We start from the raw sequence: 196,877 nt of genomic DNA on the forward strand, positions 1-196,877 counted from the left end.
CGCGATGAGCTCGCCGACGCCCGAATACCGGCGTCTGCCCGGCCTCACGCCGGAGCAGGCCGCCGACTGGATTCTGACCGCCATCCGGCGGCGTCCGATCCAGGTGATTCCCCGTTATGTGCCGCTGCTGCAGGCGCTCCGGCTGACCGGTCCGCGCACGGTGGGCAGGCTGCTGCTGCGCTGGGGCTGACAAACAGCTGTCATGGAATTGTGTGCGTTGCCACACTTAGCCTTGTGAATATGCGATCGGTCGATCGCGGCAAATCCCAAGTGTTTTCCGAAAGGGCATCACAGTGATGCTACGCAATGGTCGATTCATGGTTGCGACAATGGCCTGCGCAGCGGTGCTCGGTTCCGGTTTCGCCGGCGTCGCCGCCACCGCCACCGCCGCCGTCCCGGTGCGCGCGGCGGCCTGCGGTACGCCGCTCAGCACCGGTGAGCTCGCGACGATCACGGACCTGTCCGATGTCGATACCGTGGCCGGCGGCGACGCCCTGCAGCGGGCCGACGAGTTCGCCGACCGCAATTGGAAGATCTCCGAAATCCTTGTGGCCCACGGTGATCGGCGCGGCCTGTTCGCGCTGATGGACGATGTCGCGGACCGGCAGACGGTGCTGCCGCTGCTGCACTCCGGCGCCGGCCTGGCCGATCCCGAACTGCAGGCGCAGTTCTACGACGGCAATTACGAGAGCTGGCTGCGCGCCCTGCACGCCGAGTTCACCGGTGCGCCCCTGCCCAGGCACTGGACGAAGTACTTCGACCTCGCCGCCACCTGCACGCAGTCCCCGGCCTACACGGCAATGGTCGGCTACAACGCGCATATGAGCGTCGATATCCCGCATTCGCTGGCGGCGGCCGGAATTCAGGGCAACGACCCGGATTACTTCCGCGTCCTGGATGCCATCGGCGCCAACAATTCCCTGATCGTCTCGCAGACCAAGGCCGCGTACAACGCGGATGTGGGCCCGCTGTGGCGCTTCTACTTCCTCGGTGAAGGCCTCGACCTGGTGACCGGCCCGGGTGTCGGTTCGGGTCAGTTGCTGCGCACAGTGCTCGCCGGCGTCAACGCGGCCAACCTGGCCAATGGTGTCGCCCTGCAGAATCCGGTCACCCACGACCTCACCTCGGCCGCCATCGACGCCCAGTGGTCGGTCGTCGACACCGCGCTCGCCACCCTCACCCAGATCCACGGCCTGTAGAGAGAGATTGCGAATCATGAAGGTTTCCAAGAAGTTCCGGGTGCTGGCCGCGGCCTCGGTGTGTGGCGCCGCCTCCCTGCTGGGCGCGGTCGCGCCGGCCTCCGCCGACGCGCCGGCGGACGGCAAGGCGTTCGTGGCCATCGGTGACTCGTATTCGACCAACGGCAATATCGTGTACTCGCTCGGCTTCGGCTACGGCGGCAACAAGAATTGCGAGCGGTCCGAGACCTCCTGGCCGAAACAGCTGGCGCACCAGCTGAATCTGGCCGACGACGATCTCGTCGACGTGGCCTGCCTGGGCGCCTCGCTGGCGACCCCGCCGCACTACACCGCCACCTACATGGCCAAGCAGGCCGCCGACGCCGGCGCCTTCGGCTCCCGGACCCGCCTGGTCACGATTCAGCTGGGCCAGAACGATGTCTGGAACTCCGGCAATCATCAGCGCGCTCTCGACGCCGAGGTCACCTGCCTGACCAACTTCATCCAGGGCTGCGGTCCGGACGCGGGCACCGACGGGCGGGCGCCCGACGCCCGCAATGTGAGCGGCGATCAGTACGTGAGCTGGATCAAGCCGGTCGTGGACTACGTCCGCTACTACGCGCCGCAGGCCAAGATCGTCTTCGTCGGCTACCCGACCGTCGCCGAGCGCGGTAACCCGCAGTGGTGCTGGGACAGCCCCGTCGGCCGCATGGTGCAGCCGCGGGCCGGCGCCATGACCACCTTCCTGGATCGCGTCGACGACGCCCAGCGCGAGGCCGCGGACACCCTGGGCGTGAACTTCTTCGACACCCGGGCCGCCACCGCGGGGCACGGCACATGCTCGCCGGATTCCTGGATCAATGGCTACTTCAACCCGGCCGGTGAGGTGCTCGGCATCCCGTTCCACCCGACCGTGCACGGCGACACCGTGACCGCCACCGGTATCAAGCAGCAGTTCGGATTGTGATGGCGCACATGACCGAGGACACCTTTCCCGCGGCCACCGTGCCCATGCGCTGGGTCGGGCCCGTCAAGATCTCCGGCAATGTCGCCGAGGGCCTGATCGAGGTGCCGCTGGCCACCTACGAGTCGCCGCTGTGGCCCTCGGTGGGCCGCGGCGCCAAGATCTCCACGCTGTGCGACCGCGGCATCGTGGCCACGCTGCTGGACGAGCGGATGACCAGATCGGTGCTGTTGGAGGCGGACGACGCGGGCACCGCGCTGGCCGCGGCCCGGCAGTTGCACGCCGAGCTGCCCCGGTTGCGCGGCATCGTCGCCGAATGCAGCCGGTTCGCGAATCTGATCGAACTGCATCACCAGATCGTCGGGAACCTGCTGTTCCTGCGCTTCGAGTTCACCACCGGCGACGCCTCCGGCCACAATATGGCGACCCTGGCCGCGGATGCCCTGCTCGGGTACATCATCGACGCGGTGCCCGGCGTGCGCTACGGCTCCATCTCCGGCAACTTCTGCACCGACAAGAAGGCCAGTGCGGTCAACGGGATCCTGGGCCGCGGCAAGAACGTGGTCACCGAGATCCTCATCCCGCGGGAGATCGTCGAGCAGCGGCTGCACACCACCGCCCACCGGGTGGCCGAGATCAATGTCCGCAAGAACCTGATCGGCACCACGCTGGCCGGCGGAATCCGTTCCGCCAACGCCCATTACGCGAACATGCTGCTGGGCGTCTACCTGGCGACCGGGCAGGACGCGGCGAACATCGTCGAGGGCTCGCAGGGCATCACCCACGCCGAGGACCGCGACGGCGATCTCTACTTCTCCTGCGCGCTGCCGAATCTCATCGTCGGCACCGTGGGCAACGGCAAGTCCCTCGACTTCGTCGAGGCGAATCTGACGCGCCTGGGGTGCCGCGAGACCCGCGAACCCGGGGGCAATGCGCGACGGCTCGCGGTCATCACCGCCGCCGCCGTGCTCTGCGGGGAATTGTCTCTGCTTGCGGCACAGACGAATCCCGGCGAACTGATGCGGACCCACCTCCGCTTCGAACGATCGGCAGAGAAGGACGGGGCCAGTGAACGAGCCCATCGGAATTCATGACATCGCCCTGGCCACCGGCCATTACGCCATGGACCTGGCCGAACTGGCCAGGCACACCGGCGCCGAGGTGAACAAGTACTACGTCGGCCTGGGCCAGACCGCCCAGACCGTCCCGGCGCCGGACGAGGACATCGTGACCATGGCGGCCGCGGCCGCCCGGCAGATCGTCGCCCGGCACGGCGCCGACGGCATCCGGACCATCCTGTTCGCCACCGAATCCGGTATCGACCAATCCAAGTCGGCCGCGGTGTACGTGCAGGATCTGATCGGCCTGTCGGCCGCGACCCGCGCGGTGGAACTCAAGCAGGCCTGCTACGGCGGCACCGCCGCACTGCAGCTGGCGGCGGGCATCGTGGCCCGCGACCCGCAGCAGCGCGTGCTCGTGATCGCCGCGGACATCGCCAAATACGATCTCGACTCGGCGGGCGAGGCCACCCAGGGCGGCGCCGCGGTGGCCATGCTGGTCGCGGCGAATCCGGCCCTGGCGGTCCTGGACGAGCCCTCCGGCCTGTACACCGCCAATGTGCAGGACTTCTGGCGGCCCAACTACCGCAGCACGCCGATGGTTGACGGGAAACTGTCCATCGGCGCCTACCTGGAGGCCGTCGAGCAGGCGTGGAAGGACTACGAGGGCCGCGGCGGCCGCGGTTTCGCCGAGTTCGCCGGCTTCTGCTACCACCAGCCTTTCACCAAGATGGCGTACAAGGCGCACACCAGGCTGCTGGAATTGAAGGGTGTCGAACCCACCGCCGCGCGCCTGTACGCGGACCTGTCCCGCACCGCCGTCTACAACCGCATGATCGGCAACAGCTACACCGCGTCGCTGTATGTCGCGTTGCTGTCGCTGCTCGACCACGCCGAGGATCTCACCGGCAGGCCGGTGGCGATGTTCAGCTACGGCTCGGGCGCGGTGGCCGAATTGTTCTCGCTGACACCGGTTCCCGGCTACCGCGACCAGCTGCGCACCGCGGGCAACCGGGCCGCCATCGCCGGGCGCGAGCCCATCTCGTACGAGAACTATCGTGCCGTCCGGGATTTCGCCCTGCCCGACGACGGCGCGGAGCTGACGGTGCCCGCCGTCACCGCGAGCCCGTACCGGCTCACGGCCGTCTCCGGTCACTCGAGAATCTACGGGGCGGACCGGTGACCCGCATGCTCGCCCGGCCGGGCGCCGAGACCACCGAGCTCGGCACCGGGCGGGCGAGCGCCAAGCTCATCCTGTTCGGCGAGCACGTGGTGCTCTACGGGCGGCCGGCCATCTCGTTGCCGGTGCCGTCGTTGCCGGTGACCGCCCGCGCCCGCCGGTGCGAGGGCCCGGTCGTGATCGAATCCGCCTCCCTGGACGTCGGCGGGCGGGCAACGGCGCCCGCCCGCTCGACCGGGACCGCGGTGCCCCGGCTGGCCGTGACGGCGGTGTGCGAGCACCTCGGGCGGCCGGACGACGGACTGTTCGTCACCGTCGACAGCGGCATTCCGGCCGGCCGCGGCTTCGGTTCCAGCGCCGCGAGTTCCGCCGCCATCATCGAGGCGGTGGCGGCGCTCGAGGGGCGAAAGCTCGACGGCGACACCATGTTCGAGCTGGTCCAGCGGGCGGAATCGCTCGCGCACGGCAAGGCCAGCGGCGTCGACGCGCGCACCGTGATCAGCGCGGGCGGGCCGCTGTGGTTCCGCGACGGCGCCGCCACCCCGCTGCCGGTGGCCGCCGGATCGGTGTTGCCGGTACTGCTGGTGGCCGACACCGGGGTGTACGGCAGCACCCGCGAGGCGGTGGCCACGGTGCGCGCCGCCCTCGAGGCGCTCGGCAAGTTCGGCGAGACGCTGCTGGAACGGGCCGGTGCGATCACCGCCGCCGCGGCCGTGGATCTGGCCACCGGCCGGTTCGCCGAGCTCGGGCCGAAAATGATCGCCGCCCATGCCATTCTGGCGCGGCTCGGCGTCAGCTGCCCCGAGATCGAGACGCTCATCGACGCGGCACTCGAGGCGGAAGCCTTGGGTGCCAAGCTTTCCGGTGGCGGATTGGGCGGTTGTGTGATCGCATTGGCGGCGGACCACGAGGCCGCGATACGGGTGCGCGACGCCCTGCTCGCGGCGGGCGCGGTGCGCTGCCACACCGTCGAGTTCCTTTCGGCCGGAGGGGGATCCGTATGAGCCGCGCAGTACCGGGGGAGGCGGGCAGCACCGCGACGGCCTACCCCAATATCGCGCTGATCAAATACTGGGGCAAGCGCGACGAGGCGCTGCACCTGCCGGTCACCAGCAGCCTGTCGCTGACCCTCGGCGTCTTCCCGACCGTGACCACGGTGACGGTCGACGACGAGCTGACCGCCGACCACGTCACTGTCGCGGGCACGCCCGCCGCTCCGGCCTTCGCCGGCAAGGTGATCCGCTTCCTGGACCTGGTCCGGGAGCTGGCGGGCGATCCGCGCCGCGCCCGGGTGGCCACCCGCAATACCGGGCCGACCGGGGCCGGGCTGGCCTCCTCGGCCTCCGGCTTCGCCGCCCTGGCGCTGGCGGCCGCGGACGCCTACGGCCTCGGCCTCGACCGCCGCGCGCTGTCACGGCTGGCCCGGCGGGGATCGGGCAGCGCCGCCCGCTCCCTCTACGGCGGCTTCGCCCAGTGGCATCGCGGCGAAGGCGACGGCGCGGCAGGCGATCTGAGCAGTTACGCGGAGCCGGTCGCGGCGCCGCTGCTGGATCCGGCCCTGGTCGTCGCCATGGTGGACGCCCGGGAGAAGGCGATCGCGAGCCGGGAGGCCATGCGCCGCACCGTCGAGACCTCGCCGTTCTATGAACCCTGGGTGCGGTCCAGCGCGGACGATCTGGTCGAGATGCACCGGGCCATCGCCGCGGGAGACCTTGCGGCCGTGGGTGAGATCGCCGAGCGCAATGCGCTGGGCATGCACGCCACCATGCTCGGCGCGCGTCCGGCCGTCCGCTACTTCGCGCCCGGTTCCATGCGTGTCCTGGATCGGGTGCTGGCGCTGCGCGCCGAGGGGATCGCCGCGTACGCGACCATGGACGCGGGCCCCAATGTCAAGGTCCTGTGCGATCGCCACGACAGTGCCGTCGTGGCCGCCGCCCTGACCGAAACCGGTGCGGCCCAGCGCGTTCTCGTCGCGAACCCGGGGCCGGGCGCCCGGCTCGGTGACCTCACGGTCCCGGCCGATACCGAATTCAGTGTGGTGAGCGGGCATGATCAGCGTTGAGGTGCCCGGAAAGCTCTATGTAGCAGGCGAATACGCGGTACTGGAGCCCGGTGGGGCGGCGGTGCTGGTGGCGGTGGACCGGTATCTCACGGTGGAGGTCACGCCCGGTGAGCGGGGGCCGGCGGCCCGGCGGTCGGTGACGACCGCCCGGACCGGCCCCCGGCCGGTCGAATTGGGCCGTAGCGGTACGAAATCCATTGTCGTGGAGGAGAACCTGGGCACCGCCGCGGCCTTGCGGCACGTGCTCACCGCTGTCGAGCTGGTCGAGCGGTACGCCCGCGAACAGGGCTACGAGGTACTCGGATTCCACCTCGACATCCGTTCGGCGCTCGACGATGCCGGGACCGGCCGGAAGTTCGGGCTCGGGTCGTCCGGGGCCGTGACCGTCGGAGTCGTGCGCGCGCTCGCCCGGGCGTACGACTTCGAACTCCCCGGCGACGCACTGCTGCGGCTGGCGCTGCTGACCGCCTTCACGGTCGATCCCCGCTGCTCGGGCGGGGATGTGGCGGCCTCCATGATCGGCGGCTGGGTCGCCTACCGCGCACCCGACCGGGACCGGCTGGCACGGGAATTCGCGTTGCCCGGCGCCCGGATCAGCCCGCTGGTGGACCGGCCGTGGCCGGGGATGTCGGCGCGCCGGGTGCCCGCGCCGCAGGGTGTGCGGCTGGCGGTCGGCTGGTCGGGGACTCCGGCCGTGTCCAGCGGTCTCGTCGAACTGCTGCGTCGCGGCGTGGCCGGCGACACCAACGCTTACGCGCGTTTCGTGGCCGCCAGCAATACCTGCGTCGCAACCCTGGTGTCCGCCTTGGAATCCGGGGACGACGCCTCCGTGGTGACTGCGGTGGCCGCGGCCGGGGCGCTGCTGCGCGCGGTGAGCGCGCTGGCCGGCGTGGTGGTGGAGACCGCGGAACTGGCCACGCTGCGCCGGTCCGCCGAGGCGCTGGGCGCGGTCGCCAAGAGCTCCGGCGCCGGCGGCGGCGACTGCGGGATCGCGCTGGTCGTCCCCGCGATGGCCGGGCAACTCCGGCAGCGGTGGCGGGACACCGGCATCGTGCCGCTCGAACTACAGGTGCACCAACCGTTTTCAGCGAAAGGACAGTACCGGTGACAACCGTGTCGGAGATCTACGGCAGCCGCAAGGACGACCATGTGCGGCTCGCGGTGGAACAGCATCACGTGCGCCGCGCCGCGCAAGAGGCGAACCAGTTCGACGAGGTGCGCTTCGTCCACCACGCCCTGGCCGGCATCGCCGAATCGGACGTCTCGCTCACCACCGAGGTCGCCGGGAAGCGGTGGGCCGCACCGCTGTACATCAATGCCATGACCGGCGGCAGCGCCCGCACCGGTGAGGTGAACCGGGGCCTGGCCATCGCCGCCCGGGAGGCCGGGGTGCCCATCGCCTCCGGATCCATGAGCGCCTACCTGGCCGACGCCGCGGTGGCGCCCACGTATCGGGTACTGCGCGAGGAGAATCCGGGCGGTTTCGTCATCGCCAATGTGAACGCCAATGCCACCCCGGACATGGCCAAGCGCGCGGTGGACCTGATCGAGGCCGACGCCCTGCAGATCCACATCAACACCATCCAGGAAATCGTCATGCCGGAAGGGGATCGGGACTTCACGGCCTGGCCGCGGCAGATCTCCGCGCTGGTCGAGGCCATCGACGTGCCGGTGATCGTGAAGGAGGTCGGCTTCGGCATGACCCGCCCGGCCGTCACCCGCCTCGCCGACCTCGGCGTGACGACGGTCGACGTCTCGGGCCGCGGCGGCACCAACTTCGCCACCATCGAGAATGCCCGCCGCCCGCACGAGGATTTCGCCTACCTCGGCGACTGGGGACAGTCCGCCCCCGCCTGCCTGCTGGACGCCGCCGCGGTCGCGCACCGCCGCCAGGTGACCCTGCTGGCCTCCGGCGGCGTGCGGCATCCCCTGGACGTGGTCCGCGCACTCGCCTTGGGCGCCAAGGCGGTCGGCGCCTCGGGCCACTTCCTGTCCGTGCTGGAAGGCGAGGGCGTGGACGCCCTGGTATCGACGCTCATCGCCTGGCTGACCCAGATCCGCCAGCTCATGGTGGTCCTCGGCGCCCCGACGGTGGGCGCCCTCGCCGGCACCGATGTCCTGCTGGGCGGGCAGCTCGGTGAGTTCTGCCGGTTGCGCGGCATCGACGCGGGCGAATACGCCCGCCGCGCACTCTGATTCGGTGCTCTTTTCAATAACAACAAAAAACAGCGGAGGGGCGGCCGAATGGCCGCCCCTCCGCTGTTATCTGTTTATCTGTGCCCGCCGCACCGGCGCCGTTGCAGGCCGCGGACTCCGTCAGGACCGAATGCCGATGCGGGTGCGCAGTCCCTCGGCGAAGGCCTGCGCCGTCAGCAGGTCGTCCGCGTCGGGGTGGCCCTTCTGCAGACCGCCGACGAGCTTGAACGGCGCGAAAGTGTCGAACCCACGCGTGGTGAAGGTATCGACCACCTCGAAGCCCTTCTGCTCCAGCGGCTTCGCCAGCAGGTTCGTGTAGGGCTTCGCCGGCTTCTCGGGGAATCCGCTGGTGGCGAACACGAATGCCTTGGTAGCCCGCACCTGCGGGAGGGCCTCGACGAACTCGCGCAGCTCCTTGTGGAACTTGCCGAGGAAGATCCCGGAGCCGAAGCCCACCAGGTCGTACCCGGTGAGTTCGGCCGGCGAGATCTGCCCGGGTGCGACGACGCGGGCCTGCAGGACCTGACCGATGACGTCGGCGACCTTCCTGGTGTTGCCATGCGACACCGAAGTACACACGATGATGGTCTTCATTGACGATGCTCCTTTCCCATGGGTGATGCCGCCAGCCTATCGGCGCCGCCGGCGGCTGAATATTCTCCGAACGGGGTAAGCGGGAGTATCCGAATGCGTCTTTAGTAGCATTCGCGCCGGTCCGCCATCGTGGGACGATAGTGCATCGAAGGCCACGGAATTGTGTGCCGATCGTGGCTCGATAATTTCACCGAATTCGTCGTATTGTGATCGGGGTCACACTTGACTCGGTATTCCGCGGAGTGTCACGCTATTCGAGCGGCACCGCTGTGCTCGCATTCGAAATTCCCCCTCGCGTAAATAGCGCGCCGTATTCCCGACCCAGCTGTTCCGCGCATATTCCGCGTATTCTCTCACCGATATCCAGGGTTATCGAATGAATACTGATATCGCGCTGGCTCCCGCACGCTCCGATCTGGACGATCGGCGCACGCTGGGCATCAGCCCGTTGCTCTCACCCGCCGATGTGCGCCTGGCGCATCCGATCGACGACACCCTTGCCGCCATCGTCCGGGCCGGCCGCCGCGCCACCGTGGAGACGCTCACCGGACTCGACGATCGCCTGCTGGTGATCGTCGGCCCCTGCTCGGTCCACGACCCCGCCGCCGCCATGGATTACGCGCGCCGCCTGGCCTCGCACGCCGCCGATCTGGCCGATCAGCTGCACGTGGTCATGCGCGTCTACTTCGAGAAGCCGCGCACCACACTGGGCTGGAAGGGGCTGGTCAACGACCCGCACCTGGACGGCACCTTCGACATCAACACCGGTCTGCGCCAGGCCCGCCGGCTGCTGGTCGACATCACCGCGCTCGGCCTGCCGGTCGCCTGCGAATTCCTCGACCCGATCACCCCGCAGTACATCGCGGATCTGGTGTCCTACGGCGCAATCGGCGCCCGCACCGCCGCCAGTCAGGTGCACCGGCAGCTGGCCAGCGCGCTGTCCATGCCGGTCGGCATCAAGAACGGCACCGACGGCGACGTGCAGGTGGCCGTGGACGGCGTGCGCGCCGCCGGCGCCAGCCACGTCTTCCCCGGCACCGATCTGGACGGCCGCTCGGCGCTCATCCGCACCACCGGCAATGCCGACTGCCACGTGATCCTGCGCGGCGGCAGCACCGGGCCCAACTACGACGCCGACTCCGTTGCCGAGGCCTGCCTGCGGCTGGAGAAGGCGACGCTGCCGCAGCGGGTGGTGGTGGACGCCAGCCACGGCAACAGCGGCAAGGACCACGAACGCCAGGTCGATGTCGTCACCGATCTCGCCGCCCGGATCGCGGCGGGGGACCGCAGCGTGGTCGGGGTCATGCTGGAGAGCTTCCTGCTCCCCGGCCGGCAGGATCTCACCCTCGGCGCCGCCGCCGATCTGGTGTACGGGCAGTCCATCACCGACGCCTGCCTGAGCTGGTCGGTCACCGCGAAACAACTCGACCGCCTCGCCACCGCGGTCGCCACCCGTCGCCGCACTGTTCCCGGAAGCACCGAAAGGGTTCCGGCGTAACCGAATCCGGCCGCCCGCAAGGAGGACAAGGTGACCCGTAGTACTGGTCTGCAGTGGCCGAGCGCAGGTGTCGACCCGATTACCGACGATGAAGCGGAGTTCGACAGCCTCCGCCTCCCCGCTCTCGTCGGTCGTGACAAAGAGGTCACCGAAATCCGCTGTCTCATCGACGATCCGCGGGTCCGCCTGCTCACCCTGACCGGGCCGGCCGGGGTGGGCAAGAGCCGGCTCGCGCAGGAGGCGCTGGCGTCCGGCGCCCACTCCGGCGGCGAGATCATCGTGGATCTCGCCGAGGCGGGCACCCGCGCGGAGGCCTGGCACACCGTGCTCGCCGCCGCCGGTTGCCCCGCCGAAACCGGCGGCGGCACCGCGGAATCCGCGCTCGAGCGGCTGACCGACCGGGTCGGCGACTCCCGGACCGTGCTGCTGCTGGACAACTGCGATCGGGTGACGGGACTGATCACCCACGATCTCGGCCGGCTGTTGCGTGGCTGCCCGGATCTGGTGGTGGTGGCCGCCACCCGGGTGCTGTTCAATCTGCAACGCGAGTACGTGGTCTGCGTCCGCCCGCTGCGCACCCGGCCCGACGCGGGACCCTACCGCCCGGCCTCGTCCCCGGCGGCGCGGCTGCTGCTGGCGGGCATCGACAGCAGCTACCGGAGCTCGGCCGCGAATCGGCTGGTGCTGGACGAGATCGCGCGCGAACTCGACGGCGTGCCACTGGCACTGGAACTCGCGGCCATCACCGTCAACCGCATCGGACCGGTGCGGACCCTGCAGCTGATCCGGTCCGGTGCGGGCCTGGCGCCGCTGCCCTACGTCGATGTGCCCGCGCGGCACCGTTCCCTGTCCGAGGCGGTCGCCTGGGGCATGGAACGGCTCGACGAACCCATCGTCGATGTGCTGCTGCATCTTTCACTGTGCGAATCGGCGGTGGATCCGGACACCGTCGCGCTCATGGTGGACATGGCGGAGACGTTCATCGGCGGCACCCTGACCACCCTCATCGGCCACAGCCTGCTCCAGCGCACCGTCAACGACGCCGGTCACCCGAGCTATGAGCTGATCGCCACCGTCCGCGACTACTGCCGCCGCCTGCTCGACGCCGACCGCGCCCGCGGCGACCGCATCCGCCGCACGCACGCCGACCGCTGCTGTGAACTGGCACAGCGCATTACCCGCGAACTGGATCGGCCGGATCAGCGCGCGGGCGCGCTGATCGTGGCCGAGCAGCGGATCGACGACTTCCTGGCCACCGCCGGGCGACTGCTGGAATTGGGGCAGCCGGGACGCGCGGTCGAGTTGGCCGCGCTGCTCGAGGACATCTGGGTGCAGTTCGGCTACCTGCCCGAACTCGAAGCGCTGCTGGGCCAGTTCGCGAACGAGCCCGCGGACCGGCCCGGCGGCGCACCGGATCCGGCCCTGCCGGCGGCCCTCGAACTGCTCGGCCGCTGGGCGCGGCGCACCGGCCGATCCCGCAGGGCGGCAGGCCTTTTCACCCGCGCGGCCGAGGCCCATCGGCGACTCGGCGACGCGGCCGCCGCCGGTCGGGCCACCGGCCTCGCGGCGCCCGAGCCCGCCACCCGGCACACACTGGAGACCTACCGCGAGGCACTGCGAAATCCGCTGCGCGGCAGCCATATTCTCGACACCCTCGCGGCCGTCGAGGGTTGTGCGCTGGTCTATCGCGCGGCCGGCCCGGAGTTCGCCGAGCAGGCGGCCCTGCTGTTCGGCGGCGTGAACCACCTGCGCACCGTCTACGCACTCCCGCTGCCCGAGGACATCGACGGCGATGCGGCGCGGGTCGCGCATCTGATCCGCCCGGAAAGCGCCCGCACCCTCCGCGATATCGCCGCCGCCGCATTGTCCGGGCCCGATATCACCGTCCAGGCGCATTCGCCGCTGGACGTGCTCACCGATCGGCAGCGGGAGATCGCCTTCCTGGTCGCCGACGGGCTCACCAATCGCATGATCGCCAGCCAGCTCGGCATTGCCGAATGGACCGTCATCAATCATCTCCGGCAGGTGATGGCGAAACTCAACTGCCCGTCCCGCCTGCATGTCGCACTGGTGGTGAAAGGCGAGCCGGAAACCGCCGAATATTCCGTCGTCGCACCGCTCACCTGACAAATGCTTGCTATTTCATCGCCGTAAATCGTCTATAGGCTTTTTCATAAGTCATCGAGAAAGAATTCAGGGGAAAAATCGTGACAGAACTTCGACTGGGCTACAAGGCTTCGGCGGAGCAGTTCGCGCCGCGCGAACTCGTCGAGCTCACGGTAGCGGCCGAGGAGCACGGCCTCGACAGCGCCATGATCAGCGATCACTTCCAGCCCTGGCGGTACAACGGCGGTCACGCGCCCTTCTCACTGGCTTGGCTGGCGGCGGCCGGTGAGCGCACCCGCCGCATCCAGATCGGCACCTCGGTGCTCACCCCGACCTTCCGATACAACCCGGCCGTCATCGCCCAGGCGTTCGCGACCCTGGCCTGTCTCTACCCGGATCGGGTGATGCTGGGTGTCGGATCGGGTGAGGCGCTCAACGAGATCGCCACCGGATTCACCGGCGAATGGCCGGAATTCAAGGAGCGCTACGCCCGGCTGCGCGAATCCGTGGAGTTGATGCGGGCGCTGTGGACCGGTAAGCGCACCGATTTCGAGGGGCAGTACTACAAGACCGTCGGCGCCTCCATCTACGACGTGCCGGAGAACGGCGTCCCGGTGTACATCGCGGCGGGCGGTCCCCTGGTCGCCCGCTACGCGGGCCGGGTCGGCGACGGTTTCATCTGCACCTCCGGCAAGGGCATGGATCTCTACACCGAGAAGCTCATGCCGGCCGTCATCGAGGGCGCGGAGAAGGCGGGCCGCAGCGTCGCGGACGTGGACACCATGATCGAGATCAAGCTCTCCTACGACACCGATCCCGCACTGGCGCTGGAGAACACCCGCTTCTGGGCGCCGCTCTCGCTGACGCCGGAACAGAAGCACTCCATCTCCGATCCGATCGAGATGGAGGCCGCCGCCGACGCGCTGCCGATCGAGCAGATCGCCAGGCGCTGGATCGTCGGCACCGATCCGGACGAGGTGGTCTCGCACATCGAGCCCTATATCCGGGCCGGCATGCGGCACTTGGTCTTCCACGCCCCGGGCCACGATCAGGCGCGTTTCCTCGACCTCTTCGCCCGGGATCTCGCACCCCGGCTGCGCAAGCTCGGCTGAGTCTCCGCTCATTCCACCGATACCGCTCGAATTTCATTTGAACCGATAAGGATTCACCATGCAGACACTCCGGGTGGAGCGCATCATCGGCGCCCCGATCGACACCGTGTACGAATGGTTCGCCGATTCCGGCAATTACACCGCGTCGCCCTTCCTCCTGCGCAACGAATTGGTCGAGCCGGGCGCCGACGCCCCGTACGGCGTCGGGGCGGTCCGCAAGATGTCCTGGCTGTTCGGCAGTTACACCGAACGGATCACCGCCAACGAGGCCCCCCGCAAGTTCGGCTGGGTGATCGAGAGCGGTGTGCCGGCCATCCGCCACCAGGGCGCCGAGCTGACCTTCTCCAAGGTGCCCGGCGGCACCCGCGTGGTGTGGACCACCAACGCGCAGGCCGCGATTCCGTTCGCCGCCGACTTCGTCACCCGCCACCTCGCCTTCCGGGTGCTGGGCGTCGCGTTCCGCAATGTGCTGCGCATCGCCGATGTCGCCATCACCTCACCGCGCAAGGGCAAGGGCAAGGTCCGCACCGGGCGCTCCGCCAAGCTGCGCAACTACCTGTTCGACCAGGTGCTCAAGCTGATCCGCAATATCCACCACGTCATCCTCGACGTGAGCGGCGGCAAGTGGGGCAACCGCCAGTTCGGCATGGCCGCCATCGAATTGCACGTCATCGGCCGCAAGTCCGGCGCCAAGCGCAGCGTGGTGCTGTGGGTGCCGCTCATGGAGCCGGACCGGGTGATCCTGGTGGCCTCCAAGGAGGGCGACGACCGCGATCCGGAGTGGTACAAGAACCTGCTGGCCACCCCGGAGATCGAACTCACCATCGACGGCGTCACCGAGCCCTGGGTGGGCCGCAAGGCCAGTGCCGAGGAGAAGGCCGTGCTGTGGCCGCGAATCGTCAAGGCGTACCACGGTTTCGCCGTCTACCAGACGCGCACCGACCGCGACATCCCCGTCGTCATCTGCGAGCGGCCCGCCAGCGCAGCCAAAGCTGTCTGAGCCAGGCTCGGCCGTCCGATCCACCACGAGTATCGATCGAGAGGTTCCAGTGATGAAATCCCCTATGCCGCTTCGCATCGCCCTGGCCGTCGCCGCGGGCGCAGTGGTCACGACCGCCGCGGCTGCCGCGGTCTCCGCCGCACCGTCGACCCCTGTCGCCCCGGAAAATGTTGCGGTGGCGCCCATTTCGGATCCATCGCCGAGCACCGATCCGGCGCCTACCACCACCACGAAGCCGGCGCCGCCGACGCTGTCGGACCCCGGTTTCGATCCCAAGGCCGGGTACTGATTCCGGACAGATCAATAGCTCAGTAGATCGGTAAAGGTCATGACCGACCTTCGTACGGCGCCGCGGGTCACCGCGGCGTCGCCCGATATCGCGCGCAGCCGCCCGGCCCTTCCGTCGCTGACGGGGGCCCGGTGGTGGGCGGCATTCGCCGTCTTCCTCCTCCACGCACTGGTGTTCCTGCCGGTGTATCCGTTCCAGAAGTCGGACCTGTTCCGGCGCATCCACTACTTCATGCCCATGCAGCTGGGCGCGGCCGGCGTCACGTTCTTCTTCGTGCTGTCCGGCTTCATCATCTACTGGTCGTTCAAGCCGGGATCCTCGGTGCCCCGGTTCTATTGGCGCCGGGTGCTGAAGATCTACCCGTCGCATCTGATCGCCTCGGTGGCCTTCATCCTGGCGGCGAGCGTGCCGCTGCACCGGCTGGTGGTGTGGGTCCCGAATCTGCTGCTGGTGCACACCTGGTTCCCGAAGTCGACCACCGTCGGCGGGCTCAATGTGCCGTCCTGGTCGCTGGCCTCGGAAATGCTGTTCTACCTGAGCTTTCCGATCTTCCTGCCGCTGATCCGGCGCATCCCCACCCGGCATCTGCTGGCCTGGACCATCGGCCTGCTGTTGTTCGTGCTGGCCCTGCACACCGCGTACTTCCTGTTCGTGGACGGCCCCAAGGGCATCGCGAACGCCTTCGCACCGCGACTGGTGCCGGGCGATGTGTCGCCGAAGTTCGAATTGCATTCCTCGCCCGCCTGGTTCGCGCGCCCCGACATCCCGGTCGCGCCGTCCTATTGGCTGAGCTACAACTTCCCGCCGTCGCGGCTGCCGGAGTTCTTCGTCGGCGTGCTCGCGGCCCGCATGGTGCTCGAAGGCCGTTGGCGCAATACGCGTATGGGGCTGCCGCTGGCACTGCTGGCCCTCTCCTACGCGGCCACCTGGGTGGTGCCGGTCAACTACAAGATGTCCGCGCTGCTGCTGGGCCCGATGACCGCCGTGGTCGCCACCCTCGCCGCGCGTGACCTGCAAGGCATTCGCGGAGTGAACTCGTCGAAGGTCATGGTCTGGCTGGGGAATGTCTCGTTCGCGTTCTACCTGATCCAGTTCCCGGTGATGGTGCTGATCACGCGGTACTTCATCGGCGGCCACGAGTACGGCTTCGCCGGCTGGCTGGGCTGGGCGGCATTGTGCCTGGTGGTGTCGACTGCCCTGGGCGCACTGCTCTACTACCGGGTCGATCTACCGCTGATGACGCGCTTCTCCGGTCGCAGAACCAAGAAAACCGGATAGCGAGGTCATCATGCGCTCTTCTTCTCAGCTGACGGACTTGCTGCGGCAGTCGCTCGTCTCCCTCGCGCCGGCGGAGGACCTGGCCCGGACTTCCGGCCCCGCCGAGGGATTCACCGTCTGCTACTGCGGCTGCGCCATGGCCGAATACGTGGTCACCCGTGACCGCGGGCCCGGACGGGGGACTCTCGAATGACACGAATCGCCGTGCTCGGCACCGGATCCTATGTACCGGAACGCCGGGTATCGAATCAGGAAGTCGCCGCCGGGGCCGGCGTCGACAGCGAATGGATCATCCGCAAGACGGAGATCCGGGAACGCCGCTGGGCCCATTCCGGCCAGGCCACTTCGGATCTCGCGACCGAGGCCGCCGCCGCGGCCCTGGAATCCGCGGGCATCGGCGCGCACGAGTTGCGCACCATCGTGGTCGCCACCTCGACGCCCGATCAGCCGCAGCCGCCGACCGCGGCGTTCGTGCAGCACAATCTGTCGGCGCACGACGCCTCGGCGTTCGATGTGAACGCGGTGTGCTCCGGCTTCGTCTTCGCGCTGTCCACGGTGGAGGCCGCGCTGGCTCGCGCGGGCGGCGGGTACGGGCTGGTGGTGGGCGCCGATGTCTACTCGCGGATTCTCGACCCGGCCGATCGCCGCACGGTGGTGCTGTTCGGCGACGGCGCGGGCGCGGTCGTGCTCGGCCCGGCCGCCCGGGGCGGTATCGAACGCTCGGATCTGCACACCTTCGGGGAATTCACCTCGATGATCCAGGTGCCCGGCGGCGGCAGCCGCCGGCCGTTGGACCCGGCCGCGCACGCGCTGGGTGCGCAGTACTTCACCATGGACGGCCGCGGGGTTCGCGAGTTCGTGGCGGACCGGCTGCCCTTGCTGGTCAAGCAATTCCTGCACGACTGCGGCGTGGCTCCCGACGATATCGCGCACCTGATTCCGCATCAGGCCAACGGGGTCATGCTGGCGCAGCTCGAACAGGATCTCGGATTGCCGAATGCCGCGCTGCACACCACCGTCACCCGATTCGGGAACACGGGCGCGGCGTCGGTACCGATCACCCTCGATCACGCATCCCGTTCGGGCGCACTGCATCCCGGCGAGAAGGCGCTGCTGATGGGCTTCGGCGGCGGTATGGCGGTCGGGCTCACGCTCCTCGAATGGGAAAGAGAGAAATAGATGTCCACGATCACGGAGGAGCCGTCGTTCCTCGCGACCAGACGCGGCAAACTCACCCTGATATTGCTCTGCACGGCAGCGTTTCTCGACTTCGTCGACAGTTCGATCGTCAATCTCGCACTGCCGGCGATCCAGCGCGAGATGAAGCTGTCGGTGACCACGCTGCAGTGGATCACCACCGGCTATCTGCTCACCTACGGCGGCCTCATGCTGCTGGGCGGGCGGCTGGCCGACCTGCTCGGGCGCCGCCGCATCCTGATGGCCGGCACCGCGATCATCGGAATCTCCTCCGCCACAGCGGGCTTCGCGCATCACAGCGAGTTGCTGATCGGCTCCCGCTTCGCGCAGGGCATCGGCGCGGCGCTCATGCTGCCCGCGGCGCTGTCCAGCCTGACCACCAGCTTCCGGCACGGCTCCGACCGCAGCACCGCGCTGGGCGTCTGGGGCGGCGTCGGCGGTCTGGGCGCGGCGTCCGGTCTGGTGCTGGGCGGCGTCATCACCCAGGGTCCCGGCTGGCGGTGGGTGTTCTTCGTCAACACCCCGGTGGCGGCGCTGCTGCTGCTCGCCATTCCGCTGCTGATTCCGAGCGACCGGCACAACGAGGTGCGGCGCGGTTTCGACGTGCTCGGCACGGTGCTGGCCACCGGCGGCCTGATGCTGCTGGTCTACGCGTTGGTGGAGGCTCCGGACCGGGGCTGGTCCAGCGCTCGTACCGTGCTCGAACTGCTGCTGGCCGCGGCGCTGCTGGCCGGGTTCGTGCTGAACGAGCACCGGATCTCGAATCCGCTGGTGCCGCTGTCGATCTTCCGCGTCCGCGGGCTGGCCGCCGCCGATCTCACCCAGATGCTGGTGGCCGCGGGCATGATGTCGCTGTTCTTCTTCGTCACGCTCTACGCCCAGTCGGTGCTCGGCTACGGGGAGATCAAGGCGGGCTGCGCGTATCTGCCGTTCAGCGCGACCATCATCGTGGTCTCCGGGCTCACGACCAAGCTGGTGCCCCGCTTCGGCACCCGGCCGGTCACGGTCGTCGGCGCCGCGGTGGCCGGTTTCGGCATCCTGCTGCTCTCCGGAATCCCCACGCACGGTTCGTATGTGCAGGATCTGCTGCCCGGTCTGATGATCACGGCGGCCGGTTCGGCGGCGGTGTTCGTCGCCAATACGACCGCCGCCAATGCGGGCGTGGCAGCGGACAAGGCCGGGCTGGCGGCGGCATTGCTCAATACCGCGCAGCAGATCGGTGTGGCCCTGGGTGTGGCGATACTGACCGCGATCTCGGTGTCCCGCACCGACAGTCAGCTGGCGCAGGGGCATCTGCCGCTCGATGCGATGACGGCCGGCTTCCGGCGTGCGCTGCTGTTCGCGGGCATCATCGCCGCCCTCGGCGCGGTGACCGCCCTGCGCACCGTCAGTACGCGCGGCGAGGCCGCGGAGCCCGTAGCGGAACCGCAGATCGACAAGGTTGCCGTCCAACAGTCCTGAAGGTGACATCGTGTCCAGTCACAACCCCTTGCGCCTCGCCGTGGTCGGTGTCGGCCCGCGCGGGCTGAGTTTCTTCGAGCGGATCTGCGCCAACCTGCGCCGGGACGGCGACCGTCCCGGCGCGGAGATCCATCTCGTGGACTCCACCCAGGTCGGCACCGGATCCGTCTGGCGCACAGATCAATCCAGACATCTGCTGATGAATACCGTGGCGGCACAGGTCACGATCTTCACCGACGACAGCGTGGCGATGGAGGGCCCCGTGGCGCCGGGCCCCAGCCTGTACGAATGGGCCAGTTTCCTGGCGAAGATCGGCAACTTCGCCCACCTGCCCGCCGATATGTACGCGGAGGCCCGGCGCACCGCCCCCAACACGTACCCCACCCGTGCCTTCTACGGCCACTACCTGCGCTGGGCCTACGAGCACATTCGCGACCGGTACTCGCCGTGGCTGCGGATCCACGAGATCACCGCCACCGCCACCGATCTGCGGGACGAGGAATCGGGCCTGCAGGAGCTGACGCTCAGTACCGGCGAGCGGATCGGCGGGCTGCACGCCGTCGTGCTGGCCCAGGGGCATCTGCAACCGGCCGACGACGCCGGACCGGTCGCCACGGTGGGCCCGCGCCCGGGCCTGCTGCACATCGCGCCGGTGAACGCCGCCGACGTCGACGTGGACCGGGTGCCGGAGGGGTCCGTCACCATCGTGCGCGGGCTCGGCCTCACCTTCTTCGATTACGCCGCGCTGCTGACCGTGGGCCGTGGCGGCTGCTTCAAGGAGACCCAGCAGGAAGGGGTGCTGGAATACATTCCCTCCGGCCGGGAGCCGTTGATCGTGGCCGGATCCCGGCGTGGCGTACCGCATCACGCGCGCGGCGAGAATCAGAAGGCCATCGAGGAGCGGCACGTGCCGACGCTGCTCGATCCCGCCCGGATCGCCGAACTGCGCTGGCGGGCAGAGCATTTCGGTGATCTTTCCTTCCGGCGCGACGTCTGGCCGCTGGTGGCGCGGGAAGTGGAGGCCGTCTATTACGGTCTGCTCGTCACCGACCGCGTCAGCCCGCGGGAGCTGCGCGATTTCCGCCGGCGGTACCTCGAGGCGCCGACCGAGCGGACGGCCGCGGACGTCCTCGCCGAATACCGGATCCCGGCCGCGCAGCGGTGGGACTGGGCCGTGCTCGGCGATCCTACCGGGGGTCGGCGCTTCGGCGGCGTGGATCGGTTCCACGAGTGGCTGATCGGCTACCTGGAGGCCGATGTGCGCAATGCCCGGCTCGGCAATGTGCACGGCCCGGTCAAGGCGGCGCTGGACGTGTTGCGCGATCTGCGCAACGAGATCCGGTTGATCGTCGACCACGGCGGCATCACCGGGCGCTCCTACCGTGAGGACCTCGACGGCTGGTACACGCCGTTGAACGCCTTCCTGTCGATCGGGCCGCCGGCCACCCGCATCGCCGAGTTGTCGGCGCTGATCCGGGCGGGCGTGGTGCGGATCGTGGGACCGGGCATGCGGGTCCGGCTCGACTCCGCCGCGGGCTGTTTCGTGGCGGACTCCCCGATGGTGGATGGCTCCACCGTGACCGGCGAGACGCTCATCGACGCGCGGCTGCCCGAACCGGATCTCGGCGCCACCGGTGACGCGCTCATGCGTAATCTGCTGCGGAGCAACCGGATTCGCGGCTTCACGCTGTCCGATCCGGACGGCCGCCGCTATCCGACCGGCGGCCTGGACGTGGCCCGCGACTCGCACGCGGTCCTGGATGCCGCGGGCCGCCCGCATCCGCGGCGTTTCGCGGTGGGGGTGCCCACCGAGGCCGTGCACTGGGTGACCGCGGCCGGTCCGCGCCCGGGCGTGAACTCGGTGACCCTGTCCGACAACGACAGCATCGCCCGCGCCATCCTCGCCGCACATCGGGACACCGGCGGCGTACTCCAGCGAAAGGACCCCGTCGATGTATTCGGATAGTGGCTTGCTGTCCCCGGTCCGGGCCGGCGCCCCCGTCGAGGACCTGGTGTCCGACGACGCCTGGATCGAGGCCATGCTCGAGGTGGAACTGGCGCTGGCGCGGGCGCAGGCCCGGCTGGGGATCATTCCCGCCGATGTCGTCGGGCCGATCCATCTGGCGGTGCGGTCGCACCGGTTCGATGCCCGCGCGCTGGCGCGGGCCTCGCGCGGCGCGGCCAATCCGGTGGTGGCGTTCGTGCAGGAACTGCAGCGGGTGGTGGCCGAGGTCGATCCCGACAGCGCCGGGCTGGTGCACTGGGGATCGACCAGTCAGGACATCTTCGATACCGCGGCCATGCTGATCGCCGCGCGTGCGCTGACGGCGATCATCGACGACCTGGAGTCGAGCGTGCACGGCCTGACCGGCCTGGCGGACCGGCACCGCGACACGCTCCTGGCCGCCCGCACGCTCGGTATGCACGCCGTGCCGACCACCTTCGGGGCGCGGGTCGCGAGCTGGATCCAGGGCCTGCTGGACGGCGCCGACCGGCTGTTGCGGGTGCGGGACGGACTGCCCGTGCAACTCGGCGGCGCCGCGGGCACTTTCGCGTCCTACATCGAGTGCGCCCGCCGCAGCGACGGCGAGCTCGCCACCGCGAGCGCCACCGAGATCCACGCCCGCCTGACTGGGGAATTGGCGGCGGAACTGTCCCTGGCGCAACCGGTTTCCGCATGGCACAGTGTCCGTACGCCGATCGCCGATCTGGCGGGCGCACTGGCCACGACCTCGGGTGCGCTCGGTAAGTTCGCCGTCGATGTGATCTCCCAATCCCGCACCGAGGTGATGGAGGTATCCGAACCGGCCGCGGCGGGCCGCGGTGAATCGTCGGCCATGCCGCAGAAGCGGAATCCCGTGCTGGCCACCATGATCCGCACCGCCGCGCTGCAGGTGCCGGCCCTGGCGGCCACCCTGTTCGCCGCCATGCCCGCCGAGGACGAGCGCTCGCCCGGCGCCTGGCACGCCGAATGGCAGCCGCTGCGCGAGATCCTGCTGCTGGTCGGCGGATCCGCGTACACCGCGGCCGAACTCGCCGCGGGACTGCGGGCCGATCCGGATCGCATGAGCCGCACCCTGGCGTCGAGTCACGGCCAGGTGATGGCCGAACGTCTCTCGATCCGTCTCTCGCCCTTGCTGGGCCGCACGGAATCGAAGAAGGTGCTGCAGACCGCCGCCTTCGAGGCCGAGGAAACCGGAACCGCCCTCGCCGAGATTCTCGCCGCCAATGCCGCCGTGCGCAATCATCTCGGCGTCGAGGAAATCCGCGAATTACTGCGTCCCGAAACCTATCTGGGGGTGGCGCCGGATCTGATCGATCTGGTTCTCGGCCGCCGCTGAACCGCGCGGCGTATTTCTGAAATAGAATTGAACATCATTGCTGCGGTGGAGCTTTCGATCGAAACTTGAATGGCAGTCGGATCGGCTGTCCAGTCTGGTTCACATTCGCATTGCTCTGAAGGAGTAAATAATGTTCGACAAGCTGTTTTTCGCGCGCGCGTCAATGGTCGCGGTAGGTTGTGCGGCGGCCGCGGTCACGATTATCGGCCCGGCGCAGGCCGATGGGGGCTCGACCACGGTCAGCCCCGCCGGAGCCGCCGTCACCGCCACCAACCAGGGACCGGTGACCGCGACCGTCGGCATCGTGACTGCCAGCTGTGACAACGTCACCGCGACCGGTTCGGTGCCCGCCGCGCCGAACAACCAGAATTCGAACGGCCCGGTATCGGTGTCGATCGGCTCGCCGGCGGTCAGCGGATGCTCGGGCAGTATTCCGGGCACCACCGCGACCGCGAGCACTTCCGGCAACTGGGCGGTCTCGGTGCAGAACGGGTCCTCGATCGCCGGCAATCTCATGATTCCCCAGGGCGGGTTGACGATTACCACCAGTGGATTGGCGAATTGCGTCGCCGTGGTCGCGCCGGACGGGCCGGTTTCCGTCACCGGAACCTTCACCAACGGCAGCCCGTCGACGGTGTCGGCCAGTAATGTCACGGTGCCGGTTTCGATTACCGGTGGCGGCCTCTGCCCGACGAATACCACGGCCACGGTGTCGGCCGTCTTCGCGCTGACCAACGCCACCGACCCGACCCAGCCGATCACCGTCGGCCCGTAGTCGGATTACCGCGCATCGACCCGCAGGACAAAGCCCGCGTACAGATTCTGTACGCGGGCTTTTTGTCGTGTCAGGGGCAATTCAGTAAGGGCGAACCGCACCCGCCGGCACGGGCGCTGTCGTTGTTGTTGTGGTGGTCGTTGTGGTGGTGGGTGTAGTCGTTGTGGTGGTAGGAGTGGCGGAGGGCGCCGAATCCGAAGACGGCACAAGCGATTCCGGTGCGGACAGGTTCGATGCCGTGGGCGTGGTTGTCGGTGTGCTCGTCGTTGTCGTCGGCGTGGTCGATGTGGTGGTGGGGAGCGGACTCGAGGTAGTGGGCAGGGGCGTGGTGGTAGTGGGCAGCAGCGCCGTCGTGCTGGGGAGCGGAGTTGTGGTGGTGGGTAAGGGGGTTGGTGACGGCGCCGCCGGGATGGGGTCGTCCTGGGTCGTATCCGGCTGCGCCGGGGGTACGGGGCAGAAGATCCCGCACGGGATCGGCGGCAGGCCCGGGATATTGATGAAGACGTCGATTCTGAACTGGTCCGGCGCCGACCCCGTGGTGCCGGAGTTCGACGGGTCGGGCGTCAGCGGGGGAGCGGTGGTGATTCCCGGCAGGGCCGTGATCGAGGGGACGGGCGTCATCCCCGGGACGGTCGTGCCCGGCGGGGCGGGGGAGGTGGAAGCGCTCACGTCCGCGGTGCCGACCGTCATGCTGGACCCCGCGCCATCGGGCATGGGTCCCGTCCCGCCGGGGCTGCTCACCTGGATGGACGTGCCGCCGTCCTGGTAGGCGACAGACCAGCTCAGCACCTGGTCCGCATAGGACGTGGACTTGTTGTAGCGCAGGATCGCCTGCAGCTCTTGGTCCTTGTTGCGCAGGTCGAGTCCGCCCGAGCACAGGTATTTGCCCGCGGCCAGGGCGGCGTCGAAGACATTGTTCGGATCGGGATGGCCGTTACCGCGCCCGTCGGCGGCGTACACCGCCCAGGTGCCGGGCAGGAACTGCATGGGCCCGATCGCCCGGACATAGCCGCCGTCACTGGCCTTGATGACCTCGTTGCCCGGCAGTGAACCATCCAGCGCCGGACCGTAGATGGTGCCGACGGTGGTCCCGTCCGCGTCGGTGTGGCCGTTGTCGGCGTGATTGGACTCGACTTTCCCGATGCCCGCCAACAGGTTCCAGGTCAAGCCGCAGTTCGGCGTCGAGGACTGCAGCTGCTGCGCGGCCTTGTGATACGCGTCGAGCGCGATCTGCGGAATACCCAGCGACCCGTCGTGTGGCGCCGGGGCGTTGTGCGGTGCGGGCGCGTTGTGCGGTGCCGGTGCGTCGTGCCGTGGCGGGGCGGCCTGTGGTGGTGGGACAGCCTGTGGCGGCGCGTCCTTTCGCGGCAGGGCGGCGCCGGGTGGCGCGATGCGGTCGTCGGCGCGCGGGGTGGCCGAATGCGCCTGGGTGGCAGCCAAATTCACGTCCGCGACCGGGGTGCCGCTGTGCGCCACCGAGCCCGAGGTCAGGAAGCCCATGGCCAATAGCGCGGATACGGTAACAGGACCGGGAATTCGCATGGGAGATCAATCCTCTCGAAATGTTTACGTCACCGCGACGCCAGCCATTGCTTGAACTGCCCGGTGTCGAATACTTTCCCTGCCAGATCGCCGTCGGTGCTCGATCGGATTGCGGTGACACGGGTTTCGGTCCAGCCGAACCAGGTGTGCGACGGATAATCCAGCAGTAGCCGGGCATCGGGGGTCAGGGCCCGAGCGGCCTCGGCCTCCTCGGTGCCGGTGGCAATGGCTTGCGGGCTGTACGGCGGGCTCGGGGTGAGCTGCAGCATGTCGATGCCGGACCGCGCGCCGATGTGCACCGGCACAGCGAGATAGGACGGCATGCCCGCGGAGCGCAGTGTCGAATCGGCGCCGCCGGCGAATTTCGGATCCGTGGCATACACGAGAACGGGTATCCCGTCGCGCCGCAGCGACGCCGACGGGGAACCGGGATCGAACGGATTCTGCGACCGCAGAAAGGATCCGGCGAGCTGCCCGGCCGCGGGGGTAGCCAGCACCCGATCGACCGCGTCGGCGTCCGGGGCGATGATCCACCCCGCATCGGAATGCAGCGGATGATCACGGGTCCGATGTTCGGCCACATACACCTGTACGCACAGACCCGTGATGACCAGAAACACTGCGGCAGTGAGTATCTGGCGGATCATTCCGTCTTGGAGATTCTGTAGTCCTCGCCGAACCAGGTCCACGCCGAGTTCTGGCTGTACGACGCCAGCGTCTGCGTGACCTGCCGCTGGGAGGTCGGCCAGGGATCCCCGTAGGTGATCGTGCCCGCGTCCGCGTCATAGCCATAGATGACCTGCGCGTGCCCGCCGCCCGCGGCCCAGGCGATTCCGGTGAGAATCGGGTGATTCGCGGTGATCTCGTCGGAGATGGTTTTCATCGAGAACGGCGAGCCGACCTTCGCCGTGAATCCGATCTTGCCGAATGCGGCGGCGATCTCTTCGAGCGACGCATTGTCATTGGGGCAGGTGCCGTCGGCGCCCGCGCCGTGCACGAGTTTGCAATAGTCGTTCTGGTCGATCGAATAGCCGAGATATCCGGAGATCGACGCACCGTCGGCCGCCCAGCACCATTGATTCCATTCCTGCACCTGCTGGGCGTAGGGCAGGGTCTGCGCCCCGGTCGCCGCCTCGCGCGGTTCGAGGACGCCGGGCAGTCCGGTCGATACCCGCAGCCCGGAGGGCCGGCCGCTGAAATCCTTCCCATCGGGCGGGGGATCGGCTATCGAACTGCTCTGCACGAGGGCCAGGCTGATCATCACCGCGGTGAGGGCCGAGCCGAGAAGTTTCCACTCCGGTCGCACCAGCGCACTTCCTTTCACGCGAAATTGTGCAATGAATCGATCGTAATTTCCCGTGGTGTGACGGAAAACGATGAACATTTGAACGGGCTGAACATCCTTGAACGCTCTTGCCTGGTCCGGGAATTGCGCGAAATATCGAATCCGTCGCGCACAATCTCGCGACGATAATCACAGCCAGGAGAATTACATGCGTTATTCATGCCTGCCCGCCGCAGTGGCATTCGTCGTCGGTGTCGGAATCGTCTCGGCGGGATTCGCGGTCGCGGACCCGACGCCCACCACCCCCGGCGGCAACCTTCCGCACCACGGCATGGGTCTCGATCTGAAAGCGGTGAAGGCCGTCAAGGGTCGGGACACCAGCTCCGGCAATGCGCTGCCGGTCCGCGTCGGCGCGGTCGGTGCACCGCCGGCCGAGTACTCGCTGCAGCAGTACGCGATCTCCCCGGGAGATCAGGGTTCCGTCGGCTCGTGCGTGACCTGGGCGACCGGGTACACCGGCTACGGGCTGCTGATGAACGAGCAGAACATCACCGGCGGCCCGATGGCCCCGATGTACATCTACTCGCAGATCGCGAAGGGCAACGATCAGGGCACCTATGCCTCGGTCGCCCTCCCGATGGAGGAACAGCAGGGCATCGACACCAAGTCCGACTACTACCAGGGCGATTTCGACTTCACCACCCAGCCCACCGACGCCGAGCGGGCGAATGCCGCGCAGTACCAGCTCTCCGGCGACAAGGATCTGACCCAGGGCGACGTGGTGTCCAATATCAAGCAGTCGATCGCCGCGGGCATGCCGGTGCCGATCGGATTCCAGGTCCGGTCGAGTTTCGAGAACCTGAACAGCAGCAACTACAACTACACCCCCGATCCGTCCGACACCGTCATCGGTGGCCACGAGGTGACGATCGTCGCCTACGACGAGAACGGCGTCACCATCGAGAACTCGTGGGGATCGAACTGGGGCAACAGCGGATTCTTCACCGCCCCTTGGTCTTTCATCACCGGCGGGGATGTGGACGAAGTCCACTCGATGGGCCGGCTCGTCACCCAGTAACGCTGATTGCACGGGTCGTTCAATGGTGAGGGTTGGACTGCACCCGAATTGAATCGAATTGCATCGGTACCCCGGTTCCTGTCGGCATCACCGACAGGAACCGGGGTCGTTTCAACCGTCGCGGCGTTCCAGATACGCCGCGAACCTGCGCCAATCCTCGGCGAGGAAATAAGCGAGCTCGACGATCAGGGTCACGGTGTGAGCGGGCATGGCATCCACGACAGTCTCGAGTCCGGTATTCGCGACCGCGTATACGTCCAGCCGGCGCAGCAGTGCGCGACCGGCCTCGGTGAACCGCAGCGAGGGATCCGCCCGCAGCCGCTGGATCACCAGCCGGGGATCCTTGATCTGCATCCGCTCGGCCGTACGGGGCGGCAATGGGGAACGCCGGGCCGGCTCGGGTTCATGGGCGATGGCCGGCGAATTCCGCGGCTTCCGTTCGGGAATCGGATCGTCGCCGCGGCGCAGCCGCTGCCGCACATCGTGGGCCGTTCCGAGCGATACGCCGGCCGCCTTGGCGACTTCCCGCAGCGGCGCTTCCGGTGAGCGGGTCATGAGTTCACTCGCGAGCCGCCGGCCATTCTCGGTACTCGAGGAATGCAGCCGGCCGTCTCTGCCGAGGCGGATGTTCGCCTGGGTGTCTACCCCAGTCGAACGGCGTAGCGCTCCGACCGTCTTGTGTGAGAGGCCGGTCGTCACGCCGATGGCCCGGTCCGACCATTCCGGGCATTCTCCGATGATGCGGGCGGCGGCGGCTTTCCGGTCGGCCAATGACAGCGGCAGGCCGTGTGTGATGTTCATCTGCACGGACATAATGAACGCTTCCGCTTCGGTGCCGTGGAAGAATCGCGCCGAGATTCTCTCATCCCCCCGCAATCGTGCGGCGCCGACGCGATGAGCGCCGTCGATCACCCGCATAGTCGGCCGATGCACCAGGATTGGCGGCAGTGTTTCGCCGGTCTCCGCCAGTGCGCGAATATGAGCCACGTCTTCCCCTATAAGGCGTGGCGAGCCGGCCAGTACCAAGGAGTCGATAGGTACCTCGACCGTGCATATTTGGTTCGCCTCCTGTTCATCTATCGCGAGCGGTCCGCTCGGGAACACAGAGGCATCGGGGGTGGTACGGACTTCTTGGTCCATCGACGTGACTCCCAACATGTTGATCGCGCTCGGCTCTATTGCCCCTCAGCTCGAGCGCCGCACAGTGTTTCAACAGGTACTTTAAAGGTTCTTCTCAGACAAGGAACCATGTTGAACATGTGCACAAATGGCCTCCCAAGGCCTCGTTGCACATCTGTGATATACAAATTGACTGCACGGCTGTGTTAACTCGGATGAGAAAATACTCGCTTCTCTATTTCAACTACATTCCGTGCCGGGGCTCTATACGATATGGGGTTGGTGATCTTCAGGGGGCGCCTTGAACGGCATTGGCCGACCGGCCGTGCACCCGTAATCTGATGCCCATCCTTCTTCTCCCCCACTGCATCGGTGGTGCATCTTGTGGAAGTTGTTATCCCCCTTGGTATTAGGAACCCTCATGGGCTTGTGGGTGCTCGGTCCACCCGGCCTGGCGGGCTTCGCGGCGGCGGACGATCCGCCGGCGACCGAACGTGCGGTCACCGATATCGTCCCGGCGCCCGTGCAGGCGCGGCCCGATCCCGCCGCGAATTTCACGCTGACCGCGGACAGTGTGATCCGCGCCGAGTATCAAGCCCATGACGTGGCCGACTACCTGGGCGATCTGCTGCGCCCCGCAACGGGATTCGCGATACCCGTGGTGGATCGGTACGACACGTCCAAGCCCGGGATCACGCTGCAACTGGGCGATGCCGATCAACAGCTCGGCAGTGAAGGTTACCAACTGACGGTGGCCAAAGATGGAATAACCCTGCAGGCCAACACAACCGACGGATTGTTCGAGGGTGTGCAGTCGCTGCGCCAGCTGTTTCCCTCCGCGATCGGAAAATCGTCGGTGCAGCAACAGGATTGGACGGTCTCGGGCGGCACGGTGTTCGATTATCCGCGGTTCGCGCGGCGCGGCGCCATGCTCGATGTCGCCCGGCACTTCTTCGGCCCCGATCAGGTCAAGCGCTATATCGATCAGATCGCCCAGTACAAGATCAATACCCTGCATCTGCACCTGACCGACGATCAGGGCTGGCGCATCGAGATCAAGAGCTGGCCGCAGCTGACCGAGATCGGCGGCAAGACGGCGGTCGACGGTGATCCGGGCGGCTTCTACACCCAGGATCAATACACGGATATCGTGAATTACGCTGCGTCCCGCCACATTACGGTGGTGCCCGAGGTGGACATGCCCGGCCACACCAATGCCGCGCAAGCCTCCTACGGCGAACTGAACTGCGACGGTAAACCGGTGCCGCCGCGCACCGATATCGATGTGGGCTACAGCTCGCTGTGCATCTCGAGCCCGACCACCTACAAGTTCGTCGAGGACGTCATTCGCGAGCTGGCGGCGCTGACCCCCGGCCCGTATCTGGATATCGGCGGTGACGAGGCCAAGTCCACGTCGGCCGCGGATTACAGCGCCTTCTACGCGAAGGTGATGCCGCTGGTTTCCGAGTACGGCAAGCAGATTCAGGGCTGGCACAATATCGTCGAGGCGAATCCGCCCGTCTCGGCCGTGCCGGAGTACTGGGACACCTCCCGGACCAATGCCGATGTCGCCGCGGCGGCCGCGCGCGGCAACAAGATTCTGATGGCGCCGGCCGACAAGGCCTATCTGGATATGAAATACACGCCGGACGATCCGCTGGGCCTGCACTGGGCGGGTTATGTCGAGGTGAAGGACGCCTACGACTGGGATCCCGCGACCGTGCTGCAGGGCGTGCCGGAGAGCAGCGTGGCCGGCGTCGAGGCCCCGCTCTGGTCGGAAACCTTGCGCACCAGCGCCGATATCGAATATCAGGCCTTTCCGCGCCTGGCCGGAATCGCCGAGATCGGCTGGTCTCCGGCCGCGACCCACAACTGGGACGACTACCGGAAGCGGCTCGCCGCACAGGGTCCGATCTGGACCGCGCAGGGCATCAACTTCTACCGCTCACCGCAGGTGGACTGGAAGTAAGGAGGAATCATGCCGTCAGCAAGATTCACGGCATTCATCGCGACCATGGCGGCCGTGGTGATCGGCGCGTCCACGGCGCTGGTGGGATCGTCCGCCGCCGCGCCGGCCGCCGCGTCCGGTGGCATCAAGGTCGCCTACTACGACCAATGGTCGTTGTACGAGAACGCCTTCTACCTGAAGAACGTCGACTCCGAAGGCATCGCCGACAAGCTCGACTACCTGATCTACGACTTCGAGAACATCGATCCGGCCAACCTGACGTGCTTCGAGGCGAACAAGGCGGCGGATCAGAACGACAACAATCCGAACGCCGGTGACGGCGCGGGCGATTCGTACGCCGATTACGGCAAGACGTTCGACGCGTCGAGCAGCGTCGACGGCTCGGCCGATGCCTGGAACGACCCGATCGTGGGGAACTTCAAGCAGCTGAAGGAATTGAAGGCGAAGCATCCGAATCTCAAAGTCCTGCTGTCGCTGGGCGGCTGGACCTATTCGAAGTACTTCTCCGATGTCGCGGCGAGCGATCCGGCCCGCAAGAAGTTCGTCTCCTCCTGCGTCGATATGTTCCTGAAGGGAAATCTGCCCTCGCAGAACGGATACGGCGGTGCGGGCACCGGTGCGGGCATCTTCGACGGGTTCGATCTGGATTGGGAGTATCCCGGCGGTGGCGGTCACACCGGTAATCACGCGACTCCCGCGGACAAGGCGAACTTCACGGCGCTGGCGTCCGAGTTCCGCACGGAGCTGGACGCCCAGGGCACGGCCGACAACAAGCACTACGCCTTGACCGCCGCGCTGGCCGCCGGTCAGGACAAGATCGTCAATTACGAGACCAATAATCTGGGCCAGTACCTGGATTTCGGCGATCTCATGTCGTACGACATGCACGGCGGCTGGGAAGCGACCGGTCCGACCAATTTCCAGGATCCCCTCTACAGCCGTCCGGACGACCCGATGACCCCGATTCCGCCCGGGACGGCGAAGTACAACACCGATGAGGCGGTCACCGCCTGGACCACCGGCGACAGCTCCTACAACATCCCCGGCGGATTCCCGGCGAACAAACTGACCCTGGGCTTCCCGTTCTATTACCGCGGCTGGACCGGCGTCCCGGCGGGCAGCAACAACGGCCTCTTCCAGACCGCCACCGGACCGGCGCCCGGCGCTCCGCTCTCCGGCAATGTCCCCGGAATCCGTATGTACAAGGAACTTTCGGGCGTGGTCGACAACCCGTCCGATACCTTCTACGACCCGACCGCCCAAGCCGCCTATTTCTACGACGGCACCAATTGGTGGGCGGGTGACTCCACCCAATCCGTGCAGGCCAAGTCCGATTACCTGCACTGCCACGGCCTGGCCGGAGCCATGATGTACTCCCTCGAGAACCTGGACCCGGCGACAACGCTTTTGAACAATGTCGTCACCGACGTGAACGGCGCCGCGGGCAGCTGCGCTGCGCACTGACGAACGATCGACACGGGCGGGCCTCCCACACCGGAGGCCCGCCCTTCGCCTGTCCGCCGGTCATTACGCGATTGTCCGGATTGTCGCTGCCGGCGCCGAGCGCGCGGTGTAGCGTCCGTACGGACGAGTCTTCAGCTACTGCTAGGCGAACCTGCTACTTCTTCGAACCGATTCGAAGTCGAGGACCGGTTCTCGAACAGGGAGAAGGCTTCGATGTCCGAGTCGCTGACAGGCAAGATCTTTCGAGCCTCCGCCGCCGTGGCGGCCACCACCGCGTTCCTGGCGGCAAGCATCGGCCCGGCGACCGCCGAGCCGGGCCCCGACGGTCACATGTACGGCGCCTACGCGGTGCCGGCCCTCCGGGGCGACGGATACCGAATCGGCGCCGGCTGGAACTATCCGGACCAGGGCGGCGCCGACGACCGCGCCGTCACCGAATGCGGCGGCGACAGCTGCGCGGTGGCCCTCCGCTTCATGGACGGCTGCGGCGCAATAGCGTTCCGCGGCAATCGGTTCGCCGGCGCCGCCGGCGCCACCCCCGATGAAGCCTCCCGCAACGCGATCAATGCGGTGGGCCCGCCCTGGCCCTCCTCCATCAGCGCCGACGCGGCCGATCCGGCCCAGGTGATCGGGCCGGATTGCAACGGCCGCTGAGGCCGGATCCGATTCGGAAGGGGCTTGGCGCAGTTCGGGAGCGGTGTGTCGTATTGTCGGCAGCTATGCGTCAGCAATCTGCGGTTCGATCGCCGGAGGCGGTGGTCACCGGTGCGCTGATCGTGGTTGCGGCACTGGATGTCTGGATTCTGCGCGGCCAGATGTCGCGGGCCGCGGTCGTCGTGTCGGGGCTCGGACTGCTGTGTTCGCCGGCGGCGCGGCGGTTTCCGGTCGCGGTGTTCGCCTGCAATCTGCCCGCGGTGGCGATTGGGTTGTCGCCGTTGGTGCCGGCGATCGCTGCGTACCACGTGGGCCGGTATACGAAACGGCCTCGGGTCGTGGGGGCCTGTCTGGTTATTGCGGTGGCGATTCTGGTCTGGCGGTCGCTGGATACCGAAACCCTGCTCTGGCGGCATTTCCCGGTCGATCCGGACGCACGGCCCGGGCTGCTGCTCAGTGATCTGATGCTCGATCTCATGTTCGCGTCGGCGCCGATCCTGCTGGGCCGGCTGGTCGCGTCGCGGCTCGAGGTGCAGGAGCGGCTGGCCGAGATCGTGCGCGGGCGGGCCGAGCGCGAGGAACTGCATACGCAGGCCGCGCTGGCCCGGGACCGCGCGCAGCTGGCGCGCGAGATGCACGATGTGGTGTCGCATCAGGTGAGCCTGATCGCGGTGCAGGCGGGGGCACTGGAGATGAACGCCCCCGATGCGCAGACCGAGCGGACCGCGGCCACCGTGCGTGAACTCAGCCGCAAGACCCTGGACGAGCTGCGCTACATGGTGACGGTGCTGCGGGCCTCCGGCACCGAGGCGAGCGGGCTGGCGCCGCAGCCGACCGTCACCCAGCTGCCCGCCTTGATCCGGGACAGCGGGCTCGACGTCTCGATCCGCGGGGAGCTGCCGACGGACCTGCCCGCCGCCGAGCAGCGCGCGATCTTTCGCACCGTTCAGGAGGGTCTCACCAATGTGCGCAAGTACGCGCCCGACGCGGCGGTGACGGTGGAGTTCGGCGGTGACCGGTCGGAAGTCAGTGTGGTAGTGCGCAATACGGCGGGCAGTGGTGGCGTATCGGGCCTGCCGAGCGGCGGTCACGGCCTGCGCGGGCTGCGGGAGCGGGCCGAACTGCTCGAGGGCACCCTGACCGCCGGGCCGCGCGCCGACGGCGGCTTCGGGCTCGAATTGCGCCTGCCCCGGGTGGCCGCGTCCGCCTCATGAAGCGTCGATGAGCCCGGCCCGCTGCGCGATGAGGGCCGCCTCGACCCGGCTGCCGACCGCCAGTTTCGCGAGGATCGCGCTGATGTCGTCCTTCACCGTGCCCACGCTGATGTGCACGGATTCGGCGATCTCGGGATTGGACCTGCCGCGTGCGGCCAGCACCAGTACCTGACGCTCGCGTTCGGTCAGTTGCGCGATCGCGTCGACCGCCCGCGCGTCGGCGCCGGAGGCCGCGAACCCGGTGATGACCGAGCGCGCCACCCTGGGGGAGAGCACGACCCCGCCCGCGGCCAGGGTCTTGACCAGGGTGGCCAGTTGCCGCGGATCGGTGTCCTTGAGCAGGAATCCGGCCGCGCCGAGTTGCAGGGCCTGCATGACGTATTCGTCGGAGTCGAATGTCGTGAGCACGGCCACGATGGGCGGCTGTTCCCGCTGTCGAATTTCGCGCAGAATCGTGAGTCCGTCGATGTGCGGCATCCGAATATCGAGCAGCACGACATCGGGCCGGTGCCGATCGATTTCCGCGAGCGCGGACACATCGTCCGCGGTGGCGACCACGTCGATATCCGGATCCTTGTGCAGGATCAGTTCGAAGCCCGATCGCACCAGCGCCTCGTCGTCGATCACGATTATTCGGATCATGATCGACAAGGGTAGCGTCGAGGTCCTCCGGAACACCCTGAACCTCGGGTCATGATCGCCGGCCCGCATTTCCGTAGGCTGATGGCTTGTGGATCAGGTGAGGGGTTTGGAGTTACGTTCGAGGGCAACGTTTTTCATGCTTTCGGTGAGTGCGGTAGCGGCGCTGATATTGGTTTTCGCGACGGTCGACCCGTGGCTGGACAAGGCGGGTTTTCTGGCCGGTGGGCTGGATGTGCACATCTATCGGGACGGTGCGTCGCGAATTCTGCACGGGCGGGCGCTGTATACGGAGCCGACGCTGGCGGGACTGCTGTACACCTACACGCCGTTCTCGGCCATTGCGTTCGTCCCGGTCCTGGTGGTTCCGGCGGCGTCGCTGACCGATGTGTGGATGCTGGTGAATCTGGGCGTGCTGTACGCCTGTGTGCTGCAGTCCTGGCGGATGCTGGGCTATCGGGTGACGGCCCGGCTGGCGGGCGCGGCCGCACTGCTCGCATTGTCGTGTGTCTTTCTCGAGCCGGTGCGAACCACCCTGTTCTACGGCCAGATCAATCTGGTGCTGATGCTGCTGATGCTGTGGGATTTCGGCCGGGCCCGCGACAGCACCCTGCGGGGTTTCGGGGCAGGGGTAGCGGCCGGGATCAAACTCGTCCCCGGCTATTTCATCGTGCAGTATCTGGCCCTGCGCCAATGGCGTTCGGCGGCCACCGCGACGGTGGTGTTGTGCGCCACCATCGCGCTGGCCTGGCTAGTGCTGCCCGGTGACTCACGGCAGTACTGGTTCTCGACATTCTTCGACTCCCAGCGCATCGCCGACGACAATGTCCCCGCCAACCAATCGATCCGCGGCGCGATCGCGCACCTGCTCGGCGGTCCGGCCCCGCTCGGTCTGTGGATCGTGGTGGCGGGTGTGGTCGCCGGAGCGAGCCTGGCGCTCACCGTGACCCTCTACCGCCGCGGCGAACGTCTCCTGGCCGTCACGGTCGCCGGTCTCACATCCTGTGCGGTATCCCCGTTCTCGTGGGGCCACCACTGGGTGTGGTTCGTTCCGCTGATCGTGCACTTCGTACATCGAGCCCAGACCCGGCGGTACTGGTGGATCGCGGTCTTCGGCACCGTCCTGGCAACGGGCGCCTGGGCCTACCGCTGGAACGACGACTACGCCTCGGTCGGCGTCTTCCTGCTACCGAAACCCTGGCATACGGAACCCATCCTGGAGAACGTCTACGTCCTCGTCTATGTCCTGGCGCTGGCGTACGCGGCGAGCGTGGCCCGCGAGTTCCGGGTGGTGTTGCCGCGTTCGGAGGACCGTGCCAGCCTGGTGTGAGATGCACCCGAGGAGGCAGCCGTGAAGCATTGGGCCGAGCTCGTTCCCTTGCGGGTCGCGGTCGAGTGCGCGGAGGGGCGGGCGGTCGATATCCGGTGGGCGCCGGATTCCGGTGCGCACAAGAAGTTCGAGTACGCGCGGGTGTTCCTGGTCGTGCCGGGGGTGGAGACGCAGCGCGTCTACCTGGATCTGGTGGACGGGAGGGATTGGGCGGCAATGGAATTGCCCGTCGAACTGGCCGCGGGTGAGTATGCCATCGACGTGGATGCCTATGGGAGCGCCAGCTGGGGGGACGGGCGGTTGGAGGGGCGCGGGCGGAGCGCGGTGTTCACGCTCGGGGCGCGTGCGGGCGGTGAGATCGCCGGGGGCTGAACGAGGTCGATCTTTTGGGGCGACGGGGTACCTGCCGCGCGTTATGCTGCACGGCGAGCGTCGCGGCCCTGTGCGCGTGGCGGTTTCGTGGGGAGACGCGGCTGCGGGTGGGCCGCACAAGAGAAAGGCCAAAACAGGATATGCGTGGCGTAGCTGTGCGAGGGGCGCAGGAGCGCTGTCACGGATCCCGGGGTGGATGGCTCAAACGAACGCTGGTCGGCGTCGTCGTGGCCGCGGTGCTGCCGTTCGGGGCGACGGTGGCGGGGCCGGCGGCGGCGGATGTCGATGCGGCGGGATTCGACTTCTGGGTCGATTCCAGCATGGGGGCGATCAAATCACGGATCTTCCGGGCGGCGGACGGCAATACCGATCGGGTCGTGTACCTGCTGGATGGTGAACGCGCTCAGGATGATTACAACGGCTGGGAATTGCACACCAGCATTCCGGCGGCGCTCACCAAATTCAATATCAATGTGGTCATGCCGGTCGGCGGCGAGTCCAGTTTCTACGCGGACTGGGATCAGCCGAGCAGCTTCGGCGGCAGCAATCCGGATCCCTCCTTGCTGCCGAGCCAGAACTCCGGATCGGCGGTCGCCGGATGGGACGAGAAGTCGGGCAAGACGTACACCTATGCCTGGGAGACGTTCCTGACCCGGAAACTGCGTGCCGCGCTGCGAGATCGCCTGGGCTTCAGCGATTCCCGTAACGGCGTGTTCGGCCTGTCGAGTGGCGGCAGTGCCGCGCTGCTCATGGCGGCTTACCATCCGGACCAGTTCGATTACGCCGGTTCGCTGTCCGGCTACCTGTACATGTCGGCGCCGGGCATGCGGGAAGCCCTGCGCATGGCCATGCTCGCGGCCGGTGGCTACAACATCGATTCGATGGCGGCCGCCGACAGCGACAAGTGGCGGCGGATGGACCCGTACGGTTTCGCGCCGCAACTGGTCGCCAACCACACCCGCCTCTACATCGCGGCGGGCAGTGCGATTCCGGCGCAACAGGATCTGTCCTCGGCGGACGCCGTGATCCAGGGCATGCCGCTGGAGGGGATCGCCCTGGCCAATACCAAGGCCTTCCAGTCGCGCCTGCAAGACCTGGGCGATGACAATGTCACCTACGACTTCCCGAGCATCGGCGTGCACAACTGGGGCAACTGGGAGCAGGTGGCCAACCGCATGCTGCCCGACCTGGCCCAGCACATCGGCAAGCCACTGCCCCCGGGCGCGCAACCGCCCGCCGGGCAGCAGCCGCCGGGTGGCGGACAGCCGCCCGCCGGTGGTCAGCCACCGCAGAACTGACCTACTTGACCTTGATCAGTCCGTCTCCGGCCCAGCCCCAGCGGTTTTCGACGCGCACGGTGAGCTGTGCCGCCGGGGCGGCCACGGCCGGGGTGAGGCGTTGCAGCTCACCCCAGTCGCGGGTCCAGTCGTGGTCGAGGTAGGCGGGGACAGTGTGCGGCTGGAGGAGCATGTTCATCCAGCCGAGCGGACCGCCATCGGCCTCGTCCTGCCAGGTCGCCGAGGCCTGGGCGTTCAGCTTGTCGGGGAGGATGCGCCAGGTCGGTAGCTGGGCTACGCCGTCCTTGTGATCGAGCGGGTGCTGGCACGGGAAGGCCAGGCCCACTTGGAAATCGGTGAGCACCGGGTCCTGGTCGCCGACCACCGAATTCAGCGTGGCGAGTCGCGGCAGGCGCGGCGGGACCACTGCCAGCCACTGCTTGCCGGTGAGCCCCGCGGTATCCGCGACGATCCGAATCGCATTGGTCTGCGCGGGAATCCGATCCAACGGAACAGGCAGGTTCCGCCAAGCCGGGGCTCCGCCGACGGTCGGCGGAGTCAGATCGCCGAGGGACTGGACGGTGCCGTCGTCGCCACGGTGGGCGAACTCGATTCGCAGATGATCACCGGAACTGTCCGGGTCATTGTCGCCGGCGAGCCGCCCGGCCACCGTCAGCAGGAGCAGCCGGTACGCGGAATCATGCTGGGCGGCAGCGAGATCCAGCCGATACCACTGGGTGGTGAGCCGGGCGGGCTGTGGATCGCCGGTCGTGGAGCTGCCCAGGACCGGCGTGCGCTTCGCATCCAAGCCGAACGGCAGCATCGCGGTGCTGCCATTGATCCCCGGCTCGGGTTTGGCAGTGCCACCCGGTCCGCCCGGATCGCCGCCGGGCGGGGGACCCGAATTCTGCTGATCGCCACCACCTCCCGCGCCGCCACCGCCGCCGGGCCCGCCCGCGTCCGGCGCGAGGCTGCCCACACCATTCGCCGTGAATCCGGTGTTCTCGGCGGCGAGCCCGTCGGCCGCCGTCCCGGTGTAGGGCTGCAGCAGCGAATCGGCCGTATTCGTCTCCACCAGAACGTCATCCGCCAGCGCACACGGATGCCCGGCGAGCGTACGGATATTCGACAATGCCACCGAGTACGCCGGGTACTGCACGTACGCGGCCTGCGCCATCGACCCCACTTCGAACACAACGAGCAGCGCTGCCGCAAGGGTCAGCGGCCGAATCGCGAATCGATCGAAAGGCCCTGTCGCCGTGCCGCTCCGGCGCTTCAGATACGGCTCGCGATAGTACTGACACACGGCGGCCAGCAGGCACAGCCCCGCCAGCACCAGGAACAATGTGGCGACGCTCTTCCCGGCCAGCATCGGCGCGCGGTCCGGCCACGCCATCCCGTACCCGGACACATACCACCACCCGCCCGACCCGGCGAAGCACACGCCCAGCAGGAACAGCACCGCCGCCGCGAACAGCGACCGGTTGTAGCGGGCGCGAATCCCATTGCTGCCCACCGCGACCGCGGTCACCGCGGCCAGCGCACCGGCCAGTCCGGCGTACACACCGAAGTGGTGGGTCCATTTGGTCGGCGTGAACATCATGAGCAGGAGCGACATGAACACGATGCCGAGCACCCGCGCGACCGGTCCGCGCGCGGCATCGGGAATCCGCCCGCCCTTGCGCAGTGCCACCGAAACGCAGGCGCCCAGGCACAACAGCATGCCCAGCACCCCGAACCGTCTGGTCAGCGACCCGTCCGGGGTCATCCCCAGCAGCGATTCCCAGCGTTGCGCCTCGTCGTACCACTGCAGATCGGGCCCGATCAGCTGCCGCACCCGCGTCGCCTCCAGCTCCGCGGCGAGGGTCTGATCGGCGAATACGACGACCAGCACGAGCACGCCCGCCGCCAGGATGGGTGCGGCCATTGCGCTGTAGCTCAACCAGTTTCGCCCCGGATAGCGCCGCGCACGGGCGATCGCGGTCTGCAGAATGGTCCGCGATCCGGCAATGAGCGCGGCCACGCAGATGAGCCCGCTCGGACCGGCCGCGAGCGAGAATGCCGCGATGAGCACCGCGACCGCCGCGGGCAGCAGGCGCCGGGTCGCGATCGCGCGCTCGATCGAGCACCAGGTGAGCAGCGCGCCCAGCGCGATGAACGGTTCCGGCCGCAGACCATTGTCGTAGGGCAGCCAGAACGCCAGGAACACCAGCGCCGCCGTCCACCGTGCCACGCCGCTGGCACGCACCCGGGCGCCCAAGCGCGGCAGCACTTCCCGGCTGATCACCCACCAGCACAGCACCGCGCACAGCAGCGCCGGCAGCCGCATCCACAGGCTGGCATCGCTGACCCGCGTCATCTGCGCGAGGATGTCGTCCGGCCACCCGAAGGGCGCCTCCGCCACGCCGAACCATCGGTAGTAGTTGGCGATATACCCCGCATGCCGCGATACCCGCGCCATGGTGAGGATGTACCCGTCATCGGAGGTATTCGCGCCGATCACATGCCAAATGCCCAGTGTGAGCAGCACGATCGCATCGGTGACGGTGAACCGCCACCAGCGCGCGGGCAGAAACCGCCGCGATCGCCGGCCATCGGTGGTGTCGAGCAGATGCAGGCAGAGCAACGCCACCAGCGTGCACAGCACCGCCGCGACGATCGCAGCCAGCTTCGGCACGCTCGGACTGGACGAGAATCGCGCATCCACTTCGGCGTGCAGGTGCGCATTCCCGAGTTTCTCGCGATCCAGATCGGTATAGACACCGACGATTTGCGGCCGTACATCCTTGTTCACCACGGTCCGGAACGGCGTCCCGTCCTGCCGGCTCATACCGGTCAGCTCGGCGGTGGTGGAGTCGGCGGTGGAGTGCACGACAAGTGCATCGCACGCCGGAGTGCCCCCGGACTCCGCCGTCGGCGCGCCCGGTTGTGGTGCGGCGCTGGGGGAAATGGCGGTGGACGGCGCTGTGGCGCCGGGCTGGGAGGTGCCTGGCGGAGGATTGGCGCCCGGCGGGGGAGTACTGCCAGGCGGGGGAGTAGTGCCTGGCGAGGGAGTGCTACCCGGCGCGGGAGTAGTGCCTGGCGGAGGAGTGCTACCCGGCGGAGGCGTAGTGCCTGGCGGGGGAGTACTGCCTGGCGGCGGAGTGGTTCCACCAGCAGGATTGTCTCCGGGCTGAATGTCGCCGCGCGGCTGAGTGTCGCCGGTGGGCGGGTTGTCGCCGCCCGGGGACAGGTCTCTGCTCGGTTTGCTGCCGGTGGCGGTGCCCGGTGCCTGGCCGGGGAAGGTGCTCAGGCCGGGCGCGGATATCGTTCCGGCGCCGGAGATTTCGGTGATCGACGCGGTGAGCAGCGGGGTATTGCGAAGCAGGACCGACAAGGTGCGGCCGCTGCCGGGTTTGTCCTCGATGCGGGCGATCAGGCCCTGGTCGGCGGCGCCCGGCGCATGGGCCGGGACCGTGGCGATCACGGTCCCGCTCTGCAGATCGCGGAGGACCGTGCAGGGAATGCTCAGGTCGAGGCCGAGCGGTGCGTAGTCGACCAGCGGCGCCGTGAGCTGGAGCGACTGCGGCTGCGGCCAATCGAGGCTCACCCGGTCCTGCCGGACCGGCAGTAGCGGCGTTGCTATGGCGAGCACGAAGCCGAGCACTCCGGAAAGGAGCGCGAGCAGCCGTAGTCGGAAAATTCCCCCAGAATTCTGACGCACGAACGCGATGCTATCCACCGCCGCCGGGAAAATTCGCGCGAAATATGTTTACCGGCACGGGATCAGCCGCGCCGCGCGCTGTTATCGCAGGTCGAGAATGCGGCCGACCGATTCGGCCAGGACCCGGGCGGGGTCGGCGGGCAGCTCGGGTGTCCGCCAGGCAATGATCTGATCCGGCCGGATCAGGATCGCGCCGGTGTTTTCGACACCGGCCGTCACACACCATTTCTCGTCCATCCGGAAATGTTCGAGTGTGGGTCGCACTTGTTCGGCGGCGTCCTTCCACACCACGCCGTCCGGCCCGGTGAGCAGGACGAAATCGGTACCGATGAGGTCGAGGGTGGAACGGCCGTCCGCGAGCCGGTAGTGCGGCACCCGTGTTCCGGGCTGTCCCGCCAGATCCAGTCGCGACATGGTGTGCGAACTCCCGTCGCCGATGACCGCACCCTGCTCGTAGCGCTGCCCGAGGATGAACGCGATGGGGTCGGCGAGCGGTGTGCCGTCGGTGGACTGCTGGTTCATGGTGCGCAGATTCCCGGTCCGGATGCTGGATTGGTCGGCGACGTACCAGCCGAGCGCATGCCGTTCGCGGTGATAGCTGTCGAGCAGTCCCGGCCCGCCGGTCCCGCGCAGGACCATGGCCAGTTTCCAGGCGAGATTGTGCGCGTCCCCGATGCCGGTATTGGCACCCGCGGCGGCGTAGGGCGTCATGACGTGCGCGGCGTCACCGGCCAGGAACACCCGTCCGGCCCGATAGCTGTCGGCCACGAACATGCCCGGCTCCCAGGGCATTACGCTCAGCACCTCGACCTCGATATCGGGCACGCCGATGGCGATGCGCAACGCGTCCGCCCATTCCGCGGCGGTCCGGTCGAGGCCGTCGCGCGCCATGAAGATCCAGCGCCGCGCGCCGTCGATGGAGGCGAAACCGCCCGGCACGCTGGAATTCTCGATCTGGCAGAGATTGAATTCCCGCCCGCGCACCAGTTCCGACAGGTCGGCGCGGAAGTACACGTTGACGGCCTGCCCGAGCGTGCCCCGCCCGCTGCGCTCGATCCCGAGGCGCCGCCGCACGGGACTGCCGGCCCCGTCCGCCGCGATCAGATAGTCCGCCCGCAGTAGTTCGGTGCTGCCGTCGGCACGGCGCAGCGTGGCTTCGATGCCGTCGGCGTCCTCCTCGAATTCGGTGAGTTCGACGCTGAATCGGATATCGCAGCCGCGGTCCTCGGCGATCCGCCGCAGCACCGGTTCGAGCAGATCCTGTGCGCAGAGGCAGGCGGTCGCGGGCGTAATGGCGTCCCAGTCGGGGAGGCCGCCGGGTAGCGCGTGCGGCAGCCGGGTGGCTTCGGCGAGGCTGGGCCCGGCGGCCATGAACTGGTAGTCGGCGAGGTCGCGGGCCGCGTCGAGGACGGCGTCGAAGATGCCGATCTGCTGGAACATCTCCATGGTCCGGATATTGATGCGCCGCGCTTTGGGTTGTGGCGAGGTGGTGTGCCGGCGTTCGACGAGCACGGTCCGCACGCCCTGGTGCTGCAGGAACAGGGCGGCGCTGAGCCCGGCCAGACCGCCGCCGACGATGAGAACGCGATGTGCGTGTACGTTGTACATCATGTGTACGTTGTACACGCATGCTTGAATCCTTGGCAAGGAGGTGCACGTGGAGGAAGCATCGCGTAGCGATTCGTTGAGGGGTGGCGGTCGGGCGACGGGTGGGCCCGAGGACGCATCGGCGCCGGGACCGCTCATCTGGTCGCTGCCCGAACCGCCGGGCCGGCCCACGACGACGCTGAGCCGCGGCGGCATCCTGGCCGCCGCCATGACGATCGCCGACGCCGAGGGCGCCCGTGCCCTCACCATGCGCCGGGTGGCCACCGCGGTCGGCGCGTCCACCCCCATGTCGCTGTACCGCTACGTCGGCAGCAAGGACGGCCTCGTCGATCTCATGATCGACGCCGTCTACGGGGAGATACCACTACCCGAACGCGACATCGCCGGGCGAAAGACGCCGGGCCACTGGCGGACCGAGCTCGAACAACTATCGCTGTCCTCCTGGTCGGTGATCCGGCGGCACCTCTGGTTCGGCGAACTGATCCACACCCGCCCGCCGTTCGGCCCGAATGCGCTGCGCTACTTCGATTTCCGCTTCGCCCTGCTGGAGGGCCTGAACCTGTCCGCCGACGACATGACCATGGTCACCGGCGCGGTCGACGGTCACCTGTTCGGCGCCGCGCTGCAATTGGCCGAGGAACTGCGCATGCGCGCCCGCTCGGGCCTGTACACCGAGGAGCAATTGGGCGCGGCCGCGGCGCCCGTGCTCGAAACCCTGCTCGCGGGCGACCGCTATCCGGCCTTCGCGCGCTGGTTGCACGCGCGCACGCTGACGGGTTCCGCCGACCCCATCGCGTGGACTCTCGCCTGTCTGCTGGACGGCATCGCCGACCGCCTGGGTTTGCCCAAGAGTTAGCCGCGATCACCCCGCCCGGTCCGCCGTTCCGGCGTGTTTCACCGCGCGGCGCGCGCAGCCAGCGCAAATGGCCGGAGACCAGGTCGCTTGCTGTGCAGACTGTTTGAGACAGGCGCGTGCGGGTAAGTCGGATCCAGAGGCGGACTGGGAGTCGGTATGGCGGAGGTGACCGGCGGTGCCGGTGTGATGCGGACACTGATTCCGGCGCGGATCGATCGCTTGCCGTGGTCGGCTTTTCATACCCGACTGGTGGTGGCGCTCGGGGTGGCGTGGGTGCTGGACGGCCTGGAGATCACCGTCGCCAGCGCCGTCGCGGATACCCTGACCAAACCGGAGACGCTGCACATGTCCTCGGCCGCGGTGGGTTTCATCGCGACCATCTACCTGATGGGTGAGGTGGTCGGCGCGCTGGTGTTCGGCAATCTGTCGGACCGGCTCGGCCGCCGCAAGCTGTTCCTGGTCACCCTCGGTATCTATCTGGTCGGCAGCGGCCTGACCGCGCTCACGCTGGGCAGTGGCGCCGGCTGGGTGGCGTTCCTGTATCTCACGCGATTCATCGCGGGCATGGGTATCGGCGGGGAGTACGCGGCGATCAATTCCGCCATCGACGAACTGATTCCGGCGAAGTATCGCGGCCGGGTGGATATCGCGGTGAACGGAACCTATTGGGCCGGTGCGATCATCGGCACACTGGGCACCTACATTCTGCTCAACCACATGAGCCTGTCGCTGGGCTGGCGGCTGGGCTTCCTGATCGGGCCGGTGCTGGGCCTGGTGATCCTGCTGGTACGGCGCAATCTGCCGGAGAGTCCGCGCTGGCAGATCATGCACGGCCGGGCCGAGGCGGCCGAGCAGTCCATCACGGCGATCGAGCACGAGGTGCGGGCGAGCGGGGTCGAACTGCCGCCGGTGGATCGCAGTCGCGCCATGGTGATCCGGCCCGCCGACAGCATCGGCTATCTGGCCCTGCTGCGCGTGCTGTTCCGGGAGTACCCGTCGCGGTCGATCCTGGGCGCGAGTCTGATGATCAGTCAGTCGTTCCTGTACAACGCGATCTTCTTCACCTACACACTGGTGCTGGGCAAGTTCTACGGGGTGCCGTCGGCGTCCACGCCGATCTACCTGATCGCGTTCGCGGTGGGAAATCTGGTGGGGCCCTTGGCCATCGGGCATCTGTTCGACACGCTCGGGCGGCGCACCATGATCTCGGGCACCTACATTTTGTCGGGGGTGCTGCTCACGATTTCGGCGGGCCTGTTCTACGCGGGCGTGCTGAACGCCATCACGCAGACCGCGTGCTGGTGCGTGATCTTCTTCTTCGCCTCGGCCGGCGCGAGTTCGGCGTATCTCACCGTGAGCGAGATCTTCCCGCTGGAAGTCCGGGCGAAGGCGATCGCCGTATTCTTCGCCATCGCACAGTGTTTCGGTTCCCTCGGCCCGACCATCTACGGCGCCCTCATCGGCGACGGCACCCATCCGGGCCGATTGTTCATCGGCTATCTGCTCGGCGCGGCCGTCATGGTCTTCGGCGGCGTCATCGCCCGGTTGCTCGCGGTCGACGCGGAGGGCAAGTCCCTGGAGGACATCGCCCTGCCGCTCTCGGCCGCCCCGAGCCTCAGTTAGCGATCGACCGCATCCAGTCGATGACCTGGGCCTGATACGCCTTGGTGTCGCGGGCGAGATTGATCGAGTGACCGCTGTTCGGCACGATGAACGTGCGCAGGCGGGCGGCGGGGGCGAAGTACGGCGCCTCGGTGGCATACAGCGTCCCTGCGTCGGCACAAGCGGAAAACCCTGCGCCACAACTCAATCGGTCGTGGTCACCGTCCACGATCATGACCGGGACATCGACGAGGCTCGACTCGCCCGGCAGGGTGGCCAGCAGGCCGTCCGGGTACTCGGTGAGCGAGAAGGTCTCCTTGGTCGCCTCGTCGAGGGCGACGACGTTCGGGTCGGCGTGACCCGGGTCGAAGAAGTCCGCCTCGCGGGTGCCGGGGCGCGTGGTGAGATAGCCGGGATCCACACCGCGCCCGGCGAATACGGGATCATCGGCCGCCGGGTAGTAGCTGGCGATGACGCCGAGCACGTCCGGCACGCTCAGCGCGTGGGAGTAGCCGGTCAGCAGCACACCGTCGACATCGTGATGAGCGATGTCCTCCATGATGGACGTACTGGAACTCAGTGAATGGCCGGCCGTGACGACCTTCGTGAAGGGTTGCGCGCCGGGCAGTCCGGCGCGGGCGGCCTGGACGATCACATGCAGCGCGTCCGCGGTGTCCTGCGCGGTCAGTGTCAGGCTGAAAGGCCTTGTGCTCGCGCCGTTTCCGAGCCGATCCGCGGTCAGTGTCGCGTACCCGGCGGCATTCATGGCCCGGCGGAAGTTGTAGATCTCCGGCTGATAGGACCAATCCCAATAAGTGGCGTTGTAATTGGAGCCCGACATCAGCACCATGACGGTGTCGGTCGGCCGGTCCGGCAGGCACAAGGTGCCGGCGATGGTGCCCTGCGGTACCGGGAACGTGACGGCCTGGCAGCCGCCGGACGGGCGGTCCGGATCGGCGTGCGCGACGACGGGGGTGAGGCACAGCAGGGTCGTGGCCGCGCAGGCGGCCAAGGTCCGGACCGAGATGGGCACGTTACGCGCTCCTTGCGTGTTCGCGTAGTTCAAAACGCTGGATTTTCAGCCACTTCGGAGGATCTGCATACCTGGCGGTGGTCGAGAGTCCGGCCATCGTCTGGCGAATGACGATACCGGACACGGGGATCCAGGTCAGGGCTTCCGGCCGACGGCCCCGAGCACCACCAGTCGCGTCTCGGGCAGCGGGCCGCCCCCGGTGAATCGGGTCTCGGGGAGTTCGTTGTTCACGAGCCAGTTCTGCACGATGCTCACGCCGGGCTCCACGATGTCGAAGCCGTCGAGGAGCGGCTTCACCTGTTCGGGTGACCGGAACTGAACCTGCGCAGGGCTGTTGATGAGATCGTTCGACGACTGCGTCATGAACATCTGATTGGTGTGGTCGGAGGCGTGGGTGAAGGCCACCAGGCTGCCCGGCGCCAGCTCGTCCCGGAAGCGGGCGAGGATCTCGGCCGGTTGTTCGTCGTCCATGACGAAATGCAGGACGCCGACGATCACGATGGCGACCGGCCGGTCGAAGTCGATGTCGTGTTCCTTGCGTGCGCGCTCGATGATCTCGTCCGGATTGCGGATGTCGGCCAGCATGGAACTCACGCCCGGTGCGCTGGTGAGCAGTGCGTTGGCGTGGGCGATGACGACCGGATCGAAGTCGATGTAGACGACCCGGGACTCGGGCCGGATGTCCTGTGCGACCTCGTGCACATTGGGCGAAATGGGAATGCCCGCACCGATATCCAGGAATTGCGTGATGCCGGCCTCGGCCGCCAATTCGACGGCCTTCAGCAGGAAGCGGCGGCTGAACCAAGCGGTGGCCTTGGTATCGGGGGCGACCTGCAGCATGCGCTCGGCCACGATGCGATCCGCCTCGTAGTTGTCCTGGCCGTCCAGCATGTAGTTGTAAACGCGAGCGGCATTCGGCTTGGTCGGATCCACACCGATCGGCGCCCGATTGCGCTTCGTCACCGCACCTCCCTGATTAATGCGTCGATCGTATGCCGGGATCGCGGTCTCCCGCGACGACTTGTGTGAGTCCCTCGAGACCTATTCGAGTCCGAGGGCTTGCGCTACCAGGTCGTAGAAGACCCAGACTCCACCGATCTGATAGGTGTCCGGGGTTTCCGTCCCGCCCAGGAAGGGGTACGGAGTCGCGATGTACACCTCGTTCTCGGCGAGCGGGCCGAGGCGGCGGCGGATTTCGGAAACATGCTGTGGCTGCAGGACATACGTCATGACGTCCGGTTCGAACAGGACGCGGTCGACGAATTGGGTGACTTCGGTGAAAGGTCCGTATTTCTTGACGCCGGGGCTGTACGGGTCGAAGACACCGTACTCACCGGTGCGGGTGCTCATCAGGAAGGCGTGACCGAGATCCGAATAGCCGACCACCGTGTCGAACTGCGGGTAGTGCTCCGCCCAGGCGGGCATGACCCGGTCGATGCGCTGGGATTCGATCAATCGGAAAGGAACACTGGTCACCGCGCTATCCAACCAGACCGGTCGGTGGGGGTGGACGGCCGCCGATGCTCACGGTCAGCGCCGCCGCGGTCGCTCGCACTGCGGCGGCCAATTCCGGCCAGGTTTCCCCACATTCGACGGATTCATCCGATTCGTCCGGACAGTAATGCCGCCGCGTGATGCTCAGCGCCGCGATCGGCCGCCCGCCGTGATCGAACACCGCCTCCGCCACCGTCGCGAAACCCGCGGTGACATAACCGTCTTCGACCGCCCAGCCGCGCGCCGCCTCGGCCCGCAGGGTGCGGCGCAGCGCGCGCAGATCGCGCGGCCCGCGCCGGGTCCGCATCGGGAAGGCTGCCGGGCCCGGGAACAGCGCCCGCACATGCGCCGGCGCGAGATGCCGCAGCATGGCCCGGCCCGTCGCGGTCAGATGCGCGGGCAGCCGCACCCCCACATCGGTGACCAGCGTCTGCGGCCGGGCCGGGCGCTGCTCGATCAGGTACAGCGATTCGTTCCCGTGCAGGATCCCGAGGTGCCCGGTCCAGCCGACCGCGTCCACCAGGGTGCGCAGCAACGGCGCGGCCACCCGCTCCAGCGGATCGTGGCGCAGATACGCCGACCCCAGTTCGAAGGCGCCCACGCCCAGCCCGTAGCGCCGCTCGGCCGCCAGATATGCCACGTATCCGGCCTGCTGCAACTCGTTGAGCAGCTGATATGTCGAGGACCGGGGTATGCCCAGCTCCCGGGCAATGGTCGCGGCGGGCACCGGACCCGGGCGCTGTGCCAGCAGATCCAGGATCCGCAGGCCGCGCCGCAGGGCCGGAATGTCACCGCTCATACTGTCTGAAATACCAGACGAAACCCCGTCGCGGGTGCTCGATACCGGCCGTCCGAGGCGCTGGAATGGTGCCCATGACAATCGGAACCCAGCGGGTACTGGTGGGTGCGGACCCGCTGACACTGTCCGAAGTGGTCGCGGTGGCGCGGCACGGGGCCGCGGTGGAACTCGCCCCGGTCGCCCTGGACCGGCTGGCCCAGGTGCGCCGCCACATCGACGAGCTGGCACACAGCGAGCGACCCGTCTACGGCGTCTCCACCGGATTCGGCGCGCTCGCGCTGCGGCACATTCCGCCGGAGCGGCGCACCGATCTGCAGCGCTCGCTCATCCGCTCGCACGCCGCCGGCGCGGGGACGCCGGTGGAGGCCGAGGTGGTGCGGGCCATGATGTTGTTGCGGTTGCGCACGCTCATGTCCGGTCATACGGGGGTGCGGCCCGAGACCGCGCAGGCGCTGGCCGGACTGCTGGACAGTGGACTGATTCCCGTTGTCCCCGAATACGGTTCGCTGGGTTGTTCCGGCGATCTGGCCCCGTTGGCCGCCGTGGCGCTGGCGCTCATGGGAGAAGGTTCGGTGCTCGGCCCGGAGGGGGAGTATCCGATCGCGCAGGCGCTGAAAGAGTTCGGGTTGACGCCGATCACACTGGCCGAGAAGGAGGGCCTGGCGCTCACCAACGGCACCGACGGCATGCTCGGAATGCTGGCGTTGGCCATCGCCGATCTGCACCGGCTCTTCGACCTCGCGGATCTGACCGCCGCCATGAGCGTGGAGGCGCAGCTGGGCACCGATCGAGTGTTCGCGGCCGATCTGCAGCAGCTGCGCCCGCATCCGGGGCAGGCCACCGCGGCGGCCAATATGCGTGCGGCGCTGGCCGGTTCGGAGATCGTGGCCAGTCACCGCGGGGAGGACTGCCCGCGGGTACAGGACGCGTATTCGCTGCGGTGCGCCCCGCAGGTGCACGGCGCCGCCCGCGACACGCTGACCCACGCCGAGACGGTCGCCGAGCGTGAATTGTCCTCGGCCATCGACAATCCCGTGGTGCTGGCCGACGGCCGGGTGGAATCCAACGGCAACTTCCACGGCGCACCCGTCGGCTACGTGCTGGACTTCCTGGCCATCGCGGTCGCGGATGTGGCGAGCATTGCCGAGCGGCGCACCGATCGCATGCTGGACGTGCACCGCTCGCACGGCCTGCCCGCCTTCCTGGCCGCCGATCCGGGCGTGGACTCCGGCTACATGATCGCCCAGTACACGCAGGCCGGCGTGGTGTCGGAGCTGAAGCGCTGCGCCGCACCGGCCTCGGTGGACTCGATTCCGTCCAGCGCCATGCAGGAGGACCATGTGTCCATGGGCTGGGCGGCCGCGCGCAAACTGCGCCGTTCCGTGGACGGGCTGACCACCGTGCTGGCCATCGAATTGCTCACCGCCGCACGGGCACTGGACTTTCGGGCGCCACTGCGGCCCGCGCCCGTCACCGGCGCGGTCCGGGATCTGGTGCGCGAGCGCGTACCGGGCCCGGGACCGGACCGGCATCTGGCGCCGGATATCGCGGCCGTGATCGAGCTGATCCGATCCGGCGCCGTCAATCACCTTCTCGACCAGGGGGTTTCACAATCATGACCCGAACCGTTCGCGCGGCCCGCGGCACCCAGCTGACCGCCCGCGGCTGGCAGACCGAAGCGGCACTGCGCATGCTGCACAACAACCTCGACCCGGAGGTCGCCGAGCGGCCCGAGGATCTCGTCGTCTACGGCGGCACCGGCAAGGCCGCCCGGGACTGGCCCAGTTTCGACGCCCTCACCCGCACCCTGACCGACCTGCGCGAGGACGAGACGCTACTGGTGCAGTCCGGCAAACCGGTCGGCGTGCTGCGCACCCACGAATGGGCGCCGCGGGTACTGCTCGCCAACTCGAATCTCGTACCGGACTGGGCGAACTGGCCGGAATTCCGGCGGCTGGAAAGCCTCGGCCTCACCATGTACGGCCAGATGACCGCCGGATCCTGGATCTACATCGGCACCCAGGGCATTCTGCAGGGCACCTACGAGACCTTCGCGGCGGTGGCCACCAAACGCTTCGGCGGCACCCTCGCCGGAACCCTCACCGTCACAGCGGGTCTGGGCGGCATGGGCGGCGCGCAGCCGCTCGCCGTCACCATGAACGGCGGCGTGGCGCTGTGTATCGAATGCGATCCCGAGCACGCGCAGCGCCGGGTGCAGACGCGCTACCTGGACGAGGTCGCCACCGACCTCGACGATGCGCTGCGGTGGGTGCAGGCCGCCAAGCGGGAACGGCGGGCGCTGTCGGTCGGGGTCATCGGCAATGCCGCCGAAGTGCTGCCGGAACTGCTGCGCCGCGAGGTCGAGGTGGACATCGTCACCGATCAGACCTCCGCGCACGACCCGCTCACCTACCTGCCGATCGGCATCGCGCTGGAGGACTGGGACGACTACGCGGCCAAGAAGCCCGACGAATTCACCAAGCGCGCACGGGATTCCATGGCCATCCACGTCGGCGCGATGGTGGGTTTCCTCGATCGCGGCGCCGAGGTGTTCGACTACGGCAACTCCCTGCGCGGCGAGGCGAAGCTGGCCGGTTATGAGCGCGCCTTCGACTTCCCCGGCTTCGTCCCCGCCTACATCCGGCCGCTGTTCTGCGAGGGCAAGGGCCCGTTCCGCTGGGTCGCGCTCTCCGGTGATCCGGCCGATATCGCGGCCACCGACCGCGCCATCCTGGACCTGTTCCCGGAGAACGAATCCCTGGCCCGCTGGATGCGCATGGCCGGCGAGCGGGTGGCCTTCCAGGGCCTGCCCGCCCGTATCTGCTGGCTCGGCTACGGCGAACGGCATGCCGCCGGCCTGCGATTCAACGAAATGGTCGCCAACGGCGAGGTGTCCGCCCCGATCGTCATCGGCCGCGACCACCTGGACTGCGGTTCGGTGGCCTCCCCCTACCGCGAGACCGAATCCATGGCCGACGGCTCCGACGCCATCGCCGACTGGCCCCTGCTGAACGCCTTGGTCAACACCGCCTCCGGAGCCAGCTGGGTGTCCATCCACCACGGCGGCGGCGTCGGCATGGGCCGCTCGATCCACGCCGGCCAGGTCACCGTCGCCGACGGGACGCCACTGGCCGCGCAGAAGATCGAGCGGGTGCTCACCAATGACCCCGGCATGGGCGTGCTGCGGCACGTCGACGCCGGTTACCCGGAAGCCGACGCGGTGGCGAAGCACCGTGACGTGCGGATACCTATGTGGGACAGGTGAATCGGTGGAGTCTGCGAATGGCAACGCCTCGACCCGCGGGCATCGGCCGATGACGCGGACGCGGAGCGAACGTGTGTGCGGCGCGGGTGGCGGGGACGAGGTGAGGTTATGACGGCTCGGACCGACGCTGGGGGCGGCCCGATTTCATCGCGGGGCTCGGCCAATGATCTGCTGGCGGAGATCGATCGGGTGGGGGCCGATCGGTCGCGGGGCGGGTATTCGCGGCACGTGTTCACCGGCGCCGAAGGGGAACTGCGGGAGTGGTTCCGGGGTGCGGCGCGGGCGCGTGGGCTGACGGTGCACGTGGATCGGAATGCGAATCTGTGGGCCTGGTTCGGGGCGCCGGGCGCGGATGCGGTGGTGACCGGAAGCCACCTGGATTCGGTGCCCGGCGGCGGTGCGTACGACGGACCACTCGGCGTTGTCAGTGCACTGGCGGCCTTCGACCTGCTGCGCGCGGAGGGGTTCGCGCCGCGGCGGCCGCTGGCCATCGTGGTGTTCGCCGAGGAGGAGGGCGGACGCTTCGGCGTACCGTGCCTCGGATCGCGGTTGCTGACCGGCACTCTCGCACCCGAGCGGGCACTTGCCCTGTGCGACGGCGACGGCACCACCTTCGCCGACGCGGCGCGGGCGGCGGGGCACGAACCGCGGCACTTCGGCCGTGACAGTGAAACGCTGGGCCGCATCGGGACTTTCGTGGAGCTGCATGTGGAACAGGGCAGGGGACTGGTCCACCTGGACGCGCCGCTCGCGGTGGGCAGCAATATCATTCCGCACGGCCGCTGGCGGTTCACCTTCACCGGGCAGGGCAATCACGCGGGCACCACCCTCATGGACGACCGCCACGACCCCATGCTGCCCGCCGCCCGCATGATCACCACGGTGCGCGAATCCGCTGCCGCCGTGCGTGATGCGCGCGCCACCGTGGGGCGGCTGGTGCCGACCCCGGGCGGCACCAATGTCATCGCCTCCCAGGTCGATGTGTGGCTGGACGCGCGCTTGCCCGAACCGGGCGACGTCTTGGCCCTGGTCGCCGAGATCACCGAGAAGGCCAGGACGGCAGCGGAACTCGAAGGCTGCGAGCTGACGGTGCGCGAGGAATCCTACGAAGGCACGGCCGCCTTCGACCCGCAACTGCGGGACCGCCTCCGCGCCATGCTCGGCAATGCCCCCGTCCTGCCCACCGGCGCGGGTCACGACGCCGCGGTCCTGGCCCGCTTCGTCCCCACCGCCATGCTCTACGTCCGCAACCCCACCGGCATCAGCCACGCGCCCCAGGAATTCGCCGAACCCGCCGATATCGACCACGGCACGGTGGAATTGGCCCGCGTACTACGGAGCCTCGCCGAATGAGCGCCGCGAGGCTCCGCCGGGGCGACGGGGAGACCGCCGGGCCGGCCGCGGGACAACCCGGCCGCGTAGGCGCAGGAGACTCCGGCGGCGTGACTGCAGGAGATTCCAGCCGGGTGGGCGCGGGGGAACGCGGAGGGGCGAGCAGTTACTGGTGTGCGCGGGCGTGGCTGCCCGGTGGGGTGGCGGAGAACGTGCGAATCGATATTGCCGAGGGTGTCATCGTGGCCGTCACGCCCGGTGCGGAGCCGGGCGGCGCCATCCTGCCGGGGATGGTGCTGCCTGGGTTCGCCAATGCGCATTCGCATGCGTTTCATCGGGCGCTGCGGGGGCGGACGCATGATGATCGCGGGAGCTTCTGGACGTGGCGGGAGCGGATGTATGCGGTCGCGGAACGGCTGGAACCGGATTCGTATTACCGGCTGGCTCGTGCCGTCTACGCGGAGATGGTGCTGGCCGGGTACACCAGCGTCGCGGAGTTCCATTATCTGCACCACCCCGGCCGCGACCTGCGCTATGCCGATCCCAATGAGTTCTCTCACGCCCTGGTCGCGGCTGCGGCCGACGCCGGGATTCGGCTGACGCTGCTGGACGTGTGTTATCTGGCAGGAGGTTTCGGGCAGCCCACGGCCGGGGTGCAGCGGCGCTTCGATGACGGGGATGCCGATGCGTGGGCCGATCGGGTCGAATCCTTCCAGCCGGCGGGGGATCTGGTTGTCGTCGGGGCGGCCGTTCACTCGGTACGCGCGGTTCCCGCCGAGCAGCTTCCCGCCGTCGTGCATGCCGCGGCCGGAAGGCCCCTGCACATCCACCTGTCCGAGCAGCCCCGCGAGAACGAGGAGTGCCTCGCGACCTACGGCTGTACGCCGACCGAGCTGCTGGCCTCGGCCGGCGCTTGGACGCCGCACACGGTGGCGGTGCACGCCACCCACCTGACCCCGGCCGACATCAAGACCCTCGCCCCGTCCTGGGTGTGCCTGTGCCCCAGCACCGAAGCCGATCTCGCCGACGGCATCGGACCCGCTCGCCGCCTCGCCGATGCCGGAGTGCGTCTCTGCCTCGGCAGCGACGGGCAGACGGTCATCGACCCTTGGTACGAGACGCGCGCCCTGGAACTGCACGAGCGCCTGGCGAGCGGCCGTCGCGGCCGCTTCGACATCGGCGAATTGTTCTCCGCGGCAACAGCCCACGCCGCCTCCGGCTGGACCGGGCTGGGCGGGCTCGCTCCCGGTCAGGGGGCGGACCTGGTCTGTGTCGACCCTGCTTCGCCCCGCACCGCGGGTGCGGATTCCGCCGGAATCCTCTACGCGGCAACGGCCGCCGACGTCACCGATGTCATGGTGGCGGGCCGCTGGATCGTCCGCGACCGGACCCATCGGACCATCGACAACGTGGCACACGCTCTCGCTACGGAGATCGGAGCGCTTTGGCAGTGAAGACCGTGACGACACTGATCGATGGGATCGGCGAACTCACCACCAATACAGAGGAATTGGGTGTGCTGCGCGATGCCGCGCTGATCCTCGAAGACGAGCGGGTGCGCTGGGTCGGCGAGTCGTCCCGTGCCCCGGCCGCCGATCATCGCATCGACGTGGACGGCCGGGCCGTGCTGCCCGGCTGGGTGGACAGCCATACGCACCTGGTGTTCGCCGGTGACCGGACGACCGAGTTCGGGGCGCGCATGAGCGGAATGCCGTACTCGGCCGGGGGGATCCAGACCACCGTCGAGGCCACTCGCGCCGCTAGCGACGAGATACTGACGGCCACGCTCGATCGGCTACGCGAGGAGGCGCTGCGGCAGGGCACCACCTGCCTGGAGACGAAGACCGGATACGGCCTCACCGTCGCCGATGAAAAGCGCTGTGCTGCTTTGGCAGCCGAGGTCGCCGACGAGGTCACCTTCCTGGGCGCGCATATCGTGCCGCGCGGTATCTCCGCCGACGACTACCTGGATCTGGTGTGCGGCCCGATGCTGGAGGCCGTCGCGGAACACGTCGGCTGGATCGATGTCTTCTGCGAGACAGGCGCTTTCGACGCCGAGCAGTCCGCCCGCGTACTGGAGGCGGGCCGGGCGCACGGCCTCGGCTTGCGTGTGCACGGTAATCAGCTCGGCCCGGGACCGGGGGTGCAGCTGGCCGTCCGGCACGCCGCCGCCAGCGTCGACCACTGCACCCACCTCACCGACGCCGACGTCGAAGCGCTCGCCGCCTCCGGCACCGTCGCCACCCTGCTGCCCGCCTGCGATCTCTCCACCCGCCAGCCCCTCGCCCCGGCCCGCCGCCTGATCGACGCCGGCGCCCGGATAGCGCTGGCCACCAACACCAATCCGGGCAGCTCCTACACCACCTCCATGGCCTTCTGCGTGGCCACCGCGGTGCTGCAGATGCGGCTGTCGGTGGAGGAAGCCATCTGGGCCGCCACCGCCGGCGGCGCCCTGGCCCTGGGCCGCGATCTCACCGCCGACGGCGCGGTCGGCGTCCTGCGCCCCGGCGCCCGCGCTGACCTGCACGTCCTCGACGCCCCCTCGGCCGTCCACCTGGCCTACCGCCCGGGCGTCCCGCTCACCTGGGCGGTGTGGTGTCGAGGCGTGCCCCGGTGACCGGATGGAACAGGTGCACGGCGTCATTCATCTCGTAAACTGTTCCCTACCAGCAATGTTCGTATGAGAATCGATTCTTTGCTTGACATGCATGTCTCGCTTAAGTGAGACTGGCTACAGCGCTATAGGTGTGTCTTCATTCTTGAGTAGCCGTAGTTTGTTGTACTTCAACGGATTCGGCCGACATCTACTGTCGGGATTGTTCCCGACAGTGTCTGCGCGACAAGGCGACTGACCTTCAGCTGCGCGCAGCCTACTTCTTCCTGCCTGAGGCAGAACCACTTTGCGCTCGCCTTGCCTGCGATGTCTCCTGGTCTCGTCGCCGGCCCCGCTTTCGATCCCGAGTCCGTGTCAGGGCTCGGGATTTTCTATGTCCACCGTCGGAAGGCTGGAAATCTCATGTCCGAGCAGGAAAACATCCAATCTATCAGGCTCAGCAAGCATCACCCGGCTGAAGGCCGCTCGTCGTGACCTCGATCGAATCCGGTCAGCCACCGGCTTGGATCGCTTCTCGGACTGCGTGGTTCGCGGGACTGACTCCGCGAATATCTGCGGATTCGGAACCCGTTGAGAACGGCGGCCGGGTTTACACGTTCAACGGGATGACTGCGTCGAGTGCGGCGAGAAAGTTCGAACGTGTCTGGAATGCGAACGAGATGGTGGCCTCGGTCAGGCAGCCCGTACCTGCCAACGTGCCGGGTTTGTCGTTCATCGACGCCCCCACGATCGCGAACTCGCCGGCATCGACCACTGGCACTCCATCCGCGGTCCAGCCTGGAGTCACGGTGCCCAAGGCGGATCCCCGGCCTGTGGATACTGCACCTACCCCCGTCCAGCCCGGGGTCACGGTTCCCAAGCCCGCACCGGCGCAGGCTCCGCAGGCGGCGCAACCGGCAGGGCCTTCACAACCGGCGTCGTGGCCAGGCCCACCGGGTAGCACGCTGCTGGATTTTCCGGACATCGGTGATCACAAGGTTGGCGATACATGGGAAGGGGCGATGTTGGATGGCCGTCCGGTCGAATACGTCATCCCCGAAGGCAATGGTAATAACACCGTCGACCTCCGAATCCGTAACCCGGACGGCACATTCGACGTGTGGCGCGTCGCCCGCGGCGCCAACGGAGCACTCGTCCATTGGCACAACGACGCTGATGGAAACGCCTCCTACGCGAGTCGGCCCGATGCCGCCTCGGAGTGGAACATCAACAGTTTCGCCCCCGGCACGTCGACATCGGGGACACCGACGGTTGAGCTCGGCGCCACCGCTGATTTGAGCGGTATCAACTCACCGTCCTACGACGCTGCGGGAAACCTGGTCGGTTACGACAACGGTGTCCTGAATCAGTTCGGGTTCTACGACAACCACCATTTCGACAACTACGGCAACCAAACGATCTCGCAGGCGAAGCCTGACGGGAGGGGTGGGATCGAAAGCGCGTTCATCGGTCAGATCGGACCCGATCACCACGGCTGGATGCTCGACTCGAACGGCCGGCCCGGAGAGTACTACCTCGATGGCAATGATAAGCCCGTGATCGTGTCCCACGATCCGGTCACAGGTCGCCGGCGAGTCGAATTCGACGGTGGGGCAAACACATTCGACTCGAATGGAAACTGGATCGATAGTCAATCCTACGGTGCCGACGGTCGACTGTTGTCGTCGTGGAGCCGTGAAGGCCAGACCGATATCTCGTCGTGGCGCGACTCCACCGACCATCTGCGCACCGAATTCCACGACGCGGCCACCGGCAAGAGAGGAACCCTCGAGGAGTTGCCGAACGGCACCGGTACCCGCATCAAGTTCGCCGACGGCGCGGAACTCGAACTTGGTCGCGACGGGGCCGTCATATCGAGCAAGGGGCCCAAGGACACTCGCGTACTCGCCGACAAAATCGCGGCCGGGGGCATCAATTTTGTCAAGGGGCTGGGCAAGGGCGCACTGGGGATGGTCGAGGGTGTCGGTGCACTGACCGGCATCAATCGTCAAATCAACGTGAACGCGGCGTTGTTGGGCTACCACCCGAATCTGCCGAACGAGGCTGACGCAGCCCTCGGATTGGTCAAGGGCGTCGCCTCCATCTACAAAGCAGACTTCAAGACTGTCCTCACCGCCGGTCTGAGTATCGGTCATGTGCTGGGTGGCAGCGAAGGCTGGGGCACCGCGTGGACGGACATCCGTCGCAGCATGGGCAACAGTCTCAACGAGCGCTCGAAACTGCTGATCGGCACCGATTGGACCGGATTCTCCGAGCACCCGGCCGAGACCCTCGGCGAGGCGACGTTCGGCGTCGGCAGCTTCTTCTTGCCGACCAAGGGCGCGGGTACGGCCGTCAAAGGTGGTGGCACTACCGCCAAGATCGGTGGCGCGGCAATACATGACACTGTAACCGCGGCGAAGAACGCTGCTGAATCCGCAGCGATCACGGCTGCCTCCGAAGCCGCGAAGGCTTCGTCTGGAATGGCACCCGCTATCGCCCAATCCGCACGCCGAGCCGCTGCGACCAATGCCCGAACGATGTCCAGCCCCACGCAACCGATCCGGGGTGCTGGAGCCGCGTTGCGCGGTCAAATTCCGCCGACCGTCGACCGTCGGGCGGCTTCAGCCACTCGTGCGCGAACGTCGGCGGGCGAAGCAAACATAACTGGAATCATCAACATCGACGCAGCAATAAAGAGAATTTTCCGTGACTCGATGGGAGAGCCGAATACAGCGATTGTCGGCGTACCTGCTGACTTAGCTTCAGGTATTCTGGCTCGTCAACTGGATGGAGCGCCTAGGTGGATCTCCTCGAAATTTGACGCTACTTCTCCGCGGCCTGCCGGTGCGGTCGGGGGTGCTCGACGTGGAACGCCGACCTCGCCTAGTGCACGTCAGATGCAACTCAAAGATAAGTCCTTGAATACCAAGGATGGAGTTGCCCCGTCGCGGGATCCCATCCCTACCATGAATTCCGATGGCAGTTATACTATTCGACTCGAGCGGAAGGATCACTGGAGTAAGACGGACTTTCGGCGGAAGGTCGAAGTTCTTCAACGTGCCTCGGACGGCGGTGCTCTTTTCAAGAAGTCGGATTCCGTTTCTACTCGATCTGGGAGCGCGCAAAGAGCACGTAGGCGCGAGATGCAGAGAAGTATTCGAAATGATCACAGAGATCAACTATCAGAGATCGATCGCAGGTATGCCCGTGGTGCGATAAATCAAGCGGAACGTGTTAAGCTCCAGGCGGAAGCCGACGCGTTGAGGGTTAGGCGCCTTGACCGGCTGAAGACGAAGGAGATGGATCATTTCCATGAGCTTCAATTGAATGGTCTGGATGAGGTCGGTAATCTCGGTCCTCTCGAGAATATTACAAATCATGGTATGGGGCAGCAGATAAGAAACCAGCTGGTGAATGTGCCTGATGGCGCGATGGTGAGAATTGAGGTACTGAGATGGTGAACGCACTTCATGCGGAGGTGTCCGAAAAGGTGGCCGTGCTTCGTGGTCTACTTGATCATGGCGATGAATTCGAGTTCATCGCAGATTTTCCCGTTGGTGTAGATCTGGATCGGGACAGTATCTTGGAAGGCTATAATGAGACTCTCGGCATCAGTGTCCCTGAAGGCCTCGTTGATTTATATGCTATAACGGCAGGCCCGCAGGCTGATTCCATTGAGTTGTTCTCCGCATTTTCAAAGGGAGAGCTATTTGATAGTAATGGGGAGATATATCGCGCCGATGAGCATTGGTTGACGGTTGGCTTGATTGGGAATGATAAGTTCCTGGTCAGTTTGACCACCGGCGAGGTATTGTTCGCAGACCAGTATTATTGGCGATATGGAGAATCGGACTCATCTCGGCTGGTAGCGCCAGATATGCTGACATTCTTTAATGAATGCATGATCGGTCCTAGATATCGAGAATTCATCGATCCGGAGGAATCCGACGATCCTACGGGTTGGTATCGATTCATCCAGGATAATCGGCTGTTCTAGATCGGCTGATCAATCAATACTTATCTGAAGGATGACGTTTTGCGATTCTTCGAGCTCGTCGATGAAATAGACTCGTCCGGGAGTGCTGAATCGTGATGGTTGGTGCTCACCTCGGCGAGATGAGGTCGAGGCGAGCACCGGTAGCCGGGTGGAAGAGATGGATGGAGTTGCCGTCGAGTATGCGCAGCGTGACGGTCTCGCCGGGGCGAGCCGGTGCGCGGCGGGGTGAGCGGGCCACGAAGGTGGTGTCCGCGCCGTTCTCGGTGTCCTTCGGGCGGGCGTAGACGTAGGACTCGTTGCCGAGTTCCTCGACCAGTTCCACCGCGGCGGCGAAACCCGGTGTCTCGCCGACGATATCGAGTTGTTCGGGCCGGATGCCCACGGTGACCTTCTCGAGGTGCTCGGCGGCCAGCAGGTCGAGGGTGACGCGCGGCAGGTCGAGGATGCTGCCGGCCACGGCGACGCCGTCGGGGACTATGCGGGCCTCGAACAGGTTCATGGAGGGGGATCCGATGAAGCCCGCGACGAACGCATTGGCAGGGCGGTCGTACAGCTCGGTCGGCGCGCTGAACTGCTGGAGCCGGCCGTCCCGGAGCACCGCGACCCGGTCGCCCATGGTCATGGCCTCGATCTGGTCGTGGGTCACGTAGACCGTGGTGGTGCCCAATCTTCTTTGCAGTGCGGCGATCTGGCCGCGGGTCTGCACCCGCAGTTTGGCGTCGAGGTTGGAGAGTGGTTCGTCCATGCAGAAGATGCGCGGTTCGCGGACGATGGCGCGGCCCATGGCGACGCGCTGCCGTTGCCCGCCGGAGAGTTTCGCGGGCTTGCGGTCGAGATAGTCGGTGAGATCCAGCAATTGGGCCGCGGCGGCCACGCGCCGCTTGCGTTCCTCCAGTGGGACCTTGCGCATTTTCAGTGCGAAGCCCATGTTCTCGGCGACGGTCTTGTTGGGGTAGAGCGCGTAGTTCTGGAAGACCATGGCGATATCGCGGTCCTTGGCGGGGACGCCGACCATGTCCGCGCCGTCGATGGCGATGGAGCCGGCGTCGATCTCCTCCAGTCCGGCGAGCATGCGCAGCGCGGTCGACTTGCCGGAGCCGGACGGCCCGACCAGCACCACGAATTCGCCGTCGGCGATATCGAGGTCGAGCGCGTCGACGGCGAGGGTGTCCGCGCCGGGGTAGACGCAGGAGGCGGATCGGTAACTGACGGTGGCCATTTCGTTCTTTCCTTACTTGATCGCGCCGAAGGACAGTCCGCGCACCAGCTTGTTCTGCGCCAGCCAGCCGGCGAGGATGACCGGCAGCGCGGTGAGCAGCGCCGCCGCCGAGAGCCGCGCCCAGTAGAGGCCCTCACTGCTGATGAAGCCCACCAGGTACACCGGAATCGTCTGTGCCTGCACGGCGGTCAGATTCACGGCGAAGAAGAATTCGTTCCAGGAGAAGATCACGCAGATCAGCGAGGTCGCGGCGATACCGGGGGAGACCAGCGGCAGGATGACCTCGCGCACCGCGGTCCACAGGCTCGCGCCGTCCATGCTCGCGGCCTCCAGCAGTTCACCGGGCACCTCGAGGAAGAACGAGCGCATCATCCACACGGCGATGGGCAGATTCATGGCCGTGTAGAGGATGACCAGCGCCCAGATATTGTCCAGCATCCCGATATCGCCGACGATCACGTACAGCGGCACGATGGCCGCGACCACCGGCAGCATCTTGGTGCTGATGAAGAAGAACAACGCGTCCTTGGTCTTGCGCACCGGCCGCAGCGACAGGGCGAAGGCCGCCGGAACGCCCAGGGCGAGTACGAGAATCGTGGACATGACGGTGGCGAAGGCGGAATTCGCCAGAGCCGTGCCGATTCCGCCGTTCAAGACCGCGCGGAACTGGTCCAGGGTCGGCGCGAAGAACAGTTTCGGCGGATCGGTGTAGGCGTCGCCCTCCTGTTTGAAGGCGGTCAGCGCCATCCACAGGACCGGGAAGAAGAAGCCGATGCCGATCACCCAGGCCAGCACGCCCCAACCGGCATTGCCCCAATTGCGGCGCCGGCGCACGGTGGTGGCGGCCCCGGTGGTTCTGGTCGCGGTAGCCATCAGGCGGCCTCCTCTTTTCCGGTGAAGCTGGTGAAGATCAACCGCAGCGCCAGGGTCGCCACGATCATGGTGGCGACCACGGTGACCACGCCCATGGCGGCGGCCTGTCCGATATCGAAGCCCAGGAAGGCCCGCTGGTAGATGTAGAAGGGCAGGTTGGAACTGGCGATACCGGGCCCGCCGGAGGTCATCATGTAGACCGCGTCGAAGGTGTTGACCAGGTAGATCGCGCCCAGCACCGCACCGAGTTCGAGGAACCGGCGCAGATGCGGCAGGGTGATCTCCCGGAACAGGGCGAAGGCGCCCGCACCGTCCACCCGGGCGGCCTCCATGACATCGCGCGGCAGCGACTGCAATCCGGCCAGGATGAGCAGCATCATGAACGGGGTCCACTGCCACACCAGATCGGCCATCACCGCGGGCAGCGGATACCGGCTCACCCAGTCGATGTGATGCACGCCGAAGGGCCGCAGCACGAAGTTGACCAGCCCGAAGACGGGATCCAGCAGGGTCGTCTTCCAGATCAGCGCCGCGGCGACGGGAGTCACCAGGAACGGCGTGATGAGCAGGGTCCGCACGATGCCGCGGCCGACGAAGGCGCGGTCCAGCAGCAACGCGAACAACAGGCCCAGCACGACGGAGATGAGCACGGTGCCCACGATCAGCACCACGGTATGCCAGGCGACCTGACGGAACTGACTGTCCCGCACGACATCCGCGTAATTCTGCAAGCCGACGAAATGCCGGGAACCGGGGCGGACCAGGTTCCAGGACTGCGTCGAATAGAAGAGGGTGAAGACGAACGGGATCTGCGTGACCACGACCATGAAGATCAGCGCGGGCAGCAGCGGGCCACGCCGCCGCCAGCCCTCCGCACGCGAGATATGGTCCTTCTTCGACCGCAGCACCTCGACCGCCGAGGTGTCCCGGGGTGCGGAAAGCACTGCGGTGTCTGCTGTTTCGGACATGGCTAACTGTCCTTCCGATAGGTCTTGCCGACCACCTCGGCATACTGCTGCGATTGCGCGAGCGCGGCGGGCACACTGATCTGTCCGGCTATCGCCGCGCTGATCTGCTGACTGACCCGGGTGCCGAGATCCTGGAATTCGGGAATCGCGAGGAATTGCACGCCGGTGTACGGAACCGGTTGCACGGTCGGATGATCCGGGTCGGCGGCCGCCATGGAGGACAGGGTCACCGGCCCGTAGGCGGCGGAGATCTTCTTGTACTCCGGAATGTCATAGGTGGACAGGCGGCTGCCGGGCGGCACATGGGTCCAGCCGAGCTGCTGGCCGACGGACCGGATGTACTGTTTGGAAGTCATCCAGGACACGAACTTCCAGGCGGCGTCGGTCTTGTGGCTGGTCTTGGGGATCCCCAGCGACCAGGTGTAGAGCCAGCCGGAATTCGCGGTCTGCTCGACCGGCGCCGGCGCGTAACCGACCTCGCCGACGACCTTGCTGGATTGCGGATCCTCGGTGACGCCGACCGCGGAGGTGGCGTCGTACCACATGGCCGCGTGACCCTGCGAGAACTGCGTCGCGCATTCGCCGAATCCCGCGGTGGCCGCGCCGGGTTCACCGTACTTGCGGACCAGGTCCACGTAGAACTGCACCGCGCGGGTGTCGGCCGGGCTGGTGAGCTGGGCATTCCAGTTCTCGTCGTACCAGCGGCCGCCGAAGGTATTGATCATGGTGGTCAGCGGCGCGAGCGCCTCGCCCCAGCCCGGATCGCCGCGCAGGCAGATACCGGCCAGATCCGGAGTGTTCAGCTTCGCGGCCCAGGATTCGACCTGCTGCCAGGTGGGGTGATCGGGCATGGTGATCCCGGCCTTGGCGAACAGATCCTTGCGGTACATGAGGAACGAGGATTCGCCGTAGAACGGCACCGAATACATATTGCCCTGGTACGACAGCGACTTCTGCAGGGACGGAATGAAATCCGCCTTGTCGTAGCCGGGTGTCGCGGCCATATAGGGGTCGAGATCGGTCAGCCAGCCATTGGCGGCCCACTGCGGGGTCTCGTAATTGCTGATCATCACGACATCGAATTCGCCGCCCCCGGTGGCGACCGAGGCGGTGATCTTGGCGCGCGCCTCGTTCTCCGACAGCGACGTGAATTTCAGCTTGATGCCCGGGTTCTCGCGCTCGAACTGCGGCGCCAGGCTGATCGCATCCTGCATCTGCGAGTTCGACACGATCGCGATGGTGACCGAGTCACTACCGCCACCGGTGAGCTCACCCGCCCCGGCGCAACCGGTGACCGTCAGCGTGACCGCCGCGAACAGCGCTGCGAGACAACGTATTCGGTGCACCCGGGTGCGTTGTGCGGAACGGCCTCGTGGCGAGTGCGGAGTGTCGGTTGTGGCCGGGTGTTGAGCACGGCTTCGCGTCGGGCGTAGCGCATTCCGTAGGGTGCGGCGCGGCGGGTTACCCGTTCGTCGCCTTCGATCGGTCGGGACCGAGTTCGGCATCGGTCGCCTCCTCTTTTCTATCCAGCAGCCATCGCGCGCAGCCGACATCGGTGACCAGGACCTTGGCCAGGCCGCCGGTGAGCGCCGCGAGAATGGCCCGGTGCTTGGCGGCTCCGCCGGAGACGAGCACCGATGTCCGGCACGCCCGGACCGCGTCGAGGGGCACCGAGACCGTGCGGGCCGGCAGTTCGCCGCCGGCATCGGTGCCGTCGCCGGTGAAGAACCGGCCGCCGATCTCGCCGATCGCACCGCGCTCTCGCAGGCCAGCCAAGACGGCCGTGTCCAGGAAATTGCCCGCGTAGAGGGTGGTCGCCGTCGACACCGTGCCGACGCCGAAGGCCATCACATCGGCCTGTGCGCCGATCGAGAGCGCTTGTCCCACAACGGAATCGTCGGCCAGTGCGGTCACGGTGGCGGGATCGGCGTAGAGCGGGGCGTGCAGCCGCACCGAGGCGGCCCGCAATGCCGCGGCGCAGCGGCCGAGGGTGACATCGATGCCGGTCTGATAGTCGGCGGCGGTCAGCGCGCCGTCCAGCTGCACCACGCGGGCGCACCGATTCGATCCGGCGCGCAGGGAATTCGCGATGGCCACCGTCTCCGGGCCCCAGGTGACGCCGAGGGTGTCGTCCGGCTGCAGGCGGCGCATGAGCACCTCGGCCGCCGCGCGGCCCAGCGCTTGATCGCCGGGGGACTCGTCGCCGCCGGGGGTGCCGATGACCCGGGCCTCCGCGAGACCGAAGCGCCGTTCCAAGGCGCTCTCCAGGTCGGTGTGCACCGTGTCGCGCAGGTCACCCGGGACCGTGATCTCGATGCGGACCAGGCCCTGGGCGCGGGCGCGGGCCACCAGGCGGCCCGCCGTCGCCCGTGAAACGCCCAGTTTGGCAGCGATTTCCGCCTGGGTGGCGCCCTCCAGGTGATAGAGCTCCGCGGCACGCAGCGCCAGGCGAACATCATCCGGCGCGGCGGGCGGGGGCGTTTCGAGCGTCACTGCTGGAGTCCTCATCGGTGAGCAAATGCTCGAGGTTCGAGCGATTGCTCACGAAGGTACCATTCGGAATGTGATGCACGCAACAAAGATTCGGAGCTGGGAATGACTGAGCTGAGCGAGCGCACTCTCCCTTCGATCGCGGACCGGGTACCGGTGCCCGGGTATCGGCGCGCGGAAATACGCACCGGGATAGTGCATTTCGGGGTCGGCAACTTCCATCGCGCACACCAGGCCTGGTACCTCGATCGCCTGCTGACGGCCGGTGGGAGCCCGGAATGGGGCGTCTGCGGCATCGGCGTACTACCCGGCGATCGGCGCATGCGCGATGTGCTCGCCGCGCAGGACGGCCTGTACACCCTGGTCGAGGCCGGACCGGACGGGGAGCGGTCGCCGCGGGTGATCGGCGCGCTCGTCGAATATCTCTACGCGCCGGACGATTCCGTGGCCGTTGTCGAGAAGTTGGCCGATTCCGGCACCCGCATCGTCTCGCTCACCATCACGGAGGGCGGTTATCACGTCGGCGCCGGCGCGTCCTTGTCGGTGTTCGGGCTGGTGACCGCGGCGCTCGAACGCCGCCGGGCGCGCGGGCTGCCGCCGTTCACGATCATGTCCTGCGACAATATCGAGGATAACGGAGCGGTAGCGCGCACCGCCTTCGTCGAGTTCGCCCGGCGCAGCGATCCCGCACTGGCGGAATGGATTTCGCGTGAAGGGGCCTTTCCGAGCTCCATGGTGGACCGGATCACGCCGGCGACCACCGACGGCATGGTCGCCGACCTCGAGCGGGGATTCGGGGTGACGGACGGCTGGCCGGTGCTGACCGAACCCTTCGCGCAATGGGTGCTGCAGGACGAGTTCCCGCTGGGGCGACCGGATTTCGATCATGTGGGCGTGCAGCTGGTGGACGATGTGGCGCCGTACGAGCTGATGAAACTGCGCTTGCTGAACGGCGGACATCAGGCGCTCGCCTACCTCGGGCAGCTCTGTGGCTATCGCTACGTCCACGATGCGGTGGCCGATCCTCTGTTGTCGCGGTTCGTCGCCCGGTACATGGAGCGGGAGGCGCTGCCCACGCTGCCGCCGGTGCCGGGCATCGATCTGGCCGTCTACCGCCGCACACTGCTGGAGCGCTTCGGGAATCCGGCCATCGCCGACACCATCGCCCGGTTGTGCGCCGACGCCTCGGAGCGCATTCCGAAATGGGTGGTGCCGGTGGCGCGATATCAGCTGGCGCACGGTGGTGAATTCGACTGCGCGGCAACGATGATCGCAGCCTGGGCGCGGTATTGCGAGGGCGTCGACGAGCGGGGTGAACCGATCACGGTCGTCGATCCACGCCGCGATCAGCTGATGGCCGCGGCCGCCCGGCAGTCTCACGATCCCGCGGCCTTCCTCGCCGACCGGTCACTGTTCGCCGATTTGTCCGATAGTCCCAAATTCGTCGCCGTCTACCGGAAAGCCCTGGACTCCTTGCACACTCACGGCGCCACCACCCTGCGTGAACTCCTCCAGTCCGATGCCTGATCAACTCCAGCAGTCGCTGAGAGTCTGCTTAAGATGCCCACCGAGTTCTTCTCGGTCCCCGCGACCACGCGGTTGACTACTCCCGGCAGCGCGGGTCACCCCTCGAATTGCCCCGCTGCCGGACAGTTTCACAGCTGGAAGGACCAATCCGATGACCCTCCTCACCACCGGCGCCCGCCGCCGAACGGTGCGCACCGTGCTCGCCTCCGCGATCCTCGCCGCCCCCCTCCTCACCGGCATCGGCGTAGCCTCCGCCGACGCCCCCGCCCTCACCCCCGCCACCCCCGACACCTCCGCCCAATTCGTCGACTGGCACAGCTGGTACCGCTGGCACTGCGAAATCCAGCACGAATGGTGGCGCCCCCGCTGCCACCCCGAATACTGGCCCGGCCAAAACGTCCCCGACCTCGGCGACAGCGGCAGCGGCGGCAGCATCTGACCCACTCGCCCGCCCATTCTGAAATCGATGAATTTCGGGTTGCTGCATCGTCGATGCCTCTGAGGGCCTGTGCTGGGACCGTCCCAGCACAGGCAGGAACACATGGAGGCATTGACATGCGGAAGTTGATTCTGGGCTTTTACGTTTCGCTCGACGGCAAGAGCGCCGACGCGGACAACGGGATCCGGGACGTCATGATGAGCATCGACGATCCCGAACAGGAAAAATACTTCGTCGACAGCCTTTGGGAGGCAGGCGCCTTCCTCATGGGCCGCAAGTCCTACGAGATCATGGCCGAGTTCTGGCCCACCTCCGACCATCCCTCCGCCAAGGCCATGAACGAAATCCCCAAGGTCGTCTTCTCCCGCACCCTGAAATCCGCCGACAACTGGCCCGAAACCCGCATCGCCGCGGGCGACACCGCCGAGGAGATCGCCAAACTCAAGGCCGAACCGGGCAAGGATCTCGTAGCCGCCGGCGGCACCGAGTTCATGCACTCCCTGATCAAACTCGGCGTCGTGGACGAGTACCGCCTCTGGGTGCTGCCCGCCGCCACCGGCAAAGGCGCCCCCTTGTTCCCCGAACTCGATCAGCCCCTCGACCTCCGCCTGGTGAAGAGCACAGCCTTCCCCTCAGGAATCCTCGAATTGATCTACGCGCCGGCTGGATGGCGGTTCGGCGACGGAGGGTGAGGGGGGTGGTTATCGTTTGGAGCTGTGGGTTTGACACTTGGGCGGATTCGGGGGGATCTGCGGGAGTTTGCGCGGCTGGCTGAGGCGGAGTACGACGCGGGGGTGGTGGATCCGGTGCTCGAGGCGCTGGAGGGGTTGTGGGTCAACTCTGTGATCGGGGTTCGTACTACCACTCATCCGGTGCCGCAGCGGCAGATGAATGTGCGGTTGATGAATTCTGGGCGGGGGGTCGATCCGGTTACGACACTGCGGGAGGCGGGGCTGCTCGAATTCAGTGGGCATCCCATGGAGCGGGTGCTCACCGACGTGTCCGCGGCCGTGCCGGTGATGTTCGGGGTTGATGTCGGGGTTGCTCGTGGGGTCGAGAAGATCTGGCTGATGTTTCCCGAATTGATCAGTGTGGAAAGGATTCTCGGGTTCACCGGGATACCGGACGCGGCCCGCGCGCACGCTGCCCATCTGGACCGTTATGGTGGCGAAATCGCCATCATGGCACTGGATTTCGCCAACCGCACCATGAATCTCTACTCCCAGGTTTTCGCACCCGGCCGGCTGACCGCGGCCGATATCACCACGATCCTGGCCGAGCTCGACTTCGTCGCGGCCACCGAGCAGGAGTTGGCGTTGCTGGGGCAGACGTTCAATCTGTATCGCACGTTTTCGTGGACTTCGCCGCGGATGCAGCGGATCTGTTTTCCGGTACGACATCAGGCCGCTAGCTTTCCGAAGCATCTCGATCCTGTGCTGGATCGCTTTGTTTCGGGTGCGCCCTTCGCGGGCTCGGGGCCTCGGGGGTTCACTTTCTACACCGCCTATGGGCACGATGACCGGTACTACAAGGTTCAGGCGGAGTACACGTCGGCTCCCAACGCCGTGTTTCCAGGCGGGACCGTGCCCCCAATCAATTAGGACCTCTCGGCTGCGCCGATGCGACAGAAGTACAGGTGATGGCCGTGCGCGGGCCCAAGGCCCGGGCGCTGGCGGCCGAGATTGCGGATACGGTCAATTTCGCGGTGCAACCGCATGAGTCGCCGGTGGCGGCGGGAGGAACTCGGGTTCTCCTACTTCGTGTTCGGCGCCGCTCACGAGGTAACAGTGTGGTAGGCGACTGCCCAGTCAGCGAGGGCCGAAAGTGGGTGCAGGAGTGACTCGCCCAGGGGTGTGAGCCCGTAGTCGACGGCAGGCGGCACGGTCGGATAGACCACTCGATCGATGAGGCCGTCCTTTTCCAAACCACGCAACGTGCGGGTCAACATCCGCTGGCTGACGCCCTCGATCGAGCGATGCAATTCGTTGTATCGCAGCCTGCCCCGCGCCAGCCGGGCGATCACGAGCAGCGTCCACTTGTCACTGATGCGGTCCAGCAGCGCAGTGACCGGACACGCCTCGTACTCGGCCGCAGGGACCTGAGCGGGAAGCGTCGCGGTGACCATGGAAGGAACATCGGTGTACGCAGCCGACATGAAAGTGCCTTCTTCCACTGTCATCGGCCGATGCCGACGATGAACGGGTGATGACCAGAACCATTGTGATCAGTGGCGGGACAGATGGCATGGGCCGCGCATTCGCCCTGGAACGCCTCGCGCGCGGCGACACCGTGATCGCCATCGGCAGCAATCCGGCCAAGGGCGCGGCCTTGTCGGCCGAGGCGAACACCGGCCGCTTCCGATTCCTGCGCGCAGACCTCAGCTCCACGGCCGAGGCCAGGCAGGTGGCGGGGGAAATCAGCGACTCGACAGACGCCATCGACGCCTTGGTACTGGCAGCCAACCGATTGGCCCCGAAACGCATTCAGACCGCCGAAGGATTGGAACAGACCCTCGCCGTGTACTACCTGAGCCGCTACCTGCTCTCCCACACCCTGACACCACTACTGCAACGCAGCCCCACCCCGGTGATCGTCAGCATCGCCGGCGTAGGCGTCGAAAAGGGCGCGATCAACTGGTCAGACCCCCAACTGACCACCGAATACAGCGCAATACGCGCCCAACTACAAGCAGGCCGCGCAAACGACCTCCTCGGAGTCTCCTTCGCCGAAAAGTTCGGCGACACCATCCCCTTCGTGCTGTACCACCCCGGCTTCACCCGCAGCGGCGACCTATCCCCGCTCCCCCTACCGTCCCGCACCCTGATCCGCATCCTCGCCGCACTACGAGCACGCCCCATCCACGAATCGATCCGCCCCCTACACGATTTCGTCGACCACCCACCCCAAACCCCCCTCACCGCAGTCGACCGCGACCACACCCTCAACCTCTCCCTCCCCACCCTCGACCCCACCGCCGCCCGCCGCCTCGCCACCCTCACCGAAGACCTCCTGACGGCCTGAACGGCGTCAGCGCAGGTGGGTTTGCAGGAAGGTCAGGGCGTCGGGGAGGGAGGTCAGGAAGGCGCCGCTGTGGTCTTGGGCGGGGTAGCTGTGGACGGTTACCGTGATCGGCTTGTTGATGGATTGCAGTGTGGCGCCGTAGGTTTCGGTGTGGGTCGGGGGGACGTCGATGTCGTCGGTGCCGTAGCCGATCATGACGTCGGTGGGGAGGTGATCCTCCTGGAAACCGGTCAGGGAACGGATGTCCGCCTCGAAGGTCGGGGTGGGGGCGTCGGGGTCGGTTACGAGTGCTGCGGGGCGCTTGCCGCCGGCGTCGGCTACCAGGGTGGAGAGGCATTCGGTGGCGGCTTTGCGTATGTAGTCACGGCCGAAGTCCGTCAGGTAGGGGAGGACGCTGCCAGGGGTGCGATCCTCCAGGGCCGCGAGGTAGTAGCCCGCGTAGCCGACCTGGTTTCCGGAGCCGGTCGAGTTGCGGCGGAACATGTCTCGGAGGCTGGCGGCGGGATCGGTGCGGAGGCCGGTGGCGATCGCGCCCTGCAGGCCGCCGGCGGGGCCGGCATTGCCGTTGTAGCCGTACATCGAGGCGGCGCTCATGACCGCGTGCGCGCCCTCGGACTGGCCGATCAGCACCCAGCGGCGGGACAGCGGCAGCGGCAGCGTGCGAATGGCGGTCACCGCGTTCAGGATCGAGCTGCTCTCCACGGCCGCGTTGTAGTAGCTGAAGTTCCCGCCGGTGCCCAGGCCCTGGTAGTCGGGGGCCACCACCGCGTACCCGCTGTCCAGGATCCGGTTGAAATACGTGCGGTTCCGCTCCGACTGCGGATGATGCGACGGCGCGCAATCGTTGCCCACCCCGACCGTGCCGTGCGCCCACACCACCAGCGGCCAGCCGCCCTGCGGCGGCAGCCCGGGCGGGACGTACAGCGCCGCGGTGGCGCGCGCGGGAGCTCCACGCTGATCCAGCGTCATATAGGTGAACCCGAACGACCCGTTCGCGGCGGTGAACGACCATGCCGGATCCAGTAATTCGACCCCGTCGAGCTGACCCACGTCGGTGGCTCCGGCCGTCCCGGGCACTCCGAAGAATCCCAGTGCGACGGCACACCCCACCGCCCCCAGCGCGAGCGCGGCGCGCCGCATATACGCCGTCAACCCGAGAACCGATCGCATCGCCATGATCATCCTCCTGCCGATGGCTCATCCTATAGTCGATCTTCGGACTTTCACCGAAAGGCGTGGACCATGGCCGAAATTCCACCGTCCGAGCCCGGCCCGGCCCTGCCGCTCCGCCGGCGCGGACCCGTGCTGTGGCTGCTGGCGCTGCCGGGAGTGCTGTATCTCCTTGCGCCCGTGGTGGCCAACCGCATCGAGCCACGCATCGCGGGGATACCGTTCCTGGTCTTCTACCTGCTGGTGATCACGGTTTTGACGGGTCCGCTGGTCGCGCTGGTGGCGCGGTTCGATCCCGCCTACCGGACCGGCGCCGCGGAGTTCGTCCCCGCCGACGACAACGGCACCGGCAATCGAAGTGCCGTGGAGGAGCTTTCGTGACCGGCCGGGCGGTCGTCGCGGTATCGTTGTTCGCGGTGTCCATGCTCGCGGCCGTGGTGATCGGCGTGCTGTCGGGTCGCGGACGCGAACGATCCATCTCGGAATGGTCGATCTCCGGCCGGGGCCTCGGCACCCTGTTCGTCCTGCTGCTGATGGCGGGCGAGTCCTACACCAGCTTCTCCTTCCTCGGCGCGGCCGGCTGGTCGTACCGGTACGGGGTGCCGATCTTCTACCTGATCGCGTACCTGAGCACCGGTCTGGTGGCCGCCTACTTCCTCGCGCCGCTCATCTGGACCTACTGCGCCCGGCACCGGCTGATGTCCATCGCCGATATCGCCGAGCATCGATTCCGCTCCCGCCCACTCGGTTTCGCCGTCGCGGTGATCTGCACCGTCTTCCTGGTGCCGTACGTGCAGCTGCAGATCCAGGGCATGGGCGTGGTGGTGCACGCCATGTCGTACGACGCCGTCGATCTGAAGGTCGCCGCGGTGGTGTCGTTCGTGGTGGCCGAGGCCTTCGTACTGGCCTCGGGCCTGCGCGGCTCGGCGTGGGTCAGCGTGCTCAAGGACGGGCTGGCCGTGCTGTCGGTGGTCTTCCTCGCGGTCTATGTGCCGTGGCACTACTTCGACGGACCCGGTGAGCTGATGAACCGGCTGGTCACGGAGAAACCGCAGTGGCTGACCTTCCCGGGCGCGGGCGGCGGCACCTTCGGCTCGGCGTGGTTCGTGTCGACCATCGTGCTGAACGCGGTGACCATCGGCATCTTCCCGACCACCGTCGCCGGCTACCTGTCCGCCGCGAATCCGACCGCACTGCGCCGGAATTCGATGCTGCTGCCGTGGTATCAGCTGCTACTGGTGATTCCCATGGCCATCGGCGCGGCAGCGCTGTTCGTGGTGCCGCACCTGTCCAATCCGGATCTGGCCCTGTACTCGCTGGTGACCGATTCGCTGCCGTCCCCGGTGGTGGCGGTGATCGGCATCGCCGGAGCACTGTCGGCCATCGTGCCCATGAGCGTGTTCCTGGTGTCCATTGGAACCCTTTGGGGCAGAACCATTCTCGGCGGCGGATTACGCGGTGATCGGAGCGCCCCGGCGGATCGTCAACGGAGGCTGGCCCAGCTGGTGTGCTTCGTTGTCGGCGCGATCGCCCTCGGCGGCGCACTGCTGTATCCCGAAGCGCTGGTGAACCTCTCGGTCCTCTCCTACGAGGGCATGGCGCAACTGGTTCCGGCCGTACTGCTCGGCCTGTACTGGCGCCGCCTCACCACACCGGGCGTCGCCGCCGGACTCTGCGCCGGCACCGCCATCGTGCTGATCCTGCACGCGCTCGGCCGCGATCCCCTGTTCGGCCTGAACGGCGGCCTCATCGCCCTGGCCGCCAACATCGTGATCGCCGCGGCAGTCTCCTACGCCCTGCCGCGCAGCGGACACGAAAAAGGCGAGCGCCCTGAGGAGCACTCGCCTGTCCGTCTGTGAAACCCGTTGTCCTGCCCATCATCCGGCATTGACCGGAAGCGACAGCACCACCTCCTGCTCGTTCTCCGGCAGATAGTGCACCTGGACGATCCGCCCCACCTGCACCCGCCCGACCAGCGCCGGCTGCAGGAACTTGTCCATGTGCGTCGCGAAGGTGCTGCCGTCGGGGCGGTTGACCACCAGTTCCAGATTCACCCGGGTGTGGCCGTCGCGGATCTCGCCGGGTACCGACAGCGCCCGCACCACCGCCTGCGCCGCGATACCGCGCCGCGCGATATCCAGCTTGGCCTGGGTGGTGAAACCCTTGCGAATCATGGCCTGGTTCATGGCTTCCTGCGCCGCGGCGGTATTGCCGGACATATCCACCTCGACCCGGCCGGGCCGCTCCGGCAGATACCGGACCGGCAGCACCACGCCGGGCCGCAGCAGCGCCAGCTCGGTCAGCGGCACGATCATCCTGGCCTGCGCCGGGAAGGTCTCGCCGTGCGCGCCCTCCACCCGGAAGGTGATCTTCACCTGCGGCTGCTCATTGAGGTAAACGCCGGTCTGCGCGAAGGATTCGATGGTGCCCAGCCCCACCAGGGCATTGCGGTAGGCGGAGCTGTTCTTACCGGTCATTGCCGACAGGATGCCGTCACCGGTGAACGCGAAGGCGATCGGCACCACCGTCAGGGCGGCGATCGGCAAGCCCATCTGCCACCCCACCCACGGCAGCATGTCGTCGGATGTCAGCCCGTGCCAGAAGTAGTAGCCCACGCCCAGCACCAGGAAGGCGACGGCGGCGATGCGGATGTTGTTCTTCATGGTGTTTCCTCGAAAGATCCGGAGGCGGAAGGGAATCGGACCCGCTCACACCCGGACGAGGGCATGAGCGGGGTCAGGGGCTGCCGGCCGCAGCCCGGGGTGGACGGATATCAGGCGCCGACAATGGTGGAGCAGGCGAAGGTGATGTCGAAGCTCTCGTTCTGCGGGCCGGCCATCGGATTGGACATGTCCACCGCGCCGACACCGGTGCCCTTGACCTCGTAGGTGTTACCGGTCTTGGTGACCGTCGCGGATCCGCCGGGCACGCCGTTGCCGTAGCCGAGCGCGTAGGCCGCGCCGTTCGAGCCACCCTTGGTGCCCGCGATGCCGACCGCCTGCACGGTGTTCGTCCCGGTCACGGTGGCGCTCACGCTGAGCGTGCCGTACGTGGAGTTGGAGTTGTCGGTGAGGGCCAGCGCCAGATTGCCGCCCTCCTTGGCGCAGGTGGTGGTGAAGTTGGCGGTCATGGCCTTGCCGCCGACGGTGGCCGAGGAGGCGCCCGCGGCGGGGGCGTCCTTGGCGGGGGCGGAGGTGAGGGCGGCGCTGACGGGTGCGGCGGAGGAGGTGCTGGCCGGGCTGCTCGAGGAGTTGCTGGAGCAACCGGTGACCAGCAGGGCGACGGCGGCGGTGCCGGCCACGGCTGCGGTGGTGGCCAGGCGAATCGACTTGGTGTTCATGATCTTTCCCTTTGTCCTGCTCATTCGGTTCGCCGGGTGGAACCGATGCCAGAACCGTAAAAAGAACCGGACGTCCTACCGATCCCAACTTTCCCCGCGTGCAGCCCTCTCACCTGCAGTAATCTGGGCAAATGCGACGGCCGAGAGCGATGGTGCTGGATGAGGTGTGGCGGCGCCTCGACGGCGTCGAGGCGCTCAGCGGCCCACACGGCGGACCCTTGCGCCGCACCGTGAAACTCATCCTCGACCCGCTGGTCATCCGGCCCGTCCAGCACCCGCTCTGCGCCGGATCCATCCTCACCTTCGACGGCGCCGCACTGCTCACCGCGCGCATCAATGCCGCCGCCGACGTCCTGCGCGCCACCGCCGCGTGGTTCACCCTGCTCAAACAGACCCGGCGGGCACTGCGCATCACCGAGGGCAATGCCCAGGACCTCTACTTCCAGCGCTGCTTCGAACTCGCCACCCGCGCCGGCCTGCCCGACCCGATCCGCGACAGCGCCACCGCCGAAACTGCCCTGCGCGAAATCCACGACCTCACCGCCGGACGCACCACCCAGGTGCTCAAGGAATACCTCGCCGACCCGGCCCGCGCCCGCGAACTGAGCGAGCTCATCCACACCGCCTGGCGCCGCCGCCCGCTCACCGAAACCCCCGCGCACACCGCGGCACTCACCGCCCTGCTGAATGCCTGCGCCGCCGAACGCCTCGGCCTCCCCGAACCCGGCGTGGACCTCGACGACCTGGCCGACGCCCGCATCGGCACCCACACCGGAATTCGCCTGTGGCGCAACGACAATACGGTCACCGCCCAGGAACTCGGCCTCACCCTGCACACGCTGCCGCTGCCACCGCAACTCGGTGACTCGGCGTCCAAGGCCAGCCTCGGACTGCCCCTCGACCGCACCATCCACGAACGCGTCTTCACCGTCCTGCAAGCCACCACCGAACGCGCCGACCTGCCCGTCATCCCCGAACTGGTGACCGCCGAAATCGCCAGATCCTGCGCACCCTGGGCCCTGCTCGACGAGTCGCTCCGCATCGGCGCCGCGGCAGGTGTGACCCTCGCCCTCGACCTGCGCCCGATCGCCCGGAGCGGCGCAGGTAGTCCGGCCGACGGCAATGGCCGCCGCGACGGCGGCAACCCGGGCGTGGGCGGCGGCTCGAACGGCGGCAGCCCGGCGGTGGACGGCGGCTCGAACGGCGGCGGCAATTCCGCTGCGCGCCTGATCAATTCGCGCTGGCAGCGCGAAGCCTATGTGCTGCAGGCCCGCCGGATGACGGTGCGACCGGACGGCGCGCTCGCACCCGACGGCGCGGCCGGCCCGCTCCTCGCCATCGCCATCGACCTGCAGGCGCCGTGGCGGCCCTACATTCGCCGGTTGTGGGCCCGGCTGCACGGGCGCGATGTGCGCGAGATACCTATTTACGAGACCGCCGAGCTGTGGGACCTGCTCGACGGCGTGGCCCGGTCGGTCATCCTGGACCACCGGATGCGGGTCAAACGGGCACTGGCCATCACCGCCGTTGCCGCCGAACTCGATCCGCTGGAATCGAGGGCGGGATGACGAACTCGGCGGTGGCGATCAGGGGATTCGGGGCCGGAGTGCAGGGCATCGTGCCCAGCGGCGGCGTGACCGTGCTGGACGGTGCGGCGGGCGCGAACGTCATGGTGCTCGAAGTGCTCGGCGGGCATCTGAGCTGGAATGTACTGGACCGCAAGCTGACTCCGGCCGCCATCATCGACGATGCCGAACTCGCGCAGGAATGGATCTGGGCCCTCTACGGCGAGACCGTGGCCCTGGCCGTCCAGGACGGCGGCACGGCCGAATCCGCCGTCGACCCGGCGGTGCCCGCGCTCGCCGTCAGCGCCTGGCGACTCGCGTACGCGCACTGGGCTTCCCGCTGGTGGCCCGCCTCCACCCTGGACGGCATCCCACCCCTCGACCAGGGCCTGCTCGACCGCGAGATCACCGACCTCACCGAGGAATGCGACATCCTCGTAGCGGGCGCCGACGCCCTGCTTGCGCCCTCGCCCAGCACTGTCGAAATCTTCCCTCGCGCTTCGGATTACGCTCTCGCCGCCGGTGACCCCGCCCAGCAGCCCGGCGCCCTCGTCCTCGCCCGCGGCGCCACCGGCTGGGACTGGCGCCACTGCCCGCCCGGCCTGCTCGACGCCTCCGAACGCGCCGTCTCCTGGCAGGTCATCCGCGCCGCCGGCGCCACCACCGTCGCGATCAGCGCCGCCACCGCCCCCGGCACCCCGGCCGCCATCCCCGCCCACCTCCGCCCCTGGGTCCGCATCGAAACCCCCACGGGCACCATAGAAACCCCGCTGACTCCGACCCCCGGCGCCTGGACCGGCGAAACCCCGGCCCCCGGCGCCGAATCCGCCGTCCACTTCCACATCCACCTCCCGGGCTTCGGCCCCGACGAGATCGCAACAGCCACGGCTGAGTCGGACGTCCAGCGGCGGGTGCGGGAATTCGCGGCGGGACGCTTGCGGGCGGCGGCGGGGACCGCGGCCGATGCCGGATTCGATGCGCCATTGCTCGCGGAAATCGCTGCGGCCGCCGAGGATTCGGACTTCTGAAATGGCTGTTGTGGTCGGCGGCGAATCGGGGGACGGGTCAGGGCTGTTGCAGGCGGGGGCCGAGGCGGTGGGGCGGGGCGAGCTACGCGAGGCGCTGGAGCTTTTCGAGCAGGCGGTAGCGGCCGAGACCGGGGATCTGCGGGTGTGCGCGATGGTGAACGCCGCCACCGTCACCGATCACCTCGGGGAGCATGCCGAGGCCGTGCGGCGGTATCGGGAAGCCCTGGATCTGATGCCCGCGGACGCACCGCGCATGCGGCCGGGCGCACTGATCGGACTGTCGCAGGCGCAACAGCATCTGGGAGATCTGGACGGGGCGCAGGCGGCACTGGAAGAGGCGCGGCTGTTGTTGTCGGCCGACGGCGCGTCACCCGAGTTGCGGTACGCCACCCTGGTGTCGGCCACGGCGGTGGCAATGCATCGGCAGCAGTGGGCGGTCGCCATCGAACTGGCCAATGAATCACTCGACGCGGCACGGCGGTTCGCACCCGAGCAGGCCGGCCACGCACTCATGAACCTGGCCGCCGCGCACTTCGAGACGGGCCGGTGGGAACTCGCGGAGGACTTCGCGGGGCAGAGCCTGATGGCCTTCGAAGCGGCCGGAGACGTCGACGGCGTCGCGGAGACACAGCAGAACCTGGCGCTCATGTTCACCCGCGCCGGACGTTTCGACGAGGCCGAACCGCTGCTCCTGCGCTCGCAGGAACACTTCGAGACCGGCGGCGCCGCCTACCGCGCCGGAATCGGCTGGAAGATCACCGGATTCATCGCCGAGCATCGGGGCGATACCCAGGTGGCGAGCGACCGCTACCGGCAGGCGCTCACCCGCTTCGAGGAGTCCGGCGCGGTCATCGACGCGGCCGACGTTCGAATGCGCTCGGCCACGGTGGCATTCGCCGCCGGACGATTCGACGACGGCGAGGCCGATCTCACCGCCGCGCGCTCGACCTACCTCGAGCACGGCCTCGGCCTGCACTGCGCTCAGCTCGACTTCTGGCATGCCGGACTGCTGGAACCACTCGTGGAAGCCGATCCCGGAATACTCGCCCGCGCAGTGGATCTCGCCGTCACCTCTGCGATCGCCCTCGACGCGGTGCGCTACGAACTCCCCGACGGCGCGCAACGCGAGAACTGGAACCGCCGCATGGCGGACCCCGCCCTCCGGCTCGCCTTCCGCTACGCCTACCAGGCGGGCGACGCGACCCTGGTCATCGACCTCATCGAAACACTCTGCGCGGGCACGACATTGGACCTCGACCAAGTGGCCGCCAATGGCCGGACGCACGTCGATCTGCCCGAATCCATCGATCCACCGCTGGTCAGCTCGGCGCCCCTCAGCGACGCCCTGCAACTCGGCAGCGCACTGGCGGCGGTCGCGGCAGGCGCCGGCCTGCCGGTGACTCCACCGCCCCGGGTCTCCGTCCCGCCCGACGGCCGTATAGCCCTGGACGCCTGGATCTCCGCCGCCGAACAACGCTACGGCCGCCCCCTCCGCGACGGTCGGGGTGATTCCGGCATGACCGTCCCGCAGCCCGGCCCGAACGCCCAGCCCACCTCATACATCCGGATGGTCGACGCCGGAGACCTTTTCATCAGCTGGCGCTGGGCCGACGACAGCGCACCACCCGGCGTCGGACTCGTCACCGAGGACGAGGTGACCACGGCCCTGCGGAGGTTCGACGCGGCGCTACCCGCCCCCGGACGGCCGGACGGCCTGGAATCCGCCCTCACCACCGGCGAACTGGCGTCACCCGAGTCGGAAAATGCCTTGGCGCAGGCACTTTCGTCGACCTTCCTCCCGTACCGCCTGGCGGAGCGATTGCACGAACTGTATGTCCAGGGCATTCGCCCGCACCTGCGTATCCAGCCCTCATCCCGGGTCGCGCAGCTGCCCTGGGAGCTGCTGGCCCCGGATCCCGAACTGCGCCTGCTCGATATCGCGGACCTGAGCGTGCTCGCGCCCACCGGCATCGTGCATGCCCCGGCCCGGATCGGCCGCTCCTGGCCGGAGACCGGCGAGCTCCCCGTGGTGGCCATCCTGGATCCCCGCATCCCCGGCTTCCGAGCCGATTCCGCCCTCGGCTCGGTCCTCGGCCGCATGAGCCCCGACGCCCCGCTGACCGCCCTGGTGGCGGGTCACGCCGCCGCCGACCGCCTGATCCCGCGGGTCGACGACCCCCTGGAAGCCTTCCGTCGCACCGACGTCGACCGCGACTGGCTGTCGAAGGTGCTGTGCGAGGGCGCATCCCGCCTGCTCTACGTCGGCCACGTCACCGCCGCACCGCCCACCTCCGGCCACAGCGATTCCGCCACCCTGCACCTCGCCTGCCCGGCCACGACCACGGGTTTCGCCGCGCCGCAACGGGATCACCGCCCGCTCTCCGCCCGCGATCTCCTGCTCGGCACCCACACCCTGATTGACGATCCGCGCACCGGACCGCAATTGTGGCCGATCCCCAGCCGCGTCGCCCTGATCGCCTGCGAGAGCGGCGGCGACCTCCGCTTCGCCGAACCCCTGGGCCTGATCGCCGCCATGATCACCGGCGGCGCCGAACTGGTGACCGCCGGCCGCTGGCCGCTCCCCACCGACCTGGCCTTCCAGCGCCTCGGCGGCGCACCCCCGCACATCCACCCCCTCCAGGACGCCGTCTGCGCCATCGACGCCGCCCACGACCTGCCCGCCCCCATCCCCGCCCTGAACGATTGGCAGCGCACCCAATTGGCCGCCTGGCGGGAATCCGGCGACATCCAGCACTCACCACTCCTGTGGGCCGCCTTCGCCACCGTCGACACCCGCTGACGGCGAAAAGGTTCGGCCGAACCGGACCCGTCCTGCTCTAAGGCGTGCTGCGGTCGCCGCCCGAGATGAGCGCCACGAAATCCCGGAAGGCCGCCGTCATGTCGACCTCGTCGGGCGACAGCAGCCACTGGATCTGCAGGCCGTCCATCACCGCGATCAGCAAGGGGGCGGCGCGTTCCGGGGTGAGGCCGCCGGGTAGCTCATCGCCGTACTCGGCGCGCAGCATGGCCGCGAAGGCCGCGCGCAGATTGGCGTAGCGCGTGGTGAAGAATTCGCGCGCCGGGTGGTTGTCGCCCGTGGTGCTCTCGCCGGCGAGCGCGGTGAAAGTCTGTACCACGCCGGGGCGTTCGGTATTGAACTCGACGATCTGCTCCACATGCGAGAGCGTGGCCGAGGTCGACTCCGTGAGGAAGGCGGCGGTGTCCCAGCGGTCCCGCGCCTCCAGCACACCCACCAGCAGGTGTTCCTTGCTCGGGAAATAGTGCAGCACACCGGGCTGGGTCAGGCCGACGCGTTCGGCCACCGCCGCCAGGGACGTGGCGCGATAGCCGCGTTCGGCTATCACGTTCATGGCGGCTTCCAGAATGGCCTCGCGCCGTGCCTCGGCGTGCGCCGCCCGGCCTCCTTGCTGTCGTGCTGTCACCCGTCGAGCCTAGCGAGGCGCTCGAAGCGGCCGTCCGGCGCTTGACATTGACACCGATGTCAAGGTCTAGCGTCGCGTCGTCACGAACCGGCGAAAGGATCTCCCATGGCCATCGACATCCACGCGCACCTCACCAACGACGTCCCAGCCCAGCTGGCCCGCGCCCGCGTCGCGGGGGTGACCCGCACCGTATTGCTGCCCAGCAGCGTACATCCCGAGGCCGCCACCACGAATGCGGAACTGCGGGCCGAATTCGCCCGTGTCACAACGGTTGTCAGCGGCGGGCCACTGCCGGAGGAACGCTTCCGGAACGCCATCGCGGACCTGCTGGCGGCGGTCGCGGAGCATCCGGAGGAGACCGTCGCGTTCGTCTCGGTGCCGCTGCACCTCGAGGCCGGGCGAATCCGGGAATGGGTCGCGGACTACCTGACCCGGCCGAATGTCGTCGGCATCGGAGAACTCACGCCAGCACCCGGTCGCGCGGCCGCTATCGAACCCGTGCTGGCGGCGGCCGCGGAGCACGGCGGCGTTCCCGTGCTCACGCACGGCTTCGCGCCCAATACGATCGACGATCTGCGCACCTATCGTGAGCTGGCCGAACGCTATCCGTCCGTGCCGCTCGTCGTCGGTGCGCTGGGCGGGCTGCACGCCCTCGATCTCGTGGACCTGGCCGAGGATCGCCCCAACCTGTATCTCGACCTGTCCAGCGCCCTGCAGACTTTCGCGGTGCGCGCGGCGGCCCGCACGGTGCCCGAGCAGTGCCTGTTCGGATCGAACACGCCCTACGGCGATGTGGTGGCCGCGCGGCACACCGTCGAAGCCGCGGTATCGGACCCCGGCGTGCGCCGATCGGTGTTCGAGGAGAACGCGGCGCGCCTGCTCAGCCGGCGCGGTGTGCTCGACGGTGTATAGGCCCCGAAAGGCACCGCCCCGATAAGTGGGGGGTCACGAACAGATAACGGCCACAAGCGCTCTCCGATGTGCTGGACGAAGGTTCAGGAGGAGGGTTACGTGACTCGTGTCGTGACGGGCATGGTGGTGGCGATCATCACGGCCACCATCGCCTTGCTGGGGGTATCCGGCGCGAACGCCGCGGTGCCCGAGACATCCGATGGATTGAAACACTGCCAAGTCAATGATGGCAGGCAGCCGGAAACAGCTACACCCCAAGAAGAGGGCCTCGACCCCGCGGCCCTGCAGAGCGCGGTCGGCTTCGCCTCCGACCCGACCCGGTTCACCCTGCAGATCTTCCGCAACAACTGCCTGGTCGCCGGCGGCCCCAACAATCAGCGCGCGGGCGGCGTCGCCTGGAACCTCTGGAGCGGCACCAAGAGCGTGGTCTCCATGGTGGCCGGTATCGCCGTCGACCAGGGCAAACTGCACGTCGACGATCCGATCGACAAATACCTGCCCCCGGGCCTCGGCGACGCCGGGCACCGCGCGATCACCGTGCGCAGCCTGCTCAACGAGACCTCCGGCATGGAGGTCGCCGTCGCCTCCGAGGGCATCACCGGGCTCGCCAACCTCGATCCGAACATCGTCGCCCAGGCGCTGGGCATGCCGATCGTGCATCCGCAGGGCCAGGTCTGGCAGTACAGCCAGCGCGCCGTCGACCTGCTGGCATATGTGATCCAGCAGGCGGTGGGGGAGGACATCCAGGCATTCGCACAGCAGCACCTGTTCTCGCCCTTGGGTATTGAGCCCACCGACTATCACTGGGCGCGCGACCGCAGCGGTAACACCTATGGCCACGCGCACTTGGTGATGCCGCCCGACGACTACGCCAAACTCGGATTGCTGCTGGTGAACAATGGTGACTGGCACGGGATCCGGGTGATCTCGCCGGACTACCTGAAGCAAGCGGTCGCCCCGGTCGACGCCAATACCTGCTACGGATTCCTGTTCACCGTCAACGGACCCGGCTGCGACTCCCTGTTCCCCGGACTACCGTCCGACACCTTCCAGATGTCGGGCATGATGCGGCAGGACAACTTCATCGTGCCGAGCCTCGGACTTCTGGTCAGCTGGACCGGCGTGACGATTCCCGGTGGCTCGGTGAGCTTTCCGCACGATGTCTTCCGCGCCCTGACCCGCGCCTTCCTGCAGCCGACACTGCCCGATCCCGGACCGTACGTCCCGCACCCGGACGTCAGCATCCTCGACCCCATGCTCACCAATCCGGACGCCACCCTGTCCGCACTGGGCCTCGGACCCATGGCCTATCCGGGCTGCGGCCTGTTCCAATGCCTCGGCAAACCGCTCTACGCACCCTTCGGCGACTGGCCGCCGGGCTGCTTCATCCTCGGCTGCGTGGGCAACGACCCACGCACGCCGGGAATCCGTTAACTATTGCGGGCGGCCGCAATTGGAGCAGAACGCCGACCCCACCTGCACCTGATGCCCGCAACCACCGCAGTTCGAGGTGAGCGCCAGCGCCGTGCCGCAGGCGCCACAGAACTTGCCGCCCTGGGTGTTCGAACCACAGGTCGGGCAGGTCACCCGGGCCGGCGTCGCGATATCGGTCTGCTGCACCCAGTTCTGCTGGTATGCGGCCTCCCGGATCTGCGATCCGCGCGCATCGGCCTGCGCCTGCGCGATCTGGTGCTGCACCTGCGGCGAGCACTGGGTGCACTGGCCGACCTGGTCGTTCCAGCAGTTGTTCGCACACGCCCACGAACCGCGGCCGCCGCACAACCGGAAATCGCCCTTCACCTGATCGACGGCGCGGGCGAACGCCTTGTCCTTGGTGCCGGAAGCCGAACCGCCCCAATGATTGGAGTAGCTGTCGGCGGCATTGGACAGCTTGTCGATGGCCCGCACCTGATCACCGAACAGGGTCCCGCAGCACCCGCAGGGCGCCGCGCCCGCGCGAGAAGTAGTTCTGCTCGAACGGCGACCGGTACACGGTGCGGCAGCGATCGCAGTGGAACTCCCACTGGAACCCGTCCTCGTTGGATTCGTCGGAGTAGTAGCTGGTGAACACGACCGGCTCGGACATGGCTGACTGATTCCTTTGCGGCTGAGCGGAACTCTGTGAACTGGCGTGCCCGGAGCCCCCCGGAACCCGATTCGTCAGGTTCATATCGTAGGACTCGAGCACTTCGCAACACGAGGAGTTGTCGCTCGATAGTTTCGCCTACCGTGGAGTATGCGAACTTTCGTGCATCTGCTCCTCCTGATCTGCGCCATCGTGGTCGCGGTCGGCACCTTCGGTCCCTTGGTGGGTACGGTCGACGCCCGGAATGTCCAATGGGACGACCTCCGAAACGGATTCGCCCAAGGACAGACCCTCGACCAGATCCACGGTCACTCGGTCGCCTTCCAGAACTCCCTCGCCCTGGGGCTGGTCTGCGTCGCCGCGGCCATCCTCATCTCGGCCCTCACCGGATTCCGGCCCATCGGGGGCCTCGGCGTTCTCGCCGGACTGGTCGGTTTGGGCGTCCTCGCCTGGCGATTGGACGACCGCTTCGACAGCCAGCTGCGCAATGACACGGCCCACCTGCTCGGCAACGGCACCTGGGGTCTCTGGCTGGTCGGCGGCGGCCTGGTCGTGGCCCTGCTCTGCCTCCTCACCCCGCGCGAACGCCGCGCCTTCTGACCACGAGACCGGCGGCACGAGAGAGGAGGGCCGGCTGCCAGGGGGTGCGAAGTCCGAAAACCGCGTGACCGAGACCGTCACCGCACCCTACGGTCGATTCATGCGCGAAAAACTGCTGTCGAGTGAAGGGCGTGCGGTCGCGGCCGCGGTCATCACCGTGGTGCTGTGGGCGTCGGCGTTCGTCGCCATTCGCGCTGCCGGGCACGACTTCTCACCCGGCGCCCTGGCCCTGGGCCGGCTGGCCTCGGGCGCCGTCGCGCTGGTCGCGATCATGCTCATCACCGGTGAGGGGCTGCCGCCGCGGGCCGCCTGGCGCGCCATCCTCATCTCCGGCGTGCTGTGGTTCGGGGTCTACATGGTGGCGCTGAACTGGGGTGAACAGCACCTCGATGCCGGCACGGCCGCCATGCTCATCAATATCGGGCCCATTCTCATCGCCCTGCTCAGCGGATTCGTGTTGCACGAAGGGTTTCCGCCCCGCCTCATGGCGGGCATGGCCGTCGCCTTCGTGGGCGCGGTGGTAGTCGGAATGTCCAACTCCAAAGGCGGTAGCGCCGCGCTGCTCGGCGTCTTCCTCTGTCTCCTCGCCGCCACCGCCTGGGCCATCTCGGTGGTCGTCCAGAAGCCTGCCCTGAATCACGCCTCCGCCCTGCAGATGACGACCGGCGGCTGCGTAGTGGGCGCAATTGCCTGTCTCCCCTTCACACCCCAGCTGATTACCGACACCGCCGCCGCCCCGCTGACCGCCACCCTCGGCGTCATCTACTTGGGCATCTTCCCCACAGCCTTGGCCTTCACCACGTGGGCCTACGCCTTGGCCCGCACCACCGCCGGCAAGATGGGCGTCACCACCTACGCCGTCCCCGCCCTGGTCATCCTCATGTCCTGGCTCTTCCTCAACGAAATCCCCACAGCCCTGGCCCTCCTCGGCGGCCTGCTATGTCTGGCCGGTGTAGCCGTCTCCCGCTCCGGCAAGACTCAACGTCCTACCTCCTCGCCATCGCCCAAGCGCCGGATCAGCGTGCGCAGCTGGGTCCGGTAGTACTCCTCGAATTCCACTGAGCCGGGCTCCATTCCGGTAGCCCGCAGGGCCGCCTCAGGCAGCATGAGAGGAGCCAGCACCATGCTCATCACGGCCATCCGGACGAAGGCCGGGTCCAGCTCCGGCGCGATCTCACCGCGCTCCTGAGCACGCCGCAGATTAGCGAGGTCGGTGCCGACATTGGCCGCATCGTCGAGGTAGTCGGAATCCGTTCCGGCGCCGGTCAATCCGCGCCACACCACCAGGCGGGCCGGACGCGGGTCGGCAAGGGCCGCCGTCAGGTACTGCGCGGCGGTATCGGCCAGCGGCAGGTCCGGATCCGCGCGTTCGGCCTCGGCTTCCGGCCAGTGCCGTTGAATCTCTTGGTACAGGCCCTCTTTGCCGCCGAAGTAGTAGGCGATGAGTTGTTTGTTCACGCCTGCGCGGGCGGCGATGTCCTGGACGCGCGCACCGTCGTAACCCTTCGCGGCGAACTCGTCCAAAGCCGCGTCCAGTAGCGCTTGGCGGGATCGTTCGGCATCGCGGCGGCGATCCTCCGAGCTGGGGGCGCGGCGCGGACTGCGGGGCGGAACCGCGGGGGACGGTTCCCCCGGGTGGGTGGGCTCGGGTGCCATCCGGACAGTTTATCGGTGTGGATGACTGGGTCACCCGATCGTCTACTTTGTCATCCAGCTGGTTGACACTTTCATCCAGATGGATGACACTTCGAAAGGTGACTGCTTCCAACGTTTCCGACGGCGTGACCAGCGGGCTCAGCCCGCAGGCGCGCCGGGCCGTCGTCGTCGTACTGGTCGGCGCGGTACTCGCGTTTCTCGACGCCACCATCGTCAATGTCGCGCTGAAATCCCTGGCCGCCGCGCTCGGCTGCACGCTCGACGCGATCGGGTGGGTTGTGACCGCCTACCTGCTCGCACAGGTCGCCGTTCTGCCGCTCAGTGGCTGGGCCGCGCGGCGCGTCGGGCCTCGGCGGCTTTATGTCGCCGCGCTGACGGCCTTCACGCTCGCCTCGCTGGGCTGTGGGCTGGCCGGCAGTCTCGGCATATTGATCACCGCCCGGATCGTGCAGGGTGTCGGTGCGGGACTGATGATTCCGGCCGGGCAGTTGATCCTCGTCCTCGCCGCCGGGCGGGCGGGTATGGCGAGAGCCATGGTGGCCGCGGGCATTCCGATGATCCTCACGCCGGTCATCGGGCCGACCGTCGGCGGTCTGCTGCTGGAATATGCCGGATGGCAGTGGATCTTCCTGATCAACATCCCGTTCGGCGTGCTCGGCCTGGTGCTGGCACTGCGGCTACTGCCCGCTGATGGACCTCGGGAAGCGGCCGGGCCGCTGGATGTCGTCGGGCTGGGGTTGATCTCGTTCGGAACGGTCGGGATCACCTACGGCCTGGCCCAGGCGGGCGCGGACAGTGTGACGGGTGCGCGGGTGCTTGCTCCGCTGCTCGCCGGAACGGTCTCGCTCGTACTGTTCGTCGCCCATGGACTGCGCTCCCGCCACGCCGTCCTCGATCTGGGGCTCTGGCGTGACCGGGTTTTCGCCGCCGCCGCGGTCACCACCCTGGTCCTCGGCGCGGTGACCTTCGGCGCAATGATCCTGCTGCCCTTGTACTTTCAGCTGGTACGCCATCAGGATGCGGCACACACCGGAATGCTGCTGGCGCCACAGGGTATCGGCGCCGCCGTCGCCATGGTGCTGTCCGCGCGGCTCTACGAGCGAATCGGCGCCCGCACCTGTGTGCTCGGCGCCGCGATCGGTGTGGCGGCCACCGTGCCCTTCCTCTTCCTGAGTGATGACACGTCGTATTGGCTGCTGGCCCTCGCCATGATCGTGCGCGGTCTCGGCATCGGGTTGGCTGCCACTCCTGCCATGACGGCCGCACTGCAGGACCTGAGCCCGGACCGGATGGCCGATGCCACACCACAACTCAACATCATGCAGCGCATCGGCGGATCGATCGGCACGGCCGTATTCATCGTGGTACTGCAGCAGGGGCTGCGGGCCGGGGGAGGGGGTGGCGCCTCGGATGCCTTCGCCACGACCTTCGGCTGGGTGCTCACCGCGGCGATCCTCGCGTTGCTGCCCACATCGATACTCGCGATGCGCGGGAGAAGCCTGACGAGCTGAGGGATTCGCGGGCGGTTGATCAGTGGGTCCAGCCGCGGCCGCGGCAGGAGAAGCAGATTACTTCGCAGTCGGCGGGGTCTACGCCGAAGCCGTTGCAGTCGAGGCAGTTGTGGACTTCCTCGTGGGTGCAGTGGGCGCAGGTGGGGTAGGGGGCGGGGGCGTGGTCGGGGCCGCGGCTCGAGCGTGAACCGCGGCAACTCCGGCAGATTTCCCGCATGTTTTCAGTGTGACATCGAAACCGACGGAATTGTCCGTTCGGGTTGCACGGCAACAACATTGCGGAAATACCGGGGTCGACCTGCAGGATTTGCGTCGAACGGGCAGTTCTCCGGGCAAGACGGTGGTATTCGGCCCGGCCGCTGTGGCGTGGCCGACTCACCCGGAAACGGGCCTGTACCCGGTACCCCTATAGGGTATATGGTCGGAGGCGGTAGTCGAGTCGGAGGAGCGGGTATGGAACGGCGGAGTACGGCGGTGCTGGACATGCGAGGGCTGCGCTGGGCCAGTCAGCAGGGGTCGGTCCGGGCGGTGCTCGGGCGGCGGCCGGGAGTGCTGGAAGTCGAGGCCAATCCGGTATCGGAGACGGCGACCGTGGTGTTCGATCCGGCACAGACCTCCGTGGCCGACCTGCGGCAGTGGGTGCACGAATGCGGGCTGCACTGCGCGGGACAGTCGGTCCCCAACCACGTCTGCGACCCCATGACCGAACCCGGCACCGACGGACATGACGGCGCGCACGCGACCGGAGAGCACACCTCCATGGACCACGCGGCCATGGGGCACACGGACCACGCGGACATGCAGCAGATGGATCACGGTGCCATGGGGGAGATGGATCACGCCGCGATGGGCCATGGCGGGCATGCGGGGCATGCCGGGATGTCCATGGAGGACATGGCCCGGGACATGCGGAATCGGTTCCTGGTCGCGGCCGTGTTCTCGGTGCTGGTGATGTTGTGGTCGCCGATGGCCACCGATATGTTCGGCTGGCATTTCGGGACGCCGTTCGGAATGCGCTCGGACATCTGGGAATTGATCCTCAGCCTGCCGGTGATCCTCTACTCCTCCACTATCTTCTTCACCGGCGCCTGGCAGGCGCTCAAGGCCCGGACGCTCGACATGATGGTGCTCGTCGCGGTCGGCATCGGGGCGGGCTGGATCTACTCGCTCGTCATCACCCTCACCGGCGGCGGGGAAGTCTTCTACGAAGCGTCGACCATGCTGGCGACCTTCGTCCTGCTCGGGCACTGGTTCGAGATGCGCGCCCGCGGCGGCGCCAATGACGCGATCCGCACCCTGCTGGACCTCGCACCACCCCGGGCGGTGGTGATCAGGGACGGGCAGGAGACCGAAATCCCCACGGCCGAGGTGATTGTCGGCGACACCCTGCTGGTCCGGCCCGGCGCGAAGATCGCGGTGGACGGCCTCGTCGAGGACGGCGAGAGCGAAGTCGACGAGTCCATGGTCACCGGTGAAAGCCTGCCGGTGCACAAGGCGGCGGGCGCCGCCGTCATCGGCGCCACCCTCAACAAGAACGGGACCCTGCGGGTAGAGGCGACCAAGGTCGGATCGGACACCGCACTGGCGCAGATCGTGAATCTGGTGCAGCAGGCCCAGAATTCGAAGGCCCCCGGCCAGCGCCTGGCCGACCGCGCCGCCTTCTGGCTGGTGCTGGTCGCCCTGGCCGGCGGCGGACTGACCCTACTGGTGTGGCTGCTGGCGGGCGCCGGCTTCGCCAAGGCCATGCTGTTCGCGATCACCGTCGTCGTCATCACCTGCCCCGACGCGCTGGGCCTGGCCACCCCGACCGCCATCATGGTCGGCACGGGCCTCGGCGCGAAACGCGGTGTGCTGTTCAAGAATGCGATGGCCCTGGAAAGCTCGGCCCGCATCCAGACCGTCGTCATGGACAAGACCGGCACCCTCACCAAGGGTGAGCCCGAGGTCACCGAAATCGTCATGGCCGGAGTCGTTTCCGAGGCGGAACTGCTGCCGCTACTGGCCGCCGTCGAACGGGAATCCGAGCATCCGCTCGCCGAGGCGGTGGTGCGATACGCGGAACAGCGCGGCGCGAACGGCCAACGCGCACAGGGCTTCCAGAACATCCCCGGCCACGGCGCCATCGCCACGGTCGACGGCCGCAAGGTCGTCATCGGCAACCGCCGCCTCCTGGAGCGCGAGGGCATACCGCTCGACGACCTGGCCGCCGCCCGCGACCGCGTCGCCGGCAATGGCCAGACCGCCGTGCTCGCCGCCGTGGACGGCAAGGCCGCCGCCGTCATCGGCATCGCCGACGCGCCCCGCGAAACCTCCGCCCAGGCCGTGCGCGACCTGCACGAGATGGGCATCGAGGTCGTCATGCTCACCGGCGACAATCACGCCACCGCCGAACGCATCGCCGGGGAACTCGGCATCGACACCGTCATCGCCGACGTCCTGCCCGGCGACAAGTCCGACAAGATCGCCGAATTGCAGTCCGGCGGCAGGAAAGTCGCCATGGTCGGCGACGGCGTGAACGATGCCCCCGCCCTCGCGCGCGCCGATCTGGGCATCGCCATCGGCGCGGGCACCGATGTGGCCATCGAGACCGCCGACCTGGTGCTCATGCGCTCCGACCCCCTGGACGTGCCGGTCGCCCTGCGCATCGGCCGCGGCACGCTGCGCAAGATGCATCAGAACCTGGCGTGGGCGGTGGGCTACAACACGATCGCGCTGCCCATCGCCGCCGGTGTCTTCGCACCACTCGGCTTCACCCTGCGGCCGGAGATCGCCGCCATGTCCATGTCGGGTTCCAGCATTATCGTGGCGCTGAATGCCTTGGCGCTGAAAGGCCTTCGGCTACCCGAGCGAAATTGATCCGGAATTGCAGTGATGTAATACCAACGCCCGGCCTGTGATTCAGCTAACGCCGTAGGCCGGGCGTGAGTCGATTCATGATGCGCGCCGAGTTCCGCGTAATTACGTTGGGACTGAACTGTGTATCCGAATCGAAAGTAGAACGCAATGCCGATCATTGATCTTGGTTCCGCCGCGCTCAACCTGGCCAACTCGGTTACCGCCCTTGCCGCCAACATCACCTACCTGCTGAAGGCGTGGGGCCTGGCCTGAGCCGATACCGGCACAGCCGAAGCCGCGAACCCGGTCCCGAAGGACCCGGTCCGCGGCTTTTTTCATGGCCGATCAGCCCTGCTTCGTGAGTGCGGGCGGCTTCCAATCGCCGTTCAGCGCCTGCTGCTGCGGCGCATAGAGCCGCATACTCAGCGAGAAGGTCCCTGTCGCCGGAATGGGTAGCCAATTCCCCTGCGGGACAGAATTACCCGGGTCCGCACTCTGCACTGCGAGATCGACCGACCCGTCCGCATTCTTCACCACCGGCACCAGATGCCCGACCGAATCGATATCCGCGGCATTGGGCACCAGATAACTGTCGGCGTCGTAGACGGTCAGTGACCAGAACGCATCCACCGGCGGCAATTGTCCGGCGGGGAAGTGCAGCCGGTATCGAATCGGCGTCCCATTGTCGTCGGCCTTGCCGTTGACCGACGGATAGATCGCATCCTCGGGCAGATTCGCGCCCAGCCCGACCGCCGCCGTCACCGCGCGCAACGCGTAATCGGTGCCGTACGAGCCGATCTTGGTATTGAAACTCCACCCGTTCTCGTTCGTCGAGCCCGGCAGGTTGAACCCCACGGCCCCCGACTTCGCCCTGGCGGCCGCGCCGTTCAGCGCATCGGCGTTCGAATTGTCCACCGTCGCACCGGGTTTGACCCCGATCGTCGCGAATCGCGCCAGCGCCGGGGCATCCTCGGATGCGGGCGGGTTCGCGGCCATGAGCGCGCACATCCGGTTGAAGAAGGTGGTCCCGTCCATGCCCGCCACCTGTTTGGGCGGCGGCACCGCGGCCGGATCCGGGGTGTACGGGCGGCTCGGCGCGGTCCGTTCGCCGCGCTGCCAGGCGCTCAACGGCACCAGCTGCAGCCGCTGCTGCAGGGCCCGCACGGCGGGTTCGTCCTGGGCGCCGTTCACCTGGACGCGGCCGAGCAGCCACGCCGTCCCGGTCGGCATATCGAGGCGGGTCATGCCGTCCGGCACCGTGCCGGACCAGCCCGGTCCGGTCACCAGGTAGGTGTACGGCGCGCCGCCGCCGGTCTGCGGGTGCACGCTACTCGGGTTGTGCCGGGTATTGGTCCAGACGTCCATCAGCTGCATGAGCCAGTACCGGCCGCCGTCCATGCCGGGCACTTGCAGCACCAGCGGTTCGGCGCGCAGATCCAGCCAGGCCTGCGAGTACAGGGTGTCCAGGTTCAGTCGCACCACCGATTTCTCGGTCGGGGTGGGCAGGCCGAGGGCATGGGCGAACTCGTTGGCCGGGCCGGCGGCCTGCCGGGTCACGTCCATCAGGACCAGCGGGTAGCCGAATGTATAGGCCGCGGCGGCAATGTCTTTCGGGTCGGTCGAGGCCGGGGTGGTGGTCGTCGACGCGGCCGGGGATGCGCTCTTCGAGCTGCTGCAGGCGGCCAGCACCAGACCGGCCGCGAAGGCCGAGCCCACGCCCAGGACTTTTCTGCGTGATACCCGGGATCGCTGCTGCTCGTTCGAGTCCGCCACGTCGTCTCCTTCTCGTTCGAAGTGCCCTGTGTCACACATGTTCACCGGGGCCGAGCATGCCACAGAGCGGTTGCCAGCCGTTAACCAACTTATTGCAGTGATACTGCAATAAGGATAGCCCGAAACGGAAGGTTCCTCATCATGAATTTCCCGATCATCAACCTCGGCTCGGCCACCCTGGACCTCGCGACCACCGTCACCCAGCTGGCCACCAACATCACCTACCTGCTGCAGTCCTGGGGCTCGATGTAGCCGGTCACACCCGCAGCAGCGCCGTCTGCACCTGGCGCAGCCGCTCGACATCACCGCGGAACCCGGCCACGGCATCGTTGTAGAGGAACGCCTCCCACAGCCGGACCAGTGCGTATGCGAGCGTGGCCCGTTCGATCGGCGGCACGTAACCATCCGCCTGGGCCCGCTCGATGAGCCGCTCGACAATCGCCACCGCGGCCTGATGCACCGTCCCGTCACTCCGGGTGATCAACCGCAGGGCGGCGGTGGACTCGTTGTCGAAATACGTACGCAACGAGGCATCCTCGACGATCCAGTGAATGGTGCGATCCAGGATCTCGTTCAACCGCTGCCCGCCATTGCTGGTGGAATGCCGGTCGGCGAAACCGACCATGCGCTCCAGCTGGCGGGCAACGGTCGCGCCCAGCAAGCCGTCCCGGGAACCGAACCAGCGATAGATGCTGGCCCGGCTCACCCCCAATTGTGCGGCAATGGCATTCACATCGACCCGTTTGCATGCCAGGAACATGGCGATGGCCGCGTTCAGCACATCCTCGCGGCTGGCCGAGGCCGGCCGCCCGGGTGTCCTGGTGCCCTCGCCGCGTGTCACGTCGAAAGCATAGGGGTCAGGTATCGCGACAAGGTCTGGGCGGTCTCGGCGCGGCCCAGCATCAGGGCCTGCTGCAGCACGTCCGGATCCCGCGCGATGCGGCCGATCTCCGGCGCGCCCTGCGGCGGCCGGATCTGCAGTACGGCGGGATCGGTGCCGAAATCCCGCTCGTCCTCGTGATGCCGGTGGATGCGGGACAGCCACGACTCCACCGTGCCGGGCGCGTGCTTGGCCAGGAAGCGTGCCACCACCTTGTTCTCCAAGGCCGAAGGCGGACGGGCGATCTCGTCCGAACGCCGGGTGCGCAATACCAGCACCCGCGTCGCGCCCTGCGTGAAAGCGGTTCGGATGGGCACGGATTCGGACAGCCCGGCATCCACGTACCGGCGCGCGCCGATCCGCACCGGCCGCCCGGCCAGGATCGGCAGGCAGGTGGAGGCGCGCAAAGCGGCCTGGACGTCCGCCGGATCGGCGAGCCCGGGATGCAGATCGACCGCCGCACCGGTATCGGCATCGGTGGCAATGGGATGGAAGGTGACCGAATTCGCCAGAATGGCAGGGAAATCCATGGGCACGATGCGCTCGTACACGGTGTGCACCAGATAGTCGGTGTCCACCACCCGGCCGCCGCGCAATGCCCGGGTCGGCGCGATCACCCGGTTGATGACCTCCGGATTCCAGGCCCGCCGCGCCTCGACCGCGCGCCCGCACAACAGCCACGCCGCGTTCAGCGCACCCGCCGACGCGCCGTAGACGGCATCGAAACAGGGCAGCACGCCGAGATCCTCGATGGCCATCGCCATGCCGTGCGAGTACGCGCCGCGCGAGGAACCGCCCTCGATCACCAGCGCGAGGCGGTGCGAATCCCGGCGCAGGCCGGGCGCGCTGCCCTCGCGGTGCCGGCGCGCGATGAGCTCGCCGACGCCGACGACCTGGTCGGGGCCGGGGTGGTGGTCCGGCTGCTGCTGGTCCGGCACGGGCGCTCCTTTCGGGCCTATTTGAGACGTTGAAGTCTCTGTGTATCATATCCCGCGTTCGAGACTGGAGGTCAACGCATGCAATTGGCGCTCACCGAGGACGAGCTCGCGTTCCGCGACGAGCTGCGCGCCTTCTACCGAAGCGAAATCCCCGCCGATATCCGCAACCGGAACCGGCACGGGCAGGAACTCACCAAGGACGACATCGTCACCACCCAGCGCATTCTCAATGCGCACCACCTGGCCACGCCGAACTGGCCGGTCGAATGGGGCGGCCGCGACTGGACGCCCATCCAGCGGCACCTCTGGCACGACGAGATGCAACTCGCCTCCGTACCGGAACCACTCACGTTCAACGTCAATATGATCGGGCCGGTCATCGCCCACTTCGGCTCCGAAGAGCTGAAGCAGCGCTTCCTGCCCGCCACCGCCAACCTCGACATCTGGTGGTGCCAGGGCTTTTCCGAACCCGAGGCAGGCTCCGACCTGGCCTCGCTGCGCACCACCGCGGTCCGCGACGGCGACAGCTACGTCATCAACGGCCAGAAGACCTGGACCACCGCGGCGCAATCCGCCGACTGGATCTTCTGCCTGGCCCGCACCGATCCGGCCGCGCCCAAGAAGCAGGCCGGCATCTCCATGCTGCTGTTCCCGCTGGACACCCCCGGCGTCACCGTGCGGCCCATCAAACTCATCGACGGCGGCCACGAGGTCAACGAGGTCTTCCTGGAGAACGTCCGCGTCCCCGCGAATCACCTCGTCGGCCAGGAGAATCAGGGCTGGACCTACGCCAAGTTCCTGCTCGGCAACGAACGCACCGGCATCGCCGCCGTCGGCCAGACCAAGGTCCGGCTCTGGCTTGCCAAGGAACACGCCCGCCAGACCCGGCTCGGCGACCGCACCATGCTCGACGACCCGCTCTTCGCCGCCCGCCTCGCCGACCTCGAGAACGAGCTGCTGGCACTGGAACTCGTGCAACTGCGCGTGGCCGCCGGCTCGGCCGACGGCAAACCCAACCCCGCCTCCTCCATCCTCAAACTGCGCGGCACCGAACTCCAGCAGGCCGTCACCGAACTCCTGGTCGACATCGCCGGACCGGATTCCCTTGCCCGCGAAGGTGATACCCCCGACTGGGCCCGCCGCAGCACCGCCACCTACCTGAACTATCGCAAGACATCGATCTACGGAGGATCCAACGAGGTGCAGCGCGGCATCATCGCCTCGACGATCCTCGGATTGTGAGGCAGCACCATGGATTTCGAGCTCACCACCGAACAGGAGCTGCTGCGCGACACCGTGCGTGACGTACTGAACCGCGGCTACAGCCCCGAACGCCGCAACGAGATCGTCGGCGCCGAACCGGGGTGGGACCCCAGGATCTGGACCACTCTCGCCGAAATCGGGCTGCTCGGCCTGACTTTCGCCGAGGAGGACGGCGGCATGGGCGCCGGGCCCATCGAGGTCATGCTGGTCATGACCGAACTCGGCCGCCGCCTCGCCCCCGAACCGGTCCTCGACTGCGCCCTGCTGCCCGGCGGGCTCATCGCCCAGGCCGGAACGGACGCACAGCGCAAGGACCTGCTGCCCGTCATCGCCGACGGCTCGCTGAAGCTGGCCTTCGCGCACGGCGAGCCCGGCCTGCGCTGGCCGTCCGTCGAGACCGGCACGCACGCCGTCCGCCGCGGCGACAACTGGGTGATCGCGGGCCGCAAACATCCGGTCCCGCACGGGGACTGCGCCGACCTGCTCATCGTCAGCGCCGCCCTCCCGGACGACGGCATCGGACTCTTCCTGGTCAGCCCGGCTGACCCGGGCGTCCAGCGCACCACCTACACCACCCACGATGGACTGCGCGGCGCGAGCATCGAATTCGACGGCGCGGCAGCCGAACTCCTCGGCGAACCGGTCGACGCCACCGCCGCGATCTCCGCCGCACTCACCGCGGCGCAAGCCGCTCTCTGCGCCGAAGCCGTCGGCGCCATGGAGGAAGCGCTGCGGCTGACCGCCGAATACCTGAAGACCCGCAAGCAGTTCGGCGTCCCGCTGCGCACCTTCCAAACCCTCACCCAGCGCGCCGCCGACATGTACGTCGCACTGGAACTGGCGCGCGGCATGAGCATGTACGCGTCGATGGCCCTCGCCGACGGCATCGTGGATCCGGTGGTCGCCTCACGCGCCAAACTGCGCGTCGGCCGCTCCGCCCGCCTCATCGGCCAGGAAGCCATCCAGCTGCACGGCGGCATCGGCATGACCGACGAATACCCCGTCGGCCACTACACCGCCCGCCTCACCGCCATCGAGCACACCCTCGGCGACTCCAGCGATCACCTGCGCTACCTGGGCGGCAATGTCGGCGACCACCAGATGGTCGAACTCTGATGCGGAGCACGGACTCCTGAGGGTCAGTGGCGGGGAGCGTTGTCCGCGAACAACGCTCCCAGGGCACGGGTGATGGCGCGTGAGGCAGCCTGCTGAGGCAGACCGCGGCGGTCCATCAGGTGATGGCGGAAGGCCCAGCCGGCGGTGGCTTCGATCAGGTCGAGGAGTTCGCCGTCGGGGGCGCCGTCGCGGGTCAGTTCCGGTTCGAAGACGCGGGCGAGGGCTTCGCGGATGCGCTTGTCGGTCAACCGCATTCGCGCGTCCACCGCGGGCATGGTGTTGGACTCCATGAGGCCGTACAGGCGGGGGTGGCGTTGGGCGGCGAAGATCTCCGCGCTCTGGGCGACCACGGCGGCGATGCGCTCCTCCAGCGGTAGCGCCGCATCGACCGTGGCGACCAGCGATTCCACGTACTCCGACTGCGCCTCGGTGGCCGCCGCGCTCAGATCGTCGAGTCCGGCGAAGTGCACGAAGACGCTGCGCTCGGAAACCCCCGCGCGGGCCGCGATGTCCTTGGCGGTCGGGATCGCCTGCCGCTCCTTCATGGCCGACAGCAGGGCGTCGACGATCGCCTTACGGGTCTGTTCGGGGTTGCGCCTGCGGCGGCGCACGGGCGAGTCGTCACTCATGACTGAATCCGATCACAACGCGTCCCTCTGGGTGCCTTCGGGGCCGAAATAGCAGTACATATCGCCCATGAGGCCGGTGAGCAGCACGGTCACCGCGGCTATCCAGCCGAGGGCGAAGGCCAGGGCGTTCACCCGGCCGCGCGGCGCGGCCAGGATCAGAATGACGGCGATGATGGCGAGCGGGCTGATGGCCACACCGACCGCGTGCGCGAAGATCTGACCGGTCGCATTGTGCATCGACCAAGCGTAACCACACATTTGCTGCCGTATGGAAATTGCCACGGGCTTGCTGGGATCCACATCATATTGCAGTGTTACTGCAATATCTCTACGCTGACACCTACGGCGTCCTCTAGGGCGGGCGCCGTGCGGTACACCGGCCATCGCTCCGATGGCGGCCGGCCGAACCGGTACCCCTCATCGCGGTCGGTCGCGCCTCGTGCCGCGTTCGCATCACGGCGGCCCGCGTCAGGCCGTGGGCTGCCGTGGTGAAAGCCGCTGGACCCCAAGAAAATCGATGGAATGTCAAGAGTGACCGTTCCTACACTTCTGGAATGAACACCGCAACCCTGCTCGACCACCTCCGCACCCACGACACGTCCCTGACGCTGTCCAGGGCCGGAGCTCTGGCCTGGGACGATGCGGAATTCCACCGTGCCGCCTACACCGCCGACCCGGAAGGGTACGCACTGTGCGCCCTCGTCCCCGGCGTCCACGAGCAGCAGCGCGCCCGTGTCCTGCTGCGCCTGCTCGCCGGCTCCCGCGCCGAACTCGGTGCGGAAGTCCGCGACACCCTCGTGAAGGTCACGCGCGCACTGCTTTTCGGACTCCGGCCCGAACTCGTCGTCACCGCGCTGCTCGCGCTGCGCCGCACCGGCGCCAACCATAAGCACGCCACCCGCGCCACCCTTACCTTCCTGCTCGACCACCCGGACGCCGAACTGCTCATCGCCGCCCGCCGCCCCGCGCTGCGCGACTGCTTCGAGCACGCCCTGGGCCGCGACACCGCACGCGCCTGCGCCCGCCTGATCGCGGCGGGCGACGGCGGATCCGCGGAGCTGCGCCGAAAGCTGCTGCGGTTCAGCGCGAATCCGGCCGTGGCCGTCGAGCGGGTGCGGCAGCTGTACGCCGCCGGCACCTACGGAGTGCCCGTGCTCACCGAGCCGATCGCACCGCTCGAGCCGGTCCGGCAGCGCGCACCGATCGTCACCGTGACCAATCGCGGTGATATCGCCGCCACCCTGGTGCGCGTGTACCGCGGCGGAGCGGCGCCCGAACTGGGCGCCGCCCTGGCGGATTACGTGGCCGCCGCGACCCGCGACCTGCCGCGCCTGGCCGCACACGTCGCCGTGGTGCTCGACACCTCGGAGTCCATGCGCGGTTACGGGGATCGGGAGTGGGCGCTGCTCTCCCAGGCCGAGGCCCTGCGCCTGGTGCTGGCCGCGGTGTGCGAGCGGCTCACCGTGATCGAGGCGGGCAGCGCGCAGCACGCGCCGACCGATCTCGCCACCGGCCTGCTCGACGCCCTCGACGCCGCACCGGATCTCGTCCTGCTCCTCACCGACGGCTACGAGAACCGGCTCCCCGGCGACCTCGCCCGCGTCGCGGCCACCCTGCCGCGGCTCGGCATCCACACCCCGATCCTGCTGGGCCGCATCAAGTTCACCGCCAGCGATGTCATGACCTTCCGCGACCCGGTCCCCGCCCTCCCGTGCCACGACATCTGGCACCAGGACGACTTCGCCACCCTGCTGCCCCGGCTGTTCGCGGCCACCCCGGCGGGCGGCGACTGGATCCGCGGCGTCACCGAGCAATTCCTCGACAACATGAACATCCCGGTCGCGGGAGCCGCATAACGCCCTCTGCCCGCCGCCCTGACTTGCAAGGAGTGACAACATGACTCGACTCGACACCCTCGTGCGCGCGCCGGTGGATCTGGCCGGATACCGGCTGGGGGCGCCGCAACGCGCCGGGGCCCTGACCATGGCGCCCATCTTCGGGCCCGAGCGGCCCGGCATCGTGCCGCCGCGTTCCGGACTGAAGCTGTCCCGGGTCGCCGGATACGGGAATGTGGAGCTGCACAACGGCGCCGCCTCCGGCGTGGCCATCGTGCCGCTGCACATCGGCTACATCCAGGAGGGCGCGCAGAACCACGCGCTGTGCTCGGCCGCCCTGCTGGGCGCGGGGGAGAAGCGCATGTTCGCCGACGCCTGCTGCGTGCAGGCGGCGCAGGGCGGCTACCTGGAGGGCCGCGACCAGTGGTTCTTCGTGCTGCCCCGGGAACTGCGCGCCAAGGCGCTGCAACTGCGCGGGCAGGTCGGATACAGCAAGCTGTGGCCGGAGATCGCGCAGCTCAACAGCCGCTACCAGCTGCCCGCCCGCGGCCACCTGGAGCAGATCTTGAGCCGGAAGCGCGCCGTGCTCACCCAGTTCCGCAGCCGGCTGGAACTACTGCCGGGACAGCTCGGCGCGGTGTTCTTCGCGGGCGAGCGGTTCGCGGGCCTGGAGATCGCACCGGACCCGCGGTTCTTCGCCGAACTGTGGATGCCGCTGGTCTGCTTCGCCTACGGCGTCGCCGCCTGGCAGGCCGAGCCGCCGCGCACCGAGGCCGAGCCGTTCGACGCGGACGACCTCGCCGGGCTGCGCGCGGCGCTGGACACCTCACGGGAAACGGCGGCCGGGCAACTGAACTCGTGGATGCCCGCCGACACCGAGGTGTACGCGGTGGAGGAGGAGCGCTACCTGGACCTGCGCCTGCACACCCTCACCGGGGTGGAGCTGGCCGGGCAACTGGTGACCGAGCACGATCGGCCCGTCTACGCCTCGCTCTTCGCGGTCGATTAAATAAGTTGCGGCACAACCGAATACCGGATTGAATAACTGGCAAGGGAACTAGGCCGGGCACGGCGGGAACCAACCTCATTCCAGATGTGGGATTCGCCTGAAAGCGGTAACCGACCCGCCATCGCGCCGGCCACCTGTCCCTGCTCGTCCGTCACCGTCGCGCCGCGGTCAAGGTGACCAGGCGCGAATCCTCTTCCGGCAGTCCCGGTTCCGGCGCCCGCTGGCGCTGCGTGCGCACCGCGGCACTGAACAACTGGTACTCCGCCGACGGCACGCACACCTCTCGATACGCCCCCTGTGGCGCGACCCGCCGTCCCGAACCAGGAATCACCATGCCGTGCCGGACCGGCTGCCCCTGCACCTCCTGCGCGCGCACCCAGGCCCGGATGACCTGCGAATCGATGCTCGGCAGATACTCCACGGCACGATCCCATTCCAGGCCCTCCACCTGGGCAGGATCGGCTACCGCGGTCACGACGACGGCATGCGCCGTCCCGACGGTGACGTCCGCCATGCGGATCAACCCCCTGTCCGTGTCGGGGCATTGCCCGGGGAACATTCAGAATATCTCGAAAAATCTTGCACTACTGAGTGATTCGCTGTTACCGCAGGATAACTGCGGGTTCGGTCGGGCGGTTCGGGTAGGCTGACACCCGGAGCGCCGATCTGGAACACGACCCGTCTCGACGAAAGTGGGCAGAGCCATGGCCGAATCCACGAGCACCGTGACGCCGTTACCCGACACGGGCGAGGTACTGCCGCCCCTGCCGCTCGACGCCTGGCGGTCCACCAAGGAAACCCTGCACCGCTTCGCCCAGATCATCGGCAAGGTCGCACTCGCCAAGGGCATCCGCCGCAACCACTGGTGGCATATGACCTACCGGCTCACCGCCCGCGGCTGGACCACCCTCCCACTCGGCAGCGCCACCGACGGACCCGTCTTCACCTGCGCCTTCGACTTCTTCGACCACGTGCTGCGGCTCTCCACCGATCGCGGCGTGCAGGACGAGATCCCGCTGCAGGGCCAATCCGTCGCCACCTTCTACACCGAGGCCATGCGCGGCCTGCGCGACCTCGGCGTGGACGTCACCCTCCCGCACCCCACCCCGTTCGACCTGCCCGACCACGGCCGACCCTTCGACCAGGACTACGACCACCACACCTACGACGTCGCCGCCGTACACCGCGCCTTCCGGATCCAGAGCCAGGTGGGCCGCGTCCTCGAGGAATTCAGCGCCGGCTACTCCGGCAAGATCAGCTCGGTACAGCTCTTCTGGCACACCTTCGATCTGGCCGTGCAGCGCTTCTCCGATCGCAAGATCGATATGCCCGGCAGTGTGGATCTTGTCACTCGCGAGGCCTACTCCCGCGAAGTCATCAGCGCCGGATTCTGGTTCGGCGACGACCGCGTCCCCGAACCCACCTTCTACTCCTACACCGCCCCCGAACCCGCCGGCCTCAACAGCGAGCCGCTGCGCCCCGCCGCAGCTCACTGGGTGCCCTCGGGCTCGGGACACAACGCCTACCTGGCCTACGACGCGGCCCGCGCGAGCGCCGATCCGGTCGCCACCACCCTGGATTTCTTCCACTCCGCCTACGCCGCCGGGGCGCGGCTCGCCGGCTGGGATGCGCCCGCCCTGGCATGTCCGGGCGGTATAACCGACCCCGTCCTGGAACGCCCCGCCGGCCGATGGCCGGAATAACTACATGCTTCGAATGGTCTCTCCGACATAGTGTGTCGATAGGGAGATGCGGGATGATCGCTTTGGGGAGTGTGCCATGCGCGAGGAGAAGGGGTTCTGATGCGTGAAGAACGCGTGCCGAATCCGACCCTGACCGCCTACCGGGAAACCGCCTTCAGCGCCGGGCCCAGCACCCGGGTCGGTCTCATCGGAGCACTGATCCTGGCCAGCCTGGTCCTGGCCTGGGCCGCCGAACGCGCCCGCAGCGAAGGCAACGACCACGGCTGGTTCGTCGCCGTCTCGATCGCCGGACTCTTCGTCGCCCGCGGGCTCTACCTGCGCCGGCCCATCACCCTGCCGCATCTCACCTTCGCCGCCATGGTGCTGGTGATCGCCAACTTCAGCTACCGCGCCGAACATCCGGTGCTCGGGTTCGTGTTCCTGGCCGCCGGCGGCGCGGTGCTCATGCTCCCGCAGGGCAGCAAGCCCGAGCCGGAAGAACTGCCCCGGATCGCCGAACTGGTCCGCCGCACGGAGATCGATCCGCTCGCGCCGTTCGCGCTGCACTCGTCCAAGACCTACTTCTTCAATGCCGACGGTTCCGCCGCCATCGCCTACCGCGCCCGCCTCGGCATCGCGGTGGTCTCCGGCGACCCGATCGGCGACAGCAGCCGGTTCCCGCAGCTCATCACCGACTTCTCGGCCTTCGCGGGCGAGCACGGCTGGCGCATCGCCATCCTCGGCGCCAATCCGGCGCTGGCCCAGCTGTGGCAGCACCGGGCCATCGACCACCGCGGCCTGCGAGCCATTCCGATCGGCCGCGACGTGGTCATCGAGGTCGACGACTTCGACATGGTCGGGCGCAAGTTCCGGAACCTGCGCCAGGCGGTCAGCCGCACCAAGAACTTCGGCGTCACCACCGAGATCGTGCCCGAGGTCGCACTGCCCGAACCCACCCGCGAAACCCTGCTCGGCATCGTCGACGAATGGGGACACGGCCGCCAGACCCGCGGCTTCTCCATGATCCTGGACCACCTGCTGGACGGCAGGCACCCGGGCATGCTGGTGGTCATGGCCCGCGACGCCGACGGCCGCATCGTCGGATTCCAGCGCTACGGCGTCTCCGGCAACGGCAAGGAGCTCAGCCTGGACGTGCCGTGGCGCCGCCGCGACGCACCCAACGGGCTCGACGAACGCATGATCGTCGACCTCGTCGACTACGCGCGGGACAACGGCATCAAGCGCATCTCGCTGGCCTTCGCCGCCTTCCCGGAACTGTTCGCCGAGAAGGAGCGGTCGCGGACCCTGCAGGTGGTGTATGTGGCGGTGCGGCTGGGCGATCCGCTCATCCGGCTGGAATCGCTGTACCGCTTCCTGCGCAAGTTCAATTCCTTCGGACCGCAGCGCTTCGTGTTGATCCGCTGGCGCGAGGTGCTCATCGCGGCCCTGGCCCTGCTGACCCTGGAGTTCGTGCCGCACCGGCACCAGAACTGAACCCGGCTCCGGGCGGGAGCCGGTGCGGCATCGAAAACCGATGTGCCTCAGCGCAGGAACTCCACCAGCGCGGCGTGCAGGGCGGGATTCGCGGTCGCCGTCAGGTGATCGCCGGGGACGGTGACGCAGCGGCCGTCCGGCAGCGCCTCGGCGAGGCGTTCCGGTTCGGCCGCAAAGGGATCCGCCTCGCCAGCCAGCACCAGCGCGGGAACCTTGATGCCGGACAGGGATTCGATCGGCGCGGCATTGATCCCGGTGGCCACGGCGGCGATCGCCGCCCGGTCGGCGCCCAGCGCGTCCGCGAGAATGCGGAACATGCGGCCGGGCATCACCGTATCGGCGGTCTCGCCCTGCATGGCGGCGACGAGCTCCTCGGCCTTGATGGCCCGCCAGTCGATACCGCCGCAATCGACCACGCCGCAGCCGATGCCGCCGACCACCAGGCGCCGCACGCGCTCATCGGTGCCCGCGACCAGCAGTGAGATGACGCCGCCCATCGAATAGCCGACCTGCACGACCTGATCCAGCTCGAGATGGTCGTACAGCGCGCTCACGTCCCGGGCCATGCCCTCCCACGAGTAGCGGGCCGGATCGTGCGGCTTCTCCGACCGCCCGTGCCCCCGCGCGTCCAGGGAGATCACCCGATGCCCGGCGCCGCGCAGCGCCGCCACGATGCCGACGCTCATCCAATTGGCATTGGTGTCGGCCACGATGCCGTGCTGCAACACCACCGGGACGCCCTCGCCCGGCCATTCGGTGTAGTTGAGCTCCAGGCCGTCCCACGTGGTGAACTTCGACATTGCGCCGATGCTAGTCAGCGCCGGTGGTCGCGGCGAGCGGATCGTGCCGGATTTCAGAGACTTCTCAGCCCATGCGTGAACTTCTCAGCCCATGCGCGCCATGACCGCCCGTGGCAGTAGCGGCATCACGAATCCCAGCACCCGCCACGGCCATTCGGGCACGTTCGCGCGGACCGATTCGCGCTCGATGGCGGCGACCATCGCATTCACGCCCTTGTCCAGCGGTGCGACCAGCCGGGCATCGCCCGCGCGGGCGGACATATCGGTGGCGATGAAACCCGGCTGCAGGGTGGTGACCTTGATCGGGGTGCCGCGCAGTTCGATGGCCAGGCCCTCGCCCAGCGCCGACAGACCCGCCTTGCTGGCCGCGTAGGCGGCCTTCGGGCCGGGCAGGCCGCGCACCGCGCTCATGGACGAGACCAGCACCAGGTGCCCGGATTTCTGCTCGCGGAAGATGCGCAACGCGGCCTCGGCCTGGGCCATGGCGCTCACGAAATTGGTGGTGGCGGTGGCGAGATTGGCGTCGGCGCGGCCGGTGCCGAGGCGGGCGCCCTTGCCGAGTCCGGCGTTCACGATCACCCGGTCCAGGCCGCCGAGTTCGGCGCGCAGCTCGTCGAAGACCTTGGGCACGGCGTCGTGATCGTTCACGTCCAGTGCGCGCACGGCGATGGTGAGGCCGGGGTGGGCGGCGAGGAGTTCGGCGCGCAGTTCCTCGAGATTGGTCAGACGTCGCGCGCACAGGGCGAGATCGCGGCCGCGGGCGGCGAACTCGCGGGCCATGGCGGCGCCCAGCCCGGAGCTCGCACCCGTAATGAGAATTCTGCGCCTCGTCATGCCGCCACCCTAGCGGCCGCTTGTTTCTGCTAGCCCGCAGAACCGGTATTCGGCTGCGGTGGCACCAAATGCCACGCACCGCAATTCTGCGCACTGAACGCGACGTCGGTGGCCTTGATCTCGACGGTGATCGGCTTCAGCGCGGTGTTGTCGCTGGCGATTATGTAGTAGTTCGGATCCGGATAGTCGGCAGGCGTCTGCACCTTCCACAAACGCTTCCAGAAACACGTGCCGGCGGTCGCGCCGTCGCCGACGTAGGTACCCGGCTGGAGATCGACATTCACCAGGTAGGTGCCGTCGGCGGTGATACTCGTGGCCGGCTGCGCGGCGGCGATTCCGGATGTGGTCATGGTCAGGACGGAAGCGATGGCTCCCGTGATCACTAGCGCGCCTGCACGCACGTCTTCCTCCCTCGGCTTTCTGAACCGCACCGATTTCAAATATGTGCGGGTGGGTGATCCCCAAATCTCCCGGGAGGGGTCTATCAGAATCGCCGGTTTGTTTGGGGGAAATCGGAAATATCTGGCGCATGATGCTCTTCGGGCGTCCGCCGCGATATTCATACATGGGAACACTTCGCTCGCTCCCGGACGGCGCCGGCTGCACCCCCCACTGCGCCCGGCTCTGCACCGAATCCGGCCTGGCCGCGGTCCTCGCCGCGGACAAGGCGCTCCTGCACTGGCGGGCGCAGTCCCGGCTCGGCGATACCGGACTCGCCGAACACGCTGTCCAGGAAACCCTGCTGCGCGCGTGGCGCGCCTGCGCCACCTACGATCCGGCCCGCGGCAGCGTCCGCACCTGGCTGCTCACCATCGAGCGCAATATCCTCACCGATATCGCCCGCTTCCGCGCCGCCCGCCCCGGCGACGCCAGCTGGGACGAGATCACCGAACTCGCCGAATGGCGTTGCGCCCGGCCGGATTTCACCGAATCCCTGGCCGACGGACTGCTGGTCGACGAACTGCTCGCGCAGCTGCCGCCGCCGCAGCGGGACGCCGTCGTCCAGGTCATCCTGCGCGATCGCGCCTACCAGGATGTGGCCGCCGACCTGGGTGTACCCGTCGGCACCGTGAAAACCCGGGTGCACTACGCGCTCAGATCGCTGCGGCGGCTCCCGATCAGCGCTTGAATGCATGCGGATGAACCTCCGGACCCGCTCACCCGTCCCACAGTCAGCAGCCGACCGCGAAGGTCCGCTCCGACAGAGGAGTTAGCCCCATGACAGAACACTCGCCCGCCCCCGGCGGCCTGCGGCTGGACCGCCGGACCGCGCTCGCCGCCACCGGGGTGGCCGCCACCGCGCTCACCGCGGTGGCCTGCAGCAGCAATTCCACCGCGCCCGCCGCCGCGTCGACGAATCCGGCCGCGGCACCGGACAAGAAGCAGGACCCGGCCGACCTGGCCGCCGTGTCCGACGTCCCGGTGGGCGGCGGCCTCATCGTCGGCGACACCGTGATCACGCAGCCCGTCGCCGGCACCTTCGACGGGTTCTCGTCCACCTGCACCCACCTGGGCTGCAAGGTGAACGCCATCGCGGACGGGGTCATCAAATGCCCGTGCCACGGCAGTGAATTCCATCTGGACGGCACGGTCGCCCAGGGTCCCGCCGCGCGGCCGCTGGATTCGAAGCCCGTGAAGGTGAGCGGTGATCGGATCGTCTCCGGCTAGGAAATAGCCACGCTCGGGTAGCGAGCGAGTTTTCGTGGGCAGGTGTGGGGCCGCTGCGCCGGGCGGCCCCACACCTGTTGCGTGTCGTGCGGCGTGTTTGCGTGTGTCCTGCCGGGATGCGGAGTGTTTGCGCGTGTCGCGCAAAATACTTATCGGCGTGTCGGCTGGGGATGAAGTCCGGGCGGGGTAGGTGGGCGCGTCGTTCCGATGGGTGCGGGGGAGTGCGGGATAGTGGGTCCCCGGTAGTAACTGATGTTGCCAGAGTCAACAACTGAGTTTGGTGTTACTAGTGGGAAGGGAGGGGCGCTCAGCCCCGAGCGCCGTCCGCTTATGAAACCAAGCATGGTCAAGGCCGGGCTCTACACCGCCGTCACGGCCGCGGCACTCTCCACCGTCGCCGGACTGCTGCCCGCCGTCTCGTCGGCCGCGCCCGCGGCGCCCGAACTGCCCCAGAAACTCGTCGGGAAGACCATCTTCCTCGACCCCGGGCACCAGGGCCCCAACCACAGCCAGGATGTCGCCCGCCCGGTCAGCGACGGCCGCGGCGGCAGCAAGGAATGCCAGACCACCGGCATGACCAGCCTGCACGGCATCGCCGAGCACACCATCAACTGGGACGTCGCCCAGCTCGTCCGCACCTCGCTCGAGGGCCTCGGCGCGCACGTCGTGCTGAGCCGGCCCGACGACACCGGCTGGGGCGGCTGCATCGACGACCGCGCCCGCGCCGCCAACCAATCCGCCGCCGATGTCGCGGTCAGCATCCACGCCGACAGCGGACCCGCCGACGGGCGCGGCTTCCACCTCATCGTCCCGCAGCTGCCGGTACCGGACGCCAAGGCCAACGAGGTCCAGGCCGGCGCCGGGCTCGCCGCCAACAAGGCCATGCGCGACGCCTACGTACAGGCCGGTTTCCCCGTCGCGAGCTACAACGGCGCGGTCGACGGCCTGCAGACCCGCTCCGACGTCGCCGGTCCCGCCCTCACCGAGGTGCCGGACATCTTCCTCGAAATGGGCAACGGCGCCAATGTCGACGACGCCCAGAGCCTGGAAACCCCCGAGGGCCAGCTCCGGCACGCGGTCACCATCACCACCGGCATCGTGTCCTACCTGCTGGGCGTGCCGGTCCCGGGTGACAACACCGCCAAGGCCTCCGACACCACCGGCGGAAACGGCAGTCCCGCACCGGGTGCGGTGAACCCGGCGGGTGTGGTCAACCCGGCCGGCACCGACAAGCCCGGCGAACCGGCGGTTCCCGGTGCACAGGCGCCCGCGCAACAGGCGCAGGTTCCCGCGCCGGGTCAGGCGCCGGCGCCGCAGTCCCCGGGTGCGCAGAGTCCGGTACCCGGACAGGTCCCGGCACAGCCCGCTCAGTTGCCCGAGGCCCAGGCGCCCGGAGCTCCGGCGCCCGCCGTTCAGGTCCCGGGTGCACAGGTTCCGGCGCAGCAGGCGCAGTTGCCGGGCCAGGTGCCCGGAGCTCCGGCGCCGCAGGCTCCCGGTGCGCAGAGTCCTGCGCCCGGACAGGTTCCGGCGCAGCAAGCGCAGCTCCCCGCTGCGCAGGTGCCGGGACAGACTTCGCCGCAGCCGGTGCAGCCGCAGGCCAATCCGGTACAGCCGCAGGGCAATCCGGCTCAGCCGCAGGCACAGCCGACCCAGCCCGGGAACGGCATCATCACCTGGGAGGACCTGGAGAAGCAGTTCCTCGACTGGCAGTCCGCGCAGGCGGCCAAGCCGGGCGGGCAGCCGCTGCCCGGGGCGCCGGCGCAGGCGGGCGTCAAGCCGGTGGATGTGATTGTGGCGCAGCCCGTCTCGGGTGGTCCGCAGTCGATCGCGGGGCCGGTGCGCCAGTCTCCCGGTTCGCCGACCGGTCCGGGATATCCGGCAGGCTCACCGGCTTCGCCTGGTGCGCAGACCCAGCCCGGCGCTCCGACCAGTCCCGGTTCGCCGACCGTCCCCGGCGCTCAGGCGAGCCCCGGTAGTCAGACGAGTCCCGGTAGCCAGACCAGCCCGGGCACTCAGACCTACCCCGGCGGTCAGTCTCCTTCGGACAAGGGCAGTCTGGATGTCGGCACCATGACCACCATGGTCCAGACGGTCATCGGCCTGCTGGGTCCACTGGCCAAGATGCTCATCGGCCAGACCGGTGCGGGTTCCGATCTGATCAACCTGGCCTACAGCCTGGTGTCCGTCCTCAGCTCTTCGGTACTGAGCACGGCCCTCAAGTAAGGCGCCGAAACAGCAAGGCTCTGAACCGAACTCGACCGGCACGCCATCGCGGGACGCATCCCGCACCGGTGTGCCGGTCGAGTTCTCTCATTCGCCCGTGCGCACCGCGTAGTCGCCGAGCGCGGGTTCGAGGAGGTCGAATCCGCGTGCGGCGGAGCGGGACAGCTCGCGGGCGATCTGCTCCGGGTCCTCGCCCGCGGAATTGCGCCGGAGGGCTTCACCGACCAGGATGCGCCGCACGGTGTCGAGTTGCGCGGGGTCAGGTCCGCATCGTCCGTGGCGGGATCAGCGCCGGCGGCCTCGGCGAGCACCTCGGCCGCTGCTCTACCCGGGTCGCAAGGCGGAGTGAGGCGCCCGAGCGCGCGGCTCTCGTCCCGGGTTCGATATCGAAAGGCCCGACCGGTTCCGCCGGTCGGGCCTCTCTCGTGTACCCCGAATTGTCCGGAGCCGGGCAAACTTTTCGCGATCTGCGGCCATTCGGGCGTGTCCCCTGCCGCCTTCCTGGACAGCGGGGTTGTTCCCGCTAACAGGCGCACGTGCGGACAACCGCGTGTCCGGTGGTTGGCAAGTATTGGGCGCAGGAGTTGCATGAATCCCGGGTCGGGTCAGGCAGGCTGACGAAATCGGCTCGTCGATCGAGGTGGATGTGATGGCGTTCGGTGTGGGCTTGAGTATCGGCACGGTCAATACGGTGTGCGCGACGGCCGCGGACCGATCGGGCAAGAATCCGCCGGGACGCCGCGGCGCGCCGCCGACCACGTGGCGGACCACGCTCACCTTCGACAGTTCCGGTACCGCGCGCGTCGGCCGGATTCCGCGGCACGGGCGGGTGATCACCGAGTTCGCCGATCTCAGCCACGGCAGTGCGCCGCTCGCGCGGGTCGGTCATCGGGCGCTGTCCGGTGCGGATCTGGTGGCGACGGTCGCGTACAGCGTCATCACCGAGGTGCTGGGGAAGGCGCCGGAGGCGGATACCGGTATCGCGGTCACCCATCCGGCCGGGTATCCGGTGAACGTGATGGACGAATTGCGTACCGCGCTGGATCATGTCGGCCTGCCGCAGGCGCAGCTGGTGGCCGAGCCGATCGCGGCGGCGACCTGGCTGGCGGCCGAACGTGGTCCGCTCACACCGGGTTTGGCGCTGGTGTACGACCTCGGCGGTTCGGGCCTGAACGTGACGTTGCTGCGGGTGGGTGCGGGTGCGCCGAGCAATCCGATCGTGGGTCAGCCGTTGCATTCGATCGAGTACGGCGGCCGGGCCTTCGGTGACGCGGTGGCGAAGCGGTTGCGCCGCACCGGGGGTGCGCAGGTGGTGCCGCGCGGGTTGTCGGACGCGGATTCGGGTGAGTTGCGCAGCGAGCACATTCGCAATTCGCTGGCGCTGGTCTATCGGTGCCTGCGGATCGCCGATGTGACGATGGCCGATGTGGATCGGATCCTGGTGGTCGGGGGTGCGGCGCGGCCGCCGGAGGTGGCGCAGGTGCTGGCGAAGCAGTTGGCGCGGCCGGTGGTGGTGGCCGCGGATCCGGAGCGCACGATCGCGGACGGTGCGGCGATCGCGGCGCGGCAGGCCTTGCTGGATCAGGATCTGTCGGCGCACCGCAATCACTCCCTTACCGGTCTGTTCCGTCGTCTCACCCGGGTGGCCGCGCTGTGACGCGGTCACGGAATCGGTGCGCGCGGCGATAGACAGACTGTCGGAGGGCAGCGCCCCCGAACCCACTTCTCTTCGGGGTTCGGGGGCGCCTTTCGTATATCTCCGTCGGTTACCGGCCGGTTCTGCCCGTTGACGGGCGGTGCGGGGTGCTGGCTCGTGCAAGCATGTTGCTAGCAGTTGTTGACGTAACTCCGGTTTGGTGTAACCATTGGACACAGATAAACGCCACTGAACTGGAGGGTGACGACGATGTCTCCGACCTCGACGCCGATCGACGACCCCGTGGTTGCCGAAGCAACGGAGTACGCCAACAAGCTGCTGTTGCTGTCCGAAGGCTCGGTGAACAAGCACTTCGATCCCTACGAGGACATCGACTGGGACAACCCGGACTTCGATGCCAACGCGCGCCCCGAACGCTGGATTCTCCCCGAATCCGCCGACCCGCTGGGCCGCCACGAGTGGTATCAGTCGCTCCCGGTCGAGAAGCAGATCGAACTCGGCAAGTACCGCCAGGCCAATATCGCCAAGGTCGGCCTGCAGTTCGAGTCCATCCTGGTCAGCGGCATGATCAACCACACCTTCTCGCTGCCCAACGGTGACGCGGAATTCCGCTACTGCACCCACGAGATGGCCGAGGAACTCAACCACACCCTGATGTTCCAGGAGATGGTGAACCGCATCGGCGCCGACGTACCCGGCATGGGTCCGCTCGTGCGGCAGCTGCGCTTCTTCGGCGTGCCGGTCGCGATCATGTTCCCCAACCTGTTCTTCATGGCCGTGCTCGCCGGCGAGGAGCCGATCGACCACATCCAGAAGCAGATCCTGCGCTCCGGTGAGGAGGTGCACCCGATCATGCGCGGCGTCATGTCGATCCACGTCGCCGAGGAGGCGCGCCACATCTCCTTCGCGCACGAGTTCCTGAAGCACCATGTGCCGGAACAGCATCTGCCGCAGCGTTTCGTGCTGTCGATCGCCATGCCGATCGTCATGTTCATCCTGGGCCGCTCCATCGCGACGCCGCCGAAGAAGTTCTTCCGCGAGTTCGACATTCCGGAAGCGGTGCGCAAGGAGCTGTTCTACGGCTCGCCCGACGCCAAGAAGGTCTTCAGCGACTACTTCATCGACGTGCGTGCGCTGGCTCAGGAGATCGGCCTGATGAACCCTATCTCCAAGCGCGTGTGGAAGATCCTCGGCATCGACGGCCCGGCCTCGCGCTACCGCTCGGAGCCGATTCGCGCCGCCAAGACCAAGATCGCCTGACGGAAGGGGAATCGTACAGTGCCGTACGTTGTCACCCAGTCCTGCTGCAGTGACGCCTCCTGCGTCTACGCCTGCCCGGTCAACTGCATCCACCCCACGCCGGACGAACCCGACTTCCTGAGCGCGGAAATGCTCTACGTCGATCCGCAGGCGTGCGTGGACTGCGGGGCCTGCGCCACCGCGTGCCCGGTCGACGCCATCGTGTCGACCAAGAAGCTGACCGACGAGCAGCTGCCGTTCATCGAGATCAATGCCGACTTCTACCGCACCGAGCGGCCGCGTCCGCTGCTGGCGCAGCCGATTCCGGCGGCGGAGGTCAAGCGCGGGCGGGAGCCGCTGCGGGTGGCGATCGTCGGCTCCGGGCCGTCGGCCATGTACGCGGCGGACGAATTGCTCACGCAGCCGGGCGTTTCCGTGACGGTGTTCGATCGGCTGAGCACGCCGTACGGGCTGGCGCGCTTCGGTGTCGCGCCGGATCACACGCGGACGCGTCAGGTGGGCGAGCTGTTCGATGTCATCTCGGCGCAGTCCGGATTCGGGTCGTACCTGAATGTGACTGTGGGCGATCAGATTTCGCACGACGAACTGCTGGCGGCGCATCACGCGGTGATCTACGCGGTGGGCGCGTCGTCGGATCGGAAGCTCGGCGTCCGCGGTGAGGGCCTGCCGGGCAGCGTGTCCGCCACCGAGTTCGTGGCCTGGTACAACGGGCATCCGGATCAGGCCGGTCGGTTCTTCGATCTCTCGCACGAGCGGGCCGTCATCGTCGGCAACGGCAATGTGGCGCTCGATGTGGCGCGGATTCTCGCCACCGATCCGGAATTGCTTGCCGGAACCGATATCTCGCCGCGGGCGCTGGCGGCGCTGCGGCGCAGCCGGATTCAGGAAGTGGTCATTCTGGGCCGTCGCGGTCCGGCGGAATCCGCCTTCACCGTGCCGGAGTTCATCGGGCTGCTGGGCGCGGATGTGGACATCGTGGTGGAAGGCGAGGTGCCCGAACCGGTTCCGGGCATGTCGCAGAAGGTCGAGCACAAGCTGAAGCTGCTGCGCGGGCTGGCCGATCGGCCGACCGGCGGGCGCAAGCGGATCGTGCTGCGGTACCTGACGTCGCCGGTGGAGTTCGCCGGCGTGGATCGGGTGACCGGGGTCGAGGTGGTGCGCAATGAGCTCGTCACCGGGGACGACGGCGTGGTGCACGCGGTCGCGACCGAGGACGTGCAGACGCTGCCGGCCGGTCTGGTGCTGACGTCGGTCGGGTACCGCGGGGTGGCGCTGCCGGGCGTGCCGTTCGACGAGCGGACCGGCATCGTGCCGAACTTCGACGGCCGGGTGCTGGAGGAGTCGGGCGGCGCGGTGGTGCCGGGTACGTATGTCACCGGCTGGATCAAGCGCGGGCCGACCGGGTTCATCGGTACCAACAAGTCGTGCGCGCAGCAGACGGTGCGTCAGCTGGTGGACGATTTCAATGCCGGGCGTTTGGCCCGACCGGCGCGCAGCGCAGGCGATTTCGACCGACTGGTCGGTGCTCGCCAGCCGCATGTCATCCGCGGCGGCGCCGTCAATCGCACGCGGCGCAGGCTCCCGCTACTGGTGCGGAGCCGGTAGCGCTACCGGCGAGAGCCGTCGCACACGAACCCCCTTCCGTGTGCGGCGGCTTTCGTGCGTGTTGTGCGAGTTGTAATGCCGCGTTTGCTCGGGACGACATCTCCTGTAGTAGAGACGAATTCATTGCGAGTCACGGTCGGCGAGCCTTCCAGGGTGGGGATCTCGAGGGCAGCAACCGACCAGTGATCGACCTTCCGCACGCACGAACTGACGTTGCGGTTTTATTTTTCGGACACTCGTCGACGACCGGTTGGTATGCATTAGTAATTCGCTGCGCCTTAGCTATAGATAAAGACTGTTCGGTTGCTTTTGTCCAGCAGTCTGATTCGATCTTGATGTATTAGTTGCCTGACCAGTAGATTCGCCAACTTCGCTACTGGACGCGAAATCTTTTCTCCCGATTCGATATTCAAGTCCCGCAAATGCCAGCTAACCTGAACGCGCTGTTTGGAAAACGACCGCGACCACATGGTTGGTACGCCTGTGGGGCCGTGGTCTCGGTGCGTTGACGGGATAGCAATGACAGTTGGCTTTGGCATGAGCATCGGCACAGTGAACTCCGTATGGGCGACCTCGGCCGGTGATCGGATCCGGCCTGCCGTGCGTGTACGGCGCACGGCTGTCACCTTCGACAGCGCCGGCGGTCCGCATATCGGGGGAATTCCCCGATTTGCCCCGGTGGTCACGGATTTCGCCGATCTCACGGCCGAACCCGACCCGGTGGTCATGGGTGGCCGCATCTGGTCGCCCGCGGATCTCATTGCGGCGGTGGTGAATGGGCTTATTGCCGCAAATGCCCCGGAAGCGCCCGCCGTAACCACTTATCCCGCTTGTTATTCGGACAAACACGTCACCCGATTGCGGCGGGCCCTCGACTGGTCCGGCGCCGCCGACGTCACCCTCATGCCCGAACCCGTCGCCGCCGTCGAATGGCTCGACGCCGAATACGGGATTTCCCCAAACGGTTTGACTCTTGTGTACGACCTCGGGGGCAACAGTCTCGACGTGGCCGTGGTGCGCACCGAGGCCGACCGTGACGAACGCGGCATTCTCGGCCGCGCCGAACGCTCACACGAATACGGCGGGCGGCCGCTCGGCGCCCTGCTCGCCCGATATGCCCGCAGCATCGCGCCCGATTCGGCGCAGGCCGTCTCCGCCGTGGTGCCGGCCGCCGATACGAATCGCCTGCGCACCTGGCATATTCGCAACTCGCTACGTCTGGTCCGCTCGTGTGTCCACCGCGCGGGCCTCTCGATCGCCGATATCGACCGGGTGCTGCTCATCGGCGGCGCCTCCCGGCCCGCCGAAGTGGGCAAGGCCCTGGCCGAGTTGGAACGGCCCGTCATCATGTCGCCGGATCCCGCGCACACAGTGGCCGTCGGCGCGGCCATCGCCGCCTACCGCAGCGCCGACACCGGCTCGGCCATCGTCCGATACGCGCCGCGCGCCGCCGTGATCTCCGGCGCGGCAGTCGCTTCCGCCCTGGCCATGTCCGCCGCCACCGTGCTCGGCGGGCCCGTCGCCGGACCCACCGCCATGCAAGCCGCCCCCGAACCGGCCGATGCCGCCGGATCCGGCGCGGGCATCGGCGCCGGAGTCGGCCTGAGCACCGGCGCGGGCGACGTCCTGCTCTACGACGACGGCAATACCGGCGGCACCGGTATGCGCGCGGTCGCCGCGGTATCGATGCTCAGCAGCTACGGGCCGATCGCGCCGACCGTCACCCCGAACTGGTCCTCCGGCCGACCGGTCCCGCCCGCCCGCGTGAGCACCGGCCCCACCGACAAATGGGACCGCTGCCCGACCCCCTACGCCAACCCCGCCGAATTCGTGAACCCGATCCCCTTCCAGGTCAACGCCTCCTACCCCTTCACCGCCCTCCCCGGCCAGCTCCCCTCGGTGAGCCTCCCCGGCGACGGCAACCCCGCCCAACCCGTGGCCTCCGCCCCGCAACCCGGCGGAAACGCCCCGGGCGCAACCCAACCCGGCAATCCGGGCGCTCCGGCGGGCGGAACCAAGGGCGGAGGAGCCAACAGCGGCACCACCAACGGCGGCGCCGCAGACGGCGGAACAACCAACGGCGGAACGCCTTCTGGCGACGCGAACACCGCCGACCCGGCCGGCTCCACCACCGGTGGCGGCGCGAACCCCGGCGGCAATGCGGCCGGCGGCAACGCCGGAGGCGGAAACGCCCCCGTCGGCGACGCCGGAGGCGCCCCCGCAGGCGGCTCCAACCCGGGCGGAACCACCGGCGGCGGAACAACTTCCGGCGGCAGCACCACCGGCGGCGGCACGACGAATGGCGGCGGTACCGCCAATGGTGGTGGCACCGCCAACGGCGGCGGTACCTCGAATGGTGGTGGCACCGCGAATGGTGGTGGCACAGCCGATGGTGGTGGCACCGCGAATGGTGGTGGCACCACGAACGGTGGTGGCACAGCCGATGGTGGTGGCACCACGAACGGCGGTGGTACCTCGAACGGCGGCACTGTGAATGGCGGTGGTACTGCCAACGGTGGCGGCACAGTGAACGGCGGTGGCGTGGCCAATGGTGGTGGCGCTGCGAACGGCGGTGGTACTGCCGATGGTGGTGGCACGGCTAATGGCGGCGCTGCGAATGGTGGCGGCACCGGCGGCAAATCCATCGGCGGAGGTGCCCCCAATGGTGGCGCCCCCGCGGGCGGCAAATCTTCTCCTGGCGGCTTTTCCGCCGGCGGCACCTCGGGTGGCGCATCCCACGGTGGCGGATTCGGCGGCAGGGGAGGCGGAGGCGGCGGTCACCGCTAGCCCCGTCACCGGCGCCGGAAGTGGTTGCGCGACCTCCTCCTCGCAACCGCCTCCGGTCCCCGGAGCGGCGACGTGGGTGGGAGTGCGGACCTGCACCCCGCTCCCACCCCGGCGTCGAAGCGACCGGCCCACCCTCGCGCTTTCTCGTGCCCGGCGCGGTGGTGGGCACGGTCGTGCCCGGAGCATGGCCGTTTCGGTCGGGATCGTGAAATGTGCTGATGTGTCATGAATTTCGCCGCGCCGATACCCGCTCGGGCGCAGGTACTGTCGAATTCAGGGTGCATCGCACGCGCGGAACTCTCAGGCATGCACCGGAACTAGCAGGAGGGCTCCGGACGATGGACGCCAGAATCAGAGGTACGACCATGCCGGTGCTCGAGGTTTCGCTCGAGCCGGGGGACAGTCTGATCGCGGAGGCCGGCCAGCTCTCCTGGATGACCGATTCGATCCGATTGCACACCTCCACGCGCGGCGCGGCCGGTGGCGTCTTCGGGGCGGTGCGGCGTGCCTTGGCGGGCGCCGGTCTGTTCATGACCGAGTACACGGCGGCCCGGCAGCCGGGGCGGGTCTCGTTCGCGGCGAAACTGCCCGGTCAGATCCTGCCCATGCGGGTCGAGCCCGGTGTCGAATACATGGTGCACCGGCACGGATTCCTGTGCGGCGCAGGCGATGTCCGCGTCAGCCTGAGCTTCCAGCGGCGGCTCGGCGCCGGTATCTTCGGCGGCACGGGTTTCACCCTGCAGAAGATCACCGGTTCCGGTTATGTCTGGGTCGAGCTGTCCGGTGAGGTCATCCAATACGATCTCGCGCCGGGCGAAACCCTGCGCGTGCACCCGGGGCATGTCGGATTGTTCGACGCCTCCGTGCGATTCGACATCACCATCATGCGCGGTGTCCGCAATGTGCTCTTCGGCGGCGACGGCCTGTTCCTGGCGGCCCTCACCGGCCCGGGACGAGTGTGGTTGCAGTCCTTGACCATCACCAACCTCGCCCACGCCCTCATCCCGTACCTGCCCGTGGGTGAGAACGAGCCGCCGCAACGCTGACCGTCAGCGCGTGACCTTCCCGGTCAGCTTGCCGCCCTGCGCATCCCGGACGATGCACTGCACCGACCCGTCCTGCGCCCAGTCCGCGCTGGTCTCCGGGCGGTACCAGAAGAGCTTGAGATCGTCCCGGTTCAGCTGGTCGAACGGCTGGCCGCACTGTGTTTCGGCGTAGTCGCGCGCGGCCTGGTCGCTGTCGTAGGTGGGCAGCCGGAAGGTGGTGAGCACCTCGCCGTCGTGCGGCTGCGTGCAATCGACCACGGTCGCGCCCTTGATCCGCGTCCCGATCCCGACCCCGTTCACGCAGTCCCCGGCCTGCAGATTCCGCAACAGGGTGTACCCCGTCGTCCCCGTGGTATCGACCGACGGATACACCCCGGAACTGCTGCTCGACGAGTGGTCGGTAACCCCGGCGATGACCCCGATCGATGCCGCGAACACCAGCCACACCACCGAGATCACCATCCCCGCGATGGCCAGTCCCCGCCCCTGCTGCCCCCGCTCCTTGATCTGCGACAGCGCGATGAACCCGAACGGCAAGGCCAGCAAGCACATACCGAGCAGCCCGGTAATGAACGCCGCGATCGCGAACCCATTGGTGGTGCCCTGCGGCGGCTGCTGCATCGGATACCCGGGCACCCCGCCCATCGGCGGATACCACCCCGGCGGCTGATTCCCCGGCCACGCCTGCGGCTGCCCCGGTTGCGGAGTGGGCCACGCCGGCTGTCCGGGTGCTTGGCCCGCGCCTTGCTCGCCGGGCCAGGCCGGTGGGGCGGGTATCTGCTCGGCAGCTTGCTCGCCCGTCCACGCAGGGGGTTGAGCCGGCCATGCCGGCGCCTGCTCGGGTGTCGGGCCCGGCGTCTGCCCGCCGGGCCATGCGGGCGGCTGATTCGGATCCATGGATTCCCCCTGGTGTCGTACCCGGCAGGGTCGGGCGAACTGCGATACGGCCTGCTGAGCGTATCCGCTCGAAGATCATCCAGAGGGTTGTGCGCGAGCCGGGCCCGGCGTGCCGCGGCTAGCGGATCGGCGCGAGCAGGTCGGGCAGTTCGAGGATGCTGTCCACCACGGTCGCGAGTGCTGCGTCGGGGTGTTCGGAGCCGAGATAACCCCAGGGTCCGCGTCGAATCAGGATGGGCAGCATGCCCGCCGCTCGCGCCGCGAGCACGTCATTGTCGACTCGATCTCCGACATAGGCGATCTCGGCGGCCCCCACTCCCGCGACCTCCACGACCTTGTCGAAGAACGCCGGATCCGGCTTCTCCAGCCCCCATTCGGCCGAGGTGTAGACGGCGTCGACCGGCAGCCCCATCCGCTCCAGCGCCGATTTGGCCTGCGGCGGTTGATTTCCCGCAATGATCACGCCGAGCCCCCGCCCCCGCAGCTCGGCAAGCCCGCCTCGCACGTCGGGATAGAGATCGTCCCCATCGAAGTTGTTCCGCAGACTCTCCGGCTCGTCCACCGCCCAGGCCCGATCCTCGGCCTCCAGATCCAACCCCGGCCGCACCAGCGCGAACGCCTCCGTCAACGGCCGCCCCGCCCCCGCCATCCCCCCGATGACCCCGAGCAACGCGAACCGGGACACCCCGATCCGGTCGGCCCACCGGCACCAGATCCGAGTCTCATCGATCAGCGTCTCACCCACATCGAACACCACGGCTTTGATCACCAGCCCACCCTATCCACCGCCTCCCACACCCCACTCGACCCCGAGTGGCACATGAGGGACGCCGTCATCGGCGTGTCGCGTCCCTCATGTACCACTCGCCGATGAATTCAGGTGAGGGAGGGCCGAGCTGTCAGGCGGAGAGGCTGAGGGGACTTCCGATGGCGGCGTGGTAGCGGTTCAGGGCGATGTCGGTCAGTGCCGGGTGGGGGCCCAATACCTCGGCGTGCACCACGTCCGGTGCTGCCGCGATCAGGCGATCGGTCAAGAGACCGGGCGCCAGGAACCACGGCGCGACCAGTACTTCTTCCGCGCCCCGCGCTCGCAGCCGGGTCACCGCTTCGGTGACGGTGGGTTCGGTTGTGGCGAAGCAGATTTCGGTCTTCCACCCGGTCAGCGCCGCGAGCCGCCGCGCCACCTCGGCGGTACGGGCATTGGCCGCTACCGAAGAGGAGCCGACCGCCGCGACCGCAACGCCGAGCGAGGGATACGGCCCCGATGCGGCGTCCGGAGCGCCGCCACCGGAGCAGCTCGTCGGTGCGATGAGCCCGTGCAGAATTGCCGGTTCATCGACGTGAGCGGAGCGGACGCGATCACGGAGCGCGCCGATGAGACGCGCATCCGCGCCGAGCACGTCCGCCTGGGTCATCCGCAGGCGCGGGTGACGGGCGCGGGCGGCATCGAGCAAGCCGGGCAGGTCCACGCGGGCGTGGAAGGCGCTGCCCAGCAAGAGTGGAACCACCACCGCGTGTGAATGCCCTTCGGCGGCAACGGCATCCACCACCTGGTCGACCGATGGGGCGCTCAGGTCGAGGAAGGCGAGGCGTACGTCCAGGTCCGGGCGTGCGGCGGCGATCTGTTCGACGACGGCGTGCATGGTGGCCGCCGAGCGTGGGTCGCGGCTGCCGTGGGCTACCGCGATCAAAGCCGGTGCGTTGCCGGTGGATCGGGGGGTGGGGCGGCCCGGCAGGGCGGCCGGAACAGCTGCGCTGCCGGGCGGGGTCACGTCAGGCTCCGACTTCTACCGCGGTGAGGGCGTCGCCGACCAGGCCGGCGGCGAGGGTGTTGCCGCCCGCGGGGTCGATGAGGAGGAAGGAGCCGGTGTGGCGGTTGATGCTGTAGTCGTCGGCCACGATGGGGTCGGCGACGCGGATCGAGATGCGGCCGATGTCGTTGAGCGACAGCGATTCCGGGTCCGGGTCCGAGGACAGATGCTGTTCGTCGAAGCGCTCGATGAGCGAGCCGACGATCGCCTGGGTGGTGCGGGTGCCGTGCTTGAGGAGCAGGCGGGCGCCGGGGCGCAGCGGCTTGTCGCCGAGCCAGCAGACGGTGGCGTCGAAGGCCTCGATCGGTTCGGGGGCGCCGGAGACGGCCGCGATCACATCGCCGCGGGACACGTCGACGTCGTCGGCGAGGATCAGGGTGACGCTGCGGCCGGGCTGCGCCGAGGCGAGTTCACCGTCGGGGGTGTCGATGCGCTCGATGGTGGTGCGGGTGCCGGAGGGCAGCACCACGACCTCGTCGCCCTTGCTGACCACTCCGGCCGCGACCTGTCCGGCGTACCCGCGGTAGTCGGGGTGTTCGGCGGTGCGCGGGCGGATCACGTACTGCACCGGGAAGCGCAGGCCCACCTGATGGCGGCCGTGCACGTCCGCGTCCACCGGCACCGCTTCCAGGTGCTCGATGAGCGAGGGCCCGTCGTAGTACGGGGTGTTCGCGGAGCGCGAGGCCACATTGTCGCCGTGCAGCGCGGAGACCGGGATCTCCTGCACGTCGCCGGGTGCCCAGCCGAGTTTGGCTGTCAGCGCGGCGAATTCGGTGCGGACCCGGTCGAACACGCCGGCCGGATCATCGACCAGGTCGATCTTGTTGACCGCGAGCACCAGCTTCGGCACGCCCAGCAGCGCCATGACCGCGGCATGCCGGCGGGTCTGCTCGATGACACCCTTGCGGGCGTCCACGAGCAGGATCACCAGCTGCGCGGTGGACGCGCCCGACACCGTGTTCCGCGTGTACTGCACGTGCCCCGGAGTGTCGGCGAGCACGAAAGACCGCTTGGGCGTGGCGAAGTAGCGGTACGCCACATCGATGGTGATGCCCTGTTCGCGTTCCGCGCGCAGCCCGTCGACCAGCAGCGACAGGTCGGGCGTGGAGAGCCCCTTGTCGACCGAGGCGCGGGTGACCGCGTCGATCTGGTCCGCGAGCACGGATTTCGTGTCGTACAGCAACCGTCCGACCAGTGTGGACTTGCCGTCGTCGACACTGCCGGCGGTGGCCAGTCTGAGTAGGTCGGACATCAGAAGTAACCCTCTCGCTTACGGTCCTCCATGGCGGCCTCGGAGACACGGTCGTCGCCGCGGGTGGCGCCACGTTCGGTGAGGCGGGATGCCGCAACCTCGGCGAGGATCGCCTCGTTGTCGGCGGCCTCGGAAAGAATTGCGCCGGTGGTGGATCCGTCGCCGACGGTGCGGTAGCGCACCGACTTGGTCAGCAGCTCTTCGTGATCCGCCGGACCGCCCCAGGAGCCGGGCGTCATCCACATGCCGTCGCGCTGGTAGACCGGGCGCTGGTGCGCGTAGTAGATGCTGGCCAGCTCGACGTCCTCGCGGGCGATGTAGCGCCAGATGTCCAGCTCGGTCCAGTTGGAGATCGGGAACACCCGCACATGCTCGCCCGGCGCGTGCCGGCCGTTGTACAGGTTCCAGAGTTCCGGCCGCTGCCGCTTGGGATCCCAGCGCCCGAACGCGTCGCGCAGCGAGAAGATCCGCTCCTTGGCGCGCGAACGCTCCTCGTCGCGACGGCCGCCGCCGAAGACCGCGTCGAAGCGGTTCTCGTTGATGGCGTCCAGCAGCGGCACCGTCTGCAGCGGATTGCGGATCCCGTCCGGGCGCTCCTGCAGCCGGCCGTCGGCGAGGTAGTCCTCGACCGAGGCGACATGCAGTCGCAGCCCGTACTTCTCGACCACCTTGTCGCGGAATTCGAGGACCTCGGGCAGGTTGTGTCCGGTGTCCACGTGCAGCAGCGCGAACGGCAGCGGCGCGGGCCAGAAGGCCTTGATCGCCAGGTGCAGCAGCACGGTGGAGTCCTTGCCGCCCGAGAACAGGATCACGGGCCGCTCGAACTCGCCCGCCACCTCACGGAAGATGTGGATGGACTCGGATTCCAGCGCGGCCAGAGTGTCGAATTCCCGGAGCGAGGCGAACTCCTCGAGATCGGTTTCGGTTTCGAAAGTGGTCATGACGCGTGCAACCCGCATTCGGTCTTGGCGAGCCCGGCCCAGCGGCCGGATCGCGGATCGGATCCCGGTTCCGGCTTCCGTGTGCACGGAGCGCAACCGATCGAGGGATAGCCCTCTTCCACAAGGGGATTGACGAGAATGCCGTTGGCCTCGATGTAGGCGGCCATCTCGTCATCGGACCAGGCGGCGATCGGATTGATCTTCACCAGGCCGAAGCCCTCGTCGAAGGAGATGAGGGGCGCGTTGGCGCGAGTCGGCGCCTCCACCCGGCGGATGCCCGTGACCCAGGCGTTGTATCCGGCGAGGGACTTCTTCAGCGGCACCACCTTGCGCAGGCGGCAGCATTCGGCGGCGTCACGGGCGAACAGATCCTTGCCGAGCAGCTGATCCTGTTCCGGCACAGTGTTTTCCGGCGTCACGTTCACGATGTTCACGCCGTACACCAGCTCGACCGCGTCGCGGGTGCCGATGGTCTCGGCGAAGTGGTAGCCGGTATCGAGGAACAGCACGTCCACGCCGGGCTTCACCTGCGCCGCGAGCTGCACCAGCACCGCGTCCTGCATGTTCGACGCCACAATGTAATTCGCGCCGAAGTGGTCTTCGGTCCACTGCAGCAGTTCCTGCGCGGTGGCATCGGTGCCCAGCTCGGCGGCGCCCTTCTCGGCGATCGCCCGCAGCTCGGCCTCGGTGAGTTTCGTTGTAGGCCCTCCCGCCACCCGACCGCCGCCCCCCACGGAATCGCTACGCGATGCTGAAGTCATTGATGTTTCTCCCAACTACCGAAGGTCTGCTTCGTCGGTGCGAACAGCCCACTGCGCGAAACGCTCTTCACCGTCACGGTTCTTGATGAAGTTGCGCACCACCCGCTCGATGTAGTCGCCGAGCTCGTCACTGGTCACCTTGTGCTGACGCAGTTTCCGCCCGAAGGCGCTGTCGAGTCCGAGGCTGCCACCGAGGTGAACCTGGAAGCCCTCCACCTGATTCCCGTCGCCGTCGTCGACGAGCTGCCCCTTGAAGCCGATATCGGCGATCTGGGACCGGCCGCACGAGTTCGGGCAGCCGTTGATATTGATGGTGATCGGCACATCCAGGTCGGCATTGATATCCGCGAGCCGCTGCTCCAGCTCGGGAGCCAGCACCTGCGACCGCTTGCGCGTCTCCACGAACGACAGCTTGCAGAACTCGATGCCACTGCACGCCAGCAGGTTCCGCCGCCAATGCGACGGGCGGGCCTGCAGGCCGAGCGGCGTCAGCTCCTCGATCAGCTGCTCGACCTTGTCGTCGGGCACGTCGAGCACGATGAACTTCTGGTACGGCGTGAACCGCACCCGATCCGAACCCGCACGCTCCACGGCGTCGGCGGCCTGCGTCAGGATGGTGCCCGAGACGCGACCGGCGATGGGGGAGAAGCCGACGGCATTGAGACCGTTGCGCAGCTTCTGCACGCCGATGTGATCGATGGGGCGGGCCGGCTGCTCGGGCGCGGGGCCGTCGATCAGCTTGCGCTTCAGGTACTCGTCCTCGAGCACCTGCCGGAACTTCTCGACACCCCAGTCCTTCACGAGGAACTTGAGGCGCGCCTTGGTGCGCAGGCGGCGGTAGCCGTAATCGCGGAACAGCGACACGACCGCCTCCCACACATCCGGCACCTCGTCCAGCGGCACCCACGCGCCCAGCCGCTGAGCCAGCATCGGGTTGGTGGACAGGCCGCCGCCGACCCAGAGATCCAGGCCCGGACCGTGTTCGGGATGCTCGACGCCGACGAAGGCGACATCGTTGATCTCGTGCACCACGTCCTGCTGCCCGGAGATGGCGGTCTTGAACTTGCGCGGCAGGTTGGAGTACTCCTTCTTGCCGATGTAGCGCTTGACGATCTCGTCGATGGCCGGTGTCGGATCGAGGATCTCGTGCAGCGATTCACCGGCCAGCGGTGAGCCGAGCACCACGCGCGGGCAGTCGCCGCACGCCTCGGTGGTCTGCAGGCCGACCTCTTCGAGCCGCCGCCAGATCTCCGGCACATTCTCGATCTCGATCCAGTGGTACTGCACGTTCTCGCGGTCCGAGAGATCGGCGGTGTCGCGGCCGAATTCGGTGGAGATGCCGGCAATCGCCCGCAGCTGCTTCAGGTTCAGCGCGCCGGCGTCGCAGCGCACCCGCATCATGAAGTAGCGGGCCTCGAGGATGTCGATGTTCTCGTCACCGGTGAAGGTGCCGTCGTAGCCCTGCTCGCGCTGGGTGTAGAGACCCCACCAGCGCATGCGGCCGCGCAGATCGCTCTTGTCGATCGAGTCGAAACCCTGCTTCGAGTAGATGTTCTCGATGCGCGCGCGCACGTTGAGCGGGTTGTCGTCCTTCTTGCTCTGCTCGTTCGCGTTCAGCGGTTCCCGGTAGCCGAGCGCCCACTGCCCCTCCGACTTGCGCTTCACCGGTCGCGCGGTGCGCTCGCGCGGCGCGACGGGCGCTTCCGAACGCGGACGGTCCGGACGCACACGTCGTTCCACGGCAGGCCGTTCGGGCCGGGCGGGGCGAGTGGATTCGGAACTGTTGGCGTCGGTGCTCGACGTCATGGGGTCGCTCCTGAGGGTCTTGCGGGCAGGCGGGAGGGGCTGGCTCTCGCCTCCGAGATCAGAACCGGCTCTTACGGCGTCAGAACACGCCGGATTCCGGGGAAGGGGAGCCGATCTACCGGAGGCAGTCCGGCAGACAGCTCGCGCTGCAGACGCGCTTGAAGTCGACATGGCGACGCGCCACGAGTCGTACTCCAAGTCCAGTCATGCCGCTTATTGTGCCACGTCAGACGGGTCGTTCCGACCGTTGGACGGGATTTTCCGTGCTTTTGCGGGAAATCCCCTGGATATATCATCCGGTTTGTGACGACAGTCATAGATCAGGCCGTTATCGGATCTTGAACGGTTGACCTATAGATGGCGCGTACGGTGTGACCCGCGCGACCGGTCACACTGATGAGGTGACCGACTCGACCGCCGCACTCGCCCCTGCAACCGATGAATCCCTGGTGCCGGCGCTGCGCGACTTCGGCGGCGGGGCCTTCGGGATCTACATTCACGTACCGTTCTGCGCCACCCGCTGCGGCTACTGCGACTTCAACACCTATACCGCCGGGGAGCTTGGCACTTCCGCCTCACCGCAATCCTGGTTCGAGGCATTGCGCGGTGAATTGTCCACTGCCGCTGAACGATTCGCCGATTTCCCGACGCCGACACCGGCCGTCGAGACCGTCTTCGTGGGCGGCGGCACCCCCTCACTGCTCGGCGCCGACGGCCTCGCGAACGTGCTGAGCGCGATCCGCGACAACTTCACCCTGGCTCCCGGCGCCGAGGTCACCACCGAATCGAACCCGGAATCCACCTCGCCGGAATTCTTCGAACGCCTGCTCGCGGGCGGATTCACCCGCGTCTCGCTGGGCATGCAGTCGGCGGCCGCGCACGTACTGAAGATCCTCGACCGCACCCACACGCCGGGCCGCGCCGTGAGCGCCGCGCGGGAAGCCCGGGCCGCCGGCTTCGAGCACGTGAACCTGGACCTCATCTACGGCACTCCGGGCGAGACCGACGCCGATCTCGACGCGAGCCTGGACGCCGTGCTCTCGGCCGGCGTCGATCACGTCTCCGCCTACTCGCTGATCGTCGAGGACGGCACCGCCCTGGCCCGCCGCGTCCGCCGCGGCGAACTCCCCGCCCCCGACGACGACGTCCTCGCCGCCCGCTACGAACGCATCGACAACCGCCTGTCCGCCGCCGGCCTGCACTGGTACGAGGTCTCCAACTGGGCCGCGAACGATGCCGCCCGCTGCCGCCACAACCTCGGCTACTGGGACGGCGGCGACTGGCTCGGCGCCGGTCCGGGCGCGCACAGCCACGTCGGCGGCGTCCGCTGGTGGAATGTGAAACACCCTGCGCGCTACGCGGATCGGGTCACCCTGGGCGGCCTGCCCGCCGCCGGCTGGGAGGCCCTCACCGCCGACGAGCAGTACACCGAACGCGTCATGCTCACGGTTCGCCTGCGCACCGGCCTGCCGCTGGCGGATCTGGATGCCGCTGGTCGCGAGGCCGCGGCAGGCGTGGTCGCAGACGGGCTGGCCGTGCAACAAGGAAGCCGCTTGATGCTCACCGATCGAGGTCGCCTGCTGGCGGATGGCGTGGTGCGCACGCTGCTCGGCTGAGCCCGGCCGACTCACCATGGCCGCCGGCCGGCGGGCGGATTCGGCGCTGCCGTCGGGGTGTTTGGTGCCTTGCGCCCGAATCCGTCGGGACGCGTCATCGCGCCGTGCCCGGACCCGTCGCGATTAGGCCGTTCGTGCGGCGGTGGTGTCCTACGCTGCACCGAGCAGCCCACCCCGGCGTCCTGTGCGCCCCGCTCGCGAGGATTCGCCATGTTCGACGAGGACATCGTCCCGTATCAGGTCGAGGTGCCCGAGGTGCAGCTTCGTGACCTGCGCCGGCGACTGGGCGAAACCCGCTGGCCCGCACAGATTCCCGGGGCCGGGTGGACCCGCGGCGTGCCCGTCGACCCGCTGCGGGAGCTGGCCGCGCACTGGGCCGCGCGTTTCGATTGGCGCTGGTGGGAGCAGCGGCTCAATTCGTATTCGCAGTACACCACGGTCATCGACGGCGCGCGGATCCACTTCCTGCACATCAGATCCCGGAAGCTGAATCCGTTCCCGTTGCTGCTGTTGCACGGCTGGCCGGGGTCGGTGGTCGAATTCCTGGAGGTCATCGAGCCGCTCGCCGATCCGGAGTCGGGCGGTCCGGCCTTCGACCTGATCATCCCGTCGCACCCCAATTTCGGGTTCTCCGGTCCGGTGACGGCCCCGGGCTGGGACAGTATGCGCATCGCCCGTGCCTACGCGGAACTCATGCGCCGCCTGGGCTATCCGCGCTACGGCGTGCAGGGCGGCGATTTCGGCGCGTTCATCGGCCCGGATCTGGGCCGGGTGGATGCCGGACGCGTCGTCGGTGTGCACGTGAATGCCGCCACCATGGGTTTCGTTCCCTACGGCCATGTTCCGGACGAGACCGCCGACACCCTCACGGTGCGGGAGCGAAAGAGCCTGGCGCGCCTGGGCGCCTTTCTCACCGACGGCGGCGGCTACTTCCAGATCCAGGGCACTCGCCCGCACACGCTGGGCTTCGCGCTCGCGGATTCGCCGGCCGGGCAGCTGGCCTGGATCACCGAGAAGTTCCATGATTGGACGGGAAGTGAAGGCGCGCTGCAGGATCGGGTCGATCGGGACCAGATGCTGGCGAACATCTCCGTGTACTGGTTCACCAACACCGGCGGTTCCTCCGCGCAGCTGTATTTCGAGACCTTGCACTCACCGGCGCTGCCGACCCTGTCGACTACGCCCACGGCCGTCGCCAATTTCGCCGAGGATGTCGCCATCCGCCGGTATGCCGAGCAGGTCAATACCATCGTGCGCTGGACCGACTTCGACACCGGCGGTCATTTCGCCGCCATGCAGACCCCGGAACTACTGGTCGAGGACGTGCGCGCCTTCTTCGCCGAACTGCTCGGCTGATCCCGCCCGGAGCGGACAATAGGGGATATGGCGCTCGCATCGTTCATGGTCCCGATCGGCACGCCCGCACCGGAATTCACGCTGCCCGCGGTGGACGGCAGCAAGGTGTCCCTGGACGGTTTCGCGGGAGCGCCGGCCCTGCTGGTGGTGTTCCTGTCGAACCATTGCCCGTATGTGCGGCGCATCGAAAGGTCGCTCGGCGCAGTCACTTCCGAGCTGGCGGCCCAGGGCTTGGCCACCGTCGGCATCAGCAGCAACGACATGGTGAGCTATCCGGAGGACGATGCCCCGCACCTGCGCGAGCAGATGCGCCGCGCGGACTTCGCCTTTCCCTACCTGATCGACGATGCGCAGGAGGTGGCCCGCGCCTACCGCGCCGCCTGCACGCCCGATCTGTTCCTCTACGACGCCGCCCGCCGCCTGGCCTACCGTGGCGAATTCGATGCCGCGCGACCGCGAAACGAGGTCCGCTCCGATGGCGCGACCCTGCGGGCCGCCTTCGAACTGGTGCTGGCCGGGCGACCGGTACCGGAACCGCACACCCCGAGCATCGGGTGTTCCATCAAATGGAAGCCGGGCAACGAGCCCGGTGGTTCCGGCCTGCTGCTCTGACCCGTGGCCGCGGGCCGGGACCGGCTCGCAGGCAATATGCCGACAGGCAACTAAACTGGATCTCGGATGTCCGGGAATCCGCGTGGCAGTTGCCTGCCGGTGAACCGGTTGTGTACAGCGCCGGCGAACTGGTGGCATCCACACGCACCCGGAGACGAACCAGGAGGTGGGCCCCATGTCGACCACGGAACAACGGCGGCTCGAGGTCCTGCGCGCGATCGTCGCGGACTACATATCCACCAAGGAACCGATCGGTTCGAAAACCCTGGTGGAACGCCACAATCTAGGAGTTTCCAGCGCCACCGTCCGCAACGATATGGCGGTGCTGGAGGCCGAGGGCTACATCGCCCAGCCGCACACCTCCTCGGGCCGCATCCCCACCGACAAGGGTTACCGGCAGTTCGTCGACCACATCTCCGAGGTGAAGCCGCTCTCCAACGCCGAACGCCGGGCGATCATGGAGTTCCTGGAGAGCGGCGTCGACCTCGACGACGTCCTGCGCCGCGGCGTCCGCCTGCTGGCCCAGCTCACCCGCCAGGTGGCCATGGTCCAGTACCCGACCGTCTCGGCCTCCACCGTGCGGCACATCGAAGCGGTGGCCCTCAATCCGGCGCGACTGCTGCTCGTGGTGATCACCGACACCGGACGCGTCGAACAGCGCCTGGTGGATCTGGGCAATCTGATCACCGAGGAAGACCTCGCCGTGCTGCGGGCCATGCTCGGCAAGGCCATGGACGGTAAGCGACTGGCCATGGCTTCGGCCTCGGTCGCGGAACTGCCCGAACACTCACCCGCGCGGCTGCGCGAGGTGCTGATCCGGGTCTCGACCGTGCTGGTGGAAACACTCGTCGAGCATCCGGAGGAGCGACTGGTACTCGGCGGCACCGCCAATCTGACTCGCAGCGCGTCCGATTTCGCCGGGAACGGTTTCCCGGGTTCGCTGCGTTCGGTATTGGAGGCCCTGGAAGAGCAGGTGATCGTGCTGAAGCTGCTGGCAGCGGCACAGCAGCCGGGTACCGTGACCGTGCAGATCGGCGAGGAGACGAAGGTCGAGCAGATGCGCGGGACGGCCGTGGTGTCCACCGGTTACGGGATGCCCGGTACCGTTCTGGGTGGCATGGGGGTGTTGGGGCCGACCCGCATGGACTATCCGGGCACCATTGCCTCGGTTGCGGCCGTCGCCCGGTACATCGGTGAGGTGCTCGCCGAACGGTGAGCAAGCGGAGACGAAACAGGACTAGAGAGCGCAGTGGCACGGGACTATTACGGACTGCTCGGCGTCGCACGTAACGCGACCGACCAGGAGATCAAGCGCGCCTATCGCAAGCTGGCGCGTGAACTTCATCCCGACGTCAATCCGGAACCGGAGGCGCAGGAGAAGTTCCGGGAGGTGTCGGCGGCCTACGAGGTGCTGTCCGACCCGGAGAAGCGGCGCATCGTCGATCTCGGCGGTGACCCGCTGGAATCCGGCGCGGGCGGCATGGGCGGCGGATTCTCCGGCGCCGGCTTCGGCGGACTCGGCGACGTGTTCGAGGCCTTCTTCGGCGGCATGAGCGGCGCCAACCCGCGCAAGCCGCGCGGGCGCGTGCAGCCCGGCGCGGATTCGCTGCTGCGCACCCGGCTCTCGCTGCAGGAATGCGCGGTCGGCGTCACCAAGCACCTGACCGTCGACACGGCCGTGCTCTGCGATCTGTGCCAGGGTTCCGGCACCAACGGCAACTCCAAGCCGGTGCGCTGTGAAACCTGTGGTGGCGCAGGTGAAGTGCAGAGCGTGCAGCGGTCCTTCCTGGGCCAGGTCATGACTTCCCGGCCCTGCCCCACCTGCCGTGGCGCGGGCGAGGTCATCCCCGATCCCTGCCGCAAGTGCGGCGGCGACGGCCGGGTGCGGGCCCGCCGCGAGATCGCCGCGCCGATCCCGGCCGGTGTCGCGAACGGCATGCGGGTGCGGCTGGCCGCGCAGGGCGAGGTCGGCCCGGGTGGCGGCCCGGCCGGTGACCTGTACGTGGAGATCGTCGAGCAGCCGCACGACACCTTCGTCCGCGACGGCGACGACCTGCACTGCACCATCCGCGTGCCCATGGTGGACGCGGCGCTGGGCACCACCGTGGTGGTCGACACCATCCTGGACGGGCCGGTCGAGCTCACCATTCCCGCGGGCACCCAGCCCGGCGAGGCGTCGGTGCTGCGCGGGCACGGCATGCCGAAGCTGCGGGTCAGCTCGCGCGGAGACCTGATCGCGCACCTCGACATCGTGGTGCCGGCCAAGCTGGACTCCAAGCAGACGGACCTGCTGCAGAAGTACAAGGGCCTGCGCGGCAACGAACGCACCGAGGTGCTGACCGCCCAGTCCGAGCACAACAGCGGCCTGTTCGCCCGCCTGCGCGCCTCCTTCAGCGGACGCTGACCCGTTGGCCGCCACCGTCTTCTACCTCGACGAGGTCCCCGAACCCGGGGCCACCGCCGTGCTCGACGGACCGGAGGGCCGGCACGCGGCCACCGTCCGCCGCATCCGGGCCGGAGAGCCCATCACCCTCTCCGACGGGCACGGCGTCCTGGCCGCCTCGGAAGTGACGGTGGCGCAGAAGGATCGGCTCGAACTGAAGGTGCTGGACCGCCACGTCGCGACCCCCGCCACTCCCCAGGTGACGGTGGTTCAGGCGCTGCCCAAATCCGATCGCTCCGAACTGGCGGTCGAGTTGATGACGGAGGCCGGCGCCGACGCCATCGTGCCTTGGCAGGCGTCGCGCTGCGTCTCCAATTGGGAAGCCAAGGCCCGCAAGGGCGTCGAGAAATGGCGCGCCGCCGCCAAGCAGGCAGCCCGCCAATCCCGTCGCCCCTACATCCCGGATGTGGCCGAGCTGCACAGCACTCGGGAGTTGGTCGACCTGGTGCGGGACGCGAAGGCGAACGGCGCAGTGGTGGCGGCCCTGCACGAATCGGGCGAATCCCGTTTCACCGAGCTGTCTTTCGAGGGCGTCCCCGAGGTGGTCCTGATCGTCGGCCCCGAGGGCGGTCTCGACGACGCCGAACTCACCGCCCTCTCCGAGGCAGGCGCCTATATCGTCCTGCTCGGCCCCACCGTCCTCCGCACTTCGACGGCCGCGGCGGTAGCTCTCGGCGCACTCGGAGCATTGACCCCGCGCTGGTGACTGATTCCGCGGTGGAATCGAGCCGTGCGGCCGCGAACGACCGTCACGCGAGCGCGGTCCGCGCTGCCGTGGCGCGGCGGGATCGGGTCGCGAGGGTTGTCACCAGCGCTGCCGCCATCAGGATCAGCGCCCCCACGTAGGTCGCGAGTCCGGCCCAGCCGAAGCGGCCGTAGGCGAAACCGGCTGCGCCACCGGCGATCGAGCTGCCCATGTAGTAGGCGAACAAGTACAGCGAGGAGGCCGCGGCGCGATTGCCTTCCGCCGCCGCGCCGACCCAGCCGCTGGCGATGGAGTGCACCGCGAAGAAACCCGCGGTGCAGAGCAGTACGCCGAACAGGATGACGAAGAGCTGGTCGGGGAGGGTGAGCAGCAGTCCCGCGGCCATGGTGGCGATGCCGACGACCAGGACGCGATTGCGCCCGAAGCGGGCCGTCAGCCGTCCCGCCGCGGCGGAGGTGAAGGTGCCCGCCAGATACAAGATGAAGATCAATCCCACTGTGGCGTCGGACAATCCGAACGGCTGGCGGGTCAGGCGGTAGCCGAGGAAGTTGTAGATCGACACGAAGCTGCCCATGGCCACGAAGGCCAGCGCGAACAGCGGCAGCAGGATGCGGTGGTTCAGGTGACCCGCGAAATCCCTTGTCAGCGTGCGCAGATCGAGCGGGCGCGGCGCGAAGTTCCGGGAGGGCGGCAGCATCTTGACGAAGATCACCGCGCACACCGCCGACGCGAAGCCCACCATGGCCTCGCCCCAGCGCCAGGACGCCACTTCGAGGGTGAAGGCCGGGATCAGCCGCCCGCCGAGTCCGCCGACGGTATTGCCGGCGATGTAGATGCCCATGGCCGTCCCGAGCCCGTTCGCCCCGATCTCCTCGGCGAGGTAGGCCATGGCCACGGCCGGCACCCCGGCCAGCGTGATCCCCTGGATCGCCCTGCCTACGAGCAGTACGTCCAGGCTGGGGCTGAAGGGCAGCAGCAGTCCGATGACGCTGGCGGTGACCGCCGAGCCGATCATCATGCGGGTCCGCCCGAACCGGTTGGACAGCACGCTCATCGGAATGATCGCCACGGCCAGCAGTCCGGTGGTCAGGGAGACCGCCAGCGCGGCGTGCGCGGGTGTCGCGTCGAAGGCGGCGGAGAGGCTGGGCAGCAGGGCCTGTGCGCTGTACATGGACGCGAAGGTGGTCAGTCCGGCGGCGAAGAGCGCGATGGTGATGCGGCGCTCGTGGCTGCTGGTTTCCGGGGGTGCGATGACCGCTGCTGTGCTCACTTCTCGAGCATGGTTCGCGGCCGCTAACAAAGGAAATGCATAATAACCGGATAGTTGATACATCTGCCGCATTAGCAGAGCTACCGGCCCGGAGGCCGTCCATGCCGAGTGACGATCTGCACTGGTTCACCACGCTCGCCGAGCTGGAACGCGTCGGCGCGGCCGCCGATCGCCTGCACCTGACCCAGCCCACGCTCTCCCGCATGCTGGCGCGCCTGGAGCACCGGCTCGGCATCCAGCTGTTCGATCGGCACGGAAAACGCCTGACCCTCAATGCCTTCGGCCGGGTCTACTACGAGCACGCCCGCCGGGCGCAGGCCGAACTGGATGCCGCCGCCAGGGAATTGGCGGATCTGGCCAATCCGGCCAAGGGTGTGGTCCGCCTGTCGTTCCTGCATTCCTTCGGCGCCCGCCTGGTCCCGGATCTCATCGCGGGCGTCCGCCGCACCTCCGCCAATATCGCCTTCGCGCTGCACCAGGGCGCCTCGGGAATGGTTGCCGCGCATGTCCTCGACGGCACGTCCGATCTGGGTCTGGTCTCGCCCAAACCGTCGGCCACCGGGCTCGGCTGGCGCACCCTGCTGCATCAGCGCCTGGCGCTCGCGGTCCCGGCCGACCATCGTCTCGCCGTGCGCCGGCAGGTCCGTCTCGCCGAAGCGGCCGACGCCGACTTCATTTCGATGCATCCGGGTTTCGGTATGCGCCAGATCCTCGACGACCTGTGTGCCGCAGCCGATTTCCGCCCGCGCATCGGTTTCGAGTCGAGTGATCTGGTGACCGTCGCGGGTCTGGTGGCCGCGGGCTTGGGTGTCGCGGTCCTTCCGCTGGAAGAAGCCCCGGTCCGCGGCCCCCAGCCCGGCCCGGTCCTGATCCCGCTCTCCGATCCGGGCGCGACCCGTGCGGTGGGCCTGATCTGGTCTTCTACCGCCGTCCATTCCGACGCGGTCCGCCGTTTCCGCGATTTCGCGTTCGCCTGGGCCGTCGAATAGCGCTGTGCGCTGCCGCCGCGTAACGCCCTGGCGGCAGCGCTGCGGCAGTCCGGCGTCACACCTGCTGGTAGCCGTCTATTCACTGGGCGGTGTCGGAGGTCGGCGGTAAACTTTGGTCAACGACGTGAGGTTCGAGACCGGAAAGCAGGCTATAGCCACTTTTGAGAAACGCAGGCGAGATCGGCGATCAGAACACACCCACTGCCGGCATCGGGGCCGGCGGCAACGGGTCCGGACCGGCAGGGCGGACCGTTCGTTCCAGCATCGAATTGGCACCGGAGTCGGTGTTCGGATTCCTGGGTTCGGCTGACGAGAACCTGCGTGAACTCGAGCGGCTTCTCGATGCCGACATTCATGTACGCGGCAATTCCGTCACCCTTACCGGCAAGCCCGCCGATGTGGCGCTGGCGGAACGTGTTGTGGCCCAGCTGGTGGCATTGACCGCGCGGAATCGCGTGGTCACCCCCGAGGCCGTGCGGCACACGTATTCGATGCTCACCGAGGGCTCCTCGGATTCCCCGGCGGAGGTGCTGAGCCTGGACATCCTGTCCCGGCGCGGTAAGACCATCCGGCCCAAGACGCTGAATCAGAAGCGCTATGTCGACGCCATCGACTCGCACACCATCGTGTTCGGTGTGGGTCCGGCGGGTACCGGTAAGACGTATCTGGCCATGGCGAAGGCCGTGCAGGCCTTGCAGACCAAGCAGGTCAATCGCATCATCCTGACGCGTCCCGCGGTGGAAGCCGGTGAGCGCCTGGGCTTCCTGCCCGGCACGCTCAACGACAAGATCGACCCGTATCTGCGGCCGCTCTACGATGCCCTGCACGACATGATGGATCCCGAGGCGATTCCGAAGCTCATGCAGGCGGGCGTCATCGAGGTCGCGCCGCTGGCGTACATGCGCGGTCGCACGCTCAACGATTCGTTCATCATTCTCGACGAGGCGCAGAACACCACGGCCGAGCAGATGAAGATGTTCCTGACCCGCTTGGGCTTCGGTTCGAAGATCGTGGTGACCGGTGACGTCACCCAGGTCGATCTGCCGAACAATTCGCGCTCGGGTCTGCGGGCGGCGACCGAGATCCTCACCGATATCGACGATATCCATATCTCCGTGCTCACCAGCGCGGATGTGGTGCGGCACCGATTGGTCGGGGAGATCGTGGACGCCTACGACCGGTTCGAGAACGAGTCGCGGCCACCGGCCTCGGTGCACTACCCGGGCAATCGTGCGCAGCGGCGTGCCGCGAGCCGGGGGGAGCGGCACTGAACTCGGCCGATAGGCTTATCGGGTGAGTATCGAGATCGCCAACGAATCGGGTATCGAGGTATCCGAAGAAGAACTGGTCAGCGTCGCGCGGTTCGCCATCAGCCAGATGGATGTGCATCCGGCGGCGGAGCTGTCGATGGTGCTGGTCGATCTCGACACCATGGCCGATCTGCACATGCGCTGGATGGACCTGCCGGGTCCGACCGATGTGATGTCGTTCCCCATGGACGAGCTGGAACCCGGCGGGCGTCCCGACGCCGCCGAGCCCGGCCCGTCCATGCTGGGCGATATCGTGCTCTGCCCGGAGTTCGCGGCCCAGCAGGCCGAGAAGGCCGGGCATTCCATGGATCACGAGCTGGCGCTGCTGACCGTGCACGGCGTCCTGCACCTCCTCGGCTACGACCATGCCGAGCCGGAGGAGGAGAAGGAGATGTTCGCGCTGCAGGCCTCCCTGCTGGAGGGCTGGTACGAGAGCCTGCGCGAGCAGCAGCGGCGCGACGAGCTCGCCGAGCGGGATCGGCGACTGCTGGGCAAGACCGGATTCACCGCACCCGGTGATCCGCTGGACCCGGCGTGAATTCTTTCGTTCTGCTCCTGTTGGCGATCGTTCTGGTCCCCGCGGGCGGGATGTTCGCCGCGCTGGATGCGGCGCTGAACACGATTTCCCCTGCGCGCCTGGAAGATCTGGTGCGCGCGGAGCGTACCGGCGCGGTCCGGTTGACGCGCATCATCGCGGATCGGCCGCGCTATGTGAATCTCATGGTGTTGCTGCGGGTGTTCTGCGAGATCACCGCGACGGTGCTGCTGGCCGCGGTGCTCATGGACTGGCTCACCGAGTTCCAGGCGCTGGTGATCACCGCGGTGGTCATGGTGCTGGTGGACTATCTGGTGATCGGGGTGGGGCCGCGTACTTTGGGCCGGCAGCACGCGTATTCGCTGTCGCTGGGTGCGTCGCTGCCGTTGCAGGCCATCGGCTCGCTGCTCGGCCCGATCAGCCGGTTGCTGATTCTGGTGGGTAATGCGATCACGCCCGGTAAGGGATTTCGCAACGGCCCCTTCGCCTCCGAGATCGAACTGCGTGAAGTGGTGGATCTGGCGGGGGAGCGCGGCGTGGTGGACGCGGACGAGCGCCGCATGATCCAGTCGGTCTTCGAATTGGATACCACTCCGGCGCGTGAGGTGATGGTGCCGCGCACCGAGATGGTGTGGATCGAGGCGGACAAGACTGCGGCGCAGGCGATGTCGCTGGCGGTGCGGTCGGGGCATTCGCGGATTCCGGTGATCGGCGAGAACGTCGACGACATTCTCGGGGTCGTCTACCTGAAAGACCTTGTCCCGTACGCGGATCGGAGCAAGAAGGTGAAGGTGCGCCAGGTGATGCGCCCCGCCGTCTTCGTCCCCGATTCGAAACCCCTCGACGCGCTGCTCGACGAGATGCAGCGCCGCCGTAACCATATGGCGCTGCTGGTGGACGAATACGGCGGTATCGCGGGCCTGGTCAGCATCGAGGACATTCTGGAGGAGATCGTCGGGGAGATCTCCGACGAGTACGACAAGGACGAGATCGCGCCCATCGAACCGATCGGCAGCGGCCGCTACCGGGTCTCGGCGCGGCTGCCGATCGACGATCTGGGCGAGCTGTTCGACCTGGAGATCGAGGAGGAGGACGTCGACACGGTCGGCGGCCTGCTCGCGCACGCGCTGGGCCGCGTGCCGCTGCCGGGCTCCAAGGCGGTCATTCACGGCCTGCAGCTGAAGGGGGAGGGCGGCGCGGATGCGCGCGGCCGGGTGCGGGTGCACGCGGTGGTGGTGCGCAGGGCGCCGGAGAAGACGAGAACCGGATCGGCCGAGCTGGAGCCGGGCGGCGCGATACACGAGGACGGAGAGGCCGATGACTGAACTGGATGCCGAGGACAACAAGCTGCTGGTGCTCGCGCGCGGCGCGATGGGCCGGACGGGCGGCAATGGCGGTGCGGCCGTACGCGATACCGACGGGCGCACCTACGCGGCCGGTGAAGTCGAGTTGTCGGCGCTGCGGCTGACGGCCTTGCAGGCGGCGGTCGCGGCCGCGATCTCCAGTGGCGCAGAGGGTTTCGAATGCGCCGTGGTGGTCGCGGGCAAGTTCTCCGATCCGGGTGTGGGAGCCGTGCGCGAGGTCTCGGCCGCGGCGCGCATCGTGTTCACCGATCGCTCCGGCAAGGTTTTCGAGACGGTGGACGCGGGCGATTACGGGGTGGAGAACCCGATCGCCGCGGAGCGCGCCGTGGCCGGTAATGCGGTGGGGGAACGAAATATCCCTGAGGGACTGGATCTAGACACTGAGTCGGAGGTGTTCGAATGAGCGGCAAGGATTCCGAGCAGAGCGCGGGTAAGGCCGCTGCGCAGGGCGGGGGCGAATTCCGTTCCGGCTTCGTCTGTTTCGTCGGCCGCCCGAACACCGGGAAGTCCACGCTGACCAATGCTCTGGTGGGGCAGAAGATCGCCATCACCTCGTCGCGGCCGCAGACGACCCGGCATACGATTCGCGGCATCGTGCACCGGGAGCACACGCAGTTGATCCTGGTCGATACGCCCGGTCTGCACCGGCCACGGACGCTGCTCGGTCAGCGCTTGAACGACCTTGTGCGCGATACGTATTCCGAGGTCGACGTCATCGCCATCTGCATTCCGGCGGACGAGAAGATCGGTCCCGGCGACCGCTGGATCGTGGAGCAGATCCGGCAGATGGCGCCGAAGACCACCCTGCTCGGCGTGGTCACCAAGATCGACAAGGTGAGTCGCGACCAGATTGCCCACCAGCTGCTGGCGGTTTCCCAGCTGCTCGGCCCGGAATCCGATCTGGTGCCGGTCTCGGCGGTCAAGGGTGAGCAGGTCGAGACGCTCATCGATGTCATCGCCTCGAAAATGCCGGAGGGCCCGGCCTTCTACCCCGACGGCGAGCTCACCGACGAGCCCGAGGAAACCCTCATGGCCGAGCTCATCCGCGAGGCCGCCCTGGAGGGCGTCCGCGACGAGCTCCCGCATTCCCTGGCCGTGGTCATCGAGGAGATCCTCCCGCGCGAGGAGAACGAAGACCTCCTCGACGTGCACGCCTTGCTGTATGTCGAGCGCCCCAGCCAGAAGGCCATCATCATCGGCAAGGGCGGCGCCCGCCTCAAAGAGGTCGGCACCAACGCCCGCAAGCAGATCGAACACATCCTCGGCACCCGCATCTACCTCCACCTGCACGTGAAGGTGGCCAAGGACTGGCAGCGCGACCCGAAACAGCTCGGCAAGCTCGGCTTCTGACCCCGCCGGCCGGGCATGGGACTCCACCACCTGGAGCTCCCGCGCGGGCACAACGAAGTCCGGTCGGGGCGCGGTATACCGGGCCGCGGCGGAGCTTCAGGCGGCGGGCCGCTCCCACCAAGGTGCCGGGCGGTGTTCGTACCACTTCAGTTCGGATTCGAGCTGGGCGGCGACGGACACCAGCAGGGGCTCGGCATTGGCCGGGCCCATGAGCTGGGCGCCGACCGGGAGGCCGGCGGCGGTGAAGCCGGCGGGCACATTGACCGAGGGCCAGCCGAGGATGTTCCACGGCCAGGTGTAAGGGCAAGCGGCGGTGATGACTTCGTCGGTGGCCCAGTTGCCGATGCCGTCCAGGGCGTGCACATCCGGCGGCGGGGTGGCGGTGGTGGGGGCCAGGATGACGTCGAAGTCGTTGAACATGCGGCCGATTCGATTGCGCAGCAAGGGTTCCGTCTTGCGCGCCGCGAACAGGGCGGGGCCGAGCAAGCGGCCCACGGAAGCATTGTGCGCGGTGCGCGGATCCACCTCGACGCCCGGCATGCGGCCCATGACCTCGTGAATGCCGGCCATGGAACGCGGCAGGAAGGTCGCGCCGATGAGGACGCCGTAGGGCACATCGGCGATGACCACCTCGTGGCCGAGGCGGCGCAGTGTGCCGGCGATACCGTGCACCTTGGCCTCGACCTCGCGATCCAGCGCGGTCTTGGTGGCAGTGAACGGAATTCGCAACGACAGCGCAATGCGCAGGCGACCGGGATCGCGGCCCACGGCATCGGAAACCCGGGTGGCGGGCGGGGTATGGAGGTCACCCGCATGCGATCCGGACGCGGCGTCGAGCAGCAGCGCGGCATCCTCGACGGTGCGCGCGAGCGGCCCGTTCACGGTGAGCCCGTAGAACGCTTCCGGCAGCGGCCAAGTGGAAATGCGCCCCCGCTGCGGTTTGATCCCGACCAGGTTGTTCCAGGCCGCCGGAATGCGCACCGACCCGGCACCGTCGGAACCCAGTGCGGCCGGCACCAATCCGGCCGCGACCGCCGCGGCGGATCCACCCGAAGAGCCGCCGGGCGTACGCTCCGCCGCCCACGGATTCCTGGTGTGCCCGAACGCCTTTCCGTCCGTGAACGGATACTGCCCGAGTTCACACGTATTGGTCTTGCCGACGATCACGACACCGGCCGCACGCAACCGCCGAACCGATTCGGCGTCTTGCGTTTTCACCGGAAGATCACCGCCGCACCCGAAAGCCGTCGGCGTCCCGGCGAGGTCGGTGTCGTCCTTGATGGCGAACGGCACCCCGAGCAGCGGCGCGCGTTCCCCGGCAGCGAGCTTCCGATCCGCCTCGGCAGCCTCCGCCAGCGCCTCCGCGCGGCGCACGATGCGGAAAGCATTGAGCGTGGACTGACTGGCCTCGATCCGATCGAGCACCGCGGTGGTCGCCTCCACCGAGCTGATCTCACCCGCGGCCAGCGCCGCCGCCATCCGTGCCAATCCGAGCTCTGCTACCGACGCCATCGTCACTGTGAATCCCGTCTCCGTCGTACCCATGGGTAACGTAGCGCGATTCTGGTCACACGTCCAACGTCGATTCGGGGTCCCGTTCCGCCTGCGACGCGGCCACACGCGGCGGCTCCGCGCTCTCCGGTCGCCCGCGCGTGCGAGACTGTTGCGGTGCGGTTGTATCGGGATCACGCTGTCGTGTTGCGGCAGCACAAGCTTGGCGAGGCGGACCGCATCGTCACGCTGCTGACCCGGCAGCACGGGCTGGTCCGTGCGGTCGCCAGGGGGGTGCGGCGGACCCGGTCCAAATTCGGGGCGCGTCTGGAACCGTTCGCTTACATCGATGTTCAGCTACATCCGGGGCGCAATCTCGACACCGTTACCCAGGTGCATACGGTGGAGACTTTCTCTGCTGACATCGTTGCCGACTACGGGCGCTACACGACCGCCTGTGCTGTCCTGGAGACGGCTGAACGCCTGGCTGGTGAGGAGGGCGCGCCCGCCCCTCGCTTGCACAGCCTTACCGCCGGCGCCCTTCGCGCCATTGCTCTCGGCCACCGGCCCCACGAACTCATCCTCGACGCATTCCTCTTGCGCGCCATGGGTTTCGCGGGCTGGGCTCCCGCCCTGGACGAATGCGCCCGCTGCGCTACTCCCGGTCCGCACCGCGCCTTCCATGTTTCTGCGGGCGGCGCGGTCTGCGTTCATTGCCGTCCGCCCGGCAGTGCGACGCCGATGCTGGGTGTCCTCGAGCATATGAGCGCTCTCAACCGCGGTGACTGGGCCGGGGTGGAAGCCATCCCGGAAACCATGCGCCGCCAAGCCACCGGCCTGATCGCCGCCCATCTCCAATGGCATCTGGAACGCCAACTCCGCACTCTCCCTTTGATCGAGCGCACCCGCCCCCACGAGGCGGTCGACCGCGCGGAAGCCATCCCCCTTGACCGGTCCGATTTTCCGCGTCCGGTCATCGCGTAGCGGGCCTTGCGCGAGCTCTCGGGGCCGGCCATGAGAGTCCCGGTCAGTGGGCGGGAAGAAGACGTCGGGATCAGTGAGATTCCATACAAGGGAAATGGCTGTTAGCTGGCCTAAAGTTCACGGCGTGATCGACTCTCGTGCTCGGAAGTCCTCGGGTGGCGTGGTGCGCCGCCTGCCGGTGGCGCTCGCCGCCGTCTCCGTTCTCGCCGCCGCCGCGACCGGTATTGCCGGGGCGCAGCCGGTGGTGCCGAGCCTGCCGTTCGGCGGGCTCTCGTACACCGTGCGGGTGCAGCAGCCGGGAATCGCGGCGGGGGACATCTTCTACACGTCGGGCGTGAGTGCGGCGGCGCTGGTGCCGGGGGTCGGTGCGGTGGCGAAGCTGCTACCCGGCGGGCAGCCGGCGAATGTCATTGCCGATCGGTCGGGGCGGGTGCTCGAGCAGTACACGCCGCCTGCGGGACAGGATGTTTCGAACTTCCGGACCCAGGTCTATCAAGGGCGGAAGGTGCTGACCTGGTGGCAGGGGAGCACGGTAGCGGGGCACGGGTCGGGCGTGGGGATCATCGCCGATGAGAACTTCAATGTGCTGGCCACGGTGGATCCGGGCGGCGCGGGCGCGGATGTGCACGAGTTCCGGCTGACGCCGGACGGGCATGCGCTGCTCACCTCGTATCCGGAGGTGAATGCCGATCTGACCGCCATCGGCGGGCCCAAGGACGGCAAGATGTTCGACACCGTCGCCATCGTGATGGATGTGGCGTCGGGTAAGGAGCTGTTCCGCTGGAGCGCGGCCGACCATGTGCCGCTGACCGATTCGGAGACGAACGGCAAGTTGAACGGCGACGTCTACGACCCATATCACATGAACTCGATCAGCCAGGACGCGTCGGGCAATCTGGTTATCTCCCTGCGTAATACGGCCACCGTCTACGACGTGGACCCGCACACCGGCGATATCAACTGGCAGCTCGGCGGCAAGAGCCCGACCATCGCCGCGGACCCGGGCATCGAGTTCGCCTTCCAGCACGACGCCGAGTTCACCGACGACTCCACCCTGCGCCTGTTCAACAACAACTCGGACGGTCTGGAATCGCGCGGCCCGTCCAGTGTCGAATGGATCCACGTCGACCCGGTCGCCAAGCGCGCGACCCTGGTCCGCAATCAGCAGCACCCGGACGGCCTGGTCAGCATGGCCATGGGCAATGCCCAGACCCTCCTCAACGGCGACACCTTCGTGAGCTGGGGCATGGTCCCCCGCCTATCCGAGTTCGATGCCCAGGGCAACCTGGTCTACGACGCCGCCCTCCCGTTCGGCTCCTACCGCGCCTACATCGACACCTGGCCGGTCTCCTGATCCACGAGTGGCACCTGAGCGCGGTGAATCCGGACAAGTTTCACTGCTCAGGTGCCACTCGGCGGCCAGGATGTGGGGGTTTCGTGGAGAGTCCAGTGGGCGGCGGCGGGGGCTGGGGCGCGTCGGGCAGGATGGGGGGCGTGATCGGTACTCGTAAGCCTTCCACTGACCTGCGCAGCGTGCGTCCCCCGTCGCCGCATCCGTCGGGCGCGACCCCGCCCGCCATTCCGGCGGAGTTCGTGCCCAGGCATGTGGCGCTGGTGATGGACGGGAACGGCCGCTGGGCGCAGGACCGCGGGCTGCCGCGCACCGCGGGCCACGAGCGCGGCGAGGCGGTGCTCATGGACACCGTCGAGGGCTGCATCGAGATGGGTGTGAAGTGGCTGTCGGCGTACGCGTTCTCCACCGAGAACTGGCGGCGCAGCCCGGACGAGGTGCGGTTCCTCATGGGCTTCAACCGTGATGTGATCCGCCGCCGACGCGACGAGATGAACGAAATGGGTGTGCGGGTGCGGTGGGCGGGTCGGCGACCGCGCCTGTGGCGCAGCGTGATCAAGGAATTGGAGGTCGCGGAGGAGCTGACCCGCGACAATACGGTGATGACCTTGACCATGTGCGTGAACTACGGCGGTCGCGCCGAGATCGCCGATGCCGCACGGGAAATCGCGCGCCGGGTGGCTGCCGGGGAGATCGACCCGGAGAAGGTGACCGAGGAGACCGTCGCCCGGTTCCTGGACGAGCCGGACATGCCGGACGTGGACCTGTTCCTGCGCCCGTCGGGCGAGTTGCGCACCTCGAACTTCCTGCTGTGGCAGGCGGCGTACGCGGAGTACGTCTTCCAGGACACGCTGTTCCCGGATTTCGATCGCCGCAATCTGTGGGATGCCTGCCTCGAATACGCCAAGCGGGATCGCCGCTTCGGAGGTGTGAAGTGACCGACGCCCCCACTCCCGCCGAGGAACTCCAGGCCCGGGCCCGCAATCTGCTGACCCGCTACGGCGTCGCCATCCGTGAGGAGGACGGCGGCCTCGGTTTCGAATACGAGGGCGCGCTGTGCTCGCTGCGCGGCGTGAATCTGGCGCCCGGCCTGGATGTGCTCGCGATGATGTGCATCCTGGCGTGGGATCGCCCGCTGAAACCGCAGTTGCACAAGCGGGTTGCCGAGCGCAATGCCGCCCTGCAGTTCGGCACCATCACGGTGGTCGGCCGGGAGAAGGAGGCGGATGTGATCATGCGCTACACCTTCCCGGCGGCGGGCCTGGAGGACGAGGCGCTGGCCACGATCATCCTGCTCGCCCTGTCGGGTGCGAGCCGGGCGCGTCAGGGGCTGCTGCCCTGAATCCGCTTGTGCGCGCGGCCGGTTCAGAGCGGCTGCGGCACGGGCCGGTAGTCCGGGAACAGTAGTTCGATGCCCCGGGCGAGGTCGTCCGGGTCGGTGTCGCCGAGGATGAGGTGCTGCAGGATGAAGCCCGGCAGCACTCCCATGAGCGCCTTGGCGACGGCGTCGGTGTCGGCATCGGCCGGGAGCCAGCCGGATTCGCGCATGCGCTGGGCGTATTCGTGCCAGAGGCGCCGGAAGCCGCCGATATTGGTGCGGACGTAGTCGGCGACATTGGGGTCGGTCAGTGCGAGCGCCCAGGCCTGCGGGACGAGCCGCATGGGGCCGTCGGCGCCGCTGAGCTTGACGACGGTCTCGCAGATGGTGCGGACGAGTTCGCCTGGGGCGGGTAGTGGTTCGCTGTAGACGGCCTCGCTGAGGGCGTCGCGTAGGTCGACGGTGGCCTCGGTGGTGAGGGCCGCGATGATGTCGTCCTTCGATCTGAAATACCGGTACACCGCCCCCGCGGAGAGTCCGGACTCCGCGAACACATCCTGCATCGTGGTGCCGTGCAGGCCTTTTCGTGCGAAACAACGCTGCGCGGCATCGAGAACCTGCTGCCGCCGTCTTTCCAGATGTTCCTCGCTGACTCTGGGCATGCCCTCAACCTAAAAACGAACATCCGTTCTAGACAAGCTGACAAGCGAGATGTCCCCGTTGTCCTCCTCGTCCGCCCGAGGGCTCCCAGTGCAGCAAAATTGGCCGCGCGCCACCGCGAGCGCGGGCGGCGCGCGGGGTAGTTGGGGGTTCGGGGGCGGAGCCCCGGCGCAGGGAGGTGGAGCCGCGAGTTACGAGAGTTGTTTCTTCCCGTTGGAGCAGGCGCTGCAGGTGCCGAAGATCTCCATGGTGTGGCTGATGTCGGTGAAGCCGTGTTCGGCGGCGATGCTGTCGGCCCAGGCTTCGACGGTGGGTCCCTCGACCTCGACGGTGCGCCCGCAGTGCCGGCAGACGAGGTGGTGGTGGTGTCCGGTGGAGCATTGCCGGTAGACGGATTCGCCGGTGTCGGTGCGCAGCACATCGACCAGTCCCGCGTCGGCCAGGGACTGCAGGGTGCGGTACACGGTGGTGAGGCCGATGCCTTCCCCGCGCTTGCGCAGTTCGTCGTGCAGTTCCTGGGCGGAGCGGAATTCGTCGATATCCGCCAGCAGCGCGGCGATGGCGCTGCGCTGGCGGGTACTCCGAACCCCGACCGTCTTCTCGGTTGTTCCCACGATCACCCTTCCTCGGCGTGTGCCACGGCGTCTATGACGATATGCGCCAGATGCTCGTCGACGAGTTCGTAGATGACCTCGCGCCCGGTGCGTTCCCCGCGGACGACGCCCGCGGACTTGAGGATCCGCAGGTGCTGGGAGATGAGCGGCTGGGTCACCCCGAGGGTGTCGACGAGTTCGTGCACGCAGCGCGGTGATTCGCGTAGTTGCAGCACGATGGCGATGCGCACGGGTGCGGCGAGGGCGCGCAGCAGTTCGCCCGCGGAGTCCAGAATGGTGCGTGGGGGCACCGCCGGTGGCATGGGCGACCGGTACGGGTACGGGTCGTGCGGGATGGCGGCCGGTGCTTCGGTCGCGACGTGCGAGCGCCGCAGGGGGGCACCGCTGTCCGTTGTCATGGGCCAACTCCTTATTGGAAACCGATTCCATTTTTGTATGCATGTGTGCGCATGTCAAATGCGGCTCGCCGAAGCTGTCGCGAATCCTCGCGGGAGCTTCGCCGCCGAACCCCCTCTTCGGCCACTGCGCGCCGCCGCGCCCGCGGCGGCGCGCAGTCATTTCCCTGTGCAGGGCATGGGGTGTAAATCGGCTGGCATCCGGCAGATAGGCTGGTATGAATCCTTGCAATCTTCCGGATACGGATGGAGAACTGTTCAGTGGCACCCAAGTCGAAGGTGGACACCGTCGCCAACCTCGCCAAGCGCCGGGGTCTGGTGTACCCGGCCGGTGAGATCTATGGCGGTACGAAATCGGCGTGGGATTACGGGCCGCTGGGAGTCGAGCTCAAGGAGAACATCAAGCGGCAGTGGTGGCGGTCCATGGTCACCAGCCGGGACGACGTGGTCGGCCTGGATTCGTCGATCATCCTGCCCCGTCAGGTGTGGGTGGCCTCGGGTCACGTCGCGGTGTTCAACGACCCGCTGGTGGAGTGCCTGAACTGCCACAAACGGCACCGGCAGGATCACCTGCAGGAGGCGTACGCGGAGAAGCACAAGATCGCGGACCCGGATTCGGTGTCCATGGATCTGATCGTGTGCCCGGACTGCGGCACGGTCGGTAAGTGGACCGAGCCCAAGGACTTCAACATGATGCTGAAGACCTACCTGGGCCCGATCGAGTCCGAAGAGGGCATGCACTACCTGCGCCCGGAGACCGCGCAGGGCATCTTCGTGAACTACAAGAACGTGGAGACCACCGCGCGCAAGAAGCCGCCGTTCGGCATCGCGCAGATCGGTAAGTCGTTCCGCAACGAGATCACGCCGGGCAACTTCATCTTCCGCACTCGTGAGTTCGAGCAGATGGAGATGGAGTTCTTCGTCAAGCCGGGTGAAGACGAGCAGTGGCATCAGTACTGGATCGACACTCGTATGGCCTGGTACACGGATCTCGGCATCGATCCGGAGAACCTGCGGCTGTACGAGCACCCGAAGGAGAAGCTCTCGCACTACTCCACGCGCACAGTGGATATCGAGTACCGCTTCCGCTTCCAGGGCTCCGAGTGGGGTGAGCTGGAGGGTGTCGCCAACCGCACGGACTTCGACCTGAAGACTCATTCCGAGCATTCGGGTACGGATCTGAGCTTCTTCGACCAGAACACGAACGAGCGCTTCGTGCCGTACGTGATCGAGCCGGCTGCGGGTCTGACCCGTTCGCTGATGGCCTTCCTGGTGGACGCGTACAACGAGGACGAGGCGCCGAATGCCAAGGGCGTCATGGAGAAGCGCACGGTGCTGCGCCTGGATCGGCGCCTGGCGCCGGTGAAGGCGGCGGTGCTGCCGCTGTCGCGGAACGCGGACCTGTCGCCGAAGGCGAAGGATCTGGCCGCGCAGCTGCGCCGGAACTGGAACGTCGAGTTCGACGATGCCGGCGCCATCGGCCGCCGCTACCGCCGGCAGGACGAGATCGGCACCCCGTTCTGCATCACGGTGGACTTCGACACGCTCGAGGATCATGCGGTGACGGTGCGTGAGCGGGATTCGATGGCGCAGGAGCGTATTGCGCTGGATCAGGTAGAGGGCTACTTGGCGCAGCGTCTCATCGGCGCATAAAGATCAAATTCTCAGAAAAGACCGGTCAATGCCTGACCGGTCTTTTCTTTATTCGGATGCCCACGAAATTTGGGGCATCTCAGGGGAATCGGGTACCCCACTACTCGTGTTAACGACCCATGACCAAGGCAGTATTTAAGGAGTATGGGTGGCGGCGCCCTTTGCCGTTGCCCGAGCATCCGAGGTGAGTCATGAGCGAGCGTGTTATAGGCCCCCGCTCGGGGCTGCAATGGGTCTCATTGGGGGATACCGGATCATCCTGCCCCGCCGCGAAATCGACGGTGGCGGCTTTTCGATCTTGGGCAGATTCCTTTCTGACCCAACCCAGCGACGAACTGGGCAGAGACGGGCCCGTGTGCCCGTATGTGAGGCCGTCGATCCGCAGGGACCTGCTCTGGTTGGCGCAGGTCCCTGCCATGGAACCACGGCCGATCTGGGTACGTGCGATCTTCCGTGACGCATTGGAGGTGTATCCCGAACTGCCTACGGGGAATGGCAGTTCCACCTCCGTGCTGCGCGCGATGATCACGGTGTTCCCCAATTTGAAGGATTATACGCTGATCGATGAGATACATGCGGAATTCAAGAGCAAGTTCGTGGAACGCGGCAGCATGTTCGGGCAATTTTATCCAGGCTGTGAACAACCTGGATTGTGGAACAAGGAATTCCGTCCGTTGGACGCACCACTACCCATGCTGGTGGTGCGCTCCATGATGACGACCGATTTCCCGTTCCTGCTCGACAATCCGGAATGGACGGACGCTTATGTGCGCAAGTTCGCACCGACGCTGCCCGCTCATGTCCGATCGATCATGGTGAGTCGCTTGACCTCTCGACCGGGCGCCTGGGTCCCGGCCTACGAGGTGCGGCCCGAAGACGAATGTTCCACCTCCACCAGGTAGGTCGCCATGACCCGTGAACTAGCGGCGGAACAGACCGCCACCGTTTTCCCGCTCTCGCCGGCGCAGCTGGGGATGTGGTATGCGCAGCAACTGGATCCGACCGTGCCACTGTCGGAAGCCCAGTACATCGAGATGCGCGGACCACTGGACATCGGCGCCCTGCGCCGGGCCGGACTGACCGCGGCACGCGAATTCGGTTCCGGTGTCCTGCGATTGGCGGAGATCGACGATCGGCCCTATCAGGTGGTCGACCCGAATCTCCAACCCACAGTGGGGTTCCTGGACTTCCGTGATCGACCCGATCCGGTGGCCGCCGCACTGGAGTGGATGCATGCGGATGTGGCCGAGCCGATCGACCTGCTCGGGTCACGAGCTGGTGTTTCTACGGTGATAAGGGTCGGGGAGTCCCATCACCTCTGGTACACCAGAGCTCACCACATTCTCATCGATGGGTTCGGTTCGGTGACCATGCTCTACCGGGTCGCCGAGCTCTACAACGCCGCGGTGCACGGGCATCAGGCGCCTCCCGGCACCGCGGCCTCGCTGTTGGAAGTGCACGAAGCGGAAATGGCGTACCGGGATTCCACCCGGTTCGCCGCCGATCGGCACTACTGGCACGAGGTGACCGCCGGCATGCCGGAGCGGTGCAGCCTGGTGGCTGCCACCGCTCCGGCGGCCGCGCTGGCCCGCGAAGCGCGCGCCCAGCTGCCCGCGGTGACGGCCGCACGCCTGGAGAGTGCGGCACGCCGATTCGACGCCAGCTCGGCGGTGGTGGTGATGGCGGCCATCGCGCTGTACTACGCGCGGCTGACCGCCACCGAGGGCGTGGTGATCAGCCTGCCCGTCTCCGGCCGCACCACCGCCGTGCTGCGGCGTTCGGGCGGAATGATCGCCAATGTGGTGCCGCTGCGTGTCCGCGTGCCGCGGGCGGGGCGGGTCGGCGAAGTGCTGGATGCCGTCCGGGTGGCGGCGTCCGGTGCGCTGCGGCATCAGCGGTGCCGGCACGAGGACATGCGCGGCGAACCGGGCGCCGCCGAGTCCGGCGTGCCCGACGCCGGCCGGGGCATCGTCGGGCCGGTCATCAACATCATGTTGTTCCCGACCGGAATCGATTTCGCCGGTGTGGAGTCCAGCCTGCACGTGCTGACCTCTGGGCCGATCGAGGATCTGTTCGTCAACTTCTACCAGCACGGCGCGGGCGCGCCCATCCATGTCGACTTCGCGGCGAATCCTCGCTTGTACGAGGAGGATTCGCTGGCCCGCCATCACCGCCGCTTCCTCGGCCTGCTGGAATCGCTGCTGTCGGCGGAAACGGATACCGCGGTAGCGGATCTGGAGTACATCACTGCCGATGAAAAGCCCCTGCTGGCAGGCGCACACGGCCCGCAGGCCCCGAAACCGCGCCTGCTGCAGGAAATTCTGCACGATGGCCTGCAAATCGCAGGTCACGAGGCAACCGCCGTGATCGCCGGGGACCGCCGGCTCACCTACGGTGAGCTGGACGCCGCATCGAACAGCCTCGCCCGGCGGCTGCTCGCCGCGGATATCGGCCCGGAATCGGCTGTGCTGCTGGCCCTCCCACGTTCGCCGGAAGCGATCATCGCCCTCTGGGCCGTGGCCAAGACCGGCGCGGCCTTCGTCCCACTGGGCACATCCATGCCCGCCGACCGAATGTCCCGCATCGCCACCGAATGCGACGCTCGCCTCGGCCTGCACCTCGCGCGAGCGGACGCGAACCTGCCCGATTCCGTGCGCTGGCTCCCGCTCGACGACCTCTGGCCGGTCTCGACCGCTTACGACGCGGCGCACGGACCGGGCGCGGACCGGGAACCTGGCGCAGAACGGGGTTATGGCGCGGACCGAGAACCTGGCGTCGATGGGAAGCCCGGGGGCACTCGGGGTCTCGTGTCGGATGTGCCGCTGGCCGCGGATGAGTTACTCGGGACGGTGCGGGCCGGGAATCCGGCGTACATCGTGTTCACGTCGGGATCGACCGGGGTGCCGAAGGGGGTCGTGGTCCCTCATGCGGGGCTGGCGGGTTTGGCTGCGGCGGTGGTCGATTCGTATGGGGTCGATCGCCGGTCGCGGGTGCTGCAGTGTTTGAATCCGAGTTTCGATGCGTCGGTGCTGGAGTGGCTGCAGGCGTTCGCAGCGGGGGCGACTCTTGTGGTGGCCGAGGGGGATCCGGTGCTGGGGCCGGAATTGGCGGCGCTGGTCCGGGGATTCGAGATTACGCAGGTGTGTTCCACGCCTGCCGTGCTGTCGACTCTGGAGCCGGATGCGCTGGACGGTGTCCGGGCGGTGTCCTCCGGCGGGGAGCCGACACCGCCGGATATCGTGGCGCGCTTCGGGACCGGGCGTGATCTGCTGAACTCGTACGGGCCCAGTGAGGCCACCGTGGCGGTCACGTATACGCGTGGCCTGGTGCCGGGGGAGAATGCCGGGCTCGGGGAACCTATTCCGGGCGCGGGCATGCTGGTGCTGGATCGATGGCTGCGGCCGGTGCCTGCGGGCGTCGCGGGGGAGCTGTATGTGACCGGGCCGGGGGTGGCGCGTGGCTATGTGGGCCGCCCTGGGCTGACGGCCGAGCGGTTCGTGCCGGCGCTGGATGGTGCGCCGGGCAGTCGCATGTATCGCACCGGAGATCTGGTGCGGTGGACCATGTCCGAGGGCAAGGCAGTGCTCGAATACGTCGGCCGCGGTGACTTCCAGGTGAAGCTGCGCGGCATGCGGATCGAACTGGGCGAGATCGATGCGGCTCTGGACGCGCATCCGGCCGTGGAGATCGCGGTGACGATCGCACGTCCCACAGCTACCGGCGGTTCCATGCTGGCGGCGTACGTGGTCCCGCATTCCGGTGTCCGCGTCAGTGAGGCCGAACTGCTGGAGCACGCCGCACACCGCCTGCCGCCGTACATGGTGCCGGCCACGGTGACCGTGCTCGGTGCGCTCCCGCTCACCTCGAATGGCAAGGTGGATCGCCGCGCCCTGCCGGAACCGGTTGCCCCGCAGCCGATGCAGCGCCGCACCGCGTCCACCGAGACGGAACGCATTCTCTGCACCCTCTTCGCCGAGATCCTCGGCACCGCCGAAGTCGACCCGGACACGTCCTTCTTCGCCCTCGGCGGCGATTCGATCATGGCCGTCACGCTGGTGTCCCGCGCCCGCGCCGCCGGCCTGGTGTTCTCCGCCCGCGAGGTCTTCGAACACCGCACCCCGGCAGCCTTGGCGGCCACGGTCATCCGCGTCGAGGATCGCCTTGCCCGCCTGCCGGAACTCCCCGGCGGCGGCCTGGGCCGTCTCCCGTTGACCCCGATCGCTTCTTGGCTGCTCGCCCGCCCGGGCTGGGAGCATTTCGCTCAGTCCATGGTGGTCGCGCTGCCGATGGGCATCGAGCCCGAGTTCCTGGCCCGCACCGTGCAGGCCCTGCTCGATCGCCACGACATGCTTCGCGCCCGCGTGGTCGACACCGACCACGGCCCCGAACTCGAAGTCCCGCCCCCACATCGCACCGATGCCGCCGACTCGATCGCTCGAATCGACTGGCCTGTCATCGGTATCGCGCCGGTGGATCGCGGCCCGGACGATCCCGAGCCGGTTCCGCCCGTGGGCAGACCGGCCCAGGCGGCGAACGGCTCCGCTGGGGAGACGTCCGCACCGGATCGTGAGCCGGTGGATTCCGAACTGGCCGCCGCGGTGGCGCGGCTGGATCCGCGCGCGGGCAGGATGGTCGCGCTGACCTGGCTGGACCGCGGTCCCGCGACGCGCGGCTATCTGCTGATCGCCGTGCATCATCTGGCGTGTGACGCGGTGTCGTGGCGAATTCTGCTGCCCGACTTGATGTCCGCGTGGGCGCAGGCCGCGGCGGGGACGACGCCGAGTCTGCAGGAGACCGGGACATCCGTGCGCACCTGGGCGCATGCGCTCGGGGCGCTGGCCGATCCGGTGGGCGCGGCTGCGGGCGAGGCCGGTTCGCCGGACCTTTCCGATGCGCCGGCGCGAGGAAGTGCCGCGACGGCGTCGGAGTCGGCCGCCGCAATCCACGGCGACGATCCGGCCGCATCGTGCCCGGCGCGGGAGGACGATCTGGCCGCATCGCTCCTGGTGCGAGACGACGATCCGGACGCATCATGCCTGGTGCGAGACGACGGTCCGGACGCATCGTGGCCGGTGCGGGAAGGCGATGCGGACGCGGTGTGGCCGACGCGTGAATTGGGTTACTGGCGGGAGATTTTGGCTGCCGATCCGCTGCTGGGGGTGCGGCGGCTGGATCCGTGGGTGGATACCGAGGCGACTGCGGGGCGGTTCGAGATCGCGGTGCCTCGCGCGGCGTCCGGGTTGCTGGCCGGGCGGGTGGCGGCGGCGTACCGGTGCGGGGTGGAGGATGCGTTGCTGGCCGCACTGGCGCTCGCGCTCGCGCGCTGGCGGGCCGGTCGGGGGGAGGACCGGGCCGGGAGTGCCGTGGTGGCTGTCGAGCGGCACGGGCGCGATGAGGCGGCGGTACCGGGCGCGGATCTGTCGCGGACGGTGGGCTGGTTCACCGCGCAGGTGCCGGTGCGGATCGGGCCGGTCGCTGCGCACACCGTGGCGGACGGGGAGTCGCCCGCGGTCGGCGCACTGAAAGTGGTGAAGGAGCAGCTGCGCCGGGTGCCGCGCGGCGGGTTCGGGTATGGGCTGCTGCGGTATCTGAATCCTGGTGCGGCGGCGGGATTGGCCGCGATGCCGGAGCCGCAGGTGGGGTTCAACTATCTCGGGCAGGTGCCGGATACGGTGGCCGAGGGGGATTGGCTGCCGGTGTCCATGGCGGATCGGCTGGGCGGGCATGCGGATCCGGAGTTTCCGCTGTCTGCGGTGGTCTCGGTGGATGCCGTGCTGCTGGAATCCGAACAGGGGCAGTCGATTCGGGTCGTGTGGCGGTTCGCGTCCGGTGTGATCGATCGCTCCGAGGTGGAATTGCTGGCGCGGGAGTGGGTTTCGGCCGCGGTCGAGATCGCGGAGCAGGCGGGCGCGCATTCGACCGGCGGGTTCACGCCCAGTGATCTGGCGCTGCTCTCCACTACGCAGAGCGAGATCGACGAGTGGGAGCGGGAATACGTCAGCCTGGCCGACGTGTGGCCGTTGACGCCGTTGCAGCGGGGCCTGCTCTTCCAGTCGCAGCTGTCCGCGGGTGGCCCGGACGGCTATTCGGTGCAGGCTGTCATCGACGTATCGGCGGATCTCGACGTAGTGCGCCTGACCGCTGCCGCCGAGGCACTGGTGCGCCGGCATGACGTGCTGCGCGCCGGATTCGTGCAATCCGGTGATCGGGCCGTGCAGGTGATCGCCGCGAATGTCCTGGTGCCGTGCACGTATCGTGAAGCCTTCGGCGCGACCGACGCCGAACTCGACGAGTTGGCAGCGGCCGAGCTGCGGGCCCCGTTCGCCGTGGATACGCCGCCGCTGATCCGTTTCCTGTGCATTGCGCTGGGACGGAATCGCTTCCGGTTGGTCATCACCAACCATCACCTGATTCTCGACGGCTGGTCTATGCCGTTACTGCTGGCAGATCTCGTCGCACTGTACGAAACCGGTGGTGATGTCAGTGGTTTCGCGTCGCCGGTCTCGTTCCGCGGTTATCTGGAGTGGCTGTCGCAGCGCGATGTGCCGCGAGCGCGAGCGGCGTGGTCCGATGCGCTGACGGGTCTGGACGGTCCGACCCTCGTCGCCCCGTCGGCGCCGCGTGCGGACGCGCCCATGACCCCGGTCGCGCATGAGGTCCCGCTGCCTGCTGGTTTCGCCGACCGGCTGCGCGCGGCGGCCGCCGAATACCAGGTCACCATGAACACCATGGTGCAGGTGGCCTGGGCGATGGTGTTGTCCGAGCTGACCGGCTCGGCCGACATCGTCTTCGGCGCAACGGTTTCCGGTCGCCCGCCGGAGGTTCGCGGTGCCGAGTACATGATCGGCATGATGGTCAATACCGTCCCGGTGCGGATCACCCTGCATCCGGGCGAACCGGTGGCCGACCTGCTGGCCCGCGTGCAATCCGAGCAGGCGGCCTTGGCCGAACACCAGTTCCTCGGCCTGGATGAAATCCACGCCGGTACGGGTCTGGGCCCGCTCTTCGATACGGCGACTGTCTTCGAGTCCTACCCGGTCGATGCCGCGGCGCTCACCGAGGCGAGCAGCCGGGTGGAGCTGTCCATCACCGGGCTCACCACCCATGACGGCACCCACTACCCGCTTTCCCTGGCGGCGTACACCGCGGACGGTCTCCGGCTGGAGCTGACTCGCTCGCCGCGCTATATCGATGCGGAACAGGCAGATTCGATCGCTCACAGTCTGGCGCATTTCCTGGCGGTCATCACCGCCGACCCGAAACGGCGCACGGCCGAGCTCTACAGCCCCGACCCGCTGGACGCCCCGTCGATCCGATCCGGGCTCGAGGGCCATGTGGTCCGTCTACTGCCTGACCTGCTGTCCGCCGAGGGAATCGCGGCCGCAACGGCGGTGCTGTTCGCGGATGGAACCAATCAAAGCCTGACCTATGGCGAGCTGGATGCGCTGTCGAATCGGTTGGCGCGCTTGCTGATCGACGCTGGTGCCGAGCCCGAGCGGGCGGTGCTGGTAGCTCTGCCGCGGTCGGTGGCCGGGATCGTGGCGGTGTGGGCGATAGCCAAGACCGGGGCGGCGTTCGTGCCGGTCGATACCGCTCAACCCGCAGCGCGGACTGCGAGCATCGCCACGGAATCCAATGCGGTGCTGGGTATTACCGGCATCGAGGTCGAGGGCCTGCCCAGCGGGACGGATTACTCGGCCGTGGTCGAATGGATCCTGCTCGATGATCCGGCCACCATCGTTTCGGCCGAGCGGTTCTCCGATGCGCCGGTGACCGATGCCGATCGGCTCGCACCCTTGCGGCCAGGCAATGCCGCGTACATCGTGTTCACGTCGGGGTCGACGGGCACACCCAAAGGTGTCGTGGTCAGTCATGCCGGTCTCGCGAATATGGTCGCGGGGACGGCCGACAGTGGCCGCATGGATCGTGACGCCCGCGTCGCGCACTGCCTGAATCCGGCGTTCGATGCCGCGATCCTGGTGTGGCTGTCCACTTTCGCGGCCGGCGGCACGCTGGTTCTCACGCCGCCTGAGGCGAATGCGGGAGCCGAGCTGGCGGCCGCACTCGCGGCGGGTGCGGCCACCCATCTGGTCTGCACGCCCGGCATGCTGGGCGCCTTGAACGCGGGTGATCTGCGCGGGGTAGGTTCCATCCTCCTCGGTGGTGAGGTCTGCCCGCCCGCGCTCGTCACCCGGCTGGGTGCCGGTCGGCGGCTGGTGAATTCTTATGGCCCTGCCGAAACCACTGTCGCGACGGGTCACGGCGGACCGATGACGCCGGATACCGCCGGGTTGATCAGCACGCCGGTGCCCGGGACCACCCTGCTGGTGCTGGATGCCTGGCTGCGACCGGTTCCGGTCGGCGCGGTCGGTGAGCTGTATGTGCGGGGCCCGGGCCTGGCGCGCGGATACGCCGGTCGCGCAGCGCTTTCCGCGGTGCGGTTCGTTGCCGACCCCTTCGCGGCGGGGGAGCGGATGTATCGCACCGGTGATCTGATGCGTTGTACGCTTGCCGGATTCGAATATGTCGGGCGGGACGACTTCCAGGTGAAGATCCGCGGCATTCGCGTCGAGCCCGGTGAGGTCGATGCGGTGCTGTTGACTCATCCGGCGGTGGAGTCGGCTGTGACGGTGGCACATCGCGCGCCTACCGGCGCCATGGCGTTGTACTCGTACGTGGCATTGTCGCCGGACACAGGCACAGTCCCGGCGAGCGATCTGGTTGCGTGGGCGACCGCATGGCTGCCGCGCTATCTCGTTCCGTCGGGTATTCGGGTACTGCCCGAGCTGCCGCGGACTCGCAGCGGCAAGATCGATGTGCGTGCGCTTCCGGAACCCGAGGTGGCGCAGGTGGAATACGTCGATCCGGTCGGTGTCGAGGTGTTGATCGCGGCGACCTATTCCGAGCTCCTCGGGCAGCGGGTCGGCGCGCGCGATGACTTCTTCGCCCTCGGCGGTGATTCGCTCATCGCGGCCAGGGCGGCGGCGCGATTGTCCGCGGAGCTGAGTGTTTCGGTGCCCGTGCGGGTGCTGTTCGAGGCGCCTGTGGTCGCGGACCTGGCGCGCCGGCTGGCGACGTCGGAGGCGGATTCCTTCGGCCCGGCCTTGCTGCCCGTGCTGCGGCCCGAGACGATTCCGCTGTCGCCCGCGCAGCAGCGCATGTGGTTCGTGAACCGCTACGATCCCGCGTCCCCTGCCTACAATGTGCCTGTCGCACTGCGGCTTTCGGGAAGCCTCGATCTGGATGCGCTGCGGCTGGCCTTGCATGATGTCCTCGATCGGCACGAGACGCTGCGGACGATGTATCCGGATATCGACGGTGTCGGCACGCAGCGGATCCTCACGGCCGACGAGGTGGTCCTCGACCTCACGCCGGTTCCGGTCGGCCCGGACACGCTGACCGAGGCCGTCGCCCGGACCGTGCTGGAAGGTTTCGATGTGACGGCCGGAGTGCCCTTGCGGTTGCGGCTGTTCCGCGTCGAAGCCGACGAGCATGTGATCGTGCTCGTGGCGCACCACATTGCCACGGACGGTTTCTCCATGGCCCCGCTCACCCGGGATGTGGCCGCCGCATACGCGACTCGGGCGGCCGGACTGTCCCCGGTGTGGGAGCCGCTGCCGGTGCAGTACGCGGATTACGCCTTGTGGCAGCACGATCGACTCGGCGCCGAGGACGATCCGGAGTCGCTGCTCGCCCACCAGATCGACTACTGGTCGCACACACTGGCCGGTGCACCCGATCTCCTCGAGCTGCCCACCGACCGTCCCCGCCCGGCGCGGGCCTCGCATCGGGCGGCGGAATGCCGCGCACGCGTGGACGGCTCGCTCACGGCCGCGATCGACGATCTGGCCCGGGAACACCACGCGACCCCGTTCATGGTGATACACGCCGCGCTGGCGGTGCTGCTGGCCCGGCTGAGCGGCAGCGCGGACGTGGTGGTCGGCACCCCGGTCGCCGGTCGCGGCGTTCGCGAGCTGGACGATCTCGTGGGCATGTTCGTGAACACGTTGGTGCTGCGCACCGGCGTCCGGCCGGCCGAGGGTTTCGGTGCTCTGCTGGACCGGCTCCGCGATACCGACCTGGCGGCCTTCGACCGGGCCGATGTCCCGTTCGAGCGGCTGGTCGAGGTGTTGTCCCCGCCGCGTTCGGCGGCGCGGCATCCGCTGGTGCAGGTCATGCTGGTGTTCCAGAACCTGGCGCTGCCGGAACTGCAACTGCCGGATCTCACCGTCAGCCCGCTGGACCTGCCGCAGACCAACAGTCGTTTCGACCTGAGCCTCACGCTGATCGGTGACGGCGACGGCATGGAACTGCGCTGCTGCTACGCCACCGATCTGTTCGACGAATCCAGCATGGCGGTCTTCACCGATCGCCTGCTGCGCCTGCTCGCGGATGTCACCGCGCGCCCGGCGCGACCGGTCGGCAATATCGACCTGCTCACCGGCAGTGAGCGCGAGCGACTGGGGGCCGCTCCCACGCCCGCTGCCGAACCCCGCATGCTCGCCGAGCTCATGGCGGACGCGGTGGCCGCCAACCCTGACGCGGAAGCCGTGGTCTGCGCGGACCGCCGCCTCACCTATCGGGAGCTCGACGCTCGCGCCGAGTATCTGGCCCGCCGCCTCCGGGAGGCGGGTGCGGGCCCGGAAACGCTGGTGGCCGTGGGTATTCCACGCTCGATCGAATCAGTGCTCGCGGTGTGGGCGATCACCCGCACCGGCGCGGCCTTCGTCCCGATCGACCCGGCGTACCCACCGGACCGGATCGCCCGGATCGTCGAGGTTTCCGGTGTCACCCTTGGATTGACCGTTTCGGCGCACCGCGACCGCCTGCCCAGCGCGGTGCGGTGGTGGTCTCTGGATGAATCAGCAGCCGAAGGCAGCCATTTCACCGGCGATGGTCATGATGCGCCGACGTCCGACGTCGCGCGGGGGCCGGTCGGCTCGCATCCCGAGCAGCCTGCGTACGTGATCTTCACATCCGGGTCGACCGGTGCGCCGAAGGGCGTGGTGGTGACTCATGCGGGGCTGGCGAATCTGGCTGTGGCACAGCGGGAACGCAATGATGTCGGTGCGGAGTCGCGGGTGCTGCACGTGGCCTCGCCGAGTTTCGATGCCTCGGTCCTGGAGTTGGTGACAGCGGTGGGGGCGGCGGCCACACTGGTGGTCGCGCCGCCGACGGTCTTCGCGGGGCCGGAGCTGGCGGAACTGCTGGCGCGGGAGCGGGTTTCGCATATCGCGATCACGCCGTCCGCGCTGTCCACGGTGGATCCGGCTGGTATGAAGTCGGTGCGGGCGATCGTCACCGGTGGTGAACCCTGCCCGCCGGAGCTGGTCACCGCGTGGAATGCGGAGGGCCGGAGGCACTTCAACGATTACGGCCCGACCGAGACGACGGTGTGGGCCACCGGCTCCGCGCCATTGCAGCCCGGTGCGCCGATCACCATCGGCACACCCGCGCCCGGTATGCGGGCACTGGTACTGGACGAGAGATTGCTCCCCGTGCCGGATGGTGTGGTCGGTGAGCTGTATCTGGCGGGTATCGGGCTGGCCCGCGGCTACTTCGGCCGGGTCGACCTGACGGGTGCGCGGTTCGTGGCCGACCCTTATGGAACACCTGGTCAGAGAATGTATCGCACCGGTGATCTGGTGCGCCGGCGGGACGGGAACCTGGAATACCTGGGCCGCACCGATACTCAGGTGAAGCTGCGCGGTCTGCGGATCGAGCTCGGCGATGTGGAGGCGGCGCTGACCGCCGATCCGGCGGTTGCCCGTGCGGTCGCGATCGTCCGTGCGGACGGGCGCGGGGGGATGCTGGTGGGTTATGCGGTGCCGGCACCGGGTGCCGAACTGCGACCTGCCGAGTTGAAGAGGGCTGCGGCGCAGCGTCTTCCGTCCTACATGGTGCCGTCCGCGATCGTGGTGCTGGAGGACCTGCCGCGCACCGCCAACGGCAAACTCGACCTCGACGCCCTGCCCGCACCGCAGCCGGTCGCGGGTGAGCAACGAGAGCCGGACGGTCCGGTCGAAACCGCTGTCGCGGCGGCCTTCGCCGAGGTGCTGAGCATCGATCAGGTGTGGCGGGACGATGACTTCTTTGCCCTGGGCGGCAATTCGCTCATCGCGACCCGCGTGGTGGCGCGGCTCGGCGCGGCGCTGGATACCGCGGTACCGGTGCGAGCACTGTTCGACGCGCCCACGGTGGCCGATCTCGCCGCCCTGATCGCCTCGGGTGAGGCCGCCGATCGTCCCCGGCCGGGACCGCGTCCGCGACCGGAGCGGATTCCACTGTCCGCGGCACAGCAGCGCATGTGGTTCCTCAACCGCTACGACCCGGACTCGGCCGTCTACAACATTCCCGGCGCCTTCGATATCGAAGGGACGCTGGATATTCCGGCCTTGCGTGCGGCCATCGATGATGTGGTGGCACGGCACGAGACGCTGCGCACCATCTATCCGGTTGGGCCGGAAGGAATTCCGTATCAGGAGATCCTCCCGGCTGCGAAGGGCTCCGCATCTGTCATCGAAATGACGGTCGCGCCGGACGATATCGCTGAGGCGCTGATCGCTCAGCTGTCCTGCGGGTTCGACGTCACTCGCGAGACCCCGCTCCGGATCTGCATCCTGCACGTTTCGCCGGAGCGCACGGTGCTGGCCATGGCGGTGCACCACATCGCCGCCGACGGCTGGTCCATGGCGCCGCTGGCCCGGGATGTGCTGTACGCCTACGCCGCTCGCACCTCCGGTGTGGAGCCGGTGTGGACCCCGCTCCCGCTGCAGTACGCCGACTATGCCCTGTGGCAGCGTGAATTGCTCGGCTCCGAGACGGATCCGGACAGCCGGGTCAGCCGCCAGCTCGACTTCTGGCGTACCGCCCTCGACGGTCTGCCGCAGGTGCACAGCCTGCCGACCGATCGCCCGCGGCCCGAGATCCCGTCCGGCGTCGGCGACCGCATCGAATTCACTGTTCCGGCCATGATTCACGACAGATTGCAGCTGTTGGCGCGCAGTCACGGAACGACCCCGTTCATGGTGGCGCACGCGGCGCTGGCGGTCCTGCTGGCTCGCCTGTCCGATGACCCGGATATCGCCCTCGGTTCCGTCATCGCCGGTCGCGGTGACGGCGAATTCGATGACCTGGTCGGCATGTTCGTCAATACCGTGGTGCTGCGCGCGCCCATCGATCCCGCGGTCGGCTTCGCCGCGACTCTCGATGCGGTGCGGCAGTCGGATCTGGCCGTCTACGGCAATCTGGATCTGCCGTTCGAACGTCTGGTGGAGGTGCTCGCTCCGGTCCGGTCGACCGCGCAGCACCCGCTGTTCCAGGTGCTGCTCGCCTTCCAGAACCTGCCACTGGGCCGAACGTCCTTGCCGGGCTTGAAGATTCGCCCGATGGAGGCGCCCGCGCCGGGCGCCAAGTTCGATCTCGAATGGATGCTGGCCGAGCAGTTCGGTGCGGCGGGTGAACCGGCGGGCATCACGGCCTCGCTGACCTTCGCCACCGACCTGTTCGATCGTGCCACCGCGCAGGCCATGGCCGATGGGTTCCTCGGCCTGCTGGCTGCGGTGACATCGGATCCAGAGGCCCCGGTCGGTGAGATCGAAGTCGCGAGCGGTGATTCGAGCGATCCACTGCGGGTCCTTCACGTGAAGACCCACGATGGACCGACCGCCATCCCGGCAACCCATGGTGCAGCCGCTCCCGTCCGCCGCGCCTACCGCGCCCCGCGCACGGAGACCGAACGGACTCTCACCGCGGCCTTCGAAACGGTGCTGGACACCCCGCGTATCGGTGTGGACGACAACTTCTTCGAGATCGGCGGCAACTCCATGGCGGCCGTCCGGCTGGTCACCCTGGTGCGTGAGCAGACCGGTATCCCCATGCCGGTGCAATGGATGTTCCTGGATCCGACTCCCGCGGCCCTGGCGGTGCGGCTCACCGAGACCGCCGAACAGCCGGAGATCGATCCGTCCATGCGCGTGCTGCTGCCCATGCGTCCGGGCGGCGGCGAGCCGGGACTCTTCTGCATCCATCCGGCCATCGGATTGGCCTGGTGCTACGGCGGATTGGTGCAGTACATCGACCCGTCGCGGCCGATCCACGGACTGCAGTCGCCGGGCGTCACCGATGGCGGTACCACGGATCGCACCGTGCGCGATCTGGCGGTCCGGTACCTCGAGGAGATCCGGCGCGTCCAGCCGCAGGGCCCGTATCACCTGCTGGGTTATTCGGCGGGCGGTCCCATCGCGCATGCCGTCGCGGTCGAGTTGCGCCGGCGCGGTGAGCCGGTGCCGTCGCTGATCATGCTGGATTCCCGTGCGGGCGTGGAGATTCCCGCGGACGGTGCGATTCCGCCGCTGTCCATGCTGCTGGCGGAGTTCGGCGGGGTCGATGTCCCGCCGGAGCTCGAGCACCTCACGCCGGAGCAGGCGGCGCAGCTGCTGGATGGTGTCGGGGTGTCGTTCACGGCGACCGAACTGGGCCATCTGTACAGCGATCTGCAGCATCTACTGCGGCAGATCACCGAGCACGAGCCCGAGGTGTTCGATGGTGATCTGCTGTTCTTCGCCGCGGCCTACAACCCGGATCCGGTACCGAATGTCAGTACCTGGCGGTCCTATATCGGGGGCGCCATTCATGACATCCCACTCCCGTTCGGCCACAACGAGATGATCACCGCGGAGGCGCTCACCCGGATCGGACCGCTGGTGAACGACTATCTGGCCCGCGGCGACGCGTGAGCGGAGGGGGTGCGAACCTCGGCGACCCCTTCTGGCCGCGTCCCGGCTGGTGAAGAATGGGCGGCGATACCCGGGCGACGACGGAAGGCCGAACAAGTGTCGATGAGCGGGAAGCGCCGGTTGGTGGGGGCCGCGGCGGTGGGTCTGGGCGCATTGGGCGCCGGAGAGTTGATCGCGGCGAGCAGGGGCGGTTCCGTACTGGACGGGATCGGCCGCCTGGCGGCCGATTACGCGCCGGTACAGGTCGTCGAGACGATGGTGGCGCAGGGCGGCGCCCACGACAAGGAGCTGACCCGGCTGGGTGCGGCCTTGTCGGCGGTGGCGGAGGCCACCGCGCTGGCCTTGCTGCCGACCCGGCTACGGACACCCGCGGCCGCGGCCCTGGCGGCCGGGACGGCGGCGACGGCGCTACGCGGCGCGAACCGGTCGGTGGCCGGTGCGGTCGGCGCGGTGGCGACCGCCGGGGTGATGCGGGCCGGATTTCGGCGTCCGCCGGCCGATCTCGGCGGCGTGGCACTGTGGGCGGCCGCCGGGGTGGGACTCTTCGCGGCGGCCGAGACGCTGGTGCGGCGCGAGGATCGGCGGCATCGGGAACGGGCACGCCGGGTGGGCCCGATGGGTTCGCACGCGCCGGTGCCGGAGGACGGGTTCGGCACCGAACCGGGCCTGTCGCCGCTGATCACGCAGGCGAGCAAATTCTATGTGGCGGACGTGAATTCGCGGCCGCCGCGCATCGATCCGGAGCAGTGGCGGCTGTCCATCAGCGGCAAGGTGGCGCATCCGCTGCGATTGTCGCTACCTGATCTGGCCGAGCAGGCGGTGGAATTCGATGCCGTCATGGTGTGCGTGCACAACACCGTGGGCTCGGGCCGCAGCGGCAATGCCCGCTGGTTCGGCGTGCCGTTGACCGCGCTGCTCGATCATGCGGTGCCGGATTCCGGCGCGACGCGGCTGGTCAGCCGCGCCGTGGACGGGTACACCATCTCACTGCCGCTGGAACCGCTGCGCTCCGGTGAATGGCCCGGCTACCTGGTCATCGGCATGAACGGGGAACCGCTGCCGCCCGAACACGGGTTCCCGGCACGGGTTTTCGTGCCCGGCCTCTACGGTCAGTATTCCGGCGCGAAATGGACCACCGCGCTGGAGCTGACCGATGACAGTCATGTCGACTACTGGTGGAAGCGCGGCTGGCCCGCGGACCCGCTCTGGGTGCGGCCGCAGGCCCGTATCGATGTCGCGTCCTGCGGTACGCCGGGGTCCGGCAAGTGCACGGTCGCCGGCGTGGCCTGGGCGCCGCCGCAGGGTGTTTCGGCCGTCGAGATCCGGGTGGACGACACCGAGTGGATCCCGGTGGAACTGGGCGCCGAACTGGCTCCCAGCGCCTGGCGTCGCTGGCGCACGGTGGTCGACCTACCGCCGGGCGATCACGCCATCCAGGCGCGGGTCACCAGTCGTTCCGGGCAGATCCAGGACCCGGTCACCCGCCCGCCGTTCCCGCTGGGCCCCGGAGGTCTTCACACCGTCACCGTCACCGTCTGACGCGGCCACCGTCCGGCTGAAGTCCCGCACAAGTACTCCCGCATGACAGTTGTCATGGGGGAGTCGTGACGGACGGGGGAGGTTTCCCCGGCGGCCGCCGACGACAGTTGGGAGCATGAACGCAACTGCCAATGGCGTCGTGCCGCCGCGACCGCGGCGCGCGACCACACCGGCCATCGAAATCCGGGGACTGGTGAAGACTTTCGGATCGGCCGGCGCCCCGGTGCGCGCGGTCGACGGCCTGGATCTGGTAGTGCGGCCGGGGGAGATCGTCGCCTTCCTGGGACCGAACGGCGCGGGCAAGACGACCACCATCGACATGCTGCTCGGGCTGACCCGGCCGGATTCCGGTGCGGTGCGGGTGTTCGGCGGTTCTCCATCGGATGCCATTGCGGCCGGGCGGGTTTCGGCGGTCCTGCAATCCGGCGGACTGCTGCCGGATCTCACGGTGGCGGAGACCGTCCAGCTGATCGCCACCCTGCACGCCCATCCCCGGCCCGTGCGGGAGGTGCTGATCCGGGCGGGCATCGACGATATCGCCGACCGCCGGGTGGGCAAATGCTCCGGCGGGCAGCAGCAGCGGCTGCGTTTCGCGCTCGCGTTGCTGCCGAGCCCGGACCTCATCGTCCTGGACGAGCCCACCACCGGCATGGATGTGGAGGGCCGCCGCGATTTCTGGCATGCCATCCGCCAGGATTCGGAGCGCGGGCGCACCGTCCTGTTCGCCACCCACCACCTCGACGAGGCGGACGCCTATGCCGACCGCATCGTGCTGGTGCGGGCCGGGCGGGTGGTGGCCGACGGCAGCGCCGCGCAGATCAAGAACCTGGCCGCGGGCCGCACCCTCAGCGCCACCCTGCCCGGCGCGGATCCGGCGCGACTGCTGGGCCTGCCCGGCGTCGATCAGGTGGAGCAGCGCGGGAATCGAATCATCGTGCGCGCCAAGGATTCCGATGTGGTGGCTCGTTACCTGCTGACCGCCACCCCGGCCACGGATCTGGAGATCTCGGCTCACAACCTGGAGGACGCGTTCCTCGCCCTCACCACGACGGGAGACCACCGATGACCACCCTCGATACCTCGCGGCGGCCCGGTACCCGGCCCGCCGTGCCGGCGGGCGGCTTCCGGCTCGCGTTCCTGGCCATGGAACTGCGTCGCCTGCTGCGAAATCGGCGCACGCTGATCTTCGCGCTGGTCATGCCGCCCGTGTTCTTCGTCATCTTCGGTACGACTTCCGACTATCGGCACGAGTCCTTCGGCGCGGGCAATGTCACCGGATACGTGATGGTGTCCATGGCCGTGTACGGCGCCATGCTGGCCACCACCAGCGGCGGCGCCATGGTCGCGGTGGAGCGGGCCGTGGGCTGGAGCCGGCAGTTGCGGCTGACCCCATTGCGGCCGCCGGTGTACATCGCCGTCAAGATCGCGGTCGCCATGGTGCTCGGATTGCTCTCGGTGACAGTGGTTTTCGTGCTCGGAGCGGTGATGGGGGCGCGGATGCCTGCGAGTGCGTGGCTCGGCTGCTTCCTCATCGCCTGGCTCGGTTCGCTGGTGTTCGCGGCGTTCGGCCTGTTCATGGGCTATCTGCTGCCCTCGGAGAATGTCATGCAGGTGCTCGGCCCGGCGCTGGCGCTGCTGTCCTTCGCGGGCGGGCTGTTCCTGCAGCTGCACGGCTGGTTCGACACGGTGTCGAAGGTGTTCCCCACCAACGGCCTCGCCGTACTGGCCCGGGCGCCCTTCGCGGAACCGAGCGGCGGCGCGGTAGTGCTGGCCATTGTCAACGTCGTCGGGTGGGCGGCGGTTTTCACCATCGGTTCCGCTGTACTGTTCCGCCGTGACACCGCACGCTGATCCGCCGATCCCGCTCGGCGCGGATACACCGAGCCCGCCCGGCGCTGTGTTGCCGAGCCGGGCCGCGGACCGGGGTGACCTCGCTTGGTATCGGGGCTGGTTGCTGACGCCTGCGGTAGCGTCGCGCGGCGTGGACGACACGCTCGGTGCGGCCGATGAGGAGGAGCGCGGCATTCGGCGCCGCCGGCGGCTGGGCTGGATGTTCTCCGCTATCTGGGCCGTCTATCTGATCGATCCGCTGCGGCACGCGTGGGGCCTGATCGATCCCGGGGCCCGGATCTACTCGCTGGCGGTGATCTTCGCTTACGGCCTCTGTTACGTGCTCTCGTACGCCTTCCTGGTGCGCGGTACGGTCCGGACGCCGTGGCCGCCTGCCACCGAGAGCCTCCGGCTGGTGATCCTGCCGATCATCGTGCAGGGGGCGCTGATCGGGGCGGCGGCGGTGACGCTGGGCTTCGAGGCCACCGGGCTCGCGGTGTACATCGCGTCGTTCATCGCCTTCACCATGCCGCCGCGGCGGGCGATGATCGCATTGGTGGTGCTGATTCTCGCGACGGCCGTGGTACCGCACGCGGTGTTGGGGCAGCCTCCTGATTATTCGCTCCTGCAGTCGATTTGCTTGGCCAGTTTCGCGGTCGGGGGCATCCGGTTGATCCTCATGCGCAATCACCAGCTGTTCATTGCCAGGCAGCAGTTGACCGATCTCGCTGTTGCCGAGGAGCGGCTGCGGGTGGGCCGGGACGTACACGATATCCTCGGGCATTCGCTCACCGTCATCACCGTGAAAACCGAACTGGCGCAACGACTCCTGGATATCGATCCGGAACGTGCTCGCGCCGAGATGGCGGATGTCGAACGGCTCGCGCGGGAATCCCTCGCCGGTGTGCGCACCACCGTCGGCGGGCTGCGTGAGGTGTCGCTCGCGGGTGAACTCGCCAATGCGCGAACGGCCTTGACCGCCGCCGAGATCGAGGCGGACCTGCCCGACACCGACGATCTCCCGATCCGGCACAGTGTCGTTTTCGGCTGGGTGCTGCGCGAGGCGGTCACCAATATCGTGCGGCACAGCGGGGCCCGGCACTGCTGGGTGCGGGTGACCCCGCGCAGCATCGAGATCGCCGATGACGGGGTGGGCATGCGGGAGTCGTCGCGGTCCGGTTCCGGGCTGTCCGGCCTGCGGGAACGCGTGCAGGCCACCGGCGGCACGCTCACTCTGGGCAATCGCCCGGAGGGCGGATTGCGGGTGCTGGCAAGCTTTCCGGCAGTGACGACACAGGAGCCGGAATGATCAAACTGCTGCTCGCCGACGATCAGGCGCTGGTGCGCGGCGCCCTCGCGGCCCTGCTGAACCTCGAACCCGACCTCGAAGTGGTGGCCGAGGTAGGCCGCGGCGACGAGGTCCTCGACGCCGTCGCGAAAACCGCCCCCGACGTGGCCCTGCTCGACGTGGAAATGCCCGGCCTGGACGGCATCTCGGCCGCCGCCCAACTACACGCGGCGCACCCGCAGGTCCGCATCCTCATGGTCACCACCTTCGGCCGCCCGGGCTACCTGCGCCGCGCGATCGACGCCGGCGCCAGCGGCTTCGTCGTCAAGGACACGCCCGCACGGGAACTCGCGGACGCCGTCCGCCGCGTCCACATGGGCCTGCGCGTGGTCGACCCGGCCCTCGCCACCGAAACCCTCACCGCCGGCACCTCCCCCCTGACCGCCCGCGAACGCGAGGTCCTGGCCGCCGCCGCGGACGGCGCCACCGCCGGCGCCATAGCCAAACAACTCCACCTCTCCGAAGGCACCGTCCGCAACCACCTCTCCGCCGCCATCGGCAAAACCGGCACCCGCACCCGCACCGAAGCCGTCCGCGCGGCGGAACGTCTCGGCTGGCTGTAGTCAGTCACCGCGACGGTGACCGTCCTTTCGCTACCGGCGAATTCGATCGCAGACCGTGGCCACATGGTCGGAACCGGCCGTTCTCGGCAGTGCGAGGCGTCGGCGCCGCACTCCGCGGCGCGTGCCGTCGGCACCGTAGCGGCTGACGCCGAGTGCGGTCCTGGCTGAGGGGCTGCGCTGGGATTTCGCCGGGCGGGTCAGAAGCGGCCGCCGCGGCTGATGCGGCGGGAGCCGTCGGAGCCGCCGAAGGAGCCGGGGCCGTAGCCGGTGCCGCCGCCGAATCCGCCGCCGCGGTATTGGTTGCCCATGCCGCGGAGCATGCCGTCGATGAGGATGCCGCCGAGGACGGCGCCGGTCTGGGAGTTGGGGGTGGTGCGTTGCTGGGCTTGCCAGTCGTTGACGGCGGCCTGGGCGGTGTGCAGGGCTCGGGTGCCGAGTTCTACTGCGCGCTGGGCGAATTGGAGGGCCTGGGCGGGGTCGGTGGGGGCGAGTTGCCGCGCCTGGTCGAGGCTGCGCTGGGCCTCGGCCAGGCGGGTGCGGGGTTCGGCGTCGACGCCGCCGCGGCGGGTGCTGATGAAATCGGCGGCAGCATTGATCTGGCTGCGGGCCGCGGTGGTGGTCTGGTCGAGGCGGCGGCGTAGTTCCTCGGCGGCGACCTTGCGGTCGGTGGCGGCGGCGATCGCATTGTCCAGGGCGGTGTCCGCGGCCATGGCCTGCTGGAAGGCGCCGAGGGGGTTGTCCGGGCCGGCGGCGATCGCCTGATCCAGTGCGGTGCGCGCGCCCGTGGCGGCCGCGGTCAGCTCGGGGCCGCCGTGTTCGGTGAGACTCGCGGCGGCCTCGAGGTCGCGGCGCAATTCCTCGATGAGGCCGGGCAATCCGGCGCGTGCCTGCTCGATATCGGTGGCGGCGGTGTCGACGGCATTGAGCAGCGTGCGTGCCGCGTCCACGGCGGCTTCGGCGGCGCGGATATCGGCGACGGCCGCGCCTTGCCGGCCGACCGGCTTCGCGACCGCGGCCCGGCCGTCCTCGATATTGCGTTCCGCGAAGGAGATTCGCTCCTCCGCCATGCCCACATTGTCGCGAACCGGGGTGAGCACCGAGGCGGGCTGGCTCGCCACCAGATCGGCCAGGGTCTGCCGCGAACGCGGCAACTGCGCGGTGAGCGCCACCAGATCGCGGGTCAGCGCGTCGAGGCGATCCCCGGCATTGATGAGCAGATTGCGCATGGCGTCGAATTCGCTGACCTTGGCGTCGAGTTCGCGATCCGCGCGCCCGCAGGTGCTGATCAGTTCGACCAGCATGGCCTGCTGCTGATCCGGCGTCTCTGGAATATCGTCGTCGAGCTGCTGCCGGATCGAGAACGCCTTGGCCAGCGCCGATTTCGCCCCTTGCAGCGCGGCGGTGAACGGCGCGGTGGCGATCGCCCCGAATTCGTCGGTGGCGAGCCGCAATTCCTCGGCCGAGGTCCGGATCGCATTGTCGGCGTCGACCAGTGTCTCCTTGGACAGCGCATCCAGCACCACCAGCGGCAGCGCCTCCAGCGCGCGGGCGTCGGTGGGATCCACCTGCCGCGCCGAATCCAGTCGCGAGCGGTCGTGCCGCCCGCTCCGCCGCAGCCAGAACCAGCCCGCCAGCAATACCAGCGCCACGATCAGCAGCAACACCAGCAGCGTCCGATAACTCACCCCGCCCGACCCGCTCATCGCATTCGACAGCCCGTCGGCCGCCGCCAGCCCCGCGCCCGCCCAATCCCCGGCCCGCAGCTTCGGTTCGACCCCGTTGATGAGGAACCGATCCACATCCTTCTCGCTGATCGAGGACGGCACGGTGCCGGTGAACGCGTAGGCCCGATCGTCCACCGCGACCGACAGCAGCACGTCCCGATCCCCGAACCCGGACGCCCGCGCCGTCTGCTCACCCCAGGCGTGCGAGTCCATGCCGTCGAAACTCCGCACATAAACGACCCACAGCCGCTCGTGATGCTTCGCGTACAGCGCGTCGATGGCCGCCTGCAGTTGCGCCGTCTGCCCGCCGCTCAGCGCCCCCGCGTTATCGGTGACATAGGTGGGCAGCCGTTGCGGCGGAGTAGCCGCGGCCGGTCCGGCATCCACCGCGGGCAGCCATATCACCGCCGTCAGCAGGCACATCACGAGCAGGGACCAGACCCGAGCGACGGAGTGCTGCTTCGGTAGCGGCATCCCCCGAATCTATCCGCCGCATTCCCCGCGACCGGATTCCGTACCCGCCGTGTCGGCCCCCGGTGACTACGATCGACCCTGTGATCTCGATCGATACCCCGTACACGGGCCATGTCAGCGCCGGTTCGAATCCGCAGCAGCGTGAGGTTCCCGGCGCCCGCATCGTGAAGATGTCGGTGGGCGCCATGGACAACAATGTCTACCTGGTCCAGAGCACCGCCACCGGCGCCGCCCTCCTCATCGACGCGGCCAACGAGCCGGAACGCATCCTGGAACTCCTCACCCAGGAGGCCCCGGACCGGGTCGAGCTCATCGTGACCACCCACCAGCACCCGGACCACTGGTGGGGCCTGAAGGACGTGGTCGCCGCCACCGAAATCCCCACCGCCGCACACGAACTCGACGCCGCCCCGCTCCCGGTGCCCCCGGCCCGCCTCCTCGCGGACGGCGACATCATCCGGATCGGCGACCTCGAACTCGAGGCCATCCACCTCAGCGGCCACACCCCCGGCTCGGTAGCCCTGGCCCTTACCGACGGCGGCGGCCGCACGCACCTCTTCACCGGTGATTCCTTGTTCCCGGGTGGAGTCGGGAAGACCGGCAACGCAAAGGATTTCGCCTCCCTGCTCGGTGATGTGGAGTCGAAGTTGTTCGGCCGCTTCGGTGATGACACGGTCGTCTACCCGGGCCACGGCGACGACACCACGCTGGGCCGGGAACGCCCGCAGCTGGGGGAGTGGCGCGCTCGCGGCTGGTGATCCGACCCGCTGATCGCTGGTTTCTTCGTGATCCTTGCCTAACGGAGCGTTTTGCTCCTACTCTCCTATCGGAGCAAAGCGCTCCGATAGGAGATTTCGACGTGGACAACCAATATCTGCTGGTCATCTCGGTGCCGGCATTGTTGCTGCTGATGGTGATCGAGATGGTCTACTACCGGTTGCACCCGGACGAGCGGACCGGGGGCTACAGCGCGCGGGATACCGCGGCCAGTCTCGCGGTCGGGATCGGGGGATCGCTCACCGACGTGGCGTACAAGACGGTCGCCTTGCTCATGTTCGTCGGCATCTACGAGTTGAGCCCGTTCCGGGTGCATGTCACCTGGCTGACGTTTCCGCTGATCTTGATCGCGCAGGATTTCCTCTACTACTGGATGCACCGCGAACACCATCTGGTCCGGGTGCTGTGGGCGGCGCACGTGGTGCACCATTCGAGCCTGAAGTTCAATTTCTCGACTTCGGCCCGGCAGCCGTGGACCGGGCTGACGTCGCAGTTCTTCTATATCCCGCTGGCGTTCGCGGGTGTGCCCGCCTGGACCATCTTCCTGTGCAGTTCGGTGATCATGTTGTCGCAGTTCTGGATTCACACCGAGCGATTCCCGCGACTGCCCGACCGGATCGAGCACGTGATCAACACGCCCTCGAATCACCGGGTGCATCATGCGTCGCAGGGCGACTATCTGGATCGCAACTTCGGCGGCATCTTCATGATCTGGGACCGCGTGTTCGGGACCTATGCGCACGAAACCGGCAGGCCGATCTACGGTTTGACCAAGAACATCGACACGTTCAACCCGCTGCGGATCGCCACCCACGAATACGGCGCCATCGCCCGCGATATGAAGCTGGCCGCGGGCTGGCGGCAGCGGCTCGGCGTGCTGGTCAACCGGCCCGGATGGTTCGAGGAACAGCGTGCTCGGGCCGCGGGCGCGGGAGCGAATCGTTCCGCGCAGAATTCGCTATCCTAGGCTCGATGCCATGAGTTCCCCATCGGTTGATCGCAAGCGCGCCGGCGGCCGGCTCGGCCGGCAGGTCGAGGCGGAGCGCAACGATCTCCTCGTGCTCGCCGCGGCGCGCGCGGCCTTCGCGGAGGAAGGTCCCGACGCGCCGGTCGCCTCGATCGCCAAGCGTGCCGGTGTCGGCATGGGAACTCTCTATCGCCGCTACGGCAGCAAAGAGCAACTGCTGCAACAGCTGTGCCGCGTGGCGATCACCGAGACGATCACCGCGCTGGAGAACGCGCTGGATCGCGGGGACGACGGCTGGACCTGCCTGTCCGGCTTCATCGAACGGTGTGTCACCGACCGGGTCGGCGCCTTCGCGCCCTTGGCCGGCTCGCTGCCCGTCCCCGACGATCTGGCCCGGCGCAACGAGGAAGCCAAGGAACTCCTGGATCGGCTCGTCCGGCGAGGACACGAGGACGCGACCGTCCGCCCGGACGTCACCTCCATCGACATCACCTATCTGATGGAACTCTTCAGCCGCTACCCCCAGCACACCGAGAACGCTCGCCACACCCGTAGCCGCCTGCTCGCCCTGGCCATCGACGGTCTGCGCCCGGCCGCCACGACGCTCCCGGAGCCGACGCCGTCCTGGGGCGAATACGAAGTGGAATGGTCGGTCACGTCCTGATTCCCGCCACCCCGCCCCGGGTGACATTGTGGCCTTTCACAATTCGGCTCGATGGTGGGGTTAGGGTCTCCCGTGCGGTAGTTGGCCAATCGACGGGAAGGGGAGCGTGCAGGGTGGGAGCAGGACCAGCGGCGGCACTATCGAACTCCGGTCGTAGCAGCGAAACCATCGTCGCCGACACCGAGCAGCAGGCCGTGGAGCTACTCACCAAGATCGGCCGCTACTACCAGGCGATGTACAACCTCGGCGATATCCGGTCGCCCGGCGCCGAGCTACGCGCGGCCTGCTCGAAGCTGCTGACGGTGGCGGATTGGCTGGATACGGCCCGCATCGAGCAGTTGCAGGATGTGCTGCCCGCGCCGGAGGTAGCGCCGCTCGAGCGGCAGGGGCGGTCGCTGCCGAGGATGGTCTCCGACTTCCTCGCGGAGCATCCCAATCAGACCTGGACGCCCACGGAAGTGGTGGCGGCGCTGGAGGAGCGGGGGCTCGAATTGCCGATGAGCGCGCGCCACCACGTAAAGGTTGCCCTGGGCCGCATGGCGCTGCGCGAAGACAGCAATATCCGCCGCCTCGATCGCGGCAAATACCAGTTCTGCCAGTCGGATTCGGACGAAACCGAAGCATAGCCCCGCGTCGAAGCCCATCGTTTGCCGGTGCTAAACCGGACGGTTGGTTAGTGGCCGACCGACTTCCGTTGTGTTACACCTGGATTACGTATAGTTGTTTCAGCTAACTAATCTGGGAGGTCCCGGATGTGCGGGATAACAGGGTGGGTTTCGTTCGATTCTGATCTGACGCGGCAGCAGGGGGTGCTGGACGCCATGACCGAAACCATGGCGTGCCGGGGACCGGACGGCCGCGGGATATTCCTACGACAGCACGGCGCACTCGGCCACCGGCGGCTCGCGATCATCGACCTGCCCGGCGGCGCCCAGCCCATGAGCGTGGCCACCCCCGGCGGGGACGTGGCCATCGTGTACTCGGGAGAGACCTACAACTTCCTGGAACTACGCGAACAGCTTGCGGGACTGGGACATTCGTTCACCACCGACAGCGACACCGAGGTCGTCCTGCGCGCCTACCTGCAGTGGGGCGAGAGCCTGGTCGACCACCTCAACGGCATGTACGCCTTCGCGATCTGGGACCAGCGCGACGAGAAACTCGTCATGGTCCGGGATCGCATGGGCATCAAGCCTTTCTACTTCTACCGCACGCCGGACGGGGTGCTCTTCGGCTCGGAACCGAAGGCCATCCTCGCGAATCCGCTGGCGCGCAAGGCCGTCGAGCTCGACGGCATGCGGGAACTGTTCGCCTTCACCAAGGCCCCCGGCTGGTCGTTGTGGAAGGGCATGTCCGAGGTGCTGCCGGGCACCCTGACCACCGTGGACCGCAACGGACTTCGCGAGCGCACCTACTGGCGGCTGACGGCCGTCGAGCACACCGACAGCCAGGACGACTCCGTCGAGCACGTCCGCGAACTGCTCACCGATATCGTCGACCGGCAGCTGATCTCGGATGTGCCCCGCTGCATATTGCTCTCCGGCGGACTGGATTCCAGCTCCATCACCGGCCTCGCGGCGCGGCGCCTGGCCCGCGACGGCGAACAGGTGCGGACGTTCTCCGTCGATTTCGTCAATCAGGAAGCCAACTTCGTCCCCGACGAAATGCGCGACACTCCCGACTCGCCGTTCGTCCGCGACGTGGCCGAGTACGTGAAGTCCGCGCACCAGGACGTGATCCTGAATCCCGCTGACCTGGCCGATATTTCGGTGCGCCGCGCCGTGATCACCGCCCGCGACATCCCGCAGGGGCTCGGCGATATGGACAGTTCGCTGTATCTGCTGTTCCGGGCCATCCGCGAACAGTCCACGGTCGCGCTGTCCGGCGAATCCGCCGACGAGGTCTTCGGCGGCTACCGCTGGTTCCACGACGAGGTCGCCCTCAAAGAGGACACCTTCCCCTGGCTGGCCTTCAGCAACCCGCTCTCCGGGGAATCCCGCTGGGAGATCCTGAATCCCGGGCTCCGGGAGCGACTGCAACTGAACGACTACGTGGCCGACCAATACGCCGCCGCCGTCGCCGAGGTCGACCACCTCGACTCCGAGGACGAGCGGGAACACCTCATGCGCACGGTCTGCCACCTGCACCTGACCCGCTTCGTTCGGCAGCTGCTCGACCGCAAGGACCGCATGTCCATGGCGGTCGGACTGGAAGTGCGCGTGCCGTTCTGCGATCACCGGCTGGTCGAATACGTCTACAACACGCCGTGGTCGCTCAAGACCTTCGACGGCCGCGAGAAGAGCCTGCTGCGGCACGCGGCGAAACACGTCCTGCCGCAGTCGGTCGTGGAACGGGTCAAGAGTCCCTACCCGTCCACCCAGGACCCCGGCTACGCGGCGGCACTGCAGCAGCTGGTGAAGGAAATCCTGTCCGAGCCCAACGACGCCCTGTTCGCGATCCTCGATCGCGGCTGGGCGAAGCGCGCCGTCGAACAGGACCCCGCCCGCATGGCCCCGCACGTCCGGGTCGGCCTCGACCATGTGATCGACATGGCCACCTGGCTCGATCTCTACTCGCCGGAGCTGTTGCTGGACTGATGCCGACCGCGGCACACGGCGGCGCCGACCGGGCCGGACAAGCTATGTTGACGGTATGAGACCGTTCGCCTACCCGGTCGGCGCCCGGCGCCCGCGACTGCCCGAACGGCGGCGGCGCGGTTGGTGAAACTCCGGAACCGCACCCCCGAACCCGATTCGCCGGTTCAGGACCCGAACACCGGCACACTCCGCGGCGGGTGTGCCGGCGTCACCCTGCGCTGGGCCCGGCGCCTGCTGGTCGGCGGACTACTCATGGCGGTTCTGGTGGTGGGCGGGACCGCGGTGCGGGTGTGGCAGGTGGCCCGCATCTCCGACTACTCGCCCGCCGACGCCATCGTGGTGCTCGGCGCGGCGCAGTACGACGGCACCCCGTCCACGGTGTTCGAGGCGCGGCTGGATCAGGCCTACCACCTCTACACCAAGAACATCGCGCCGCTGGTCGTCACCGTCGGCGGAAAACAGCTGGGCGACAACTACACCGAGGCCGCCTCCGGCAAGCTCTACCTGGAGAACCGGGGCGTGCCGTCCGATCGGATCCTCGCCGTCGAAACCGGCTCCGACACTCTGCAGAGCGTGGAAGCCGTCTCCAAAGCCCTGCTGGCGCGCGGCAAATCCTCGGTGGTGCTGGTCAGCGATCCCTGGCATTCGCTGCGCACCCGCACCATGGCCCGCGACGCCGGCCTCTCGGCCTGGACCGCGCCCGTCCGCACCGGCCCCGCCGTCTACACGCGGGAATCACAGGCGCACGGCATTTTCCGGGAGACCTTCGCCTTGCTCTGGTATCAACTGACCCACTACCCGGCAGATTTCAAATACACGGCAGATCAGTGAACCCATGAACGCGCGTATCGATTACGACCAGGTGTACTCCGACTTCGATCGTGAGCGCATGGTGCCCGAAACCGACCGGACAGCAGGCCTGAGCTGGTCGCCCTGCCCCGCCCGGCGCAGTGAGTTCTCGCGCGACCGCGCCCGGGTGCTGCACTCCGTGGCACTGCGCCGGCTTGCCGACAAGACACAGGTCATGGGCCCGCGCGACGGTGACACGCCACGCACCCGGCTCACCCACTCGCTGGAGGTCGCGCAGATCGGGCGCAGCATCGCCGACAGCCTCGGCTGCGATCCCGATCTCGTCGATCTGGCCGGGCTCGCGCACGATATCGGGCACCCCCCGTACGGGCACAACGGCGAGAAGGCGCTCGACCAATTCGCCGACGCGCACGGCGGTTTCGAGGGCAATGCCCAGAACCTCCGCATCCTCACCCGCCTCGAACCCAAGGTGATCGACGACCTCGGCAACAGCTACGGGCTCAACCCGACACGCGCCGCCCTCGACGCCGTCATCAAATACCCTTGGGGCAGAACAGGTCCGAGCTCCAAGTTCGGCGCCTACGACGTCGACATGGACCGCCTGGCCTGGGTTCGCAAAGGCGCGCCCGACCGCCGCCAATGCCTGGAATCGCAGATCATGGACTGGGCCGACGACGTCGCCTACTCCGTCCACGATGTGGAGGACGGCGTCATCGCCGGCCGCATCGACCTGCGCGCCCTCGCCGACCCCCTCGAACAGGCCGCCCTCTCCGAACTCGGTGCCCGCCAGCACCCCGCACTCTCCGCCGACGACCTGGTGGCCGCCGCCCAGCGCCTCTCCGAAATGCCGGTGGTTGCCGCCGTCACCGACTTCGACGGCTCCCTCGCCGCCTCGGTGGCCCTGAAACGCCTCACCAGCGACCTGGTCGGCCGATTCGCCACCGCCGCCGTCGAGGCCACCCGCGCCGCCTGGGGCGGCCGCCAATTGTCCCGCTACACAGCCGATCTCGAAGTCCCGCGGATAGCGGCCACCGAGGTAGCGGTATTGAAGACGATGGCCCTCCGCTACGTCCTCTCCGACCCCATCCACCAGGTCCGCCAGGCAGGCCAACGCGAACGCATCCACCTCGTGGCCGACCGCCTCCTGGCCGCCGCCCCCCGAGGCTTGGACCGCCTCCTGGTCCCCACCTGGGAATCCGCCCCCGACGACACCGCCCGAGTCCGCGTAGTAGTCGACCAAATCGCCTCCTACACCGAAAGCCGCCTGGAACGCTTCGCCGCCGGCATCCCCTAACCCCGCCCCCTGCCGTCGAGTGGCACATGAGGAACGGATTTCGTGGCGTGTCGCGTACCTCATGTGCCACTCGGCGATCGGGTGATCGGGCGAACGGCAGTGGTGTGTGGGGTGGGTGTGTCAGGGTGGGTGGGGTCATCTAGCCGTGGGGCCGGTCGCGCTGCGGCGGAATCCGGTGGGAGGTGCCTGTGCCGGCCGATATGGACGAGATCGCGGATCTGGAGCGGTATCCGCTCGATCGGCGGGACCTGCGAGTGCTGGAGGAGTTGGTCGACGAATCGCGGCGGGAATTCGCGACGAGCGGGGTGCTGGTGCTGCGGGAGTTCCTGCGGGAGGAGGCGCTCGCGGAGATCGCGGCGAACTGTCTCGCCAATGGGGCGATCGACGGGGTGCGGTTGCCGGATATCGATCTCGCCGAGCAGCGGGGGCGGGCGGGGGAGCAGCCGCCGGTGACGGAATGCCTGCTGGCGGGGGACCGGATTCCGGCGTCCTCGCCGTTGAAGCGGTTGTATTTGTGGGAACCGTTGCTGGACTTCGTTTCCCGGGTGGTGGGGGAACCGGCGTACCGGTCGGTTGATGCACTCGGGGCCTTGACGGTGCACATCCAGGAGCACGGGGAAGGGCAGGACTGGCATTTCGATCTGCCGGATTACATGCTCGACGTGCACATCGCCGCCCCGGAACAGGGCGGGGTGCTCGAATATCATTCGCTCCCACGGGCCGTGCTGCAGCGCAGTGGGGCGCAGCGGCAGCGGATCGGATTGCTGCCGACCGCGCCCGGCACCTTCCTGCTGCATGCCGGGCGGCTGTCCCGGCACCGCGTCACACCGGTGCGGGGGAGGTCGCCGCGGATCACGGCCGCCATGGCATTTCACGGCAAGCCGGGGCAGCGGCTCACGGATCATGTGCGGCGCAAGCGGTTCGGCCGCACGGAGTAGCGCTCAGGGTGCGGCGTGCAGTGCCAGGTAGTGGGCGATGCTGTCGGCGGGTGCGCCGTCGGCGACCAGGCGGCCTTCGTCGAAGACGAGTACGCGGTCGAATTCGCCGAGCAGGTCCAGGTCGTGGGAGATCACGACGACCTGTTGCGGAATCTCGTGCAGCAGCTTGGCGATCCGGCGTTTGTTGCGCAGATCGAGCAGGGTGGTCGGTTCGTCGAACACCACGTACTGCGGCCGCACCGACAAGACGGCCGCGATCGCCAGCATCTGTTTCTGCCCGCCGCTGAGCAGGTGCGCGGGATGATCCCGGAACTCGCTCAGCCCGTACTCGGCGAGCACCTCGGTAACTCGTTCGGCGGCCTCGGCTTTCGAGAACCCGTGATGTTTGAGCCCGAACGCCAGATCCTCCGCCACCGTCGGCATGACGATCTGCACATCCGGATCCTGGAACACGAATCCGACCAGCCGGCGAACCGCCTTGCCCTGCTTGCGCGTATCCAGCCCATCCACCCGTACGCGGCCCTCGCTGGGCACCTGCAGCCCGTTGAGCAGTCGCGCGAAGGTGGACTTGCCCGAGCCGTTCGAGCCGATCACGGCGATGCGCCGCTCGTCGAGCGTGAGATCCAGCTGCCGCAGCACCTCCCGCTCACCGAAGCGGTGGGTGACGCCCTCGAGCTCGATCATGCCCGGCTCGGAATCAGCGGATAGGCGCGGCGCACGGCCACCGCGGCCAGCGAGCCGATGACGGTTTTCACGACGTCCCCGGGTATGAAGACGAGCGAGGTCGTGAACGCCTTGGCCAGCGAAATGTGCGCGGCGACCGCCATCCACGGAATCCCGATGGCGTACAACACGATCGCCCCGCCCAGGAAGTTGATCACCAGCGCGATCGCCAGGTTGTATCGCTGCCACAGCTTTTCGGTGAGGAAGCCGATCACCAGCGCACCCAGCGGGTAGGCCAGGACGAATCCGCCCGTCGGGCCCATGATCACGGACAGTCCGCCGCGCCCGCCCGGCAGCACCGGCAGCCCGACCAGCACCAGCACGTCGAACAGCAGGATGGCCAGCGCACCGCGGCGCGCGCCGAGGATCGCGCCGGCCAGGATCACGCCCAGGGTCTGGGAGGTGAACGGCGCGAACGCTCCCGGCAGCTGTATCAACGGGAAGAACCCGAGTACCACCATGATCGCCGCGAACAGCGCTGTCTGCGCCAGATCCCTACTTCGCATTCCGGGCATCCTATGAGATTCGGACATCAGTCCAGACCGCGGGCGTCGAGGGCCTCACCGACACCGTCGGCCATGCGCAGGGTGCGGATCAGGAGTGGGACGAGGAAGACCGTGCTGCGCTCGATGCCGCGTGCCTTCTGCGCGGCCCGGACCAGTTCGGCCTGTTCGCGGATGACGGGGATGAATCGAATGGTCATGGCCACCAGCAGCCCGACACGTTCCGGCCGCACGCCGAGGGGGCGCAGTGGGCCGAGCGCTCTTTCGACTGTGTCGATCATGGCGGTGGTGCGAGTGGTGAGCGTCACCAGATTCGCCAGCAGTACGAGTGTCAGCAATCGCTCGCCGACCACGATCGCGCTCTGCCGGCTCGTGAACAGCACCTGCGCGAACATGATCAGAACGAGGAAGGGTGCGAGCCCGAGCAATTGCCGCCCGGTAGTCCGCCACGGAATCCGCGCCACCGCATACAGGCCGATCACCACGGCCAATGCCACGCCCAGCCACAAGATCGACGGTACGAAGAACAGCGCGGTGCCCGTCACCGCCAGCACCAGCAGCTTCGCCCCGGCGGGCACGGAATGCACCGGCGTCCGGGCGTCGTGGTACAGGCTGAGCACCGATAGATCCTGGCATGCGCCGCACCGGTCACTCGGTCCGGTGTCCAGTCGAGCGTCCCGGTCGAGTGTGTCGGTGGGGCGGGGCTAGACTCGCTGCCGTGGCCGGCCGACTTCCTGACCGCGATATCGCGGCGATTCGTGAACGTGTTCGGATCGAGGATGTCGTTGGTGAGTACGTCGCGTTGAAATCGGCGGGCGCACTGTCGATGAAGGGCCTGTGCCCGTTCCACGACGAGAAGACGCCCTCCTTCCATGTGCGACCGCAGCACGGGGTGTTCCACTGCTTCGGGTGTGGCGAGGGCGGCGATGTCTTCGCGTTCCTGCAGAAGCTGGAGCACATCGGGTTCGTCGAGGCCGTCGAGCAGATGGCCGATCGCATCGGCTACAAGATCAACTATGAGGGCGGCGGCACCTCCGTCCAGCGCGACCGCGGCACCCGTGCCCGGCTGGTCGCCGCCAACGCCGCCGCACACGAGTTCTACATGTCCCAGCTCGGCGAACCCGACGCCGAAGCCGCCCGGAAGTACCTGACGGAGCGCAATTTCGACGCCAACGCCGCCCGGCAGTTCGGCTGCGGCTACGCGCCCTCCGGCTGGGATGCCCTCACGAAGCACCTGCTGCGCAAGGGATTCGAGTTCAAGGAGCTGGAGGCCGCGGGCCTGTCCCGGCAGGGGCAGCGCGGGCCCATGGACCGCTTCCACCGCCGCCTGCTGTGGCCCATCCGCAATCTCGGCGGCGAGGTCATCGGATTCGGCGCGCGCCGCCTGTACGACGACGACACCCTGACCGCCAAGTACATCAATACTTCGGAAACCTTGCTGTACAAGAAGTCTCAGGTGCTCTTCGGTCTCGACCTCGCCAAGCGTGAGATCGCCAAGGGGCATCAGGCGGTCGTCGTCGAGGGCTACACCGACGTGATGGCCATGCACCTGTCCGGCGTGAAAACAGCGGTGGCGGCGTGCGGCACCGCCTTCGGCGACGAGCACCTGTCGATCCTGCGGCGCCTGCTCATGGACGACAACTTCTGGCGCGGCGAGATCATCTACACCTTCGACGGCGACGCCGCCGGCCAGGCCGCCGCCGTGAAGGCCTTCAGCGGCGACCAGAAGCTCGCCGGTCAGACCTACATCGCCGTCGCCCCCGACGGCCTGGACCCGTGCGAACTGCGCCAGCGCAATGGCGACGGCGCCGTCCGCGACCTGGTCGCGCGCCGGGTCGCCCTGTACGAGTTCGTGATTCGCGGCATCGTCAAGAAGTACTCGAATCCCGTCACCAACGACATGAGCCCCGAACAGCAGGTCGCCGTGCTGCGCGAAGCGGTCCCCGTGGTCGCGCAGATCAAGGACAACGCCCTGCGCAAGGCCTACGCCACCAAACTGGCCGGCTGGGTCGGCTGGGACGATATCCAGCTGGTCGTCCGCCGCGTCGGCGACGAGGCCCGCAAACAGCGCGGCGGCGCCACCAACGGCCGCCCCGCCCCGAAAACCGAAACACCCCAGCCGATCTCCGACAGTGGCGCGGCCCGCCCCAACCCCCGCGACCCGGTCCTGCTGCCCCAGCGCCAGGTGCTGGCCGCCGCCCTGCAGTACCCGGCCCTCGCCGGCCCGGTCTTCGACTCCCTGGGCACCGAAGCGTTCACGCACCCCGTCTACATCGCGCTGCACACCGTGATCGTCAAGGCAGGCGGCGCCAATTCCGGCCTCAGCGGCGCCGAATGGGTCACTACCGTCGCCGACAACGCCGACGACCTCATGATGCGCGCCCTGGTCTCCGAACTGGCCGCCGAAGCCCTACCGGTGAAATCCGCCGACGACATCCCCCGCTTCGTCACCGGCGTCCTCGCCCGCATCCAAGAAGCCTCCGTCGGCCGTCAGATCGCCGAACTGAAGTCCAAACTCCAGCGCATCTCCTCCACCGAGCAGACCGCCGCCTACATGGAACTGTTCGGCGACCTCGTGGCCCTCGAGCAGTACCGCAAAAGCCTTGTAGCCCAAGCCATGGGCAACGCGGAGGACTTCCGCCGCTAGCTCAGGGCGCAGCAAAGCCCCACTCTCCCGACAGAGGTGTCGTGCGAGCGAGCGGGGCCGTTTGCACTGTCCCAGATCAGGGTGCGTTGTCCTGCGAGTAGGGGCGAAGCCCCACCCTCACCTCCGCAACTGATCCTGCGGCACCAAGATGGTGGTCCGCTCATCCAGCGGCACCATGGGTTCGAGCTTGGGCTGCGTGCTCAACTTGTCAGCGAGCTTCTGCCGCCCCACCGAAACCATCTTCCGTGTGACAGGACTCTCAGTGATCGCGCGGGTGGTCTTACTGATCTGCTCATACCGAACCCGCCCGGCCTTCGCGCCCAGCACGTACCCGGCCGCGACGCCGATGATCAACCGCAACATTCCGAGAAGCTCCTCCCGTAGTCCTGTCCGCCCCCACATCCTGCCCGACCCCACCACCCCCTGTCGATCCGGCACCCCCTCCCCCTCCCCACCCCATCCCCGCAGGTAGACCCACGATTTGGGAAGTGAACAATCAATGCGCTAAAGTTTTCCCCGGCCGGTCCGAGAGGCGCCAGCCAGGGAAACAATCCCCTATAGCTCAATTGGCAGAGCAGCCGACTGTTAATCGGCAGGTTTCTGGTTCGAGTCCAGATGGGGGAGCAGAAAACAGCCCCTGACCAGCGTGATACTAACGCCGGTCAGGGGCTGAATTCGTGTTCGGGTCGAAAAGGTCCATGCTGGGTCCACAGTCGGTGGGTATTCGCTGGTGGTGGTCGGCGTGTCTATGCCGTGGTCTGTTCGAGGGCTGCTCTGTTGTCGACCTCCAGATTGCGGGCCGCGTAGTAGCGGGCGGCGACCAAGGGTGAATTGCCCAGCTGTGCTGAGGCGGCCTCTATCCCGTAGATATCGCGGACGTCGGTACCGACGCGATGACGGATCTGTGTGGGGGTGATTTCGGTAAAGGTGCTGCCGCGTACTGCACGCCACAGGTGCTCGAAATTGTGCAGGCTCCATCCCTTCCCTCGTGGAGAGGGGATGAGCAGGTTGTCGTCGGAGGAAATTCCGTAGGCGAGTAGGTGTCGTACCGCATCGATGCCGCGCGGCGTCAGGGCCAGGCGGCGAATGCCTTTGGATCCGGTCTTGGTGCCCGGTCGCCAGCGCCAGCCCACGTCGGCGCCCAGGTCTTCGATTTTGCCGCGTACCCAGATCCCGGGCACGGCTGCGTCGAGTTCGAGGTCCTGTATACGGAATCCGAGCAACTCGCCTGGACGGACACCGGTGTCCCGCAGCAATTGGATGATCCAGTAGATCCTGTCATCGCGGGTGTGTCCGTTGCGTGGGCCGAGGGTGCCGGGAATGTCCGCGCCGCGGCACCAGGCTGCGACCTGCTCTTGGAAGGCGTCGAAGACGCTGTGCGGCAGCACGTGTGGGTCGTCGTGTGAGCGCACGGGTTTGAGTGTGCCGTTCATGGGGTTGTGGTCCAGGGCGCCGTGGCGGCGGGCGGTGTCGAACATCGCGGCCAGGATGGACCAGTGTTGGGCGGCCTTGGCGGTGTGCCCGCGTTCCATGAGCATGACCATGTAGTCGTTCATCCGCGCTGTGTTCGCTTCGCGCACAGTCAGATTTCCGATGGTGGGTTTGATTTTGATGGTGCCGGGGCGGGTTCGTCGATTGCCGGATCGGTCGAGTTGGTATTCATAGGCGGCCAGCGTGCTCGGGGCGAGGTGACCGCGGAGCCTTACCTCGGCGAGCCAGATGTCCGCCAGTGTGGCGATGCGGGTTGTCGGTTTCACTGTGCAGCTTCCTGGGTTGGCGCCCAGCCACGTCGCTGCTGCTCGACGAAACGTTTCTGATGGCTTCGCGTGCGGTGGCGCCGGTGCGTTTGGGTTTGTGGTAGTTGCCGAGCTGGTTGCGGCGCCATAGGCGGGCTTCGAAGCAGCCGTTGGGGAGTCGGTGGACTTGCGGTTGTCCGGCGGAGCCGGGTGGCAGTGCTGGCTTTGCCATGGGTTACGCGCCTTCTTCCTTCGATCGAATCGTCGAGGCGTCCTTCGCTGTGAGGGGGATTGACATGGCGGTCGGTGTTAAGTGAAAGTAGAAACAGCGCCATAGCTGTACCCAGGTGCGGGTTCAGGTTCTCTGAAGGTGCTGTCTGCGTTCATCGTTCGCGAATCTCGGGCGGGTCCCCGCATGCGCTTGTCGGCTGGATGGACGGCCTTCGAACTGCGTGAAATGCACGTTCCGTGAGATCTGACTGTCTTACGTCGACCAAAAGCTGAGCCCGACCCCGTTGCGGGGTCGGGCTTTTGCTGTCGCGGTTCGGAACTATAGCCGGCGGGCTCGGGACTGCCGGTCCGGACAACCGGCTGTCCGAGACTTCGGTCCGGTCATCGCTGAGCGCTGCATTCGAAATCTGTTGTTGCCGTCACTGCTTCGCGCGTGGCGGCTTTTTCATGCGTGAGGTGAGAGTTGTGCCCGAAACATTCAGACCACCCGGCCAGTGGACTCCAGGACCGGTCGCGGTCCCCGACGCAGCACCGCCCGGTGCCGACCGTCCAGGCAAGGGCAGGGTCTTCAACTACAACATCCAGAACGCCGCACAAGCGGCCGCCAAGTTCGGAAGGATCCGGTCCGCGCAGGAGATGACCGCACCGGTCACCACCGAAACCCGTTACCGTCCTTCGAATTTCTTCGCGACCACGGAGTCCGCCGAAGTCAAAGGCTCGCCCTTGATGACTGCTCCTGGTGCGCTGGTATTGCAGGATATCGCCGGTCCGAGGCCGATCAGCCCGAGGATGCCCGACCCGGATCTGCCGGAGAAGATCGACCAGAAGACCAAGCCCAAGCCTGCTCCGGCACCCGAGCCGGCCCCTGCACCTGCGGCGTCGCCAGCATCGCCACCTGTCTCGCAAGCCCCTGCCGCGCCCGCCGCCGGTCAAACGCCTTCTGGCACAGACAATCCGATCCTGGCTCAACTCGGCCTCGTCCCACCCTCGGCCGAGATTCCCGTGACGCTGCCACCCGCGGGCGGTATCGAGGACGTGCTCGCGATCGTGGCCTCGGGCAAACCCGTCCCGGGGAAGAACATCGCGCTGCCCAGTGGCACGAGCGTCACGACCGGGGCCGATGACACCACGATCATCGGTACCACCGATCCGATCACCGGCCATAACACCACCAACGTCTATGACCGCAACGGTCTGCTGATCTCGACTGCCGAATCCGAGATCGTGCTGGGCACTGGTGGACTCAGCCGCGACACCACCATCACCGACATCGGCGGCGCGGTCTCCCAGGTCCGCTCCGTCGACGACGGCCACGGGCACATCACCACCTGGACCGCCAATCCCGACGGCTCCCACTCGGTCCGCTACCCCGACGGCACCGTCATCAAGGAACCTGCCCCAGGCTCGACGACCCCCGCCGAACTCGTGCAACTCGACCCGGACGGTCTCGGCGGGCATGTCACCGATTACAACCTCGACGGCACCACCAGCCAAGCCGACTTCCGCCCCGGGATACTCAACGCCCCCGTCACCGATATCACCGGTCCCGACGGTGAACAAGTCCAGGTCGTGACGGTGCCCGGGCAGACCAACGGTGCCCCCTACAGCATCATCACCGGCCCCGATAAGTCCCGTGTGGTCTATCAACCCGACGGCACCACCGTCCCGATCGACCGCTACAACGACATCATCGGCGGCCCGAACTACGGCAACCAGTTCGACCCGCTCACCGGCACCTGGCGCTCCGACCCCGTCACCGCCCGCGGACCGATCATTACCGGTCCCGACGGAATCAGTAGCCAGGAATGGACCTACCGCAACAAAAAGAACGAAGAACGCACCGCCACCGCCACATTCGATGCCAACGGCTACCTGACTTCGCTGCAGAGCGGCGACTACACCGGCGTCGATGTCACCACTTTCGAAACCTTCGACGGCATCACCTTGCCGAAATGGTCCAACCACGCCGACGCCGGCAATGTCAAAGACGAATCCCGCCTCTACTGGGACGCCATCCTCACCGTCAGCGGCCTGCCCGAACTCGGCTGGACTGCCGGGCGCATGATCGGCACCCGCATCATCGCCAGCCAACTCGCCGCCCGCGGCGTCTCCGACCTCGGCATCGAACTCGCCACCAGCCAACTCGCCGCACGCGGCGCAACCACCTTGACTGGTGTGACAGGGACAACCAGACGCATCGCTCGCGGGGAACTTCCGACAGCTGAGAATGCGACCACGGCAACCCAACGGGCCGGTGGACTGCTGGAGACCGATGCCACGGTAGCCGTTGAGAATCGCGCCCTGAACCAGACCGCTGAGAAGCCGCTGCAGAACGGCCTATCGAAGGGGGCGACCGACATTGAGGGAGGGCTCAGTGGTGCTGCGCATGACGGTCGTATACCGACGGCTGCGTCGAAACTCGAGACACGGCCCAATCCGGTCCCGAATGCAACTGAAATCGAGTTCAAATCTCATGGAGGAGAAAGCGCCGCCCGCTGGACGGCAGACCTCAGTCATGTCACGGGCAAGACTGCCACAAGCAGAAACAGGGCTCTGGAGGCGATCTTGAGCGAAGACTTCGGAAATCTCGCCTTCAGCTTCAGGCCGCAGTACAGCCCGTTTGTCGGTCACGGAGTATCGAAGATAGGCTCCGGCATACAGATCGGTCCAAGCGCATTCGTTTCTCGGGAGCAGTTGAGAAATACTCTGGTTCACGAAGAGCTTCACCACAGATGGTGGCAGCGAGGAATCCTCGATGGGCACCATCCGCGTGACGGGTCAAACCCGGAGCGCACGGAAAAATTCTACGGTATCGTTGAGCGTTATATGAGAATGAGGGGATGGCTGTGATTTTCGAGACAGCACCGCTTGCGGAGACGTGTGAAGTGTGTGGTTCTGAAATGCAATGCTCGGTTACTGAGGCAGTGGTGAATATCGGACCACGATGGGACATGGAGTGCGGTTGTTCATCGTGTGGAAATAATTGGCATACCGGCGGTTTTGGCACGTCGCCCGGCTTTGTGCGAAAAGCAATAATCGCCCAGAATGGACTGACAAAGCTGAAGCTTGCTGAGTCTGGCGGAAATAATGCCGCCGTGGCTAAAGTGTTGCGGGATACGCTGTCGCTGCCTCTCAGTGAGATCGCTACTGCCGTGCGGAAAATCAGAACCGATGGCTACGAAGGATCGCTTGTTGAGGTGCATTCGCTGGCTATCGCCCTGGAGAAAGCTGGCGTCGGATTTGTAATCGATCGATCAGAATGACCGTCAATGAGGGATCCGCTGCGTTGGTTGCAGTGGCTGAGTCTATCGTGCAAGGCCTTGTTGATGCTGATGTCAAATGGGACTCGGTTACGGTTGTCGTAAATCTGGATAGGCAGAAATCGATGTTCGGATATATCTATTCGGACGATGGAAAATGGAATGCCGATGTTCCGCTTGATATGGAGGTCTTGACCCGTGCGATCGATCTTCGAACCGCCATGTCTGCGCCGAAGAAGAAAGATTGGAAAGTGTGCTGTATTCAGATGAGGCGTTCGGATATGAGTGTAGACGTGGATTTTGAATACAAAAATTCCCGGCGTTGGCAGATAACGCCGGCCAATCTGGAGAGCAAGATCGAAGAGTTGCGTCCGCGGTAGGCGCGGATCGGTCTTGGGGTCGGGGCATCGTGGCCCTGGTTGTGGTGGTGCCGGGTGGGGGCATCTGTCGGTGTGATCCAGAAACCCTCCAGGAATGCGTGCTGCGTCTGCGTTGCGCGGGGTGTGCTCGGGTGGCTGGCAGTCGAGTCCACCTGGCCTGTTCGGCCAGGTGGGCGATGCTTTTCGGGTAAACCTTGACTGTGTTGGGTTGGCTGTAGTAGTTGCCGGTTCAACCACTCGGCAGGTTTCTGGTTCGAGTCCAGATGGGGGAGCACAGTAAGGCCCCTGACCAGATGTCTGGTCAGGGGCCTTCCTCGTTCTAGGGGCGCATCGGGTCTTCGCGTGGGGGCGGGGTTCCCGTCGGCTGGGCCGAAGGTGGGGTTGGGCCGGGGTGGTTGGTGGGGTGGGCGGAAAAATTACGTTTGTGGTGTCCTGTGGCAGGAATAAATAATTTTGTTGCGGGGATGGTGGGGGGTATTGCAGAGCGTGGGGGAGCTCTGCGATGTGTAAAGAATCGGGGGAGGTTGGGCATTTGTGGTCGCGTGTTTGTCTACAAAATGGGTGGGGGACCCATTCTTTGGTTAGTGGGTTTCGGCGGGCGCGGGGTGGTGTTGTGTTGAAAGTGTGGGTGGACAGAGAAGTTCGTCTCAGCTAGCGTTACTGCAACGTTCGAGCGGGGTTGTTCTCAACTATTTATTGCTAATCAGAGGGTGTTGACATGGGTTCACCTGATGTTGAATTGCGCGCTTACGAGCAGGCTCGGTATGCCGTTCCGCATAATATTCTCCGGTCTGAGGAGATTTATGGGGAGGGGTTTCAGAGTCCGGGGGGATTGGCTGGGTTCGAGAAGATATTGCTTTCTGGGATGTCTGTGTCTGCTGATATGCGGGTGCTGGATATCGGGGCGGGGTTGGGGGGTGCGGCGTTTCATGTTGCCGGCACTACGGGGGCCGAAGTGGTGGGGGTGGATTTGGCTGAGGTGATGGTGGAACTCGCCAATGAGCGGCGGAAGGGGGGTGAATCCAATGGGCGGGTTCGGTTTATTTTGGGTAGTGCATTTGTCGATGAGTTGGCGGGGCACTCGTTCGATGTGATCTATTCGCGGGACTCGTTGCTTTATGAGCATGACAAGGCGGGGCTGTTCAGGCGGTGTCGCGAGCTGCTGAAGCCGGGTGGGCGGCTGCATATCAGTGACTTCTGTGCGGGGGGGAGGACGCCGGAGTTCGAGGAGTACATCGATGTGTCGGGGTACTCGTTGCCGACTATCGAGGAATACCGGCAGCTGTTGGTGGATGCGGGGTTCACCGATGTGAGTGGGGTTGATCTGTCCGAGTTGACGGGTGAGTTCCTGCGGGCTGATCTGGAGCGGTATCGGGGCAAGGTGGCGGGGGATGGGTCGATCTCGGCGGAAGATGCTGCGCACGTGGTGGAACGGTGGCAGCGGAAGATCGACTTCATTGCGGCGGGGTCGCTGACGCAGGGGCTCTTCGCGGCGACCGTGCCCGCGGAGTGAGGGGCGATGACTACACAGCATGCCGAGTATCTGACCGCTGATCTGCCTTCCGGGCGGGTCGCGCACTTCCATTGGGTGTGGCTGCGTGACTCCTGTTTGTGCGGTGAGTGCCGGAACAGTCATGCCAAGCAGAAGTACTTCGACTCCGCGGCGATTCCTACCGATATCACCGCGAGTACCGTGCGGCATACCGGGGAACAGGTGGAGATTGTCTGGCCGGATGGGCATCGGAGCGATTATCCGGTGCACTGGCTGGCCGAACGCGAAGAACAGCGCATTGCGCGACCATCCGCGCCAGGCGGCCGGATCCCGTGGACTTCGCCGGCGGCGGTCGGCGAACACCTCTTCGGGTATCGGGACATCCTGGCGGATGATTCGATATTGGTCGCTGCGCTCCGAGGATTGTTCAGTCACGGGATAATCGTGATCAGCGGGCAGCAGGATGCCGATTCGGATTCGCTCTGCGATCGGCTGGCCGGGTTCGTGGATCGTTCGTACTTCGGCGAATACTTCGATCTGGAGACCAAGCCGGACGACAAGACCGACAGTATTTCCTTCAGTACCCGGCCGCTGCCGATGCACACCGACATTCCGTACTACACCACTCCACCGGACTATCAATTCCTGTACGGCCTCGACGTCAATGCGGCCGCGACCGCTGCCGTCGGTGGCCGTACCCGGTTCGCCGATGGATTGGCTGCGGCGAACCGACTTCGGGAAGCAGACCCCGAGGCATTCCGGGTGCTTGCCGATACTCCGGTCACCTATCGCGCCGAGTATCCGGCCGCCGGGAAGATCTATCAGAACGAAACGACGATCATCCGCATCGACTCCAATGGCGAGGTGGCCGGTTTGATCAACAATCCGACGAAGATGTATTTCGACAATGTGCCCTTCGAGTCGACGATGCCGCTGTACCGGGCGTACTCGGAGTTCAAAGGACTGCTCGGCGACGAGGTCTCCTACTTCCACTCCTGGCATCCGGGCGACATGGTGGTGTTCGACAATCGGCGAATCTTCCACGGGCGCGAGGAGTTCGGCGCCTCGAACATCACCCGCACGCTGCGCGGCGGCTACTTCAGTGAAATCGAGCTCGCCGCCCGGGCCCGGTTCGTCGCCGAGCGGATCAGCTGACGGTGTCGGCCGGTGTGGTCGGACTCGTGCTGATCGCCGCCGTCCTGCACGCCGGCTGGAACGCGCTCCTGCACGGCGGCGGCGACCAGCTGCGGATGGCCACCCTGATGAGCATTGCGACGGGGCTGATCGCGGTGCCGTTCGCGGTGGTGCTGCCGCTGCCGGACCGGGCCAGCTGGCCCTACCTGCTGACCAGTGCGGCGGTGCAGGTGCTGTACATCATTTTTCTGGTCCGGGTGTATCGCGTGGCCGATCTGGGGTCGGTGTATCCCGTAATCCGGGGCAGCGTGCCACTTTTCGTCACAGTGGGCGCGACGGTCGCCGTCGGCGAGGACCTGGGTCCGCGCCTGCTGCTCGGAATCGTGCTGGTGTCGTTCGGCACCATGGCGATGCTGGGCGGCAAGAACAACGGCGGGTGGAAAGCCATGACACTGGCCGTGATCACCGGCGGGATCATCGCGCTGTACACGGTGATCGACGGTGTCGGCGCGCGGCTGGCGGGCGATCCGCAGGCCTATACGGCGTGGATCTTCCTGATCTTCGGCGTGCTGATGCCCGCGGCGTTCGTGGCCATGCGCGGCCTTCAGCCGCTGGAGTACGTGCCGGAGCTGCACACGGCGCTGATCGCGGGGGTCATCCAGATCGTCACCTATGCGGTGGTGATCTGGGCCTTCACGCTCAGTCCGCTCGGGCCGATATCGGCGCTGCGGCAGACCAGCGTGGTGGCGGCCACGCTGATCGGCTGGCGGTACCGCGGCGAGCAGCTGTCGGCGGTCCGGCTCGGCGCCTGCGCGGTGATCCTGGCGGGTGCGGCCCTACTGAGCTGAACGGAATCCGCCGATTCCCGTGCGGCCGCACGACTTATCGAGTTCATCGGAATGGAAAGGTTCGGTGCCCGGGTATGTACAGCGATGGAGAGGATCGCCCGGTCCTGCTCAATCCCGGTCCGGCGGGAACGTCGGACCGCGTCAAGAACGCACTGCTCCGCGGCGACCTCTGTCATAGGGAACCGGAATTCACCGAGCTGCTGAACCGGCTGCGGACAGCGCTGCCGCGAGCCCTGGAGTTTCCCGAGACATACGAGTCGGTGCTCGTCACCGGCTCCGGAACAGCGGCCATGGAGATGGCCGTCACCGGCTCGGTGCGCTCCGGACAGGAGATCCTGGTCCTCAGCAACGGGGTATATGGCGAGCGACTGCTCGCTATCGCACGCGCGCACGGCATTACGGCCCACGAGGTGGCGCCCGACGGCGACCAGCTGGAACGCTGGACCACCCCGATCGATCCCGCCCGGGTCGACAGTGCGCTCGCCACATACCCGGAGGTGGATGCCGTGGTGTGCGTCCACCACGAGACCACCACCGGTTTGCTCAACCCCATCCGCGAGATCGGCGAGATCGTCGCCCGCCATCGGGCACTCTTCGTGATCGACGCGATCAGCAGCACCGGAAACGAGGAGCTGAATCTCGCCGATGCCGGCATCGACATCCTTTGCGGCACTGCCAACAAGGGTCTGCACGGCCTGCCCGGCATATCCTTCCTGCTCTGCGGACCGGCCGCCCTGACCCGAATCGCCGAGGCGCCCGCCCGCGGCCTCTACAACAACGCGGCAACCCATTTGGCGGGCCAGCGCCGGGGCGATGTGCCGTTCACCCCGGCGATCCAGATCTGCTACGCCCTCGACGAGGCACTCGCGGAATACACCGAGCGCGGTGGCCGCAGCGCCCGCGTCGCCCTCTACCGGGATCGGGCCGCCTTGGTACGGGCCGGTTTCGACCGTCTCGGCCTGAAGATCCTCGTCGATCCGCCGCATCGCGCGAATTCCGTCTCCACGCTGCGACTTCCGGACCGCGTCACCTATCCGCGCCTCCATGACGAGCTGGCGAAGCGCGGCTACATCATCTACGCCGGACAGGGCGGCCTGGCCGCCGGGCATTTTCGAATCTGCACCTTCGGGGAGATTCCCTTCGACCGTCTCGAGGCCCTGGAGTCCGCGCTCGGCGCCGCGCTCCTCGCGGCTCGGGACTGAAAGACGAGAACACGGACATGATTTCCGCAGCGGAATTTTGCGCTGAACTCGACGAGCGTGGTTTCACCGTGGCCAGCGGTGTGCCGTGCTCCTACTTCGGCGGTCCGATCGCGCTGCTCGGCGGCCGTCCGGGCCGCTACATTCCGGCGGCCAATGAGGGTGCGGCCCTGGCCATTGCGGCGGGCGCCGCCCTGGCCGGCGGCCGGCCGTACCTCATGCTGCAGAACTCGGGGCTGGGCAACCTGGTCAACCCGCTGACCTCGCTGACGATGACCTACCGGATCCCGGTGCTCGCCTTCGTCAGCCTGCGCGGCTGGCCCGACCCGGCCCACGACGAACCACAGCACGAAGTGATGGGAACGTCCACGCACGCACTGCTGGACACCCTCGGCGTCCACCACGGCACCCTGCGCGCCGATGCCGGCCTGTGCGGATTCCGCGCACTGCTGGATCCCGCGCGGACCGAACTCGAGGCCGGCAGACCCGCTTTCATCCTGGTCGAGAAGGGTGCGGTCGGTTCCGGCGAAGCGCCACCGGCCCCGGAGCGTGAGTCCCTCATCGCCGCGGACGTATTGCGCACGGTCGCGCACGCCGCAGGCGAGGACGGCCTGATCGTCGCCAGTACCGGTTACACCGCGCGGGAACTGTTCGCGGTCGCGGACCGCCCGGGCAACTTCTACATGCAGGGCTCGATGGGTCACGCGGTGGCGATCGGCCTCGGGCTGGCACAGGCCGACCCCGATCGGCCGGTCATCGTGGTCGACGGTGACGGCTCCGCGCTCATGCACCTCGGCACCCTGTCGGTGATCGGAAATCAGGCCCCGCCCAATCTGATCCATCTGGTCCTGGACAACGGGATGCACGAGTCGACCGGCGGCCAGCCCTCCACCTCCGGCACCACCGACTTCGCCGCGGTCGCGACCGCCGTCGGCTATCACACCGCGATGAACTGCCGCACCGAAAGCGATCTGGAGCTCTTCCTGCGCAAGGCACTGCATTCGCGCGGGCCGCATCTGGCCGAGGTCCGAACCGCCCGCAGATACGGTCAGGCCCCGCCGCGGGCCACCAGCAGCGCCGCACCGCACGTCCTGGCAGCGCGATTCGCGAATGCCGCCCAGCGAAAAGGACTCTCATCATGACCCGCACCACGCTGCGTGACAGGCTGCGCGCCGGTAATCGCCTGCGCCTCATCGGCGCCCATGACGGCCTGTCCGCACTGCTCGCCGAGAGATTCGGTTTCGACGGAACATGGGCGAGCGGCCTGGGGATCTCGGCGGTCCACGGCCTGCCCGACGAAGGCCTGCTCACCATGACCGAATTCCATGCCGCCGCAGTTCAGATGCGGCAGGCCAGTTCGCTGCCGATCGTCGCCGATGTGGACTCCGGCTTCGGTGACCAGCAGGTGGTGCGCCGGATGGTCCGGCTCTACGAGGAAGCCGGGATCGACGCGGTCTGCATCGAGGACAAGCGCTTTCCCAAGCGCAACAGTTTCCAGGACGGCAATCAGCTGGAACATCTCGAGGTGGCCGTGCGCCGGATCGAGGCCGCCAAACAGGCCCAGCGCGGCGACGATTTCATGGTGATCGCCCGTCAGGAATCCATGATCGCCGGAGCCGGCCTCGACGATGCCATCGCCCGGGCGCACCGCTACCGCGACGCCGGCGCCGACGCGCTACTGATTCACAGCCGCCGCAAGGACGCCGGCGAGGTGGCCGCGTACTGCGCCCGGGTGCGGGCCGACGGCATCCAGCTACCGCTGGTGTGCATCCCGACCACCTACCACTCCACGACCGCCGAACAGCTCTGGTCCTACGGGATCAGCGCCGCCGTCTACGCCAATCAGCTGGTCCGCGCGTCGGCCCGGGCCATGGAGCTGGTGCTGGAGTCCCTTGCGGCGGTCGGCTCCACCACCGATGTGGAGGAGCGGATCGCTTCGGTCGGCGACCTTTTCGGCCTCGTCGGGATGGATCAGCCCGCCATCACGCATTGAATCCGGAGCGGCCTTTCGTAATTTCGACATTCCGCTGATTCCGGTTGCGCAGGCGCGTCTTTCGAATGGGATTCGGGCCGGGCGACTACGGTGGTTCGGCAGTATCTGGCGTTCGGTTCTGCCCTGTTCTTCTCATCGACACCGGAAGGCGTTCATGGCAACGGAATTGACGCAATTGCAGCTTTTGCGGGAGTTGGAGCCGGTGGTGGGGGAGAATCTCGACCGGCATCTGGCGACGGTGAAGGATTGGGATCCGCACGACTATGTGCCCTGGGATGAGGGGCGCAATTTCGCGGCCATGGGCGGGGTGGACTGGGAGCCGGAGCAGTCGCGGCTGTCGGAGGTGGCGAAGGTCGCCATGATCACCAATCTGCTCACCGAGGACAATCTGCCCTCCTATCACCGCACCATTTCGGAGAACTTCGCCGGTGACGGGGCCTGGGTGACCTGGGTGGGGCGCTGGACGGCCGAGGAGAATCGGCACGCGATCGCTATGCGCGACTATCTCGTGGTTACGCGGGGCGTGGATCCCGTTGCCCTGGAGAACGACCGGATGGTGCACATGACCAAGGGCGTGCATGCGCCCGAGGGGTACGGCGGGGTGCTCGACCAGCTCGCCTATGTCACGTTCCAGGAGCTCGCGACTCGCGTCAGCCACCGTTCCACCGGACGGGTCTGCGATGATCCGATCGCGGATCGCATGCTCTCCCGGATTGCCACGGACGAGAACATGCACATGATCTTCTATCGCAATGTCGCCGCGGCCGCGTTCGACCGGGCGCCGGATCAGACCATGGAAGCGATCACCAAGGTCGTGAAGAACTTCGCCATGCCCGGCACCGGCATGCCGAACTGGCGGCGCAATGGCGTGCTCATGGTCAAGCACGGCATCTACGACCTGCGGCAGCATCTCGACGAGGTGCTGACACCGGTGCTGCGGGTGTGGAAGGCGTTCGAACGCACCGACCTCACCGCCCGCGGCGAGCGCAGCCGCGAGGAGCTCGGCGCCTACCTCGAGAAGCTGGAACGCGATGTGGTGCGGTTCGAGGAGCAGCGGGCCCGCCTGCTGGCCCGCGAAGCCGCCCGCGCCGACGCACCCGCCACCGTCGGCGCGCAGTAGACCCCGCGATAGTCCGAATCAGTCGCACCGGCCGCTTCGGAGGCCGGTGCGATTTCGTGTGTGGCGAGCGATGAGTTTCGGGCGTTCGGGGGATCTGTATTCCGGGCTGAGAAATCGAGGAGGCCACGTGAATACACCGGTTGCCGATGCGGGGGAGTTCATGACGCTCGCGCAGCAGTTCCGGCCCGAGCTGATGGCGCACTGCTATCGAATGCTGGGATCGCCCGAGGACGCCGAGGACCTGGTGCAGGAGACGTACCTGCGGGCTTGGCGCGGGTACGGGCAGTTCGAAGGCCGGTCATCGCTGCGATTGTGGCTGTACCGGATTGCGACCAATGCTTGCCTGCGGGCATTGGAGCAGCGGGGGCGGCGGCCGTTGCCGTCCGGATTGTCCGAGCCCGTCAATGATCCCGCGCAGTACGCCCCGGGGGAGCCGGGGACGCGGTGGCTCGCGCCGATGCCGGATCACCTGCTGTCCGGCGATCCGGCCGCCATCGTCGACACGCGCGGCGGGGTGCGGCTGGCGCTGGTCGCGGCCATGCAGTTGCTGCCCGCCCGGCAGCGCGCCATCCTCATTCTGCGTGAGGTGCTGGAGTTCCCGGCCACGGAAACCGCTGCGGCACTGGGCACCACGGTGGCCGCGGTGAACAGCGGGCTGCAGCGCGCCCGGGCGGCGCTGGCCGCCGCGGGGGTGGGGCTGGACCAGATCAACGAGCCGCCCGAGCCACAGCGGCGGGCCCTGCTCGATCGGTACGTGGCGGCGCTGGAGTCCGCCGATTTCGATGCCTTGCACACGATCCTGCACGACGACGCCATCCTGGAGATGCCGCCGTCACTGGCATGGTTCGCGGGGCGCGAGCAGATCGTGCGCTTCTTGAAAACGCTGCCGTGCGGGCCTGGCCACTTCCGGATGCGGCACACGTCCGCGAACGGTCAAGCGGCCCTGGGTCAATACCGGTGCGACGCGGACGGCCGCTATCGCGCGTATTCGTTGCAGGTATTCGGCATCACCGAGGCGGGTATCACCCATATCGTCGCGTTCTTCGACCCCGATGTCTTCCCGGCATTCGGCCTGCCGCCGATGCTCGAGGACGCGTCCTGATGGTTCGTGCCGATCGGATGGAGCTCGCCATCGGGTTCGCGTTCGGCAAGCTCGCTGCCGTGTCGGGCGCGCACCTGACGCGCGGAACACCCTGCGGTGACTGGGATTTGGCGATGCTTCTGCATCATCTCGCCGATTCGGTCGACGCGGTGTGCGACGGTATCGAGCAGGGCCGAATCGCGGTATACCCGGATCTTCCGCCTCCGGACCACCCGGTCGAGCGCGTCCGCAAGGGACTGTGCCGGCTGCTCGATGCCTGGCTCGGGGTCCGATGCAATGCGATCACCATCGGCGAACTCCCCTTGCCCGCAAGGGAGTTCGCCGATATCGCCGCGCTGGAGCTCACCGTCCACGCCTGGGATATCGGCAGCGCCTGCGCCGACCCGCGGCCGATTCCCGCGTCTCTCGCCGCCGAACTGCTGTCCTTCGCCCGGTTCGCCGTCCCGGCCGTGGGCCGCGATCCGATCTTCGGCCCCGAGGTTCCGGTCCCCGATACGGCTTCCGCGAGCGATCGCCTCGTCGCCTTCCTGGGCCGTGATCCCGCTGTCCGGCAATGCTTCTCGGCGCGGCGATGAGTTCTCCGGTGCCTGCGTATCTCTATTGGCAGAGCACGTACCAGCAACGAAGGAGAACTCATCATGGTGCACATCGCAGGCAGCACGGTACTGGTGACCGGTGGTAATCGCGGCATCGGCCGCGCGCTGGTCGAGGAGGCCCTGAGCCGGGGTGCGAGCCGCGTCTACGCGAGCAGCCGCACGCCGTGGACCCACCCCGATACCCGCGTCACCCCGCTGGTGCTCGACCTCACCGATATCGACCAGATCCGCAGTGTCGCAAGCACTGTCGAGTCCCTCGATATCCTGGTCAACAATGCCGGGATCGCACTCTACGACGACTTGACCGACCGCTCCGCGATCGAACGCCAACTTGCCGTCAACCTTTTCGGCGCCTACGAAATGACCCTCGCCTTCCGTCTCCAGCTGGAGCGATCCGGTGGCGCCGTCGTCAATAACCTGTCGATTGCCGCCCTGGCCCCGATACCGGTCACCCCCGCCTACTCGATCTCGAAGGCCGCCGCCCTGTCCATGACCCAATCCCTCCGCCTCCGGGCCGCCGAGCACGGCGTAACGGTGCATGCGGTCCTCACCGGCCCCACCGACACCGATATGAACCGGGGCTTCGACATCCCGAAGACCGCGCCGGCACTCGTCGCCCGCGCCATCTTCGACGGCGTCGAGAAGGGCGAGGAAGATATCTTCCCCGACCCGGCCACGGAACCCGTCGCCGATGCCTGGCACAACGGCCCGGCCAAATCCCTCGAACGCCAATTCGCCCAGCTCGCCGGCCTGCCGATCCCGGACGGGGCCGCCCGATGAGGATGCCCCGGCCCTGAACGGGTCTGGGTCGCCAGCCAGGGGCCGAACGCCGAGATGCGTTCGGCCCCTTGTCCGAACGGCCGAGATGCCGCTCGTGAGTGGCCTGTTCGGTCGGCGCCGGGCAGTCGGCGAATTGGACCTGCTGGAGATGCAGGGCTTCGAGTGCTGCGCGTTCGAACGGTTCCTATGCTCGGGCGCAGGGGATCAACCGTCGATTGTCAGTCGATCGACAGGGGTATGACGGGGGTGCGGGTCAGTACTGGCCGGACTGGTTGAGGGCTTGCTGGGCCTGGTTCACGGCGTGGCGTTTGGCTTCTTCGCGGTCCCAGGCGTTGAGGCCCTTGGTTTCGAAGAGTTTGTCGCATTCGGCGCCTGCGAAGCCGGCGATGAGTTCCTTGGCCAGGGCGTGTGAGGGGGGCTTGCCGTTGGCCGCGCAGTGTTTTTCGTAGGCCTTCATGGCCTCGAATCCTGCTGCGCCGCCGATCAATTCGTGGGACAGCTTGGCCTTGTGGTCGTCGTTGTTCGGGTCGATGTTGTAGACCTGGTCGCGCTTGGCGCTGTCGTTGTCGAAGAAATCGAACAGACCCATGGGGTTCCCTAAGTTTGTAGGTGTCTGGGGTTGATGCCCTGGACGCCCAGGACAGTGGGGTGTAGCTGATGAGGTTCTGCTGCTTGTGTGGCTCGGA

169 protein-coding genes, 1 tRNA gene and 1 pseudogene (1 of these 171 only partly in view) are annotated in these 196,877 nt (G+C 67.7%); 115 read left to right on the plus strand and 56 right to left on the minus strand.

Translation table 11 applies throughout. The features are described from left to right. The 9 genes from ACH438_RS24065 to fni form a co-directional block, all read left to right on the plus strand. Nucleotides 1-190 carry the 3' portion of an SDR family NAD(P)-dependent oxidoreductase gene (locus ACH438_RS24065; RefSeq protein ID WP_397008820.1) on the plus strand. Its footprint begins 659 nt before the window's first position, so the window shows 190 of its 849 coding nt (coding positions 660-849); its start codon lies off the left edge, out of view; it ends in the stop codon at nucleotides 188-190. A gap of 127 nt (nucleotides 191-317) precedes the next feature. Beyond that, nucleotides 318-1,199: a DUF5995 family protein gene (locus ACH438_RS24070; RefSeq protein ID WP_397008822.1), complete on the plus strand. Its 882-nt coding sequence runs from the start codon at nucleotides 318-320 to the stop codon at nucleotides 1,197-1,199. Nucleotides 1,200-1,215: 16 nt separating this feature from the next. Continuing rightward, a complete protein-coding gene (locus tag ACH438_RS24075) occupies nucleotides 1,216-2,145 on the plus strand; it encodes an SGNH/GDSL hydrolase family protein (RefSeq protein ID WP_397008824.1) in 930 nt (309 codons plus the stop codon). An 8-nt stretch (nucleotides 2,146-2,153) separates the two neighbouring features. Beyond that, nucleotides 2,154-3,236, plus strand: coding sequence for a hydroxymethylglutaryl-CoA reductase (locus ACH438_RS24080; protein ID WP_397008826.1), 1,083 nt, complete (start codon nucleotides 2,154-2,156; stop codon nucleotides 3,234-3,236). Between the two features lie 28 nt (nucleotides 3,237-3,264). Further along, on the plus strand, nucleotides 3,265-4,383 hold the full coding sequence (locus ACH438_RS24085) for a hydroxymethylglutaryl-CoA synthase (protein WP_397009158.1): 1,119 nt from the start codon (nucleotides 3,265-3,267) through the stop codon (nucleotides 4,381-4,383). A gap of 5 nt (nucleotides 4,384-4,388) precedes the next feature. Continuing rightward, a complete protein-coding gene (gene mvk, locus ACH438_RS24090; protein WP_397009160.1) occupies nucleotides 4,389-5,384 on the plus strand; it encodes a mevalonate kinase in 996 nt (331 codons plus the stop codon). Then, nucleotides 5,381-6,442: a diphosphomevalonate decarboxylase gene (gene mvaD / locus ACH438_RS24095; RefSeq protein ID WP_397008828.1), complete on the plus strand. Its 1,062-nt coding sequence runs from the start codon at nucleotides 5,381-5,383 to the stop codon at nucleotides 6,440-6,442. The genes mvk and mvaD overlap by 4 nt, the downstream gene beginning before the upstream one ends. Continuing rightward, nucleotides 6,429-7,550 (plus strand): phosphomevalonate kinase, encoded by a 1,122-nt coding sequence (locus ACH438_RS24100; protein WP_397008830.1) that lies wholly within the window; start codon nucleotides 6,429-6,431, stop codon nucleotides 7,548-7,550. Before mvaD ends, ACH438_RS24100 begins: the two co-directional genes overlap by 14 nt. Beyond that, nucleotides 7,547-8,638, plus strand: a complete 1,092-nt coding sequence (gene fni, locus ACH438_RS24105; RefSeq protein WP_397008832.1) for a type 2 isopentenyl-diphosphate Delta-isomerase — start codon at nucleotides 7,547-7,549, stop codon at nucleotides 8,636-8,638. The genes ACH438_RS24100 and fni overlap by 4 nt, the downstream gene beginning before the upstream one ends. 120 nt (nucleotides 8,639-8,758) lie before the next feature. On the opposite strand, the gene ACH438_RS24110 is transcribed toward fni, so the two are convergent. Next, on the minus strand, nucleotides 8,759-9,232 hold the full coding sequence (locus ACH438_RS24110; RefSeq protein ID WP_397008834.1) for a flavodoxin family protein: 474 nt from the start codon (nucleotides 9,230-9,232) through the stop codon (nucleotides 8,759-8,761). Nucleotides 9,233-9,608: 376 nt separating this feature from the next. Here ACH438_RS24110 and ACH438_RS24115 point away from each other — a divergent pair, with 376 nt between their 5' ends. The 12 genes from ACH438_RS24115 to ACH438_RS24170 all read left to right on the plus strand — a co-directional run bounded on the left by ACH438_RS24115 (nucleotide 9,609) and on the right by ACH438_RS24170 (nucleotide 23,289). Then, on the plus strand, nucleotides 9,609-10,730 hold the full coding sequence (locus ACH438_RS24115) for a 3-deoxy-7-phosphoheptulonate synthase (RefSeq protein ID WP_397008836.1): 1,122 nt from the start codon (nucleotides 9,609-9,611) through the stop codon (nucleotides 10,728-10,730). A gap of 30 nt (nucleotides 10,731-10,760) precedes the next feature. Beyond that, on the plus strand, nucleotides 10,761-12,857 hold the full coding sequence (locus tag ACH438_RS24120; protein WP_397008838.1) for an ATP-binding protein: 2,097 nt from the start codon (nucleotides 10,761-10,763) through the stop codon (nucleotides 12,855-12,857). 77 nt (nucleotides 12,858-12,934) lie between these two features. Beyond that, nucleotides 12,935-13,948: a glucose-6-phosphate dehydrogenase (coenzyme-F420) gene (gene fgd, locus ACH438_RS24125; RefSeq protein WP_397009162.1), complete on the plus strand. Its 1,014-nt coding sequence runs from the start codon at nucleotides 12,935-12,937 to the stop codon at nucleotides 13,946-13,948. Between the two features lie 58 nt (nucleotides 13,949-14,006). Further along, nucleotides 14,007-14,948: a nitroreductase/quinone reductase family protein gene (locus ACH438_RS24130; RefSeq protein WP_397008840.1), complete on the plus strand. Its 942-nt coding sequence runs from the start codon at nucleotides 14,007-14,009 to the stop codon at nucleotides 14,946-14,948. A gap of 64 nt (nucleotides 14,949-15,012) precedes the next feature. Beyond that, the gene (locus tag ACH438_RS24135; RefSeq protein ID WP_397008842.1) at nucleotides 15,013-15,237 is read left to right on the plus strand and encodes a hypothetical protein; all 225 of its coding nucleotides are present in this window, start codon (nucleotides 15,013-15,015) and stop codon (nucleotides 15,235-15,237) included. A gap of 39 nt (nucleotides 15,238-15,276) precedes the next feature. Then, on the plus strand, nucleotides 15,277-16,515 hold the full coding sequence (locus ACH438_RS24140; protein ID WP_397008844.1) for an acyltransferase family protein: 1,239 nt from the start codon (nucleotides 15,277-15,279) through the stop codon (nucleotides 16,513-16,515). Nucleotides 16,516-16,525: 10 nt separating this feature from the next. Beyond that, nucleotides 16,526-16,708, plus strand: a complete 183-nt coding sequence (locus ACH438_RS24145) for a hypothetical protein (protein WP_397008846.1) — start codon at nucleotides 16,526-16,528, stop codon at nucleotides 16,706-16,708. Further along, complete coding sequence (locus tag ACH438_RS24150) at nucleotides 16,705-17,694, plus strand: 3-oxoacyl-ACP synthase III family protein (protein WP_397008848.1); 990 nt, start codon at nucleotides 16,705-16,707, stop codon at nucleotides 17,692-17,694. Before ACH438_RS24145 ends, ACH438_RS24150 begins: the two co-directional genes overlap by 4 nt. Continuing rightward, the gene (locus ACH438_RS24155) at nucleotides 17,695-19,173 is read left to right on the plus strand and encodes an MFS transporter (protein WP_397008850.1); all 1,479 of its coding nucleotides are present in this window, start codon (nucleotides 17,695-17,697) and stop codon (nucleotides 19,171-19,173) included. A 10-nt stretch (nucleotides 19,174-19,183) separates the two neighbouring features. Beyond that, nucleotides 19,184-21,139: an FAD/NAD(P)-binding protein gene (locus ACH438_RS24160; RefSeq protein WP_397008851.1), complete on the plus strand. Its 1,956-nt coding sequence runs from the start codon at nucleotides 19,184-19,186 to the stop codon at nucleotides 21,137-21,139. Then, a complete protein-coding gene (locus tag ACH438_RS24165; protein ID WP_397008852.1) occupies nucleotides 21,126-22,514 on the plus strand; it encodes an adenylosuccinate lyase family protein in 1,389 nt (462 codons plus the stop codon). The genes ACH438_RS24160 and ACH438_RS24165 overlap by 14 nt, the downstream gene beginning before the upstream one ends. Nucleotides 22,515-22,644: 130 nt before the next feature. Continuing rightward, nucleotides 22,645-23,289, plus strand: a complete 645-nt coding sequence (locus ACH438_RS24170; protein ID WP_397008854.1) for a hypothetical protein — start codon at nucleotides 22,645-22,647, stop codon at nucleotides 23,287-23,289. Between the two features lie 81 nt (nucleotides 23,290-23,370). On the opposite strand, the gene ACH438_RS24175 is transcribed toward ACH438_RS24170, so the two are convergent. From ACH438_RS24175 to ACH438_RS24185, 3 genes are read right to left on the minus strand one after another with little or no spacing between them, the layout of a single operon-like run. After that, complete coding sequence (locus tag ACH438_RS24175; RefSeq protein WP_397008856.1) at nucleotides 23,371-24,831, minus strand: lytic transglycosylase domain-containing protein; 1,461 nt, start codon at nucleotides 24,829-24,831, stop codon at nucleotides 23,371-23,373. Nucleotides 24,832-24,860: 29 nt separating this feature from the next. Further along, on the minus strand, nucleotides 24,861-25,478 hold the full coding sequence (locus tag ACH438_RS24180) for a hypothetical protein (protein WP_397008858.1): 618 nt from the start codon (nucleotides 25,476-25,478) through the stop codon (nucleotides 24,861-24,863). Next, nucleotides 25,475-26,155, minus strand: coding sequence for a papain-like cysteine protease family protein (locus ACH438_RS24185; protein ID WP_397008860.1), 681 nt, complete (start codon nucleotides 26,153-26,155; stop codon nucleotides 25,475-25,477). The genes ACH438_RS24180 and ACH438_RS24185 overlap by 4 nt, the downstream gene beginning before the upstream one ends. Before the next feature lie 169 nt (nucleotides 26,156-26,324). Between ACH438_RS24185 and ACH438_RS24190 the strand changes: the two genes are divergently transcribed. Next, nucleotides 26,325-27,194, plus strand: coding sequence for a C1 family peptidase (locus ACH438_RS24190; RefSeq protein WP_397008862.1), 870 nt, complete (start codon nucleotides 26,325-26,327; stop codon nucleotides 27,192-27,194). Between the two features lie 111 nt (nucleotides 27,195-27,305). Here ACH438_RS24190 and ACH438_RS24195 read toward each other — a convergent pair whose 3' ends face one another. Continuing rightward, complete coding sequence (locus ACH438_RS24195) at nucleotides 27,306-28,181, minus strand: ParB/RepB/Spo0J family partition protein (protein ID WP_397008864.1); 876 nt, start codon at nucleotides 28,179-28,181, stop codon at nucleotides 27,306-27,308. A 553-nt stretch (nucleotides 28,182-28,734) separates the two neighbouring features. On the opposite strand from ACH438_RS24195, the gene ACH438_RS24200 reads away from it, so the two are divergent. The 4 genes from ACH438_RS24200 to ACH438_RS24215 all read left to right on the plus strand — a co-directional run bounded on the left by ACH438_RS24200 (nucleotide 28,735) and on the right by ACH438_RS24215 (nucleotide 33,614). Beyond that, the gene (locus ACH438_RS24200) at nucleotides 28,735-30,282 is read left to right on the plus strand and encodes a beta-N-acetylhexosaminidase (RefSeq protein WP_397008866.1); all 1,548 of its coding nucleotides are present in this window, start codon (nucleotides 28,735-28,737) and stop codon (nucleotides 30,280-30,282) included. A gap of 9 nt (nucleotides 30,283-30,291) precedes the next feature. Then, nucleotides 30,292-31,746 carry a glycoside hydrolase family 18 protein gene (locus ACH438_RS24205; protein WP_397008868.1) on the plus strand — a complete coding sequence of 485 codons (1,455 nt, stop codon included), beginning with the start codon at nucleotides 30,292-30,294 and terminating at the stop codon, nucleotides 31,744-31,746. A gap of 213 nt (nucleotides 31,747-31,959) precedes the next feature. Next, nucleotides 31,960-32,400: a DUF4189 domain-containing protein gene (locus tag ACH438_RS24210; protein WP_397008870.1), complete on the plus strand. Its 441-nt coding sequence runs from the start codon at nucleotides 31,960-31,962 to the stop codon at nucleotides 32,398-32,400. Nucleotides 32,401-32,465: 65 nt separating this feature from the next. Next, the gene (locus ACH438_RS24215) at nucleotides 32,466-33,614 is read left to right on the plus strand and encodes a sensor histidine kinase (protein ID WP_397008872.1); all 1,149 of its coding nucleotides are present in this window, start codon (nucleotides 32,466-32,468) and stop codon (nucleotides 33,612-33,614) included. Here the strand turns inward: ACH438_RS24215 and ACH438_RS24220 are convergent. Continuing rightward, the gene (locus tag ACH438_RS24220) at nucleotides 33,609-34,256 is read right to left on the minus strand and encodes a response regulator (protein ID WP_397008874.1); all 648 of its coding nucleotides are present in this window, start codon (nucleotides 34,254-34,256) and stop codon (nucleotides 33,609-33,611) included. The two genes, ACH438_RS24215 and ACH438_RS24220, sit on opposite strands and share 6 nt — an antisense overlap. A gap of 145 nt (nucleotides 34,257-34,401) precedes the next feature. Between ACH438_RS24220 and ACH438_RS24225 the strand changes: the two genes are divergently transcribed. The 3 genes from ACH438_RS24225 (at nucleotide 34,402) to ACH438_RS24235 (ending at nucleotide 37,253) form a co-directional block, all read left to right on the plus strand. Beyond that, nucleotides 34,402-35,583 (plus strand): glycosyltransferase 87 family protein, encoded by a 1,182-nt coding sequence (locus ACH438_RS24225; RefSeq protein WP_397008876.1) that lies wholly within the window; start codon nucleotides 34,402-34,404, stop codon nucleotides 35,581-35,583. A gap of 21 nt (nucleotides 35,584-35,604) precedes the next feature. Beyond that, nucleotides 35,605-35,955: a hypothetical protein gene (locus tag ACH438_RS24230; protein ID WP_397008878.1), complete on the plus strand. Its 351-nt coding sequence runs from the start codon at nucleotides 35,605-35,607 to the stop codon at nucleotides 35,953-35,955. 140 nt (nucleotides 35,956-36,095) lie between these two features. Beyond that, complete coding sequence (locus tag ACH438_RS24235) at nucleotides 36,096-37,253, plus strand: alpha/beta hydrolase (protein ID WP_397008880.1); 1,158 nt, start codon at nucleotides 36,096-36,098, stop codon at nucleotides 37,251-37,253. A gap of 1 nt (nucleotide 37,254) precedes the next feature. On the opposite strand, the gene ACH438_RS24240 is transcribed toward ACH438_RS24235, so the two are convergent. Then, nucleotides 37,255-40,935, minus strand: a complete 3,681-nt coding sequence (locus ACH438_RS24240) for an arabinosyltransferase domain-containing protein (protein ID WP_397008882.1) — start codon at nucleotides 40,933-40,935, stop codon at nucleotides 37,255-37,257. An 81-nt stretch (nucleotides 40,936-41,016) separates the two neighbouring features. Next, complete coding sequence (locus ACH438_RS24245) at nucleotides 41,017-42,546, minus strand: FAD-dependent monooxygenase (RefSeq protein ID WP_397008884.1); 1,530 nt, start codon at nucleotides 42,544-42,546, stop codon at nucleotides 41,017-41,019. A gap of 46 nt (nucleotides 42,547-42,592) precedes the next feature. Between ACH438_RS24245 and ACH438_RS24250 the strand changes: the two genes are divergently transcribed. Together ACH438_RS24250 and ACH438_RS24255 are read left to right on the plus strand one after the other, a co-directional pair. Further along, entirely contained in the window at nucleotides 42,593-43,399 is an 807-nt protein-coding gene (locus tag ACH438_RS24250) for a TetR/AcrR family transcriptional regulator (RefSeq protein WP_397008886.1), read from the plus strand. A gap of 156 nt (nucleotides 43,400-43,555) precedes the next feature. Beyond that, nucleotides 43,556-45,022, plus strand: a complete 1,467-nt coding sequence (locus ACH438_RS24255; protein WP_397008888.1) for an MFS transporter — start codon at nucleotides 43,556-43,558, stop codon at nucleotides 45,020-45,022. On the opposite strand, the gene ACH438_RS24260 is transcribed toward ACH438_RS24255, so the two are convergent. From ACH438_RS24260 to ACH438_RS24275, 4 genes are all read right to left on the minus strand, one after another. Continuing rightward, on the minus strand, nucleotides 45,015-46,034 hold the full coding sequence (locus ACH438_RS24260) for an alpha/beta hydrolase (RefSeq protein WP_397008890.1): 1,020 nt from the start codon (nucleotides 46,032-46,034) through the stop codon (nucleotides 45,015-45,017). The two genes, ACH438_RS24255 and ACH438_RS24260, sit on opposite strands and share 8 nt — an antisense overlap. A gap of 135 nt (nucleotides 46,035-46,169) precedes the next feature. Continuing rightward, nucleotides 46,170-46,997, minus strand: coding sequence for an SAM-dependent methyltransferase (locus tag ACH438_RS24265; protein WP_397008892.1), 828 nt, complete (start codon nucleotides 46,995-46,997; stop codon nucleotides 46,170-46,172). A 78-nt stretch (nucleotides 46,998-47,075) separates the two neighbouring features. Then, the gene (locus ACH438_RS24270; protein WP_397008894.1) at nucleotides 47,076-47,510 is read right to left on the minus strand and encodes a T6SS immunity protein Tdi1 domain-containing protein; all 435 of its coding nucleotides are present in this window, start codon (nucleotides 47,508-47,510) and stop codon (nucleotides 47,076-47,078) included. 4 nt (nucleotides 47,511-47,514) lie between these two features. Beyond that, nucleotides 47,515-48,327, minus strand: coding sequence for an IclR family transcriptional regulator (locus tag ACH438_RS24275; RefSeq protein ID WP_397008896.1), 813 nt, complete (start codon nucleotides 48,325-48,327; stop codon nucleotides 47,515-47,517). 65 nt (nucleotides 48,328-48,392) lie between these two features. Between ACH438_RS24275 and hutH the strand changes: the two genes are divergently transcribed. The 5 genes from hutH to hutI all read left to right on the plus strand — a co-directional run bounded on the left by hutH (nucleotide 48,393) and on the right by hutI (nucleotide 55,541). Then, complete coding sequence (gene hutH, locus ACH438_RS24280; protein ID WP_397008898.1) at nucleotides 48,393-49,946, plus strand: histidine ammonia-lyase; 1,554 nt, start codon at nucleotides 48,393-48,395, stop codon at nucleotides 49,944-49,946. After that, the gene (gene hutU, locus ACH438_RS24285; RefSeq protein WP_397008900.1) at nucleotides 49,943-51,592 is read left to right on the plus strand and encodes a urocanate hydratase; all 1,650 of its coding nucleotides are present in this window, start codon (nucleotides 49,943-49,945) and stop codon (nucleotides 51,590-51,592) included. Before hutH ends, hutU begins: the two co-directional genes overlap by 4 nt. Before the next feature lie 108 nt (nucleotides 51,593-51,700). Further along, nucleotides 51,701-52,945 carry an allantoate amidohydrolase gene (locus ACH438_RS24290; protein ID WP_397008902.1) on the plus strand — a complete coding sequence of 415 codons (1,245 nt, stop codon included), beginning with the start codon at nucleotides 51,701-51,703 and terminating at the stop codon, nucleotides 52,943-52,945. Next, nucleotides 52,942-54,378, plus strand: coding sequence for a formimidoylglutamate deiminase (locus ACH438_RS24295; RefSeq protein ID WP_397008904.1), 1,437 nt, complete (start codon nucleotides 52,942-52,944; stop codon nucleotides 54,376-54,378). Before ACH438_RS24290 ends, ACH438_RS24295 begins: the two co-directional genes overlap by 4 nt. A 5-nt stretch (nucleotides 54,379-54,383) precedes the next feature. Next, a complete protein-coding gene (hutI, locus tag ACH438_RS24300; protein WP_397009164.1) occupies nucleotides 54,384-55,541 on the plus strand; it encodes an imidazolonepropionase in 1,158 nt (385 codons plus the stop codon). Nucleotides 55,542-56,127: 586 nt separating this feature from the next. Here hutI and ACH438_RS24305 read toward each other — a convergent pair. After that, nucleotides 56,128-56,292 carry a hypothetical protein gene (locus ACH438_RS24305; RefSeq protein ID WP_397008906.1) on the minus strand — a complete coding sequence of 55 codons (165 nt, stop codon included), beginning with the start codon at nucleotides 56,290-56,292 and terminating at the stop codon, nucleotides 56,128-56,130. A 247-nt stretch (nucleotides 56,293-56,539) separates the two neighbouring features. Between ACH438_RS24305 and ACH438_RS24310 the strand changes: the two genes are divergently transcribed. Together ACH438_RS24310 and ACH438_RS24315 are read left to right on the plus strand one after the other, a co-directional pair. Beyond that, the gene (locus tag ACH438_RS24310; RefSeq protein ID WP_397008908.1) at nucleotides 56,540-58,981 is read left to right on the plus strand and encodes a hypothetical protein; all 2,442 of its coding nucleotides are present in this window, start codon (nucleotides 56,540-56,542) and stop codon (nucleotides 58,979-58,981) included. Continuing rightward, a complete protein-coding gene (locus ACH438_RS24315) occupies nucleotides 58,975-59,517 on the plus strand; it encodes a hypothetical protein (RefSeq protein ID WP_397008910.1) in 543 nt (180 codons plus the stop codon). Before ACH438_RS24310 ends, ACH438_RS24315 begins: the two co-directional genes overlap by 7 nt. A gap of 106 nt (nucleotides 59,518-59,623) precedes the next feature. On the opposite strand, the gene ACH438_RS24320 is transcribed toward ACH438_RS24315, so the two are convergent. From ACH438_RS24320 to ACH438_RS24340, 5 genes are all read right to left on the minus strand, one after another. Further along, entirely contained in the window at nucleotides 59,624-60,736 is a 1,113-nt protein-coding gene (locus tag ACH438_RS24320; protein ID WP_397008912.1) for an ABC transporter ATP-binding protein, read from the minus strand. Nucleotides 60,737-60,748: 12 nt separating this feature from the next. Beyond that, nucleotides 60,749-61,609 carry a carbohydrate ABC transporter permease gene (locus ACH438_RS24325; RefSeq protein WP_397008914.1) on the minus strand — a complete coding sequence of 287 codons (861 nt, stop codon included), beginning with the start codon at nucleotides 61,607-61,609 and terminating at the stop codon, nucleotides 60,749-60,751. Further along, nucleotides 61,609-62,577, minus strand: a complete 969-nt coding sequence (locus tag ACH438_RS24330) for a carbohydrate ABC transporter permease (RefSeq protein WP_397008916.1) — start codon at nucleotides 62,575-62,577, stop codon at nucleotides 61,609-61,611. Before ACH438_RS24330 ends, ACH438_RS24325 begins: the two co-directional genes overlap by 1 nt. Before the next feature lie 2 nt (nucleotides 62,578-62,579). Further along, on the minus strand, nucleotides 62,580-63,923 hold the full coding sequence (locus ACH438_RS24335; protein ID WP_397008918.1) for an ABC transporter substrate-binding protein: 1,344 nt from the start codon (nucleotides 63,921-63,923) through the stop codon (nucleotides 62,580-62,582). A gap of 115 nt (nucleotides 63,924-64,038) precedes the next feature. Further along, nucleotides 64,039-65,085, minus strand: coding sequence for a sugar-binding transcriptional regulator (locus ACH438_RS24340; RefSeq protein ID WP_397008920.1), 1,047 nt, complete (start codon nucleotides 65,083-65,085; stop codon nucleotides 64,039-64,041). A gap of 87 nt (nucleotides 65,086-65,172) precedes the next feature. On the opposite strand from ACH438_RS24340, the gene ACH438_RS24345 reads away from it, so the two are divergent. The 4 genes from ACH438_RS24345 to ACH438_RS24360 all read left to right on the plus strand — a co-directional run bounded on the left by ACH438_RS24345 (nucleotide 65,173) and on the right by ACH438_RS24360 (nucleotide 68,634). Next, nucleotides 65,173-66,594: a mannitol dehydrogenase family protein gene (locus ACH438_RS24345; RefSeq protein WP_397008922.1), complete on the plus strand. Its 1,422-nt coding sequence runs from the start codon at nucleotides 65,173-65,175 to the stop codon at nucleotides 66,592-66,594. 151 nt (nucleotides 66,595-66,745) lie between these two features. After that, entirely contained in the window at nucleotides 66,746-67,033 is a 288-nt protein-coding gene (locus ACH438_RS24350; protein WP_397008925.1) for a hypothetical protein, read from the plus strand. Between the two features lie 116 nt (nucleotides 67,034-67,149). Continuing rightward, nucleotides 67,150-67,725 (plus strand): dihydrofolate reductase family protein, encoded by a 576-nt coding sequence (locus tag ACH438_RS24355; RefSeq protein ID WP_397008927.1) that lies wholly within the window; start codon nucleotides 67,150-67,152, stop codon nucleotides 67,723-67,725. Between the two features lie 24 nt (nucleotides 67,726-67,749). Next, nucleotides 67,750-68,634 (plus strand): aromatic prenyltransferase, encoded by an 885-nt coding sequence (locus tag ACH438_RS24360; protein ID WP_397008929.1) that lies wholly within the window; start codon nucleotides 67,750-67,752, stop codon nucleotides 68,632-68,634. A gap of 173 nt (nucleotides 68,635-68,807) precedes the next feature. Here the strand turns inward: ACH438_RS24360 and ACH438_RS24365 are convergent, their stop codons facing one another. Then, nucleotides 68,808-69,188 carry a winged helix-turn-helix transcriptional regulator gene (locus ACH438_RS24365; RefSeq protein WP_397008931.1) on the minus strand — a complete coding sequence of 127 codons (381 nt, stop codon included), beginning with the start codon at nucleotides 69,186-69,188 and terminating at the stop codon, nucleotides 68,808-68,810. 50 nt (nucleotides 69,189-69,238) lie between these two features. Between ACH438_RS24365 and ACH438_RS24370 the strand changes: the two genes are divergently transcribed. After that, nucleotides 69,239-70,054: an SDR family NAD(P)-dependent oxidoreductase gene (locus tag ACH438_RS24370; RefSeq protein WP_397008933.1), complete on the plus strand. Its 816-nt coding sequence runs from the start codon at nucleotides 69,239-69,241 to the stop codon at nucleotides 70,052-70,054. Between the two features lie 6 nt (nucleotides 70,055-70,060). Here ACH438_RS24370 and ACH438_RS24375 read toward each other — a convergent pair whose 3' ends face one another. Further along, nucleotides 70,061-71,230, minus strand: a complete 1,170-nt coding sequence (locus tag ACH438_RS24375; protein ID WP_397008935.1) for an alpha/beta hydrolase family protein — start codon at nucleotides 71,228-71,230, stop codon at nucleotides 70,061-70,063. Nucleotides 71,231-71,296: 66 nt separating this feature from the next. Here ACH438_RS24375 and ACH438_RS24380 point away from each other — a divergent pair, with 66 nt between their 5' ends. Together ACH438_RS24380 and ACH438_RS24385 are read left to right on the plus strand one after the other, a co-directional pair. Then, complete coding sequence (locus ACH438_RS24380) at nucleotides 71,297-71,605, plus strand: DUF3311 domain-containing protein (RefSeq protein WP_397008937.1); 309 nt, start codon at nucleotides 71,297-71,299, stop codon at nucleotides 71,603-71,605. After that, nucleotides 71,602-73,083, plus strand: coding sequence for a sodium:solute symporter (locus ACH438_RS24385; RefSeq protein ID WP_397008939.1), 1,482 nt, complete (start codon nucleotides 71,602-71,604; stop codon nucleotides 73,081-73,083). Before ACH438_RS24380 ends, ACH438_RS24385 begins: the two co-directional genes overlap by 4 nt. A gap of 18 nt (nucleotides 73,084-73,101) precedes the next feature. On the opposite strand, the gene ACH438_RS24390 is transcribed toward ACH438_RS24385, so the two are convergent. Together ACH438_RS24390 and ACH438_RS24395 are read right to left on the minus strand one after the other, a co-directional pair. Beyond that, nucleotides 73,102-73,887, minus strand: coding sequence for a hypothetical protein (locus tag ACH438_RS24390; protein ID WP_397008941.1), 786 nt, complete (start codon nucleotides 73,885-73,887; stop codon nucleotides 73,102-73,104). A 110-nt stretch (nucleotides 73,888-73,997) separates the two neighbouring features. Continuing rightward, nucleotides 73,998-74,564, minus strand: coding sequence for a lipoprotein LpqH (locus ACH438_RS24395; RefSeq protein WP_397008943.1), 567 nt, complete (start codon nucleotides 74,562-74,564; stop codon nucleotides 73,998-74,000). 149 nt (nucleotides 74,565-74,713) lie between these two features. On the opposite strand from ACH438_RS24395, the gene ACH438_RS24400 reads away from it, so the two are divergent. The 3 genes from ACH438_RS24400 to ACH438_RS24410 are packed head-to-tail and all read left to right on the plus strand — an operon-like array spanning nucleotide 74,714 to nucleotide 79,957. After that, complete coding sequence (locus ACH438_RS24400; protein ID WP_397009166.1) at nucleotides 74,714-76,132, plus strand: hypothetical protein; 1,419 nt, start codon at nucleotides 74,714-74,716, stop codon at nucleotides 76,130-76,132. Further along, nucleotides 76,129-77,157, plus strand: a complete 1,029-nt coding sequence (locus ACH438_RS24405; RefSeq protein ID WP_397008945.1) for a hypothetical protein — start codon at nucleotides 76,129-76,131, stop codon at nucleotides 77,155-77,157. Before ACH438_RS24400 ends, ACH438_RS24405 begins: the two co-directional genes overlap by 4 nt. A gap of 1 nt (nucleotide 77,158) precedes the next feature. Continuing rightward, a complete protein-coding gene (locus ACH438_RS24410; RefSeq protein ID WP_397008947.1) occupies nucleotides 77,159-79,957 on the plus strand; it encodes a tetratricopeptide repeat protein in 2,799 nt (932 codons plus the stop codon). A gap of 37 nt (nucleotides 79,958-79,994) precedes the next feature. Here the strand turns inward: ACH438_RS24410 and ACH438_RS24415 are convergent, their stop codons facing one another. Then, nucleotides 79,995-80,600, minus strand: coding sequence for a TetR/AcrR family transcriptional regulator (locus ACH438_RS24415; RefSeq protein ID WP_397008949.1), 606 nt, complete (start codon nucleotides 80,598-80,600; stop codon nucleotides 79,995-79,997). Between the two features lie 105 nt (nucleotides 80,601-80,705). Here ACH438_RS24415 and ACH438_RS24420 point away from each other — a divergent pair, with 105 nt between their 5' ends. Further along, nucleotides 80,706-81,512 (plus strand): amidohydrolase family protein, encoded by an 807-nt coding sequence (locus tag ACH438_RS24420; protein ID WP_397008951.1) that lies wholly within the window; start codon nucleotides 80,706-80,708, stop codon nucleotides 81,510-81,512. 99 nt (nucleotides 81,513-81,611) lie between these two features. Next, entirely contained in the window at nucleotides 81,612-82,946 is a 1,335-nt protein-coding gene (locus ACH438_RS24425; protein ID WP_397008953.1) for a serine hydrolase domain-containing protein, read from the plus strand. On the opposite strand, the gene ACH438_RS24430 is transcribed toward ACH438_RS24425, so the two are convergent. Together ACH438_RS24430 and ACH438_RS24435 are read right to left on the minus strand one after the other, a co-directional pair. Next, on the minus strand, nucleotides 82,947-83,420 hold the full coding sequence (locus ACH438_RS24430) for a zinc ribbon domain-containing protein (RefSeq protein WP_397008955.1): 474 nt from the start codon (nucleotides 83,418-83,420) through the stop codon (nucleotides 82,947-82,949). 4 nt (nucleotides 83,421-83,424) lie between these two features. Continuing rightward, on the minus strand, nucleotides 83,425-83,598 hold the full coding sequence (locus tag ACH438_RS24435; RefSeq protein WP_397008957.1) for a hypothetical protein: 174 nt from the start codon (nucleotides 83,596-83,598) through the stop codon (nucleotides 83,425-83,427). Between the two features lie 150 nt (nucleotides 83,599-83,748). Here ACH438_RS24435 and ACH438_RS24440 point away from each other — a divergent pair, with 150 nt between their 5' ends. Beyond that, nucleotides 83,749-84,198 (plus strand): hypothetical protein, encoded by a 450-nt coding sequence (locus ACH438_RS24440; RefSeq protein ID WP_397008959.1) that lies wholly within the window; start codon nucleotides 83,749-83,751, stop codon nucleotides 84,196-84,198. A 100-nt stretch (nucleotides 84,199-84,298) separates the two neighbouring features. Continuing rightward, nucleotides 84,299-85,240: a DMT family transporter gene (locus ACH438_RS24445; protein WP_397008961.1), complete on the plus strand. Its 942-nt coding sequence runs from the start codon at nucleotides 84,299-84,301 to the stop codon at nucleotides 85,238-85,240. On the opposite strand, the gene ACH438_RS24450 is transcribed toward ACH438_RS24445, so the two are convergent. Further along, nucleotides 85,177-85,854, minus strand: coding sequence for a TetR/AcrR family transcriptional regulator (locus ACH438_RS24450; protein WP_397008963.1), 678 nt, complete (start codon nucleotides 85,852-85,854; stop codon nucleotides 85,177-85,179). The two genes, ACH438_RS24445 and ACH438_RS24450, sit on opposite strands and share 64 nt — an antisense overlap. 98 nt (nucleotides 85,855-85,952) lie before the next feature. Between ACH438_RS24450 and ACH438_RS24455 the strand changes: the two genes are divergently transcribed. Together ACH438_RS24455 and ACH438_RS24460 are read left to right on the plus strand one after the other, a co-directional pair. Beyond that, on the plus strand, nucleotides 85,953-87,365 hold the full coding sequence (locus ACH438_RS24455; protein ID WP_397008965.1) for a DHA2 family efflux MFS transporter permease subunit: 1,413 nt from the start codon (nucleotides 85,953-85,955) through the stop codon (nucleotides 87,363-87,365). Between the two features lie 453 nt (nucleotides 87,366-87,818). Then, nucleotides 87,819-90,221 carry a heavy metal translocating P-type ATPase gene (locus ACH438_RS24460; protein WP_397008967.1) on the plus strand — a complete coding sequence of 801 codons (2,403 nt, stop codon included), beginning with the start codon at nucleotides 87,819-87,821 and terminating at the stop codon, nucleotides 90,219-90,221. A gap of 324 nt (nucleotides 90,222-90,545) precedes the next feature. Here ACH438_RS24460 and ACH438_RS24465 read toward each other — a convergent pair whose 3' ends face one another. The 3 genes from ACH438_RS24465 to ACH438_RS24475 form a co-directional block, all read right to left on the minus strand. After that, the gene (locus ACH438_RS24465; RefSeq protein ID WP_397008969.1) at nucleotides 90,546-91,973 is read right to left on the minus strand and encodes a DUF1254 domain-containing protein; all 1,428 of its coding nucleotides are present in this window, start codon (nucleotides 91,971-91,973) and stop codon (nucleotides 90,546-90,548) included. A 256-nt stretch (nucleotides 91,974-92,229) separates the two neighbouring features. Next, nucleotides 92,230-92,814: a QsdR family transcriptional regulator gene (locus ACH438_RS24470; protein WP_397008971.1), complete on the minus strand. Its 585-nt coding sequence runs from the start codon at nucleotides 92,812-92,814 to the stop codon at nucleotides 92,230-92,232. After that, on the minus strand, nucleotides 92,811-93,791 hold the full coding sequence (locus ACH438_RS24475) for a patatin family protein (protein ID WP_397008973.1): 981 nt from the start codon (nucleotides 93,789-93,791) through the stop codon (nucleotides 92,811-92,813). Before ACH438_RS24475 ends, ACH438_RS24470 begins: the two co-directional genes overlap by 4 nt. 78 nt (nucleotides 93,792-93,869) lie before the next feature. Between ACH438_RS24475 and ACH438_RS24480 the strand changes: the two genes are divergently transcribed. After that, nucleotides 93,870-95,033: an acyl-CoA dehydrogenase family protein gene (locus ACH438_RS24480; protein ID WP_397008975.1), complete on the plus strand. Its 1,164-nt coding sequence runs from the start codon at nucleotides 93,870-93,872 to the stop codon at nucleotides 95,031-95,033. A 9-nt stretch (nucleotides 95,034-95,042) separates the two neighbouring features. After that, the gene (locus ACH438_RS24485; RefSeq protein WP_397008977.1) at nucleotides 95,043-96,170 is read left to right on the plus strand and encodes an acyl-CoA dehydrogenase family protein; all 1,128 of its coding nucleotides are present in this window, start codon (nucleotides 95,043-95,045) and stop codon (nucleotides 96,168-96,170) included. Nucleotides 96,171-96,193: 23 nt separating this feature from the next. Here the strand turns inward: ACH438_RS24485 and ACH438_RS24490 are convergent, their stop codons facing one another. Together ACH438_RS24490 and ACH438_RS24495 are read right to left on the minus strand one after the other, a co-directional pair. Further along, nucleotides 96,194-96,799 (minus strand): TetR/AcrR family transcriptional regulator, encoded by a 606-nt coding sequence (locus tag ACH438_RS24490; RefSeq protein ID WP_397008979.1) that lies wholly within the window; start codon nucleotides 96,797-96,799, stop codon nucleotides 96,194-96,196. A gap of 12 nt (nucleotides 96,800-96,811) precedes the next feature. Beyond that, complete coding sequence (locus ACH438_RS24495; RefSeq protein WP_397008981.1) at nucleotides 96,812-97,036, minus strand: GAP family protein; 225 nt, start codon at nucleotides 97,034-97,036, stop codon at nucleotides 96,812-96,814. Between the two features lie 317 nt (nucleotides 97,037-97,353). Between ACH438_RS24495 and ACH438_RS24500 the strand changes: the two genes are divergently transcribed. Together ACH438_RS24500 and ACH438_RS24505 are read left to right on the plus strand one after the other, a co-directional pair. Beyond that, nucleotides 97,354-98,655 (plus strand): hypothetical protein, encoded by a 1,302-nt coding sequence (locus ACH438_RS24500; RefSeq protein ID WP_397008983.1) that lies wholly within the window; start codon nucleotides 97,354-97,356, stop codon nucleotides 98,653-98,655. 40 nt (nucleotides 98,656-98,695) lie between these two features. Continuing rightward, a complete protein-coding gene (locus ACH438_RS24505) occupies nucleotides 98,696-99,643 on the plus strand; it encodes an ARPP-1 family domain-containing protein (RefSeq protein WP_397008985.1) in 948 nt (315 codons plus the stop codon). A gap of 151 nt (nucleotides 99,644-99,794) precedes the next feature. Here the strand turns inward: ACH438_RS24505 and ACH438_RS24510 are convergent, their stop codons facing one another. Continuing rightward, complete coding sequence (locus ACH438_RS24510) at nucleotides 99,795-100,157, minus strand: hypothetical protein (protein WP_397008987.1); 363 nt, start codon at nucleotides 100,155-100,157, stop codon at nucleotides 99,795-99,797. A 190-nt stretch (nucleotides 100,158-100,347) separates the two neighbouring features. Between ACH438_RS24510 and ACH438_RS24515 the strand changes: the two genes are divergently transcribed. Both ACH438_RS24515 and ACH438_RS24520 read left to right on the plus strand, forming a co-directional pair. Next, entirely contained in the window at nucleotides 100,348-101,346 is a 999-nt protein-coding gene (locus tag ACH438_RS24515) for a DUF5996 family protein (RefSeq protein WP_397008989.1), read from the plus strand. Nucleotides 101,347-101,445: 99 nt separating this feature from the next. Continuing rightward, nucleotides 101,446-102,819, plus strand: coding sequence for a bifunctional lysylphosphatidylglycerol flippase/synthetase MprF (locus tag ACH438_RS24520; protein ID WP_397008991.1), 1,374 nt, complete (start codon nucleotides 101,446-101,448; stop codon nucleotides 102,817-102,819). Nucleotides 102,820-102,866: 47 nt separating this feature from the next. Here the strand turns inward: ACH438_RS24520 and ACH438_RS24525 are convergent, their stop codons facing one another. The 3 genes from ACH438_RS24525 to ACH438_RS24535 all read right to left on the minus strand — a co-directional run bounded on the left by ACH438_RS24525 (nucleotide 102,867) and on the right by ACH438_RS24535 (nucleotide 104,803). Further along, nucleotides 102,867-103,619: an alpha/beta fold hydrolase gene (locus tag ACH438_RS24525; protein WP_397008993.1), complete on the minus strand. Its 753-nt coding sequence runs from the start codon at nucleotides 103,617-103,619 to the stop codon at nucleotides 102,867-102,869. A gap of 84 nt (nucleotides 103,620-103,703) precedes the next feature. After that, a complete protein-coding gene (locus ACH438_RS24530; protein ID WP_397008995.1) occupies nucleotides 103,704-104,453 on the minus strand; it encodes an SDR family oxidoreductase in 750 nt (249 codons plus the stop codon). Between the two features lie 29 nt (nucleotides 104,454-104,482). Further along, nucleotides 104,483-104,803, minus strand: coding sequence for a hypothetical protein (locus tag ACH438_RS24535; RefSeq protein ID WP_397008997.1), 321 nt, complete (start codon nucleotides 104,801-104,803; stop codon nucleotides 104,483-104,485). Nucleotides 104,804-105,018: 215 nt separating this feature from the next. Here ACH438_RS24535 and ACH438_RS24540 point away from each other — a divergent pair, with 215 nt between their 5' ends. The 3 genes from ACH438_RS24540 (at nucleotide 105,019) to ACH438_RS24550 (ending at nucleotide 108,344) form a co-directional block, all read left to right on the plus strand. After that, nucleotides 105,019-105,582 carry a sigma-70 family RNA polymerase sigma factor gene (locus tag ACH438_RS24540; protein ID WP_397008999.1) on the plus strand — a complete coding sequence of 188 codons (564 nt, stop codon included), beginning with the start codon at nucleotides 105,019-105,021 and terminating at the stop codon, nucleotides 105,580-105,582. Between the two features lie 89 nt (nucleotides 105,583-105,671). After that, entirely contained in the window at nucleotides 105,672-106,121 is a 450-nt protein-coding gene (locus tag ACH438_RS24545; RefSeq protein WP_397009001.1) for a ubiquinol-cytochrome c reductase iron-sulfur subunit, read from the plus strand. Between the two features lie 342 nt (nucleotides 106,122-106,463). Further along, nucleotides 106,464-108,344: an N-acetylmuramoyl-L-alanine amidase gene (locus ACH438_RS24550; RefSeq protein ID WP_397009003.1), complete on the plus strand. Its 1,881-nt coding sequence runs from the start codon at nucleotides 106,464-106,466 to the stop codon at nucleotides 108,342-108,344. 87 nt (nucleotides 108,345-108,431) lie between these two features. On the opposite strand, the gene ACH438_RS24555 is transcribed toward ACH438_RS24550, so the two are convergent. Further along, nucleotides 108,432-108,584, minus strand: coding sequence for a hypothetical protein (locus ACH438_RS24555; protein ID WP_397009005.1), 153 nt, complete (start codon nucleotides 108,582-108,584; stop codon nucleotides 108,432-108,434). 409 nt (nucleotides 108,585-108,993) lie between these two features. Between ACH438_RS24555 and ACH438_RS24560 the strand changes: the two genes are divergently transcribed. The 5 genes from ACH438_RS24560 (at nucleotide 108,994) to ACH438_RS24580 (ending at nucleotide 116,699) form a co-directional block, all read left to right on the plus strand. Beyond that, nucleotides 108,994-110,001 carry an Hsp70 family protein gene (locus ACH438_RS24560; RefSeq protein ID WP_397009007.1) on the plus strand — a complete coding sequence of 336 codons (1,008 nt, stop codon included), beginning with the start codon at nucleotides 108,994-108,996 and terminating at the stop codon, nucleotides 109,999-110,001. Nucleotides 110,002-110,250: 249 nt separating this feature from the next. Beyond that, complete coding sequence (locus tag ACH438_RS24565; protein ID WP_397009009.1) at nucleotides 110,251-111,261, plus strand: diiron oxygenase; 1,011 nt, start codon at nucleotides 110,251-110,253, stop codon at nucleotides 111,259-111,261. Between the two features lie 18 nt (nucleotides 111,262-111,279). Beyond that, entirely contained in the window at nucleotides 111,280-112,866 is a 1,587-nt protein-coding gene (locus ACH438_RS24570) for an FAD-dependent oxidoreductase (RefSeq protein WP_397009011.1), read from the plus strand. A 537-nt stretch (nucleotides 112,867-113,403) separates the two neighbouring features. Next, complete coding sequence (locus ACH438_RS24575) at nucleotides 113,404-115,653, plus strand: Hsp70 family protein (RefSeq protein WP_397009013.1); 2,250 nt, start codon at nucleotides 113,404-113,406, stop codon at nucleotides 115,651-115,653. A 338-nt stretch (nucleotides 115,654-115,991) separates the two neighbouring features. Next, nucleotides 115,992-116,699, plus strand: coding sequence for a TIGR00266 family protein (locus tag ACH438_RS24580; RefSeq protein WP_397009015.1), 708 nt, complete (start codon nucleotides 115,992-115,994; stop codon nucleotides 116,697-116,699). A 3-nt stretch (nucleotides 116,700-116,702) separates the two neighbouring features. Here the strand turns inward: ACH438_RS24580 and ACH438_RS24585 are convergent, their stop codons facing one another. The 8 genes from ACH438_RS24585 to ACH438_RS24620 form a co-directional block, all read right to left on the minus strand. Then, a complete protein-coding gene (locus ACH438_RS24585; RefSeq protein ID WP_397009017.1) occupies nucleotides 116,703-117,596 on the minus strand; it encodes a DUF4190 domain-containing protein in 894 nt (297 codons plus the stop codon). 118 nt (nucleotides 117,597-117,714) lie between these two features. Then, nucleotides 117,715-118,365: an HAD family hydrolase gene (locus tag ACH438_RS24590; protein WP_397009019.1), complete on the minus strand. Its 651-nt coding sequence runs from the start codon at nucleotides 118,363-118,365 to the stop codon at nucleotides 117,715-117,717. Between the two features lie 130 nt (nucleotides 118,366-118,495). Further along, nucleotides 118,496-119,332 carry a sirohydrochlorin chelatase gene (locus tag ACH438_RS24595; protein WP_397009168.1) on the minus strand — a complete coding sequence of 279 codons (837 nt, stop codon included), beginning with the start codon at nucleotides 119,330-119,332 and terminating at the stop codon, nucleotides 118,496-118,498. 37 nt (nucleotides 119,333-119,369) lie between these two features. Further along, a complete protein-coding gene (locus tag ACH438_RS24600; RefSeq protein ID WP_397009021.1) occupies nucleotides 119,370-120,659 on the minus strand; it encodes a sulfate adenylyltransferase subunit 1 in 1,290 nt (429 codons plus the stop codon). After that, nucleotides 120,659-121,600, minus strand: a complete 942-nt coding sequence (cysD, locus tag ACH438_RS24605) for a sulfate adenylyltransferase subunit CysD (RefSeq protein ID WP_397009023.1) — start codon at nucleotides 121,598-121,600, stop codon at nucleotides 120,659-120,661. The genes ACH438_RS24600 and cysD overlap by 1 nt, the downstream gene beginning before the upstream one ends. Then, nucleotides 121,597-122,361 carry a phosphoadenylyl-sulfate reductase gene (locus ACH438_RS24610; RefSeq protein ID WP_397009025.1) on the minus strand — a complete coding sequence of 255 codons (765 nt, stop codon included), beginning with the start codon at nucleotides 122,359-122,361 and terminating at the stop codon, nucleotides 121,597-121,599. Before ACH438_RS24610 ends, cysD begins: the two co-directional genes overlap by 4 nt. 15 nt (nucleotides 122,362-122,376) lie before the next feature. After that, nucleotides 122,377-124,167, minus strand: a complete 1,791-nt coding sequence (locus tag ACH438_RS24615; protein WP_397009027.1) for a nitrite/sulfite reductase — start codon at nucleotides 124,165-124,167, stop codon at nucleotides 122,377-122,379. Nucleotides 124,168-124,282: 115 nt separating this feature from the next. Then, the gene (locus tag ACH438_RS24620; protein ID WP_373281383.1) at nucleotides 124,283-124,375 is read right to left on the minus strand and encodes an Ms4527A family Cys-rich leader peptide; all 93 of its coding nucleotides are present in this window, start codon (nucleotides 124,373-124,375) and stop codon (nucleotides 124,283-124,285) included. 238 nt (nucleotides 124,376-124,613) lie between these two features. Here ACH438_RS24620 and hemW point away from each other — a divergent pair, with 238 nt between their 5' ends. The 6 genes from hemW to ACH438_RS24650 all read left to right on the plus strand — a co-directional run bounded on the left by hemW (nucleotide 124,614) and on the right by ACH438_RS24650 (nucleotide 130,900). Further along, complete coding sequence (hemW, locus tag ACH438_RS24625; protein WP_397009170.1) at nucleotides 124,614-125,783, plus strand: radical SAM family heme chaperone HemW; 1,170 nt, start codon at nucleotides 124,614-124,616, stop codon at nucleotides 125,781-125,783. Between the two features lie 210 nt (nucleotides 125,784-125,993). Then, entirely contained in the window at nucleotides 125,994-127,139 is a 1,146-nt protein-coding gene (locus ACH438_RS24630; protein WP_397009030.1) for an epoxide hydrolase family protein, read from the plus strand. Between the two features lie 27 nt (nucleotides 127,140-127,166). Next, nucleotides 127,167-127,751: a thioredoxin family protein gene (locus ACH438_RS24635; RefSeq protein WP_397009032.1), complete on the plus strand. Its 585-nt coding sequence runs from the start codon at nucleotides 127,167-127,169 to the stop codon at nucleotides 127,749-127,751. 175 nt (nucleotides 127,752-127,926) lie between these two features. After that, nucleotides 127,927-128,967, plus strand: coding sequence for a heat-inducible transcriptional repressor HrcA (hrcA, locus tag ACH438_RS24640; RefSeq protein WP_397009034.1), 1,041 nt, complete (start codon nucleotides 127,927-127,929; stop codon nucleotides 128,965-128,967). 33 nt (nucleotides 128,968-129,000) lie between these two features. Further along, nucleotides 129,001-130,155, plus strand: coding sequence for a molecular chaperone DnaJ (dnaJ, locus tag ACH438_RS24645; RefSeq protein ID WP_397009036.1), 1,155 nt, complete (start codon nucleotides 129,001-129,003; stop codon nucleotides 130,153-130,155). A gap of 4 nt (nucleotides 130,156-130,159) precedes the next feature. Beyond that, a complete protein-coding gene (locus ACH438_RS24650; RefSeq protein WP_397009038.1) occupies nucleotides 130,160-130,900 on the plus strand; it encodes a 16S rRNA (uracil(1498)-N(3))-methyltransferase in 741 nt (246 codons plus the stop codon). Nucleotides 130,901-130,943: 43 nt separating this feature from the next. On the opposite strand, the gene ACH438_RS24655 is transcribed toward ACH438_RS24650, so the two are convergent. Continuing rightward, nucleotides 130,944-132,233, minus strand: coding sequence for an MFS transporter (locus ACH438_RS24655; protein WP_397009040.1), 1,290 nt, complete (start codon nucleotides 132,231-132,233; stop codon nucleotides 130,944-130,946). Nucleotides 132,234-132,271: 38 nt separating this feature from the next. Between ACH438_RS24655 and ACH438_RS24660 the strand changes: the two genes are divergently transcribed. The 6 genes and pseudogenes from ACH438_RS24660 to era all read left to right on the plus strand — a co-directional run bounded on the left by ACH438_RS24660 (nucleotide 132,272) and on the right by era (nucleotide 137,718). Continuing rightward, entirely contained in the window at nucleotides 132,272-133,159 is an 888-nt protein-coding gene (locus tag ACH438_RS24660) for a LysR family transcriptional regulator (protein ID WP_397009042.1), read from the plus strand. A 179-nt stretch (nucleotides 133,160-133,338) separates the two neighbouring features. Continuing rightward, nucleotides 133,339-134,430, plus strand: a complete 1,092-nt coding sequence (locus ACH438_RS24665; protein ID WP_397009172.1) for a PhoH family protein — start codon at nucleotides 133,339-133,341, stop codon at nucleotides 134,428-134,430. A 22-nt stretch (nucleotides 134,431-134,452) separates the two neighbouring features. After that, a complete protein-coding gene (ybeY, locus tag ACH438_RS24670) occupies nucleotides 134,453-135,007 on the plus strand; it encodes an rRNA maturation RNase YbeY (RefSeq protein ID WP_397009044.1) in 555 nt (184 codons plus the stop codon). Nucleotides 135,008-135,057: 50 nt separating this feature from the next. Then, a complete protein-coding gene (locus ACH438_RS24675; protein WP_397009174.1) occupies nucleotides 135,058-136,329 on the plus strand; it encodes a hemolysin family protein in 1,272 nt (423 codons plus the stop codon). After that, nucleotides 136,322-136,639: pseudogene (locus ACH438_RS24680) on the plus strand (cytidine deaminase); the annotation flags it as partial. The gene ACH438_RS24675 and the pseudogene ACH438_RS24680, both read left to right, overlap by 8 nt. 128 nt (nucleotides 136,640-136,767) lie before the next feature. Further along, nucleotides 136,768-137,718, plus strand: coding sequence for a GTPase Era (gene era / locus ACH438_RS24685; RefSeq protein ID WP_397009046.1), 951 nt, complete (start codon nucleotides 136,768-136,770; stop codon nucleotides 137,716-137,718). A 96-nt stretch (nucleotides 137,719-137,814) separates the two neighbouring features. Here the strand turns inward: era and ACH438_RS24690 are convergent, their stop codons facing one another. Continuing rightward, nucleotides 137,815-139,230, minus strand: coding sequence for an amidase (locus tag ACH438_RS24690; protein WP_397009048.1), 1,416 nt, complete (start codon nucleotides 139,228-139,230; stop codon nucleotides 137,815-137,817). Nucleotides 139,231-139,386: 156 nt separating this feature from the next. Here ACH438_RS24690 and recO point away from each other — a divergent pair, with 156 nt between their 5' ends. From recO to ACH438_RS24710, 4 genes are all read left to right on the plus strand, one after another. Next, nucleotides 139,387-140,193 carry a DNA repair protein RecO gene (recO, locus tag ACH438_RS24695; RefSeq protein WP_397009050.1) on the plus strand — a complete coding sequence of 269 codons (807 nt, stop codon included), beginning with the start codon at nucleotides 139,387-139,389 and terminating at the stop codon, nucleotides 140,191-140,193. Between the two features lie 124 nt (nucleotides 140,194-140,317). Next, on the plus strand, nucleotides 140,318-141,547 hold the full coding sequence (locus tag ACH438_RS24700; RefSeq protein ID WP_397009052.1) for an arylsulfotransferase family protein: 1,230 nt from the start codon (nucleotides 140,318-140,320) through the stop codon (nucleotides 141,545-141,547). A gap of 131 nt (nucleotides 141,548-141,678) precedes the next feature. Next, complete coding sequence (locus tag ACH438_RS24705) at nucleotides 141,679-142,482, plus strand: isoprenyl transferase (protein WP_397009176.1); 804 nt, start codon at nucleotides 141,679-141,681, stop codon at nucleotides 142,480-142,482. Then, nucleotides 142,479-142,886: a hypothetical protein gene (locus ACH438_RS24710; protein WP_397009054.1), complete on the plus strand. Its 408-nt coding sequence runs from the start codon at nucleotides 142,479-142,481 to the stop codon at nucleotides 142,884-142,886. The genes ACH438_RS24705 and ACH438_RS24710 overlap by 4 nt, the downstream gene beginning before the upstream one ends. 23 nt (nucleotides 142,887-142,909) lie before the next feature. On the opposite strand, the gene ACH438_RS24715 is transcribed toward ACH438_RS24710, so the two are convergent. From ACH438_RS24715 to ACH438_RS24725, 3 genes are all read right to left on the minus strand, one after another. Next, nucleotides 142,910-143,524, minus strand: coding sequence for a TetR/AcrR family transcriptional regulator (locus ACH438_RS24715; RefSeq protein WP_397009056.1), 615 nt, complete (start codon nucleotides 143,522-143,524; stop codon nucleotides 142,910-142,912). A 189-nt stretch (nucleotides 143,525-143,713) separates the two neighbouring features. Further along, nucleotides 143,714-144,136 (minus strand): Fur family transcriptional regulator, encoded by a 423-nt coding sequence (locus ACH438_RS24720; protein ID WP_397009058.1) that lies wholly within the window; start codon nucleotides 144,134-144,136, stop codon nucleotides 143,714-143,716. A 2-nt stretch (nucleotides 144,137-144,138) separates the two neighbouring features. Beyond that, nucleotides 144,139-144,438 (minus strand): ArsR/SmtB family transcription factor, encoded by a 300-nt coding sequence (locus ACH438_RS24725; protein ID WP_397009178.1) that lies wholly within the window; start codon nucleotides 144,436-144,438, stop codon nucleotides 144,139-144,141. A 354-nt stretch (nucleotides 144,439-144,792) separates the two neighbouring features. Here ACH438_RS24725 and ACH438_RS24730 point away from each other — a divergent pair, with 354 nt between their 5' ends. The 8 genes from ACH438_RS24730 (at nucleotide 144,793) to ACH438_RS24765 (ending at nucleotide 166,202) form a co-directional block, all read left to right on the plus strand. Further along, the gene (locus tag ACH438_RS24730) at nucleotides 144,793-146,184 is read left to right on the plus strand and encodes a glycine--tRNA ligase (RefSeq protein ID WP_397009060.1); all 1,392 of its coding nucleotides are present in this window, start codon (nucleotides 144,793-144,795) and stop codon (nucleotides 146,182-146,184) included. A 191-nt stretch (nucleotides 146,185-146,375) separates the two neighbouring features. Next, nucleotides 146,376-147,086 carry a DUF6875 domain-containing protein gene (locus ACH438_RS24735; protein WP_397009062.1) on the plus strand — a complete coding sequence of 237 codons (711 nt, stop codon included), beginning with the start codon at nucleotides 146,376-146,378 and terminating at the stop codon, nucleotides 147,084-147,086. 6 nt (nucleotides 147,087-147,092) lie between these two features. Continuing rightward, entirely contained in the window at nucleotides 147,093-160,922 is a 13,830-nt protein-coding gene (locus ACH438_RS24740) for an amino acid adenylation domain-containing protein (RefSeq protein ID WP_397009064.1), read from the plus strand. A gap of 102 nt (nucleotides 160,923-161,024) precedes the next feature. Beyond that, nucleotides 161,025-162,461 (plus strand): molybdopterin-dependent oxidoreductase, encoded by a 1,437-nt coding sequence (locus tag ACH438_RS24745; RefSeq protein ID WP_397009066.1) that lies wholly within the window; start codon nucleotides 161,025-161,027, stop codon nucleotides 162,459-162,461. A gap of 115 nt (nucleotides 162,462-162,576) precedes the next feature. Further along, nucleotides 162,577-163,527, plus strand: coding sequence for an ABC transporter ATP-binding protein (locus tag ACH438_RS24750; protein WP_397009068.1), 951 nt, complete (start codon nucleotides 162,577-162,579; stop codon nucleotides 163,525-163,527). Then, entirely contained in the window at nucleotides 163,524-164,312 is a 789-nt protein-coding gene (locus ACH438_RS24755; RefSeq protein ID WP_397009070.1) for an ABC transporter permease, read from the plus strand. Before ACH438_RS24750 ends, ACH438_RS24755 begins: the two co-directional genes overlap by 4 nt. Then, on the plus strand, nucleotides 164,296-165,600 hold the full coding sequence (locus ACH438_RS24760) for a sensor histidine kinase (RefSeq protein ID WP_397009072.1): 1,305 nt from the start codon (nucleotides 164,296-164,298) through the stop codon (nucleotides 165,598-165,600). The genes ACH438_RS24755 and ACH438_RS24760 overlap by 17 nt, the downstream gene beginning before the upstream one ends. Next, complete coding sequence (locus tag ACH438_RS24765; RefSeq protein ID WP_397009074.1) at nucleotides 165,597-166,202, plus strand: response regulator; 606 nt, start codon at nucleotides 165,597-165,599, stop codon at nucleotides 166,200-166,202. The genes ACH438_RS24760 and ACH438_RS24765 overlap by 4 nt, the downstream gene beginning before the upstream one ends. 197 nt (nucleotides 166,203-166,399) lie before the next feature. On the opposite strand, the gene ACH438_RS24770 is transcribed toward ACH438_RS24765, so the two are convergent. Then, nucleotides 166,400-168,400 carry a TPM domain-containing protein gene (locus ACH438_RS24770; protein WP_397009076.1) on the minus strand — a complete coding sequence of 667 codons (2,001 nt, stop codon included), beginning with the start codon at nucleotides 168,398-168,400 and terminating at the stop codon, nucleotides 166,400-166,402. A gap of 80 nt (nucleotides 168,401-168,480) precedes the next feature. Here ACH438_RS24770 and ACH438_RS24775 point away from each other — a divergent pair, with 80 nt between their 5' ends. From ACH438_RS24775 to ACH438_RS24810, 8 genes are all read left to right on the plus strand, one after another. After that, nucleotides 168,481-169,158, plus strand: coding sequence for an MBL fold metallo-hydrolase (locus ACH438_RS24775; RefSeq protein WP_397009078.1), 678 nt, complete (start codon nucleotides 168,481-168,483; stop codon nucleotides 169,156-169,158). A gap of 101 nt (nucleotides 169,159-169,259) precedes the next feature. Then, complete coding sequence (locus ACH438_RS24780; protein ID WP_397009081.1) at nucleotides 169,260-170,144, plus strand: sterol desaturase family protein; 885 nt, start codon at nucleotides 169,260-169,262, stop codon at nucleotides 170,142-170,144. 10 nt (nucleotides 170,145-170,154) lie between these two features. Beyond that, complete coding sequence (locus tag ACH438_RS24785; RefSeq protein ID WP_397009083.1) at nucleotides 170,155-170,808, plus strand: TetR/AcrR family transcriptional regulator; 654 nt, start codon at nucleotides 170,155-170,157, stop codon at nucleotides 170,806-170,808. Nucleotides 170,809-170,921: 113 nt separating this feature from the next. Beyond that, a complete protein-coding gene (locus ACH438_RS24790; RefSeq protein ID WP_397009085.1) occupies nucleotides 170,922-171,434 on the plus strand; it encodes a hypothetical protein in 513 nt (170 codons plus the stop codon). Between the two features lie 126 nt (nucleotides 171,435-171,560). Continuing rightward, nucleotides 171,561-173,405, plus strand: a complete 1,845-nt coding sequence (gene asnB, locus ACH438_RS24795) for an asparagine synthase (glutamine-hydrolyzing) (protein ID WP_397009087.1) — start codon at nucleotides 171,561-171,563, stop codon at nucleotides 173,403-173,405. A 252-nt stretch (nucleotides 173,406-173,657) separates the two neighbouring features. Further along, on the plus strand, nucleotides 173,658-174,236 hold the full coding sequence (locus tag ACH438_RS24800; RefSeq protein ID WP_397009180.1) for a YdcF family protein: 579 nt from the start codon (nucleotides 173,658-173,660) through the stop codon (nucleotides 174,234-174,236). A gap of 4 nt (nucleotides 174,237-174,240) precedes the next feature. Beyond that, a complete protein-coding gene (locus ACH438_RS24805) occupies nucleotides 174,241-175,509 on the plus strand; it encodes a deoxyguanosinetriphosphate triphosphohydrolase (protein WP_397009089.1) in 1,269 nt (422 codons plus the stop codon). 188 nt (nucleotides 175,510-175,697) lie between these two features. Then, nucleotides 175,698-176,447: a hypothetical protein gene (locus tag ACH438_RS24810; protein ID WP_397009091.1), complete on the plus strand. Its 750-nt coding sequence runs from the start codon at nucleotides 175,698-175,700 to the stop codon at nucleotides 176,445-176,447. A gap of 3 nt (nucleotides 176,448-176,450) precedes the next feature. On the opposite strand, the gene ACH438_RS24815 is transcribed toward ACH438_RS24810, so the two are convergent. From ACH438_RS24815 to ACH438_RS24825, 3 genes are read right to left on the minus strand one after another with little or no spacing between them, the layout of a single operon-like run. Then, on the minus strand, nucleotides 176,451-177,131 hold the full coding sequence (locus ACH438_RS24815; protein ID WP_397009093.1) for an energy-coupling factor ABC transporter ATP-binding protein: 681 nt from the start codon (nucleotides 177,129-177,131) through the stop codon (nucleotides 176,451-176,453). Continuing rightward, a complete protein-coding gene (locus ACH438_RS24820) occupies nucleotides 177,128-177,676 on the minus strand; it encodes a biotin transporter BioY (RefSeq protein ID WP_397009095.1) in 549 nt (182 codons plus the stop codon). The genes ACH438_RS24815 and ACH438_RS24820 overlap by 4 nt, the downstream gene beginning before the upstream one ends. A 26-nt stretch (nucleotides 177,677-177,702) precedes the next feature. After that, nucleotides 177,703-178,293 (minus strand): energy-coupling factor transporter transmembrane component T family protein, encoded by a 591-nt coding sequence (locus ACH438_RS24825; protein ID WP_397009097.1) that lies wholly within the window; start codon nucleotides 178,291-178,293, stop codon nucleotides 177,703-177,705. A gap of 98 nt (nucleotides 178,294-178,391) precedes the next feature. Between ACH438_RS24825 and dnaG the strand changes: the two genes are divergently transcribed. Beyond that, complete coding sequence (dnaG, locus tag ACH438_RS24830) at nucleotides 178,392-180,320, plus strand: DNA primase (protein WP_397009099.1); 1,929 nt, start codon at nucleotides 178,392-178,394, stop codon at nucleotides 180,318-180,320. Between the two features lie 117 nt (nucleotides 180,321-180,437). Here the strand turns inward: dnaG and ACH438_RS24835 are convergent, their stop codons facing one another. After that, nucleotides 180,438-180,683: a hypothetical protein gene (locus ACH438_RS24835; RefSeq protein WP_397009101.1), complete on the minus strand. Its 246-nt coding sequence runs from the start codon at nucleotides 180,681-180,683 to the stop codon at nucleotides 180,438-180,440. A gap of 188 nt (nucleotides 180,684-180,871) precedes the next feature. Here ACH438_RS24835 and ACH438_RS24840 point away from each other — a divergent pair. Further along, nucleotides 180,872-180,944 (plus strand) — tRNA-Asn (locus ACH438_RS24840). A 122-nt stretch (nucleotides 180,945-181,066) separates the two neighbouring features. On the opposite strand, the gene ACH438_RS24845 is transcribed toward ACH438_RS24840, so the two are convergent. After that, complete coding sequence (locus tag ACH438_RS24845; RefSeq protein ID WP_397009103.1) at nucleotides 181,067-182,077, minus strand: tyrosine-type recombinase/integrase; 1,011 nt, start codon at nucleotides 182,075-182,077, stop codon at nucleotides 181,067-181,069. A gap of 675 nt (nucleotides 182,078-182,752) precedes the next feature. On the opposite strand from ACH438_RS24845, the gene ACH438_RS24850 reads away from it, so the two are divergent. The 13 genes from ACH438_RS24850 to ACH438_RS24910 all read left to right on the plus strand — a co-directional run bounded on the left by ACH438_RS24850 (nucleotide 182,753) and on the right by ACH438_RS24910 (nucleotide 196,191). Continuing rightward, nucleotides 182,753-185,137, plus strand: a complete 2,385-nt coding sequence (locus ACH438_RS24850; protein WP_397009105.1) for a hypothetical protein — start codon at nucleotides 182,753-182,755, stop codon at nucleotides 185,135-185,137. Further along, entirely contained in the window at nucleotides 185,128-185,550 is a 423-nt protein-coding gene (locus ACH438_RS24855) for a hypothetical protein (protein ID WP_397009107.1), read from the plus strand. Before ACH438_RS24850 ends, ACH438_RS24855 begins: the two co-directional genes overlap by 10 nt. Further along, nucleotides 185,547-185,927 (plus strand): hypothetical protein, encoded by a 381-nt coding sequence (locus ACH438_RS24860; protein ID WP_397009109.1) that lies wholly within the window; start codon nucleotides 185,547-185,549, stop codon nucleotides 185,925-185,927. The genes ACH438_RS24855 and ACH438_RS24860 overlap by 4 nt, the downstream gene beginning before the upstream one ends. 718 nt (nucleotides 185,928-186,645) lie before the next feature. Continuing rightward, complete coding sequence (locus ACH438_RS24865; RefSeq protein ID WP_397009111.1) at nucleotides 186,646-187,440, plus strand: methyltransferase domain-containing protein; 795 nt, start codon at nucleotides 186,646-186,648, stop codon at nucleotides 187,438-187,440. 6 nt (nucleotides 187,441-187,446) lie between these two features. Further along, nucleotides 187,447-188,574: a TauD/TfdA family dioxygenase gene (locus tag ACH438_RS24870; protein WP_397009113.1), complete on the plus strand. Its 1,128-nt coding sequence runs from the start codon at nucleotides 187,447-187,449 to the stop codon at nucleotides 188,572-188,574. 14 nt (nucleotides 188,575-188,588) lie between these two features. Next, nucleotides 188,589-189,401: a hypothetical protein gene (locus ACH438_RS24875; RefSeq protein WP_397009115.1), complete on the plus strand. Its 813-nt coding sequence runs from the start codon at nucleotides 188,589-188,591 to the stop codon at nucleotides 189,399-189,401. A gap of 74 nt (nucleotides 189,402-189,475) precedes the next feature. Beyond that, on the plus strand, nucleotides 189,476-190,603 hold the full coding sequence (locus ACH438_RS24880) for a pyridoxal-phosphate-dependent aminotransferase family protein (protein WP_397009117.1): 1,128 nt from the start codon (nucleotides 189,476-189,478) through the stop codon (nucleotides 190,601-190,603). Between the two features lie 17 nt (nucleotides 190,604-190,620). Beyond that, nucleotides 190,621-191,742, plus strand: a complete 1,122-nt coding sequence (gene aepY, locus ACH438_RS24885) for a phosphonopyruvate decarboxylase (RefSeq protein ID WP_397009119.1) — start codon at nucleotides 190,621-190,623, stop codon at nucleotides 191,740-191,742. Then, nucleotides 191,739-192,593 carry an isocitrate lyase/phosphoenolpyruvate mutase family protein gene (locus tag ACH438_RS24890; protein WP_397009121.1) on the plus strand — a complete coding sequence of 285 codons (855 nt, stop codon included), beginning with the start codon at nucleotides 191,739-191,741 and terminating at the stop codon, nucleotides 192,591-192,593. Before aepY ends, ACH438_RS24890 begins: the two co-directional genes overlap by 4 nt. A gap of 154 nt (nucleotides 192,594-192,747) precedes the next feature. Then, the gene (locus ACH438_RS24895) at nucleotides 192,748-193,713 is read left to right on the plus strand and encodes an acyl-ACP desaturase (protein ID WP_397009123.1); all 966 of its coding nucleotides are present in this window, start codon (nucleotides 192,748-192,750) and stop codon (nucleotides 193,711-193,713) included. A 127-nt stretch (nucleotides 193,714-193,840) separates the two neighbouring features. Continuing rightward, nucleotides 193,841-194,815, plus strand: a complete 975-nt coding sequence (locus tag ACH438_RS24900; protein ID WP_397009125.1) for a sigma-70 family RNA polymerase sigma factor — start codon at nucleotides 193,841-193,843, stop codon at nucleotides 194,813-194,815. Beyond that, a complete protein-coding gene (locus ACH438_RS24905) occupies nucleotides 194,815-195,390 on the plus strand; it encodes a TIGR03086 family metal-binding protein (protein ID WP_397009126.1) in 576 nt (191 codons plus the stop codon). The genes ACH438_RS24900 and ACH438_RS24905 overlap by 1 nt, the downstream gene beginning before the upstream one ends. A gap of 63 nt (nucleotides 195,391-195,453) precedes the next feature. Next, the gene (locus ACH438_RS24910; protein WP_397009128.1) at nucleotides 195,454-196,191 is read left to right on the plus strand and encodes an SDR family NAD(P)-dependent oxidoreductase; all 738 of its coding nucleotides are present in this window, start codon (nucleotides 195,454-195,456) and stop codon (nucleotides 196,189-196,191) included. Between the two features lie 253 nt (nucleotides 196,192-196,444). Here ACH438_RS24910 and ACH438_RS24915 read toward each other — a convergent pair whose 3' ends face one another. After that, entirely contained in the window at nucleotides 196,445-196,780 is a 336-nt protein-coding gene (locus ACH438_RS24915) for a DUF3759 domain-containing protein (protein WP_397009130.1), read from the minus strand. Nucleotides 196,781-196,877 lie beyond the last annotated feature (97 nt).

Origin of the sequence: Nocardia sp. NPDC020380, from assembly GCF_044386975.1 — a bacterium.
In the GTDB taxonomy this organism is placed as follows: Bacteria; Actinomycetota; Actinomycetes; order Mycobacteriales; family Mycobacteriaceae; genus Nocardia.

Coding starts and splice junctions, on each gene's coding strand:
- ACH438_RS24070 (WP_397008822.1), top strand. CDS start 318: ATGGTTGCGACAATGGCCTGCGCAGCGGTGCTCGGTTCCGGTTTCGCC.
- ACH438_RS24075 (WP_397008824.1), top strand. CDS start 1,216: ATGAAGGTTTCCAAGAAGTTCCGGGTGCTGGCCGCGGCCTCGGTGTGT.
- ACH438_RS24080 (WP_397008826.1), top strand. CDS start 2,154: ATGACCGAGGACACCTTTCCCGCGGCCACCGTGCCCATGCGCTGGGTC.
- ACH438_RS24085 (WP_397009158.1), top strand. CDS start 3,265: ATGGACCTGGCCGAACTGGCCAGGCACACCGGCGCCGAGGTGAACAAG.
- mvk (WP_397009160.1), top strand. CDS start 4,389: ATGCTCGCCCGGCCGGGCGCCGAGACCACCGAGCTCGGCACCGGGCGG.
- mvaD (WP_397008828.1), top strand. CDS start 5,381: ATGAGCCGCGCAGTACCGGGGGAGGCGGGCAGCACCGCGACGGCCTAC.
- ACH438_RS24100 (WP_397008830.1), top strand. CDS start 6,429: ATGATCAGCGTTGAGGTGCCCGGAAAGCTCTATGTAGCAGGCGAATAC.
- ACH438_RS24110 (WP_397008834.1), bottom strand. CDS start 9,232: ATGAAGACCATCATCGTGTGTACTTCGGTGTCGCATGGCAACACCAGG.
- ACH438_RS24115 (WP_397008836.1), top strand. CDS start 9,609: ATGAATACTGATATCGCGCTGGCTCCCGCACGCTCCGATCTGGACGAT.
- ACH438_RS24130 (WP_397008840.1), top strand. CDS start 14,007: ATGCAGACACTCCGGGTGGAGCGCATCATCGGCGCCCCGATCGACACC.
- ACH438_RS24135 (WP_397008842.1), top strand. CDS start 15,013: ATGCCGCTTCGCATCGCCCTGGCCGTCGCCGCGGGCGCAGTGGTCACG.
- ACH438_RS24140 (WP_397008844.1), top strand. CDS start 15,277: ATGACCGACCTTCGTACGGCGCCGCGGGTCACCGCGGCGTCGCCCGAT.
- ACH438_RS24145 (WP_397008846.1), top strand. CDS start 16,526: ATGCGCTCTTCTTCTCAGCTGACGGACTTGCTGCGGCAGTCGCTCGTC.
- ACH438_RS24150 (WP_397008848.1), top strand. CDS start 16,705: ATGACACGAATCGCCGTGCTCGGCACCGGATCCTATGTACCGGAACGC.
- ACH438_RS24155 (WP_397008850.1), top strand. CDS start 17,695: ATGTCCACGATCACGGAGGAGCCGTCGTTCCTCGCGACCAGACGCGGC.
- ACH438_RS24165 (WP_397008852.1), top strand. CDS start 21,126: ATGTATTCGGATAGTGGCTTGCTGTCCCCGGTCCGGGCCGGCGCCCCC.
- ACH438_RS24170 (WP_397008854.1), top strand. CDS start 22,645: ATGTTCGACAAGCTGTTTTTCGCGCGCGCGTCAATGGTCGCGGTAGGT.
- ACH438_RS24175 (WP_397008856.1), bottom strand. CDS start 24,831: ATGCGAATTCCCGGTCCTGTTACCGTATCCGCGCTATTGGCCATGGGC.
- ACH438_RS24180 (WP_397008858.1), bottom strand. CDS start 25,478: ATGATCCGCCAGATACTCACTGCCGCAGTGTTTCTGGTCATCACGGGT.
- ACH438_RS24190 (WP_397008862.1), top strand. CDS start 26,325: ATGCGTTATTCATGCCTGCCCGCCGCAGTGGCATTCGTCGTCGGTGTC.
- ACH438_RS24200 (WP_397008866.1), top strand. CDS start 28,735: ATGGGCTTGTGGGTGCTCGGTCCACCCGGCCTGGCGGGCTTCGCGGCG.
- ACH438_RS24205 (WP_397008868.1), top strand. CDS start 30,292: ATGCCGTCAGCAAGATTCACGGCATTCATCGCGACCATGGCGGCCGTG.
- ACH438_RS24210 (WP_397008870.1), top strand. CDS start 31,960: ATGTCCGAGTCGCTGACAGGCAAGATCTTTCGAGCCTCCGCCGCCGTG.
- ACH438_RS24215 (WP_397008872.1), top strand. CDS start 32,466: ATGCGTCAGCAATCTGCGGTTCGATCGCCGGAGGCGGTGGTCACCGGT.
- ACH438_RS24220 (WP_397008874.1), bottom strand. CDS start 34,256: ATGATCCGAATAATCGTGATCGACGACGAGGCGCTGGTGCGATCGGGC.
- ACH438_RS24235 (WP_397008880.1), top strand. CDS start 36,096: ATGCGTGGCGTAGCTGTGCGAGGGGCGCAGGAGCGCTGTCACGGATCC.
- ACH438_RS24245 (WP_397008884.1), bottom strand. CDS start 42,546: ATGATGTACAACGTACACGCACATCGCGTTCTCATCGTCGGCGGCGGT.
- ACH438_RS24255 (WP_397008888.1), top strand. CDS start 43,556: ATGGCGGAGGTGACCGGCGGTGCCGGTGTGATGCGGACACTGATTCCG.
- ACH438_RS24275 (WP_397008896.1), bottom strand. CDS start 48,327: ATGAGCGGTGACATTCCGGCCCTGCGGCGCGGCCTGCGGATCCTGGAT.
- hutH (WP_397008898.1), top strand. CDS start 48,393: ATGGTGCCCATGACAATCGGAACCCAGCGGGTACTGGTGGGTGCGGAC.
- hutU (WP_397008900.1), top strand. CDS start 49,943: ATGACCCGAACCGTTCGCGCGGCCCGCGGCACCCAGCTGACCGCCCGC.
- ACH438_RS24290 (WP_397008902.1), top strand. CDS start 51,701: ATGACGGCTCGGACCGACGCTGGGGGCGGCCCGATTTCATCGCGGGGC.
- ACH438_RS24295 (WP_397008904.1), top strand. CDS start 52,942: ATGAGCGCCGCGAGGCTCCGCCGGGGCGACGGGGAGACCGCCGGGCCG.
- ACH438_RS24310 (WP_397008908.1), top strand. CDS start 56,540: ATGTTGGATGGCCGTCCGGTCGAATACGTCATCCCCGAAGGCAATGGT.
- ACH438_RS24315 (WP_397008910.1), top strand. CDS start 58,975: ATGGTGAACGCACTTCATGCGGAGGTGTCCGAAAAGGTGGCCGTGCTT.
- ACH438_RS24320 (WP_397008912.1), bottom strand. CDS start 60,736: ATGGCCACCGTCAGTTACCGATCCGCCTCCTGCGTCTACCCCGGCGCG.
- ACH438_RS24325 (WP_397008914.1), bottom strand. CDS start 61,609: ATGGCTACCGCGACCAGAACCACCGGGGCCGCCACCACCGTGCGCCGG.
- ACH438_RS24330 (WP_397008916.1), bottom strand. CDS start 62,577: ATGTCCGAAACAGCAGACACCGCAGTGCTTTCCGCACCCCGGGACACC.
- ACH438_RS24340 (WP_397008920.1), bottom strand. CDS start 65,085: ATGAGGACTCCAGCAGTGACGCTCGAAACGCCCCCGCCCGCCGCGCCG.
- ACH438_RS24345 (WP_397008922.1), top strand. CDS start 65,173: ATGACTGAGCTGAGCGAGCGCACTCTCCCTTCGATCGCGGACCGGGTA.
- ACH438_RS24350 (WP_397008925.1), top strand. CDS start 66,746: ATGACCCTCCTCACCACCGGCGCCCGCCGCCGAACGGTGCGCACCGTG.
- ACH438_RS24355 (WP_397008927.1), top strand. CDS start 67,150: ATGCGGAAGTTGATTCTGGGCTTTTACGTTTCGCTCGACGGCAAGAGC.
- ACH438_RS24365 (WP_397008931.1), bottom strand. CDS start 69,188: ATGTCGGCTGCGTACACCGATGTTCCTTCCATGGTCACCGCGACGCTT.
- ACH438_RS24370 (WP_397008933.1), top strand. CDS start 69,239: ATGACCAGAACCATTGTGATCAGTGGCGGGACAGATGGCATGGGCCGC.
- ACH438_RS24375 (WP_397008935.1), bottom strand. CDS start 71,230: ATGGCGATGCGATCGGTTCTCGGGTTGACGGCGTATATGCGGCGCGCC.
- ACH438_RS24380 (WP_397008937.1), top strand. CDS start 71,297: ATGGCCGAAATTCCACCGTCCGAGCCCGGCCCGGCCCTGCCGCTCCGC.
- ACH438_RS24390 (WP_397008941.1), bottom strand. CDS start 73,887: ATGAAGAACAACATCCGCATCGCCGCCGTCGCCTTCCTGGTGCTGGGC.
- ACH438_RS24395 (WP_397008943.1), bottom strand. CDS start 74,564: ATGAACACCAAGTCGATTCGCCTGGCCACCACCGCAGCCGTGGCCGGC.
- ACH438_RS24400 (WP_397009166.1), top strand. CDS start 74,714: ATGGTGCTGGATGAGGTGTGGCGGCGCCTCGACGGCGTCGAGGCGCTC.
- ACH438_RS24405 (WP_397008945.1), top strand. CDS start 76,129: ATGACGAACTCGGCGGTGGCGATCAGGGGATTCGGGGCCGGAGTGCAG.
- ACH438_RS24410 (WP_397008947.1), top strand. CDS start 77,159: ATGGCTGTTGTGGTCGGCGGCGAATCGGGGGACGGGTCAGGGCTGTTG.
- ACH438_RS24420 (WP_397008951.1), top strand. CDS start 80,706: ATGGCCATCGACATCCACGCGCACCTCACCAACGACGTCCCAGCCCAG.
- ACH438_RS24435 (WP_397008957.1), bottom strand. CDS start 83,598: ATGTCCGAGCCGGTCGTGTTCACCAGCTACTACTCCGACGAATCCAAC.
- ACH438_RS24440 (WP_397008959.1), top strand. CDS start 83,749: ATGCGAACTTTCGTGCATCTGCTCCTCCTGATCTGCGCCATCGTGGTC.
- ACH438_RS24445 (WP_397008961.1), top strand. CDS start 84,299: ATGCGCGAAAAACTGCTGTCGAGTGAAGGGCGTGCGGTCGCGGCCGCG.
- ACH438_RS24450 (WP_397008963.1), bottom strand. CDS start 85,854: ATGGCACCCGAGCCCACCCACCCGGGGGAACCGTCCCCCGCGGTTCCG.
- ACH438_RS24460 (WP_397008967.1), top strand. CDS start 87,819: ATGGAACGGCGGAGTACGGCGGTGCTGGACATGCGAGGGCTGCGCTGG.
- ACH438_RS24480 (WP_397008975.1), top strand. CDS start 93,870: ATGCAATTGGCGCTCACCGAGGACGAGCTCGCGTTCCGCGACGAGCTG.
- ACH438_RS24485 (WP_397008977.1), top strand. CDS start 95,043: ATGGATTTCGAGCTCACCACCGAACAGGAGCTGCTGCGCGACACCGTG.
- ACH438_RS24490 (WP_397008979.1), bottom strand. CDS start 96,799: ATGAGTGACGACTCGCCCGTGCGCCGCCGCAGGCGCAACCCCGAACAG.
- ACH438_RS24495 (WP_397008981.1), bottom strand. CDS start 97,036: ATGCACAATGCGACCGGTCAGATCTTCGCGCACGCGGTCGGTGTGGCC.
- ACH438_RS24500 (WP_397008983.1), top strand. CDS start 97,354: ATGAACACCGCAACCCTGCTCGACCACCTCCGCACCCACGACACGTCC.
- ACH438_RS24505 (WP_397008985.1), top strand. CDS start 98,696: ATGACTCGACTCGACACCCTCGTGCGCGCGCCGGTGGATCTGGCCGGA.
- ACH438_RS24510 (WP_397008987.1), bottom strand. CDS start 100,157: ATGGCGGACGTCACCGTCGGGACGGCGCATGCCGTCGTCGTGACCGCG.
- ACH438_RS24515 (WP_397008989.1), top strand. CDS start 100,348: ATGGCCGAATCCACGAGCACCGTGACGCCGTTACCCGACACGGGCGAG.
- ACH438_RS24520 (WP_397008991.1), top strand. CDS start 101,446: ATGCGTGAAGAACGCGTGCCGAATCCGACCCTGACCGCCTACCGGGAA.
- ACH438_RS24525 (WP_397008993.1), bottom strand. CDS start 103,619: ATGTCGAAGTTCACCACGTGGGACGGCCTGGAGCTCAACTACACCGAA.
- ACH438_RS24530 (WP_397008995.1), bottom strand. CDS start 104,453: ATGACGAGGCGCAGAATTCTCATTACGGGTGCGAGCTCCGGGCTGGGC.
- ACH438_RS24535 (WP_397008997.1), bottom strand. CDS start 104,803: ATGACCACATCCGGAATCGCCGCCGCGCAGCCGGCCACGAGTATCACC.
- ACH438_RS24540 (WP_397008999.1), top strand. CDS start 105,019: ATGGGAACACTTCGCTCGCTCCCGGACGGCGCCGGCTGCACCCCCCAC.
- ACH438_RS24545 (WP_397009001.1), top strand. CDS start 105,672: ATGACAGAACACTCGCCCGCCCCCGGCGGCCTGCGGCTGGACCGCCGG.
- ACH438_RS24550 (WP_397009003.1), top strand. CDS start 106,464: ATGGTCAAGGCCGGGCTCTACACCGCCGTCACGGCCGCGGCACTCTCC.
- ACH438_RS24560 (WP_397009007.1), top strand. CDS start 108,994: ATGGCGTTCGGTGTGGGCTTGAGTATCGGCACGGTCAATACGGTGTGC.
- ACH438_RS24565 (WP_397009009.1), top strand. CDS start 110,251: ATGTCTCCGACCTCGACGCCGATCGACGACCCCGTGGTTGCCGAAGCA.
- ACH438_RS24575 (WP_397009013.1), top strand. CDS start 113,404: ATGAGCATCGGCACAGTGAACTCCGTATGGGCGACCTCGGCCGGTGAT.
- ACH438_RS24580 (WP_397009015.1), top strand. CDS start 115,992: ATGGACGCCAGAATCAGAGGTACGACCATGCCGGTGCTCGAGGTTTCG.
- ACH438_RS24585 (WP_397009017.1), bottom strand. CDS start 117,596: ATGGATCCGAATCAGCCGCCCGCATGGCCCGGCGGGCAGACGCCGGGC.
- ACH438_RS24600 (WP_397009021.1), bottom strand. CDS start 120,659: ATGTCCGACCTACTCAGACTGGCCACCGCCGGCAGTGTCGACGACGGC.
- cysD (WP_397009023.1), bottom strand. CDS start 121,600: ATGACCACTTTCGAAACCGAAACCGATCTCGAGGAGTTCGCCTCGCTC.
- ACH438_RS24610 (WP_397009025.1), bottom strand. CDS start 122,361: ATGACTTCAGCATCGCGTAGCGATTCCGTGGGGGGCGGCGGTCGGGTG.
- ACH438_RS24615 (WP_397009027.1), bottom strand. CDS start 124,167: ATGACGTCGAGCACCGACGCCAACAGTTCCGAATCCACTCGCCCCGCC.
- ACH438_RS24620 (WP_373281383.1), bottom strand. CDS start 124,375: ATGACTGGACTTGGAGTACGACTCGTGGCGCGTCGCCATGTCGACTTC.
- ACH438_RS24630 (WP_397009030.1), top strand. CDS start 125,994: ATGTTCGACGAGGACATCGTCCCGTATCAGGTCGAGGTGCCCGAGGTG.
- ACH438_RS24635 (WP_397009032.1), top strand. CDS start 127,167: ATGGCGCTCGCATCGTTCATGGTCCCGATCGGCACGCCCGCACCGGAA.
- hrcA (WP_397009034.1), top strand. CDS start 127,927: ATGTCGACCACGGAACAACGGCGGCTCGAGGTCCTGCGCGCGATCGTC.
- ACH438_RS24655 (WP_397009040.1), bottom strand. CDS start 132,233: ATGTATCAACTATCCGGTTATTATGCATTTCCTTTGTTAGCGGCCGCG.
- ACH438_RS24660 (WP_397009042.1), top strand. CDS start 132,272: ATGCCGAGTGACGATCTGCACTGGTTCACCACGCTCGCCGAGCTGGAA.
- ACH438_RS24675 (WP_397009174.1), top strand. CDS start 135,058: ATGTTCGCCGCGCTGGATGCGGCGCTGAACACGATTTCCCCTGCGCGC.
- era (WP_397009046.1), top strand. CDS start 136,768: ATGAGCGGCAAGGATTCCGAGCAGAGCGCGGGTAAGGCCGCTGCGCAG.
- ACH438_RS24690 (WP_397009048.1), bottom strand. CDS start 139,230: ATGGCGTCGGTAGCAGAGCTCGGATTGGCACGGATGGCGGCGGCGCTG.
- ACH438_RS24705 (WP_397009176.1), top strand. CDS start 141,679: ATGGGGGGCGTGATCGGTACTCGTAAGCCTTCCACTGACCTGCGCAGC.
- ACH438_RS24715 (WP_397009056.1), bottom strand. CDS start 143,524: ATGCCCAGAGTCAGCGAGGAACATCTGGAAAGACGGCGGCAGCAGGTT.
- ACH438_RS24725 (WP_397009178.1), bottom strand. CDS start 144,438: ATGCCACCGGCGGTGCCCCCACGCACCATTCTGGACTCCGCGGGCGAA.
- ACH438_RS24735 (WP_397009062.1), top strand. CDS start 146,376: ATGAGCGAGCGTGTTATAGGCCCCCGCTCGGGGCTGCAATGGGTCTCA.
- ACH438_RS24740 (WP_397009064.1), top strand. CDS start 147,093: ATGACCCGTGAACTAGCGGCGGAACAGACCGCCACCGTTTTCCCGCTC.
- ACH438_RS24745 (WP_397009066.1), top strand. CDS start 161,025: ATGAGCGGGAAGCGCCGGTTGGTGGGGGCCGCGGCGGTGGGTCTGGGC.
- ACH438_RS24750 (WP_397009068.1), top strand. CDS start 162,577: ATGAACGCAACTGCCAATGGCGTCGTGCCGCCGCGACCGCGGCGCGCG.
- ACH438_RS24755 (WP_397009070.1), top strand. CDS start 163,524: ATGACCACCCTCGATACCTCGCGGCGGCCCGGTACCCGGCCCGCCGTG.
- ACH438_RS24765 (WP_397009074.1), top strand. CDS start 165,597: ATGATCAAACTGCTGCTCGCCGACGATCAGGCGCTGGTGCGCGGCGCC.
- ACH438_RS24770 (WP_397009076.1), bottom strand. CDS start 168,400: ATGCCGCTACCGAAGCAGCACTCCGTCGCTCGGGTCTGGTCCCTGCTC.
- ACH438_RS24785 (WP_397009083.1), top strand. CDS start 170,155: ATGAGTTCCCCATCGGTTGATCGCAAGCGCGCCGGCGGCCGGCTCGGC.
- asnB (WP_397009087.1), top strand. CDS start 171,561: ATGTGCGGGATAACAGGGTGGGTTTCGTTCGATTCTGATCTGACGCGG.
- ACH438_RS24800 (WP_397009180.1), top strand. CDS start 173,658: ATGGCGGTTCTGGTGGTGGGCGGGACCGCGGTGCGGGTGTGGCAGGTG.
- ACH438_RS24805 (WP_397009089.1), top strand. CDS start 174,241: ATGAACGCGCGTATCGATTACGACCAGGTGTACTCCGACTTCGATCGT.
- ACH438_RS24815 (WP_397009093.1), bottom strand. CDS start 177,131: ATGATCGAGCTCGAGGGCGTCACCCACCGCTTCGGTGAGCGGGAGGTG.
- ACH438_RS24820 (WP_397009095.1), bottom strand. CDS start 177,676: ATGCGAAGTAGGGATCTGGCGCAGACAGCGCTGTTCGCGGCGATCATG.
- ACH438_RS24835 (WP_397009101.1), bottom strand. CDS start 180,683: ATGTTGCGGTTGATCATCGGCGTCGCGGCCGGGTACGTGCTGGGCGCG.
- ACH438_RS24855 (WP_397009107.1), top strand. CDS start 185,128: ATGGCTGTGATTTTCGAGACAGCACCGCTTGCGGAGACGTGTGAAGTG.
- ACH438_RS24860 (WP_397009109.1), top strand. CDS start 185,547: ATGACCGTCAATGAGGGATCCGCTGCGTTGGTTGCAGTGGCTGAGTCT.
- ACH438_RS24865 (WP_397009111.1), top strand. CDS start 186,646: ATGGGTTCACCTGATGTTGAATTGCGCGCTTACGAGCAGGCTCGGTAT.
- ACH438_RS24870 (WP_397009113.1), top strand. CDS start 187,447: ATGACTACACAGCATGCCGAGTATCTGACCGCTGATCTGCCTTCCGGG.
- ACH438_RS24880 (WP_397009117.1), top strand. CDS start 189,476: ATGTACAGCGATGGAGAGGATCGCCCGGTCCTGCTCAATCCCGGTCCG.
- aepY (WP_397009119.1), top strand. CDS start 190,621: ATGATTTCCGCAGCGGAATTTTGCGCTGAACTCGACGAGCGTGGTTTC.
- ACH438_RS24890 (WP_397009121.1), top strand. CDS start 191,739: ATGACCCGCACCACGCTGCGTGACAGGCTGCGCGCCGGTAATCGCCTG.
- ACH438_RS24895 (WP_397009123.1), top strand. CDS start 192,748: ATGGCAACGGAATTGACGCAATTGCAGCTTTTGCGGGAGTTGGAGCCG.
- ACH438_RS24905 (WP_397009126.1), top strand. CDS start 194,815: ATGGTTCGTGCCGATCGGATGGAGCTCGCCATCGGGTTCGCGTTCGGC.
- ACH438_RS24910 (WP_397009128.1), top strand. CDS start 195,454: ATGGTGCACATCGCAGGCAGCACGGTACTGGTGACCGGTGGTAATCGC.
- ACH438_RS24915 (WP_397009130.1), bottom strand. CDS start 196,780: ATGGGTCTGTTCGATTTCTTCGACAACGACAGCGCCAAGCGCGACCAG.